This is a genomic window from Citrobacter sp. RHBSTW-00944 (genome assembly GCF_013615435.1).
GTDB lineage: Bacteria > Pseudomonadota > Gammaproteobacteria > Enterobacterales > Enterobacteriaceae > Citrobacter > Citrobacter braakii.
The window spans coordinates 518,647-749,332 of record NZ_CP055418.1; the positions used below are offsets into that span (position 1 = coordinate 518,647).

Annotated in this window: 204 protein-coding genes, 4 tRNA genes and 8 pseudogenes (2 of these 216 running past the window's edge); 119 read left to right on the plus strand and 97 right to left on the minus strand. The window is 52.8% G+C overall.

From position 1 onward, the window contains the following. Both HV334_RS02485 and HV334_RS02490 read right to left on the minus strand, forming a co-directional pair. Nucleotides 1-294, minus strand: partial view of an AraC family transcriptional regulator gene (locus tag HV334_RS02485; RefSeq protein WP_094761019.1) — the 5' portion only. 531 nt of this gene lie to the left of the window's left edge; the window shows 294 of its 825 coding nt (coding positions 1-294); its start codon is at nt 292-294; the stop codon falls past the left edge of the window. A gap of 81 nt (nt 295-375) precedes the next feature. After that, the gene (locus HV334_RS02490; protein WP_046275833.1) at nt 376-1,224 is read right to left on the minus strand and encodes an SDR family oxidoreductase; all 849 of its coding nucleotides are present in this window, start codon (nt 1,222-1,224) and stop codon (nt 376-378) included. 85 nt (nt 1,225-1,309) lie between these two features. Here HV334_RS02490 and HV334_RS02495 point away from each other — a divergent pair, with 85 nt between their 5' ends. Beyond that, nucleotides 1,310-1,714 (plus strand): helix-turn-helix domain-containing protein, encoded by a 405-nt coding sequence (locus HV334_RS02495; RefSeq protein WP_016151443.1) that lies wholly within the window; start codon nt 1,310-1,312, stop codon nt 1,712-1,714. Between the two features lie 48 nt (nt 1,715-1,762). Here HV334_RS02495 and cpdB read toward each other — a convergent pair whose 3' ends face one another. Continuing rightward, nucleotides 1,763-3,706: a 2',3'-cyclic-nucleotide 2'-phosphodiesterase gene (cpdB, locus tag HV334_RS02500; RefSeq protein WP_016155525.1), complete on the minus strand. Its 1,944-nt coding sequence runs from the start codon at nt 3,704-3,706 to the stop codon at nt 1,763-1,765. 187 nt (nt 3,707-3,893) lie between these two features. Between cpdB and cysQ the strand changes: the two genes are divergently transcribed. Then, a complete protein-coding gene (gene cysQ, locus HV334_RS02505; RefSeq protein WP_016151445.1) occupies nt 3,894-4,634 on the plus strand; it encodes a 3'(2'),5'-bisphosphate nucleotidase CysQ in 741 nt (246 codons plus the stop codon). Here the strand turns inward: cysQ and HV334_RS02510 are convergent. Beyond that, nucleotides 4,624-5,181 carry a YtfJ family protein gene (locus HV334_RS02510; RefSeq protein WP_016151446.1) on the minus strand — a complete coding sequence of 186 codons (558 nt, stop codon included), beginning with the start codon at nt 5,179-5,181 and terminating at the stop codon, nt 4,624-4,626. The two genes, cysQ and HV334_RS02510, sit on opposite strands and share 11 nt — an antisense overlap. A gap of 327 nt (nt 5,182-5,508) precedes the next feature. Here HV334_RS02510 and HV334_RS02515 point away from each other — a divergent pair, with 327 nt between their 5' ends. Next, nucleotides 5,509-5,715 carry a DUF1107 domain-containing protein gene (locus tag HV334_RS02515; protein ID WP_003025710.1) on the plus strand — a complete coding sequence of 69 codons (207 nt, stop codon included), beginning with the start codon at nt 5,509-5,511 and terminating at the stop codon, nt 5,713-5,715. Nucleotides 5,716-5,782: 67 nt separating this feature from the next. Here HV334_RS02515 and HV334_RS02520 read toward each other — a convergent pair whose 3' ends face one another. The 7 genes from HV334_RS02520 to HV334_RS02550 form a co-directional block, all read right to left on the minus strand. After that, entirely contained in the window at nt 5,783-7,123 is a 1,341-nt protein-coding gene (locus tag HV334_RS02520; protein WP_003830418.1) for a hemolysin family protein, read from the minus strand. 145 nt (nt 7,124-7,268) lie between these two features. Continuing rightward, nucleotides 7,269-8,339 (minus strand): 1,4-beta-xylanase, encoded by a 1,071-nt coding sequence (locus HV334_RS02525; protein ID WP_181221129.1) that lies wholly within the window; start codon nt 8,337-8,339, stop codon nt 7,269-7,271. A 10-nt stretch (nt 8,340-8,349) separates the two neighbouring features. Next, complete coding sequence (locus HV334_RS02530) at nt 8,350-9,894, minus strand: MFS transporter (protein WP_181221130.1); 1,545 nt, start codon at nt 9,892-9,894, stop codon at nt 8,350-8,352. Between the two features lie 80 nt (nt 9,895-9,974). Further along, nucleotides 9,975-10,997, minus strand: coding sequence for a Gfo/Idh/MocA family oxidoreductase (locus tag HV334_RS02535; protein ID WP_049283039.1), 1,023 nt, complete (start codon nt 10,995-10,997; stop codon nt 9,975-9,977). An 11-nt stretch (nt 10,998-11,008) separates the two neighbouring features. Beyond that, on the minus strand, nt 11,009-12,076 hold the full coding sequence (locus HV334_RS02540) for a Gfo/Idh/MocA family oxidoreductase (protein WP_047499967.1): 1,068 nt from the start codon (nt 12,074-12,076) through the stop codon (nt 11,009-11,011). Next, entirely contained in the window at nt 12,073-13,257 is a 1,185-nt protein-coding gene (locus tag HV334_RS02545) for a Gfo/Idh/MocA family oxidoreductase (RefSeq protein WP_181221131.1), read from the minus strand. The genes HV334_RS02540 and HV334_RS02545 overlap by 4 nt, the downstream gene beginning before the upstream one ends. Nucleotides 13,258-13,273: 16 nt before the next feature. Then, on the minus strand, nt 13,274-14,428 hold the full coding sequence (locus HV334_RS02550; RefSeq protein ID WP_141876178.1) for a Gfo/Idh/MocA family oxidoreductase: 1,155 nt from the start codon (nt 14,426-14,428) through the stop codon (nt 13,274-13,276). 190 nt (nt 14,429-14,618) lie between these two features. Here HV334_RS02550 and HV334_RS02555 point away from each other — a divergent pair, with 190 nt between their 5' ends. Then, on the plus strand, nt 14,619-15,674 hold the full coding sequence (locus HV334_RS02555) for a LacI family DNA-binding transcriptional regulator (protein WP_047499954.1): 1,056 nt from the start codon (nt 14,619-14,621) through the stop codon (nt 15,672-15,674). 7 nt (nt 15,675-15,681) lie between these two features. On the opposite strand, the gene msrA is transcribed toward HV334_RS02555, so the two are convergent. Further along, entirely contained in the window at nt 15,682-16,320 is a 639-nt protein-coding gene (gene msrA / locus HV334_RS02560; protein ID WP_049283035.1) for a peptide-methionine (S)-S-oxide reductase MsrA, read from the minus strand. A gap of 212 nt (nt 16,321-16,532) precedes the next feature. On the opposite strand from msrA, the gene tamA reads away from it, so the two are divergent. Genes tamA through HV334_RS02575 form a run of 3 tightly spaced genes read left to right on the plus strand, consistent with a single transcriptional unit; the run spans nt 16,533 to nt 22,386 of the window. After that, nucleotides 16,533-18,266: an autotransporter assembly complex protein TamA gene (gene tamA / locus HV334_RS02565; protein ID WP_181221132.1), complete on the plus strand. Its 1,734-nt coding sequence runs from the start codon at nt 16,533-16,535 to the stop codon at nt 18,264-18,266. Beyond that, nucleotides 18,263-22,039 (plus strand): autotransporter assembly complex protein TamB, encoded by a 3,777-nt coding sequence (gene tamB / locus HV334_RS02570; protein WP_181221133.1) that lies wholly within the window; start codon nt 18,263-18,265, stop codon nt 22,037-22,039. Before tamA ends, tamB begins: the two co-directional genes overlap by 4 nt. A gap of 2 nt (nt 22,040-22,041) precedes the next feature. After that, nucleotides 22,042-22,386 carry a gamma-glutamylcyclotransferase gene (locus HV334_RS02575; protein WP_016151451.1) on the plus strand — a complete coding sequence of 115 codons (345 nt, stop codon included), beginning with the start codon at nt 22,042-22,044 and terminating at the stop codon, nt 22,384-22,386. A gap of 42 nt (nt 22,387-22,428) precedes the next feature. Here HV334_RS02575 and HV334_RS02580 read toward each other — a convergent pair whose 3' ends face one another. From HV334_RS02580 to ppa, 3 genes are all read right to left on the minus strand, one after another. Then, the gene (locus HV334_RS02580; RefSeq protein WP_047499946.1) at nt 22,429-24,438 is read right to left on the minus strand and encodes a TonB-dependent receptor; all 2,010 of its coding nucleotides are present in this window, start codon (nt 24,436-24,438) and stop codon (nt 22,429-22,431) included. Between the two features lie 84 nt (nt 24,439-24,522). Further along, nucleotides 24,523-25,593 (minus strand): YncE family protein, encoded by a 1,071-nt coding sequence (locus HV334_RS02585; protein ID WP_181221134.1) that lies wholly within the window; start codon nt 25,591-25,593, stop codon nt 24,523-24,525. A 199-nt stretch (nt 25,594-25,792) separates the two neighbouring features. Beyond that, the gene (gene ppa / locus HV334_RS02590) at nt 25,793-26,320 is read right to left on the minus strand and encodes an inorganic diphosphatase (RefSeq protein ID WP_003025726.1); all 528 of its coding nucleotides are present in this window, start codon (nt 26,318-26,320) and stop codon (nt 25,793-25,795) included. A 309-nt stretch (nt 26,321-26,629) separates the two neighbouring features. Here ppa and ytfQ point away from each other — a divergent pair, with 309 nt between their 5' ends. From ytfQ to HV334_RS02615, 5 genes are all read left to right on the plus strand, one after another. Continuing rightward, on the plus strand, nt 26,630-27,586 hold the full coding sequence (gene ytfQ / locus HV334_RS02595) for a galactofuranose ABC transporter substrate-binding protein YtfQ (protein ID WP_181221135.1): 957 nt from the start codon (nt 26,630-26,632) through the stop codon (nt 27,584-27,586). An 85-nt stretch (nt 27,587-27,671) separates the two neighbouring features. Next, complete coding sequence (ytfR, locus tag HV334_RS02600; protein WP_046275826.1) at nt 27,672-29,174, plus strand: galactofuranose ABC transporter, ATP-binding protein YtfR; 1,503 nt, start codon at nt 27,672-27,674, stop codon at nt 29,172-29,174. Between the two features lie 13 nt (nt 29,175-29,187). Further along, on the plus strand, nt 29,188-30,210 hold the full coding sequence (gene ytfT / locus HV334_RS02605; RefSeq protein ID WP_016155534.1) for a galactofuranose ABC transporter, ATP-binding protein YtfT: 1,023 nt from the start codon (nt 29,188-29,190) through the stop codon (nt 30,208-30,210). Continuing rightward, complete coding sequence (gene yjfF, locus HV334_RS02610; protein WP_181221136.1) at nt 30,197-31,198, plus strand: galactofuranose ABC transporter, permease protein YjfF; 1,002 nt, start codon at nt 30,197-30,199, stop codon at nt 31,196-31,198. The genes ytfT and yjfF overlap by 14 nt, the downstream gene beginning before the upstream one ends. Before the next feature lie 103 nt (nt 31,199-31,301). Next, nucleotides 31,302-32,414, plus strand: a complete 1,113-nt coding sequence (locus HV334_RS02615) for a methyl-accepting chemotaxis protein (RefSeq protein ID WP_080762979.1) — start codon at nt 31,302-31,304, stop codon at nt 32,412-32,414. A 52-nt stretch (nt 32,415-32,466) separates the two neighbouring features. On the opposite strand, the gene fbp is transcribed toward HV334_RS02615, so the two are convergent. Continuing rightward, complete coding sequence (gene fbp / locus HV334_RS02620; protein ID WP_016151459.1) at nt 32,467-33,465, minus strand: class 1 fructose-bisphosphatase; 999 nt, start codon at nt 33,463-33,465, stop codon at nt 32,467-32,469. Nucleotides 33,466-33,640: 175 nt separating this feature from the next. On the opposite strand from fbp, the gene mpl reads away from it, so the two are divergent. The 3 genes from mpl to HV334_RS02635 all read left to right on the plus strand — a co-directional run bounded on the left by mpl (nt 33,641) and on the right by HV334_RS02635 (nt 37,379). Continuing rightward, nucleotides 33,641-35,017 carry a UDP-N-acetylmuramate:L-alanyl-gamma-D-glutamyl-meso-diaminopimelate ligase gene (gene mpl, locus HV334_RS02625; RefSeq protein WP_153689791.1) on the plus strand — a complete coding sequence of 459 codons (1,377 nt, stop codon included), beginning with the start codon at nt 33,641-33,643 and terminating at the stop codon, nt 35,015-35,017. 287 nt (nt 35,018-35,304) lie between these two features. After that, nucleotides 35,305-36,057: a MurR/RpiR family transcriptional regulator gene (locus tag HV334_RS02630; RefSeq protein ID WP_181221137.1), complete on the plus strand. Its 753-nt coding sequence runs from the start codon at nt 35,305-35,307 to the stop codon at nt 36,055-36,057. Then, nucleotides 36,057-37,379 (plus strand): 6-phospho-beta-glucosidase, encoded by a 1,323-nt coding sequence (locus HV334_RS02635; RefSeq protein WP_181221138.1) that lies wholly within the window; start codon nt 36,057-36,059, stop codon nt 37,377-37,379. The genes HV334_RS02630 and HV334_RS02635 overlap by 1 nt, the downstream gene beginning before the upstream one ends. 50 nt (nt 37,380-37,429) lie before the next feature. On the opposite strand, the gene HV334_RS02640 is transcribed toward HV334_RS02635, so the two are convergent. Continuing rightward, nucleotides 37,430-38,127, minus strand: a protein-coding gene (locus HV334_RS02640) for an IS1-like element IS1B family transposase (protein ID WP_095033700.1) whose coding sequence is annotated in 2 segments (ribosomal slippage) — nt 37,430-37,878 and nt 37,878-38,127 — 699 coding nt in all. Because the reading frame shifts where the segments join, the coding sequence is not laid out codon by codon here. Between the two features lie 78 nt (nt 38,128-38,205). Here HV334_RS02640 and HV334_RS02645 point away from each other — a divergent pair. Further along, nucleotides 38,206-38,862, plus strand: a complete 657-nt coding sequence (locus tag HV334_RS02645; RefSeq protein ID WP_181221843.1) for a 6-phosphogluconolactonase — start codon at nt 38,206-38,208, stop codon at nt 38,860-38,862. Nucleotides 38,863-38,868: 6 nt separating this feature from the next. Further along, a complete protein-coding gene (locus tag HV334_RS02650; RefSeq protein WP_080859624.1) occupies nt 38,869-40,185 on the plus strand; it encodes a PTS transporter subunit EIIC in 1,317 nt (438 codons plus the stop codon). Nucleotides 40,186-40,248: 63 nt separating this feature from the next. On the opposite strand, the gene yjgA is transcribed toward HV334_RS02650, so the two are convergent. Next, on the minus strand, nt 40,249-40,800 hold the full coding sequence (gene yjgA / locus HV334_RS02655) for a ribosome biogenesis factor YjgA (protein ID WP_016151465.1): 552 nt from the start codon (nt 40,798-40,800) through the stop codon (nt 40,249-40,251). A 95-nt stretch (nt 40,801-40,895) separates the two neighbouring features. Between yjgA and pmbA the strand changes: the two genes are divergently transcribed. The 11 genes from pmbA (at nt 40,896) to HV334_RS02710 (ending at nt 50,417) form a co-directional block, all read left to right on the plus strand. Next, nucleotides 40,896-42,248: a metalloprotease PmbA gene (pmbA, locus tag HV334_RS02660; protein WP_181221139.1), complete on the plus strand. Its 1,353-nt coding sequence runs from the start codon at nt 40,896-40,898 to the stop codon at nt 42,246-42,248. A 47-nt stretch (nt 42,249-42,295) separates the two neighbouring features. Then, nucleotides 42,296-42,682 (plus strand): cytochrome b562, encoded by a 387-nt coding sequence (cybC, locus tag HV334_RS02665; protein ID WP_016155540.1) that lies wholly within the window; start codon nt 42,296-42,298, stop codon nt 42,680-42,682. 330 nt (nt 42,683-43,012) lie between these two features. After that, on the plus strand, nt 43,013-43,321 hold the full coding sequence (locus HV334_RS02670) for a PRD domain-containing protein (protein ID WP_016151467.1): 309 nt from the start codon (nt 43,013-43,015) through the stop codon (nt 43,319-43,321). Between the two features lie 10 nt (nt 43,322-43,331). Beyond that, nucleotides 43,332-43,694 (plus strand): SFCGS family glycine-rich protein, encoded by a 363-nt coding sequence (locus HV334_RS02675; protein ID WP_003830384.1) that lies wholly within the window; start codon nt 43,332-43,334, stop codon nt 43,692-43,694. Nucleotides 43,695-43,696: 2 nt separating this feature from the next. Beyond that, nucleotides 43,697-43,996, plus strand: a complete 300-nt coding sequence (locus tag HV334_RS02680; protein ID WP_016151468.1) for a DUF4312 family protein — start codon at nt 43,697-43,699, stop codon at nt 43,994-43,996. A 22-nt stretch (nt 43,997-44,018) separates the two neighbouring features. After that, nucleotides 44,019-44,795, plus strand: a complete 777-nt coding sequence (locus HV334_RS02685) for a DUF4311 domain-containing protein (protein WP_005134210.1) — start codon at nt 44,019-44,021, stop codon at nt 44,793-44,795. An 11-nt stretch (nt 44,796-44,806) separates the two neighbouring features. Continuing rightward, a complete protein-coding gene (locus tag HV334_RS02690; protein ID WP_003830379.1) occupies nt 44,807-45,451 on the plus strand; it encodes a DUF4310 family protein in 645 nt (214 codons plus the stop codon). Nucleotides 45,452-45,509: 58 nt separating this feature from the next. Next, on the plus strand, nt 45,510-46,643 hold the full coding sequence (locus HV334_RS02695; RefSeq protein WP_047358560.1) for an amidohydrolase/deacetylase family metallohydrolase: 1,134 nt from the start codon (nt 45,510-45,512) through the stop codon (nt 46,641-46,643). Then, a complete protein-coding gene (locus tag HV334_RS02700) occupies nt 46,627-47,745 on the plus strand; it encodes a DgaE family pyridoxal phosphate-dependent ammonia lyase (protein WP_181221140.1) in 1,119 nt (372 codons plus the stop codon). The genes HV334_RS02695 and HV334_RS02700 overlap by 17 nt, the downstream gene beginning before the upstream one ends. Further along, nucleotides 47,742-48,482: a KDGP aldolase family protein gene (locus tag HV334_RS02705; protein ID WP_181221141.1), complete on the plus strand. Its 741-nt coding sequence runs from the start codon at nt 47,742-47,744 to the stop codon at nt 48,480-48,482. The genes HV334_RS02700 and HV334_RS02705 overlap by 4 nt, the downstream gene beginning before the upstream one ends. A gap of 21 nt (nt 48,483-48,503) precedes the next feature. Further along, the gene (locus tag HV334_RS02710; protein ID WP_181221142.1) at nt 48,504-50,417 is read left to right on the plus strand and encodes a PRD domain-containing protein; all 1,914 of its coding nucleotides are present in this window, start codon (nt 48,504-48,506) and stop codon (nt 50,415-50,417) included. A 66-nt stretch (nt 50,418-50,483) separates the two neighbouring features. On the opposite strand, the gene HV334_RS02715 is transcribed toward HV334_RS02710, so the two are convergent. The 6 genes from HV334_RS02715 to HV334_RS02740 are packed head-to-tail and all read right to left on the minus strand — an operon-like array spanning nt 50,484 to nt 57,563. Further along, entirely contained in the window at nt 50,484-50,876 is a 393-nt protein-coding gene (locus HV334_RS02715; RefSeq protein WP_103766898.1) for a DUF4280 domain-containing protein, read from the minus strand. Further along, nucleotides 50,873-51,796 carry a type VI secretion system ImpA family N-terminal domain-containing protein gene (locus tag HV334_RS02720; RefSeq protein ID WP_249415050.1) on the minus strand — a complete coding sequence of 308 codons (924 nt, stop codon included), beginning with the start codon at nt 51,794-51,796 and terminating at the stop codon, nt 50,873-50,875. The genes HV334_RS02715 and HV334_RS02720 overlap by 4 nt, the downstream gene beginning before the upstream one ends. Continuing rightward, nucleotides 51,793-55,332, minus strand: coding sequence for a type VI secretion protein IcmF/TssM N-terminal domain-containing protein (locus tag HV334_RS02725; RefSeq protein WP_181221143.1), 3,540 nt, complete (start codon nt 55,330-55,332; stop codon nt 51,793-51,795). Before HV334_RS02725 ends, HV334_RS02720 begins: the two co-directional genes overlap by 4 nt. After that, complete coding sequence (locus HV334_RS02730; RefSeq protein ID WP_103766895.1) at nt 55,329-56,078, minus strand: DotU family type IV/VI secretion system protein; 750 nt, start codon at nt 56,076-56,078, stop codon at nt 55,329-55,331. Before HV334_RS02730 ends, HV334_RS02725 begins: the two co-directional genes overlap by 4 nt. Continuing rightward, nucleotides 56,059-57,396: a type VI secretion system baseplate subunit TssK gene (gene tssK / locus HV334_RS02735; RefSeq protein ID WP_181221144.1), complete on the minus strand. Its 1,338-nt coding sequence runs from the start codon at nt 57,394-57,396 to the stop codon at nt 56,059-56,061. Before tssK ends, HV334_RS02730 begins: the two co-directional genes overlap by 20 nt. Nucleotides 57,397-57,410: 14 nt before the next feature. After that, nucleotides 57,411-57,563: a hypothetical protein gene (locus HV334_RS02740; protein ID WP_249415051.1), complete on the minus strand. Its 153-nt coding sequence runs from the start codon at nt 57,561-57,563 to the stop codon at nt 57,411-57,413. Between the two features lie 90 nt (nt 57,564-57,653). Here HV334_RS02740 and HV334_RS02745 point away from each other — a divergent pair. The 5 genes and pseudogenes from HV334_RS02745 to HV334_RS02765 all read left to right on the plus strand — a co-directional run. Continuing rightward, nucleotides 57,654-57,896, plus strand: a pseudogene (locus HV334_RS02745) (transposase); the annotation flags it as partial. A gap of 230 nt (nt 57,897-58,126) precedes the next feature. Next, nucleotides 58,127-59,467: an IS110 family transposase gene (locus HV334_RS02750; RefSeq protein ID WP_008786676.1), complete on the plus strand. Its 1,341-nt coding sequence runs from the start codon at nt 58,127-58,129 to the stop codon at nt 59,465-59,467. A gap of 18 nt (nt 59,468-59,485) precedes the next feature. After that, nucleotides 59,486-59,920: pseudogene (locus HV334_RS02755) on the plus strand (IS3 family transposase); the annotation flags it as partial. 672 nt (nt 59,921-60,592) lie between these two features. After that, nucleotides 60,593-62,101 carry a group II intron reverse transcriptase/maturase gene (gene ltrA / locus HV334_RS02760; protein ID WP_001189123.1) on the plus strand — a complete coding sequence of 503 codons (1,509 nt, stop codon included), beginning with the start codon at nt 60,593-60,595 and terminating at the stop codon, nt 62,099-62,101. Nucleotides 62,102-62,181: 80 nt separating this feature from the next. Next, nucleotides 62,182-62,658: pseudogene (locus HV334_RS02765) on the plus strand (IS3 family transposase); the annotation flags it as partial. Between the two features lies 1 nt (nt 62,659). Here HV334_RS02765 and HV334_RS02770 read toward each other — a convergent pair. Continuing rightward, on the minus strand, nt 62,660-62,869 hold the full coding sequence (locus tag HV334_RS02770; RefSeq protein WP_249415052.1) for a hypothetical protein: 210 nt from the start codon (nt 62,867-62,869) through the stop codon (nt 62,660-62,662). 466 nt (nt 62,870-63,335) lie between these two features. Here HV334_RS02770 and tssB point away from each other — a divergent pair, with 466 nt between their 5' ends. The 13 genes from tssB to HV334_RS02835 are packed head-to-tail and all read left to right on the plus strand — an operon-like array spanning nt 63,336 to nt 75,337. Continuing rightward, nucleotides 63,336-63,848, plus strand: coding sequence for a type VI secretion system contractile sheath small subunit (tssB, locus tag HV334_RS02775; protein WP_016155549.1), 513 nt, complete (start codon nt 63,336-63,338; stop codon nt 63,846-63,848). A 19-nt stretch (nt 63,849-63,867) separates the two neighbouring features. Continuing rightward, entirely contained in the window at nt 63,868-65,349 is a 1,482-nt protein-coding gene (gene tssC, locus HV334_RS02780) for a type VI secretion system contractile sheath large subunit (protein ID WP_016155550.1), read from the plus strand. Between the two features lie 18 nt (nt 65,350-65,367). Beyond that, nucleotides 65,368-65,853, plus strand: coding sequence for an Hcp family type VI secretion system effector (locus tag HV334_RS02785; protein WP_181221145.1), 486 nt, complete (start codon nt 65,368-65,370; stop codon nt 65,851-65,853). Next, nucleotides 65,853-66,233, plus strand: coding sequence for a GPW/gp25 family protein (locus tag HV334_RS02790; protein ID WP_016155552.1), 381 nt, complete (start codon nt 65,853-65,855; stop codon nt 66,231-66,233). The genes HV334_RS02785 and HV334_RS02790 overlap by 1 nt, the downstream gene beginning before the upstream one ends. A gap of 19 nt (nt 66,234-66,252) precedes the next feature. Continuing rightward, nucleotides 66,253-67,974, plus strand: a complete 1,722-nt coding sequence (gene tssF / locus HV334_RS02795) for a type VI secretion system baseplate subunit TssF (RefSeq protein ID WP_181221146.1) — start codon at nt 66,253-66,255, stop codon at nt 67,972-67,974. Then, entirely contained in the window at nt 67,938-68,885 is a 948-nt protein-coding gene (gene tssG / locus HV334_RS02800) for a type VI secretion system baseplate subunit TssG (protein WP_103766891.1), read from the plus strand. The genes tssF and tssG overlap by 37 nt, the downstream gene beginning before the upstream one ends. After that, on the plus strand, nt 68,876-71,386 hold the full coding sequence (gene tssH, locus HV334_RS02805; protein ID WP_181221147.1) for a type VI secretion system ATPase TssH: 2,511 nt from the start codon (nt 68,876-68,878) through the stop codon (nt 71,384-71,386). The genes tssG and tssH overlap by 10 nt, the downstream gene beginning before the upstream one ends. 9 nt (nt 71,387-71,395) lie before the next feature. After that, entirely contained in the window at nt 71,396-72,016 is a 621-nt protein-coding gene (locus tag HV334_RS02810; protein ID WP_181221148.1) for a hypothetical protein, read from the plus strand. 44 nt (nt 72,017-72,060) lie between these two features. After that, entirely contained in the window at nt 72,061-72,282 is a 222-nt protein-coding gene (locus HV334_RS02815; RefSeq protein WP_181221149.1) for a hypothetical protein, read from the plus strand. A gap of 23 nt (nt 72,283-72,305) precedes the next feature. Further along, nucleotides 72,306-72,554, plus strand: a complete 249-nt coding sequence (locus HV334_RS02820; protein ID WP_016155558.1) for a hypothetical protein — start codon at nt 72,306-72,308, stop codon at nt 72,552-72,554. Next, entirely contained in the window at nt 72,544-72,825 is a 282-nt protein-coding gene (locus HV334_RS02825) for a type II toxin-antitoxin system RelE/ParE family toxin (protein ID WP_181221150.1), read from the plus strand. The genes HV334_RS02820 and HV334_RS02825 overlap by 11 nt, the downstream gene beginning before the upstream one ends. Before the next feature lie 26 nt (nt 72,826-72,851). Beyond that, nucleotides 72,852-74,816 carry a type VI secretion system tip protein TssI/VgrG gene (tssI, locus tag HV334_RS02830; protein WP_181221151.1) on the plus strand — a complete coding sequence of 655 codons (1,965 nt, stop codon included), beginning with the start codon at nt 72,852-72,854 and terminating at the stop codon, nt 74,814-74,816. Continuing rightward, nucleotides 74,816-75,337, plus strand: a complete 522-nt coding sequence (locus HV334_RS02835; protein WP_181221152.1) for a hypothetical protein — start codon at nt 74,816-74,818, stop codon at nt 75,335-75,337. The genes tssI and HV334_RS02835 overlap by 1 nt, the downstream gene beginning before the upstream one ends. Nucleotides 75,338-75,358: 21 nt before the next feature. Here HV334_RS02835 and nrdG read toward each other — a convergent pair whose 3' ends face one another. From nrdG to treR, 5 genes are all read right to left on the minus strand, one after another. Then, complete coding sequence (gene nrdG / locus HV334_RS02840; RefSeq protein ID WP_016155562.1) at nt 75,359-75,823, minus strand: anaerobic ribonucleoside-triphosphate reductase-activating protein; 465 nt, start codon at nt 75,821-75,823, stop codon at nt 75,359-75,361. 175 nt (nt 75,824-75,998) lie between these two features. Beyond that, nucleotides 75,999-78,137, minus strand: a complete 2,139-nt coding sequence (nrdD, locus tag HV334_RS02845; protein ID WP_016151477.1) for an anaerobic ribonucleoside-triphosphate reductase — start codon at nt 78,135-78,137, stop codon at nt 75,999-76,001. A 409-nt stretch (nt 78,138-78,546) separates the two neighbouring features. Further along, the gene (treC, locus tag HV334_RS02850; RefSeq protein WP_181221153.1) at nt 78,547-80,199 is read right to left on the minus strand and encodes an alpha,alpha-phosphotrehalase; all 1,653 of its coding nucleotides are present in this window, start codon (nt 80,197-80,199) and stop codon (nt 78,547-78,549) included. A 49-nt stretch (nt 80,200-80,248) separates the two neighbouring features. Continuing rightward, nucleotides 80,249-81,667, minus strand: coding sequence for a PTS trehalose transporter subunit IIBC (gene treB, locus HV334_RS02855; protein ID WP_049283018.1), 1,419 nt, complete (start codon nt 81,665-81,667; stop codon nt 80,249-80,251). Between the two features lie 157 nt (nt 81,668-81,824). After that, nucleotides 81,825-82,772, minus strand: coding sequence for a trehalose operon repressor TreR (treR, locus tag HV334_RS02860; RefSeq protein WP_181221154.1), 948 nt, complete (start codon nt 82,770-82,772; stop codon nt 81,825-81,827). A gap of 389 nt (nt 82,773-83,161) precedes the next feature. On the opposite strand from treR, the gene mgtA reads away from it, so the two are divergent. The 4 genes from mgtA to HV334_RS02880 all read left to right on the plus strand — a co-directional run bounded on the left by mgtA (nt 83,162) and on the right by HV334_RS02880 (nt 89,112). Next, a complete protein-coding gene (mgtA, locus tag HV334_RS02865) occupies nt 83,162-85,870 on the plus strand; it encodes a magnesium-translocating P-type ATPase (protein WP_181221155.1) in 2,709 nt (902 codons plus the stop codon). A gap of 375 nt (nt 85,871-86,245) precedes the next feature. Beyond that, complete coding sequence (locus HV334_RS02870) at nt 86,246-87,223, plus strand: TRAP transporter substrate-binding protein (protein ID WP_016151488.1); 978 nt, start codon at nt 86,246-86,248, stop codon at nt 87,221-87,223. Nucleotides 87,224-87,285: 62 nt separating this feature from the next. Next, nucleotides 87,286-87,795: a TRAP transporter small permease gene (locus tag HV334_RS02875; protein ID WP_047499903.1), complete on the plus strand. Its 510-nt coding sequence runs from the start codon at nt 87,286-87,288 to the stop codon at nt 87,793-87,795. A gap of 30 nt (nt 87,796-87,825) precedes the next feature. Then, nucleotides 87,826-89,112, plus strand: a complete 1,287-nt coding sequence (locus HV334_RS02880; RefSeq protein ID WP_181221156.1) for a TRAP transporter large permease — start codon at nt 87,826-87,828, stop codon at nt 89,110-89,112. 91 nt (nt 89,113-89,203) lie between these two features. Here HV334_RS02880 and ridA read toward each other — a convergent pair whose 3' ends face one another. From ridA to HV334_RS02905, 4 genes are all read right to left on the minus strand, one after another. Continuing rightward, nucleotides 89,204-89,590: a 2-iminobutanoate/2-iminopropanoate deaminase gene (gene ridA / locus HV334_RS02885; protein WP_016151491.1), complete on the minus strand. Its 387-nt coding sequence runs from the start codon at nt 89,588-89,590 to the stop codon at nt 89,204-89,206. A 76-nt stretch (nt 89,591-89,666) separates the two neighbouring features. Next, complete coding sequence (gene pyrI, locus HV334_RS02890; RefSeq protein WP_016151492.1) at nt 89,667-90,128, minus strand: aspartate carbamoyltransferase regulatory subunit; 462 nt, start codon at nt 90,126-90,128, stop codon at nt 89,667-89,669. A gap of 13 nt (nt 90,129-90,141) precedes the next feature. Beyond that, nucleotides 90,142-91,077: an aspartate carbamoyltransferase gene (gene pyrB / locus HV334_RS02895; protein WP_016151493.1), complete on the minus strand. Its 936-nt coding sequence runs from the start codon at nt 91,075-91,077 to the stop codon at nt 90,142-90,144. Beyond that, a complete protein-coding gene (locus tag HV334_RS02905; RefSeq protein ID WP_230131637.1) occupies nt 91,070-91,219 on the minus strand; it encodes a hypothetical protein in 150 nt (49 codons plus the stop codon). The genes pyrB and HV334_RS02905 overlap by 8 nt, the downstream gene beginning before the upstream one ends. Here HV334_RS02905 and HV334_RS02910 point away from each other — a divergent pair. Further along, on the plus strand, nt 91,195-91,317 hold the full coding sequence (locus tag HV334_RS02910; protein ID WP_085951096.1) for a hypothetical protein: 123 nt from the start codon (nt 91,195-91,197) through the stop codon (nt 91,315-91,317). The two genes, HV334_RS02905 and HV334_RS02910, sit on opposite strands and share 25 nt — an antisense overlap. On the opposite strand, the gene HV334_RS02915 is transcribed toward HV334_RS02910, so the two are convergent. The 5 genes from HV334_RS02915 to arcA (HV334_RS02935) form a co-directional block, all read right to left on the minus strand. Further along, complete coding sequence (locus HV334_RS02915) at nt 91,314-91,793, minus strand: arginine repressor (RefSeq protein ID WP_047499901.1); 480 nt, start codon at nt 91,791-91,793, stop codon at nt 91,314-91,316. The two genes, HV334_RS02910 and HV334_RS02915, sit on opposite strands and share 4 nt — an antisense overlap. Nucleotides 91,794-91,937: 144 nt before the next feature. Next, nucleotides 91,938-93,341: a YfcC family protein gene (locus tag HV334_RS02920; protein ID WP_103766883.1), complete on the minus strand. Its 1,404-nt coding sequence runs from the start codon at nt 93,339-93,341 to the stop codon at nt 91,938-91,940. A gap of 55 nt (nt 93,342-93,396) precedes the next feature. Beyond that, nucleotides 93,397-94,401 carry an ornithine carbamoyltransferase gene (gene argF / locus HV334_RS02925; RefSeq protein ID WP_181221157.1) on the minus strand — a complete coding sequence of 335 codons (1,005 nt, stop codon included), beginning with the start codon at nt 94,399-94,401 and terminating at the stop codon, nt 93,397-93,399. 55 nt (nt 94,402-94,456) lie between these two features. Continuing rightward, nucleotides 94,457-95,389: a carbamate kinase gene (gene arcC, locus HV334_RS02930; protein ID WP_103766881.1), complete on the minus strand. Its 933-nt coding sequence runs from the start codon at nt 95,387-95,389 to the stop codon at nt 94,457-94,459. A 9-nt stretch (nt 95,390-95,398) separates the two neighbouring features. Continuing rightward, nucleotides 95,399-96,619: an arginine deiminase gene (arcA, locus tag HV334_RS02935; protein ID WP_181221847.1), complete on the minus strand. Its 1,221-nt coding sequence runs from the start codon at nt 96,617-96,619 to the stop codon at nt 95,399-95,401. 673 nt (nt 96,620-97,292) lie between these two features. Here arcA (HV334_RS02935) and HV334_RS02940 point away from each other — a divergent pair. Further along, nucleotides 97,293-97,745 carry a YhcH/YjgK/YiaL family protein gene (locus HV334_RS02940; protein WP_181221158.1) on the plus strand — a complete coding sequence of 151 codons (453 nt, stop codon included), beginning with the start codon at nt 97,293-97,295 and terminating at the stop codon, nt 97,743-97,745. Between the two features lie 99 nt (nt 97,746-97,844). Here HV334_RS02940 and argF (HV334_RS02945) read toward each other — a convergent pair whose 3' ends face one another. Next, a complete protein-coding gene (gene argF, locus HV334_RS02945) occupies nt 97,845-98,852 on the minus strand; it encodes an ornithine carbamoyltransferase (protein ID WP_016155574.1) in 1,008 nt (335 codons plus the stop codon). Between the two features lie 163 nt (nt 98,853-99,015). Here argF (HV334_RS02945) and rraB point away from each other — a divergent pair, with 163 nt between their 5' ends. From rraB to HV334_RS02960, 3 genes are all read left to right on the plus strand, one after another. Next, nucleotides 99,016-99,441, plus strand: a complete 426-nt coding sequence (gene rraB / locus HV334_RS02950; RefSeq protein ID WP_016151501.1) for a ribonuclease E inhibitor RraB — start codon at nt 99,016-99,018, stop codon at nt 99,439-99,441. A gap of 51 nt (nt 99,442-99,492) precedes the next feature. Continuing rightward, entirely contained in the window at nt 99,493-100,251 is a 759-nt protein-coding gene (miaE, locus tag HV334_RS02955) for a tRNA isopentenyl-2-thiomethyl-A-37 hydroxylase MiaE (RefSeq protein ID WP_181221159.1), read from the plus strand. Nucleotides 100,252-100,416: 165 nt separating this feature from the next. After that, nucleotides 100,417-101,247 (plus strand): topoisomerase II, encoded by an 831-nt coding sequence (locus tag HV334_RS02960; protein ID WP_109017739.1) that lies wholly within the window; start codon nt 100,417-100,419, stop codon nt 101,245-101,247. A 26-nt stretch (nt 101,248-101,273) separates the two neighbouring features. Here HV334_RS02960 and HV334_RS02965 read toward each other — a convergent pair whose 3' ends face one another. Next, nucleotides 101,274-101,777, minus strand: coding sequence for a GNAT family N-acetyltransferase (locus tag HV334_RS02965; protein ID WP_019078256.1), 504 nt, complete (start codon nt 101,775-101,777; stop codon nt 101,274-101,276). Nucleotides 101,778-101,970: 193 nt separating this feature from the next. Here HV334_RS02965 and HV334_RS02970 point away from each other — a divergent pair, with 193 nt between their 5' ends. After that, nucleotides 101,971-103,161: a DUF898 family protein gene (locus tag HV334_RS02970; RefSeq protein WP_181221849.1), complete on the plus strand. Its 1,191-nt coding sequence runs from the start codon at nt 101,971-101,973 to the stop codon at nt 103,159-103,161. 56 nt (nt 103,162-103,217) lie between these two features. On the opposite strand, the gene valS is transcribed toward HV334_RS02970, so the two are convergent. From valS to pepA, 3 genes are all read right to left on the minus strand, one after another. After that, entirely contained in the window at nt 103,218-106,073 is a 2,856-nt protein-coding gene (gene valS, locus HV334_RS02975) for a valine--tRNA ligase (protein ID WP_181221160.1), read from the minus strand. Next, nucleotides 106,073-106,516 (minus strand): DNA polymerase III subunit chi, encoded by a 444-nt coding sequence (gene holC, locus HV334_RS02980; RefSeq protein WP_016151505.1) that lies wholly within the window; start codon nt 106,514-106,516, stop codon nt 106,073-106,075. Before holC ends, valS begins: the two co-directional genes overlap by 1 nt. Before the next feature lie 110 nt (nt 106,517-106,626). Next, on the minus strand, nt 106,627-108,138 hold the full coding sequence (gene pepA, locus HV334_RS02985) for a leucyl aminopeptidase (RefSeq protein WP_003025870.1): 1,512 nt from the start codon (nt 108,136-108,138) through the stop codon (nt 106,627-106,629). Nucleotides 108,139-108,291: 153 nt separating this feature from the next. Here pepA and HV334_RS25135 point away from each other — a divergent pair, with 153 nt between their 5' ends. From HV334_RS25135 to lptG, 3 genes are all read left to right on the plus strand, one after another. Then, on the plus strand, nt 108,292-108,342 hold the full coding sequence (locus HV334_RS25135) for a hypothetical protein (protein WP_212723231.1): 51 nt from the start codon (nt 108,292-108,294) through the stop codon (nt 108,340-108,342). A 62-nt stretch (nt 108,343-108,404) separates the two neighbouring features. Further along, nucleotides 108,405-109,505, plus strand: a complete 1,101-nt coding sequence (gene lptF, locus HV334_RS02990) for an LPS export ABC transporter permease LptF (RefSeq protein WP_016151506.1) — start codon at nt 108,405-108,407, stop codon at nt 109,503-109,505. After that, on the plus strand, nt 109,505-110,587 hold the full coding sequence (gene lptG, locus HV334_RS02995; protein WP_008786067.1) for an LPS export ABC transporter permease LptG: 1,083 nt from the start codon (nt 109,505-109,507) through the stop codon (nt 110,585-110,587). Before lptF ends, lptG begins: the two co-directional genes overlap by 1 nt. A gap of 39 nt (nt 110,588-110,626) precedes the next feature. Here lptG and HV334_RS03000 read toward each other — a convergent pair whose 3' ends face one another. From HV334_RS03000 to idnD, 5 genes are all read right to left on the minus strand, one after another. Further along, nucleotides 110,627-112,129 (minus strand): helicase HerA-like C-terminal domain-containing protein, encoded by a 1,503-nt coding sequence (locus tag HV334_RS03000; protein WP_181221161.1) that lies wholly within the window; start codon nt 112,127-112,129, stop codon nt 110,627-110,629. Between the two features lie 79 nt (nt 112,130-112,208). Further along, a complete protein-coding gene (locus HV334_RS03005) occupies nt 112,209-113,207 on the minus strand; it encodes a LacI family DNA-binding transcriptional regulator (protein ID WP_181221162.1) in 999 nt (332 codons plus the stop codon). Nucleotides 113,208-113,259: 52 nt separating this feature from the next. Continuing rightward, entirely contained in the window at nt 113,260-114,579 is a 1,320-nt protein-coding gene (gene idnT / locus HV334_RS03010; protein WP_016155581.1) for a gnt-II system L-idonate transporter, read from the minus strand. Nucleotides 114,580-114,766: 187 nt separating this feature from the next. Then, nucleotides 114,767-115,531, minus strand: a complete 765-nt coding sequence (gene idnO / locus HV334_RS03015) for a gluconate 5-dehydrogenase (RefSeq protein ID WP_016151510.1) — start codon at nt 115,529-115,531, stop codon at nt 114,767-114,769. Nucleotides 115,532-115,542: 11 nt separating this feature from the next. Then, entirely contained in the window at nt 115,543-116,586 is a 1,044-nt protein-coding gene (gene idnD, locus HV334_RS03020) for an L-idonate 5-dehydrogenase (protein WP_181221163.1), read from the minus strand. Between the two features lie 217 nt (nt 116,587-116,803). On the opposite strand from idnD, the gene idnK reads away from it, so the two are divergent. Next, the gene (gene idnK, locus HV334_RS03025; protein ID WP_046275803.1) at nt 116,804-117,325 is read left to right on the plus strand and encodes a gluconokinase; all 522 of its coding nucleotides are present in this window, start codon (nt 116,804-116,806) and stop codon (nt 117,323-117,325) included. 30 nt (nt 117,326-117,355) lie between these two features. On the opposite strand, the gene HV334_RS03030 is transcribed toward idnK, so the two are convergent. Beyond that, complete coding sequence (locus HV334_RS03030; protein ID WP_016151513.1) at nt 117,356-118,375, minus strand: NAD(P)-dependent alcohol dehydrogenase; 1,020 nt, start codon at nt 118,373-118,375, stop codon at nt 117,356-117,358. A 220-nt stretch (nt 118,376-118,595) separates the two neighbouring features. On the opposite strand from HV334_RS03030, the gene HV334_RS03035 reads away from it, so the two are divergent. Together HV334_RS03035 and HV334_RS03040 are read left to right on the plus strand one after the other, a co-directional pair. Next, nucleotides 118,596-118,680 (plus strand) — tRNA-Leu (locus HV334_RS03035). 163 nt (nt 118,681-118,843) lie between these two features. Further along, nucleotides 118,844-120,100 carry an integrase arm-type DNA-binding domain-containing protein gene (locus HV334_RS03040; RefSeq protein WP_181221164.1) on the plus strand — a complete coding sequence of 419 codons (1,257 nt, stop codon included), beginning with the start codon at nt 118,844-118,846 and terminating at the stop codon, nt 120,098-120,100. Nucleotides 120,101-120,136: 36 nt separating this feature from the next. On the opposite strand, the gene HV334_RS03045 is transcribed toward HV334_RS03040, so the two are convergent. From HV334_RS03045 to HV334_RS03065, 5 genes are all read right to left on the minus strand, one after another. Beyond that, nucleotides 120,137-120,355, minus strand: a complete 219-nt coding sequence (locus HV334_RS03045) for a hypothetical protein (protein WP_181221165.1) — start codon at nt 120,353-120,355, stop codon at nt 120,137-120,139. Continuing rightward, the gene (locus HV334_RS03050; protein ID WP_181221166.1) at nt 120,342-122,153 is read right to left on the minus strand and encodes a DEAD/DEAH box helicase family protein; all 1,812 of its coding nucleotides are present in this window, start codon (nt 122,151-122,153) and stop codon (nt 120,342-120,344) included. Before HV334_RS03050 ends, HV334_RS03045 begins: the two co-directional genes overlap by 14 nt. A 495-nt stretch (nt 122,154-122,648) precedes the next feature. After that, the gene (locus tag HV334_RS03055) at nt 122,649-123,215 is read right to left on the minus strand and encodes a phage polarity suppression protein (RefSeq protein ID WP_087898492.1); all 567 of its coding nucleotides are present in this window, start codon (nt 123,213-123,215) and stop codon (nt 122,649-122,651) included. A 16-nt stretch (nt 123,216-123,231) separates the two neighbouring features. Beyond that, nucleotides 123,232-123,477, minus strand: coding sequence for an ogr/Delta-like zinc finger family protein (locus HV334_RS03060; protein WP_000984212.1), 246 nt, complete (start codon nt 123,475-123,477; stop codon nt 123,232-123,234). Next, nucleotides 123,474-124,211, minus strand: a complete 738-nt coding sequence (locus HV334_RS03065; protein WP_087898493.1) for a glycoprotein 3 — start codon at nt 124,209-124,211, stop codon at nt 123,474-123,476. The genes HV334_RS03060 and HV334_RS03065 overlap by 4 nt, the downstream gene beginning before the upstream one ends. Before the next feature lie 537 nt (nt 124,212-124,748). Here HV334_RS03065 and HV334_RS03070 point away from each other — a divergent pair. The 11 genes and pseudogenes from HV334_RS03070 to tssD all read left to right on the plus strand — a co-directional run bounded on the left by HV334_RS03070 (nt 124,749) and on the right by tssD (nt 133,198). Then, a complete protein-coding gene (locus HV334_RS03070; RefSeq protein WP_023304275.1) occupies nt 124,749-125,015 on the plus strand; it encodes an AlpA family transcriptional regulator in 267 nt (88 codons plus the stop codon). Next, on the plus strand, nt 125,012-125,563 hold the full coding sequence (locus tag HV334_RS03075) for a host cell division inhibitor Icd-like protein (RefSeq protein ID WP_087898494.1): 552 nt from the start codon (nt 125,012-125,014) through the stop codon (nt 125,561-125,563). The genes HV334_RS03070 and HV334_RS03075 overlap by 4 nt, the downstream gene beginning before the upstream one ends. Further along, nucleotides 125,560-125,787, plus strand: a complete 228-nt coding sequence (locus HV334_RS03080; RefSeq protein WP_087898495.1) for a hypothetical protein — start codon at nt 125,560-125,562, stop codon at nt 125,785-125,787. The genes HV334_RS03075 and HV334_RS03080 overlap by 4 nt, the downstream gene beginning before the upstream one ends. Further along, nucleotides 125,784-126,104: a DUF5375 domain-containing protein gene (locus tag HV334_RS03085; protein WP_137429959.1), complete on the plus strand. Its 321-nt coding sequence runs from the start codon at nt 125,784-125,786 to the stop codon at nt 126,102-126,104. The genes HV334_RS03080 and HV334_RS03085 overlap by 4 nt, the downstream gene beginning before the upstream one ends. A 14-nt stretch (nt 126,105-126,118) precedes the next feature. Continuing rightward, complete coding sequence (locus HV334_RS03090) at nt 126,119-128,452, plus strand: primase-helicase zinc-binding domain-containing protein (RefSeq protein ID WP_087898497.1); 2,334 nt, start codon at nt 126,119-126,121, stop codon at nt 128,450-128,452. Nucleotides 128,453-129,007: 555 nt separating this feature from the next. Next, a pseudogene (locus HV334_RS03095) lies at nt 129,008-129,988 on the plus strand (integrase arm-type DNA-binding domain-containing protein); the annotation flags it as partial. 72 nt (nt 129,989-130,060) lie between these two features. After that, nucleotides 130,061-130,920 (plus strand): annotated as a pseudogene (locus HV334_RS03100) (IS3-like element ISEc52 family transposase); the annotation flags it as partial. Between the two features lie 281 nt (nt 130,921-131,201). Next, the gene (locus tag HV334_RS03105) at nt 131,202-132,278 is read left to right on the plus strand and encodes an IS110 family transposase (protein ID WP_000227969.1); all 1,077 of its coding nucleotides are present in this window, start codon (nt 131,202-131,204) and stop codon (nt 132,276-132,278) included. Between the two features lie 16 nt (nt 132,279-132,294). After that, nucleotides 132,295-132,603, plus strand: a pseudogene (locus HV334_RS03110) (integrase core domain-containing protein); the annotation flags it as partial. Nucleotides 132,604-132,607: 4 nt separating this feature from the next. Further along, nucleotides 132,608-132,694, plus strand: a pseudogene (locus HV334_RS03115) (DUF1493 family protein); the annotation flags it as partial. An 18-nt stretch (nt 132,695-132,712) separates the two neighbouring features. After that, entirely contained in the window at nt 132,713-133,198 is a 486-nt protein-coding gene (gene tssD / locus HV334_RS03120; RefSeq protein ID WP_003830101.1) for a type VI secretion system tube protein TssD, read from the plus strand. A gap of 57 nt (nt 133,199-133,255) precedes the next feature. Here the strand turns inward: tssD and symE are convergent, their stop codons facing one another. Next, nucleotides 133,256-133,618, minus strand: a complete 363-nt coding sequence (gene symE / locus HV334_RS03125) for an endoribonuclease SymE (RefSeq protein WP_049282963.1) — start codon at nt 133,616-133,618, stop codon at nt 133,256-133,258. 777 nt (nt 133,619-134,395) lie between these two features. Between symE and HV334_RS03130 the strand changes: the two genes are divergently transcribed. The 3 genes from HV334_RS03130 to pdxY all read left to right on the plus strand — a co-directional run bounded on the left by HV334_RS03130 (nt 134,396) and on the right by pdxY (nt 138,089). After that, complete coding sequence (locus HV334_RS03130) at nt 134,396-135,766, plus strand: tyrosine phenol-lyase (RefSeq protein WP_016155590.1); 1,371 nt, start codon at nt 134,396-134,398, stop codon at nt 135,764-135,766. A gap of 188 nt (nt 135,767-135,954) precedes the next feature. After that, entirely contained in the window at nt 135,955-137,220 is a 1,266-nt protein-coding gene (locus HV334_RS03135) for an aromatic amino acid transporter (RefSeq protein WP_181221167.1), read from the plus strand. 11 nt (nt 137,221-137,231) lie between these two features. After that, nucleotides 137,232-138,089, plus strand: coding sequence for a pyridoxal kinase PdxY (gene pdxY / locus HV334_RS03140; protein ID WP_016155591.1), 858 nt, complete (start codon nt 137,232-137,234; stop codon nt 138,087-138,089). 470 nt (nt 138,090-138,559) lie between these two features. On the opposite strand, the gene HV334_RS03145 is transcribed toward pdxY, so the two are convergent. After that, nucleotides 138,560-140,113, minus strand: a complete 1,554-nt coding sequence (locus tag HV334_RS03145; RefSeq protein WP_153689761.1) for an L-lactate permease — start codon at nt 140,111-140,113, stop codon at nt 138,560-138,562. A 580-nt stretch (nt 140,114-140,693) separates the two neighbouring features. Here HV334_RS03145 and HV334_RS03150 point away from each other — a divergent pair. From HV334_RS03150 to HV334_RS03160, 3 genes are read left to right on the plus strand one after another with little or no spacing between them, the layout of a single operon-like run. Then, nucleotides 140,694-141,413, plus strand: a complete 720-nt coding sequence (locus HV334_RS03150) for a (Fe-S)-binding protein (protein ID WP_016155592.1) — start codon at nt 140,694-140,696, stop codon at nt 141,411-141,413. A gap of 10 nt (nt 141,414-141,423) precedes the next feature. After that, entirely contained in the window at nt 141,424-142,851 is a 1,428-nt protein-coding gene (locus HV334_RS03155; protein ID WP_016151552.1) for a LutB/LldF family L-lactate oxidation iron-sulfur protein, read from the plus strand. After that, nucleotides 142,844-143,536, plus strand: a complete 693-nt coding sequence (locus HV334_RS03160; protein ID WP_047500809.1) for a lactate utilization protein C — start codon at nt 142,844-142,846, stop codon at nt 143,534-143,536. Before HV334_RS03155 ends, HV334_RS03160 begins: the two co-directional genes overlap by 8 nt. Nucleotides 143,537-143,584: 48 nt before the next feature. Here the strand turns inward: HV334_RS03160 and gntP are convergent, their stop codons facing one another. After that, entirely contained in the window at nt 143,585-144,928 is a 1,344-nt protein-coding gene (gntP, locus tag HV334_RS03165) for a gluconate permease GntP (protein WP_047500807.1), read from the minus strand. 260 nt (nt 144,929-145,188) lie between these two features. Between gntP and uxuA the strand changes: the two genes are divergently transcribed. The 5 genes from uxuA to HV334_RS03190 all read left to right on the plus strand — a co-directional run bounded on the left by uxuA (nt 145,189) and on the right by HV334_RS03190 (nt 150,907). Continuing rightward, nucleotides 145,189-146,373: a mannonate dehydratase gene (uxuA, locus tag HV334_RS03170; protein ID WP_016151555.1), complete on the plus strand. Its 1,185-nt coding sequence runs from the start codon at nt 145,189-145,191 to the stop codon at nt 146,371-146,373. A gap of 78 nt (nt 146,374-146,451) precedes the next feature. Next, entirely contained in the window at nt 146,452-147,927 is a 1,476-nt protein-coding gene (locus HV334_RS03175) for a fructuronate reductase (RefSeq protein WP_181221168.1), read from the plus strand. Nucleotides 147,928-148,148: 221 nt separating this feature from the next. Further along, entirely contained in the window at nt 148,149-148,922 is a 774-nt protein-coding gene (gene uxuR / locus HV334_RS03180) for a Uxu operon transcriptional regulator (protein WP_029139754.1), read from the plus strand. Nucleotides 148,923-149,569: 647 nt separating this feature from the next. After that, on the plus strand, nt 149,570-149,779 hold the full coding sequence (locus HV334_RS03185) for a hypothetical protein (protein ID WP_016151558.1): 210 nt from the start codon (nt 149,570-149,572) through the stop codon (nt 149,777-149,779). A 147-nt stretch (nt 149,780-149,926) separates the two neighbouring features. Then, nucleotides 149,927-150,907 (plus strand): IS5-like element ISKpn26 family transposase, encoded by a 981-nt coding sequence (locus HV334_RS03190; protein WP_020899206.1) that lies wholly within the window; start codon nt 149,927-149,929, stop codon nt 150,905-150,907. A gap of 197 nt (nt 150,908-151,104) precedes the next feature. On the opposite strand, the gene HV334_RS03195 is transcribed toward HV334_RS03190, so the two are convergent. From HV334_RS03195 to HV334_RS03210, 4 genes are all read right to left on the minus strand, one after another. Continuing rightward, nucleotides 151,105-151,506 (minus strand): hypothetical protein, encoded by a 402-nt coding sequence (locus HV334_RS03195; RefSeq protein ID WP_131405567.1) that lies wholly within the window; start codon nt 151,504-151,506, stop codon nt 151,105-151,107. Between the two features lie 190 nt (nt 151,507-151,696). Then, complete coding sequence (locus HV334_RS03200; protein ID WP_181221169.1) at nt 151,697-152,884, minus strand: MFS transporter; 1,188 nt, start codon at nt 152,882-152,884, stop codon at nt 151,697-151,699. A 97-nt stretch (nt 152,885-152,981) separates the two neighbouring features. Further along, on the minus strand, nt 152,982-154,262 hold the full coding sequence (locus HV334_RS03205; protein WP_181221170.1) for a DUF445 domain-containing protein: 1,281 nt from the start codon (nt 154,260-154,262) through the stop codon (nt 152,982-152,984). Between the two features lie 75 nt (nt 154,263-154,337). Next, nucleotides 154,338-155,264: a LysR family transcriptional regulator gene (locus HV334_RS03210; RefSeq protein ID WP_016151563.1), complete on the minus strand. Its 927-nt coding sequence runs from the start codon at nt 155,262-155,264 to the stop codon at nt 154,338-154,340. A gap of 219 nt (nt 155,265-155,483) precedes the next feature. Here HV334_RS03210 and HV334_RS03215 point away from each other — a divergent pair, with 219 nt between their 5' ends. Together HV334_RS03215 and metC are read left to right on the plus strand one after the other, a co-directional pair. Continuing rightward, entirely contained in the window at nt 155,484-156,716 is a 1,233-nt protein-coding gene (locus HV334_RS03215; protein WP_003019196.1) for a dicarboxylate/amino acid:cation symporter, read from the plus strand. A 30-nt stretch (nt 156,717-156,746) separates the two neighbouring features. Then, a complete protein-coding gene (metC, locus tag HV334_RS03220; RefSeq protein WP_049282575.1) occupies nt 156,747-157,937 on the plus strand; it encodes a cystathionine beta-lyase in 1,191 nt (396 codons plus the stop codon). Nucleotides 157,938-158,029: 92 nt separating this feature from the next. Here metC and mdtM read toward each other — a convergent pair whose 3' ends face one another. The 3 genes from mdtM to HV334_RS03235 all read right to left on the minus strand — a co-directional run bounded on the left by mdtM (nt 158,030) and on the right by HV334_RS03235 (nt 161,109). Continuing rightward, nucleotides 158,030-159,271, minus strand: a complete 1,242-nt coding sequence (mdtM, locus tag HV334_RS03225; RefSeq protein ID WP_016151565.1) for a multidrug efflux MFS transporter MdtM — start codon at nt 159,269-159,271, stop codon at nt 158,030-158,032. A gap of 323 nt (nt 159,272-159,594) precedes the next feature. Continuing rightward, nucleotides 159,595-160,245, minus strand: a complete 651-nt coding sequence (locus tag HV334_RS03230) for a LysE family translocator (protein ID WP_046275092.1) — start codon at nt 160,243-160,245, stop codon at nt 159,595-159,597. Between the two features lie 48 nt (nt 160,246-160,293). Next, complete coding sequence (locus HV334_RS03235) at nt 160,294-161,109, minus strand: AraC family transcriptional regulator (protein ID WP_047500790.1); 816 nt, start codon at nt 161,107-161,109, stop codon at nt 160,294-160,296. A 230-nt stretch (nt 161,110-161,339) separates the two neighbouring features. Between HV334_RS03235 and HV334_RS03240 the strand changes: the two genes are divergently transcribed. Further along, nucleotides 161,340-162,278, plus strand: a complete 939-nt coding sequence (locus tag HV334_RS03240) for an Rpn family recombination-promoting nuclease/putative transposase (RefSeq protein ID WP_181221171.1) — start codon at nt 161,340-161,342, stop codon at nt 162,276-162,278. Between the two features lie 51 nt (nt 162,279-162,329). Here the strand turns inward: HV334_RS03240 and HV334_RS03245 are convergent, their stop codons facing one another. Beyond that, nucleotides 162,330-163,742 (minus strand): PLP-dependent aminotransferase family protein, encoded by a 1,413-nt coding sequence (locus HV334_RS03245; protein WP_172860613.1) that lies wholly within the window; start codon nt 163,740-163,742, stop codon nt 162,330-162,332. A 177-nt stretch (nt 163,743-163,919) separates the two neighbouring features. On the opposite strand from HV334_RS03245, the gene HV334_RS03250 reads away from it, so the two are divergent. Continuing rightward, nucleotides 163,920-164,084 (plus strand): DUF1127 domain-containing protein, encoded by a 165-nt coding sequence (locus HV334_RS03250; RefSeq protein WP_181221172.1) that lies wholly within the window; start codon nt 163,920-163,922, stop codon nt 164,082-164,084. A 150-nt stretch (nt 164,085-164,234) separates the two neighbouring features. Continuing rightward, entirely contained in the window at nt 164,235-166,334 is a 2,100-nt protein-coding gene (locus HV334_RS03255; protein ID WP_181221173.1) for a DUF262 domain-containing protein, read from the plus strand. Between the two features lie 113 nt (nt 166,335-166,447). On the opposite strand, the gene HV334_RS03260 is transcribed toward HV334_RS03255, so the two are convergent. The 7 genes from HV334_RS03260 to HV334_RS03290 all read right to left on the minus strand — a co-directional run bounded on the left by HV334_RS03260 (nt 166,448) and on the right by HV334_RS03290 (nt 177,845). Then, nucleotides 166,448-169,711, minus strand: coding sequence for a DEAD/DEAH box helicase family protein (locus HV334_RS03260; protein WP_181221174.1), 3,264 nt, complete (start codon nt 169,709-169,711; stop codon nt 166,448-166,450). Continuing rightward, on the minus strand, nt 169,708-171,024 hold the full coding sequence (locus HV334_RS03265; protein WP_181221175.1) for a restriction endonuclease subunit S: 1,317 nt from the start codon (nt 171,022-171,024) through the stop codon (nt 169,708-169,710). The genes HV334_RS03260 and HV334_RS03265 overlap by 4 nt, the downstream gene beginning before the upstream one ends. Beyond that, nucleotides 171,024-173,369 carry a class I SAM-dependent DNA methyltransferase gene (locus HV334_RS03270; RefSeq protein ID WP_181221176.1) on the minus strand — a complete coding sequence of 782 codons (2,346 nt, stop codon included), beginning with the start codon at nt 173,367-173,369 and terminating at the stop codon, nt 171,024-171,026. Before HV334_RS03270 ends, HV334_RS03265 begins: the two co-directional genes overlap by 1 nt. A gap of 321 nt (nt 173,370-173,690) precedes the next feature. Then, nucleotides 173,691-174,647 (minus strand): GTPase, encoded by a 957-nt coding sequence (gene yjiA / locus HV334_RS03275; protein WP_016151577.1) that lies wholly within the window; start codon nt 174,645-174,647, stop codon nt 173,691-173,693. A 12-nt stretch (nt 174,648-174,659) separates the two neighbouring features. Next, on the minus strand, nt 174,660-174,854 hold the full coding sequence (locus HV334_RS03280) for a YbdD/YjiX family protein (RefSeq protein WP_003830038.1): 195 nt from the start codon (nt 174,852-174,854) through the stop codon (nt 174,660-174,662). A gap of 49 nt (nt 174,855-174,903) precedes the next feature. Then, the gene (gene btsT / locus HV334_RS03285; protein ID WP_003830033.1) at nt 174,904-177,054 is read right to left on the minus strand and encodes a pyruvate/proton symporter BtsT; all 2,151 of its coding nucleotides are present in this window, start codon (nt 177,052-177,054) and stop codon (nt 174,904-174,906) included. A 242-nt stretch (nt 177,055-177,296) separates the two neighbouring features. Next, a complete protein-coding gene (locus tag HV334_RS03290; protein ID WP_181221177.1) occupies nt 177,297-177,845 on the minus strand; it encodes a hypothetical protein in 549 nt (182 codons plus the stop codon). Nucleotides 177,846-178,093: 248 nt separating this feature from the next. Here HV334_RS03290 and tsr point away from each other — a divergent pair, with 248 nt between their 5' ends. Further along, a complete protein-coding gene (tsr, locus tag HV334_RS03295) occupies nt 178,094-179,755 on the plus strand; it encodes a methyl-accepting chemotaxis protein (protein ID WP_101700345.1) in 1,662 nt (553 codons plus the stop codon). A 63-nt stretch (nt 179,756-179,818) separates the two neighbouring features. Here tsr and HV334_RS03300 read toward each other — a convergent pair whose 3' ends face one another. From HV334_RS03300 to HV334_RS03310, 3 genes are all read right to left on the minus strand, one after another. Further along, entirely contained in the window at nt 179,819-181,204 is a 1,386-nt protein-coding gene (locus tag HV334_RS03300) for an MFS transporter (protein ID WP_072050779.1), read from the minus strand. A gap of 128 nt (nt 181,205-181,332) precedes the next feature. Next, nucleotides 181,333-182,640, minus strand: a complete 1,308-nt coding sequence (locus tag HV334_RS03305) for an enolase C-terminal domain-like protein (protein ID WP_046275487.1) — start codon at nt 182,638-182,640, stop codon at nt 181,333-181,335. A 147-nt stretch (nt 182,641-182,787) separates the two neighbouring features. Further along, entirely contained in the window at nt 182,788-183,699 is a 912-nt protein-coding gene (locus HV334_RS03310) for a GntR family transcriptional regulator (RefSeq protein WP_046275488.1), read from the minus strand. A gap of 137 nt (nt 183,700-183,836) precedes the next feature. Between HV334_RS03310 and HV334_RS03315 the strand changes: the two genes are divergently transcribed. Together HV334_RS03315 and HV334_RS03320 are read left to right on the plus strand one after the other, a co-directional pair. After that, complete coding sequence (locus tag HV334_RS03315) at nt 183,837-184,859, plus strand: zinc-binding alcohol dehydrogenase family protein (protein ID WP_141875876.1); 1,023 nt, start codon at nt 183,837-183,839, stop codon at nt 184,857-184,859. A 13-nt stretch (nt 184,860-184,872) separates the two neighbouring features. Next, a pseudogene (locus tag HV334_RS03320) lies at nt 184,873-186,242 on the plus strand (tagaturonate reductase). Nucleotides 186,243-186,347: 105 nt separating this feature from the next. Here HV334_RS03320 and opgB read toward each other — a convergent pair. The 6 genes from opgB to HV334_RS03350 all read right to left on the minus strand — a co-directional run bounded on the left by opgB (nt 186,348) and on the right by HV334_RS03350 (nt 192,074). Next, on the minus strand, nt 186,348-188,639 hold the full coding sequence (opgB, locus tag HV334_RS03325) for a phosphatidylglycerol--membrane-oligosaccharide glycerophosphotransferase (protein ID WP_047500100.1): 2,292 nt from the start codon (nt 188,637-188,639) through the stop codon (nt 186,348-186,350). A gap of 230 nt (nt 188,640-188,869) precedes the next feature. After that, nucleotides 188,870-189,361 (minus strand): DUF2501 domain-containing protein, encoded by a 492-nt coding sequence (locus HV334_RS03330; protein WP_016151586.1) that lies wholly within the window; start codon nt 189,359-189,361, stop codon nt 188,870-188,872. A 70-nt stretch (nt 189,362-189,431) separates the two neighbouring features. Then, complete coding sequence (dnaC, locus tag HV334_RS03335; protein ID WP_016155623.1) at nt 189,432-190,169, minus strand: DNA replication protein DnaC; 738 nt, start codon at nt 190,167-190,169, stop codon at nt 189,432-189,434. A 2-nt stretch (nt 190,170-190,171) separates the two neighbouring features. Then, a complete protein-coding gene (dnaT, locus tag HV334_RS03340) occupies nt 190,172-190,711 on the minus strand; it encodes a primosomal protein DnaT (RefSeq protein WP_016151588.1) in 540 nt (179 codons plus the stop codon). 122 nt (nt 190,712-190,833) lie between these two features. Beyond that, on the minus strand, nt 190,834-191,307 hold the full coding sequence (locus tag HV334_RS03345; RefSeq protein ID WP_016151589.1) for a threonine/serine exporter: 474 nt from the start codon (nt 191,305-191,307) through the stop codon (nt 190,834-190,836). Next, complete coding sequence (locus tag HV334_RS03350; protein WP_016155624.1) at nt 191,298-192,074, minus strand: threonine/serine exporter ThrE family protein; 777 nt, start codon at nt 192,072-192,074, stop codon at nt 191,298-191,300. The genes HV334_RS03345 and HV334_RS03350 overlap by 10 nt, the downstream gene beginning before the upstream one ends. Before the next feature lie 458 nt (nt 192,075-192,532). Here HV334_RS03350 and HV334_RS03355 point away from each other — a divergent pair, with 458 nt between their 5' ends. Then, nucleotides 192,533-193,258, plus strand: coding sequence for a response regulator transcription factor (locus HV334_RS03355; protein ID WP_047358383.1), 726 nt, complete (start codon nt 192,533-192,535; stop codon nt 193,256-193,258). Next, complete coding sequence (bglJ, locus tag HV334_RS03360) at nt 193,219-193,896, plus strand: DNA-binding transcriptional activator BglJ (protein WP_029139757.1); 678 nt, start codon at nt 193,219-193,221, stop codon at nt 193,894-193,896. The genes HV334_RS03355 and bglJ overlap by 40 nt, the downstream gene beginning before the upstream one ends. Nucleotides 193,897-193,950: 54 nt before the next feature. Here the strand turns inward: bglJ and HV334_RS03365 are convergent, their stop codons facing one another. Further along, nucleotides 193,951-194,412, minus strand: a complete 462-nt coding sequence (locus HV334_RS03365; protein ID WP_016151593.1) for a YbaK/EbsC family protein — start codon at nt 194,410-194,412, stop codon at nt 193,951-193,953. A 235-nt stretch (nt 194,413-194,647) separates the two neighbouring features. On the opposite strand from HV334_RS03365, the gene HV334_RS03370 reads away from it, so the two are divergent. Both HV334_RS03370 and HV334_RS03375 read left to right on the plus strand, forming a co-directional pair. Next, nucleotides 194,648-194,788, plus strand: coding sequence for a hypothetical protein (locus HV334_RS03370; RefSeq protein WP_181221178.1), 141 nt, complete (start codon nt 194,648-194,650; stop codon nt 194,786-194,788). Beyond that, nucleotides 194,778-196,121 (plus strand): PTS sugar transporter subunit IIC, encoded by a 1,344-nt coding sequence (locus HV334_RS03375; protein ID WP_181221179.1) that lies wholly within the window; start codon nt 194,778-194,780, stop codon nt 196,119-196,121. The genes HV334_RS03370 and HV334_RS03375 overlap by 11 nt, the downstream gene beginning before the upstream one ends. Before the next feature lie 29 nt (nt 196,122-196,150). On the opposite strand, the gene fhuF is transcribed toward HV334_RS03375, so the two are convergent. Further along, on the minus strand, nt 196,151-196,939 hold the full coding sequence (fhuF, locus tag HV334_RS03380) for a siderophore-iron reductase FhuF (protein WP_047414505.1): 789 nt from the start codon (nt 196,937-196,939) through the stop codon (nt 196,151-196,153). 108 nt (nt 196,940-197,047) lie between these two features. Further along, on the minus strand, nt 197,048-198,124 hold the full coding sequence (locus tag HV334_RS03385) for a GGDEF domain-containing protein (protein ID WP_016151597.1): 1,077 nt from the start codon (nt 198,122-198,124) through the stop codon (nt 197,048-197,050). A 216-nt stretch (nt 198,125-198,340) separates the two neighbouring features. Here HV334_RS03385 and HV334_RS03390 point away from each other — a divergent pair, with 216 nt between their 5' ends. Next, the gene (locus HV334_RS03390) at nt 198,341-198,616 is read left to right on the plus strand and encodes a DUF1435 domain-containing protein (protein ID WP_019078313.1); all 276 of its coding nucleotides are present in this window, start codon (nt 198,341-198,343) and stop codon (nt 198,614-198,616) included. 39 nt (nt 198,617-198,655) lie between these two features. Here the strand turns inward: HV334_RS03390 and HV334_RS03395 are convergent. The 4 genes from HV334_RS03395 to rsmC all read right to left on the minus strand — a co-directional run bounded on the left by HV334_RS03395 (nt 198,656) and on the right by rsmC (nt 200,211). Further along, a tRNA-Leu gene (locus tag HV334_RS03395) sits at nt 198,656-198,741 on the minus strand. Nucleotides 198,742-198,772: 31 nt separating this feature from the next. Next, nucleotides 198,773-198,858 (minus strand) — tRNA-Leu (locus HV334_RS03400). A gap of 28 nt (nt 198,859-198,886) precedes the next feature. Then, nucleotides 198,887-198,973, minus strand: a tRNA-Leu gene (locus tag HV334_RS03405). Between the two features lie 209 nt (nt 198,974-199,182). Further along, entirely contained in the window at nt 199,183-200,211 is a 1,029-nt protein-coding gene (gene rsmC, locus HV334_RS03410; RefSeq protein WP_016151599.1) for a 16S rRNA (guanine(1207)-N(2))-methyltransferase RsmC, read from the minus strand. A 103-nt stretch (nt 200,212-200,314) separates the two neighbouring features. Between rsmC and holD the strand changes: the two genes are divergently transcribed. The 8 genes from holD (at nt 200,315) to HV334_RS03450 (ending at nt 206,825) form a co-directional block, all read left to right on the plus strand. Continuing rightward, nucleotides 200,315-200,728: a DNA polymerase III subunit psi gene (gene holD / locus HV334_RS03415; protein ID WP_003837254.1), complete on the plus strand. Its 414-nt coding sequence runs from the start codon at nt 200,315-200,317 to the stop codon at nt 200,726-200,728. Next, entirely contained in the window at nt 200,697-201,143 is a 447-nt protein-coding gene (rimI, locus tag HV334_RS03420) for a ribosomal protein S18-alanine N-acetyltransferase (RefSeq protein ID WP_005123887.1), read from the plus strand. The genes holD and rimI overlap by 32 nt, the downstream gene beginning before the upstream one ends. Nucleotides 201,144-201,157: 14 nt before the next feature. Then, nucleotides 201,158-201,838, plus strand: coding sequence for a pyrimidine 5'-nucleotidase (gene yjjG, locus HV334_RS03425; protein WP_016151600.1), 681 nt, complete (start codon nt 201,158-201,160; stop codon nt 201,836-201,838). Between the two features lie 92 nt (nt 201,839-201,930). Then, nucleotides 201,931-203,520, plus strand: coding sequence for a peptide chain release factor 3 (gene prfC / locus HV334_RS03430; protein ID WP_016151601.1), 1,590 nt, complete (start codon nt 201,931-201,933; stop codon nt 203,518-203,520). Nucleotides 203,521-203,826: 306 nt separating this feature from the next. Further along, complete coding sequence (osmY, locus tag HV334_RS03435) at nt 203,827-204,444, plus strand: molecular chaperone OsmY (RefSeq protein WP_016151602.1); 618 nt, start codon at nt 203,827-203,829, stop codon at nt 204,442-204,444. Nucleotides 204,445-204,571: 127 nt separating this feature from the next. Continuing rightward, the gene (locus HV334_RS03440; RefSeq protein ID WP_003019081.1) at nt 204,572-204,733 is read left to right on the plus strand and encodes a DUF1328 family protein; all 162 of its coding nucleotides are present in this window, start codon (nt 204,572-204,574) and stop codon (nt 204,731-204,733) included. A gap of 245 nt (nt 204,734-204,978) precedes the next feature. Beyond that, the gene (locus tag HV334_RS03445; protein WP_016151604.1) at nt 204,979-206,052 is read left to right on the plus strand and encodes a patatin family protein; all 1,074 of its coding nucleotides are present in this window, start codon (nt 204,979-204,981) and stop codon (nt 206,050-206,052) included. Next, nucleotides 206,049-206,825 carry a metal-dependent hydrolase gene (locus HV334_RS03450; RefSeq protein WP_016151605.1) on the plus strand — a complete coding sequence of 259 codons (777 nt, stop codon included), beginning with the start codon at nt 206,049-206,051 and terminating at the stop codon, nt 206,823-206,825. The genes HV334_RS03445 and HV334_RS03450 overlap by 4 nt, the downstream gene beginning before the upstream one ends. 32 nt (nt 206,826-206,857) lie before the next feature. Here the strand turns inward: HV334_RS03450 and HV334_RS03455 are convergent, their stop codons facing one another. Then, entirely contained in the window at nt 206,858-207,721 is an 864-nt protein-coding gene (locus HV334_RS03455; protein ID WP_103766857.1) for a YjjW family glycine radical enzyme activase, read from the minus strand. Beyond that, complete coding sequence (locus tag HV334_RS03460; protein ID WP_181221180.1) at nt 207,693-209,243, minus strand: YjjI family glycine radical enzyme; 1,551 nt, start codon at nt 209,241-209,243, stop codon at nt 207,693-207,695. The genes HV334_RS03455 and HV334_RS03460 overlap by 29 nt, the downstream gene beginning before the upstream one ends. A 261-nt stretch (nt 209,244-209,504) precedes the next feature. Here HV334_RS03460 and deoC point away from each other — a divergent pair, with 261 nt between their 5' ends. The 4 genes from deoC (at nt 209,505) to deoD (ending at nt 213,979) form a co-directional block, all read left to right on the plus strand. Beyond that, complete coding sequence (deoC, locus tag HV334_RS03465) at nt 209,505-210,284, plus strand: deoxyribose-phosphate aldolase (protein WP_016155634.1); 780 nt, start codon at nt 209,505-209,507, stop codon at nt 210,282-210,284. Between the two features lie 179 nt (nt 210,285-210,463). Continuing rightward, nucleotides 210,464-211,786, plus strand: a complete 1,323-nt coding sequence (deoA, locus tag HV334_RS03470; protein ID WP_181221181.1) for a thymidine phosphorylase — start codon at nt 210,464-210,466, stop codon at nt 211,784-211,786. Nucleotides 211,787-211,836: 50 nt separating this feature from the next. Further along, nucleotides 211,837-213,060 carry a phosphopentomutase gene (deoB, locus tag HV334_RS03475; protein WP_016151610.1) on the plus strand — a complete coding sequence of 408 codons (1,224 nt, stop codon included), beginning with the start codon at nt 211,837-211,839 and terminating at the stop codon, nt 213,058-213,060. A gap of 199 nt (nt 213,061-213,259) precedes the next feature. Then, nucleotides 213,260-213,979: a purine-nucleoside phosphorylase gene (gene deoD / locus HV334_RS03480; RefSeq protein WP_000224864.1), complete on the plus strand. Its 720-nt coding sequence runs from the start codon at nt 213,260-213,262 to the stop codon at nt 213,977-213,979. Nucleotides 213,980-214,063: 84 nt separating this feature from the next. Here deoD and lplA read toward each other — a convergent pair whose 3' ends face one another. Together lplA and HV334_RS03490 are read right to left on the minus strand one after the other, a co-directional pair. Beyond that, complete coding sequence (gene lplA / locus HV334_RS03485) at nt 214,064-215,080, minus strand: lipoate--protein ligase LplA (protein WP_016151611.1); 1,017 nt, start codon at nt 215,078-215,080, stop codon at nt 214,064-214,066. A gap of 17 nt (nt 215,081-215,097) precedes the next feature. Then, complete coding sequence (locus tag HV334_RS03490) at nt 215,098-215,742, minus strand: YtjB family periplasmic protein (protein WP_181221182.1); 645 nt, start codon at nt 215,740-215,742, stop codon at nt 215,098-215,100. 115 nt (nt 215,743-215,857) lie between these two features. Here HV334_RS03490 and serB point away from each other — a divergent pair, with 115 nt between their 5' ends. The 3 genes from serB (at nt 215,858) to nadR (ending at nt 219,587) form a co-directional block, all read left to right on the plus strand. After that, on the plus strand, nt 215,858-216,826 hold the full coding sequence (gene serB, locus HV334_RS03495; protein WP_003829946.1) for a phosphoserine phosphatase: 969 nt from the start codon (nt 215,858-215,860) through the stop codon (nt 216,824-216,826). An 83-nt stretch (nt 216,827-216,909) separates the two neighbouring features. Then, entirely contained in the window at nt 216,910-218,292 is a 1,383-nt protein-coding gene (gene radA, locus HV334_RS03500) for a DNA repair protein RadA (protein ID WP_053389006.1), read from the plus strand. Between the two features lie 65 nt (nt 218,293-218,357). Then, a complete protein-coding gene (gene nadR / locus HV334_RS03505; RefSeq protein ID WP_016151614.1) occupies nt 218,358-219,587 on the plus strand; it encodes a multifunctional transcriptional regulator/nicotinamide-nucleotide adenylyltransferase/ribosylnicotinamide kinase NadR in 1,230 nt (409 codons plus the stop codon). A gap of 99 nt (nt 219,588-219,686) precedes the next feature. Here the strand turns inward: nadR and ettA are convergent, their stop codons facing one another. Next, the gene (gene ettA / locus HV334_RS03510; RefSeq protein ID WP_003019019.1) at nt 219,687-221,354 is read right to left on the minus strand and encodes an energy-dependent translational throttle protein EttA; all 1,668 of its coding nucleotides are present in this window, start codon (nt 221,352-221,354) and stop codon (nt 219,687-219,689) included. Nucleotides 221,355-221,762: 408 nt separating this feature from the next. On the opposite strand from ettA, the gene sltY reads away from it, so the two are divergent. After that, entirely contained in the window at nt 221,763-223,700 is a 1,938-nt protein-coding gene (gene sltY, locus HV334_RS03515; RefSeq protein ID WP_181221183.1) for a murein transglycosylase, read from the plus strand. An 89-nt stretch (nt 223,701-223,789) separates the two neighbouring features. Further along, on the plus strand, nt 223,790-224,116 hold the full coding sequence (gene trpR / locus HV334_RS03520) for a trp operon repressor (protein ID WP_019078321.1): 327 nt from the start codon (nt 223,790-223,792) through the stop codon (nt 224,114-224,116). 75 nt (nt 224,117-224,191) lie between these two features. Here the strand turns inward: trpR and yjjX are convergent, their stop codons facing one another. After that, nucleotides 224,192-224,707 (minus strand): inosine/xanthosine triphosphatase, encoded by a 516-nt coding sequence (gene yjjX, locus HV334_RS03525; protein ID WP_016151618.1) that lies wholly within the window; start codon nt 224,705-224,707, stop codon nt 224,192-224,194. 52 nt (nt 224,708-224,759) lie between these two features. Here yjjX and gpmB point away from each other — a divergent pair, with 52 nt between their 5' ends. After that, nucleotides 224,760-225,407, plus strand: a complete 648-nt coding sequence (gene gpmB / locus HV334_RS03530) for a 2,3-diphosphoglycerate-dependent phosphoglycerate mutase GpmB (RefSeq protein WP_016151619.1) — start codon at nt 224,760-224,762, stop codon at nt 225,405-225,407. On the opposite strand, the gene robA is transcribed toward gpmB, so the two are convergent. Further along, nucleotides 225,404-226,273, minus strand: a complete 870-nt coding sequence (robA, locus tag HV334_RS03535; RefSeq protein ID WP_003837295.1) for an MDR efflux pump AcrAB transcriptional activator RobA — start codon at nt 226,271-226,273, stop codon at nt 225,404-225,406. The genes gpmB and robA overlap by 4 nt on opposite strands. A 211-nt stretch (nt 226,274-226,484) precedes the next feature. On the opposite strand from robA, the gene creA reads away from it, so the two are divergent. The 4 genes from creA to creD are packed head-to-tail and all read left to right on the plus strand — an operon-like array spanning nt 226,485 to nt 230,509. Continuing rightward, the gene (creA, locus tag HV334_RS03540) at nt 226,485-226,958 is read left to right on the plus strand and encodes a protein CreA (RefSeq protein WP_016151621.1); all 474 of its coding nucleotides are present in this window, start codon (nt 226,485-226,487) and stop codon (nt 226,956-226,958) included. A 12-nt stretch (nt 226,959-226,970) separates the two neighbouring features. Further along, on the plus strand, nt 226,971-227,660 hold the full coding sequence (gene creB / locus HV334_RS03545; protein WP_047500122.1) for a two-component system response regulator CreB: 690 nt from the start codon (nt 226,971-226,973) through the stop codon (nt 227,658-227,660). Further along, nucleotides 227,660-229,084 (plus strand): two-component system sensor histidine kinase CreC, encoded by a 1,425-nt coding sequence (creC, locus tag HV334_RS03550; RefSeq protein ID WP_103766853.1) that lies wholly within the window; start codon nt 227,660-227,662, stop codon nt 229,082-229,084. Before creB ends, creC begins: the two co-directional genes overlap by 1 nt. Before the next feature lie 57 nt (nt 229,085-229,141). Continuing rightward, on the plus strand, nt 229,142-230,509 hold the full coding sequence (gene creD / locus HV334_RS03555) for a cell envelope integrity protein CreD (RefSeq protein ID WP_103766852.1): 1,368 nt from the start codon (nt 229,142-229,144) through the stop codon (nt 230,507-230,509). A 61-nt stretch (nt 230,510-230,570) separates the two neighbouring features. Here the strand turns inward: creD and arcA (HV334_RS03560) are convergent, their stop codons facing one another. After that, on the minus strand, nt 230,571-230,686 hold the final stretch of the coding sequence (gene arcA / locus HV334_RS03560; protein WP_001194359.1) for a two-component system response regulator ArcA. Its footprint extends 601 nt past the window's final position; 116 of the gene's 717 nt are visible here — the last part of the coding sequence; the start codon falls outside the window, past its right edge; its stop codon occupies nt 230,571-230,573.

A 230,686-nucleotide genomic window follows, 5' to 3' on the forward strand; every position in this document is an offset into this window, starting at 1 on the left:
AAGATAGATCATCCGATAGCGCCAGCCGTCGGCGGTTTCCGCTTCGCCGGTATGTAGCTCATCGGGATTCATGGTGACGACGGAATGGGCGGGGGCCACGTACTGCGTGCCGCGATAGCGAAAACGTTCGGCTCCGGCTTCTATCGCGCCAATACCAAACGCTTCATGGGTGTGGGGTTCAAAGGCGTAACGCGAGATGTGCGCATGATACAGCTCAACGCCCGGCACCTGTGCCAGATGGCGAAAGCGGGCGCTGTCTTTCTCATCAATAAACTGCTCAGGTACACCTTGCACGTCTTCTCTCCCCACGCATCATCATGTCATTATCAGAGAGGATGCGCGGGGATGCCACCACAATTAACTAATTTTTAACACTTACACGATGCCTTTGACGCTGTCTGCCAGCGACGTGGTTGGGCGACCAATCAGTTTGCTCAGCGTATGGCTGTCGTCGAAGAGGCCACCTTTAGAGGCACCAACGTCTGAGTCAGCCAGCATGTCCGCCAGTCCGGCAGGCAGACCAACACCTTTCAGCGCGGCGGCAAAATCAGCTTCGCTCAGATTTTGATACACCACTTTTTTACCGCTCTGTTTTGCCAGTTCGGCCGCCAGCTGGCTCAGGGTCCAGCCTGCGTCGCCCGCCAGTTCATAGATTTTACCGGCATGACCGTCTTCACTGATGACGCGCGCAGCGGCAGCGGCATAGTCGGCACGGGTCGCCGAGGCGATTTTGCCTTCTCCCGCCGCCCCAATAAACACGCCGTGTTCCAGCGCGGCTGGTGCGCTGGCGAGATAGTTTTCGGTGTACCAACCGTTACGCAGCAGCGCGTACGCGATACCGGATTCAGCCAGCATCTTCTCGGTTGCGACATGCTCATCAGCCAGCCCCAGCGGGGAGCGATCGGCGTGCAGCAGGCTGGTGTAGGCGATAAATTTCACGTGGGCCGCTTTCGCCGCGTTAATCACGTTGCGATGCTGCGGGGCACGTTGTCCCACTTCGCTGGAGGAGATTAGCAGTAACTTGTCTATCCCCTGTAAGGCCGTGGTAAAGGCAGCTTCATCGCTGTAATCCGCCTGACGAACGGTAATGCCCTGCTGGCTAAGCGCCGTCGCTTTAGCAGGATTACGCACAATAGCCACAATCTGGCTGGCAGGAACGGTTTTCAGTAGCGTTTCAATAACGTGTTGGCCCAGTTGGCCAGTGGCACCAGTAATCGCGATCATAGGATAACTCCTTTGGTATTGGTCTTGTGTTTAATCACATTAACACCTAAACTTACTTTTAGTAAGTACGTACAAAAAGGTTAGTATGAAAATGACAGCTTTGACGCTCTCCCAGCAATTACGTGATGGCAATTTGTTTGCCGAGCAGTGTCCCTCCCGCGAGGTGTTAAAACACGTCACCAGCCGCTGGGGTGTATTGATTCTGGTGGCGCTGCGCGACGGTACGCACCGCTTCAGCGATTTGCGCCGTAAGATGGGCGGCGTCAGTGAAAAAATGCTGGCGCAATCCCTGCAGGCGTTAGAACAGGACGGGTTTATCAATCGGGTGTCATATCCGGTGGTACCGCCGCATGTGGAGTATAGCCTGACACCGTTGGGTGAGCAGGTGAGCGAAAAAGTCGCAGCGCTGGCGGACTGGATAGAGGTGAATTTGCCGCAGGTTTTGGCAAATCATACCGTTAAGAACGAAGACGTCCCGGCATCAGCGTAAACGACCCGGTCGGGCTTGCCGGATGGCGCAGCGCCATCCGGCGTGGTCTTACTTACTCAAATCCAACTGATAAATGGCGAAGCCGATGTCATCGGTAGCGACTTTCTTCAGTGGATACTGGCCTTTCTCTTTGATAAACGCAGCGGCTTTATCAGACGGTGATGTTTCAAAGCGAATATCCAGTTGTGTCTCGCTGTGAATCGGCGCCAGACGCCAGTTGTTATCTGCCGCTGGATGAATTTCGCCTGCGCTCTTTGTCTGGGAACCTATCCATGCTGCCAGCACCGAGCGGTTTTCATCTGGTGATGCAAACGCGATGTGGCTGTCGCCGGTCCCGGCAAACTTACCGCCGTAGGCGCGGTAGTTGTTGGTCGCGACGAGGAAGGTTGCGTTCGGATCGATCGGTTTACCGTTAAAGGTCAGATTTTTAATACGCTCCGCTTGCGGGTTAATCGTCTGGCATTCACCGTCATAGCGAGCGGGTTGTGAAACATCAATCTGATAATTCACGCCGTCAATCACGTCGAAGTTATAGGTACGGAAGCCATCCCAGTTAATTAACGACTGTGGTTTGCTGCTGTGGATATCAATCTGATTAAACTGCCCGGCAGAACATTCCAGCCACTCTTTCACCTCTTTACCGCTGGCTTTCACCACGACCAAGGTATTGGGATAGAGATACAAATCAGCGGCGTTACGGAAGGTAAGCTGACCTTTTTCGACTTCGACAAAGCTGGCCGGATCGTTCTTGCGTCCACCGACTTTAAACGGTGCAGCGGCGGAAAGTACCGGTAGTTTTGCCAGGTCCGGATCGCCCTGGATAAAATGTTCCACATAGGCTTTCTGCGCATTATTCACCACCTGCACGGTCGGGTCGTCCTGAACCAGCGCCAGATAGCTGTACATGTTGTCGGCAGATTTACCGATTGGCTTGCTGACAAACTCACGCGTGGCATCGTGATCGGCTTTTAGGATCTCAACAATTTTTTGGTCTTCGCCAGCCAGTGATTTTTTGGCCGCGGCGTCATAAATCGGGCGCGCCTGCGCTTTCCCCTGCGTAACCTGCCATTTACCGCTGTCGTTATTCAGTACTAAATCCACCACGCCCAGGTGATCGCCCCACATGCCCGGCATCACCGCAGGAACGCCATTGAGCGTACCTGTTGTGATATCTGCGCCTTTGATGTTGGCAAAGTCTTTCCCCGGGAAAACGGCGTGAGCGTGACCAAACATAATGGCATCCACGCCCGGAACTTCACTGAGGTAGTAAACGGAGTTTTCCGCCATCGCCTGGTATGGGTCGGCAGAAAGCCCGGAGTGAGCAACCACCACCACGACATCGGCACCTTTGGCTCGCATTTCCGGCACGTATTTACGTGCGGTTTCCGTAATGTCATTCACGGTCACTTTGCCGCTGAGGTTGGCTTTATCCCAGGTCATGATCTGCGGCGGCACAAAACCGATATAGCCAATTTTCAGCGTCTGCTTGTTTCCTTCCTGATCGACAACCTCAGTCTCTTTGATCAGATAAGGAGTAAACAGCGGCTTTTTGGTCTTAACGTCGATGATATTGGCGTTAACGTAAGGGAACTTCGCCCCGGCTAGCGCGTTGTGCAGATACTCAAGACCGTAGTTAAATTCATGGTTGCCAAGGTTACCCACTGCGTAATCCAGCGTATTCAGTGCCTTATATACCGGATGCGTTTCGCCCGCTTTCAGCCCCTTGGCCGCCATATAATCCCCGAGCGGGCTGCCCTGAATCAGATCACCGTTATCAACCAGCACGCTGTTTTTGACTTCACCACGTGCTGCGTTGATCAGGCTTGCCGTACGAACCAGGCCAAATTTTTCAGTCGGCGTATCTTTGTAATAATCGAAATCCATCATATTGCTATGCAAATCAGTGGTTTCCATTATACGCAGATCGACGGTCGCGGCATTGACGCTGGCTGCAATCAGCGTGGCCAGAAACGTTGCACTAAACTTAATCATCAGGGGCATCCTTTTAAGATCTAAGCCACAAAAGAAAATGTATATAAATCTTCTTGCTTACAGAACTGTGAATCATGACATGAATATAGCGTTTAAAACCGCAGACGCTATCACAGTTGGCGGATCCTTTGGCGATCGGGTATAAGTAAAACAACGAGTTAACACCACGAAAGAAACGAGGTGGAGAATGTTAGAACATGTATGCCAGCTTGCACGGAATGCGGGCGATGCCATTATGCAGGTCTACGATGGAATCAAACCGATGGAGATTACCAGCAAGCAGGACGATTCTCCGGTCACGGCGGCGGATATCGCCGCGCATACGGTGATCCTCGAAGGATTACTGGCGCTGACGCCGGATATTCCGGTCCTGTCTGAAGAAGCGCCTCCTGGCTGGGATGTTCGCCAGCACTGGCAGCGCTACTGGCTGGTAGACCCGCTGGACGGTACCAAAGAGTTCATTAAGCGTAACGGTGAATTCACCGTCAATATTGCGCTTATCGAGCAAGGAAAGCCGGTACTGGGCGTGGTTTACGCGCCGGTGATGAAAGTGATGTACAGCGCGGCAGAAGGTAAAGCGTGGAAAGAAGAGTGCGGCGTGCGCAAACAAATCCATGTTCGTGACGCGCGTCCGCCGTTGGTGGTGATTAGCCGCTCGCATGCTGACAATGAGTTAAAAGAGTATCTGCAACAGTTGGGTGAGCACCAGACCACGTCGATTGGCTCATCGCTGAAGTTCTGCCTGGTGGCGGAAGGGCAGGCACAGCTGTACCCACGTTTTGGGCCAACTAACGTATGGGACACTGCTGCTGGCCACGCCGTTGCCGCCGCAGCCGGGGCGCACGTTCACGACTGGCAGGGGAAATCTCTGGATTACACCCCACGTGAATCATTCCTCAACCCCGGCTTCCGCGTCGCTATTTACTGAGTAATTTGTGCAGCAGGGCAATAACCTGCTGCACCTCTTCCTGCGTCAACGCACCATCTTTTGCCCACTGAACGCGTCCGTCCTTATCAAGTACGGCGATAGCGGAGCTCTCTTCATCCAGTTGCCAGGCTTTACGCGCAATGCCATTGCTGTCGACAATAAATTGTGACCACGGGTAGAGCTTCTTATTGCTCTCCAGACTGCTGCGCACAAACATACCGGAGCCAGGAATAGCGTCATCGGTGTTGACGATCGTGGTGGTCTGGTATTTGTCGTGCGGCAGGTTGGCCGCCTTGATTGCCTCGATCAGCGTAGCATTTTTCTCTTTGGCGGAGGTGCGTCCGGCAATGTGTTGCACAATTCGCACTTTCCCTGGCAGCTGCGCGCTATTCCAGCTTTTGTAGCTAAACTTATCGTTATCGAGAATCAGTTCGCCGCGATCGGCGATCCCCACCGGCGGTACGCGCTGGTTGGTCTCAAACGAATGCGCACAGGCAATCATCGGCAGCAGCAGGCACGACAGCGCCAGCAGTTTTTGTAAGGTCATAGGTTTTCCTTCTTTCTTTATTTTGCAGGTGATCCGACCACTTGGGTCTGGAATTTAATCATATGTGCGATTGATGCTTTTTCCCGCAAGCGCGATGCCAGTTTGCGGACGGGCGCACAAATCCTGCGAAAAATGAAGGCTTATACTGAAGACAGCGAAGCGTTGAAAAGATAATTCTGAATATTTGTAACCTGAAGGTAAATAAACTTATACACGCTGGAAACATGAGCGAGATAGTCTATAGTCATAGGGCATTAAAATTTGCGCCTGAGGATTGTCGGACCGATTGTGGTACCGCAAAGGCGTAATGCTCAGCAGGAGACAACAATGAAAATTTTCCAACGATACAACCCGCTGCAGGTGGCGAAGTACGTGAAGATCCTGTTTCGTGGACGGTTATATATCAAGGATGTAGGCGCTTTTGAATTTGATAAGGGTAAGATTCTTATCCCAAAAGTGAAGGACAAACTGCATTTTTCCGTGATGTCCGAAGTTAACCGTCAGGTCTTGCGTCTGCAAACTGAGATGGCTTGATCAAAGTGCTATGCGGTAGTTAAAAAAACGGCTCCTGAATGGGAGCCGTTGATGTTTCTGCAGGACGTTAAGACGCCTTTGCCTCTTCTTTTGCATCCGGCAGTTTCGGTACCAGTACGGTAGGTTTACTGTCCAGACGCGTCACCAGCAGCTGATCAATCTTGTAGTTATCGATATCCACCACTTCAAATTTGTAGCCTGAATACTTCACCGAGTCGGTGCGTTTCGGGATTTTACGCAGCATGAACATCATAAAGCCGCCGATGGTTTCATAGTTGCCGGACTGCGGGAACTCATCGATATCCAGGACGCGCATAACGTCATCAATCGGCGTACCGCCATCGACTAACCATGAGTTTTCATCGCGCGCCACGATCTGCTCTTCCAGACCCTGACCGACTAAATCGCCCATCAGCGTAGTCATAACGTCGTTGAGCGTGATAATCCCCACCACCAGCGCGTACTCGTTCATGATGACGGCAAAGTCTTCGCCTGCGGTTTTGAAGCTTTCCAGCGCTTCAGAGAGCGTCAGCGTATCCGGCACAATCAGCGTATTGCGGATCTGTACGCCACTGTTCAGCGCCATGCTTTGGTTCGCCAGTACGCGGTTGAGGAGATCCTTTGAATCGACATAGCCAATGATGTGGTCGATATCTTCGTTACACACCAGGAATTTGGAGTGTGGATGTTCCGCCACCTTGTTCTTCAGGCTTTGCTCATCTTCGTGGAGATCGAACCAGATAATATTCTCGCGCGAGGTCATGGAAGACGGTACGGTACGGGATTCCAGTTCGAACACATTTTCAATCAGCTCATGTTCCTGCTTACGCAGAACCCCTGCCAACGCACCCGCTTCGACCACGGCGTAAATATCGTCCGAGGTGATGTCGTCTTTACGCACCATCGGGATCTTAAACAGACGGAAGATGTTATTTGCCAGACCGTTAAAGAACCACACCAGCGGGCGGAAGACGAGCAGGCAGAAGCGCATCGGGTTGATGATACGCAAAGCCACAGCTTCTGGCGCAATCATACCGATGCGTTTCGGAGTTAAATCCGCGAACAGGATGAACAGGCCAGTAACCAGCGAGAACGACAGAATAAAGCTTAACTGTTCGGACAGCTCTGGAGTGAAGTACTTCGAGAAAAGGCTGTAAAACGCCGGGGAGAATGCCGCATCACCGACAATACCACCGAGAATAGCGACCGCGTTAAGGCCAATTTGCACGACGGTAAAAAACATGCCGGGGTTTTCCTGCATCTTCAAAACACGTTGTGCGTTTACGTTGCCTTCATCGGCAAGCAGTTTAAGTTTTATTTTGCGTGATGCAGCAAGCGAGATCTCGGATATCGAGAAAAACGCACTCACGGCGATCAGGCAGAGAATGACTAAAATACTGTTTAACATATCTTATCCGACCGTTAAGGCCAGATCCTCGGAAGGGAGAAGTTGATAAATCCATGTGAAAACCGGCTCGTGGCGTTGAGCCGGTAAATTCAGAAGCTAGTATAGCGTAAGGTACTGTAAAGTCGCCAGAGGAGCTTTTTTGGCCTTATTCTGCGGGGTTAAGCCTACGTACCATCTGCATCTCACTTTCGCTACAAGGCGAACCATCCGGCTTCAGCACATCATGAAACCATAGCGATGCCGTCGCTTCGTCAAGCGGGATATCCGGCCACGGCAACCAGGTTTGCGTTTTCCCTTGTACCAACCCCCAGTGAAAGCTGGAAACACGCTGGGCGCTAAACAGCGGTAGCTGCTCTTCTATTCGGCTATCAACATGGCGTGCCAGCCACTCGGTACAAAAGAGCGGCCTGCCAAATTCGGCCAACTGCGACAGAAGAGTCAACTGGCCTGGGGTATCGACGTAGGCATGGTAGCTAATCACATCGGAAAGCCGCAGCGCGGCGATATCAACAGGATGCGTAAACGCATTCCCGCACGCAGTGCGATCGTCAATATGCCAGGCCGCTACGGTCAACGGTTGAGACGGTGACTCCTGCCGTGCCCAGCCAAACAGATGGGTCATCAAGGTTAAGGCGTAAATTTCCAGCCTATCGTCATAGTGGGTAAATTCGCCAGTATGACAAAAAATCCCGCCGTTGCCTGGCTCATTATATAAATCCCAGACGCTGATACGTGAGTCATGGCGAAAGTAACGGATGATATCTCTGACGTAGGCTTCAATTTGCGGCCAACAGCGTCGGTCCAGCACGCAGGCGCGGCCTGGGCTACCCGCTGCCTGGCTATTGTGAACGCCGGGAACTGGGGCCTTTTGCTGGCCGATAACGGGCTCATCACCGGAAAAAGCGCAGTCGTCGAGCAGCGTCAGCATCACTTTTATGCCGTGGCTACGGGCAATGTTCAGGAAGAGATCAATGCGCTCGAGCAGCCCATCGCGGTCATGCTGCCAGACGGTAAACGGTAAATTTGTTCGTAGCTGGTTATAGCCATACTGGCTGGCCCAGCCGAGTTCCTGATCGATAGTGCTGCTATCGAAACTCTCTACCTGCCACATTTCGAGCCAGTTAACCGCGGTGCGCGGCAAGTAGTTAAAACCGCAGCCCCAGGGTTGATCTTGATACCAGCTTTGCGCTCGTGTTTTGCTCCATGGGTTATACATGATGCGCTCCTTATTCGGCATCTGAGAGACTGACGCGTCCTGACGTACGCTGCGTGGCGCTGCCACCCCAAACTTCATCGTATTCGTAGCCGGTAAGCTGTTTTATCACCACCCGGGTTTCTTCATCGCAGTCGCGATAGTTGCCACCCAGCTTGCGGCGGGCGATCTCTTTGAGCAGAACTTTGTGGGTTTCGCGGGTAAGTTTAAATTTGTAGGTGGCGTAGAAACTCACCGCCAGCAGCGCCGCAGTAGCAAAGATCATCAATCCGATAATGGCGTGTAATGCGCTTTCCGGCTGCGCGCCGCTGCCTTTTACAAAGCCTGCCTCTTCCAGCACCATGCCGATAAGCAAAATAGCGATTGCCACCGTACTTTTACGGGTGAGTACCATAACACCCGCAAAAATCCCTTCGCGGCGCTGTTGGGTCACCATCTCATCGATATCAGGAATAAAGCTGTAGATATTCCACGGGATATAGTAAAGACCGGAACGTGCCATACCAAGCAGAATAAATATCGCAGAGAACAGAATATTGGACACCTGGGTTTCGGTGTAATAAATAACAAATAAAAATATCAATACGCTAAATATACAGGTGTAAGCGAGGCGTAGTGCTGCTGATGGGGTTATATTGAGTTTGTTCAGTAATAGCATAAACCCATAGGTGCCAAAAACTGAAGCGAAGGCGGCAATACTTAACCAGCCAGAAACGGAGGCTACATCCTGACTCAAGCAATAAACTACGTAATAGGTAAATACTGACCCGAATACATCCATAGCGGTAAATGAGAAAATATAAATAATAATATGCAGGCGAAATGCCCGGATCCTGAAAGAAGAAAACAGATCGAGTATCAAATATTTAAGGTGATTCAGTATCCCGCTATTGCGCTGCAGGTTAGTTTGAAATGTCTCTTCCTGAACGTCTTTGGCCTCCCACGTGCAGCGCCAGGTTATGAACACGGCGAGGCAGAACACGACGGAAAATATCAGCCCGGTTAGTGTATAGGTAAATGGGTTATCTTTGCCCGTAAACTGCATCAGGATACCGGGTACCGATACGGCAAGGAATCCGCCCAGCTGCGAGCAGATCATGCGCATACCGGAGAGGCGGCTGCGTTCTTCGTAGCGGTTAGTCATTTCTGCGGCCAGGGTTTCCCACGGCACCAGGACCATCGCTGACAGCAGCTCAATCGACAGATAGGTTCCCAGGTAGTACCAGTAACCCATGTCGGTCAGCCATAGCAGGGCATAGAGAAACATTAAAGGACAACTGAGTAATAAAAAGAAGCGGCGACGGCCAAATCTTCGACCTAGCCAGGTGTTGCCAAAGTTATCGGTGATATAACCCATAATTGGGCTAAGTACAGCATCAATCACGCGGGCAATGGCAAATATTGATCCTGCTTCCAGCACGCTTAAACCGCAGTAGGTTGTGTAAAAAAATAAAAGCCATGTTCCGATAATGGCGAAAGCACCGCCGCCAAATAAATCAGTAATGCCATAGCCGATCGCTACACCATAACTGACTCTGCGTTCAGTTGGTTTGACCATAATATTTTCCAGTATGTAGGGTATGCGTAATCCGGTATTATCCGGCTGTTGTTATTTAATTCTTCAGCGCTGAGTTAATTTTAATTATTAATGGTTATCCATTGTCGTGTTTTAGATGAATGATAAATAGCATCGACTATCGCCAGTGATTTTCGGGCTTCATTAATATTGATATATTCTGTCTGACCTCCATGAGTAATAGCATGATAAAACTGACGAATAGCCTGTTGGTGGCCCAGGCCCCAGTAACTTTTGACGTGGCCGTCCGGCGAACCATCGCAATCCAGCTTCAGGCGTCGGTCCGCTGTAACGCGCCACAGGGTGTTATCGGTGAGCTGGAGCATGCCTTGCTCGCAATGGATCTCCAGCAGCAGCGGTGAATCGAGGGTGTTACAGTTGCTGGCGTAAAACAGACCGCGGGCGCCGTTGGCAAAGTGCAGGGTCGCCATCGCGCTGTCTTCGGCTTCAGTGACGTCCGCCAGTTCACTGCTATCCACTACGCCTTTCAAACGCGTCACGCCGCCTGCGAACCACTGCATCAGATCGAGGGTATGAATAGCCTGGTTGATTAGTAAACTGCCGCCTTCGCTGGCAAAACGCCCACGCCACGGACTTTCGCTGTAATAAGCCCGGGAGCGCGACCAGGTCAAAACCGCTTTAATGCTTAGCATTCTGCCGAGCGTATTTTTCGCCAGTTCGTCGCGGATACGTAAACTGGTTGGATTAAGGCGGTTTTGATAGCACACGCCCAGTAAGCCTTGGGCAGACGCCGCCGCGTAAGCTATGTCTGCTACCTCTGTGCAATTCAACCCTACCGGTTTTTCGCAAAACACATGTTTCCCGGCGGCAAGCGCGGCCGTAATCATGTTTTTGTGCTCGAAGTGAGGCGTACAGATATGGACGACGTCAATGTCATTATCCAGCAGCATTTCCCGGTAATTCTGGTAATAGCGGCAGTTATACGCGATGGCCTGTTGCAAACCGTTGGCGCTATCAATATCGACCAGCGCGCGCAGCGTGACCCCCGGCAAAAGCCGTAGGGCGTTTACGTGGCTGCTGTGGATAGCCCCCGCGCCGATGATGGCGGCATTTAGCGTTGTCATGTCACCTCCGGTTATGTGCGGGCATTCGCCAGCATTTGTGCCTTCACGCACAGTTCTGCGGCTTTAAAGGCGTGGGCCTGAGTCATGGCGTTTTCCGTGCGATTCAGACAATCGAGAATGAATTCGCCGAAGAAAGGAAAACCAACTTTGCCCGCGACTGGGTAGCGGAATTCCCCTTCTTTATTCACCAGATACACCACATCCTGTTCACCTCGGGTGATATCCACATACTTGCGGATCTCAATGTAGCCTTCGGTACCCAGCAAGGTCAGGCGTCCATCCCCCCAGCTACTGAGCCCCTGCGGCGTGAACCAGTCGCAGCGGAAGTAGCCGGTCGCCCCGTTGTCGCCCGCCAGCATGGCATCGCCAAAGTCTTCGAACTGCGGATACTGCGGATGATTGACGTTACGCACATGGCTGGCGACGATATGCGCCTCGCTATTGCCGGTATAAAAGAGAAATTGTTCGATTTGATGGCTGCCGATGTCGCACAGAATGCCGCCAAAATAGCGTTTGTCGTAAAACCAGCTCGGGCGACCGTTGCCTTCGCGGTGCGGACCGGTGCCCAGAGTTTGCATCACGCGCCCAATAGCCCCTTGATGGATTAGCTGGCCGGCAAACACGGCGCTTTCAACGTGCAGACGCTCGCTGTAATAGACCGCGTATTTACGTCCGGTCTTCGTCACCATTGCTTTGGCGTCTTCCAGCTGTGCGAGGGTGGTTAACGGAGCCTTGTCGGTGAAGTAGTCTTTACCAGCCGCCATTACCTTCAGCCCCAGCGGGCAGCGTTCAGAGGGAATTGCCGCCCCGGCAACCAGCCGGACCTCGCGATCGTTCAGGATAGTCTCGAGCGAATCGGCAACCTGCGCTTGCGGATAATGCTGCAGAAATTGATCTATTTTGAGCGGGTCGGGATCGTAAACCCATTTCAGCGTGGCACCTGCTTCAATCAACCCGTTGCACATGCCGTAGATATGACCGTGATCGAGTGAGGACGCGGCAATGACAAACTCGCCAGGCTCCACGACCGGCTGAGGCTTCCCGGTAGGGGCGTAGTGCATTCCATCTTGCTTGTTCATTTTTTAACTCCTGAATCTAAGTCTTTACCCAGGGGGATAGCGACCACCTCCGTGAAATTGCTCACGGAGGCGGATTTCTCATAAAAATGTGGGGCGATTTCAATCAGCCCGCTGGTGCGATAAAACGCATCGGTGTGGTGGATGGGCAGTGTTACCACCGTGCGGGTGATGGCGGATTTATAGATAGCGGTAATCAGCTCCAGCGAGCGCTTGCCTTGTTCGCCATCGACCAGGGGACATGTCCGTTTGTCGATGGCGTTAAGCAGGTTATCGATTTGTCCGGTATGTAGCGTCCATTGCAGTGCTGGCGTAGCGCGAAAAAGTGTCTCCAGATGCTGTTCCAGTTCGCCGTTATTGTTTGGTTGCGGGAAGCCGTTATCCGCCGACTGGCTGGCATGAACCTGCCACGGCGCAGAAATACGCGCCTTTTCGCCTTGAATGACAATCTTTTGGTCTTCGCCGTGATGCACCACGGAGGCGGTCACCTGTGTCAGTGCCCCGTTGGGGTATTTGAAGATAGCCGCGCTAAGGTCTTCGACTTCCGCATTGTCATGAGCAACGTTGGTCATCATCGCCACCACTTCGGCCGGGAAACCCAGCATCCATTGAATGGCGTCAATGTGGTGCACTGCGTGATTCAGCGTGCAGCCGCCGCCTTCTTTCTGCCACGTGCCGCGCCACCATAAGTCGTAATAGCAGTGTCCGCGCCACCAGAATGAATCCACCTGCGCATGGCAAATCTTGCCCGCCAGCCCGGAATCAACAACGGTTTTCAGACGCCAGAAGGCATCGGTAAAGCGGTTTTGCGCGATGACCGATAAGGTTTTCCCGCTGGCCTTTTGCGCGGCGATCATCGCATCGCACTCTTCGAGTGAGGCGGCCATCGGTTTTTCGCACAGCACATGTTTTCCGGCCTGCAGCGCATCAATGCTGATAGCTGCGTGCACGTACGGCGGAGTGCAGACATCGACCACATCTACTTCGATGCCCGCGTCCAGCATCGCCTGATGACTGTGGTAGACCCGCGTTTCGCCCAGGCCATAGCGTGATTTCTTCTCTTCGGCTTTCTCCGGGTAGATATCAACCAGGGCGACAATCCGGCAACGATCGGTGAACTGTAAATACCCCTGAATGTGGTTGTGGGAGATATTCCCGGTTCCAACAATGGCAATATTCAGCATGATTTTCTCCTGCGCGTTACCAGCTACCGGAAGCGTCCAGCGTGCGGCTGGCCGTGGTTTTTTCCACTGAAGAGGCGATACGTTGTTGGAGCAACTGGAAGTAACGCTGTTCATCGATCGGTAGCTCGACCCAGTCATCGGTCCAGGTAGAGAGGTGCATCGCATTGGAAAGCGTCAGGCCGCGAATGCCTTCCAGACCGGGGGCAATCAGCGGCTCGCCGTGCAGAATCGCGGCGGTGAAATTGCGGGTAATGACATAGTGCTCGCTGCATTCTGGTTCGGTAGGGATAGTCACCTCCCAGCATTCCGGCTCACCAAAACCGTTTTGCCAGCGGGCGTTAAAGTCGGTTTCGGATTCCCGTAGTTTCCAGAAGCGCAGGCGGCCTTCTTCCACTACCACTTTTCCCCGGCTGCCGACAATTTCCAGGCGATTTGTGCCGGGTGTTTCGGCGACGGTGGTGATGAACACGCCGGTCGCGCCGTTGGCGTATTCCGCGTAGGCCGTGACGTCATCTTCAACTTCAATCTGGCGGTGTTTGCCAAACTGGCAAAAGGCACGCAAGCGTACCGGCATGCCGACCAGCCATTGCCATAAATCGAGTTGGTGCGGATCCTGATTAAGCAGCACGCCGCCGCCTTCACCTTTCCAGGTCGCGCGCCAGCCGCCGGAGTTGTAATAGCTCTGCGAACGATACCAGTTGGTAATGATCCAGTTAGAGCGACGCAGCTCGCCGAGTTCGCCACTGTCGATCAGATCCTTAACTTTCTGATACAGCGGATTGGGGCGCTGGTTGTACATCAAGCCGAACACCACATCGCATTCGCGCGCACAGGCGTTCATCTCTTGTACCTGCGCGGTGTAGACCCCAGCAGGCTTCTCGCACAACGTATGGATGCCAAGACGCATGGCCATCATCGATAAACCTGGATGGTCATAGTGCGGTGTGGCGACGATAACGGCGTCGATCAGCCCACTTTCCAGCATCTCACGCGCATCGCTGAACAGTGTCACCTCTTCACCGACCAGCCGTTGGATCGCCGCATGCTGATCAGGATTGTTATCGCATACTGCGGCGAGCGCTGCTTCTTGTACCGTTCCGGCCAGCAGGTAGCGCGCGTGGACGGTACCAATGTTGCCAACCCCAATAATGCCAAAGCGTATTTTTTTCATGTCGTGCCTTTTTCATGAGAAAGAAGGGATATGCGGAACATATGAAACGCCTGGAATATCGACAATGTGATTTTGTGAGAACGGTTGCAGGATGAAAAAGAAGTTCATCCAGTCATTGAAAAAGTGTTTTAGAGTCAATGAACTACGTTTGCAAAAAATTGCAAAGATTGATTGCGAGTGAGGTCACAGAATGTCTGGCAAGCTAAAAATGGACGAAATTGCTGCCCTGACAGGGTACTCGGTGAGTACGGTGTCGAGAGTACTTAGCGGAAAGTCATATACCAGCGACAACGCGCGCGATGCGATTGTCAGCTGCGCGCGCAGGCTGGGCGTTCTGGACTCGCTGTCCAGTGGACGGCTATTGATCAACGGCATCGCCATTTTCGCCCCGTTGCGTACCTTTACCGCCCGTGGCGATGCATTTTACCTCGAAGTGACGCGCGGAATTGCTGAGGCGATAGCGCCGCATGATGTCTATCTGAGTTACTGCGGGCTGGATGAGCAACGCGCGGACATAAAGGTCTTTCAGGAAAAGGCCAACAGTAAAAATATCAATGCCATTATTCTCATCGGCATTGATGACCCGACGGTGCATAAACTGGCGCTACTGCTGGATAAACCCTGCGTGTTGATTAACTCGCAGGACAAAGAAGGGTTACTGGATGCGGTATCCCCCGATCACCGGGCAATTGGCAACCGTGCTGTGCAATATCTTTTTGATCAGGGGCATCGGCGTATTCTCCATGTCACCAGCCTGCGCCGGGAAACCTTGTACTGGCGTCTGGAGGGCATTAAGGAGGTCTACCGACAATATCAGATACCGTTTGATACCGGGCGTGATCTGCTGGTGACGGAAGGGTTTTCTGAGGATGAATCAGAACGTGCGATGGACCACTGGCTACGTGAGACGCCGCGTGAAGCGTGGCCAGAGGTCATTTTCTGCGCTGGGGCATCAATGTCGACGGGCATCCAGCGGGTGCTGGAAAACGGTGGCGTGGAGATACCCGGTGAGATGTCGCTGATGACGACGGATGTTCAGGAGCTGGATGCGCATATCGTCGCCGCGGTAACCAGTATCACTATCCCCTGTCGGGCACTGGGCGTGGAGGCGGTGCATTTGCTGCAGAACCGTCTTAATCGCCCCTCTGCGCCCGTGTTTAACCTGTTGTTGAAGGGAAAGGTGACGGATCGGGGAACCGTTACCCACGCAACGCGCCATGCCGCGCGGGTGACGGTAGCGCGTTAATCGCGGATCAACGTTCTGGCGGCAGGCAAACGCCAATCCCGCCAATGCCACAGTACCCATAAGGATTTTTATGCAGATACTGCTGGTGGTCGTCCTCGGCATAGTAGAACGGGGTTGCGGTAGTGATTTCCGTTGTAATGGTGCGCTCGTCGCCAGCGGCGGTCATTGCTGCCTGAAAACGCTCAAGGCTTGCCCGTGCCGCGACGGTTTGCTCCGGCGTTAACGGGTAAATGGCGGAGCGATACTGCGTCCCCTGGTCGTTCCCCTGACGCATGCCCTGCGCCGGGTCGTGATTTTCCCAGAACACCTGCAGCAGTTGCTCGTAGCTGATAACATGCGGATCATAGACGACGCGTACCGCTTCGGCGTGTCCGGTATCGCCGGAACACACTTCCCGATAGGTTGGGTTAGGGGTGTAGCCGCCGGTATATCCAGCCGCCGTGCTGTATACCCCGGGTAATGACCAGAATAAACGTTCAACGCCCCAGAAACATCCCATGGCGAAAAAGGCTATCTCCATACCGTCGGGCACGTTGGTCATCGAATGTTGGTTAACCGCATGCAGCGTTGCCACTGGCATCGGGGTGTTGCGTCCAGGTAGGGCATCTGCTTGAGTAACAAGATGCTTTCTATCAAATAAACTCATGGCCGTTCTCCCGAAATCAGTCATTTGGGTTGAGGTTGTAACGAGACGCGTCTTTGCCCACAATAAACGGCGTGAATACGTCTAGAGTTAAACATAAGAAATATTTGGGTTGTCGTCTGTTTTTCAACTCTTATTGTTGATTTTTTGTTAAGCCGAGGAACGGCATAGTATTTTTTTCCAGGGGTGGGAAAAAAGGATATTCAGGAGAAAATGTGCCACATATCCGTCAGTTATGTTGGGTGGGATTACTGTGCTTAAGTGGCTCCGCCGCCGCAGCGAATGTTCGCTTACAGGTCGAGGGATTATCAGGACCGCTGGAGAAAAACGTCCGTGCGCAGCTATCCACGATTCAAAGTGATGAAGTCACTCCAGACCGACGCTTTCGTGCGCGCGTTGATGATGCCATCCGCGAAGGGCTAAAAGCGCTGGGCTACTTTGAGCCCACCATTGATTTTGAGCTGCGTCCGCCGCCGGCGAAAGGACGCCAGGTGTTGATTGCCAAAGTGACCCCTGGTGAGCCGGTGCTGATTGGCGGCACCGAAGTGATTCTGCGCGGTGGCGCACGTACGGATAAAGATTACCTGGATCTGCTGAAAACGCGACCGGCAATCGGCACCGTGCTGAATCAGGGGGACTATGATAACTTCAAAAAATCACTCACCAGCGTGGCGCTGCGCAAAGGCTATTTCGACAGTGAATTTAATAAAAGCCAGCTTGGAATAGCGCTCGAACGCCGCCAGGCATTCTGGGATATCGATTACAACAGCGGTGAACGCTATCGCTTTGGGCATGTCACTTTTGAAGGCTCGCAAATTCGCGATGAGTACCTGCAAAATCTGGTGCCCTTTAAAGAGGGTGAAGAGTACGAGTCGAAAGATCTGGGCGAACTGAACCGTCGTCTGTCGGCGACCGGATGGTTTAATTCCGTTGTCGTCGCACCGGAATTTGATAAAGCCCGTGAAACCAAAGTGCTGCCGCTGAAAGGCGTGGTGTCGCCGCGAACTGAAAATACCATCGAAACCGGGGTCGGTTACTCAACTGACGTCGGTCCACGGGTGAAGACCTCGTGGAAAAAGCCGTGGATGAACTCCTATGGCCACAGCCTGACCACCAGCGCCAGCATCTCTGCGCCAGAGCAGGTTCTTGATTTCAGTTATAAAATGCCGCTATTAAAGAACCCGCTGGAGCAGTATTACCTGGTGCAGGGGGGCTTTAAGCGTACCGATTTAAACGATACCGAGCAGGACTCCACTACGCTTGCGGTTTCCCGCTACTGGGATCTTTCCAGCGGCTGGCAGCGCGCGATTAACCTGCGCTGGAGGCTCGATCACTTTACCCAGGGTAACGTCACTAACACCACCATGCTGCTCTATCCGGGCGTGATGATCAGTCGGACGCGCTCGCGCGGCGGTCTGATGCCAGTCTGGGGCGACTCCCAACGTTATTCCATCGATTACTCCAACACGGCCTGGGGTTCAGACGTTGATTTCTCCGTCTTCCAGGCGCAAAACGTCTGGATCCGCACGCTGTACGATCGTCATCGCTTTGTAATGCGCGGCAACCTCGGCTGGATCGAAACCGGGGATTTCGACAAAGTACCGCCGGATCTGCGTTTCTTCGCCGGGGGCGATCGCAGCATTCGCGGCTACAAATACAAATCTATTTCGCCTGAAGGCAGCGACGGCAAGCTGAAAGGGGCCTCGAAGCTGGCGACCGGCTCGCTGGAATATCAGTACAACGTGACCGGAAAATGGTGGGGCGCGATGTTTGTCGATAGCGGCGAAGCGGTCAGCGATATCCGCAGAAGCGATTTCAAAACCGGTGCCGGGGTCGGCGTACGCTGGCAATCGCCAGTGGGACCCATCAAGCTCGACTTTGCTGTCCCTGTGGGCGACAAAGATGAACATGGTTTACAGTTTTACATCGGTCTGGGGCCTGAATTATGAGTTTATGGAAGAACATAAGCCTCGGCGTGCTGATTTTTATCCTGCTGTTGTTAGGCACGGTGGCGTTCCTCGTCGGAACCACTTCGGGCCTGCATCTGATCTTCAAAGCGGCGAATCGTTGGGTTCCGGGGCTGGAGATTGGTCAGGTCACCGGCGGCTGGCGGGATTTATCGCTCAAAAATATTCGTTATGACCAACCTGGCGTGGCGGTGAATGCTGGCGAAGTGCATCTGGCCGTGGGGCTTAACTGCCTGTGGGACAGCAGCCTGTGCGTCAACGATCTGTCGCTGAAAAATATCAACGTGGCGATCGACAGCAAAAAGATGCCGCCATCAGCGCCGGTTGAAGAGGAAGAGAGCGGTCCGCTTAACCTTTCCACACCTTACCCAATCACGCTTTCACGCGTGGCGCTGAACAACATCAATATCAAAATCGATGACACCACGGTTTCGGTGCTGGAATTTACCTCCGGCCTGAACTGGCAAGAAAAAACGCTAACCCTGAAGCCAACGTCATTACAGGGGCTGCTGATTGCCCTGCCTAAAGTGGCGGAAGTGGCGCAGGAAGAGGTTGTCGAACCAAAGATTCAAAATCCGCAACCGGATGAAAAACCGCTCGGCGAAACGCTAAAAGATCTGTTCTCAAAGCCGGTGCTGCCGGAAATGACCGATGTCCATCTGCCGCTCAATCTCAACATTGAAGCGTTTCGCGGCGAGCAGCTGCGCGTGACCGGGGATACGGATTTAACGGTACATAACATGCTGCTGAAAGTGAGCAGCATTGACGGTAACATGAAACTCGATGCACTGGATATCGACTCGAATCAGGGGACGGTAAAAGCCAGCGGCACGGCGCAACTGACCGACACCTGGCCGGTCGATATTACGTTAAACAGCACGCTCAACGTCGATCCGTTAAAAGGCGAAAAGGTGAAGCTGAAGGTCGGCGGCGCGCTGCGTGAACAGCTGGAAGTCGGCGTAAATCTGTCTGGTCCGGTGGATATGGACCTGCGGGCGCAGGCGCGTCTGGCGGAAGCCGGATTGCCGCTCAACCTTGAGGTGGTGAGTAAGCAGGTTTACTGGCCGTTTACCGGCGACAAGCAGTTCCAGGCTGATGACATCAAGCTCAAACTGACCGGTAAGATGACCGACTATACGCTGTCGATGCGTACCGCTGTGAAAGGTCAGGATATTCCTCCGGCTACCATCACGCTGGATGCCAAAGGCAACGAACAGCAGATCAATCTCGACAAACTCAGCGTTGCGGCGCTGGAAGGGAAAACTGAGCTGAAAGCGCTGGTGGACTGGCAGCAGGCGATCAGCTGGCGCGGGGAGCTAACGCTGGATGGCATCAACACGGCGAAAGCGATCCCGGAGTGGCCATCAAAACTGAATGGCCTGGTGAAAACTCGCGGCAGTCTGTACGGCGGAAGCTGGCAGATGGAGGTGCCCGAGCTGAAGCTGACCGGCAACGTGAAGCAGAACAAGGTTAATGTGCACGGTTCGCTGAAGGGTAACAGCTACCTGCAGTGGACGATCCCGGGCCTGCATCTGGAACTGGGACGCAACAGCGCGGATGTGAAAGGGGAACTGGGGGTCAAAGACCTCAATCTCGACGCGACGATTGATGCCCCGAGCCTGGATAACGCGCTGCCGGGACTGGGCGGTACGGCGAAAGGGCTGGTAAAAGTTCGCGGCACGGTTGAAGCGCCACAACTGCTGGCGGATATCACCGCCCGGGGGCTGCGCTGGCAGGAGCTGTCCGTCGCTCAGGTGCGCGTCGAAGGCGACGTGAAATCGGCAGAGCAAATCGCAGGTAATCTCAACGTTCGCGTAGAGCGGATTGTACAGCCTGACGTGAATATTGGCCTGGTGACGCTCAATGCCAAAGGTAGCGAAAAGCAGCATGAGCTGCAGCTGCGCATTCAGGGGGAACCGGTCTCCGGGCAGCTCTCCCTGGCAGGTAGCTTTGATCGCAAAGAGCAGCGCTGGAAAGGTGCGTTAAGCGATACCCGCTTCCAGACGCCGGTCGGTCCGTGGTCCCTTAACCGCCCTGTCGCGCTGGATTATCGCAATCAGGAACAGAAAATCAGCATTGGGCCACACTGCTGGAACAACCCGAATGCGGAACTGTGCGTACCGCAAACTATTGATGCCGGTGCACAAGGACGCGCGGTGGTGAACCTTAACCGCTTTGACCTGGCGATGCTAAAACCGTTTATGCCGGATACAACCCAGGCCAGCGGCGTTTTCACTGGCAAAGCAGATGTGAGCTGGGACACCACCAAAGAGGGGCTGCCGCAGGGGCAGGTTACGCTGAGCGGACGTAACGTGAAGGTCACGCAAAGCGTGAACGATGCGCCGCTCCCTGTAGCGTTTGAAACGCTGAATCTGACCGCCGACCTGCACAATAACCGTGCCGAGCTGGGCTGGCTGATTCGCCTGACCAACAACGGGCAGTTTGACGGCCAGGTGCAGGTGACGGATCCGCAAGGACGCCGCAGTCTCGGCGGCAACGTCAACATCCGCAACTTCAATCTGGCGATGGTGAACCCCATTTTCTCGCGCGGTGAAAAAGCGGCAGGGGTGATCAACGCCAACCTACGTCTGGGCGGTGATGTGCAAAGCCCGCAGCTGCTCGGACAGCTGCAGCTGAGCGGTCTGGATGTCGACGGCAACTTTATGCCGTTTGACATGCAGCCAAGCCAGTTAGCCGTTAACTTCACCGGAACACGCTCAACGCTGGCGGGCGTGGTGCGTACGCAGCAGGGCGAAATTAACCTGAGCGGCGATGCCGACTGGAGTCAGATAGACAACTGGCGGGCGCGCGTTGCGGCTAAAGGCAGCAGGGTTCGTATTACCGTGCCGCCGATGGTCCGCCTGGACGTATCGCCGGACGTGGTCTTTGAAGCCACGCCGAGCCTGTTTACCCTTGATGGCAACGTGGATGTGCCGTGGGCGCGTATCGTGGTACACGATCTGCCGGAGAGCGCGGTAGGGGTTTCCAGCGATATGGTCATGCTTAACAACAATCTGCAACCGGAGAAACCGCAGACAGCAGGTATTCCGATCAACAGCAACCTGAACATCCATGTCGGTAACAACGTGCGTATTGACGCCTTTGGTCTGAAAGCGCGTCTGACGGGCGATCTGAAAGTGGTGCAGGATAAGCAGGGGCTGGGGCTGAACGGACAAATTAATATTCCGAGTGGGCGTTTCCATGCCTATGGTCAGGATCTGATTGTGCGTAAGGGCGAGCTGTTGTTCTCCGGTCCGCCGGATCAGCCGTTACTCAACATCGAAGCAATTCGTAACCCGGAAGCCACCGAAGACGACGTGATCGCCGGGGTTCGCGTCACGGGCTCCGCCGATGAGCCGAAGGCGGAAATCTTCTCCGACCCGGCGATGTCGCAGCAAATGGCGCTTTCCTACCTGCTACGCGGACAAGGACTGGATAGCGAACAGAGCGACAGCGCGGCAATGACTTCAATGCTTATTGGTCTGGGGGTTGCACAAAGTGGTCAGGTTGTGGGTAAAATCGGGGAGACATTTGGCGTAAGCAATCTGGCACTGGACACACAAGGGGTGGGTGATTCATCTCAGGTGGTTGTCAGCGGATACGTACTGCCAGGTCTGCAGGTGAAATATGGTGTGGGTATATTTGACTCCTTAGCGACACTCACGCTACGTTATCGTCTGATGCCTAAGCTATATCTGGAAGCAGTGTCTGGCGTAGATCAGGCACTTGATTTGCTCTATCAGTTCGAGTTTTAGCAATGCGAATATTTGTCTACGGCAGTTTACGAACCAAACAAGGCAACAGCCACTGGATGACCAATGCCCTGTTGCTGGGAAATTTCAGTATCGACAACTACCAGTTGTATAGCCTGGGCCACTATCCAGGCGCCGTTCCAGGAGAGGGAACAGTACACGGGGAAGTTTATCGTATTGATAACGCCACGCTGGCAGAGCTTGACGCTCTGCGTACCCGTGGCGGTGAATACGCACGCCAGTTAATTCAAACGCCGTACGGAAGTGCATGGATGTACGTGTACCAACGTCCGGTTGATGGCTTAACGCTGATTGAAAGCGGTAACTGGTTAGACCGAGACCAGTACTGATATGAACACGCCACCCTCGGGTGGCGTTGTTTTATTCTGGATTTAAAACTCCACGCGCGCGCCGAGGTTATAGCGGCGTCCTTCCACCTGTGCGGATTCGTTCCACGCGGTTGTCAGTTTCGGATCCTCATCCAGCACGTTGTAGACCCCAGCCATCAATTGCGTGTGCTTATTGAGCTGATAACGTAGGCCTACGTCCACCATCGTGTAGTCATCGTATTTATAGTTATTGCCGCTGTTGCGGTTACTGCTGCGATAATTCACCGTACTCCATACGTCCAGGCTTTGCGTTGCTGCCCAGTTCAGCGACAGATTCGCCATATGGCGCGGATAATCGTTTAGCGCGTAGCCTTTGTTAACGCCGCTTTTTTGTTCGCTGTGGTTCCAGGTGTAGTTAGCGTTGGCTTTTACATCGGCGGTAATCTGCCAGTCGGCATTCAGTTCTATACCGTATACATCCGCCTCGCTGACGTTGAAGTATTTACTGACGGAATCCGCGTTGTAGCCGTTGACGGAGCACTGGTTCGTCGACGTGGTTTCACAAATAGTTTGTTCAGCAATTTTGTCTTTGAACTGCGTATAGAAGACGGTGCTGTCGAGCGATAGCGCATCTCCCGTCCAGTAGAGGCCCAGTTCAGAGTTAACGCTTTGTTCAGGTTTCAGGTCGTCGTTACCAACGGTGAGGAAGGGGTAAGGTACGGTTGAGCCGTAAGGGGTTACGAAGTTGCTGGACGTCGCGCGCAGCTCCGGTTTTTTATAGCCTGCGGAAACGCCGCCTTTCAGCGCCCAGTCATTGCTAAAGGCCCAGTTACCGTACATTTTCGGCGTAATATGTGTGCCAAAATTGTCATCCTGGTCCATCCTCGCTGACGTGGTTAGGATGAAATCGCCAATGCTCCAGCCGTCTTCAGCAAACAATGCCCAACCGTTACGGCTGATTTTGGTCACCGGGTCAGATCCGGGCAGCGTTTTGTTGGCCACATCAAAGCGGTCATTCAGCTCTTCGCGCGTGAAATTCGCCCCAACGGTCAGTTTATGGGTGTCGAGCGTGAAAGTGGTTTGCGAATTGGCGACGTAGTTCTCCATCTGCACATACTGCGGGGACTGTCCGTCATAAACGTACTTCGAACGGCCTTTTTCATAGTTTATGTAGTTGGTCGTCGCGATGGTGTCGTCTGCATACCAGCCGGTATGCGTCAGGGTGGCGGCGTTACGATCGAACAGCCATGACCACGGCGCACCGCGTTTCTGGGTACGGTTTTTTTCCTGCTCACCGGTGACCACGTTGAGATCGAACAGGTTATTCTCGCTGGCGGCCAGGCCCAATGTCATATCAACGGATTTACGATTGTGTTTGCCAAAATAGTTATTGCGATCGTCATCGCGACGGTCAAGCCAGTCGGCCGCCACGCTAAGGCCGAGAACATCGGGCACAATCGGCCCCATGGTAAACAAATTCATCTGGCTGGTATTACCTAAATACTGGTGCTCTTGCAGCCAGGTATTGGCAGCAATTGCCGTGGTCCACTCTTTTGCGCCGTACGGTTTTTTGGTAATGACGTTAACCACACCGCCGATGGCGTCTGAGCCGTACAGCGAGGACATCGGCCCACGGATAACTTCGATACGCTCAATGGCCTCCATTGGCGGTAAGAAGTTGGCTTCAGTACCAATATCATGTCCGTAAGGACGAGATTCACCGGTATTTTGTTTGACGCTGTTGACCATAAAAGCGGTATAGGACGGGTCCATGCCGCGGATCATAATGCTACCGGCGTTCATGCCACTGCTGTTGGTGACCGAGACGCCGGGCAGGTTTTTAATGGCTTCACCGATGCTACGGTCCGGCTGAATATCCAGCGTGTTACGATCGATAACTGAAATAGTGGCCGGCGCTTCGCGTTTTTGCTGCGAGAATCCGGATGCGGTGATCACCATTTCATCTTCGCTAGTGCGTGAGGTCTCGGTGAGTTCTTCTGCCTGGGTGGGGAAAATAACACCGCCTGAGAATGCAACGATCCCTGTCAGCGTAATAAGTTGACGCGTTTTCATAATATAGACACCTGAAAAGTAAAAAAATAAAAACATCACCTTGCAGCCCAAAAAAGCTGCAAGGTGCAGATAATTTTTTAATTATTAATATTTAGAGAGATCGATTTTCAGCACGTAGTCGGGCTTCACACCTGTCATTTTTTCCGACTGTTTGACGCTGACGTACAGGGTGTTAGCATCAGCCGAGAGCGCCAGACTGTTAGGTAATGCATTGGTTTCAATGCTTTGTTTTACCTGATAGGTCTTGCTGTTCACAATGCTGATGCGTTTAGCATTACGGTGGGTGATATAAACTTCCTGGCGTTTTTCGTTATATATCACTGCCAGCGAGTTAATAACCTTAATTGGTGCAATAACCTTACCGGTATTAAGATCAACAACCAGTACGTCCGCTAAATCCGGATCGGTCAGGAATGCGCGGTTATTTTTTGCATCCAGGGCAATATTCAGGAAAAAATGTTTTTTATCTGGCTCAATGGTAAAGCGATTAATAATTTGATGGTTGGTGGTATCCAGCGTAATAAGCTCGTTTCGGCCATTCACAACATACAGGCGGTTCTTATTTGCATCCACGGCCATGCCGGTCGGGTACTGGCCCATGTTCTCGAGGGTGGCGATTTTCTCGCGCTTTTGTGTGTCCACCACCCAGACTATGCCCTTTTCAGCCACGCCGGAAACGTACAGACGGTGGTGCTGTTTATCGAGCACCATTTCACGCGTATGAACAATATCTTTCGGGTTTTTGGCTTCACTCAGTTGCAGTATCGCCAGCTCTTTACCGCTGCGGGTATCGACTAGCGTTACTGAACCTTCCAGCGTGTTGCCGACATACAGCACCTGGTTTTCTTCATCCAGCGCGGTGGCAAAGGCACGACGACTGGTGTCGATGACTTCAGTCGTCGTGAGTTTCTCCAGATCGAGTTTATAGATAAGCCCGCTGGTTTTATCTTTATCAAACGACGGCAACGAGGCGACAAAAAGCGCATTCTGCTGGCTATCAACCGCCAGCTCATACACGCCGTTACCGACATCGCGGGTCAGAAAATCTTTCTCAGGTAGCGTCCGCGCCACGCTGGACAGGTTGGTAAATAACAGCGCTGTGGCGAGTGCCACGCAGGAATAGCGTTTCAGGGACTTCACATTGTGGAGGTTCATTGACTTTTATTCACATTTATTTACATGCTGAGAATGATAATGAGATCTAATATCATTCGCAATTAAGATAAATGAAATGTGACTACCCATTCTGGTAGGTCAAAAAGAAAACAGCGAAGGGGAGAGGTGGTAGAACGTAGAAATTTAAAAACCCTTACTAACCAGAGACTGGCGTTCAGGGTTTTAAGCTAACGCGAACTTACTTCTTCGCGCGCTCGAAAGAAGCAACGATTTCAGCTTTAGCGGCTTCAGCGTTGTCCCAACCGTCAACTTTTACCCATTTGCCCGCTTCGAGATCTTTGTAGTGTTCGAAGAAGTGGGTGATCTGCGCTTTCAGCAGTTCCGGCAGGTCGGTCACATCTTTGATGTGATCGTATTCTTTGCTCAGCTTAGTGTGCGGAACCGCAACCAGTTTCGCATCTTCACCGGATTCGTCAGTCATTTTCAGCACGCCAACCGGACGGCAGCGGATCACTGAACCTGGCTCCAGCGGGTACGGAGTCGGGACAAGAACGTCTACCGGGTCACCGTCCAGAGACAGGGTGTGGTTGATGTAACCGTAGTTGCACGGATAGAACATCGCGGTGGACATGAAGCGGTCAACGAACAGGGCGCCGCTCTCTTTGTCAACTTCGTATTTGATCGGATCTGCGTTGGCAGGGATCTCGATAACAACGTAGATATCTTCCGGCAAGTCTTTACCGGCAGGGACGTTGAGTAAGCTCATGTCTGTTTCCTTTAAATAAGCTATGGCAAACAAGTGGCGGGTATTATAGCCAACTCGCGCTGAATGTCTCCGCTTGTTTTCGCTTTCTCTGCGCTCATTTTCTTCTTTTTACCCCTCTCTCGTGACAGAAAAATCCATATCTTCAACCGCATTTTTCATAGCGGGATGAAAGCGATTACAAAGTTGTGATTAACGTTTTATTTACTTTTTTGAAGTGTGATGTAACGCAATTCGTTACATGCTCAATTGTCTATAGTTTTTTCGCGACGGTTTATTAACCAACAATAATCACCCTACGAGGACGCACTTATGTGGAAGCGCTTACTTTTAGTCACAGCAGTTTCGGCAGCCATGTCGTCTATGGCAATGGCAGCCCCTTTAACCGTAGGATTTTCGCAAGTTGGCTCTGAATCCGGCTGGCGCGCCGCAGAAACCAACGTTGCGAAAAGCGAGGCTGAAAAGCGTGGTATTACGCTGAAAATCGCTGACGGCCAGCAAAAGCAGGAAAACCAGATTAAAGCTGTTCGCTCATTTGTTGCGCAGGGCGTTGACGCCATCTTTATTGCGCCGGTCGTGGCAACGGGTTGGGAACCGGTTTTAAAAGAGGCTAAAGATGCCGACATTCCGGTCTTTTTGCTCGATCGTTCCATCGATGTAAAAGACAAATCTCTCTATATGACCACAGTCACCGCCGACAACGTGCTGGAAGGTAAATTGATCGGCGACTGGTTGATTAAACAAGTGAACGGCAAGCCGTGTAACGTCGTTGAGCTGCAAGGGACCGTCGGGGCCAGCGTGGCCATCGATCGTAAAAAAGGGTTTGCTGAAGCCATCGCCAACGCGCCAAACATTAAGATTATCCGCTCACAGTCCGGCGACTTCACCCGCAGTAAAGGGAAAGAAGTGATGGAGAGCTTTATCAAAGCGGAAAACAATGGCAAGAACATCTGCATGGTTTACGCCCACAACGATGACATGGTGATCGGGGCAATCCAGGCGATTAAAGAAGCGGGCCTGAAACCCGGCACAGATATTCTGACCGGTTCCATCGACGGCGTTCCGGATATCTACAAAGCAATGATTGACGGTGAAGCCAACGCCAGCGTCGAGCTGACGCCGAATATGGCAGGCCCGGCATTCGACGCGCTGGAGAAATTCAAAAAAGACGGCACGATGCCTGAGAAGCTGACCATTACCAAGTCGATCCTCTATCTGCCGGATACGGCGAAAGAAGAGTTAGAGAAGAAGAAAAACATGGGCTACTAGTTTTGCTGCCGGTCTTCCGTAGGCCTGATGGCGTTGCGCTTATCAGGCCTACGAAAAGGCCGTGATTTCGTACCGGAGGAATGCCATGACCACCGACCCCCATCAGGAAATCCTCCGCACCGAAGGATTAAGCAAATTCTTTCCCGGCGTCAAAGCGCTGGATAACGTGGATTTCAGCTTGCGTCGCGGTGAGATTATGGCGCTGCTGGGAGAAAACGGAGCCGGTAAATCGACGCTAATCAAAGCGCTGACCGGCGTTTACCATGCCGATCGCGGCACGATCTGGCTCGAAGGCCAGCCTATCTCCCCCAAAAATACCGCCCATGCCCAGCAGTTGGGGATCGGTACCGTGTATCAGGAAGTGAACCTGCTGCCCAATATGTCGGTAGCGGATAACTTGTTTATTGGCCGTGAACCTCGGCGTTTTGGCCTGCTGCTGCGCAAGCAGATGGAAAAACGCGCGACGGAGTTGATGGCGTCATACGGTTTTTCCCTTGACGTGCGCGAGCCGCTGAACCGCTTTTCCGTGGCGATGCAGCAGATCGTCGCCATCTGTCGGGCGATCGATCTCTCCGCGAAAGTGCTGATCCTCGATGAGCCCACCGCCAGTCTTGATACCCAGGAAGTAGAAATGCTGTTCGGCCTGATGCGGCATCTGCGCGATCGGGGCGTCAGTCTGATCTTCGTTACCCACTTCCTCGATCAGGTCTATCAGGTCAGCGATCGCATAACCGTCCTGCGTAACGGCGGCTTCGTTGGCTGCCGTGAAACCCGCGAGCTGCCACAGATCGAACTGGTCAAAATGATGCTGGGTCGCGAACTGGATACCCATGCACTACAGCGTGCGGGCCGTACGTTGCTGAGTGATAAACCAGTGGCGGCCTTTAGCGACTTTGGCAAGAAAGGCACCATCGCGCCGTTTGATCTTCAGGTGCGTCCTGGTGAGATCGTCGGTCTCGCTGGACTGCTGGGATCCGGGCGAACGGAAACGGCGGAGGTGATCTTCGGTATTAAACCCGCCGACAGCGGCAGTGCGCTGATCAAAGGCAAAGCGCAGACCTTGCGATCGCCGCATCAGGCTTCGTGTCTGGGGATCGGCTTCTGTCCAGAGGATCGCAAAACGGATGGTATTATCGCCGCCGCCTCGGTGCGGGAAAACATCATTCTGGCATTACAGGCGCAGCGTGGCTGGCTGCGGCCTATTCCGCGGAAAGAACAAAATGAGATTGCCGAGCGTTTTATCCGCCAGCTCGGAATTCGCACCCCCAACGCTGAACAGCCGATCGAGTTTCTCTCCGGCGGCAATCAGCAAAAAGTATTGCTCTCGCGCTGGTTACTGACCAAACCGCAGTTCCTGATCCTCGATGAACCCACGCGTGGGATCGACGTCGGCGCGCATGCCGAGATCATCCGCCTGATCGAAACGCTGTGCGCGGATGGTCTGGCGCTGCTGGTGATTTCATCCGAACTGGAAGAGTTAGTGGGCTATGCCGATCGGGTCATTATTATGCGCGATCGCAAACAGGTGGCCGAGATCCCGCTGGCTGAACTGTCCGTGCCGGCGATCATGAACGCCATTGCGGCCTAAGGAGACTATGGTGATGCCTCAATCTCTCCCTCAATCCACTCCGCCGCAACGGCGATTCCGCTGGCCAAAGGGCATGCCACAACTGGTGGCGCTACTGCTGGTGCTGCTGGTGGATAGCCTGGTCGCGCCGCACTTTTATCAGGTGATTTTGCAAGATGGTCGGCTGTTCGGTAGCCCGATTGATATTCTCAACCGTGCCGCCCCCGTGGCGCTGTTAGCGATTGGCATGACGCTGGTGATTGCCACCGGCGGCATCGACCTTTCCGTGGGCGCTGTCATGGCCATTGCCGGTGCCACCACCGCGGCGATGACGGTGGCCGGGCACAGTTTGCCGGTGGTGCTGCTTGCCGCCTTAGGCTCCGGCATTCTGGCAGGGTTATGGAACGGGATTCTGGTGGCAATCCTCAAGATCCAACCGTTCGTTGCCACGCTAATCCTGATGGTGGCCGGACGCGGAGTGGCGCAACTTATCACCTCCGGGCAGATCGTCACCTTCAATTCGCCCGAACTGTCGTGGTTTGGCAGCGGCTCGCTCTTACTGTTCCCCACGCCAGTGATCATTGCCCTGCTAACGCTGGTGGTGTTCTGGCTACTGACGCGTAAAACGGCGCTGGGGATGTTTATTGAAGCGGTAGGCATCAACATTCGTGCGGCAAAAAACGCCGGGGTGAACACGCGCATTATCGTGATGCTCACCTATGTGCTGAGCGGTCTGTGTGCGGCTATCGCCGGCATTATCGTCACGGCGGATATCCGCGGGGCAGATGCCAATAACGCCGGATTGTGGCTGGAACTGGATGCCATCCTGGCGGTAGTCATCGGCGGCGGCTCGCTGATGGGCGGGCGCTTTAATCTGCTGCTGTCGGTGGTCGGGGCATTGATTATTCAGGGCATGAACACCGGGATTTTACTGTCGGGCTTCCCGCCAGAACTAAATCAAGTGGTCAAAGCCGTGGTGGTGTTGTGTGTGCTGGTCGTGCAATCACAACGCTTTATCAGCCTGATAAAAGGAGTGCGTGGTCATGATAAAACGTAATTTACCGCTGATGATCACCCTCGGCGTATTTGTACTGGGTTACCTCTACTGCCTGACACAGTTTCCGGCCTTTGCTTCAACCAGAGTTATCTGCAATATCCTGACCGATAACGCTTTTCTGGGCATCATCGCCGTGGGCATGACTTTCGTGATTCTCTCTGGCGGGATCGACCTGTCCGTTGGCTCGGTGATCGCGTTTACCGGCGTATTTCTGGCGAAGGCCATTGGCTACTGGGGTATATCTCCGCTGTTGGCGTTTCCCCTGACTCTGCTGATGGGCTGCGCGTTTGGCGCGTTTATGGGGTTACTGATTGATGCACTGAAGATCCCGGCATTCATTATTACCCTGGCGGGAATGTTCTTCCTGCGCGGCGTCAGCTATCTGGTGTCTGAAGAGTCGATCCCAATTAACCATCCGGTTTATGACATGCTCTCAAGCCTGGCATGGAAAATTCCCGGCGGCGGTCGCCTGAGTGCAATGGGATTGCTGATGCTGGCGGTAGTCGTCATTGGCATATTCCTGGCGCACCGTACGCGCTTTGGTAATCAGGTTTACGCGATTGGCGGCAACGCCACCTCTGCCAACCTGATGGGGATCTCAACCCGCAGCACGACCATCCGTATCTATATGCTGTCGACCGGGCTTGCGACGCTTGCTGGCATTGTCTTTTCAATTTACACCCAGGCGGGTTATGCGCTGGCGGGCGTCGGCGTTGAGCTGGATGCGATTGCCTCAGTCGTGATTGGCGGAACCCTGTTGAGCGGCGGGGTCGGTACGGTGTTAGGAACGTTGTTTGGTGTCGCCATTCAGGGGTTGATCCAGACCTACATTAATTTTGACGGCACATTAAGTTCCTGGTGGACGAAGATCGCGATTGGCATTTTATTGTTTATTTTTATTGCCTTACAGCGCGGTCTGACGCTACTTTGGGAAAATCGTCAAAGCTCGCCAGTAACCAGAGTGGGGACGGCTGCAACACCAAAGTAACATCCTGATTTTTCACTAAACATTTAAATACCTAAACTTTTTCCGGTTGTAGTCGATAGGTTCTGTACAGGTCTGTTTTAACCCTACAACCGGAAATATAACGATGCCAAAATCCCTTTCAATTCGATCAAGTTTGTTGGTGTTATTGTCTCTGCTGACGTTCCTTCTGTTGCTGACCGGCGGTATGGGGCTGTATGCCTCTACCCGTATCATTACTTCGTTGATTTACCACGGTATTATGAGCGCCTCGATGTTGGCTGCCCTCGCATTGCTGGCGGTGATTTGGTTCATGCTGCGAAATAAGTTTCTCAAGCCGCTGGATAATATGGTTGAGCAACTGGAACGCCTGGCGACGGGGGATTTGTCGCCGGTTACCTCGCTGTCGGCCAGCGCCGAATTCAACCGTCTGAACGCGGCAATGGATGAAATGCGCCATGCGCTGGGCGACTCGGTACAGCGTGTCCGTGATGCCAGTTTACAAATTGATATTGGTAGCCGTGAGCTGACGGCCGGGAACCAGCATCTGGCGCAACGTACTGAATCGACAGCCACTTCGCTGGAGCAGACCGCCGCCAGTATGGAAGAACTCACGGCGACCGTGAAACAGAATGCGCAGAACGCGGAACAGGCACACCAGTTGGCAAAATCGGTGTCGGATACCGCCGATCGCGGCAGTGAGATGGTGTGCTATGTGATTGAGAAAATGCGCGATATTTCCGGCAGTTCCAGCCGAATCGCCGACATCCTCAGCGTAATCGACGGTATTGCTTTCCAGACTAATATCCTTGCGCTCAATGCTTCTGTTGAAGCGGCACGTGCCGGTGAGCAAGGGCGGGGCTTTGCGGTCGTTGCGGGTGAAGTGCGTAATCTGGCCAGCCGCAGCGCCGAGGCGGCAAAAGAGATCCGCACGTTAATCAGCGATTCACACACCCATGTGGGAGAAGGCAGCGAGCTGGCGCAGCAGGCGGGCGAAACCATGGATGAGATTGCCAATGAAGTGATGCGCATGACCAAACTGATGCGTGAAATTGCCAGCGCGTCGCAGGAACAGAGTCGCGGCATTGAGCAGGTGAATATCGCGGTGATTCAGATGGATGAAACGGCGCAGCAAAATGCGGCGCTGGTACAGCAGTCTTCAGCGGCTACCCGCTCGCTGGAAGAGCAGTCACATGCGCTGCTCGAAGCAATGGCGGCGTTTAAAGTACAAACGGCGTAGGGGATAAATTTGCCGGATGATGGCGTTAACACGTCTCATCCGGCAAAGCGTATTACGCGTCCGGGAATTCGCGGATAAAGCGTTCTACATCTTCAACCATATGGTCGTTACCTACGAAGAAGGAGCGACGCTGGTGCAGGCTTTCCGGGGTGATATCCAGAATGCGATCTTTACCATCGCTCGCTTTGCCGCCCGCCTGCTCGGCCAGGAAGGCCATCGGATTGCATTCGTACAGCAGACGCAGCTTCCCTTGCGGGTGGCTGGCGGTGCTTGGGTACAGGTAGATCCCGCCTTTGAGCAGATTACGATGGAAATCCGCAACCAGAGAGCCAATGTAGCGCGAGGTGTACGGGCGCTGAGTTGACTTATCTTCTTCCTGGCAGAATTTAATGTACTTCTTCACGCCGTTCGGGAATTTAATGTAGTTGCCTTCGTTAATGGAGTACGTGCTGCCTTTCGCCGGGAAGCGCATACGTTCCTGGCTGAGGCAGAATACGCCCAGAGAAGGATCGTAGGTGAAGGCGTGTACGCCACAGCCGGTGGTATACACCAGCATGGTGGAAGAACCATAAACAACGTAGCCCGCAGCAACCTGCTTGTTGCCTGGTTGCAGGAAATCCTCTTCCGTGACCGGCGTGCCGACTGGGGTTACGCGGCGATAAATAGAGAAAATCGTACCGACAGAGACGTTAACATCGATGTTGGATGAGCCATCCAGAGGATCCATCAGCACAACATATTTTGCGTGTTCACAGCCTTCAAAGACGACGATTTCATCTTCTTCTTCCGAGGCAATGCCCGCCACAATGTCGCGCGCCTTCAGTGCAGCTTTCAGTTTTTCGTTCGCGAACAGATCGAGTTTTTGCTGAACCTCTCCCTGCACGTTCTCAGCACCGCTGGCACCCAGGATATCGACCAGACCGGCCTTGTTGATATCGCGGTGGATGATCTTGGCGCCCAGCTTTATTGCCGACAACAAAGCAGTGAGTTCACCGGTAGCATGAGAAAACTCGTGCTGCTTTTCGACAATAAATTCACCTAACGTTTTCATAACACTTTCCCTGCAATTTATGTGGAGTAAAGCGACCGCAACAATATTAACAAATATTTCCATTGCCGCGCTTAGGTGAATCGCGCCAGCAAACTACGGAATATCCTGAAATGCGTTTCTCACTTGCCGGACATGTGCGTAAAATGGCCCCCAGATTAAAAAAGGATAGTGACGTATGCGCATTCATATTTTGGGAATTTGTGGCACTTTCATGGGCGGTCTGGCGATGCTGGCGCGCTCACTCGGTCATGAAGTAACCGGTTCGGACGCCAATGTGTATCCGCCGATGAGTACCTTACTTGAGAAGCAAGGCATTGATCTGATTCAGGGTTACGATGCCAGCCAGCTCGATCCGCAGCCGGACCTGGTGATCATTGGCAATGCCATGACCAGGGGTAATCCGTGTGTGGAAGCGGTGCTGGAAAAGAACATTCCGTACATGTCCGGCCCGCAGTGGCTGCATGACTTTGTGCTGCGCGATCGTTGGGTACTGGCGGTTGCGGGGACGCACGGCAAAACCACCACCGCCGGAATGGCGACCTGGATCCTTGAAGCCTGCGGCTATAAGCCTGGCTTTGTGATCGGCGGCGTACCGGGTAACTTTGAGGTTTCCGCGCGTCTGGGTGAGAGCGACTTCTTCGTGATTGAAGCGGATGAGTACGATTGCGCCTTCTTCGATAAGCGTTCTAAATTCGTACATTACTGCCCGCGTACGCTGATCCTCAACAACCTTGAGTTCGATCACGCGGATATCTTTGACGATCTGAAAGCGATCCAGAAACAGTTCCACCACCTGGTGCGTATCGTGCCGGGCCAGGGACGCATTATCTACCCGGAAAACGACATCAATCTGAAACAGACGATGGCGATGGGCTGCTGGAGCGAACAAGAGCTGGTTGGTGAACAAGGTCACTGGCAGGCGAAAAAGCTGACCACTGATGCATCCGAATGGGAAGTGTGGCTGGACGGTGAAAATGTTGGCGTGGTGAAGTGGGGCCTGGTAGGCGAGCACAACATGCACAACGGTCTGATGGCGATTGCTGCCGCGCGCCATGTTGGCGTCGTGCCTGCGGATGCAGCCAATGCGCTGGGCTCGTTCATCAACGCCCGTCGTCGCCTTGAGCTGCGCGGCGAAGCCAATGGCGTGACGGTGTATGACGATTTCGCCCATCACCCAACGGCCATTCTGGCAACGCTTGCGGCGCTGCGCGGTAAAGTGGGGGGCACGGCGCGCATCATCGCGGTGCTGGAACCACGCTCGAACACCATGAAAATGGGCCTGTGCAAAGATGACCTGGCGCCGTCGTTAGGGCGTGCGGACGAAGTGTTCCTGCTGCAACCCCCGCATATTCCGTGGCAGGTAGCAGAAGTCGCTGAAGCCTGCGTTCAGCCTGCGCACTGGAGCGGCGATGTGGATGCACTGGCAGATATGGTGGTGAAAACTGCACAGCCTGGCGATCACATCCTGGTGATGAGTAACGGCGGGTTTGGTGGCATCCATCAAAAACTGCTGGATGGCCTGGCGAAGAAAGCCCTGGCAGAAGAAGAGTAAAAAAATGCCCGGTGGCGCTACGCTTACCGGGCCTACGAACCGTTGTGGGCCGGATAAGGTGTTTACACCGTTATCCGGCACTTTCTCAGGAGCACGATCTCCGTTGCCATCCGGCCTTCTGGTTACGCCATACTTCTCAACGGAATGGGAAGCCTCCATATGGAAATTTATAACTCAGATCGCAGAAATTAATTTCTAAATCATAAAATCTATTTCCGCTTTTCCCTTGCTAATATCCCCTCGAGAGCCAATGTGGCGTAAGTGCCACATAATAAAAGGTGCGCTCCATGCGAAAAAATTTAACCAATAACGAACTGCGAGTTTATAAATTCTGTCAGGAGAACCCTGCTGATGTTTATAAAATGAAAATTCATGAACTGGCAGATCGCGTTTATACTACCGCGCCATCTATTTCTAAGTTGGTAAAGAAATTAGGCTTTAATAATTTCCAGGAGTTTAAGGTCAACATTCGGGACGTATTCTCCAGATCGCAAAACTCGCAGCACCATAACGCGTTTGTTAGCGAATATATAAAAGAAATGCAGGATGCTTTAGCCAGAGTGTCTGAGAATAAAGTCAAAGTCTTTTGTGATTTTTTGTCCGACTGCAATACGATTATCACCTGGGGATACGGTACATCAGATAGCGTGGCGAACTATGTTAGCTATAATCTGATGGTGCTGGGCTTTAATATCCTCAATGAAACAGACTACACCAACTGTAATGTCCGCAGCCGCTTTCTGACCGCTAACGATTGTATGCTGATTGTTTCCAACAGCGGTGAGTCAGAAATGCTGGAAGAGATAATTTTTAATGCCAGAAAAAACGGCATCAAGGTGGCCGCGATTACCAGCCGGGAAAACTCTACGCTGGCGCTTAAGGCCGATGCAGTCTTGATCTACAAAAACGCCATTATTAAAGATACTGCTTTCGAAAATATAAGCTATCCGATCCAGATAGCCATCGTAGATATTATGCTTTTCCATTTATCCAATGTCAGAAAAGTGTCGTTGAAATTTAATTCAAAAGTAGAAGACTAATGAAAAAACTAAAACTCGTGGTGATTGGCGCGGGTAGCAGCTATACGCCAGAACTGATTGAAGGGGTAATTAAAAACTACCACCAGCTTCCCATCTCTCACATCGCTTTTGTCGACGTTGAAATGGGTAAAGAGAAAATGAACATCATTTTCGATCTCACCAAAAGAATGCTTGCCAAAGCAAATTTACCAATTGATGTCATCCAAACTTTTGACCGCAAAACAGCGCTGCTGGGTGCCGACTTCGTGGTGACTCAACTGCGCGTCGGTGGTATCGATGCCCGAATCGTTGATGAAAAACTGCCGAAGTCATACGGTTTTATTGGCCAGGAAACCAATGGCGCGGGCGGGATGTTCAAAGCTCTGCGCACCATTCCGGTCATCATTGAAATAGCGAATGAAATGAAGGCGATTTGTCCAAACGCCTGGCTGATTAACTTCACCAATCCAGCTTCCATGGTGACAGAAGCGGTACTCAAATACAGCCACAACAATCGGGTCATCGGCCTGTGCAATGGTCCTGTCAATATGACCCATCAGGTGGCCGGGCTGCTGAATGCCAACGTAGAGGATTTATACGTCGAGTTCAAAGGCTCCAACCATATGAACTTTATTACCAAAATTTTGCATAACGGCGTCGACCGTACCCGCGAAACCATCGAGATAATCAACGCCGCCGACGTTGATGCACTGAGCTTTAAAAACATCAGCAATGAGCAGTTTAATAAAGAGCTGCTGGCCGCCACCAATCTGATCCCCTCTTCCTATTTAAAATACTACCTCAAGACGACTGAAATGCTTGCCGAGCAGGAAGCAGCCGAGCAATCACGGGGTGAGATCGTCAAAAATATCGAAGCCGAACTGTTTAAAAATTACAGCGACGTTACGCTTCAGGATAAGCCTAAAGAGCTGGAAGCCCGCGGCGGTGCGCTTTATTCCACCGCCGCGCTGAACGTTATTCGCGCTATTTACCTCGACGATAAGAGCATTCAAACCGTCAACGTTCGTAACGGCGGTGCTATCACTAATTTACCGGAAGAGGCGGTAGTTGAAGTGAACTGTGTGCTTACCCGTAATGGTCCGATTCCAATTTGTACTGGCGAGATCCCATCTCCTGCGAAAGGGATTGTTTCCATGATGAAAGACTATGAAGCGCAGATCGTCAAAGCCGCCGCCACCGGCGATTATCAAGCGCTTATTTCAGGCTTTATTTTCAACCCATTATGCTCAAGCGATACTTCGGGTGTGGCGTTAGTCAAAGAGATGCTGCTGGCCAATAAAAAGTATCTTCCTTTATTCGCCAAAAAGATTGAATCACTTTAATAGCGAGAAGAAACGGATGAAATGTACAACGTTTGGGTAATGACTCCAACTTATTGATAGTGTTTTATGTTCAGATAATGCCCGATGACTTTGTCATGCAGCTCCACCGATTTTGAGAACGACAGCGACTTCCGTCCCAGCCGTGCCAGGTGCTGCCTCAGATTCAGGTTATGCCGCTCAATTCGCTGCGTATATCGCTTGCTGATTACGTGCAGCTTTCCCTTCAGGCGGGATTCATACAGCGGCCAGCCATCCGTCATCCATATCACCACGTCAAAGGGTGACAGCAGGCTCATAAGACGCCCCAGCGTCGCCATAGTGCGTTCACCGAATACGTGCGCAACAACCGTCTTCCGGAGCCTGTCATACGCGTAAAACAGCCAGCGCTGGCGCGATTTAGCCCCGACGTATCCCCACTGTTCGTCCATTTCCGCGCAGACGATGACGTCACTGCCCGGCTGTATGCGCGAGGTTACCGACTGCGGCCTGAGTTTTTTAAATGGCGGAAAATCGTGTTGAGGCCAACGCCCATAATGCGGGCGGTTGCCCGGCATCCAACGCCATTCATGGCCATATCAATGATTTTCTGGTGCGTACCGGGTTGAGAAGCGGTGTAAGTGAACTGCAGTTGCCATGTTTTACGGCAGTGAGAGCAGAGATAGCGCTGATGTCCGGCAGTGCTTTTGCCGTTACGCACCACCCCGTCAGTAGCTGAACAGGAGGGACAGCTGATAGAAACAGAAGCCACTGGAGCACCTCAAAAACACCATCATACACTAAATCAGTAAGTTGGCAGCATCACCCAACGTTTGATACCAATGCCGCGCTGGCTGAACAGGTCGTTAGTGAGCTATCCGCGCTCAAACCACATTCTCGCGTGCTGATCCCCTCCGGTAGCACGCCTCACTGGATTTACGAAGCACTGGCAGCGACACCGTTTGCCGAACGCCTTACCTTCTTTGCGCTGGATGAGTGGGTCAACGTGCCCAGCGAATCAGATGGCAGCTGCCTGAACATGATTAATCAGGACTTTGTGCACAAATGTGCCTATCCGGTGCGGTTAGTCCATTTCAATCCGTTTGCCTCTACGGCACAAAATATTGCCCATTACCAAACCGCGCTCAACGGTGAAGAGTTTGACTATGTAATTCTGGGCGTGGGAATGAACGGGCATATCGGCTTAAACGAGCCGGGCGTGCCGTTTGATGAGGATTATCTACAAACTGAACTAGATGACGTAACAATTAACGTCGCCAGCCATAAATACTTCTCCGGAGATGTCACCCTCACCGAGGGTATTACCGTTGGGCTGAATAAAATCATCAAGGCTGGAAAGGTGATTGTTATCATCAACCACGATGCGAAAAAAGATATTTATCAGGAGATTGTTAACGGCGATGCGCACCACACTCAGGTTCCTGCCATCTATATCAAGCAGTTCCCGCAGGTTAATTATTACGTGACAAAAAACCTTATAGGGTAAGCGGGCATGAGCATAACCTCTCTACTCGAACAAAAGATGTTGCCACTGGCCGAGAAAATCTCGTCAAACATCTACCTGACCGCACTAAAAAATGCGTTTATTGCCCTGATTCCCTTTTTGATTGTCGGTTCATTTTTCGTATTGTTAACCAACTTTCCTGTTAACGGCTATCACGAGTTTATGAGTTCGCTGTTAGGGGAAGGCGTGCTGGATAAGCTCAATTACGGGATTAACGCCAGCTACGGATTAATGACGCTGCTGGTGATTATCACCTTCTCAAAGGAGTTAGTTGAAAAGCTTAATCTCAGCCAAAGTTCCGCTATTTTACCGGTGGCGATCTTCTTCTTAATGTCGCCTGGTCATATTACGACAGGATCGGGAGAAATCGTCGCCGATGCTTACGCGCTGCTCGACTTTAGCTCTGAATCGATGTTCTTAGGGATTATCGTTACTGTGGTCACCATCAAGGTGGTTCAGTTTCTGGAAAACAGGGCTTTTACCATCAAGATGCCTGCGAGTGTCCCGCCAGAGATTGCCAGGTCGTTTAAATCGCTGGTACCTATCTTCTTAGTGCTACTGTTCTGGATTATCGTCAAGGTGCTGTTTGAGAACACGCCTTTTGGTACGCCGGGGAAATTTATCAGCGTCATGCTGCAACAGCCGTTGCTGTATCTGGGGAATTCCCTCTTATCGCAACTGATTGCTGAGATGATGATCAGTTTCTTCTGGTTCTTTGGGATCCATGGCGACTCTATCATGACATCCGTAATGGGGCCTATCTGGCAAACGCTCAGTGCGCAGAACCTGGCGCAAACTCAGGCCGGGCTGGTAGCGACCAACATCATTACTCAGCAGTTCAGGGATGTCTATTTGATTGCCGGCGGTACGGGCTTTACCGGGGCGCTGTTGATTAGCATCTTTATGGTTGCCAAAAGTACGCGATTAAAGCAGCTCTCACGGCTGGCGGCACCGGCGGCAATTTTTAACATTAATGAGCCGGTGATTTTTGGTTTGCCAATCGTGCTTAATCCGCTGATGCTTATCCCGTTTATCATTACCCCAATGGTGCTGTGTACGGTTACTTATGTGGTTATCGCACTCGGCTGGGTTCCCCCCACCTCTGGTATCTCCATTCCCTGGACAACGCCGATCTTTATTTCTGGTTTCCTCACCACCGGGATTTCAGGCATTGTGTTACAGGCCGTGAATCTGGTTATCGCCACCGCGATTTATACACCGTTCGTGAAGATTTTAGATAAGCAGTATCTGCATGAAGAGAGTCAGTCAGAGAACGCTATGGGCGAAATGCAGCCCCAGCAGTAAGGGCACAGAATCCAGGCCGGATGAAGTATTTACATCATCCGGCACTTTCTGCAGACGAAGAGATTAGATTTCGTTTTCCGCCAGTTCACGCAGATACTGGAAAATCTGACGTGCTGATTTCGGCGGCTTGTTGCCTTCTTGCTCTTTCTTCGCATTGCGAACCAGAGAACGAAGCTGCTGGCGATCGGCGTTTGGCCACAGGTTCAGCACTTCCGCTACCGCATCATCACCTTCGGCGATCAGGCGATCGCGCAGTTGCTCAAGCTTGTGAAACAGTACAACCTGTTGGTTGTGACGGTTTTTCAGCTTGTCCAGCGCCTGACGGATAGGATCAACATCGCGCTGGCGCAACATTTTGCCAATCAGCTGCAGCTGGCGGCGGCGACCTTCCATCTTAATACGCTGGGCCAACTCAATCGCGGCACGTAAATCCGCGTCGAGCGGGATTTTATCCAGCGCGTTTTTCCCCAGTTTTACCAGTTCCACACCCAGGTGTTTTAACTCCTCGGCGTCACGTTTTATTTCACTTTTACTGACCCAGATAATTTCATCGTCTTCGTCTTCGATGTCATCACCGGGAACGTCGTCGAGCCAGTCTTCGGGCTGCTTAGTCATGTCAGGCTCCTTAAAAAAAGAGGCTAATGTTACCAGTTAAGATGCGCACTGAAAAACGGTTCTCTGTTAGACTTCAGAGAAACTCTCTCTACATTATGGCATTTGCGATGAAAGTAATCTCACAAGTTGAAGCGCAGCGTAAGATTCTGGAAGAAGCGGTCTCGACGGCACTGGAATTAGCGTCAGGTAAGTCGGATGGCGCGGAAGTCGCTGTGAGCAAGACCACGGGTATTAGCGTCAGCACCCGTTATGGTGAAGTGGAGAACGTAGAATTCAATAGCGATGGCGCGCTGGGGATTACGGTTTATCACCAAAACCGTAAGGGCAGCGCATCGTCCACTGATTTAAGCCCGCAGGCGATTGCACGTACCGTGCAGGCCGCGCTGGATATTGCACGTTATACCTCACCGGACCCGTGCGCCGGCGTGGCAGATAAAGAACTGCTGGCCTTTGATGCGCCCGATTTGGATCTGTTCCACCCGGCGGAAGTGTCCACTGACGAAGCTATCGAACTGGCAGCCCGCGCGGAACAGTCGGCGCTACAGGCCGATAAGCGTATCACCAATACCGAAGGCGGCAGTTTTAACAGCCACTATGGCATCAAAGTGTTTGGTAACAGCCACGGTATGCTGCAGGGCTACTGCTCTACGCGTCACTCTCTTTCCAGCTGCGTCATCGCGGAAGAAAATGGCGATATGGAGCGTGATTACGCCTACACCATTGGCCGGGCGATGGGCGATCTGCAAACGCCGGAATGGGTGGGGGCAGACTGTGCTCGCCGCACCTTATCTCGCCTCTCTCCGCGTAAACTTTCCACCATGAAAGCGCCGGTGATTTTTGCCAACGAAGTGGCGACTGGGCTGTTCGGACATCTGGTCGGCGCGATTGCCGGTGGTTCGGTATACCGTAAATCCACCTTCCTGCTCGACTCGCTGGGCAAACAAATTCTGCCGGAATGGCTGACTATTGAAGAACATCCGCACCTGCTGAAAGGGCTGGCGTCGTCGCCGTTCGACAGCGAAGGCGTACGGACCGAACGCCGTGACATTATTAAAGACGGCGTGCTGACCCAATGGCTGCTGACCAACTATTCCGCACGTAAGCTGGGACTGAAGAGCACCGGTCATGCGGGCGGGATCCACAACTGGCGAATTCCGGGACAGGGTCTAAGCTTCGAGCAGTTGCTCAAAGAGATGGGCACAGGCCTTGTGGTTACCGAGCTGATGGGGCAGGGCGTAAGCGGCATTACCGGCGATTACTCGCGCGGCGCAGCGGGTTTTTGGGTCGAAAACGGCGAAATTCAGTATCCGGTGAGTGAAATTACCATCGCCGGGAACTTAAAAGAGATGTGGCGCAATATTGTGACCGTAGGCAACGATATTGAAACGCGCAGTAATATTCAGTGTGGTTCGGTATTGTTACCGGAGATGAAAATCGCCGGGCAATGATACTCGTTAAGGCGTTAATTTTTTAATAATAAAAAAGGAAGTGAGCAATGCGTAAACACCTGTTAGCGATCGTCGCGGCTTCAACGCTGGTTCTTGGTTCTTCTGCGTTTGCAGCCGATCTCGAAGATGACATGGGGATCCTCAACGACAACCTGAAGATCGTCGAAAAAACGGACAATGCGACTGAACTGAAAGACGCGTTGACCAAAATGCGTGCAGCCGCGCTGGATGCTCAAAAGGGAACGCCGCCGAAGCTGGAGAGCAAATCCCCGGACAGTGCGGAGATGAAAGATTTCCGCCACGGCTTTGACACGCTGATCGGTCAGATTGACGGCGCGCTTAAACTGGCGAACGAAGGTAAAGTCAAAGAGGCGAAAGCCGTTGCGGAAGACCTGAAAAAAACGCGCAACGAAAACCACAAGAAGTTCCGCTAATCTACTCTATCCGGCCTGCATAACCGTAGGCCGGATAAGACGCTGCGCCCCTGCATCCCATAAGTAAACGCTATCCCCATCACATTTTTTCATTTTTATCGTCCATTCATTGTTCGCATTTCCTTCCATTTTGCTGCTCACTCTTGCGATCTCAATCACATTCTTCCAGTGATTAATCGTGGTCCCGGCCCTTTTTGCGGCACAGATCACTATCGCTGCGCCCCTTTCCACTTCGAAGTGGAAAACAACTCGCTACAAACTTTTAACCCCCACCGCTAAGTTAACCTCAGAGCCACTAGTGGGGTAAGACGAGTGAATAACGGAGCTGTAATGAATGACATGGGGGAATCGGTGGAACTGGCCGACCGCATGCTGGCGCAGGTGTATGCCTTGCTGCGTGAACGCCACATTATTCCCAACGCTGTACAGGAACAGATGCTGACGTCGCATGTTCGCGCCATGGCGCACCGCTCGGTAACGGGTGAACCCTTACCAGAAGTCGATGCCAGCTTGTTTGATGAAATTTCTGCCGAATCAATGGCGCTTGCCCGTGACGTGGTCGCTGAGTTTGGCAATCTTCCTGAGGAAGAGGCCTGGCTGCTGTCGGTGCACTTCGAAGTCGCGAAAGACAACCTTTAAGGAGCAAAAGATGGAACAGATTACCGTAGTGATTGGCGATCGTCTGGGTAAAGGCCAGAAAGTGGCGGCAGGCGTTGAGAAAGCGGGCGGCCGTGCGGTTGTGGTGCCGGGCGTTGCGGCAGATATGAAGCTGGGTGACGTGATGAAAGCGGAAAACGCCACCTTTGGTATCTCGTTTTGCGGCAGTGGCGGCGCGGGTGCGATTACCGCGCAGACCAAATACGGCTACAAGGCGAAATACGGCATGCGCTCGGTTGATGAAGGGGTCACTGCCATCAACGAAGGTTGCAACGTGCTGGGGTTCGGTTTTATGGACAAAGAAGAACTCGGTGAGCGCCTGGTACAGGCGTGGCAAAAGAAACACGGCGCTTAAGCATGAAAGAACAATTCACCACCACGGTGAGAGTCACTGGCAAGGGCGAGGCCAAAGCGCGCGCCTTTGCCGATGCCCTGAACCACGTTCAGGCAGCGGTGATGAAAGCGTCGCCGCATATCTTACTGCGTATTGAGCCACAGGATGTGCAGGTTGTTCAAGCGCGTGAATCGGTGCGCAAAGAGGCATTTTTATTCCTCTTTTTGCGCCGGGAAAGACGCACCTTCAGCGTGGAGCTGGACGTGACCGTCAACGTGACTGCCATCAATCTCGACAAGGTGGATTTCGTTACGCAACGCTGATTCTTTATTAAAAGGCATAATTATGTTCCTGATAATATTAATAAAATCGCTCATCATCGGCGGCCTGGTTGGCGTCGGTGTCGGCGCTGGGGCTGCACGCATGTTTCATGCGCCTACCACTCAAGGGATGGGCGCGTTTCGTACTCTGGGAGAACTGAATTCCTGCGAAGGGGATCCGGCTTCTCACTTCTCGTTCGGCCTGGGTTTCTTCTTTAACGCCTGGGCTTCCTCCGTTGCGGCGGGGGCGTTCACTCAGGACGTCGACCATCGCATCATCCCCAACTGGGGCGCTGCTGCGCTGATGGTTAAAAACCGCAACGTCGGTGAAACGCTGCACGATCCCAAGCGCATGGCGATTGCCTGCGGCGTTATCGGGATGATCGTTGTGACCTTCCTGAATCTTACGGCGTCATCCGTACCGGAAGCGTTGCAGGTGACTGCCGTCAAGGTGCTGGTGCCTGCGGCTAACCTGCTGGTTAACACCGTGATGCCAGTAATCTTCTGGCTGGCGGCGATCGATGCCGGTAAAAAATCAGGCTTCTGGGCCACCGTCTTTGGCGGTGCGGCGCAGCTGATTATGGGCAACGCCGTCCCGGGTCTGGTCCTTGGCATTCTGATCGGTAAAGGCGTGGAAGAGAGTGGCTGGAACCACGTCACTAAAGTGATGATGGTGGCTATCGTCGCGCTGTTTGTCCTGAGCGGCTTCTTCCGCGGCTTCGACATGAAGATGATCGAATCCTTCCATCTGACCGTGCCTAACTGGCTCGAACTGATCCACAACTCGCTCAGCGGCAAATAACGGAGGCCATCATGGAACAGAATAAAGGTTTTTGGTTCGCTGACTGGTCGTTCCCGATCTTCGTTGGCCTGCTCTCCTCTGGCGTATTTGCCGGAACGCACATGTACTACCTGTACGGGATTGGCGCATTTAACGAAGTCGCTTTTGTGGCGATGCTGAAGGCGGGAATGGACACCGGCTCCTACGGGGCGGTGGCGGCATTTGGTGCAAGCTTCCTGTTTGCCCGCATCATTGAAGGTTCGCTGGTGGGGATTCTGGATATTGGCGGGGCGATTCAGACCGGGGTCGGGTTAGGTGTTCCGGCGCTGCTGTTGGGCGCAGGTATTATCTTCCCGGTTGCCAACTTCGCAGCGTCGCTGGTCACCGGTCTGGTGATTGGTCTGGCGATTGGCTACATCATTATTCTGGCGCGTAAGTTCACCATCAATCAGAGCGACTCGACCTACGGTGCGGATGTCATGATGGGGGCCGGTAACGCCTCCGGCCGCTTCCTCGGACCATTGATTATCCTCAGCGCGATGACAGCGTCTATCCCTATCGGCATCGGTTCACTGGCGGGTGCGCTGCTGTTTTACCTGTGGCAGAAACCGATCACCGGCGGGGCGATCCTTGGGGCGATGATCCTCGGGTCCATCTTCCCGATTGCCATTAGCTAACTGTTGATTTGTAGGCCGGATGAGGCGGTTGCGCCGCCATCCGGCAAAGGAGAGAGCGATGTTTGATTTACTCCTGCGCCGTGCGCGCCTCGTTGACGATACGGTGAGCGATATTGCGCTCAAAGACGGCAAAATTGCGGCGTTGGGCGACGTTGATGGCCCGGCGCTGAAAACCATCGAACTGGGCGGCGAGTACTACGTGAGCGCAGGTTGGATTGATTCCCACGTTCACTGCTATCCGAAATCCCCGATTTATCACGACCAGCCGGACAGCGTCGGTATAGCTACCGGCGTTACCACGGTGGTGGATGCGGGTAGTACCGGGGCGGATGATATCGATGATTTTTATACCCTGACCCGGGAAGCGACCACCGAAGTGTATGCGCTGCTGAATATCTCCCGCGTTGGGCTTATCGCCCAGAACGAGCTGGCTAATATGGCCAACATTGATGCCGATGCGGTGCGACAGGCGGTGAAGCGCCATCCTGATTTTATCGTCGGCCTGAAGGCGCGCATGAGCAGCAGCGTGGTCGGTGAAAACGGCATTACGCCGCTGGAGCGCGCCAAAGCGATGCAAGCGCAGAACGGTGACCTGCCGCTGATGGTGCACATCGGCAACAATCCGCCGGATCTGGATGAGATCGCCGAACGCCTGACCGCGGGCGACATCATTACCCACTGCTACAACGGTAAGCCGAATCGCATTCTGACGCCGCAAGGCGAGCTGCGGGCGTCAGTGACGCGGGCGATTTCACGCGGTGTGCGTCTGGACGTTGGGCATGGCACCGCCAGCCTGAGCTTTGCGGTGGCAAAACGCGCTATCGGTCTGGGCATTTTGCCGCACACCATCAGCTCCGATATTTATTGTCGCAACCGTATCAGCGGCCCGGTGTATTCCCTGGCGAATGTGATGTCGAAATTTCTCGCCATTGGGATGTCGCTACCGCAGGTCATTGAGTGCGTTACTGCCAATGCCGCCGATGGTCTGCGCCTGAAACAGAAAGGGCGGCTGCAGGTTGGTCTGGATGCCGATTTAACCCTCTTTACGCTTAAGCGCCAGCCAACCGTGCTGGTAGATGCAGAAAACGACAGCCTGCAGGCTGAACAACTGCTGGTGCCGCTTGCCGCAATACGCGCGGGCAAGGGCTATATGACCGAACAAGGGAGCGCGGAACATGCCTTCGATTTTTGAGAAATACAATTTAAAACAGGTTATTAACACCTCAGGCCGCATGACGGCGCTCGGCGTTTCTACGCCACGACCAGAAGTGGTTCAGGCCGCAATGGCGGGGATGAATCAATATTTTGAGATGAAAGACCTGGTCAATAAAACCGGTGACTACATTGCGAAATTGCTGGAGGTGGAAGGGGCAACCGTCGTCTCCTGCGCTTCGGCCGGAATCGCCCTGTCAGTGGCTGGAGTGCTGGTTAAGGACAGCGACTGGCTGCTGGAGAACCTGCACGTCGCGCCGATCGAGAACAACGAAATCGTGCTGCCCAGAGGCCACAACGTCAACTTTGGCGCTCCGGTTGGCACCATGGTGGCGCTCGGCGGCGGCAAGCTCGTGGAAGCGGGTTATGCCAACGAATGTTCCGCCGCTCAGCTGGCGGCGGCCATTACGCCACGCACGGCGGCCATTCTGTATATCAAATCTCACCACTGCGTCCAGAAAAGTATGCTCAGCGTGGAACAGGCTGCGGTGGTGGCGCGTACGCATAATCTGCCGCTAATCGTGGATGCGGCGGCGGAAGAGGATTTGCAGTGCTACTACCGGGTTGGTGCGGATCTGGTGATTTATAGCGGTGCGAAAGCGATTGAAGGGCCAACTAGCGGCCTGGTGATTGGCAAAACCCAATACGTTGAGTGGGTGAAGCGCCAGACCGCGGGGATTGGCCGGGCGATGAAGGTGGGTAAAGAGGGGATTCTTGGCCTGACCTGCGCCATCGAACTATATCTGAACGCGCACAAAGAGAGCGGCGCGGAGATGGTCGAGAAAATGACGCCGTTCATTAATGCGTTAAACCAGCTTCACGGCGTAAGTGCCCGCGTGGTGTGGGACAGCGCAGGGCGCGACATCGCGCGCACGGAAATTAAGTTTGACGAAGCGGTAACCGGGATCGCCACAGGTGAACTGGTCGACGCGCTCAAGCAGGGAGAGTACGCGATTTACTTCCGTGGTTACAAAGCTAACGAAGGCATTATCGAAGCCGATGTGCGCAGCGTGGATCGCGCGCAACTGGAGATTGTGGCCCGTCGAATTGGTGAAGTGATTTCGCAGGAGAAAAAAGCATGAAACTGACCCCTAACTTTTATCGCGAACGCGTCTGCCTGAACGTGCTGGCGGGCTCCAAAGAAAATGCCCGGGATATTTACGCGGCGGCGGAAGGACACGTGCTGGTCGGTGTGTTGTCAAAAAATTACCCGGATGTCGCAAGCGCGGTCGCGGATATGCGTGAATACGCAGCGCTTATCGACAATGCCCTCTCCGTGGGGCTGGGGGCGGGCGATCCAAACCAGTCGGCGATGGTCAGTGAAATCTCCCGTCAGGTGCAGCCACAGCATGTTAATCAGGTCTTTACCGGCGTGGCGACCAGCCGCGCGCTGCTGGGTCAGCAGGAGACGGTGGTCAACGGTCTGGTCTCGCCAACTGGCACACCGGGCAGGGTGAAAATCTCCACCGGTCCGCTGAGCAGCCAGACGCCAGACGGCATTGTGCCGGTAGAAACCGCGATTGCGTTGCTCAAAGACATGGGGGGGAGCTCGATTAAATACTTCCCAATGGGTGGCCTGAAGTGCCGTGAGGAATACATTGCAGTCGCCCAGGCTTGCGCCCATCATGACTTCTGGCTGGAGCCAACTGGCGGTATCGATCTGGATAATTTCACTGAAATTTTGCAGATCGCCCTGGATGCCGGAGTGAGCAAAATCATTCCTCACATCTATAGTTCGATTATTGATAAGGTGAGTGGTAACACCCGACCGGACGACGTGCGCCAGCTGATGGCGATGACCCGGGCCTGCGTAGGCTAACTGACTGATGAGGAAACTGACGTGCGATTCCCCAACCAACGTTTAGCGCAGCTGTTTGGCATGCTGCAAAACGAAGCGCTTCCACAGGACGAGCTGGCGCAGCGGTTGTCGGTTTCCACACGCACCGTACGGGCGGATATCACTGCGCTAAACGCGCTGCTCACCCAGTACGGCGCGCAGTTTGTCCTCAGCCGGGGTAACGGTTATCAACTCAAAATTGACGACCCGGCACGTTATCATGCCCTGCAAACGCAGCGACCAGACGCGTTGCTGCGCATCCCTCGCACCAGCCAGGAGCGGGTGCACTGGCTGGTGGTTCGTTTTCTGACGTCGGCCTTTTCGCTGAAGCTGGAGAATTTGGCTGATGAATGGTTTATCAGCCGCGCGACGCTGCAAAACGATATGGCTGAGGTGCGCGAGCATCTGCAACGTTATCATCTGACGTTGGAAACGCGCCCCCGTCACGGTATGAAACTGTTTGGCAGCGAGATGGCGATCCGCGCCTGTTTGACCGATCTGCTATGGACGCTGGCACAGCAGGATCCACAGCACCCGCTAGTGACGCAAGAGGCACTAAATGCCGGGATCCCTGAACAGCTACAACCTGTTTTGCAGGATATTTTTGCCCGTTTTCACATTCGCCTGACCGATGAGGGTGAGCTGTTTTTGCGGTTGTACTGCGCGGTGGCGGTACGGCGGATTAGCGAAGGGTATCCCCTCCCGGAGTTTGCCGCAGAAGAAGCCGAGCAATCGGTGTGCCTGGCCACGCGGGAAATCGCAGCGGTATTGCACCGACTGGCGGATAAACCGCTTACCGTTTCCGAAGAGAACTGGTTGCAGGTGCATATCGCCGCCCGCCAGGTACAAGAGATCGCCCCCAGCGCCATCAATGCGGATGATGACGAAGCGCTGGTCAATTACATCCTGCGGTTTATCAACAGCCAGTACAACTACAACCTGTTGAATGACAAACAGTTACATGCTGATCTGCTGACGCATATTAAGACGATGATCACCCGGGTGCGTTACCAGATAATGATCCCCAATCCGCTACTGGAAAATATTAAACAGCACTACCCGATGGCGTGGGACATGACGCTGGCCGCCGTCTCGGGATGGGGAAAATATACGCCGTACACCATCAGTGAAAATGAGATTGGCTTCCTTGTGCTGCATATTGGCGTCGGGCTGGAGCGTAGTTACAACATCGGTTACCAGAGGCAGCCGAAAGTTCTGCTGGTATGCGATGCTGGAAATGCGATGGCGCGGATGATTGAAGCGGTGCTGGCGCGTAAGTATCCGCAGATAGAAATCGTCGATACTGTGACGCTACGCGACTACGAACAGCGGGAAAGTATCAGCGAAGATTTCGTCATCTCTACCGCGTGGGTTGGTGAAAAAGATAAGCCTGTGGTGATGATTGCACCGTTCCCTACCGATTATCAACTGGAGCAAATTGGCAAACTGGTGCTGGTCGACAGAACCCGTCCGTGGATGTTGAACAAATTCTTCGATGCCGCCCATTTTCGTGTGATCGACGAGCCAATGGATCAACAAACGTTGTTCAACGTTTTATGTCGCCAGTTGCAGGATGAAGGCTTTGTCGATGCGGAGTTTCTTGATTCGGTGGTTGAACGTGAGGCCATCGTCAGCACCATGCTGGGTGACAGCATTGCCCTGCCGCACGCCCTCGGTCTGCTGGCAAAGAAAACGGTGGTCTACACCATCCTTGCCCCGCGGGGTATCGCCTGGGGGGATGAAACGGCGCATGTGATCTTCCTGCTCGCCATCAGCAAAAGCGAATACGAAGAAGCGATGGCGATCTACGATATTTTCGTCACCTTCCTGCGCGAGCGGGCGATGACGCGACTCTGCGCATGCCGCAATTTCAGCGAGTTCAAAACGGTTGCAATGGAGTGTGTGAGCCGTTTTTAACGACGCTGCAACTATCTTGCTGCGTCGTCTCCTGCAACTGTTACCCTTATTTTCAAGGGCATAACATCACGTGACGACGGTCGTTACCTGCCCGGGGAAGCTAATCTGGATAACGCCGCCCCACATGCAGAGCAACTGTGACTGGGCGGTGAGAGCGGGAATATTGCCCACTAATACCGTGGGTGAGCCTGGTGCCCAAGGGGCCGGTGTGGTGGGGATGCACGGCATTGGTGTTAGCACGCCGAGCGCCGCGGCGGTTGCAGCAGCAACGATCGGGTTGGCGATGCTGTTGCACATGCCGAACGGCAGAATGTTTACAAAAGGTTTGTTATCCATAATATTCGCCATTGGCAGGCTGTTGACGATAGTTCGGCTGGTGGGCAACACGTTCAGTGTGCCAGGTGCTATGCCAAACGAGCATTGCAGCATCGCACCTGTACATACGGCAGGACAACTCATGGCAGTACCCCCAATTGTCTCCACAGTCGGCGAGCGGACTCATCACCAGTAATCAGTTCATTGAGCAGTTCCGGCAGTGGTGTATGTCCCCAGGTATAGGCCCGGTACAGTAGATACGGTACCGGACTGTGGGGCTCGGTACGCGCCAGATAGTCTGCCACCTGTTTAATCATCTGATACGCCTCTTCGCGGTGAAGAAACGTGGCGCCGTTGCTGACCGTTGATGCGGCTTCTTGCCCGACAGGTTGCGACTGTTCCGGCAAGGTGTTGCCCAACGCCTGCAGGCAGGTTTTGATTTTTTGCTCCAGTACATTAAATGAAGGTGCCGATTCGGTAGGCCAACTCTGACAGACGTTGTTGAGCCGTTGGAGCCACTCCATGCTGGATGTCAGGGATAATATGGTGGCCTCGTCCGCGCCAGGCAGCGGAACGTCAGCTAATTTTCCCTGCTGCCACTGGATCAGGGAGATGTTTTCCCCATGAGCTATAAACAGCGGGGATTCAGCGACCAGCGTGGCGTAATGTTGCGCTATCCAGCACAGTGGCGCGGCGCGATAGTCATAGTCACCTTCTTTAATTTTAGGATGTAATTGTTCCGGGTATTGCTCCAGCGCCAGGGTCACTAATTCCAGTGCATTGGGCAGGGCTGCTAAGCCGTGAACTCTAATCCATGCCTCACCCAACCAGCTCATAATGACCAGATCCTTACTGAGCGTTTTCGTCAGCACAGTAGCGATTTTGGCGACTTCATCCCAGTCGGCGCGGCGCGGCGTACTTTGCCAGACGCCGGTGGGCAGCGTTTCGTCATCCTGCTGGCGGGCGGTGACCAACTGGTCGAACTCTGGTGAATAACGGATAGAGTCTCCGCACGGATTATCCGCCTGAATGGGGGCCAGTAATGCCTCAATATGTTCCATCATTTTCCTCCTGATAATCCCTGCTCGGTAAGCGGTATCCATGGTAGCGGCGCTTTGCTTTGGGCATCTAACAACGTGACCTGCCAAAATACGGTTGACTGCAATTGCTTCTGACCATCGCCCACGGGGAGCGAAAAACGCAGCGGCAGCGGTTGCGTCAGTGCGCCACCGACGCGCTGTTGTTCAATCATCCTGAGCAGTGCCCACGCTCCCTGCCAGCGCCAACGACCAGTATCACCGCTTACCGTTACGCCTGTCTGTGACAGACCTGGCATTGGACGCCATGCGGAATTGGCTGCCCAGCGCAGACTAAAGTTCAGGCTATCACCGCTGCGCCAGTGCAGGTCAGTCGTCCCGCCGGGGTAGCTAATCGATTGTTGATTGCCAACAAGCCGCCAGTCGGCAATCTGATCCGCGCCAGCCTCATGGTTGCGTGAGGTCCGCCAGATAACCCGTAACGTCACGCCTTCAGGGCTGACCAACGCCGACAGTAACGGCTGTGCCGCTGCCAGTTGTTGAATGAGTGGCGGCTGTTCGGATAGCGTTTCGGCGGGGAGTTGCGCCAGCAAAAGAGTCAGTTCACGTACCCGATCGACATCAGCATCCGGTGCGTGTGCCGCGGCGGTAAACGGGAAGCGCCCTGCAAGCCAGGTGTTGTACAGATTGAAGATCTTCTGTACCGCGCCAATGCTGGCTTGTTGGCGTAACTGCTGACATTTTTGCCATGATGCGTTTACCAGCGCGTTCAGCGATTGGCTGTAAAAATCGTTACCGCCAGCGCTGCGAAACTGCGCCAGTTCACTCTGGCAATTCTGGGCGGATAGTATGGGTAACGCGGCGGCAAGAGTGGTCATTTGCATCGGTGGACTGCCAGGATCCTGCTGCTGCAACCGTTGCATTGTTGCCAGTGAACTGCTCCAGCGAACGATAAGCTGGTTATCCGTCGCGCTTAGCCATGGGCGCTGTTTATCGAGCCAGTCAATATCCTGCTGATAGCGGGTTAATGCGCCAGAGATTTGTTCTGCCTGGGCGCTAGCCCATCCGATAATTTTCTGTCCGCTGGCCTGCGCCTGTTCTGTCGTCGCGAAATTGACCGCCGGAGGGGTAATCGGCGGAAGTAACGCGCCGCCGTCCTGACGCACCCGTGCAATCACCTGGGCCGCCGTTTGTTGGCGCAATGCGATGGCAAGCTGAGGACGATTAAGCTGGTTGAAGGCTTCAATGATGTAATCCGCGCTGGCGGTGCTGACATTGCTGTTATCCGGGGTTCCGGTGGCCCCTGTGTATAGCGCCTGACGTATGGCGTTTTCCACCGCCTGTCGCGCCAGCATGGTGATTTTAGATCGCCAGATGCTGTCTGGAAGCTGCTGCATAAATCGTTCAAATCCGCCATACAGCGCCAGCGCCTGCTGAAGTTGCAGGTTGCCAGGATAACCGACGGAGAGCTCGGTAGGCTGGCTTGCCCCCTGCTGCCAGAAGGGTTGGTTAAGTAAATCACGCAAGCTTTTTTGTAATGCCAGAAGATCCGGCGATACGCTGAATTGTCCTTCCGGGGATTGCTCGGTTAATGAGGAGAAGTGCAGCCTGGAGCCATCAACCTGCGCCAGAAAGCGTTGGCGCAGTAGGGTTTCGTGGCGGAGCAGTTCCTGAACCACGCTGTTGTCGATAAGCTTAAGGGTTCGTGCCTGCGTGAGCAGCTCATCCAGTGGCAGTCTGATTGGCGAATTTGTTGCGTCACGACTCAGGTTATTAATGGTCGTCAGTGTTGCTTGTAAGCGGCTGACCTGGCGGACCAGCGAGCGGACGAACAAGGGGGTAACCCCGGTGCCATTGCCAAACAGCGCCAACAGTTGTTCGAGCTGCTCTTCGTTGTTATCCAGGCTGGTATTGCCATAGTTTTGCTCCAGCCAGCGCATGGTTTCGTGAGAAAAAAGTACGCTGTTGCGCTGAGTCAGCTCGCTAGCGTCGGGTAATTTCAGACGCGAGAGATTGAGAGTGGCAAACATCTCGTTGAGCTTTTCCTGGGAGGGTAAAGAGTCGGTGTCAACGGTCACGCCCCAAACGCTGGCGCTGACGTTTGCCAACGTCTGCACAGTCGGTTGCTTCATCTGCATTAATTGTAGCAACGGCAAATAGCGCGACTCCATTTGTTTTGCCTGAGTGAGCAAGTTCTGAATTTGCCGGTAACGCTCTTCGGGTAGCAAATCGTCCTGCTCAAAGCCCCTTTCATTGTGATTTTGCAGGCAGATACTGTTGGTGGCTGGTACCAGCAGGCTAGCCAGGGTGACGTTGTTAAACGTCTCGCGCAATTTTGTATCGGTGCGGCTGAACAGCGAGCCGGGCCAGACGATGGAACGAAACTGCCACTGTGGAATGCCATTGAGAACGCGCCAGTACAGCGCGGTGGAACGCTCACCAGTGATATCGGCCCGGACGGCTGTGGCGAGGACCTGCAGACGATCATGCAATAGTACGGCATGGGTGTGCTGGTATTGCCAACTCCAGGTCATCGCGACAAGCCAAAGAACGCAAAGGCAGCTATAGCACGCGAGAGTGATGAAATGGCGGCGTAAATTCACGCGCAGCAAACGGCGCACCGGAAGCGCGAGACCGCGCTCAGCGGTAATTTTGCTGCTCAGTAGCGACTGACAAAACTGCATCTGTGGTTTGTCATGGTCCAGCGTACGGGCAACAAACCAGATCCCGCGCAGCTGCGGTGGCTCATCGCGGGCATGACTGTTAAACAGGGCGTCAAAAGCGTCATGCAACGGTGCGGCAAGCGGCGGGAAGCTTTCTGGCAAGCGGAATAATTCCTCCGGCGTGTTGCCTCGCAGCGCGCCAAGCTCGGTGATGAACAGCCGCAGCGAAGTCCGGGTATTGTCCAGCGCATTGTCGATCCACTGCGGTTTCCAAATGGCTTCTCTGGCGACCGGAATTGTGCTGCCAATCGGACTGCGGCGAGCATCTTCCGGCAATAGCTCCAGCAGATCGGCTGTACCTTCCAGTGATTCCATGCCGCTGATGATCAGGTAAATTGGCAGACTCAGTCCGCACACCTGCTGCAACTGCTGACAGTTATGCAATAAGCTGGCGCGGACGGTATCATCGTCATGCAGCGTCTCTAATGAAAGGGTGATAATCAGTGCATCCAGTGGTCGCTGGGGGCGGCTTTTCACCAACGCAGACAGCGTCTTCTGCCAGTCATTCTGACGGATTAGCCGCTTCTTCCCAACGGTTTGTAGCGTTTGCGGCAGGCACAGAAGGCTGCACTGAGGATTAAACCACCATTGCCCGAACCAGTATTCCTGGCCGTCGGTAAGTGACCAACTGCGGCACAGCAGACGGTTATCCTCTTCGTCGCCAAGCATCAGGATTCGCATACTGTCGTAAGGATCCTGACTGGTACAGGCTCGCTGGATCTCCTTTTGCGCACGGTTGAACGTATCGTTTCGGTATTCCCATTGCCACCAGACGCACCAGAGAGTCATCGCCAACAGCACCAGGAGAATAATCAGTAGCGTAAGCCAGGGTTGCGTCACTTATCATCTCCCTGGCAGGACTGGGTTACCGGGAAATCTGGCAGCGAATTTACGCCGATGGCATCTTCAATACTTAGCCACAGTCGCTGACTCAACAGCAATAACGCCAAAAGTATAACGAGGGCGATGAGATGCAGGCGCGAATTGTCTGGCAGGCGGCGATGCGCCGGAAGGTGTAAAGGCGTCCCCAGCGCGGCCGATTCCATGCGTTCGGCAATATCACTGAGCTGAGCGTCATGCTGAAAGGCAAAATGCCACAGCAGGCGGCAGGTTTCCTGATGATTCTGCAGGTTAAAATCGCCACGTCGGGAACCAAACCCCAGCGTCAGGCAGCGCAAATACAGCGCGGCTAAATCCCGCTTTCCTGGGTTACGTTCATTGAGCAGAGCGGTGATCAGGCGGGGGATCTGGTCCCCAGCGCTATGGGTTTGCCACAAATGATACTCCAGCGGGCAGGACTGCCACAGGGAGAGCGCGGGCCAGTCACCATAGAGTACGGACTCATCAATCAGCGCGACCAGGGCATAAACGGACGCGTCAATCTGCTGCTGAAACGGCGAACCCAGTTCGCGGGTCAGGCGTCGGTTATACTCTTCTACCACCTGACTGGCGTATACAAGGGCCTGATTATGCAACTCATCTGGCGGTAGCGGAGTGCGTTTCCAGCGTTCGAACTGCGCCAGCCAGCGGGTGTAAATCTCATCAAACAGACGGCTGGCAGGCATATCAGGATTGGCGATTGTCATGGCGATCCTCCTGACGGTAGAGCATGATCTGCTGCGGCATATCCTCTGTTTCATGCAATGGGGCAATAACCAACGGCGTCCCTTTTTCAAACCACTGGATGGTAAGGATCAGGGTAAACAGGGCCACCTTGCCGTCGATTTCCCAGTCACTGCGCTGCTCTGCAGCCAGCGGCGTGAAAGTCATCCCGTGCATCCGCTGACGACGCAGAACAGGTACAAAGGGTTGGCTGGTGATAAGACTCATTTGTAACCACTTTTCAGCTTTGGAGGCGTTGTCTCCGGGCATCAGCAGGCCTATCACCACCTGCTCTCCCGCGTGGATATCTGTAGGGAGTTGCAGTGAAAAAGAGTTATCCAGCTTGCTGAAATTCAGCCGCTGATAGCGGCGATGAATATGTGCCAACTGGTTTTTCAGTACGGTGAAAAGAGAGGCAAATGCGGGCAGCATGTTCTGATAATCAAAGGTTGGCAGCAGGGGCAGCGTTTTATGCTGAGTCAGTATTGCCGTTTGTCCGATAAAGAGACACAGCGCGCGGTAAAGATCCTGTGGATGTGGCCGCCCGCTGCTGAGCAAGCTTTCCACCAGCGGCAACGCTCCCTGGATACTATGCAGTGACAGCGTAAGCCATAGCCAGTCGTTGGTGCGTTGTCCGTGTTGCGCCAACTGCATTTCACGGCTCAGAAACAGAATTTTTTCTCTTGCCTGCAGGCAGAGTTGTCGGGTTTGGCGTGCCAGATAACTCTCTTCGTTGAAGGCGGGAGAGGGGGGGAACCACTCGCTCTGACGAAATCCACCTTCGCTATACACAACCTGCAGCAGCGGCAGACAGACGAAATCAGCGCGATCGTGCTGGCAAACCAGACGCGGTACGGGCTGCCATTGCGAAATGCTCTCGGGGAATTCACCGCTACTCAGGTCAGGTAGCGGGGCGCTGTTGACTGAGCGATAGCGGCTATTCATCAACTGCCACTGTCCGGCACGGTTTAGCGGCGGCAGCGCCAGCCAAAGGATATGTTCACTGTCTGGCGCGGCAGGCAGCAAGCGGGCGCAGTCAAACTCCAGCGATAAATCGTCGCTAATGTCATAATTGACCGGCGTGCCATCGGGCATCATCGCCTCCAGGCGCAAAATACGCAGCGTTCCTGCACACAGCGCAGCCTCGTCAATCTGGAGCCGGTTGACGCCCCAGAACCACGGATTAGCGCACCCGGTGAGCGCGGCACAAAGTGTTTCATTACGCAATGCCTGCAACTGGAAATGTTGAGGTAGCATTGCCATCCCTTCATACCAGCAAACCATTGCCGGAATTGTGCTCATAGTCCCTTCCTTGTTCATGGTGCCAGGACGGCTTCATCCGTCATTAGTAACAGATGCAGTGAATCTGCTTTTTCCAGTGTTAATCGGTGTTCTCCTGCGCTGCTGTAGCGGGCAAACAGCAGAATTGCCTCTGCCTTAACGCCGTGCAGAGGGGAGCTTTTGGTCACAAAACGCGAATCCGGCACCAGCTCCAGTGAATCGCCACGGGTTTAACAGACACCTCAGAGTCATTTAAGATGGCTTAAAGAGAGGTGCCCATGAGCGGTAAGCGTTATCCCGAAGAGTTTAAAACTGAAGCAGTCAAACAGGTTGTTGATCGCGGTTATTCTGTTGCCAGCGTTGCAACACGTCTCGATATCACCACCCACAGCCTTTATGCCTGGATAAAGAAGTACGGTCCGGATTCTTCCACTAATAAAGAACAGTCAGATGCTCAGGCCGAGATCCGCCGTCTCCAGAAAGAGCTGAAACGGGTTACCGACGAACGGGACATATTAAAAAACTGTCCATGGGTGAAACCCCGTCCTGAGTCTCAGAAACTCCCCGGAAAAGTTGGCAGGCTAATTTAGCGAAGGAAGCAGCCGTCGGCCTTTTGGTGGTATGACCCCGTAAAAAAACATGGTTCAGGGACTGTGGCGGATCCGGCAGTGGTGACTTTGATCCCGTTCAGGAAGGTGATTTCTCCGTCGTCCCCTCCTTCGTTCATCGAAAAATGAGCAAGGAGATTTCCATGAAAAAATCCTCCCGAATGTCTGTTATCCATCCTCATGCTGCGGGCGTTGATATTGGCGCTGAATTCCACGTAGTCGCCGTTCCACCGGATGCTGACGCCGAGCCGGTCAGAACTTTTCAAAGTTTCACTGGCGACCTTCATCGGATGTCCGACTGGCTCAAAACCTGTCACATTACGACCATTGCCATGGAGTCCACTGGCGTTTACTGGTTGCCTGCTTTTGAGATCCTTGAGGCTGCGGGTTTCAATGTGATCCTTGTTAATGCCAGAGACGCAAAAAATGTTCCCGGTCGCAAGACTGATGTCAATGACGCACAGTGGCTGCAGAAGCTGCATTCATTTGGCCTTCTTCGGGCCAGTTTCAGACCTGAACACGACATTTCCGTACTCAGGTCTTATTTGAGACAACGGGAACGCCTGACTGAATACCGGGCTGCTCATATCCAACATATGCAGAAGGCGTTGATGCAGATGAATGTTCAATTGCATCATGCCGTATCGGATATTACTGGCGTTACCGGTCTTTCAATCGTCAGAGCTATTGTCAGTGGTGAGCGCGATCCTTCAGTATTGATCCAGTATCGTGATGTCAGATGTAAAAAGACGCCAGAGGTTCTTCAACAGGCACTGACAGGGAACTGGCAGCCTGAACATCTTTTTGCACTTGAACAGTCGGTGGCATTTTTCGATTTTTACCAGGAAAAAATCCGTGAGTGTGATGATCAAATCGAAACTTCATTATTGCAGCTCAGCACCGGAACTGAAGAGCCTGAAGGAGTATTGCCCTCCGCCAGACATCGTACAAAACAGCCCAATCAGCTTTCCTTTGATGTCAGGCCATTACTCTGGAAAATTACCGGAGCAGACCTGACACAGATACATGGGTTCGGACCTTATCTGGCACTAAAATTCGTTGCCGAATGCGGTACTGACATGAATCGCTGGCCGGATGCGAGCCATTTTACCTCGTGGCTGTGTTTGTCCCCGGGGAATAAGATCTCCGGTGGAAAAGTACTGTCCTCGAAAACACGGCGTTCATCCAGTCGAATTGCTGCTGCACTAAGACTGGCAGCCACAACAATTGGCCGGAGCGATACAGCGCTGGGTGCTTTTTATCGTCGATTATCATCCCGTATCGGGAAAGCAAAAGCAGTCACTGCAACGGCAAGAAAACTGGCAATACTGTTCTACAATGCCCTTAAATACGGTCAGAAATATGTCGATCCTGGCGCGGATTATTATGAAGAGCGCTACCGTAATCGCGTACTCGACGGGCTTAAACGAAGGGCAAAATCACTGGGTTACTCTCTCCAGCAAGATCCCGAGTTATGCGTGTGAACCGGGAGTTTCTCAGGAAGCTGCGGCGTACTTCGCAAAGCTGTCCGACTGAGGTACGCCTTTATCCGTGACAACTCCTGTTGCTGGCCTGTTCGCCTGCTCTGTCGGGTGCTGGATGTTCATCCCAGTGGTTTTTACGCCTGGCTTCAGCAGCCGCATTCACAACGCCATCAGGCAGACCTGAGACTGACAGGACAGATTAAACAGTTCTGGCTGGAATCGGGATGCGTCTATGGTTATCGCAAAATCCATCTGGATCTGCGTGACAGCGGGCAACAGTGCGGAGTAAACAGAGTCTGGAGACTGATGAAACGTGTCGGAATAAAGGCTCAGGTCGGATACCGAAGCCCGCGGGCACGTAAAGGCGAGGCCAGTATCGTGTCACCCAACAGGCTCCAGCGACAGTTCAATCCGGATGCTCCTGATGAGCGTTGGGTAACGGACATAACCTACAGTGTGCCCGGAGTTCAGGGCGGGCATGGATGCTTAAATGAACCGCGAGTCTGTCTGGAATATTGAACCGGTAACTCACGATGAGAAACCCAACAATCCCACCGGGTGTGACGGTGGAGAACCTGAGCGGCAGTGACCTGCGGCATGCCCGCAGGGTGATGTAACCCGCTGACAACGGGGATTGAGGCGAGATCACTAAGCCGAGATGATCCTCAAGGTTAAGTACTGAAAGGCTGAAGAACATGAACCCGTTAATCCGCCTCTGTGGGTTGAAAACGTCACCACGGCCTACGTGATCTGACAGGCCGTGCAGGAGGAACTGGCAGTGATACGTAAGCACTGCCGGTCGAAGGTGTTTTGACATGTATGCGAAACACCGGGGCAGCAGCGTCTATCACGCTTGCGTTGCTGACCTCTGCCAACTTGCGGCAAGCAAGGATAAAGAGTGCGACGGGCAGCCTCCTCAGTATGCCTGAGTCCAGGCAGGTAAACCGGGGAAGGTCAGCGACGGATGTTAAGGGGGCATGGCTCCGATGACGCGCTGGCTGGCGGAGCTTCCGTAGTAGTCCGCGATGGGGAAAGCCCATTACATGGCGAAGGGAAGCAGTTTGAATGTGTTTGCGACGTGAATTAACTGACCTAACGAGGTGAAGACCTTTGATAATCAGCGAAATGCAACGCAAGCTTGCCACATGGGCAGTCACCGATCCGTCCCTACGGATTCAACGGCTGCTGCGTCTGATAACACAACCAGAATGGCTGGCTGAAGCGGCGCGGATCACGCTTTCATCAAAGGGGGCCCATACCCCCGGCGTTGATGGCGTGAACAAAACAATGCTACAGGCCAGACTGGCTGTTGAGCTGCAAATCCTCAGGGATGAATTACTCTCAGGCCACTACCAGCCCTTGCCCGCCAGACGGGTTTACATCCCTAAAAGCAACGGCAAACTGCGACCACTGGGTATCCCCGCGTTGCGGGATCGTATTGTTCAGCGGGCCATGCTGATGGCGATGGAGCCGATATGGGAGAGTGATTTTCATACGCTCTCATATGGCTTCCGGCCTGAGCGCAGTGTCCACCACGCGATCCGCACGGTGAAATTACAGCTCACAGACTGTGGTGAAACCCGGGGACGCTGGGTGATTGAAGGCGACCTGTCCAGTTACTTCGACACCGTACATCATCGACTGCTGATGAAGGCTGTACGCCGCAGGATCAGTGACGCACGTTTCATGACTCTGCTGTGGAAAACCATCAAGGCGGGACATATCGATGTCGGTCTCTTTCGGGCGGCCAGTGAAGGTGTGCCACAGGGCGGTGTTATATCGCCGCTATTATCGAACATCATGCTGAATGAGTTCGATCAATACCTGCATGAGCGCTACCTGAGCGGGAAAGCCAGAAAAGATCGGTGGTACTGGAATAACAGTATCCAACGGGGCCGAAGTACGGCGGTCAGAGAAAACTGGCAGTGGAAACCCGCGGTGGCGTACTGCCGCTATGCCGATGATTTTGTCCTCATCGTCAAAGGCACCAAAGCACAGGCGGAAGCCATCAGGGAGGAGTGTCGGGGTGTGCTCGAAGGCAGTCTGAAACTCAGGCTGAACATGGATAAGACTAAAATCACCCATGTTAATGACGGCTTTATCTTTCTGGGGCACAGGATCATTCGCAAACGCAGTCGTTATGGCGAGATGCGAGTGGTCTCAACGATCCCGCAGGAGAAAGCCAGAAACTTCGCCGCATCGCTGACAGCACTGTTATCAGGCAACTACAGTGAAAGCAAAGTCGATATGGCTGAACAACTCAACCGAAAACTGAAAGGCTGGGCCATGTTCTATCAGTTCGTTGATTTTAAGGCCAAAGTCTTCAGTTATATCGACCGTGTCGTGTTCTGGAAGCTGGCTCACTGGCTGGCCCGCAAATACCGTACAGGTATCGCTTCCCTGATGAGGTGGTGGTGTAAATCACCGAAACCGGGTCAGAGCAAAACGTGGGTTTTATTTGGTAAAACCAATCACGGCAAGCTCAGCGGCGAAATACTGTACCGGTTGGTGGGGCAAGGCAAGAAGCTGTTCCGCTGGCGGCTACCCGAAGGTAATCCCTATCTGAGGACGGAGACCAGAAACACGTATACATCGCGCTTTACAGAAGTGGCAATGGCGTTCGCCAGCATTTAAATGGAGAGCCGGATGCGCTGAAAGGTGCACGTCCGGTTCGGGGAGGAGAGGCAGGGAAATAGTCCGACTACGCCCTGCCTCTTACTCTACTCAGGACCCACGAAGGCTGGCTGTATCTTGCCGTTGTTGTTGATCTGTTCTCACGCAAAATTATCGGCTGGTCCATGCAATCCCGGATGACAAAGGACATTGTCCTGAACGCACTGCTGATGGCTGTATGGCGGCGTAATCCCGAAAAACAGGTGCTGGTTCATTCGGATCAGGGCAGTCAGTACACAAGCCATGAGTGGCAGTCGTTCCTGAAATCACACGGCCTGGAGGGTAGCATGAGCCGTCGCGGTAACTGCCATGATAATGCGGTTGCAGAAAGTTTTTTCCAGTTGTTGAAACGTGAACGGATAAAGAAAAAGATCTACGGAACGCGAGAAGAAGCCCGCAGTGATATTTTTGATTACATCGAAATGTTTTATAACAGTAAGCGTCGGCATGGTTCTAGCGAACAGATGTCACCGACAGAATATGAAAAACAGTATTATCAACGGCTCGGAAGTGTCTAGATTATCCGTGGCGATTCACCAGCGACCAGACATGCAACCCGTCAGGGCTATCGCGCAGGAGTTGTGATTTGGCGTTAAACCACTGTGTCGCACTCAGCGATTGTACGGTTGGCAGCAACGCATTATCGGCAATCGCGACAATATCCACGGCGACTGGCGTGTTATCGTTTGCATCTGCTGCGGTTTCAATGACCACATCATTAAATGCCACACGGTTTTGCCATAATGAACAACCGCTACTCAGTAAAATTAAAATACTGAATAGTATTATATTGGCTGAATGGAATAGGCCGTTTGTCATATAAAATCCTTTTATATTGTCATTAATAAGGTAATTAATGGCGGGGGTTGTTTTTTTGACTTAAATCATCATTGGATGAATCTTAAGTAATAAAATTTGTTAACATTTAAATATTCATTAAATTTATATTTTCAGTGCAAAGCATTATTTTATAATCAATTTTAATTGTAACATGTTGATTTTTATTGGTTAATTTTTTGTTAATTGATTTTTATCAAACAATTTATTTTTTTGTGTGAAAAGTAAAAAATTAAGTTGATATTTATTGGGTGTTGTGTTTTTTATATTGCGGGTAGTTATTCATGAATATGACTTTTCGAATAATGGTGCGGTAAATGTCGTGCCAGGGATACTATTGCAATAAAAAGGATTAAATATGGCCGAGAGCATTCAGCATAAACTCAACCGTATTAGGCCGCCGCGCGTGCAAATAACGTATGATGTGGAAACAGGTGGCGCGATTGAGAAGAAAGAGCTTCCCTTAGTTGTTGGTATTTTAGCTGATTTATCCGGACATCCCGCATGCCCACCCGCTAAATTACGTGAGCGGCGATTTGTCGAAATTGACCGTGATAATTTTGACGATGTGCTTTCCTCCCTCTCACCTCGTCTGGCGATACAGGTTGAAAATCGTCTGGCTAATGATGGCAGCAAATTGAACGTTGAGCTGTGCTTTAACGAGTTCGATGATTTTTCTCCACTCAATATTATCAATCAGGTTAAACCCCTTCAGCGACTGTTTCTTGCCCGGCAGCGTCTGCGTGATCTGCTCACCAAACTGGATGGTAACGACGATTTGGATGCGCTGCTACAGCAGGTGGTAAACGATAACGCCGAGCTTCAGGCTTTGAGACCCATCGTTGAAGAAAAACCGGCTGAAAACGCGTAACTGAATCAGGAGAAGAACAATGGAAAATGTTCAGGAACAAGCTGAAAACGGCGGACAGACGGTCACGCTGAGCGTGCTGGATCGCATTATCCAGGAAGGGCGGATGGCGCGCGATGAGCTACAACAGACCTACGCGCGTGACATGCTGGAAGAACTGGCGACGCAAATTCTTGATGAAGGGATGGCGATAGGAAGCGATACGGTGGCGATGATCAACCATCGCATCGCGCAGATCGACGAGCTTATCAGCGGCCAGTTGAATGAGGTATTGCATCACCCGGATATGCAGAAACTGGAAGCCTCCTGGCGCGGTCTGCATCAGTTTGTGATGAATACGGAGACCAGCACCCGACTGAAATTACGTCTGCTAAACGTTTCGCGCAAAGAACTGCAGGACGATCTGGAAAAAGCGGTTGAGTTCGATCAGAGCACGTTGTTTAAGAAATTGTATGAGGATGAATACGGTACTTTTGGGGGGAATCCCTATAGCGTGCTGGTCGGTGATTTCGAGTTTGGCCGTCATCCGCAGGATGTGGCGCTACTGGAAAAACTTTCCCAGGTCGCGGCGGCCGCGCATGCGCCGTTTATCGCCGCTGCCAGTCCTCGTTTGTTTGATATGGGATCGTTTCTCGAGTTAGGTGTCCCGCGCGATCTGGCGAAGATCTTCGAAAGCACCGAGCTGATTAAATGGCGGGCATTCCGCGAAAGCGACGACTCCCGCTATGTCTCATTAGTGCTGCCGCACGTGTTGCAGCGCCTGCCTTACGGCCCGGATACGGTGCCGGTGGAAGGCGTGAACTTTATCGAGGACGTCGACGGCCTTGATGCCAGCAAATATCTGTGGGGCAATGCCGCCTGGATGCTGGCCAGTCGTATTACCGAAGCTTTTGCCTTATACGGCTGGTGTGCGGCGATCCGCGGTGCGGAAGGCGGCGGCCTGGTATCCGATCTCCCGGCGCATACGTTCTCCACGCCATCCGGCGATATCAGCCTGCGCTGCCCGACGGAAATAGCCATTACCGACAGGCGTGAGAAGGAGCTTAACGATCTGGGATTCATCGTGCTGTGTCATAAGAAGAATACCAACACCGCCGCGTTCTTTGGCGGACAGACCACCAATCAGGCAAGGATCTACAACACCCCGGAGGCCAATGCCAACGCGCGGATCTCCGCAATGCTGCCTTACATCCTCGCCGCTTCCCGTTTTGCGCATTACCTGAAGGTGATTATGCGCGACAAGGTCGGCAGCTTTATGAGCCGCGATGATGTTGAGAGCTACCTCAATAACTGGATTGCTGACTATGTGTTGCTGCGCGACAGCGCGCCACAGGAGATTAAAGCGCGTTATCCGCTGCGTGAAGCACGGGTGGACGTGAGTGATGTTCCCGGCAAACCGGGCGTTTATCGCGCCGTTGTATTCCTGCGTCCGCACTTCCAGTTAGAAGAGTTGACCACCTCAATTCGTCTGGTGGCTGAACTGCCGCCGCCAGCTGCCGCTTGATTACTAAGGAGATAGACCATGGATGCGATTTTTTTAAAGCTTGACGATATCAAAGGCGAAAGCCAGGCCTATGGCTTCAAAGATCAGATAGAGATCATGTCCTACAGCCATAACGTGGCGATGCAGGTCACTAACGACGTCAGTAATACCGAACGTACTTCCGGGCGGGCGCACGTGGGTGAAATGTCGCTGACCAAGTTTGTCGATCTCGCCACGCCGGTGCTCAATGAGTATTGCTGTAGCGGGAAGGTGATCAAAGAAGCGAAGTTGACGCTCTGTCGTAACGACAATAGCGCGATGCTGCCGTTTATTGTCTATACCCTGAGTAACGTGGTGATCTCGCACCTGAGCGTCAGCGGCGGGTCCGGCGGTAAGCCGGTAGAGACGATGTCGCTGAACTTCACCAAAATCAAATGGGAAATCACCGCCCAGAAATCGGAAGGCACCCAGCAGGGCACCAGTTCATCCGTCTGGGATATGGCGCTGAATAAGAAAGGCAGCTAATGGTGGAGCCTTTCATCCCGGTTGCGCTATTCGACAGGCTGCTGGATGAGGAGATAAGCCCACGAGAGTCGGTGTGCCGGGAGTTGAATCGATTATTCAACTCCCGAGCCCCTGCGGATGATGACGCACTACCGCTGTTGCTTAGCTGGGGCGTCCCGGAATGGCACGGATGTAACGCGGGCGATGAGCGGGTGCTTAACTGGTATTGTCGCCAGCTACGCGCAGCCATTTTACGCAACGAGCCGCGGATTCAGGCGCTAACTGTCAGCGTGAAAGATGCGCATCATCAGACGCTGGCGCTGCATCTCGAGGTGATGTTGTGGCACGACGACGATCCGCTGACGCTGGATCTAACGTATCTGCACGGCAGCTGGCGATGACTATCGCAGGAGAAGATCAATGGACGATCGATTGCTGGAAGACTATTTGCAGGAGTTGAGATGGTTGCGTACCGCCAGCGGCGAGTTCGCCCGGCGGCACCCGCACGTTGCCTCTCGTCTGCGGCTGAGCGAATTTGATTGCCCGGATCCCCACGTTGAAAGGCTTTTAGAAGGTTTCGCCCTGCAAAGCGCCAAATTGCATCAGCGCCTTGATGATGGTTTTGGTGAACTGTGTGAATCGCTACTGGAGCAGCTCTCACCTCATTCGATACGCCCTTTCCCTTCCACTGCCACCGCCAGTTTTACTGCGGATCCGCTGGCAGGTGATTTGAGTCAGGGTTACGCCCTTCCTGCCGGAACGCCGCTTTACGCGTTAACGCAAAGCGGTAAAACGATCTGGTGGCGTACCGCGCTGGCGCAAACGCTGTGGCCTATTGAGATTGACGATGTTACCTGGTGCGATGCGGCGCAGGCCCGGCAATTAACCGGGCTGACGAGGGCGCGCGGCGCATTGCGTATTCAGCTACGTTGTCTGCCGCCACATCAGTTTTCGACGTTGGCGGTTACACAGTTACGCATTCATCTCAGCGGTTCGCCGCAAATCAACGCCACGCTGTTTGATTTGTTGTACGCCCATGTCATTGGGCCGCTGCGCCCACATCCCATTGGCCTGCTGAATGCCGAAAAGATTTTGCCCTGCGAACCGGGCGTAGAGTCCAGCGTGCTGGCGCTCAGTGCCTGGATGAACAGCCCGCAGGCGCTGATGTATTTCGATTTGCCGCTGCCGCCTACGGGGGAGGGCGACGGCATGATCTTGTGCATTCCTTTCGATCGCGCTCCGCCGGGGGCGCAGCATATTCACTCGGGTGATATTCGTTTGGGGTGTGTGCCAATCGTTAACCTGTTCACCCGGACCTCTGAGCCGCTGATCGCCGGGCATATTCGCAGCGAGCATCGGCTGGTGGCCGATCATCATGATCAACATGTACAGATCTACCGTGTACAGACGCTGTGGATGAGCCGCCGTGAAGAAGCCTGGCGCGTGCCTGCATATTATTCCGCTCACGGGCATAGCGAGTCCCGCTGGTTCTGGCATGCACGACGCAACCGCCAGCAGGGCAATGCGTTGTGGTTAACGCTGGTGGACAGCCGTTTCGACCCGTTTGCGCCGGATGAAGAAGCGAGCCTGACGGCGACGCTCTGGTGCAGCAACGGTGAGCAGGCTGCACTGCTTTGTGCGGGAACGCCACTAACCTTTGAAGTACCTGGTCCGGTTGCGCAGGTGCATTTACTGGGAACGTCGACCATGCCTTCAGCGCCTGCGTTGCAGCGAGATGCACGTTGGAAACTGCTCTCAACGCTTGCGCTCAACCATCTCTTATTGAACGAAGGTCAGAGCGCGCTGGACTCGCTGAAAGAACTGCTGGCCCTGTATGCCCCTTCCTCTGCGTCACCCGCTGTCTGGCAGCAGATCAATGGCATCCGCGAGATGTGTTGCCAACGGGTGAGTGAGCATCGGGGGCGGGATGCCTGGCGCGGCTGGCATAACGGTATCAAGGTGACGCTGGAACTCGATCCACAAGCCTTTACTGGAAGCAGCCGACTGTTGTTTGCGGGCGTTATTGCCCGTTTTCTGGCGCGTAATGCCACCGCAAACTGCTTTATCCACACGATATTGCAAGACGAAGGAGAGGAGCTGTCGCTATGGACAGACGTCGAACAGACCACGCTGATAGCGTAATCGCCCAGCTTAAGGCCGAGCCGTGGCGCTTCTCGCTGGAGCAGTGTGTCCGCATCCTGGAAGCGGCGGGTGAGACGCCCGAACTGCGGGGCGATCTGGGGCTGGCATTTAGCCCAGCGGAAGTCAGTTCGCTGAACGAAGACGTTGTGCAGGTGCGTAGCCTCGGGCCAGGGGGGGCGGATGGCGTATTGCCCTACGGCTGGCTGGAATGGCTACAGCAGGCGACGCAGGATAAAAACAGCGCACTGCAGGATTTTATCTTTATGTTTCAACAGCGCTTTCTTCAACATCACTACCGTAGCCTGAGCCTGCATCGGCTGGCCAGGCCTTACGCCAGGCGAGAAGATGCGCCAGGGCTTTCGGTAATACGGGCGCTGTGTGGTTTCAGGCTCGACGCCATGGAAAAGTATGAATCTGCGCAGGTACAGAGTCTGCTGATGCAATGCGGCAACCTGCCTAATCGCAGGCGTTCTACGGCTGGATTTGTGGCGCTGGTTGAGGCCGTACTGAACGTCACCGTGCATGTCGAAGAGTTTGTCGGCCGCTGGCAGCCTTTGCCACAGGCATCAATAAGCCGGACGCGATGTCGGCTGGGGCGCAATAGCGTCGCCGGTCGGCGAATATGGAATCAGCATGCGGCGCTACGGGTGCATCTGCGTGCTAAAAACGCTACGCAGTGGCGCGAATTTTTACCCGGCAGTCAGGGTTTTCTCCAGCTCAGTAAGTTAGCGGCAATCTGGTTTGGCGCGGGAATAACGCTGGAATTGATGATGCGCGCAACCCTGACGCTGGATCATCGCTTAACCCGCGCTGCGCCGCCGCGTCTGGGGTATACCGCGCAACTGGCAGGGCGCAAGCCCGCCATGTTCCATTGCCAACAGCATCTTGAGGAGAACAGTAAATGGATTTGAAAGCGCTGGTAAAACGACTGAACCCCATTTGTTTTCGTGCGCTGGAACAGGCCGCCGAACGCAGCCGGGCGCAGGGACACTGGTTCGTTGAGCCGGAGCATATGCTGCTGGCTTTACTGGATGATGAACACTGTGATTTAGCGTATTGCCTGAGCAACGCGGCTATCTCCACCGATACGTTACGTGAAGAGATCCAGCGTGCTCAGGCGCAGTTCAAAGCGGGCTGTACGCGGATGCCGGTGTTTTCCGTACAACTGATAGAGCTACTGGAAGGGGCGATTTTGCAGGCGACATTCCAGCGTATTCCTCTGGTTCGTTCGGCCTTATTGCTCCTGACCTTACTCACCCGAGAACGGCTGCGTACCCAGTTGGCGCAGGGAATGCCACTGTTGTTACAGCTTCCGGCTGCGGAGCTGGAAAGCCAGTGGCAGACCTGGTGTCGCAACTCCGTTGAGGAGGCTGCAGACCCTGACAAGGGAGAATCCCCGAAGCGTGAAGGCGGGGTACTGGATCAATACACGCACGATCTGACTCGTGACGCGCGGGAAGGGCGGATCGATCCGATCATCGGGCGCGACGCGGAGATCCGCCAGTGTATCGACATCCTGCTGCGTCGCAGGCAAAACAACCCGATTCTGGTGGGTGCGCCAGGTGTGGGCAAAACCGCCGTTGCCGAAGGGCTGGCGCGACGCATTGCCGAAGCCAGCGTGCCGCCGCCGTTGCGTGATGTCGCTCTGCTGGCTCTCGATCTTGGCTTGTTGCAGGCGGGAGCGGGCGTGAAAGGCGAGTTTGAACAGCGTTTGCGCGGCGTAATCGACGCGGTAAAAAAATCCCCGCAGCCGATCGTTTTATTTATCGACGAAGCCCACACGCTGATAGGCGCGGGCGGCGCCGAGGGCGGCAGCGACGCCGCCAACCTGCTGAAACCGGCGCTGGCACGTGGGGAACTGCGCACCATCGCCGCCACCACCTGGCAGGAGTACAAAAAATATTTCGAGAAAGATCCGGCGCTGGACCGACGTTTTCAGCGTATCCAGATTGAAGAGCCGGACGAGAACAGCGCGGTGGTGATGCTGCGGGCGGTGGCCGACAAGCTCGAGGCACACCACGGCGTGCAGATCCTCGATACCGCGATTCGCGAGGCTGTGCGCCTGTCCCAGCGTTACATTTCCGGGCGTCAATTGCCGGACAAAGCCATCAGCGTGCTTGATACTGCCTGTGCAAGAGTGGCGCTGGCGCAGCATGATGTGCCGCCCGCGCTGGAAGAAATTCGTCAGCAGCAGGCGGCGATCGAAGAAGAGAGTGAACGTCTGAATCGCGAGCTGCTGGTGGGCGTCGATCATCACGACCGACTGTGTGAACTGGAGGTGCAGGCGGAAAAACTCCAGCTTCAGGCGCGGGAAGTGGAAGGACGCTGGCAGGACGAGCGCCAGCGGGTCGGTGAGCTGCTGGCCACCCGTCAACGGATGCTGGATCTCAGCGAACGGCTGGACGATGACGAGGAACTGGAGCAAGAGCTGGTGGAGTGCGCGGCGCTGATTGGCAAACTGGAAACCGCCGCCGCCCAACTGCGCGATGAAGTGCCGCTGGTGCCGGACTGCGTCGATCCCGCCACCGTCGCGGCGGTGATAAGCAACTGGACCGGGATCCCGATAGGCCATATGCAGACCGATGAAGCCCATGCCCTGCGCACGCTGGTTGCACGCATGAGCGAGCGAGTGATGGGGCAGCAGGCAGCGCTGGAGACCATCGCCCAACGGCTGCGTGCCTATCGCAGCGGCCTGACCGATCCGCAAAAGCCGGTCGGCGTGTTCCTGCTGGTGGGGCCAACCGGTGTGGGCAAAACCGAAACCGCCTATGCGCTGGCGGATGCCCTGTACGGCGGCGAACGTAATCTGATCACCATTAATCTGTCTGAATATCAGGAGGCGCACACCGTCAGCCAGCTGAAAGGCGCGCCGCCGGGCTACGTCGGTTATGGCAGCGGCGGGGCGTTAACCGAAGCCGTGCGCCGTCGCCCCTATTCGGTGGTGCTGCTCGACGAAATCGAAAAAGCACATCCGGACGTGCTGGAGGCGTTTTATAACGTCTTCGACAAAGGGGTGATGGAGGACGGCACCGGATTAATTGTCGATTTCAAAAATACGGTGATGCTGGCGACCAGCAACGTCGGTGCGGAATTAATTCTGGAAACGCCTGCGTGTGAATTAAACGGAGAGCGGTTTAACGAGGCGCTACGCGAGGAATTATTAACCCATTTTCGTCCGGCGTTTTTAGCGCGGATGACCACGGTGGCCTATCGGGCACTGGATGAAGAAATATTGAAGGGAATTGTGCTGGCGAAACTGGATAAGTTATCGCAGAGATATTTTGTGGCGACGGGAGAGAAATTAAATATGGAAGATGGGTTGGTAGAAAGGGTAATGGAGAAATGTAAGGGAGTCGGGGCCAGGGATGTTGAGAATCTGGTGGTTGGGGAAGTGATGGTGAATGAGTTTTAAGGAGGATATATGGCAGTTATACTGAATTCAAATAGACAATCTGATAATTCAATTGGATTAATTGCTATCTCTAAACATCAGGGATGGTTTAGACATAATCCCGCAATAAATTTTGAACCTGGTGCTGGAGGCGCAGCGGTTTTGCCGCTGCTGGGTTTGGGGGCGACTAGATTGCAAAGAACTCCATTAATTGAACAATTTACAGGGCATACGGCCATCATATCGAGAGTTAATGGGCAAATCGATTTTGCCAGAGGATTTGTACCGAATGGTATTATTGGAAGTCTCCGTGCAGTTATTTTTGGTAGCAATGTCAATGGCCAGTGGCAAAATGATATTGAAATGATAAATGATCCAACTTGTATAAGTTATGAAATACCTGTGACTTGGGCACAGGCTGTTGGATTTGAACAATGGTTTACAATTAATCGTATCAGATTGGATCGATACCAGTTAAGACGTAGTGATGGGTTTGATTCTTTTAATTGTGTTATTGCTGCAGTAACGTTTTTAATCGATTATCTGTTGAGATTAGATGAAGGTGATTATCACGGTTATGTTGAACAATTAGCCTGTATTGCTGGCCCAGGACAGGGGCCATTGATCAGAAGCATAATGGGTGGATTTTAATATAAGCAGGTAATCAACCGACCAAAAAATAAAAGGAATTTCCCGTGCCCGACACCACCATCCTCAAATTCACCGCTCCAACCCTAACCTGCCTTACCGCCGCGACTGCGCAAACCGAATCCCGGCTGCCTGACCACCGCAGCTGTCGCGGCGACCACCTTAGCGCCGTTAACCAGACAACAGGCCATCCATACATTATGGTTTTTGAGAATGATAAAGGCACTTTTAAAGACGCTTCTAAAGGTATTTTTAATGGCCTATACTAAAACCTCATCAACGAGGAAAAATTATGCCATTTCATATCCTGACCAAAACCGCTGCCAGCATCACCGACCTTAAACGTAACCCGATGGGGACGGTTAACGCCGGGGAAGGTGAAGCGGTGGCGATTCTGAACCGCAACGAGCCTGCGTTTTACTGCGTGCCGCCTGCGGTTTATGCGTATCTGCTGGAGCTGGCAGAAGACGCCGAGCTGAACCGCATCGCCGACGAGCGCGAAGGCGGCAAGCGAATAAAGGTGTCTTTAAATGACCTATAACCTGGAGTTTTTAGATGTTGCGCTCAAGGAGTGGCACAAGCTTTCCCCAACATTACGCGAGCAGTTCAAAAAGAAACTGGCGGAGCGGCTGGAAAATCCTCATGTTCCTGCCGCCCGCCTTTCCGGCAAATTACACCGTTACAAAATCAAGCTTCGCAGTGCCGGGTATCGTCTGATCTATCAGGTTGAGGACGAGCAGGTTGTCGTTCTTGTGATCGCTGTAGGCAGACGTGATGGCGATGAGGTTTATCATCAGGCTAACCGGCGTTAGCGCTATCGTTGAAAAAGGAATTTCCCATGCCCGATACCACCATCATCAAACTCACCGCCCCGGCGTTAAACGGCCTTACCGCCGCCACCGCGCAAACCGAATCGGCGCTTAACGGTCTGACCACCGCTACTGTCGCCGCAACCACCTCTGCGCCGTTAACCCTCGATGCCGCGCTGGCAACGCATCTGACCGCCACCATCAACAGCGCTGATTACGACGGGCTGATTGCCGAGGCGCACCAGCTTCCGGCGACCAGCAACGCCGATCGCTATCAGTTTGTGCTTCGTCCGTGGCTGTGGTGGCTGACGCTTGCCAGCAACAACCGCGTTTTTCAGAACCTCAGCGCGCAGGAGATCGTCGAGAAGGTGTTTAAGGACGCCGGGTTTAGCGACTACAAATTTCAACTGAAAACCAAACCAATAAAACGGGAATACTGCCTGCAATATAACGAAAGCGATTTTAATTTTGTCTCGCGGCTGCTGGAGCAGGAGGGGATCTTCTGGTTCTTTATCCACGCGGCAGGCAAGCACACGCTGGTGCTGGCGGATGATAACAGCGCTTTCCCGCCGATAACGGGTGAGAAAAAGGTCAAGTATCAGGCCGCAGCAAGCGGCGCACGGGAAACCGGAATGATTCGTTCGGCAGAGCTGCGTTTGCAGGCCACCGCACAGGGCTTCCAGAGCAGCGACTATAACTACGAGCAGCCGAAAGCGGCGCTGTTTGCCCAGACCGGTGAGAAGAAGGGTGGTATGCAGTATCAGCATCCGGGGCGTTTTAGCGTTAAAGCCGAAGGCGACGCGCTGGCGGCGTGGAAGGTTAACGCCCTGAAGGCGCAGGCGAAACAGCTGGTGGGCGAAAGCGACTGTGCGGCGCTGATGGCCGGGCACTGGTTCACCTTAACCGATCACGACGACAAGGCGCTTAACATCGACTGGCTGGTCATCGCTGTCAGTCACGAGTACGACGGCGAGCGCTATCGCAACCGTTTTACCGCCATCCCGAAGGCCACGCCGTATCGCCCGCTCGCCGTGACGCCGCAGCCTTTTATGCATACGCAAACAGCGGTGGTGGTGGGTAAAAGCGGAGAAGAAATCTGGACTGATAAGCTTGGTCGGGTGAAGGTGCAGTTCCCGTGGGACAGAGAGGGCAAAAACGACGAAACCAGCTCCTGCTGGCTGCGGGTCGCCACCGCCTGGAGCGGCAACGGCTTCGGCGCGCAGTTTATCCCGCGCATCGGCCAGGAAGTGGTGGTGAGCTTTATCGATGGCGACCCGGATAAGCCGCTCATTACCGGCTGTGTGTACAACGGCGCGAATGCCCTGCCGTATGCGCTGCCGACGAATCAGACCCAGTCGGGCATTAAAACCAAAAGTGAAAAAGGCTTCAACGAACTGCGCTTTGACGACAAAAAAGATGCCGAACTGCTGGCGATGCAGGCGCAGAAAGACTTCCAGCTTACGGTGCTCAACGACAGCAAAACTACCGTTAGCCACGATGAGATCCACAGCGTTAAAAACGATCGCACCCGCACCGTTGAAGAGGGCAATGAAACCGTCACTCTGAAAAAGGGCAATCGCACGGTGAAAATTGAAAAAGGCAGCGACACGCTGGAAGTAAAAGATAAACGCAGCGTGACGGTGAAAGGCGATCAGGAACACGCCATCGATGGCAATGAGACACATAAGGTAAAAGGTAACTACACGCTGAACGTCGACGGCAATCTGACGATTAAGGTCAGCGGTTCGCTTACCCTGGAGAGCGGCAAAACCCTGAAAGTGAAAAGCGGAGCGGATCTCAGCGCCAGCGCCGCATCGGGTCTGAAACTGGACGCCACCAACATCGCCAGCGAAGCCAAAGCCTCGCTGACGCAAAAAGCCGCGACGATAACCCACGAAGCAAAAGCCACGCTCACCAGCAAGGCCAGCGCCACCCAGACAGTGGACGGCGGTGGCATGTTGACCATCAAAGGCGGGATGGTGAAAATTAACTAATGCGTGAAGTGTTGGAAAATCAGCAGGAGAGTACCTGCTTTCAGGCCGAGCTGACCGACGGTCTGCTGAACGGCGAAATGCGGATCGAAGAGCATGGTCGGCTGCTGTCGGTGCTGCGCTATCGGCAGGGCGCGTTGCATGGCGAGATTGAAAGCTGGCATGCCAACGGCCAGCTTGCCATGCAGCAGAGCTATCGCGATGGTCTGGCACAGGGCGTGGCGCGTTATTTTTCAGAAGAGGGGGCGCTGATACGTGAAGAGCAGTGGCTTGATGGTCAACTGCACGGTGAATGCTGCAGCTTTTATCCTTCCGGCCAGTTGCAGATACGCGAACAGTGGCGGCACGGGTTGCGTCACTCGCTCAGCGAGCAGTTTTACCCGGACGGCGCGCCAGCCCAGCGGCAATCTTATGAACAGGGAAAACAGAAGGGAGAAGTGGAGCGCTGGCTACCGGATGGGCGTGCCATTGATGCCCGTGGTAAAGCGCAATCGCGAATGAGTAAATGGACGGAGAGGCTGTGAAAAGCCTCTCCAGAGCGCGTGTTAACGCAAATGATGTACAACCTGGTTGCTGCTTCCGCGCCAGATTAGCGCCGGGTCTTTGAGATCCTGCACGTATTTGCCATCGACCAACACGTTGATGAGATCCACCACCTGCATTTGCGCGGCGTTGAGTTCATCGAGCTTGTAGCCGGTCCACACCCAGATGTCTTTTCCCGGACACTCAGCGCGAATGCGCTGCACCAGTTGCAGAATATCCGGCACGTTTTGTGGATGCAGCGGATCGCCGCCGGAGAGCGAGATCCCCTGACGGTGAATACGCGTGTCGTTCAGATCGGCAATGATCTTGTCTTCCATCTCTTTGCTAAACGGCTGGCCGGAGTTCAGCCGCCAGGTGCTTTTGTTATAGCAACCGGGGCATTCATGCACGCATCCTGAAACAAACAGGGTACAGCGAGTGCCGGGACCATTAACGATGTCGACAGGGTAATACTGATGGTAATTCATTTTCGCTTCTCATCCGTTTATCAATTCGCGCCATAGCTGCGTTCGTGCGCCCGAGTCACTTACTTATGTAAGCTCCCCGGGACTTACTCATTTGCTGCCTTGCTATGACGTGAATTGCGTTGCGGAAATAATGGCCCGAAAAGCGTCGCATCGCCGGGCAATAAAATCGTCTAAATTAACCGATCTGCCCGTTCCCTAAATGCTTAACGCGGCGCTTCACTTCTTCCTGCTTACCGGCGTTAAACGGACGTGCGTCCGGGCTGCCTAAATAACCGCAGACGCGGCGGGTGACCGATACGCGCGCGGCGTCGTGGTTACCACATTTCGGGCAGGTAAAGCCTTTGCTGGTGCACTCAAATTCACCGGTAAAGCCGCACTCGTAGCATTCATCGATTGGCGTGTTGGTCCCGTAATACGGCACGTGCTGATAGCTGTAATCCCAGACGTCTTCCAGCGCTTTCAGGTTGTGCTGAATATTCGGGTATTCGCCGTAGCAAATGAAGCCCCCGCTTGCCAGCGGCGGGTACGGCGCTTCGAAATCGATCTTGTCGTACGGGTTAACCTTCTTCTCCACGTCGAGGTGGAAGCTGTTGGTGTAGTAGCCTTTGTCGGTCACGCCCGGGACCACGCCAAATTCGGCGGTATCCAGACGGCAGAAACGGTCGCACAGGTTTTCACTTGGCGTGCTGTACAGGCTAAAGCCGTAGCCAGTTTCGTCTTTCCACTGATCGACCGCTTGGCGCAGGCGTTCCACAATGGCGATACCTTTGGCGCGCAGCTGCTCGCTGTCATACACATGCTTGTCGCCAAACAGCGCATTGATGGTTTCGTGAATACCGATGTAGCCCAGAGAGATGGATGCACGACCATTTTTAAAGATTTCTGACACGTCATCGTCCGCTTTCAGACGCACGCCGCAGGCCCCTTCCATATACAGAATTGGCGCCACGCGGGCCTTCACGCCTTCCAGGCGCGCAATGCGGGTCATCAGCGCTTTACGCGCCAGTACCAGACGATCGTCGAGCAGTTTCCAGAAGGTGGCTTCATCGCCATGCGCTTCCAGCGCGATACGTGGCAGGTTGAGGCTGATAACGCCGAGGTTGTTACGTCCGTCGTGAATCTGTTCGCCGTTCTCGTTTTCCCACACGCCGAGGAAGCTGCGACAGCCCATTGGCGTTTTGAACGAGCCGGTCACTTTGACCACCTGATCGTAGTTCAGGATGTCCGGATACATACGCTTGCTCGCGCACTCCAGTGCCAGCTGTTTGATGTCGTAGTTCGGATCGCCAAACTTGTGGTTCAGACCGTCACGAATCGCGAACACCAGTTTCGGGAACACTGCGGTTTTACGATTTTTACCCAGGCCGGCAATACGGTTACGCAGAATGGACTGCTGGATCAAACGCGATTCCCAGCTGGTTCCCAGACCAAAACCAAAGGTCACGAACGGCGTCTGACCGTTGGCGGTATGCAGGGTATTCACTTCATACTCGAGAGACTGGAATGCGTCGTAGCACTCTTTCTCGGTACGGGAATGGGCATAACCGTCGGCGTCCGGGATCTGCCACTCTTCAGCGGTTTTACGATGTTTATTAAAGCTCTCGGTAACGAACGGCGCGAGAACTTCATCAATACGGTTAATGGTGGTGCCGCCATAAATATGGCTGGCGACCTGCGCGATAATTTGCGCGGTGACGGCGGTCGCGGTAGAGATGGATTTTGGCGGTTCAATCTCCGCGTTACCCATCTTAAAGCCCTGCGTCAGCATGCCTTTCAGGTCGATCAGCATGCAGTTAAACATTGGGAAGAACGGAGAGTAGTCGAGATCGTGATAGTGAATATCACCACGCTCGTGCGCCTGGACGACATCACGCGGCAGCAGGTGCTGACGCGCATAGTGTTTGGCAACGATACCGGCCAGCAGGTCGCGCTGGGTCGGGATCACTTTGCTGTCTTTGTTGGCATTTTCATTCAGCAGAGCAGAGTTGGTTTGCTCAACCAGACCACGAATTTCCTGGTTCAGACGGCCACGTTTTTCACGCTGGATATCACGGTCGTGGCGATATTCGATGTACGCACGGGCGAGTTGTTTGTACGGGCCAGACATTAGCTGGTTTTCTACCGCTGTCTGGATCTCGTTGATATCGACCTTGCTGCGCTCATTCATCTGGCTACTAACGACTTCTGCGACGGTGGCACAGTAATCTGCGTCATCGACTCCCGCTGCTTTAGCTGCACGCAGAATGGCTTCTTTGATGCGCTCTGATTTAAACGGCACTTTACAGCCATCTCGTTTCATCACATGCGGTGTCATGATCACTCCATATTTATAAGAACAGGTTATCCACAGAGGTTGGGGAGGCCATCAGGGCTTTATTCATCTCTATTGCCAATGACTTCCCGCAATCCTGACCCACTTTATCCACAATTCTACCGTGAGGCGGTGCACTGTAGTTGTAGCAATTGTAGTCGATTAATACAACATATTGGGTCGGCGTGCATTTTAAGTTCTATATGTAGTGATTTGCATCAAGGATGTTTACGATTTATTTGATGTAGCGCAAAGTAAAAATCGGAGCGTACAGATGACGGGCACTACAGCCGATTGTAAATTGTGGGCAGAAAATTCTGATTAATTATTCAACAAAAACAGAAAGGTAAGCTGAGCGTAGGCATCAAAGCCCGGCAGCGTTATGCGTACCGGGCCTGAACATAATTGCAAGCTATTTTTGCAACCACCAGACAGCTTCAAAAGGACGCAGCGTCATGTCTGCGGGTTGGCTGGCGACCTCGGCATAGTTGTGCATCAGCACCTGCCAGTTGCCGTCGGTCTGGGTCGGCTGCCAGCTCTGAAAGGTATCGCTCAGATTAGCAATGACCAGCAACCGCTGTCCTTGCCATTTACGTTGATAGCACCACAGATGCGGGCTGTCCGGTAGCAGATCCTGATAGTCGCCCCAGGTGATAACCGGCTCTGCTTTACGCAATGCGATCAGCTTCTGATAGGTATAGAACACCGAGTCGGTATCGCGCAGCGCTGCCGCCACGTTGATATCCGCTGCGTTGTCGCACAGATTGATCCACGGCTCACCCTGGGTAAAGCCCGCGTGTTTGCTGGCATCCCACTGCATCGGCGTGCGGCTGTTATCGCGCGATTTACTGGCGAGAATCGCCAGCAGTTCTTGCGCATCGCGCCCCTGGCCGTTCAGGGCGGCAAACATGTTATGGCTTTCCACATCGCGGTAATCGGTAATCTGGCGGAAGTGCGGATTGGTCATGCCGATCTCTTCACCCTGGTAGATGTAGGGCGTGCCCTGCATACCGTGCAGCACCATCGCCAGCATTTTTGCGGCCGGAACGCGGTATTTACCTTCATCGCCAAAACGCGACACGATGCGTGGCTGGTCGTGGTTACACCAGAACAGCGCGTTCCAGGCCTGATTGTGCATGCCTTGCTGCCAGTGGCGGAACAGGGTTTTGAGCGCCACATAGTCGGGTTTGGCTAACGTCCACTTCTCACCGTTGGGGTAATCCACTTTCAGGTGGTGGAAGTTGAAGGTCATCGACAGTTCGCTGCCATCGAGTGCGGCGTACTGCTGGCAGTTTTCCAGCGTGGTGGAGGACATTTCGCCGACCGTCATCAGGCCGCAGGGCGTGAAGACGTCGCGGTTCATTTCACGTAAAAACGCATGCGCGCGCGGGCCGTCGGTATAAAAACGCCGCCCATCGCCGTCGGGATCGCTCGGGAAGTCCTGATCTTTAGAGATAAGATTCACCACGTCGAGACGCAGCCCGTCCACGCCGCGATCGGCCCAGAACTCGCACACTTTTTTTAGCTCGGCGCGGACCGCCGGATTCTCCCAGTTCAGGTCTGCCTGCTCCGGAGCAAAGAGGTGCAGATAGTACTGCTCGCTTTCGGCGTGCCAGCCCCAGGCGCTGCCGCCAAATTTGGAGCGCCAGTTATTCGGGAGACTGTCTGGCGTGCCGTCGCGCCAGAGGTAAAACTGACGATACGGGCTGTCTTTATCCAGCGCCTCGCGAAACCAGGGGTGCTGGGTTGAAGTGTGGTTAAACACCATATCGAGAATAATACGGATACCGCGCGCTTTCGCCTGCGCCACCAGTTCGTCAAAGTCTGCAAGCGTTCCGTAGGCCGGATCGACAGACATGTAATCCGCGACGTCGTAGCCGTTATCAACCTGCGGCGAAATATAGAACGGCGTCAGCCAGATGGCATCAACCCCCAGCGTTTGCAGATAGCCGAGGCGCTGCGTCACGCCGCGTAAATCGCCGGTGCCGCTGCCGGTGGTGTCCTGAAAACTCTTGGGGTAAACCTGATAGATGACGCCGTTTTGCCACCAGTGGGGAATATTCATGGTTGTTTCCTGGAAATACGATGGGGCGCAACTGCGCCCCGAAGAAAAGTTAGACAATTTGTAGTGTGCCCATACGGTGTTTACGCTGATAAACGAATGAGGTCAGTACCATGGGGATAACAATCGCAATGACCATTGCCATGCCAAATACCTGCCAGTAAGTCGGCTGGATGGAGAGGATGCCCGGCAAACCGCCGACGCCAATTCCGTTCGCCAACACACCGTTCAGGCCGCACAGCAGTCCGGCGAGACCGGAACCGATCATCGCGCACAGCATCGGGAAGCGGTATTTCAGGTTGATCCCGTACATGGCCGGTTCAGTGACCCCGAGATAGGCGGAAATCGCGGCAGGAACGGAGATTTCACGTTCATTGTGTTTGCGACTGGAGATGATGATCCCGACTACCGCAGAGGCCTGAGCGATATTCGACAGTGCGATCAGCGGCCATACCGGCGTACCGCCCATGCTCTGAATCATCTGCATGTCGATAGCCAGCGTGGTCTGATGCACGCCGGTTATCACCAGCGGGGCATACAGGAAGCCGAACAGCGCCGCGCCAATCGGGGCAAAGCTGCCGGTCAGCAGGTGACGGACCGCAAACGCGACACCGTCGCCGATCATGCGGCCAAACGGACCGATAAAGGCGTGCGCGAGGAACACCGCGAGGATCAACGAGCACACTGGGACGATCACCAGATACAGATAATCCGGGACGATGCGTTTCATGCGTGTTTCAATAAACCCGAGCGCCAGACCGGCCAGCAGTGCCGGAATAACCTGCGCCTGATAGCCCACTTTCTCAATGCTGAACAGGCCGAAGTTCCACACTTCCGGTACCTGTTGACCGAGTAGATAGGCGTTCATTAGCTGCGGTGAAACCAGGGTCACGCCCAGCACAATACCGAGGATCGGCGTACCGCCCATTTTCTTCACTGCTGACCAGCAGATCCCGACCGGCAGATAGAAGAAGATCGCTTCGCCAATTAGCCACAGGAAGTCGTAAAGGGTTTTCAGCGAAGGGTACATCTGCGCCAGCGTCTGCCCGTTGCTCATGGGCAGATCGCCAATCACATTACGGAACCCCAAGATCAAGCCGCCGCTAATCAGCGCTGGCAGCAGCGGGAAGAAGATCTCCGCAAAATGAGAAATCAGCTGTTCGTGCCATTTCATATTCTGCCGCGCGGCTTTTTTCGCCTGCTCTTTGTCGGCGCTGGCCTGACCGGTTGTCGCCAGCAGCGCTTTGTAGTAATCGCCCACTTCGGTGCCAATCACTACCTGAAACTGCCCGGCGTTGGTGAAGCAGCCTTTGACCATCGGCAACTGTTCGATCTCTTTTGGCCTGGCATTCGCAGGCTGATTCAGCACAAAACGCAGGCGAGTAATGCAGTGACTTACCGTGGCGATATTGTCGCGCCCGCCTACCAGCTCAATCAGCCGGTCGATGTCTGCTTGTTTTATTTTGCTCATGATGATGTGTGTTCCCCGTAGGCCGGATAAGACGTTTTAGCATCGCCATCTGGCAACTCTCTCGTTGCTGTGGCCAGAGTATATCGTCGATGATTTTTTAAAAATGGGAACGTTCCCGAAACGCAGCGAAGATCACAAATTAACGCTCAGAAAGCGATCAGGAGAGGGTGGAAGGAATAACGATTTGTCGTAGTTCGCTACGGCCATTGATCTGCTCGATCAGCTGCGAGGCCGCTTGTCGTCCGGCTTCGGCATATCCTGGATCGACGGTGATAATTTCCGGATGGAGGAATTTCATCAGCGGCGTACTGCCCACGCTCGCCAGCTGTAAATTCTCAATTCGCTGCTCTTGCAGATATTTGCTGACACCAAGGGCGAGGGTATCCGTCGCGCAGACTAAGGCAGTGGTTTCCGGGGTGATGACGTTGGCGGCCTGCTCATAACCCTGCTTCATGGCAAGACCCGGTAGCGCGGCTTCAGGATGCAGTTTGTGTTTCTTACAGAACGCCAGGTAGGCTTCATGGCGGCGCTTACCGGTGGTCACGTCGCTATGGGGAACGCCAAGAAAGCTGATATGGCGATGCTCGCGATCGTATAAACGCTGCATTAGGGTGCGAATGGCGCCTTCATCGTCATAGCAGACGGAGGCAAAGCCTTTGGCATCTCTTGCCAGCAGCACCAGCGAATCCTGCCAGGAGGCGAGCATGGATTCACTTATGCCGGTAAAACCAAACAGCACCACGCCGTCAATATTGCGGCGTCTGAGCATGCCGAGATGCTCTTCAACCAGCTCGGGCGAGAACTGGCTTTCCATCATGATCGGGTCGTAACCCTGCTCATAAAAGGCGGGCAGCATGGTTTGTACGGCGAGATTTTCCGAAAGCGAGTCCAGACGCGTGACGATGATCGCCACCACCTTGTCACTTTGTCCGCGCATGGCGCGTGCGGAGCGGGAAGGGGAAAAACCGTGCTGATTCATCACCGCTTCAACGCGTTCGCGGGTGCGTTCGCTCACGCCGCTTTCATTGTTAAGCACACGGGAAACGGTTGATTTTCCCACACCGCTTAAGCGGGCGATGTCTTTAATTGTCAGCCGGTTTTGCATCCTGTTTTCCCGTGTTGCGTGTGAAGTTATGCCAAATAGAGAATAACTTTACTCAAGCGCAGCGCAATGGGCAAAGTCTGGTATACGTTTGGTTTAGTTTCCATGGTTTATCATACTGCCATAATTGCCACAAACCTTATGGTTTTCTGCGTATAATCCGCAGCGCAAATCATTCACTTACCGGAGGCTATATGGATCCCGATCCCACCCCTCTCCCGAGATGGAGAAACTCCCCTTTCCGGTAAGCCTGTCTTTCACTGTCTTACCGGAGCAGTAAGACAGTGACGTTCTGACGTCCCTGTTGTGAATTTAATATTGCCATCAGGTAAGGCTTTGCCACGCCTGAAGGATTTACTGCGCCTGTTGAGACTGGCGCAGAGGGACTGCCTATGTTCAAAAATATTACTCGCCAGCTATTTGCCCGGCTAAACCGTCATTTACCACACCGTCTGGTGCATCGCGATCCGTTGCCTAATGCCCAGACCGTTGCCAGCACGCCGATCCCGCCATCGCTGAGCGAACATTGTCTGAAAATGGCGCTGATGGACGAAGCCGCGCTGTGGAAAACGTTTGGCGCGCACCCGGAAGGATTAAATGCCGCAGAAGTGGAAAACGCTCGCGAATTACATGGTGAGAACCAACTGCCGGCGCAGAAGCCGTCGCCGTGGTGCGTGCATCTGTGGGTCTGCTACCGTAACCCGTTTAATATTTTGTTGACCATCCTCGGTGCGATTTCCTATGCCACCGAAGATCTGTTTGCCGCTGGCGTCATTGCTCTGATGGTCGTCATCTCTACGTTACTGAATTTTGTGCAGGAGGCGCGTTCCACCAAAGCGGCAGATGCGCTGAAAGCGATGGTCAGTAACACCGCTACGGTGCTGCGCGTTATCAACGAGAAAGGAGAGAACGGCTGGGTTGAACTGCCGATCGACCAGTTAGTTCCCGGCGATATCATTAAGCTGGCGGCAGGGGATATGATCCCGGCCGATCTGCGTGTGGTGCAGGCTCGTGACCTGTTCGTGGCCCAGGCTTCGCTGACCGGTGAATCGCTGCCGGTGGAGAAAGTCGCAACCAGCCGCGACCCGCAGCAAAGCAACCCGCTCGAATGCGATACCCTGTGCTTTATGGGCACCAACGTGGTGAGCGGCACGGCGCAGGCCATCGTGATTGCGACCGGAGCCAATACCTGGTTCGGGCAACTGGCGGGCCGCGTCAGCGAGCAGGAAAGCGAGCAGAATGCTTTCCAGAAAGGGATCAGCCGCGTCAGCATGCTGCTGATCCGTTTTATGCTGGTGATGGCGCCGATTGTGCTCATCATCAACGGCTATACCAAAGGCGACTGGTGGGAAGCGGCGCTGTTTGCCCTGTCTGTCGCGGTGGGGCTGACCCCGGAAATGTTGCCGATGATCGTCACCTCGACGCTGGCGCGTGGGGCGGTGAAGCTGTCAAAACAAAAGGTCATCGTCAAACACCTCGACGCTATTCAGAACTTTGGCGCGATGGATATCCTGTGTACTGATAAAACGGGTACCCTGACACAAGACAAAATTGTACTTGAGAATCATACAGATATATCTGGTAAGCCCAGCGAGCACGTCCTGCATTCTGCGTGGTTGAACAGTCATTACCAGACCGGGTTAAAGAATCTGCTGGATACGGCAGTGCTGGAAGGCGTGGGCGAAGAATCAGCCCGCCAGCTCTCTACCCGCTGGCAGAAAATTGATGAGATCCCGTTTGACTTCGAACGCCGCCGCATGTCGGTGGTGGTCGCTGAAGAAGCCGATGTGCATCAGCTGGTGTGCAAAGGCGCGCTGCAGGAGATCCTCAGTGTCTGCACCCAGGTGCGCTATAGCGGTGAGGTTGTCCCGTTAGATGACAACATGCTGCGTCGGGTGAAGCGCGTCACGGATACGCTGAATCGCCAGGGGCTGCGCGTGGTGGCGGTGGCGACGAAATACCTGCCAGCGCGTGAGGGCGATTACCAGCGTATTGATGAATCAGATCTGATCCTCGAAGGCTATATCGCGTTCCTCGATCCGCCGAAAGAGACCACCGCGCCAGCGCTCAAAGCGCTGAAAGCCAGCGGTATTACGGTGAAAATCCTGACTGGCGATAGCGAGCTGGTGGCGGCGAAAGTGTGTCATGAAGTGGGGCTGGATGCGGGTGATGTGGTTATCGGTAGCAACATTGAAGGGTTAAGCGACGATGAGCTGGCAACGCTGGCCCAGCGCACCACGCTGTTTGCTCGTCTGACGCCGATGCACAAAGAGCGCATTGTCACGCTGCTCAAGCGCGAAGGTCATGTGGTTGGCTTTATGGGGGATGGCATTAACGATGCCCCGGCGCTGCGCGCGGCGGACATTGGTATCTCCGTTGACGGCGCGGTTGATATTGCGCGTGAAGCCGCTGATATCATCCTGCTGGAAAAGAGTCTGATGGTGCTGGAAGAAGGGGTGATCGAAGGACGCCGTACTTTTTCTAACATGCTGAAGTATATCAAAATGACGGCCAGTTCTAACTTCGGTAACGTGTTTAGCGTGCTGGTGGCGAGCGCCTTCTTACCGTTCCTGCCGATGTTGCCGCTGCACTTACTGATTCAGAACCTGCTGTACGATGTATCCCAGGTGGCGATTCCGTTTGATAACGTCGACGAAGAGCAGATCAAAAAGCCGCAGCGCTGGAATCCCAGCGAGTTGGGGCGCTTTATGATCTTCTTTGGACCAATCAGCTCGATCTTCGACATTCTGACATTTTGCCTGATGTGGTTCGTCTTCCATGCGAATACGCCAGAACATCAGACGTTGTTCCAGTCTGGCTGGTTCGTGGTAGGCCTGTTGTCGCAAACGCTGATTGTGCATATGATCCGTACCCGCCGCGTGCCGTTCATCCAAAGCCGCGCCGCATGGCCGCTGATGCTGATGACGCTGGTGGTCATGGTGGTAGGCATTGCATTACCGTTCTCGCCGCTGGCCAACTATCTGCAATTGCAGGCGCTGCCGCTGAGCTACTTCCCGTGGCTGATTGCGATTCTGGCGGGCTACATGACGTTAACCCAGCTCGTGAAAGGTTTTTATAGCCGCCGCTACGGCTGGCAGTAATCCTCAACTTCTTTGCAGGAGGGTGTTAATACTCTCCTGCATTTCTCTTTTTCATTCGAAAGATATTCTCCCGAAATATTGGTGTTTTATTTTTATTGAAATGCTAACGCGGGTAATTAGTATCAAATTGCCTTCTTTGCGTTGTTTTTTTATCAATAAAACGATCTGCGTTGCAAAAATGAAACAGCGTGCTAAAAATTATAAGCATCTGCGATTTTTTGTGAACGCAGTCATCGAAATAAATTGTTACACCAGTTAGTCTGCGCAGGTAACGTCGTTAAGAAAGTTTCTCGCTGCCCGTTTTTAATTCCGGCAGTCATTTGCTCTGCAAGCTATTCCTGTTAATGGATATTATGAACTTCTGGAGAAGGACAAATGAAACTGACAAAAAACCTGTTAAGTCTGTGTATTGGCGCGTCTGTATTACTGGCGAGTCATGCAACGCTGGCACAAACCTTTCGCGCCGCAGATGTGCATCCGGCTGATTACCCGAACGTTGTTGCAGTGAAACATATGGGGGAGAAACTTAGCGCCGCGACCGAAGGTCGTCTGGAGATCAAAACATTTCCAGGTGGTGTGTTAGGCGATGAAAAACAGATGATTGAACAGGCGCAATTAGGCGCCATTGATATTATTCGCGTCTCAATGACGCCAGTTGCCGCAATTCTCCCTGAAATAAACGTGTTTACCCTGCCATATATTTTCCGCGATGAGGACCATATGCATAAGGTTCTCGACGGCATGATTGGTCAGGAGATTGGCGACCGTCTGACAGCCAATACCAAATCACGACTGGTGTTCCTTGGCTGGATGGATGCGGGAACGCGCAACCTGATCACCAAGAATCCGGTAGTGAAACCGGAAGATTTGCACGGCATGAAAATCCGCGTTCAGGCCAGTCCGATAGCGCTGGATACCCTAAAAGCGATGGGCGCTAACTCCATTGTGATGGGCGTCAGTGAAGTATTTAGCGGCATGCAGACCGGCGTTATTGATGGTACGGAAAATAACCCGCCAACGTTTGTTGCGCATAACTATTTGCCGGTCGTGAAAAACTATACCTGGAGTAAACACTTTATTATTCCTGAGCTTTTTCTGTTCTCGAAAGCCAAATGGGATAAGTTAAAAAAAGAAGACCAGGAACTCATTATTAAACTCGCTAAAGAAGCCCAGGTAGAGCAACGTAAACTTTGGCAGGATTATAATGCGAAATCGCTGGAGACCATGAAAGCCAACGGTGTTCAGTTCCACGATATTGATACGGACTATTTCTATAAAGCCACGCAGTCAGTACGGGATAATTACGGTAAAGACCACCAGGATTTGATCAAACGTATTCAGGATGTGAAGTAATTCATCGGGTGGAGGATATCAATCCTCCGCCTGAGTCTTTTGATTAATTCGAGGTGATGATTATGGGTGAATGCTATTCATCGGTAATGGATTTTCTTTATCGAGTGTCAATGTGGATTGCCGGTATCGCATTATTGGTTATGGTCGCCATTATCCCTATTGGCATATTCGCGCGTTATGTCCTGAATAACGCGCTGTCATGGCCTGAGCCAGTCGCCATTCTTTGTATGGTGACATTCACCTTTATTGGCGCGGCGGTGAGCTATCGCGCAGGTTCGCATATCGCGGTAAGCATGGTGACTGACCGTCTGGGGGAATCTTCCCGCCGTTACTGCTCGGTAGTCGCAGACGTTATGTTAATGGCGATAAGCCTGTTCATTCTGTGGTACGGCTCCATGCTATGCCTCGAACTGTGGGAACAGCCCGTGGCGGAATTCCCAATTTTAAGCGCCGGGCAAAACTATCTCCCGTTGCCGATTGGCTCTGCTATTACGCTGCTGTTTATCGTTGAGAAGATCTGCCGTGGCTCGCAGTACCAACGTCCTGTTGTCATGCTGGGATCGACCAGCTAGTTACCGCCCCCATTTCAGAAAGGAAAGCAGATGGATGCATTTATTCTCGTCTTTACGCTCGGCATTATGCTGGCGATTGGGGTACCGGTAGCGTACGCGGTTGGCATTAGCGCCATCATTGGGGCCTGGTACATTGATATTCCGCTGGAAGCGGTGATGATCCAACTGACCAGTGGGGTGAACAAGTTTTCGCTACTGGCGATCCCGTTCTTTATTTTGGCCGGGGCTATTATGGCCGAAGGGGGCATTGCGCGGCGGCTGGTAAACTTTGCCTATATTTTCGTTGGCTTTATTCGCGGCGGGCTGTCGCTGGTCAACATTGTGGCCTCGACCTTTTTTGGCGCAATTTCTGGATCGTCGGTGGCCGATACCGCGTCTATCGGTTCGGTAATGATCCCGGAGATGGATAAAAAAGGTTATCCGCGCGACTTTGCTGCAGCGGTCACTGCCAGCGGCTCGGTGCAGGCGATCCTCACGCCGCCGAGCCATAACTCGGTTATCTACTCGCTGGCAACGGGCGGGACGGTGTCGATTGCCGCGCTGTTCATCGCCGGGATCCTACCGGGCCTGCTGTTAAGCTTCAGTCTGATGGTGATGTGCGTCGCTTTTGCGCACAAACGCGGTTATCCAAAAGGGGAGCGCGTACCGTTTCGCCAGGCGCTGAAGATATTCGTCGATACGCTGTGGGGCTTAATGACCGTTGTGATCATCATGGGCGGTATCTTGTCAGGTATCTTTACCGCGACGGAATCTGCGGCGATTGCCTGTCTGTGGGCCTTCTTTGTCACCATGTTTATCTATCGTGACTATAAATGGACTGAACTGCCGAAGCTGATGTTCCGTACGGTGAAAACGGTCACTATCGTCATGATCCTGATAGGTTTTGCCGCCGCGTTCGGTGCCGTCATGACCTATATGCAGTTGCCGATGCGTATCACCGAAGCTTTCACCAGCATCTCGGACAACAAATACGTCATCCTGATGTGCATTAACATCATGCTGTTGCTGATCGGTACGCTGATGGATATGGCGCCGCTGATCCTGATTTTGACGCCGGTTTTGCTACCGGTGACCAACGCGCTCGGCATTGATCCGGTCCATTTTGGGATGATCATGCTGGTGAATTTAGGGATCGGCCTGATAACGCCGCCGGTAGGGTCGGTGCTGTTTGTGGCCAGTGCGGTGAGTAAGCAGAAAATTGAGCAGGTGGTGAAGGCGATGCTGCCGTTCTACTTCGTGCTGTTCCTGGTGCTGATGATCGTCACGTACATTCCGGCGATTTCGCTGTTCCTGCCGAGACTGTTTGGTGTGATGTGATAAATGCCCGGTGGCGCTCGCGCTTACCGGGCCTGCAAACTATGCTTGCGTAGGCCGGATAAGGCGAAGCCGCCATCCGGCACAAAAAGACTTAGCGACGAACGGCGATCGCTTCAATCTCGATTTTCACGTCTTTCGGCAGACGGGCAACTTCCACGCAAGAACGCGCCGGGAAAGTGGCGTTGTGCTCGGTGAAGAACGCTTCGTAGGTCGCGTTTACGGTTGCGAAATCGTTCAGGTCTTTAACGAAGACGGTAGTTTTTACGATGTCGCCCACTTTCAGGCCTGCTGCTTCAACGATAGCTTGTACGTTTTCCAGCGACTGACGCGCCTGAGCGGACACGTCTTCCGATACGGCACCGGTTTTCGGATCGACCGGGATCTGACCGGAAGTGATTACCATGCTACCCAGGTCAACGCCCTGAACGTATGGGCCGATTGCTGCTGGTGCATTTTCCGTCGCGATAGTCTTGCTCATGATTTCTCCTGAATTACAGCGGTAATAGAATGTTCCCGGCCATTATAGGGAGCCGGGAAATCATTACCAACACCAATTAGTTGGCCAGCACCACATAATGCGAAAACTCTTTTTCACAGTATTTGCATTTGAGTGCGATGTCATCAGCGCGCTTTTTCACTGAAAAACTGGACGAGACTGGTTCAGCATGGCTGATGCAGTTGCTGTTCGGGCAAACCAGCACGTTATCGATACGTTCAGGCAGGCTCGGACGTGATTTACCCACCACGTCATAATCGTCAATGCGGTTTACCGTTGCCTGCGGAGCGTACAGGGAGAGCTGGTTTACCTGCTCGTCGGTCAGGAACGTATTTTCGATTTTAATCAGGTCTTTACGGCCCATTTCGCCAGATGGCAGGTTCAGGCCGATGGTGATACGCTGGTCGGTTTCAGTCAGTTTGAACAACGTCAGCAGCTTAAAACCAACCTGTGCGGGAATATGGTCAATTACGGTGCCACGTTTGATGGCTTCAACCTGCAGTTTGTTATCGTGTGTCATCTCTTTTTCTCCCTTACAGTGCCAGTTCGCTATTCAGTACCAGTGCCAGTAACGCCTGGCGGGCGAAGATGCCGTTGCCAGCCTGCTGGAAATACCAGGCGTGCGGCGTCTTGTCGACGTCGGTGGTGATTTCATCGATGCGCGGCAGCGGATGCAGCACCTTCATGTTCGCTCTGGCACCGTTCAGATCGCTGGCACGCAGAACAAACTGTGCTTTCACGTTGGCGTATTCGGACGGGTCCAGACGCTCTTTTTGTACGCGGGTCATGTAGAGGATATCGACCTCCGCCATTACCTCTTCGATAGTGCCATGCAGGCTCCAGGCGATACCTTTTTCATTCAGCATGTCCAGAATGTATTGCGGCATGGCCAGCGCGTCCGGGGCGATGAAGTAGAAGCGGTTACCTTCGAACTTTGCCAGCGCCTGGGTCAGGGAGTGGACGGTGCGGCCATATTTCAGGTCACCCACCATGGCGATTTGCAGATTGTCCAGGCGGCCCTGCGTTTCCTGAATGGTAAACAAATCCAGCAGCGTTTGGGTGGGATGCTGGTTGGAACCGTCGCCGGCGTTCAGTACCGGCACGTTACCGGAGAACTCTGTTGCCAGACGCGCGGCGCCTTCCTGCGGATGACGCATCACGATGGCGTCGACATAGGTGCTGATGACGGAAATGGTGTCGGCCAGAGTTTCGCCTTTTTTGCCAAGCGACGTGTTGCTGCTGTCAGAGAAACCCACCACGCTGGCGCCCAGACGGTGCATGGAGGTTTCAAAAGATAAACGGGTGCGGGTTGACGCTTCAAAGAAGCAACTGGCGATGACCTTATGTTTTAACAGCTCGGGCTGCGGGTTAGCTTTTAATTTCGCCGCCGTCGCGAGGACCAGATTAAGGTCATCGCGGCTGAGGTCGTTTATGGAAATGATGTGTTTTTGATAGAGCGGGTTAGCCATGTTTATCTCCTGACGCCTGGGCAAAAAAAAAGCCCCTCAATTGAGGGGCTCGGAATGGGTGATCAACGGAAAGAAAAACGGCAGGCCAGCGTCCTTTTTCAGACGCGGTAAGACAAAATGTCGTACACACTGAACCATACATCCTCCCGGCAAATTGTCCGCGATTATACTCAGCTCCGTTATGGGATCAAGCGAAAAATGCACTATTTATTCATCGCAAACGGTTCTTATGAATTTTAATTCATTTTGAATAGATAATTAATCTGCTTATGGATCAGGCCCGTTCGCTGTACCACCCGCGGCGCGACCCAGACAATACTGCTACCGGCAATGACGCCGAGAATTTCTGGCAACGCGTGATAATCGAGGATTCTGGCTACGGCGCGACCATAGCCTGCCGCCGTGTGGATGAGGATAAACTCGCTATTGTGTTCCACGCTGACCACCATTTCAGCAATCGATCGGGCAGCATCAGGCGCGGGTCGTGATTGCGGATTTACAGAATAAATTTTTTGCCCTTTTGTATTTCTTATTTTTATAGCACCGAGCAGTTTCAGCAGACGAGATACCGTTGACTGGCTAATCCCGGTGAAACCATGGTGTTGTAGATCGCGGCGAAGCGCTTCCTGAGACAGGTAGCTTTTTTCGCTAATCAGGCGCTGACAAATCGCCAACTGTTTCTGCTCTTTGGTCGAGTAATCATCGAATTCCTTCATAAAAACACCCTAAATTTATCATTTGTATCAATGCGATGGCGAAATTCACCACATTTGCAGTATCAATAACGGCTCAAACGGGCGGTTGTGCAGAAAAACGAGAGCGCGCTCAAAAAAGCCGTCGTGATCCGACGGCCAGCAGGACTACAGCATCGCGCCGATACTCAGAACAACCATGTTCAGCACCGTCAGAATTAGCAGCAGTGGTGCGACCCATTTCAGGTAGCGCACATAAGGAACACGAGCGATGGCCAACCCACCCATCACAACCGCTGAGGTGGGGGTAATCAGATTCACAATGCCGGAAGCGGATTGATACGCGGTGACGACCAGATCCCTTTGCACATGGGCGAAGTCAGCCAGCGGGGCCATAATGGGCATCGTGAGCACCGCCAGGCCAGACGAGGAAGGGACCAGGAAGGAGAGCAAGACTTCCAGCCAGTAAGTCACATTGATGAAAATGGTGGTGGACAGACCGGAGACTAAATTTTCGGCGCTGTGCAAAATGGTGTGGGTGATCATACCGTTGTCCATCACCACGACGATACCGCGCGCAATGCCGATAATCAGCGCCACGCCGAGCAGATCCCGTGCCCCGTCAATGAAGGTACTGGTGAATGCTTCTTCACTCATGCGGGCAATCACGCCGACGATAATCGCAGATGCCAGAAAAACCCCAGATATTTCAGCCATCCACCAGCCGAGCACCGCGACGCCATAAATCATCACTGCAAAGGCGGTGGCGAATATCAGCAGGATCCACTTACGCGTAGCCGTGAATTCAAGATTGGTATTGGCGCGACTACCGAGAAAATGGGCACGGTTTTCCTCCATTTTATCGGCCACGATGGAAAGCTCAGGATGGCTGCGAACTTTCCGTGCATAGCGCATGACCCATACCACACAGATAACATAGCCGACGACCAGCAGCAGAATGCGCATCAGCATTCCCTGGGTGAAGGGGATCCCGGCGGCGTTAGCGGCGATAACCGTTGCGAAAGGGTTGATTGTTGAACCGAGGGTGCCGATGCCTGCGCCAAGCAAAACGGTTGCAGCAGCAACCAGTGGATCAAAGCGCGCAGCCATCATGACCGGAACCAATAAGGTGTAGAAAGGGAGTGATTCTTCCGCCATGCCGTAAATCGTGCCTCCGGCGGCGAAAAGTCCCATCAGGATGGGGATCATCCACTCTTCTTTGCCGTTCAGCCTGACCGTCACGCGTTCGATGCCTGCGTCGATGGCGCCCGTTTTGTTTACCACGCCGAGAAACCCGCCAATAATCAGGACAAACAACGCCACATCAATCGCGCCTGCGGTGTAGGTTTCGTGGTTATAAAGCCCGTCAATCGGAGCCAGCAGTACAGCCGTTAAACCTTGTGGATGCGCCTCTGTTGGGGCATAGGTACCGGCAACCGGCACTTCTTTGCCCAGGGTGGCATTCATCGCCATCTGGTATTTCCCGGCAGGGACAATCCAGGTCATAACGGCGACGAGCGCAATGAGAATAAACAGGATGGTATACGCGCTGGGAAATTTGAATTTGCCCATGATGTTCTCCGGATAGCTTGGGCATATGCCGCCAGGCGACACATGCCCGCTGGGGTTAGTCGCCGAGTGTCGCTACCATGACCGCTTTAATGGTATGCATCCGGTTTTCTGCTTCGTCGAAGACGATGGAATGCGCTGACTCAAATACCTCATCCGTGACTTCAAGCCCTTTCAGGCCGTAAGCCGCTTCGATTTCACGGCCCACTTTGGTGTGCTCGTTATGGAAGGCGGGCAGGCAGTGCATGAATTTCACATTGGGATTGCCGGTCGCATCGATGACCTGCTGGTTAATTTGATAAGGCGTCATCAGGCTGACGCGTTCTGCCCACGCCTCTTTGGGTTCTCCCATCGAAACCCAGACATCGGTGTAGAGAAAGTCCACGTCGTAAACGCCTTCCTCAACATCCTCTGTGAGCGTAATGCGCGCGCCCGTCACGCTGGCGATTTCACGGCATTCGGCAACCAGCGCCTCGTCCGGCCAGAAGGATTTCGGTGCGACCAGACGAATATCCATCCCCATTTTCGCCGCGCCGACCATCAGCGAATTGCCCATGTTATTGCGGGCGTCACCAAGGTAAGCGAAGCTCAGTTCGGGTAAGGTTTTACCCGGGGCGTGTTCCAGCATGGTCATCAGATCCGCGAGGATCTGCGTAGGGTGGAATTCATTCGTCAGCCCGTTCCAGACCGGCACACCAGCGAACTGCCCCAGTTCTTCCACGATCTCCTGGCCGTAGCCGCGGTATTCAATACCGTCATACATGCGACCTAACACGCGGGCGGTATCTTTCATCGACTCTTTATGACCAATCTGCGAGCCGCTTGGGCCAAGGTAGGTCACCTGTGCGCCCTGATCGAAAGCGCCGACTTCAAAGGCGCAGCGGGTGCGAGTTGACGTTTTTTCGAAGATTAGCGCGATATTTTTACCGACCAGCGTTTGCCTTTCGCGTCCGGCTTTTTTTGCCGTTTTTAACCCGATAGCCAGATCGATCAGGTACTGGATTTCCGTTGGGGTGTAGTCCAGCAATTTGAGAAAATTGCGATTTTTCAGGTTAACAGTCATGAAAATATCCTTATGTAGGCTGGATAAGGCTTCGCTTTACCCAGCAAAAAAAGCCTTAAGCGTTAACATCATTGGCTTCGCGCCGAATTAGCGTGCCTTTGTCACCGGCGAGAATGGCCGAACCGTCAGCCAACGAGCCGATGCCAGCAATCCCGTGACAGTGAGAGACAAATTCCGCGCAGGCGGTGACTTTGGGGCCCATTGAACCGGCGTCGAATTGCATTTCGCCGAGCCGTTCCGGCGTAACCTGGGCCAGCGGGCGCTGGGTAGGTTTGCCCCAGTCGAGATACACCGCATCGGCATCGGTCAGGATCAGCAGCGCATCGGCGTGGATTTGTTTGGCGAGCAGGGCGGCGGAGAGATCTTTGTCGATCACCGCTTCAATACCGTGGTAGCCATCGGCTTTTTCCACTACCGGTACGCCGCCACCGCCGTTGCAGATAACCAGATGATCGCGGGCGATCAGTGTGCGAATGGCGTCACTTTCCACGATTCGTTTGGGTTGTGGAGAGGGCACAACACGGCGGAACGCTTTACCATCGGCTTTGAAAACCCAGCCTTTTTCCGCCTGTAACGCGTTGGCCTGGGGTTCGTCATAAATCGGCCCGATATATTTGGTGGGATTGCTGAAGGCCGGATCGTGGGCATCGACTTCAACCTGAGTCAGCAGGACACTAATTTCACGCTGTGGGAGCTGGTTTTTCAGGGCCTGTTGCAGCATATAGCCAATCATTCCCTGACTTTCTGCGCCGAGAATATCGAGCGGATAGGGGGTGACGTTGGCATAAGCACTGTTTTGTAACGCCAAAAGTCCAACCTGCGGGCCATTGCCGTGTACCAGAATTACGCGCCACTGCTGCGTGAGTTGAGCGAGAGTTCTTGCCGCCAGCTCAATATTCTTGCGTTGGATGTCGGCTTCCAGCGGTTCGCCGCGTTTGAGTAGCGCATTGCCGCCCAGCGCCACAACCAGGGTAGGTTTGTTTTCCATAACGTCTCCTTAAATACCGTCGCGTTCCAGCGGGCAACTCATGCAGCGCGCACCGCCGCGCCCACGTCCCAGTTCGTCGGCAGGAATGGGTAAAACAGTGATGCCAGCTTTGTCGTATTTCTCGTTGGTCCAGATGTTGCGTTCGTAGCCCACCACAACCCCAGGGCGCAGCGTCAGAACATTGTTCGCGTCATTCCACTGTTCGCGTTCAGCTTCGAAGGCGTCGCCACCGGTGGTGATCAGATTGATCTGGTCGAGGCCAAGTGCTTTTTCGAGGGCATGTACCAGCGTACTTTCCTGAGTGCGTTTCAGGCCGCCACGCCCGTCTGGTGTCAGGGTCCAGCACTGGACATCCGGGCGCACCACTTCCGGGTAGACGGAGAAGGTATCGATATCGATGTGGGTCATGACGGTATCGAGGTGCATACAGGAGCGATGTTTCGGCAGTTCGACTGCGATGACGCGTTCTGCCTGGCGATGCTTAAATAGCGACTGGGCAAGGAATTCAATGCCCTGCGGCGTGGTACGTTCCGACATACCGATGAGAACTGCGCCGCGACCAATGACCAGCACATCCCCACCTTCTAATGTGGCGTGGTCGTAATTAATATTTTCATCGCCGAAATATTTAATAAAATCACCATCGGCAAATTGTGGATGCCAACGGTAAATCGCCCGCAAGTTATTAGTTTCTCGTTGACGTGCAGTTTTTGCCATCGGATTAATGGATACGCCGTTATATATCCAGCATGAGGTGTCGCGGGTAAATAAGTGGTTTGGTAATGGCTTCATAATAAAGTCATTAATATCGTGAGTATCGACCACCATATTTTTGATTGAGGCAGGAATTTCTCCGTATGTCAGCCCACCGCTTAAATGTCGGGCGAGCTCCCGGTGCTGCATATCTGCAAGCCAGGCGCGAATATCCGTGGCGAAAGCGGGGCCAAGGCGATAATCAGAAATTTGTGTATCCAGTAGCCAGCTTTTGGCATCGGGGATATCCAGGGTTTGTGTCAATAAATCAGTGAGTAACAGAACCTCAATTCCCTGTTGACGTAACGTGTTGGCGAAAATGTCATGCTCTTCTCCTGCACGTTCTACCGAAAGAACATCATCAAAAAGCAGTTCCTGGCAATTTGACGGCGTCAGCCTTTTTAGGCTGAGGTTAGGGCGATGTAGCATTACGCTACGTAATTGACCGATTTCAGACCCGACATAATGCTTTTCCATCATTATTCCTTTAATACAATTTTAAAAAATAAAGAGGAGGTGCCTGCAAATAATGTTTATTGCAGTCATGGTTTTTCAGCTGATTTCAGAATCTATATTTAGATCTTATCTGATATAGAAACGTGATTCATTTCACAGTCAGGTCGATGTTTGGCATTTGTTGTTTAATTTATGAGATGGCTCTGAGAATTTAAAAAATAAAAACATGAATAATTGAATTACTACGCAGGAATATGTCTTGTTATTTAACTGTGTTAATTTTATGTACATATCTAAATATTTAATAAATTAAATAGTGCGTTGATTTTTATATGTTTTTCTATATTTAATGAATTTTTATGCGAATCTATTATTTTATTATTTGTGCTGTAAGGTTTATTTCAAAATAAATATGACGATGAAGAAAGATAACGAAGGAGACGTAAACTGTGATCGATTGCTGGTTTTTCTAACAAAGCTTTCTATAACAGTGAGTTAGTGACTGAGTTGAAAAGTATGAGACGAAAGTTATGCAGAGTTTATGCATAACCTGTTGCTGGCTATTAGCAATTATTTAACATCATCAGCGATAAACATGCGTTGACGCAAAATATCGGCAAATAGCAGTGGTATGGCAGACCGTTTTTTCGTATAACAACCAAAATGAAACGATGTTTTAATTAAGGGGTTTGAAATGATTGTCGGCAATATTCACAACCTGGATGCCTGGCTGCCGGAAGAGCTGCGTCAGGCGATTGAGCACATTAAAGCGCACGTGACGGATGCGACGGAAAAGGGTAAGCACGACATCGACGGCGAACGTCTGTTCTATCTGATTGCTGAAGATATGACGGAGCCGTTTGCGCAGCGCCGCGCCGAATATCACGCTCGTTATCTGGATATTCAGATTCTGCTCAAAGGTCAGGAAGGCATGACTTTCAGCACGCAGCCTGCGGGCGCACCGGAAACTGACTGGCTGGCGGATAAAGATATCGCCTTCCTGTCGGAAGGCGAACAGGAGAAAACGGTGGTGCTGAATGAAGGTGACTTCGTCGTCTTTTATCCGGGCGAAGTGCATAAACCGCTGTGCGCGGTCGGCGCTCCGGCGCTGGTACGCAAAGCCGTGGTGAAAATGCGGGTAGCATAAACCAGTTTGCCGGGTGCGACTTACCCGGCCTACGGAAGTACGATGGTAGGCCGGATAGGGTGCGTCAGCATCGCCATCCGGCAATTCAATCGCGCAACGCTATGATTTGGAAAGCGTCGCGACCATCACCGCTTTGATGGTGTGCATTCGGTTTTCCGCCTGATCAAATACGATACTGGCGGGTGACTCAAACACCTCGTCGGTCACTTCCATGCCGCCGTGCAGACCATATTCCTGCGCCATTTGTTTGCCAAGCGTGGTTTGATCGTCATGGAACGCGGGCAGGCAGTGCAGGAATTTCACCTGCGGATTGCCGGTCAACGCCATCATCGCGCTATTAACCTGGTACTTACGCAACTGCGCAATACGTTCGGCCCATTTCTCTTTCGCTTCGCCCATCGATACCCAGACGTCGGTATAGATGAAGTCCGCGCCTTTCACGCCCGTGGCGACATCTTCGGTTAGCGTTATATTGCCGCCGTTTTTCTGTGCCAGCGCTTTACACTCCGCAACGAGGCTTTCCTCCGGCCAGCAGGCCTGGGGCGCGACCAGGCGCAGATCCAATCCGGTTAACGCAGCGGCTTCCAGCATGGAATTGCCCATATTGTTGCGGGCATCGCCGGTGTAGACCAGCACCATCTCATTAAACGCTTTACCCGGCAGGTGTTCCTGCATCGTGAGTAAATCCGCCAGCAGTTGGGTAGGGTGAAATTCGTTGGTTAATCCGTTCCAAACCGGAACTCCGGCATATTCCGCCAGCGTCTCGACAATTTCCTGACCGTGGCCCCGATACTGAATACCGTCGTACATACGACCGAGTACGCGGGCGGTGTCTTTGATCGACTCTTTATGACCAATCTGGCTGCCGCTCGGCCCGAGATACGTCACGCGCGCGCCCTGATCGTATGCGGCAACTTCGAAAGAGCAACGGGTGCGGGTTGAGTCTTTTTCGAAGATGAGCGCGATGTTTTTACCGGTGAGTTTAGCGACCTCGGTACCGTTTTTCTTATCCGTCTTGAGCTGCGCGGCGAGCTGGAGCAGTGACGTGAGTTCAGCAGAGGTGAAATCAAGCAGTTTCAAAAAATGTTTCTGATAAAACGCAGACATAGTTCCCTCACATGGCTTAGGCCATTTATTGAATTAAAATTCAATTTATATGGATGTTTATTCATTTGCAACCTTGTTTAACAAATCTTTCCTGGAAAGGTGGAGGCAATGACAGCGGTATGTGACAATAAGAGTATCGGCAGGATATTATGAGGAATGAGCCATGGCAAACCCGGAACTACTGGAAGAACAGCGTGAAGAAACGCGCTTGATTATTGAAGAGTTACTCGAAGATGGCAGCGATCCAGACGCGCTGTACACCATCGAGCATCACCTTTCCGCGGACGACTTTGAAACCCTGGAAAAAGCGGCAGTAGAAGCCTTCAAGCTGGGTTATGAAGTGACCGAGCCGGAAGAGCTGGAAGTGGAAGAGGGCGACACGGTTATTTGCTGTGACATCCTGAGCGAATGTGCTCTGAATGCCGAGTTGATCGACGCTCAGGTTGAGCAACTGATGAACCTGGCTGAAAAATTTGATGTGGAATACGACGGTTGGGGCACCTATTTTGAAGACCCGAACGGCGAAGAAGGTGAAGACGGCGACGATGAAGACCTCGTCGACGAAGATGATGACGGCGTGCGTCACTAAGTCATCTGCTGACCTACGGTAGCGTCTGCTGCCGTAGGCCAAGGATAACGTATGGATTACCTGCAAATACTTTCCCCGATCCACAACTTCCTGCACTGTAAAACGCCCCAGGCCTGGCTTGATAAAGCGCGAGCCCCGGCGAATCTCCCTCTGTTACTGACGGATCATCTCGTCTGCGAGCTGAAAGCGGCGCAAACGGCCATGCTGCTGGTGCGTAAGTATGTTGCAGATAAACAGGGATCGCAGGCGCTACTGGACTGGCTGAAACCCTATGAAGCGTATGCTTTCAGAGAAGGGGATGAACCGGATTTTATCGCGCTGAATAAACAGATAAACAAAAGCGTAATGCCGCAAACTGACGACCCGTGGGGGCGCAAGCTGATCGACAGCATGGTTTTGCTGATCAAAGAAGAGCTGCACCACTTCTGGCAGGTGCGTGAGGCGATGATGAGCCGCAACATTCCCTATGTCAAAATTACCGCCAGCCGTTATGCCAAAGGCATGCTCAAAGAGGTGCGAACCCACGAGCCATTAACGCTAATCGACAAACTGATTTGCGGGGCTTACATTGAGGCGCGTTCTTGTGAACGGTTCGCCGCGCTGGCGCCGTATTTGGATGACGATTTACAGGCATTTTATCTTTCGCTGCTGCGATCCGAGGCGCGGCACTATCAGGACTATCTGGCGCTGGCACAGCAGGTTTCTGCCGACGATATCAGTAGTCGGGTGCGGTTCTTTGGCGAAGTAGAAGCCGCATTGATTACTTCTCCCGACGATGAATTCCGCTTCCACAGCGGCGTGCCAGCCTGACTCTCTTCTCTGACGCGCGGCGCTAATCGTCGCGCGGTTTTACCTTTCCTGTTTCCATTAGCAAAATCTGGTGGCTGGAAATCGCTCGCTGCTGCCGTAATAATCAAAACACACGAAGGGGAAATATATCCCCGCAACAGAGACTGTTTTGCATAAGGATGGTTAATGAACTGGGCACACGTATTGTTGGCGGGTTATATCGGGGCGGTGATTGCTATCGTCGTTGGCATGTTTCGCAAAAAAGGCTGGCTGGGAAAGATCTCCGGCGCGGTGGTTTTTGTGGTAGCGATTGTCGCGTGGAATCTGTTTGATGTGCACTACCTGATCCCGCGCGAAAGCCCTGATTATGGGCTGACGGACGCGCAGAAATTTGAAAATGCGATGCTGGCAATGCCTGTTTATCAGGTACTTAAAGAGCAAGAACCCGCGTTATGGCAGAATATCCTCAACCAGGCAACGCAACTGAAAGAAGCTGGGAAAAGCGAACAACAGATTATCGACGCTATTCAGCCGCAAATCCTGCAGGTACAGATGGCGCGTTTGCAGCAGGCACCCGATGCCAATGTGATTGAGTATATGAAAATTAACCTCGAGCAGATTGCTGCGGTGGCAAAAGTGGGCGATGACGAGTGTTTTCGCTTTCTGTTCCCGGCGGTGAAAGGCGGGATTAACCCGGTGCGTATTATTCCGCGGGAGCTGATGAATCGTCGTATGGCCAGCGACATGAGTATGATGCACGCGGCTTATGGCCCGAACAAACATACGGTTACGGCGCAAGAGAAACAGCTGGCGCTTCAGGATCTGCAATCCATCAGCCCGGGATTGGTACAGCGCTTTGGACCGGATATCCAGATTATGGCTGATCCGAGTAAAGGTGTGGGCAAAGAGAAAGTCGCTTGTGAAATGGTGCAGGATTTATGGTCACAGGTGCTGACGCTGCCAACCGCTCGCGCGGCTGGCGTCATTCGGCTGATGCTCTCCGCCGAAATGCAGTAACACAACCATTGCCCCTCCGGCTGAAGTCAGAGGGGTTTTAACATCCGCACTTCGCAATCCACGTGCCCGGTACAGCCCAGCGCTTCGCTGATATGCTCAAACCCTAAATGTTCATACAGGCGGATTGCCTCGGTCAGAAACGCCGTGGTCTCCAGATAGCACTGTTTGAAACCCTGCTCACGGGCATGTTCGAGGGCCATCAGCGCCAGCTTTTTCGCCAGCCCCTGACCGCGTGCGCTCGACAGGAAGTACATCTTTTGCAGTTCGCAAATGTCCGGTTCGCTACATCCTAACGGCGCAACGCCGCCGCCGCCCACGACTTCACCGTTTTGCTCAACCACCCAGTAGGCCGCGCCCGGCTGGCTGTAAACCTGGAATAGTTCATCCAGATTAGGGTCGGCAACGGTATAGCCCTTATCGGCAGTAAGCCCGTATTCAGCGGAAACTTTGCGGATCACCGCAGCGATAGCGGCATTATCTGCTGCGGTGATTCGGCGCAGCGTAAGCGTGGTGGGTAGCACAACATTCATAATATGGCTCAATTCTAAAAATACACTTATATATTTATTTAATACCACTCTCTTCTGTCGGGTGCAAGACGTTCCTGAATCAGAAAAAATTAAAATACATTGGCTAATTAAAAATAGTATTGTAAACGAACCAGTAAATAAACACTGGTTTTTATTTTTTATCTTAATGGAATTTATATTAGGGATATTGTTCATGAATGATTTTGTTGGTGGCCGGGAAAATCAACGGCACACATTTATTTTTATCGGTAAAGGATGGCGGTACTTTATTATTTGCATTGTCAATTTTTTGCTGTGTTGTATTACTCTGGGTATTTATACGCCGTGGGCGATAGTGAAATGTCGGCGTTATATTTACGAGAATATGACTCTCAATGGCCAACCCTTTACCTATAAGGCGACTGGTGGCGCGATATTCGTAAGCTTCTTGTCGATTATGGTGGTTTATGGTGCCAGCATGAGTTCTATTGCTAACGGCAGTCCTCTCGTTGGTTTTACTTTGATTGGTTTACTGGTAGCTGTCCTTCCATTAATGACCATAAAAAGCCTGCAGTATCAGGCGATGATGACGTCGCTTAACGGTGTGCGTTTTGGTTTTGACTGCTCACAATTACATGCATGGCTTTTTTTACTGGTTGTGCCAGTGGTGCTTGCTGCGGTGAACTGGGGAGTGATTTATCTTCTGATACTTGCCACCGACTGGATTGAGGGCAGTACTGGAATGCTTATCAGAATAGCATTTATCGCGTTGGTGGGAATTGTGGGCATGGGTATCACCTACGGTATTACCTATGCAAAATGGATGCAGTTAGTGGGTAATGGCGGTAATTTTGGTATTCACCGCTTTACTATTAACGTCAATATGAAAGCAAGCATAGTGGGGTGTATTAAAGCCGTGCTGGTACTGCTGCCATTTGTTGTTGTGATTGTCTGGCTAATTGCCCCTATTTTTCTGCAAATGGTGATGTTGGCTGTGTTAGGCGTGGCCGACGACGAATTTATCCTGGAGAATCAGAGCAGAATAATGGCGAGTTATTTTCTCTATTTCGCCGGAATTATTGTGGTTGGAAGCTATTTATACACCACGCTACGTAATCTGTTCATGAATAACCTGGCGCTGGCCGAGGGTAAAATCCGCTTTCATTCTTCCGTCACTGCACATGGCCTGATCTGGCGTTTTGTTCTGGTGTTGTTTATTTCAGGCATCACGTTTGGGCTAGCTTATCCGTGGATGAAAATGTGGCTGGTCAGTTGGCTGGCCAGTAACTCCCATGTACAAGGGGATTTGGATGCGCTGGAACTGACTGACCATACAGAGGCGTTGGAAACAGGTCCGGCGATGTGGGTATCACGTGGTGTGATGACCTACTTCCCGTTCATCTGATACAACAAGGCCGGAGCATGCTCCGGCCTTTAATACGTGTATAACGTCAACGGCTATTACAGCGCGGCGATGACCGCCTGCTGTTCTATCAGCTTCGCTTTCGCTTCCGCATAACCGTCCAGTTTCTCACGCTCTTTGGCGATAACTGCTTCCGGTGCGCGAGCAACGAAACCTTCGTTGGAAAGTTTGCCTTCGATACGGGCAATCTCACCTTCGATTTTCGCCACTTCTTTCGCCAGACGCGCCAGCTCATCTTCTTTATTGATGAGGCCAGCCATCGGGATCAGCAGCTCGGCGCCGTCGATGATTTTGGTCACGGAGACCGGACCTTTGTCATCGGCTGGCAGTACGGTGATGTTTTCCAGACGCGCCAGGTTCAGCAGGAAGCTACGGTTATCGTTCACACGGCGCATCGCATCAGCGCTGCAACCGCGCAGCAACAGTTCGAGCGGTTTACCTGGGGCGATGTTCATTTCCGCACGGATGTTACGTACGGCAACGATCGCCTGCTTCAGCCATTCGGTATCAGCCAGTGCGGCTTCATCAACCTGTGCGGCGTTATATTCCGGGAACGGCTGCAGCATGATGGTGTCGGCGGTAATACCGGAAATCACCTTCACGCGCTGCCAGATGGTCTCGGTGATGAACGGGATGATCGGATGCGCCAGGCGCAGCAGACCTTCCAGAACGGTGACCAGCGTATTGCGGGTGCCGCGCAGTTCAGACTCGGAACCGCCGTTCATTACCGGCTTGGTCAGCTCCAGATACCAGTCGCAGAACTGGTTCCAGGTGAATTCGTACAGAATGCCCGCGGCGATGTCGAAGCGGAAGTTGTCCAGCGCTTCGCGGTACGCTTTGATGGTCTGGTTGAATTCAGCAAGGATCCAGCGATCCGCCAGCGACAGGGTCATTTCGCCGCCGTTGAAGCCGCAATCCTGGTCTTCGGTGTTCATCAGCACAAAGCGGCTGGCATTCCACAACTTGTTACAGAAGTTACGGTAACCTTCCAGACGTTTCATATCCCAGTTGATGTCGCGACCGGTAGAGGCCAGCGCCGCCAGGGTGAAGCGCAGTGCGTCGGTGCCGTGCGGCTCGATGCCGTCCGGGAACTGCTTCTCGGTACGCTTGGCAATCTTCTCGGCCAGCTGCGGCTGCATCATGTTGCCGGTACGTTTCTCCAGCAGTTCTGCCAGGGAGATACCGTCGACCATATCCAGCGGGTCAATGACGTTGCCCTTGGATTTGGACATCTTCTGGCCTTCGTCGTCGCGGATCAGACCGGTCATGTAGACGGTCTTAAACGGCACTTGCGGCTTGCCGTTTTCATCTTTGATGAAGTGCATGGTCATCATGATCATGCGGGCAATCCAGAAGAAGATGATGTCGAAACCGGAAACCATCACGCTGGTTGGGTGGAACTGACGCAGCGCGTCGGTGTTTTCCGGCCAGCCCAGGGTAGAGAAGGTCCACAGTGCGGAGGAGAACCAGGTATCGAGTACGTCTTCGTCCTGGCGAAGCTGAATGTCGGCACCGAGGTTGTTTTCCTGACGCACTTCGTCTTCAGTACGGCCGACGTAGACGTTGCCGTCGTTGTCATACCATGCCGGGATACGGTGACCCCACCACAGCTGACGGGAAATACACCAGTCCTGAATATCGCGCATCCAGGAGAAGTACATGTTTTCGTACTGCTTCGGTACGAACTGAATGTCGCCGTTTTCAACCGCTTCAACCGCCGGTTTCGCCAGCACGTCGGCACGGACGTACCACTGGTCGGTCAGCATCGGTTCAATAACCACGCCGCCACGGTCGCCGTAAGGTACGGTCAGGTCGTGCGGTTTAATTTCTTCCAGCAGGCCCAGCGCATCAACGGCGGCAACCACCGCTTTACGCGCGGCAAAGCGCTCCAGCTTCTGGAACTCAGCCGGGATTTCATTGGAATAAACGTCGGACTCTTCGCCTTTGGTGTCGTACACTTCCGCGGTTTCACGGATGTCGCCGTCAAAGGTCAGAATATTGATCATCGGCAGGCCGTGACGTTTTCCGACTTCGTAGTCGTTAAAGTCGTGCGCCGGGGTGATCTTCACGCAGCCGGTGCCTTTTTCCATATCAGCGTGTTCATCGCCGACGATGGGAATGCGGCGGTTAACCAGCGGCAGAACAACAAATTTGCCAATCAGATCTTTATAACGCGGATCTTCCGGGTTGACGGCCACGCCGGTATCGCCCAGTACGGTTTCCGGACGGGTGGTGGCGACGACCAGGTAATCTTTACCATCAGCGGTTTTCGCGCCGTCAGCCAGCGGATAGCGGATGTGCCACATTGAGCCTTTCGACTCGCGGTTTTCCACTTCCAGGTCGGAAATCGCGGTGCGCAGTTTCGGGTCCCAGTTCACCAGGCGCTTGCCACGGTAAATCAGGTCTTCTTTGTACAGGCGAACGAAGACTTCTTTCACGGCATTGGAAAGACCTTCGTCCATAGTGAAGCGCTCGCGCTCCCAGTCAACGGAGTTGCCGAGACGGCGCATCTGGCGGGTGATGGTGCCGCCGGATTCCGCTTTCCACTGCCAGATTTTGTCGATAAACGCTTCGCGACCGTAGTCGTGGCGGGTTTTACCTTCTTCAGCGGCAATCTTACGCTCAACCACCATCTGGGTTGCGATACCCGCGTGATCGGTACCGGCCTGCCACAGGGTGTTTTTACCCTGCATGCGCTGGTAGCGGATCATGGTATCCATGATGGTTTGCTGGAAAGCATGACCCATATGCAAACTGCCGGTGACGTTCGGCGGCGGGATCATGATGCAGAAGGACTCTTTGCTTTCATCGCCGTTAGGTTTGAAATAGCCCTGCTTTTCCCAGTGCTCGTAAAGCGGCTGTTCGATATCTTGTGGGTTGTATGTCTTTTCCATTATTTCCAGGTTGCCGTATTCAGGTTAAAACCAGCCACGCGGTAAGCTTTGTAGCGATCGCGTGCCGATTGTTTCAAAGAATCTTCGTAAGGGACGAAGTCTATCACTTCTGTGAAAGCGGTGGCAAAATCTGCAAAGCCAACGCGCAAACTGATAAGCAGGTCGCGCGGGCTGCTGTTGCGTTTCTCCGGCCAGGCAATTTCTACCGGTGCGCCGCCTCTGGGGCCTTCACCTGCCAGATTATGCGGAACAAAGCTTTCTGCCGGTCTTGCCCACAGGGCTTCATCCAGTCGAAGAGCCTGCTTTTCGTTTTCGCAGGCGATCAGCACGCGCTTGCCAGCACGCCAACGTTCTGCGGCAATTTCACACACCAACTGCTCGACGGCGCTTAAGCCATCGTGTTGCGTGTCATTGTCCAGAAGATAGAAAGTTGCGTTTCTCATATATGGGGCTTCTTCTGGTGAATTTAAATGCGTTGCCATGATGCACAACCTTAGGCCGGATGGCGTTGCGCTTATCCGGCCTACGGGTCTTATTGCTTGTGCTTACCGCCTTACTCTTCGCCGTTAAAACCGGCACGATTGAGCAGGAACTGCGACAGCAGCGCCACCGGACGACCGGTTGCGCCTTTGGCTTTCCCTGAACGCCATGCGGTACCGGCGATATCGAGGTGCGCCCAGTTGTACTTACGGGTAAAGCGTGACAGGAAGCAGCCCGCGGTAATGGCGCCGCCAGGACGTCCGCCGATGTTCGCCATATCCGCAAAGTTGGACTCTAGCTGCTCCTGGTATTCATCACCCAGCGGCAAACGCCACGCGCGGTCGCCAGCCTGTTCGGACGCACCGATCAGCTCATGCGCCAGCGGGTTGTGGTTCGACATCAGTCCGGTGATGTGATGGCCCAGCGCAATCACGCACGCGCCGGTCAGGGTTGCGACGTCAATCACCGCTTCTGGCTCAAAGCGCTCGACGTAGGTTAATACGTCGCACAGGACCAGACGGCCTTCGGCATCGGTATTGAGAACTTCAACGGTCTGACCAGACATGGTGGTCAGCACGTCGCCTGGACGATACGCACGGCCACCCGGCATGTTTTCGCAGCCTGCCAGCACGCCGACGACATTGATTGGCAGCTGAAGCTCGGCCACCATGCGCATCACGCCATATACCGCTGCCGCGCCGCACATGTCGTATTTCATCTCATCCATGCCTTCGGCAGGTTTGATGGAGATACCGCCGGAGTCAAAGGTTAACCCTTTACCGACCAGCACGATCGGACGCGCGTCTTCGGATGGATTGCCTTTGTACTCGATGACCGACATCAGCGACTCATTCTGCGAGCCGTGACCGACGGCCAGATAAGAGTGCATGCCCAGCTCTTTCATCTGCTGCTCACCGATCACGCGGGTTACAACATTTTTGCTGTAGCTGTCTGCCAGTTGGCGCGCCTGAGAGGCAAGGTAGGCGGCGTTACAGATGTTCGGCGGCATGTTGCCGAGATCTTTTGCCGCTTTAATGCCGGCGGCGATCGCCAGACCGTGCTGGATCGCACGCTCACCGCTGGTCAGTTCCCGGCGGGTCGGTACGTTGAAGACCATTTTACGCAGCGGACGACGCGGCTCGCTTTTGTTGGTCTTCAGTTGATCAAAGCTGTACAGCGTTTCCTGTGCTGTCTCAACGGCCTGACGCACTTTCCAGTAGTTATTGCGCCCTTTGACATGCAGCTCAGTCAGGAAGCAGACGGCTTCCATTGAGCCAGTATCATTCAGCGTATTGATGGTTTTCTGAATGACCTGCTTGTACTGGCGCTCATCAAGCTCGCGCTCTTTGCCACAACCAATGAGGAGAATTCGCTCAGACAGAACGTTAGGAACATGGTGCAGCAACAGGGTTTGACCTGGTTTGCCTTCCAGTTCGCCACGACGCAGCAGTGCGCTGATGTACCCGTCGCTGATCTTGTCGAGCTGCTCTGCAATCGGAGAGAGACGGCGTGGTTCAAAGACACCCACGACGATGCACGCACTCCGTTGTTTCTCCGGGCTACCGCTTTTTACACTGAACTCCATGCACTACGCTCCTGAATCTTAAAGACAACGGCGGTGGCTACGGATAGAATTGCAAGCTTTCGTAACTCATACCCGCTGTTGCGGTGACTTCGTGTTAATCTTAACGTTATTACGGCATTGGCACGTCAGAACAATTTCTGAGAGGTGGATCCGTTGAGTATAATGATCTTAGCGACGATTTCGACGACTCAAGAGAATAAATGACGTTTAAGCCATGAAACAAGCTAAATTCCGGCAAAAGACGGGTTTTTACGGGCGTATTTAAAGTGATAATCATAAGATATCTGGTTCGGGAAACGCTCAAAAGCCAACTTGCGATCCTATTCATCCTGCTTTTGATCTTCTTTTGTCAAAAGTTAGTCAGGATCCTTGGTGCGGCGGTTGACGGTGATATCCCGGCGAATCTGGTGCTCTCGCTGCTGGGGCTGGGCGTGCCAGAAATGGCGCAACTTATCTTGCCATTAAGCCTGTTCCTCGGGCTGCTGATGACGCTGGGCAAACTGTATACCGAAAGTGAAATTACGGTCATGCACGCCTGCGGGCTGAGCAAGGCTGTCTTAGTGAAAGCGGCGATGGTGCTGGCGCTGTTTACCAGTATTATTGCGGCGGTCAACGTGATGTGGGCCGGACCGTGGTCCTCCAGACATCAGGACGAAGTCCTGGCGGAGGCGAAAGCGAACCCCGGTATGGCGGCGCTTGCTCAGGGGCAATTCCAGCAGGCGACTAACGGCGGCTCGGTGCTGTTTATCGAAAGCGTTGACGGCAGTAACTTCAACGATGTGTTCCTCGCGCAAATCCGCCCGAAAGGTAACGCCCGTCCTTCGGTGGTGGTAGCGGACTCCGGTCATCTTACTCAATTGCGCGATGGCTCTCAGGTCGTGACGCTGAACCAGGGGACGCGTTTTGAAGGGACCGCGCTGCTGCGCGATTTCCGCATTACCGACTTCCAGAATTATCAGGCGATTATCGGTCATCAGGCCGTGGCGCTGGATCCAAACGATACCGACCAGATGACCATGCGTACGCTATGGACGACCGACACCGATCGCGCCCGTGCGGAGCTGACCTGGCGTATCACGTTAGTATTCACCGTATTTATGATGGCGCTGATGGTTGTACCGCTGAGCGTGGTTAACCCGCGTCAGGGTCGCGTACTGTCCATGCTGCCAGCAATGCTGCTTTATTTGCTGTTCTTCCTGGTTCAGACATCGCTGAAGTCGAATGGCGGCAAAGGCAAGCTGGATCCGGTGTTCTGGATGTGGACGGTTAACCTGGCGTATCTGGCGCTGGCGATTGTGCTTAACCTCTGGGATACGGTGCCGATGCGCCGCTTACGTGCCCGTTTTATGCGTAAAGGAGCGGTATAATGCAGCCTTTTGGTGTACTTGACCGCTATATCGGTAAAACCATTTTCACCACCATCATGATGACGTTGTTCATGCTGGTGTCGCTCTCCGGGATCATCAAGTTTGTCGACCAGCTGAAAAAAGCCGGGCAGGGGAGCTACGATGCGATGGGCGCCGGGCTGTATACCCTGCTCAGCGCGCCGAAAGATATCCAGATCTTCTTCCCGATGGCGGCGCTGCTGGGTGCTTTGCTCGGGCTGGGCATGCTGGCGCAGCGCAGTGAACTGGTGGTCATGCAGGCTTCTGGCTTTACCCGTATGCAGGTGGCGTTGTCGGTGATGAAAACCGCGATTCCGCTGGTGTTGCTGACGATGGCCATCGGCGAATGGGTGGCGCCGCAGGGCGAACAAATGGCGCGTAACTATCGTGCGCAGCAGATGTACGGCGGTTCGCTGCTCTCGACCCAGCAAGGTTTGTGGGCGAAAGATGGCGACAGCTTTGTCTACATCGAGCGGGTGAAAGGTGACGCCGAGTTAGGCGGAATTAGCATCTACTCCTTTAACGACAAGCGCCGTCTGCAGTCCGTCCGCTATGCCGCAAGCGCGACGTTTGACCCGGAGCAGAAGGTCTGGCGTTTGTCGCAGGTGGATGAATCCAACCTGACCGATCCGAAGCAAATCACCGGCTCGCAGACGGTGAGCGGTACCTGGAAAACCAACCTTACACCCGACAAGCTCGGCGTCGTGGCGTTGGATCCTGATGCGCTCTCGATTAGTGGTCTGCATAACTACGTGAAGTACCTGAAGTCGAGCGGCCAGGACGCCGGACGCTACCAGCTCAATATGTGGAGCAAAGTCTTCCAGCCGCTGTCTGTGGCGGTAATGATGCTGATGGCGCTGTCGTTTATCTTTGGTCCGCTGCGTAGCGTCCCGATGGGCGTGCGCGTGGTGACAGGGATTAGCTTCGGCTTTGTGTTCTATGTGCTGGACCAAATCTTTGGCCCGCTGACGCTGGTGTACGGCATTCCGCCGATTATCGGCGCGTTGCTGCCAAGCGCCAGCTTCTTCCTGATAAGCCTGTGGCTGATGCTGCGTAAGTCCTGATATGCGTCCCTCCCGCTGTGCGGGAGGGACGCCTTCCTGCTAGCGTTTTCTCCCGCCCATCAAACTTCCCAACATGCCGCGGATTATCTGATTGGTGACCTGTCGCGCCGCGCTTTTCGCCACGCTTTGTACCACGCCATCGCGTTTGCCGCCGCGTGGTCCGGTGCTGCCAAACAGAATATCCTTCAATCCACCGAGAATACCACCGTCCACATCGATCGCTTTACCGTTGGCGGGAGGTGTATTTTGCTGCTCGGTACTGGCCTGCACGCCTTGCTGTAAACGCTCATAGGCAGACTCACGGTCGACCTGTTCTTCATATTTACCGTACAGCGAGGAGTGATTAATCAGCCCGTTACGCTCGTCATCCGTCACCGGTCCCATCCGCGAGCACGGCGCAATCACCATTGCTCGTTCAACCACAGACGGGCTGCCTTTAGCGTCCAGAAACGACACCAGCGCCTCGCCGGTTCCCAGTTCCTGAATGGCTTTTTCGGTATCAAATGCCGGGTTGGCGCGCATGGTTTGCGCGGCGGTTTTCACCGCTTTCTGATCCTTCGGTGTAAACGCGCGCAGGGCGTGCTGCACGCGGTTCCCCAACTGACCGAGCACGTTGTCTGGAATATCTGACGGGTTTTGCGAGACGAACCACACGCCGACCCCTTTCGAGCGGATCAGGCGGATCACCTGTTCGATTTTATCCAGCAGTACCTGCGGGGCGTCGTTGAACAGCAGGTGAGCTTCATCGAAGAAGAACACCAGTTTTGGCTTCTCCAGATCGCCTGCTTCCGGCAGCTGTTCGTACAGTTCGGAGAGCATCCACAGCAGGCTGGCGGCGTACAGTTTGGGCATCTGGTAGAGCTTCTCTGCGCTGAGGATGTTGATCATCCCTTTGCCGCTGGCGTCAGTTCGCATCCAGTCTTTGATGTCCAGCATCGGTTCGCCAAAGAAGTGCGCCGCACCCTGTTGCTCCAGCGACAGCAGTCCACGCTGGATTGCCCCGACCGAGGCGCTGCTGATATTGCCATACTGATTCTGGAAGGATTTGGCGTTATCGCCGATGTACTGGGTAATGGCTCGCAGGTCTTTGAAATCGAGCAGTAGCAGGCCCTGGTCATCGGCAATGCGGAAGATAATATCCAGCACGCCGGACTGTATGTCGTTGAGGTTCAGCAAACGGGCCAGCAGCAGCGGGCCGAGGTCAGATACTGTGGCCCGCACGGGGTGACCTTTTTCGCCGAAGATATCCCACACCGTGACCGGATTAGCATGCGGTTGCCAGTCGGTAATGCCGATATTTTTCAGGCGGGCGAGCAGCTTTTCAGAGGCCTGCCCTTCCTCGGCCACGCCGGTTAAGTCGCCTTTCACATCGGCCATAAATACCGGTACGCCAATTTCAGACAGCGATTCGGCCAGCTTCTGTAGCGTGACGGTTTTACCGGTCCCGGTCGCGCCGGTAATCAGTCCGTGACGGTTGGCCATGCCTGGCAGTAAAAACAGTTCGGTGTCCGGCGTGCGGGCAATTAGCAGGGGTGTGCTCATTGAGATTTCCTCCATTTATCTTGCCTGGAGTATAGGCAATGTCCATCAAAGAGAGTATGCGATGGCCGGAGAAAATGACTTAAAGCGTATTGCCGTGATAAATCTGGTACCCCAAATCCACGGTGTTGTGGTTATGGTCGTTGTTCTTGATTTTGCTCAGCAACATCTGCGCTGCCATGCGGCCAATGTCAAAACGCGGGGTGATCACGCTGGCGAGGCTTGGGATCATCTGCCTGCCCATTTCCAGCCCGTGAAAACCGGCAATTGAGATCTGTTCCGGAACGGCCAGATCGCGCTCGCGGCACAGTAGCAGCGCGCCCATTGCAATATCGTCGTTGGTGCAAAAAACGCCGTCTAAATCCGGATGCGCGGCGAGCGCGTCCCGCATCATCTGGGTGCCGAGATGGATGGATGAAATAGAACGCGGATTGACGCGCAGCGGCGCCAGACCCCGGCGCGTCATGGCATCGCAATAGCCGCGATAGCGCTGTTCATCGCGGACGTCGTCTTTCGAACCGAGATAGAGGATTTTGCGCCGCTGGCGTTTATCCAGCATGGTGCTGACCATATCAAATGCCGCCTGACGGTTATCGAAGCCTACTTCCATGTCCAGACGATCGCCCTGAATATCCATCAGCTCCACCACCGGAATGTTGGCTGAACGCAAAAACTTCACCGTGCGCAGGGTGTGATATTTCTCGGACAGGATAATGCCGTCGATATTGTATGACAGCAGATTGATTACCGACTCTTCCTCGGATTCCCGGTCGTAATTGTAGTTGGCGATCAGTGTCTGATAGTTATGATCCGAGGTGACCGACTTAATGCCGGCCAGAATGTCTGCGAACAGCTGGTTTTGAAACGAGGGGATCAGCACGCCAAGCGTATAGCTTTGCGCATTCAACAGCATCGCGGGCGCGCGGTTGGGGATGTAATTAATCTCCTCCATAATCTGCGCGATGCGTTCACCGGTTTCCTTTGCGACCTTTTTTGGCGAGCGAATGTAGCGGCTCACCGTCATTTTGGTCACGCCCGCCAGCGTGGCGATGTCTTGCAAAGAAATTCTGTGGTTCCTCATTTTCTCTCCAGTGCCGGGGAGCGCGGATCTGTGCTCCCCGGTGATGACCGTCTTAATGCAGAATGGCGTTCAGCGCCAGAACCCCCAGCAGCCCCATAATGGAAATCAGCGTCTCCATTACCGTCCAGGTACGCAACGTTTCCCCGACGCTGAGATTAAAATAGCCTTTAAACAGCCAGAATCCCGGATCGTTAACGTGGGAGGCAATCACGCTGCCCGCGCCGGTAGCCAGCACCATCAGCGCCGGGTCGGCATGAGTGACGTTGATAATCGGCAGCACCACGCCTGCGGTGGTGATCGCCGCCACGGTGGCTGAACCGAGAGCGATACGCAGCAAGGCGGCGACCGTCCAGCACATCAGCAGCGGAGAAAGCGACGTGCCGGTCATCAGGTGCGAGATATATTGCCCCACGCCGCTGTCGACCAGAACCTGCTTAAACGCACCGCCCCCGGCGATGATAAACACAATCATCGCAATCGCACCGATAGAGTCGCCAATGATATCCATAATTTGCTCGATCGTACGTCCGTTACGTCGACCAAGGGTAAAAATGGCGAGCACGATAGCGATAAATAACGCGACGGCAGGGTTACCGATAAACTCAAAGAACACCCGTACGCTGTTGGTTTTCGGCAGCGTGATTTCGCACACTGCGGCGACCGCCATCAGTATGACCGGGATTACCGCGGCAAAGATACTGTTCCAGAATGACGGCATCTCTTCTTCGGTGAACAGATGCGGGTTGAATAACCCTTCCGGCGGCGCTTTCTCAAAGCGGGTCAGCAGCTTAGAAAACAGCGGCCCGGCAACAATCACCGTCGGGATAGTAATAATAAAGCCGTACAGCAGGGTGGTGCCGAGATTAGCCTCGAAAATGGTGGCAATCGCGGTCGGCCCCGGATGCGGCGGCAGAAAACAGTGGGTCACGGACAGCGCAGCTACCATCGGGACGCCAACATACAGCAGCGGCAGGCCGGAAGAGGCCACCACCGTAAACACCAGCGGCAGCAGCAGAACAAAGCCGACTTCGAAAAACATCGCCAGACCTACCACCAGTCCGGTGATCACCAGCGCCCACTGCACGCGTTTCTTACCAAACGTGCCAATCAGCGTGGTGGCGATGCGCTGAGCCGCGCCGGTATCGGAAATCAGCTTACCGAGCATTGCACCGAAGCCAAGGATCATCGCCAGACCGCCGAGCGTCCCGCCGATCCCATTTTGTATTGAATGCAAAACGGCCTGGGCATCCATCCCTTCGGCAAAACCGACGACCGCCGCCACCAGGACCAGAGCAATAAAGCCGTTAACTTTAAAACCAATCATCAGGACCAGGAGCAGCGCGACGCCTGCCGCAATTATTATTAATGGCATAATCGTTTCTCTTATATCCCCGTCATACTGCAAGTTGCAGGTGTGTTGGCTACGCTCACTCACCCGAATCACTTACTCAAGTAAGCTCATCGGGTTCATTCACTTGCCGCCGTCCTGCAACTCGAATTATTTAGGGGTGGCCAAAAATGCAGCGCCTGGGCGCTGCGTGATGTTGCGTTGTGTTGTATCAGACGGCGACCAGCATGCCGCCATCGACAAACAACAGGTGCCCGTTAACAAAATCGGATGCTTTGGAAGAGAGAAAGACCGCTGCGCCAATCAGCTCCTGCGGATCGCCCCAGCGCGCGGCTGGCGTACGTTTGCACAGCCAGGCGGTGAAGGCTTCATCCTCGACCAGCGCTTTGGTCATCTCGGTTTTGAAGTAGCCCGGTGCGATACCGTTGACCTGGATATTGTGGCGCGCCAGCTCAACGCACATACCGCGGGTGAGCATTTTCACCGCGCCTTTTGAGGCGGCATACGGCGTAATGGTGTCGCGGCCCAGTTCGCTTTGCATGGAGCAGATGTTGATGACCTTCCCGGCCTGACGTTCCACCATGCGACGCGTTACTGCCTGCGAGACCAGGAACACCGCCGTCTGGTTAACGGCAATCACATCGTTCCAGTCCTGCTCCGGGAACTCGGTAAACGGATGTCGGCGCTGAATACCGGCGTTATTCACCAGCACATCGATTGGGCCAATGTCTTTTTCGATATGGTCGATGGCGGCATCAATGTCCTGTTTCTGCGTAACATTAAACGGCGCAGCAACGGCGCGGATCCCTTCCTGTTGCAGTTTGGCGACGGCAGCCTCCGCGCGCTCCGGCGTAATATCATTGACGATAATCTGCGCGCCATATTTACCCAGCCCGGTCGCCAGTAAATAACCAATACCCTGGGCCGAACCGGTGATCAGAATATTTTTGCCATCCAGTGAAAAAAGATCGTTCATTATGTTCTTCCTTATTTTTTTTCAGCAAAAACGAGCTGGACTTTCGCTGCCTGGGTTTTATCCCCGGCAAAGATCAGCGCCTGTTCAAGCTCGGTAAACGGATATTCGGCGCTGAGTAATGGCAGCGGATCGATAACGTTATTCGCCAGCCACGACACCGCGGTGTTGAACTCGGTGGTAAAGCGGAACGAGCCTTTGAGCGCGATCTCTTTGCCGATCAGCATCATCATCGGGAAGTCCGGTACCGCACCGCCCATACCGACCTGCATCATCACGCCTTTCGCGCGGGTGACCTCCAGGCAGGTGGTGATTGAGGACGGATGGCCAGAGACTTCGAAGCTGACGTCGAAGTAGCCTTTTTCTTTTTTCCACTCATCGAGCGAGTCCTGCTGTGGGTTAATCAGCGTGTCAGCACCCATCTGCTGGGCCAGCGACAGCGAGCGCGGGCTGATATCAGCACAGACAATTTCTGCTGCGCCGAGCGTTTTCACCGCGCTGACGATCAGGCAGCCGATAGGCCCCACGCCGGAGATAAACACGCGTTTGCCCTGCAGGTCTCCTGCTTCATGCGAGGCGTGGATCGCGACTGCCAGCGGTTCGGCAAAGGCCATGACTTTTTCATCGGCGTGCTGGGGGTAGGGGATGCACTGCGCGGTATCGACTGTTTTAAATCGGCTAAAGCCGCCGTCAACGTGGGGAAAATACATGGCGCTGCCAAAAAAGCGCATTTCCGTGCACTGGTTTTCTTCGTGCTGCAGACAGTATTTACAGTGGCCACAGGGCTTCGACGGATTAATAGCCACCGACTGACCTTCATGTAATTCTTTTGAGTCGCTGTGCACCACTTTACCAATAACTTCATGGCCTAAAATCATCGGTGCTTTAACGGTAAAATTACCGACTTTTCCTTCCTGATAATAATGTAAGTCGGAACCACAAATTCCGCCGCGGGTAATTTGTACCAGCGTTCCTTTATTATTCCATTCAATATTTTGGTCGGTAATGGCAACAGTTTTCTTACCCGCGACAACGCAGGATTGGGTTTTGACTTGCATAAATGCCTCACTGGTCAGGTAGTAACCTCGGCAGCATTTAAACGGTTTTGATTGTTATTATTTGTGATAAAGATCACGCTGGAAAATTGTTACACTACAATGTTACGCATAACGTGATGCGCCTTGTAAATCTGCTCAGCCACGCCGAAAAAAGGTGAATTCTGCAATGTGGAAGGCGTAGTATCGCGCCATGGAATATGAATCTGGAGTTTTTTCAATGGCCGGGGAAAGTTATATTTTAATGGGCGTTTCGGGTAGCGGTAAATCTTTAATTGGCAGCAAAATTGCTGCGGTATTATCGGCTAAATTCATTGATGGTGACGATCTCCATCCGGCCAAAAATATTGATAAAATGTCTGAAGGTATTCCATTAACCGATGAAGACCGACTACCGTGGTTAGCGCGATTAAATGACGCTTCATACAGTTTATATAAAAAGAATGAGACCGGGTTTATTGTCTGCTCGTCATTAAAAAAACAGTATCGCGATATATTGCGGCAGGGCAGTCCGAATGTGCATTTTTTGTGGCTGGACGGCGATTACGAGACCATTCTGGCGCGCATGCAGCGCCGGGCAGGGCATTTTATGCCGGTGGGATTACTCAAAAGCCAGTTCGATGCGCTGGAGTGCCCGCAGGAGGACGAACGTGATATTGCCCGCATCGACGTGAACCATGACATCGAGCATGTGACGGAACAGTGCCGCCAGGCGGTGCTCGCGTTTCGTAACAGGCAATAAGCTCAGCCCCTTGCGGGACTGAGCCTTGCATCAGAAGTCGGCTTTCAGCACCACGCGGTAGCGGGCTTTGCCGTCACGCACGTGCTGGATAGCTTCGTTAATTCGCGACATCGGGTACAGTTCGGTGGTGGGCGACACCTTGCTGCGCCCGGCAAACTTCATCAGCTTGCGCAGTTCGAACGGCGTACCGGTTGCCGAACCGGAGATGCTGCGATCGCCGGCAATTAAGGTGAACGCTGGCACCGGCAGCGGCTTCAGCACCGCGCCGACGGTATGGAAGTTACCACCGTAGGCCAGCGCTTCAAAATACGGCTGCCAGTCGAGATCGACGTTAACCGTGTTAATAATGAGATCGAACTGGCCCGCCAGCGCTTTTAGCGCATCCGGATCGCGGCTGTTAACCACCTTATCCGCCCCCATCGCCAGCACTTCCTGCTCTTTCGCCGGATTGGAGCTGAACGCGGTCACTTCGCACCCCATCGCGTGTAACAGCTTAATGGCGATATGCCCCAGGCCGCCGATGCCGATCACCCCAACGCGGCTGGTGGCGGTGATATGGTGCATCAGTAGCGGTTTGAACACCGTGATACCGCCGCACAGCAAGGGACCCGCCGCCGCCAGATCGATGCTTTCCGGCAGCGGGATCACCCACTGCCAGTCGGCCCGCAGCTTCTCGGCAAAGCCACCGCGATTGAGAATAGTGGGAACGGAACCTTCGAGACAGTTAATCTGATTGCCGCTGATACAGGCGTCGCAGTGCCCGCAGCTGCGCGCCGTCCAGCCAATGCCGACACGCTGACCAACCTTCAGACCTTTATCTTGCGCCGCGCTGCCGAGCGCCGCCACGCGACCAATCACCTCATGCCCGGCAACCAGCGGATACTGAGAGAACCCCCATTCGTTGTCGATCATCGACAAATCGGAATGGCAGATACCGCAGTAATCGACCTGGACTTCGACATCTTCCGGCTTAAGCTCGCCCGCATCATATTCATAGAGTTCGAGTTCGCTGCCCGCCGCTTTTGCGGCGTAGCTTTTTATCATCGACATCGTGTTTCCCTCAGTGTGGTGTTGAACTGGAAGTGTAGAGCATGGGGAAACGGGACGCTTCGCAGAAGGGGGGATTAATAAGGGGACAAACTGTGACGATGGTTGCAGGTGAGAAAGGGAATGCTGAAATTTTCAACACTTAGCGAGTCAGGCACACGCTGGTGCTTGCATGGTGGCGCATGACAGGTATAATCCACAACGTTTTCCGCATCCCTTCCGTGCCGGAGTGGCGAAATCGGTAGACGCAGTTGATTCAAAATCAACCGTAGAAATACGTGCCGGTTCGAGTCCGGCCTTCGGCACCATTAGTACTTCCAAGACCATCCGAGAAAGTCCAATTATCCCTTAAAAATCAATGCTTGCAGCGATTTTTACGTCCTGAGTCGTCCGAGGTTGTCCGTTGAAATCCGGATGTCATTGGGGGCATAATTGGGGGCATCTTAACTTCGATTAGAAATGTGCCCCCAAATGAAGCTCAACGCCAGACAGGTCGAGACCGCAAAACCAAAAGACAAAACCTATAAAATGGCCGATGGCGGCGGTTTGTATCTCGAGGTTTCGGCCAAGGGTTCTAAATACTGGCGCATGAAATACAGACGCCCCTCAGACAAAAAAGAGGATCGCCTTGCTTTTGGTGTTTGGCCTACTGTGACTCTTGCTCAGGCAAGAGCAAAGCGCGATGAAGCTAAAAAGCTGTTAGTGCAGGGCATTGATCCAAAAGCCGAACAGAAAGAAGCTCTGGCCGAGAATTCGGGGGCTTATACTTTCGAAACCATTGCCCGTGAATGGCATGAAAGTAACAAGCGCTGGAGTGAAGACCATCGATCGCGTGTTCTTCGCTACCTTGAGCTTTATATCTTTCCTCATATCGGTTCGTCCGACATTCGCCAGCTCAAAACCAGCCACCTGTTAGCCCCGATTAAAAAAGTTGATGCCAGTGGTAAGCATGATGTTGCTCAACGCCTGCAACAGCGCGTTACGGCCATTATGCGTTATGCCGTACAGAACGATTACATCGACTCAAATCCAGCCAGTGATATGGCCGGTGCGCTATCGACAACCAAAGCGCGACATTACCCCGCTTTACCCTTCAGCCGGTTCCCAGAGTTTCTTGCTCGTCTTGCTGCATATCGTGGCCGCGTAATGACACGGATCGCGGTCGAGCTTTCCTTACTAACTTTTGTGCGTTCCAGTGAATTACGTTTCGCGCGTTGGGATGAGTTCGACTTCGATAAATCTCTCTGGCGAGTACCTGCAAAACGAGAAGAGATTAAAGGCGTGCGTTACTCGTACCGTGGCATGAAGATGAAAGAGGAACATATCGTTCCGCTTAGTCGGCAGGCGATGATTTTGTTAGAGCAGCTTAAGCAGATTAGTGGTGATAAGGAGCTGCTGTTCCCGGGGGATCATGATGCAACCAAGGTCATGAGTGAAAACACGGTAAATAGCGCATTGCGTGCGATGGGCTATGACACGAAAACCGAGGTCTGCGGGCATGGGTTTCGGACGATGGCGCGTGGTGCTTTGGGTGAGTCAGGTTTATGGAGTGATGATGCTATTGAACGGCAGTTGAGCCACTCAGAGCGTAATAATGTACGTGCTGCTTATATTCATACTTCGGAGCATCTGGACGAGCGACGGTTAATGGTGCAGTGGTGGGCAGATTATCTTGACGCTAATCATAAATGTTTAATAACACCTTATGATTTTGCAAAAAAAAACTAAGAAGGGCAAAGAATATAACCCTTTGCCCTAATATGATTATGGGAATTTTTTCCTTAGCTCATTCAGTTTGTTAATATCACTATCTAATATTTTTTTTGCACACTCATTGCAGTAATAATCAGAACCCAGCCCATTTTTAACTTTTAAACGTGGGCTGCCTTGTATCAGGGTATGACTTGCGTTGCCCTGACACTTGTGGCTTCTTTTTGCTGTGTCAAAAGAAGAAGCTGTAATAAGAGATTTAATTCTTCCCATTTTTAATAACCTCGCTAACTTCCCCAATGATTTTATCAATGTTGGATTCAATCATGTCCAATTGTGAGCGACTGAAATCGGAACGACTGCCACTGGGCATATTTACAAGTGTATTTATTTTTTTATCAATTAGGCTTTTTACGTAAATCAAATTTGTCTTCTGAAAAGTACGATCGAGTCCCTTAGCGTTAGGGTTTATATTTTTTTCGCCTAGTAGTTTTCTGGCTTCATTCATTGCAAGAGAGTCTAAGCTGCTGCGCTTAGCCTGTCTCTCTCTTTGCTTTGTAACGTAAATTGGTTCTAAAGACTTAAACGCTAGGCTTACTTCCTCTTCAGAATAACCTTTTCTTTGCAGCGTTTTTAATGCCTCAAGCGCTTCGGTATCTTCATAAAGACTAATTTCTTCGAGTGTTACATCCGTTTGCGATTTCACTTCTATCTTATCAGTATCATCACCAGAAGTTGGTTCGATTGTCCTGGTGTCTCCGCCTTTATCAGGGGTGAAATCTTCAAGAGGTAATAATTGATCAAAAAACTCCTTGTCTGCTTCACTAAATTGCTGAAAATCGCCCCATTGTTTTGCAATGTTTGCTCCAGCATGAAAAACTACTACTCCTTGATTTAATATGCTTTGGGCATTATTTTGTTCAATCACCCGCATTATACGCCCTACGAACTGAACGAAAGGTGATAAGTTATTAAATATACTGAATATTGCTGCAACAGAAAGATATGGGTGATCAAATCCTTCTCCAAGTTTCCTGACTTGAACAATCACATCTAATTCATGTTGGTTTAGCTTATTCATTACTCTCTGGTTAAATGCGCTATCCTCGCGAGAATGAACATAATCAGCTCTCAATCCTCTTGCTCTGTATGCCTCAACAATTTGTCGGCAATGGTCATAATTTAACGCTGAAGCTATAATTTTTAATTTATTTTCGCTCGTTTCTTCTCTTAGTCTATTTAATTCGTGAATAGAAGCATCGATAATGGTTGTTAATGTTTCTTTCGATGTGACTATACCTCTTCTGAATTTCGCATCTTCCTCTCCGAGTCTTTTTACTTCATCCAATGTTATCTCTACTTCCACACCACTTTCGTCCCTCACAAACTTTAATGTCTTAGGGTTTAATTGTACTGCCTTCAATCTTTTTACATATCCATTTTTGATCGCTTTGAATATTGGATAAGTATAGATTATTTCCCCTGCCATTAATTGACCGTCAGCACGTAATGGTGTGGCGCTATAATTAACGATAAAAGCTTTAGGGAAATGTTTTTTTAATGACATAAAGCTACTTGCGACACTGTGATGGCCTTCATCGAACAAAATCAAATCAAAGAAATCATTTGGCAAGTCCTTCAACCATCTATTTTCATGACCTCCTTGAAGCTGTTGTATATTTGTAATTACAACTTCCGCTTCTTCTAAATCAGATAAGTTGGCATCGTCACCTCTAATCTCCACTGGTTCAGGATAATTGTTGTCAGATATTATTTTACACTTACGATAAAACATTGTCTGATTACTTGGATCGAAATCTTTAAGTAGCTGTGATGAAATATGCAAGCCAGGTGAAATAACCAATGTACGTTTAGATTTAAAAGCAAATGGTGTTATTGTTATACATCCTGACTTACCACATCCTACTGGAAGAATTATCCCCACCTCCTTTTGAGTTTTATCCTGATCTTCATAATGAGATTCAAGCGCTCTAAATGCCTCAATTTGAGGGGTTCTAATTTTATCGTTACCATGAATGTTTACATTTTTTGAAGCAAAAGCATTAGTCATTGCAACTCCTTTTACTAATTTATTTTTACTGTGTGAATAGATATTCATAAACTTATTTACCTAATAAATCCACTTATTTTATTTCATTTAAAATCATGCGGTTAGGTGTCTTTTGTGATTGTGATCAAAAAAAAGCAGTAAGGACTTAAAAGTTCCAGGACGAATGCACTTCAAGTTTAAAAACACTTGTGACTCGCGTGATGATAGATGTCAGACATTCAGCTTAAATTTGTGTGCAGCATTGAAAGTATGGGGGCATTTAAGGAATGAGAGGAAATAAAGAGCGTACTAATGTGGCGCGCAATGCTCTCCCCGCCACGCCTGCCCGCTTAAGGGGCCGCTTTTAATGCAGGTGCAAAGGCGGCCTCAGGCCGCGCCGGGACTGGCGCAGTCAGGGAGTACAGGAACGGGAAAGCGCATGCAAAACCATGCACCCTTTGGATGCATGGCTTAATTCGGGAAAAATTGCGGGAATTACGGGGATTTTTTGACAGGCTACTGCGCCGCCAGTTCGGCGCGTCGACGGGTGTAAATCATGCTCTGGGCAGGGGTGAATTTTTCACGATTATCATCCCGCGAAGGCGCGTCAGGCCTGTATCCGATGGCCGTTAAAATATCGCTATCCTGTGCAGAATAATTAATTTCATTTCCAGCGGTCAGCCAGACGGAAAGAGCTTCTCGCAGGTATGCTACTGAACGGTCAAGCGCACGGTTTTTTATCATCGTGGGCTGGTTTTTAATCCCCATTAGCTCCGGTGCCAGTGCGGCGGTCAGCTCTGCGCCGTTCTGCTGCATAAAATCATGCAGCCGGTTACGGATGCTGATGCGCTGCACCTCCTCATGCGAGAAGATGTAGCGACCGGCGGCCTGATTAACTTCCCATTTTTTTACGTCAATCAGGTCACGCAGCGTCTGTAATCTGCGGCAGCCTGATGCATTGTCATCCAGCAATAATGTCTGATATTCCTGCTCTGCGGCGGCCAGTTCGGTTTTACGGTTCAGCCACGCGGTTTTGTTCGTCTGGCAGGCTTCAAACGCCTGCTGTAATGTCAGGGTGGTCACGGGTTGTCTCTCCTGATTAATGGCGGAACGGCGAGCTGTAGCAGCCTTTTACCCGACGGGGTGCCACAGGGGCTGTCGGCACCGGCGCGGTTTTCTCATCGACGACCGGCGAGCGTATCACTTCAAAAATCGACTCATGCGTTTTAAATGTCGCCGAGCAGTGTACGTTCTGGCACTGCAGGTAACTCTCTTTGACGCTCTCCGACATATAGCGGCTGGTGCGAACATGGGCCGCCGTGCGGCAGAAAGGGCAGCGCATCATGACAGTAACCCTCGTGCTTTCAGGTCAGCTTCACGTTCCCGCATTTTTTCCTGCCAGACTTTACGCTGGCCGGGCGTGGTCGCAACGTCATGCTCCATATGCGGCAGCGAAGAGGCTGACAGACCTGTTTTAAACAGCACAGGTTCATCAATCAGACGGATATTGCAGCCCTTCACGGCCTGTTCAAGCCACGCTTTCACCTGCTGCATTACAACTTTTTCCGGTTCGGTATATCCCTGATGCCCGGTGGTATTAGCAAGCGGGTTATTCAGAACCAGTATGTTGAGCTTCATTGCCCTGACCAGCGCGTTACAGGTATCACGCAGGGCAACATTGAGCTCATGCTCTGCGTACTGGCTGAGAACACCGTGATGTTCCTGACGATACGCTCTGGCCGTCCGGTCACACGCTCCTTTAAGGCTGTCCAGCTCAAAAGACAGAACCTCAGCCATATTGTCACATTCCTGCGCAAGTTCCCGCCGTGCCACGCGCGCCAGATGGTGTTGTTTAAGTTCGTCGGTAATGACAGCACCACCGGCACGAAAGGCGGTGCGCCAGGCTCCGGAATCATTGCCGTTTTCCTGCTCCAGTTCATTTTTTTGCGTTTGCACCTGACTGATGGCCGTCGCGGTTTCGTCCATACGTCGGGCATTGGAGAGATGCGCCGAGCGGGCAGTCTCAAGGCGTTCCATTGCAGGTTTAAGGTAGTCGGGAATAACAGCGGTCTGAGTCATGTCGGGTCTCCTCTTCGTTTCAATCTGAGGAGATTCTGCCGCGCCAGACACAACAACACGATTCATTGCCGTTGTGGCAAAAATGGCACAAACAGACCTTAAAACCCGGCTGGCCAGAGAAAGGTCTCAGGAAAACCTTACTCACTGTTTGTTTTTTTACTTATAACTATTCACTACTGTTCACTGAAAAGAAAAAGACAAGTAATACAGTAAGATAAAGGGTGAACAGTTGAGGGTGTAACTGTTCACCGGCTGTTCACTACTGTTCACCTTTCTGTTTTTCTCTGCCGATACCTTTTAGACTTTATTTAGATTAAAAATCAAAAATATATAACTAAAGGAAATATAAATTGCTGCATTGTAATGCAGTGATTTGCATCTGTTTGCCAGCGTTTGCCTTTGTTTGCCATAGCGAAAAGTCAATGTTTGTTTCCACGAAAATCTCACATGACCTGAGGAAAAATATAGACATAATAAGGAGCTACCCGAAGCCGGACGGACACGACCGGCACTGTATGGACTTTATGAGGTAGCCCGATGCACACCGCTTTTTCTTCCCCGTCTTCTGCCCCTGCCGCCCCGCTGATGCCGGTCTCTGATGTCGTTCAGGAGCGTTTTATCCGTCTGCCCGAAGTGATGCATTTATGCGGCCTGTCCCGGTCGACCATTTACGACCTCATCAGCCGCGAGGCATTCCCGAAACAAATATCCCTCGGCGGAAAAAACGTGGCGTGGGCGCAGTCTGAAATTACTGCATGGATGGCTGACCGCATTGCCGAACGCAACCGGGGTTATGACGCATGATGATTCCCGTTCTGCAAAAAGCCCCTTTTTCTGGCTTGCTTCTTTTCGCCGTTTCCAGGTATAGTTTTCCCGCTGTCGCAAAATCGACAGCCGGGCGTAGGAACCCGTGTTACTTATTGGCGACACCAGACGCGCCAAGCGTCTTTTTTTATGTCGTTGCTCAGGCACACCCATTTTTCGGGCTGTGGTGCTTATACCTTAGCCCCTGTCAGATAATGGTGATCCGGGCGGGGCAGCCTTCGGGCTGGCCGGTTTCCAATAAGGCCGGTATTCCTACCCCCGTCCGGGTCACCACCCATGAGCGTAGGAACTCCGGTGGTGGCAATAACCGCTACTTATTGGAGGTTGCCCTTATGGCTACGACCCTCACCCCGTCACACCCGCAGTTTGTCTTTGTGTTTGCCGCCGTTCGTCGCGCAGACCGTAAACCCCGTATTTATATGCTCCGCACCGTTGCCGGTGATGAACACGCTGCACGCCTTTCCCTCGTTCGTGATTACGTCCTCTCGTTCGCTGGCCGTCTGCCGGTTGCGGAGGTGCGCGCATGAGACACACCACCATTACCGCCCGTGACCTCGAATGCCTGGAGCATATGCGCAATGTCGGCCAGCTCGTCGGCGAACTAATGCAGGTACAGGACTGCGCCACTATTCGTCGTGACCCGGCGCAGCAGTTACAGCTTACCTCCGTGATTTACCTCATGACCGCCCAGCTCGACGGCGTGGTTGAGCGCTGCAATCAGCGCTGGCTGACCGGGGAGGGCAATGTATGAAAAATTCATTATCCCCCGTTCTGCGTGCTGCGCTTTACCGCCGCGCAGTCGCCTGTGCCTGGCTGACCCTGTGCGAACGTCAGCACCGCTATCAACATCTCACCCTCGATGCACTGGAAAGCGCCATTGCTGTCGGGCTGGAAGGCTTCTATCTGCGCCAGTACGGCGAGGAAAAAGGCCGCCTGATTGCCTGTGCCCTGTTGGAAGATTTAATGGAAGCCGGGCCACTGAAAGCCGTACCGTCGCTGTCCTTTCTCGGGCTGGCCGTGATGGATGAACTCTGCGCCCGTCACATTAAATCGCCGGTACTGCACTGAGGGAGAAAATAACGATGAAAATGAACGTAACGGAAACCGTAAAACAGGCATGCGGCCACTGGCCACGCATTCTCCCGGCGCTGGGTGTGAAGGTCATTAAAAACCGGCATCAGGCCTGCCCGGTATGCGGCGGCTCCGACCGCTTTCGCTTTGACGATAAAGAGGGGCGCGGCACGTGGTTCTGTAACCAGTGCGGCGCGGGTGATGGCCTTAAACTGGTTGAGAGGGTATTCGATGTATCTGCCTCAGAGGCCGCCCAAAAGGTGAATGCTGTCACCGGCAACCTGCCGCTGGTTGCCCCGGAGGTGATTGCGGCCGCAGAGGCTGAAACCGATGCCGACCGCAAAGCGGCGGCCGAGCTGGCCGAGAAACTGATGGAGAAAACCCGACCGGCCACCGGCAACGCCTACCTTACCCGAAAGGGCTTCCCCACTCTGGAATGTCTGACGCTCACCGTCATGCATAAAACCGGCGGCGTGACATTCCGCGCCGGTGATGTGGTTGTCCCGCTGTATGACAATACCGGGGCGCTGGTTAACCTTCAGCTTATTAATTCTGACGCTCTCAAACGCACCCTGAAAGGCGGTCAGGTCAAAGGGGCGTGTCATATCATCGAAGGGAAAAAACAGGCAGGAAAACGCCTGTGGATTGCGGAGGGCTACGCGACCGCGCTCACCGTGCATCACCTGACCGGGGAAACCGTCATGGTGGCGCTGTCCTCCGTGAACCTCCTTTCTCTGGCGAGCCTTGCCCGTCAGAAACACCCGGCGTGTCAGATTGTCCTCGCCGCCGACCGTGACCTTAACGGCAACGGCCAGAGTAAAGCCGTTGCGGCCGCAGGAGCCTGCGAGGGCATTGTCGCCCTGCCACCGGTGTTCGGTGACTGGAATGATGCGTTTATTCAGAAAGGCGAGGAGGCCACGCGGAAAGCGATTTATGAGGCCATCCGGCCACCGGCTGACAGTCCTTTCACTACCATGAGCGAGGCAGAATTTACCGCCATGAGCACCAGTGAAAAAGCGATGCGGGTGCATGAGCATTACGGCGAAGCGCTGGCCGTGGATGCAAACGGTCAGCTCCTGTCCCGCTATGAGGCCGGGATATGGAAAATCATTCCGCCGTCGGACTTTGCCCGCGATGTGGCCGGTTTGTTCCAGCGTCTGCGCGCGCCGTTCTCGTCAGGGAAAATTGCCTCGGTGGTGGAGACCCTGAAACTGATTATTCCGCAGCAGGACGCCCCGGCACGGCGTCTGATTGGCTTTCGCAACGGCGTACTCGATACCGCCACCGGCACATTCAGCCCGCACCATAAATCGCACTGGCTGCGCACACTCTGTGATGTCGATTTTACCCCGCCGGTGGAGGGCGAAACGCTGGAAACCCATGCACCGGATTTCTGGCGCTGGCTCGACCGTGCCGCCGGTGGCAGACCGGAAAAACGAGACGTGATACTTGCCGCCCTGTTTATGGTGCTGGCGAACCGTTACGACTGGCAGCTCTTTCTCGAAGTGACCGGGCCGGGCGGCAGCGGGAAAAGTATTCTGGCCGAAATTGCGACCATGCTCGCGGGGGAAGATAACGCCACGTCGGCCACCATCGAAACGCTGGAATCACCGCGTGAACGTGCTGCGCTGATTGGCTTCTCGCTAATTCGTCTGCCTGACCAGGAAAAGTGGAGTGGTGACGGGGCAGGACTCAAGGCAATCACCGGCGGCGACGCGGTATCGGTCGACCCGAAATACAAGGATGCGTACTCCACCCATATTCCGGCGGTGATTCTGGCCGTGAACAATAACCCGATGCGCTTTACCGACCGCAGCGGCGGTGTTTCCCGTCGCCGGGTGATACTGCATTTCCCGGAACAGATTGCCCCGGAAGAACGCGACCCGCAGCTTAAGAATAAAATCGCCCGCGAGCTGGCCGTCATTGTGCGCCAGCTAATGCAGAAGTTCAGCGACCCGATGACCGCGCGCACACTGCTCCAGTCACAGCAGAATTCCGACGAGGCGCTCAGCATCAAGCGCGACGCCGACCCGACATTTGATTTTTGTGGATATCTGGAGGCGCTGCCGGAACCTGAGGGGATGTATATTGGCAATGCCAACATTATTCCGCGTCAGCCGCGCCTGTATCTGTATCATGCCTATCTGGCGTATATGGAGGCCCACGGCTACAAGAATACGCTCAGCCTCACCATGTTCGGCAAGGGGCTGCCAGCGATGCTGAAAGAGTATGGGCTAGGTTATGAGAAGCGCCGAAAAAATCAGGGCATACAAACTAATCTCGCACTAAGAGAGGAAAGCAACGCCGACTGGCTGCCGAAATGTGATGACCCTGTAGCAAAATAACCTACCCTGACCGGCAATCGCCGGTCTTTTTTTACCTGCAAAACGGCAAAAGTGAACAGTAAAGTGTTCACTGTTCACCAACCGTTCACCGCGTAACATAATGAATTTTATAAATAAAAAAACACAGTGAACAGTGTGAACAGTTTTTCTGAAAAAAAAGTTTTTTCTGTTCTGGTTTGGATCCGTGCAACGGATCCAAACCGAATAGAGGATTTGTTATCTTTTCCCAGATAAACCAATTAGTTGAGCTTAAAAACATCAAAATAAATGGTGGGGGCACAAAAGGGGGCACTTCGAAGTGTTGTTTATATTTTTTTGTTGTTTTTCATTGTGTTACATGGTGATTTGAGTCCGGCCTTCGCACCATACAAAGCTTTTTTCAAGTCTATTAACGTCTACTTTAGTCCATAAAAACAGCAAGTTAAGCAGGTTTCTGGCTTTTCTTAGTCTGTCTACGTCTACTCAATTCCTTGAACATATACCAACTGATGATGGTATAACTGATGGTATTCCCGGTTCGATTGATTTTGGTACCAACACTGGAGGTATCAACTGATGGCTCTCACGGATATCAAAGTTAGGACTACCAAGCCCTCTGACAAACCCTTAAAACTTACTGATGGGCAGGGTATGCACCTGCTGGTCAACCCCAATGATTCAAAATACTGGCGTTTACAGTATCGCTTTAATGGAAAGCAAAAGATTCTGGCATTAGGTGTCTACCCTACGGTGTCACTTAGCGAAGCTCGCAGAAAAAGAGATGTAGCCAAAAAGTTGGTATCTGATGGTATCGACCCTTCTGAGAAGAAAAAAGCAGACAAGATCGAGCAAAGCGAAGCCCTGACATTCGAAGCTGTTGCAAGGGACTGGCATACTGCCTGTAAAAGGAAATGGTCAGATTCCCATAGTGAGAGGGTTTTAAAGAGCCTTGAAGATAACCTTTTCTCTTCCATAGGAAAGAGAAAAATAGCCGAGCTTAAAACCAAGGATCTCCTCGTTCCGATCAAGGTTGTTGAAGCTTCTGGACGGTTAGAAGTAGCAGCCCGTCTACAACAACGAACCACAGCAATTTTGCGATATGCCGTCCAGAATGGCTTAATTGACTATAATCCGGCCCAAGAAATGTCTGGGGCTATTGCTGTAGCAAAAAGAACCCACAGGCCAGCTTTGCCATTCGAACGATTCTCAGAACTCTTAGAACGAATTGATAACTTCAAAGGTAGGAAACTCACGAAGTTAGCCGTAAAGCTGACATTGCTCATTTTCATTCGTTCCAGTGAACTCAGATTCGCAAGATGGTCGGAAATCGATTTCGAGAATGCAATGTGGACTATTCCCGCTGAACGAGAACCATTACCCGGAGTGAAACATTCGCACCGTGGTTCGAAAATGCGAACTCCACACCTTGTTCCTTTGAGTTGTCAGGCATTGATTGTGTTGACGGAAATTCAAGAGATCAGCGGTGATCATAAACTCGTGTTCATTGGCGACCATGATTTCAGAAAGCCTATGAGTGAAAATACGGTAAACAAGGCTTGAAGTGGAATACTAAATCTGGCCACCTGAATAGAGGTGATATGCTCACCTCAGAACAACACAGGTGCCATAATGAAAAAAAGAAATTTCAGCGCAGAGTTTAAACGCGAATCCGCTCAACTGGTCGTTGACCAGAATTACACCGTGGCAGATGCAGCCAGCGCTATGGATGTCGGCCTTTCCACAATGACGCGATGGGTGAAACAATTACGTGATGAGCGGCAGGGAAAAACACCAAAAGCCTCTCCCATTACCCCGGAACAAATTGAAATCCGTGAGCTCAGGAAAAAGCTACAACGTATTGAAATGGAAAATGAAATATTAAAAAAGGCTACCGCGCTCTTGATGTCAGACTCCCTGAACAGTTCTCGATAATCGGGAAACTCAGGGCGCGTTATCCTGTGGCCACTCTCTGCCATGTGTTCGGGGTCCATCGCAGCAGCTACAAATACTGGAAAAACCGTCCTGAAAAGCCAGACGGCAGACGGGCTGTATTACGCAGCCAGGTACTTGAACTGCATGGCATCAGCCACGGCTCTGCCGGAGCAAGAAGCATCGCCACAATGGCAACCCAGAGAGGCTACCAGATGGGGCGCTGGCTTGCTGGCAGACTCATGAAAGAGCTGGGGCTGGTCAGTTGCCAGCAGCCGACTCACCGGTATAAGCGTGGCGGCCATGAGCACGTTGCTATCCCGAATCATCTTGAGCGACAGTTCGCCGTAACGGAACCAAATCAGGTGTGGTGCGGTGATGTGACCTATATCTGGACGGGTAAGCGCTGGGCGTACCTCGCCGTTGTTCTCGACCTGTTCGCAAGAAAACCAGTGGGCTGGGCCATGTCGTTCTCGCCGGACAGCAGGCTTACCATGAAAGCACTGGAAATGGCATGGGAAACCCGTGGTAAGCCCGTCGGGGTGATGTTCCACAGCGATAGTAATAATGCCGATGTCAGTCTTTACCACCACTTAGTTTGCCGTTTAACCAGATTGGTGTGATTACTGATGCAGTGAAGACCTTCCCGCATCCTGACTCACACAGCGATCGACCTTTTGTGTCCTGCCCTGGACCCGTCGGTTGCCGGAAGCGCCTTCATGCGAGGCATCTCCTCACCGATGCGCGTGACTCAAGAAGGGCCTGACGGCTTGTCTCGTTACTGTCCTGTCCGGGTTATCTGTCTGGAGATTCAACTCTGTTTCCTCACAGGAGCTCTGTCATGGTTGATAAAGTTACCGAAGCTGCCGTTGTGGGTGGCGTGGATACACATAAAGATTTGCACGTTGCCGCTGTCGTAGATCAGAACAATAAAGTCCTTGGGACTCAGTATTTCTCCACAACACGACAAGGTTACCGGCAGATGCTGGCATGGATGACCTCGTTTGGGACATTAAAGCGAATTGGTGTTGAGTGCACAGGTACCTATGGTTCCGGTTTGCTTCGTTATTTTCAGAACGCCGGGTTAGAAGTTCTTGAGGTGACTGCTCCAGACCGGATGGAGCGACGCAAACGGGGTAAAAGTGACACAATTGATGCTGAATGTGCCGCTCATGCAGCATTCTCAGGCATCAGGACAGTTACTCCCAAAACGCGTGATGGCATGATTGAGTCCCTGCGGGTATTAAAAACTTGCCGAAAAACAGCAATATCAGCCCGCAGAGTCGCTCTCCAGATTATCCATTCAAATATTATCTCTGCCCCGGATGAATTACGTGAACAGCTCAGAAATATGACGCGCATGCAGCTCATCAGGACCCTGGGTTCCTGGAGACCTGATGCCAGTGAATACCGCAATGTAACCAACGTTTATCGCATTTCATTAAAGTCCCTTGCCCGACGCTATCTCGAGTTACATGACGAAATCGCTGATCTGGATGTCATGATTGCGGCAATTGTCGACGAGTTGGCACCTGAGCTGATTAAACGTAATGCTATCGGATACGAAAGCGCTTCACAGTTGCTGATCACTGCCGGAGACAATCCTCAACGGTTAAGATCAGAATCAGGATTTGCGGCACTGTGTGGTGTCAGCCCGGTCCCCGTTTCTTCTGGAAAAACGAACCGTTACCGACTTAATCGTGGTGGAGATCGTGCTGCAAATAGTGCACTTCACATCATCGCCATCGGACGCTTACGAACTGACGCAAAAACAAAGGAATATGTCGCCAGGCGTGTAGCCGAAGGACATACAAAAATGGAAGCGATACGCTGTCTAAAGCGATATATCTCCCGCGAAGTTTACACGTTACTGCGCAATCAAAACAGGCGGATCAACAGTATCCCGATAACAGCTTGACTCTTAGAAGGGCGTCCAAGGCAGTCATTATACGAGCAGGCAGTTCCGGCAGTTACTGTGGCGATACCGGATCAGGCAGAGTATGAGTCGGCGTGGAAACTGCTGGGATAACAGCCCAATGGAGCGCTTCTTCAGGAGTCTGAAGAACGAATGGGTGCCAGCGACGGGCTATGTAAGCTTCAGCGATGCAGCTCACGCAATAACGGACTATATCGTTGGATATTACAGCGCACTAAGACCGCACGAATATAATGGTGGGTTACCACCAAACGAATCAGAAAACCGATACTGGAAAAACTCTAACGCGGTGGCCAGTTTTAGTTGACCACAACAAACCCATCAAACAAGTGTCAAAACCGCTTACTGTGCGTATGTTCGCAGAATCAGCCAGAGCAGGCCACTGGTTATATGATTGATTACAAGGAGTGTTGAAAATGGCTGTACCCGTTCATTTATTTTTAAAAGACGATGGTGGCGCGATGATTCGTGGAGGCTCGGATGTCCGGGGACGTGAAGGCAGTATTGAGTTACGTGGTTTAACACATAACCTTAGCATTCCAACCGATGGTGCCACTGGAAAGCTAACCGGTACACGCCAACATGGCCCATTTCTCTTTGACAAAGAGATCGATTCCTCCAGCCCATACCTCTACAAAGCGGTTGCGACAGGTCAGACACTTCAAAGTGCGGAACTAAAGTTCTATCACATAAACGACGCAGGCCAGGAAGTGGAATACTTTAATACCCTGCTTGAAGGTGTAAAAGTTGTATCAGTGACACCAATCGTGCATGACACACGTACGGTAACGGGAACCGGGCATTTGGAAAGCGTACAACTGCGCTATGAAAAAATCACCTGGTGTATTGTAGATGGCAATATTCAATATACCGACGCCTGGAACGAACGTACTACGGCATAACAAAGATGACGCAATACATCCTAATAAAGGCGCCCACAGGCGCCTTTAGCAAGACCGTTACCCCTTCGCAGTTTTCCCCGCAATCACCCCGATAAACTCCAGCACCTGCTTTTGCTTACGCGCGGAGAACTTTTCCACGGCGCGCAGGGATTTCATCAGTTCTGACTCTTCGGGTTCGGGCGTGCGGGCGGTTAACACAATGCAGCCTTGCATGACGCGCACATCGACGCGGGTGCCGGTGTCGAATCCGGCGGCTTTAAGCCACTGGCCCTTCATCACGATGGACGGAAACTGGACATACTTCACCGGCAAACGGCTGTAATCAGGATAACCGCTCGCATAACCCACCTTCAGGCAACGGTTATCTGCGACGTACACTTCTGGATCAAATGAAACTGCAATACAATGCGTATCAGTCATGGTCGCTATTCCTCGATAATAGTTACTGCGATTAGCGATGCGGAGGTGTTGGCGCACCTTCGCATCGCGCTAATAAAACCCCTGTAAATTACCCCAGTAATTGGCGGGAAGTCCAGATGTAAATAAGATGAAATAAGCGCGATTAGCACGCTTTCGGAATAAATAGAAATCCTCTCTATCCCAATAAACATAGTATTATTCACCGTATAAATTCATTCATATCCCATCCTCCTGATACCTGCCATTTCCAGAAAATAACGCCCATCTGTATCAGACAAAAATGTGATCTAATTCACTGAATCAAATAGCAAACTCTGAAGCAACACCGTTTTGTACACTTTGCTTTACACTTTTAGTGATGTGAATCACAAATATAAACCCGTGAAGTGATCCGACTCTCACAAAATGGGGTGTACTCATTCAGCAATACAGAATGAGCACAGCCTGGAAAGTTAAGTTTTCAGTATTTCCCCTCTCCACGGGGGCACCATCGCAAATGGCAAATCAACACGCAAAAAAAAACTTGTTGAATATGAACGGGTAAAAAAATGACGTGTGATTTGCATCACCTACATTTACAGCTTTTTAAATTATTGCCAGTGATTAATGTTGACCAGGCTATTTCCATAATCAATTAAATCTTGCATAGTGCCTCCACATTATTTCTCCCCCTGACTCAGGAGGCGAATAGTTATATTTCATCAGACTTTATTGATGAACCAGGTATGCTTTACTTCACATTAATACGTACATGACCACTGTTACTGGAGAAACAAAATGAATTATCCGGCAGAACCCTTCCGTATTAAAAGCGTTGAAACTGTATCTATGATCCCGCGTGATGAACGCCTTAAGAAAATGCAGGAAGCGGGATACAATACTTTCCTGTTAAATTCGAAAGATATTTATATTGACCTGCTGACAGACAGTGGCACCAACGCAATGAGTGACAAGCAGTGGGCCGGCATGATGATGGGTGATGAAGCCTACGCGGGCAGCGAAAACTTCTATCATCTGGAAAGAACCGTGCAGGAACTGTTTGGCTTTAAACATATTGTTCCTACTCACCAGGGGCGCGGCGCAGAAAACCTGTTATCGCAGCTGGCAATTAAACCGGGGCAATATGTTGCCGGGAATATGTATTTCACTACTACCCGTTATCACCAGGAAAAAAATGGTGCGGTGTTTGTCGATATCGTTCGTGACGAAGCGCACGATGCCGGTCTGAATATTGCTTTTAAAGGTGATATCGATCTTAAAAAATTACAAAAACTGATTGATGAAAAAGGCGCCGAGAATATTGCCTATATTTGCCTGGCAGTCACGGTTAACCTCGCAGGCGGGCAGCCGGTCTCCATGGCTAACATGCGCGCGGTGCGTGAACTGACTGCAGCACATGGCATTAAAGTGTTCTACGACGCTACCCGCTGCGTAGAAAACGCCTACTTTATCAAAGAGCAAGAGCAGGGCTTTGAGAACAAGAGCATCGCCGAGATCGTGCATGAGATGTTCAGCTACGCCGACGGTTGCACCATGAGTGGTAAAAAAGACTGTCTGGTGAATATCGGCGGCTTCCTGTGCATGAACGATGACGAAATGTTCTCTTCTGCCAAAGAGTTAGTCGTTGTCTACGAAGGCATGCCATCTTACGGCGGCCTGGCCGGACGCGACATGGAAGCTATGGCGATTGGTCTGCGCGAAGCCATGCAGTATGAGTACATCGAGCACCGCGTGAAGCAGGTTCGCTATCTGGGCGACAAGCTGAAAGCCGCGGGTGTACCGATTGTTGAACCGGTGGGCGGTCACGCGGTATTCCTCGATGCGCGTCGCTTCTGCGAGCATCTGACGCAGGACGAGTTCCCGGCGCAAAGCCTGGCTGCCAGTATCTATGTGGAAACCGGCGTACGTAGTATGGAGCGCGGAATTATCTCTGCGGGCCGTAATAACGTGACCGGTGAACACCACAGGCCGAAACTGGAAACCGTGCGTCTGACTATTCCACGCCGCGTTTATACTTACGCGCATATGGATGTAGTGGCTGACGGTATTATTAAACTTTACCAGCACAAAGAAGATATTCGCGGGCTGAAGTTTATTTACGAGCCGAAGCAGCTCCGTTTCTTTACTGCACGCTTTGACTATATCTAAATAATAATTATGGCCCCATCTCAGGATGGGGCTTTTTTGTATTTCTTTTCCATGAACAGGAAGCCTTTGCGGTGCCCGTTACCGTGACATAACTACAAAAGTAAACCCTGACTCCGACATTTTTATTATCCGCATGATGTACAAATGACAGCTGTAATTATAACGAATAGTCTACAGGAACATTTATCATGGATATTAATGCCATTGAGCGACAGAGTAGTACCCCCGGACTGATTAGCGGAACCATGTTGGTTATCGCGACCGTAGTGGGTGGAGGGATGTTTTCCCTGCCGATTGCGATGGCTGGCGTATGGTTCCCCGGTGCGTCAGTTATTCTTCTGTTTATCGCCATCATGATGTTATTAACCGGTATGATGCTGGTCGAAGTTAACCTGCATTATGGCGCCGGTGCCAGTTTTAATACTTTTACTCAGGATTTATTAGGCCGAAAGTGGAATATTGTGGTCGGTATCGCTTTCGGCTTTGTGCTGTATATTCTGACCTATGCCTATATCTCTGGTTCGTCGGCGGTGATGGCGCAAACCGTGTTCAAATACAGCGGCGTGCGCTTTCCGGCGAATATCTCGGTGGTGATCGTCAGTATGCTGGTCGGGGCGATTGCCTGGTACAGCTCCTTGTTGGTTGGACGTATTACTACCGTGTTGATCATCGGTAAGTTTATCGCGTTCTTTGCCACCTTCTCTGGCCTGGTGGGTCATATCGAAGTGGCGAAACTCGTCGACAGCGTGGCGGTGGCGCTGCCCAATTCGCAGTACCTGCCGTATATCCTGATGACGCTGCCGTTCTGCATTATCTCGTTTGGTTTTCACGGTAACGTGCCGAGCCTGGTGAAGCTGTATGGCACGAGCGGGATCTCGAATATTACGCGTTCGATTATCATCGGCACGCTGTTTGCCCTGCTGCTGTATATCTTCTGGCTGGGTGTCACGATGGGCAACATCAGTCGTTCCTCATTCCCGCCAATTATCGCCAAAGGCGGCAATATCGACGTGTTTGTCGAGGCCATCAGCGGGCTGTTCACCAGCCGTTATATGGATCTGATCCTGACCTTCTTCGGCAACTTTGCGGTAGCCAGTTCCCTGCTGGCGGCGACGCTTGGCCTGTTCGATTACATCGCCGACCTGTTTCACTTCCCGGATGACGGCATGGGTCGCCTGAAAACCGCGCTGGTGACCTACTTCCCGCCAGCCGCCGTGTGCTTCTTTTTCCCGAACGGGTTTGTCCACGCCATTGGTTACGCCGGTCTGGCCTTTACCATCTGGAGCGTGATCCTGCCGCCGTTCCTGGTGAAAGCGGCGCGGAAACGTTTTCCGACCGCCAGCTATACCGCGCCGTGTAATAACACCGTGCTCAATCTGGTCATTGTCTGTGGGGCGGTTGTCTATCTGACGGTTGTTCTGGACGTATTTGGTCTGCTGCCAACGTTTCGCTAGACGGAGTCAAAATGAAAAACGTGTTGTCTGTTCAGTCGTCAGTCGTTTATGGCTATGCCGGAAATAAAGCCGCCGTGTTGCCGATGCAGCTCTCGGGGATCGATGTCTGGCCGTTTTACACCGTACAGTTTTCCAACCACACCCAGTACGGGATGTGGCAGGGCATGGCGATGCCGCACGGCGAGCTGAGCGCCATTATCAGCGGGCTGGATGACCTGCAAAAACTGGCGCAATGCGATGCCGTGCTGTCCGGGTATCTCGGGGACAAACGCCATTGCGAAGAGGTGAAGCTCGCGGTCACCACCATTCGCCAGCGTAATCCCCAGGCGCTCTATTTTTGCGATCCGGTGATGGGCGACCCGCAAAAAGGCTGCATCGTCGCGCAGGGCGTGGAGTCCTTTTTTGTCGATGACGCCATTCAACTGGCTGATGTGATGGGGCCGAATCTCTATGAGCTGGGCGTGCTGACGGGCAGACAACTACGTAGTTTTGATGAGGTGGTGGAAGCGGCGCAGCAGCTGGTGGCGTGGGGTGTGAAGAAGGTGCTGGTGAAACATCTCGGCGACTGCTCGCGCGACAAACAGGCGTTTGAAATGCTGCTGGTGACGGCGGAACAGACGTTACACATCGCCCGGCCGCTGTATACCTTTGCCAAAATGCCGGTGGGCGTTGGGGATCTGATTTGCAGCGTGATGCTGGCTTCACTGCTCAACGGTTATGAGGACAAGCAGGCGCTGGAGCGGACCACCAGTGTCGTCGACGCGGTGATGCGGCTGACGAAAGAGCACGACTCGTATGAACTGCGGCTGATAGACGCGCGTCACCAGATAATGGAGCCGCAAATTCGCTATCTGGCAACGGTGCTGTAGCGCCGCAAGGAGGCTCTATGTTTCTGACACTGCTACGATTTCAGCATCCGCTGATCTACCGTTTTGCATGGCTTCGTCTGTGGGTCAGGGTGTTAAGAGCGTGCGGGCTGCGTAAGTGAAAGGGGAGAACATTTTCTCTGCTGCCGGATGCGGCGCTTGCGCCTTATCCGGCCTACAAATGAGCGTGAAACGTAGACCCGATAAGCGAAGCGCCATCAGGCATTAGCGCCAGGCATTACACGCGGAAGTAGCGTGGTGGGATCAACGCGGAAAAGGCGTCGAACTTCTTCACCATCTTTTTCCAGAACAACATAACAACTATCCTCGATTTGAAACATCGGCGCTATTTTAGTCAGCGCCGACAAATCGTAAAGCCAGTCGCTTCGTTTCGATCCTGAAGCGGTGTAAACCTTTTTGGTCACCGCGTCGTCAAATACGGTTGCCGTGAATTTGACGGGGTTGACAATGGATTACGCCATAAACCAGTAATAAAAGAGACCAACTTTCAGGCCGAGGATCACAATATAGGCGCAGCAGTATTTCATGGTGCCAGACATTATCTGGTTGGCCTGTCCGTCCATTTTGGTGGCTGAAACCGCAATGGCGATACTCTGCGGCGAAATCATTTTCCCCCCCGTTGCGCCAGAAGTATTCGCCGCCGCGAGCCAGTTGGGATCGATATGCAGTTTACTGGCGGCAATGGTTTGCAGTTTGCCGAACAAAATATTCGAGTTGGTATCGCTGCCGGTAACAAACGTGCCCAGCGCGCCAATCACTGGGGCGAGGAAGACGTAGGAACTGCCGGTCAGATCGACAATCGACTGGGCCAGCGTGGAGATAATCCCGCTGAGATCCATCACCGTGGCCAGCGCGACAATCGCCATAATCGCCACAATGGAATTTTTAAGCTGGAAAATGGTTTTGATAAACACTTCCAGCATCCCGCGTGCGGACGCTCCCTGAATAAAACCGCCGATAAGGGTCGCAAAGATGATCAGCATCCCCGGCGTGGTCACCCATTCAACTTTCAGCGCCAGCGTGTTGCCGTCGGCGAGCGTGAAATGCAGCACCGAGGCCAGTTGGGACGCCGCGCCTTTGATCGTCGGGAACAGCGGTGAGCACAGCAGGATAAAAACAAAAATAAACAGATAGATAGAGCCTACGCGGAACAACACTTTTGCCGAGCGCGGCGTGGTTTCGCGGGTATGGCTGACCTCAATGCGCCACTCGGGATCGGTTTTCCCTTTGCGCAGGCGGCTGACCATCGCCACGGCAAACAGGCTGACCAGGCTACCGGCAAAGGCGGGCAATTCCGCGCCAAGATGAATGGCGACAAAATATTGCGGAACCAGCGTGGTGATGCCGCAAATCAGCGTGATCAGAAATACGCCACGAATGGCTTTCAGGCCGCCGCCAATAATGCAGACAATGACAAACGGCAGCAGGATATTAAACAGCGCGAGCTGCAGAATAATGGTTCCGCCTAAGGTATACACCGACAGATTAACCTGTTCCGCCAGAATAGAAACCGGGATCCCGACCGCGCCGAACGCGGTGGGAACGGTATTCGCCACGAGAGAAGCGATCGCCGCCTTCAGCGGGTTGAATCCCAGCGCAATAAGAATGCCGATCGGAATAGCGACCGCCGTGCCATAACCTGCCGCGGCTTCAAGGAATCCGCCGAAGCACCATGAAATCAGTAGCACCTGAATACGCTTATCTTCGCTAATGCTGGCGAGAATATCGCGCAGAATATCCAGCGCCTTGGTCGCCTGCATGACGTTATAACTGAAGATGGCGCCGAGGATCACAATCACAATCGGCCATAACCCCTTCAGGGCGCCATAGCCTATCGCGGCTTTCAGATTCTGTACGGGCATTTCCCAGAATATGGCCGACAGCGCGGCAGTGAATACCAAAGAGATCAACACGGAATAATGGATGGGCATTTTCAATTTCAATATTAAAAATACCATCAGTAGTAAAGGAGAGAGTGCCAGGGCAAACATAAAATATTCGTTCATTGCTATTCCTGATTGGTTCATTAAACCTGATTTATATTTATGGTGGGGAGGCTACATTGCTGGGTTAATAAAGTATGTAAACTGAATCGCTTCAGTGAATAAAGTAATTATGATTTGTAGTTTTGTAACTATTGTAATCTTTTAATTAAAATATAATGCCAGGTAAATATACTTAAGAGTAAGCTGAATACCTATAAATAGTTATATGATAACCTTTTTAATAATGCTGGTGATGAGAATAGTAAGCACCTGAAACTGTTTTTAAGGTGTTCATAACACTGTGGTTTTAAATATAAAAATGTGAGCGAGACCGAAAGAAATAAACCTGGTTGTTGCATATGGGGGTTGATTAGGGGATTATTTGGTTTTGTCATACAAATGAAAATACAGACATATGCGACTGTCCTGACTTAAGAAGCGGAGAGTCGGTATCAAAGGAAAACGACCCGAGCATCATCATGAACCCAGGCATTAGTAAAAACAGCAAACAGAAAAACTGGGCGTGAAATACGGCTGAACCTTTGCTTGATATCGCGATATCAAGCGCAATAAACAGAAATGAAGCAATGGAGTAGTTATTGTGAATGTAAATTTCTTTGTTACCTGCATTGGTGACGCACTGAAATCACGGATGGCACGAGACTCCGTATTGCTGCTGGAAAAACTGGGTTGTCGCGTTAATTTCCCCGAGAAGCAAGGGTGTTGCGGTCAGCCAGCCATCAACAGCGGTTACATCAAAGAGGCGATCCCTGGGATGAAAAACCTGATCGCCGCCCTGGAAGACAACGACGATCCGATTATCTCGCCAGCAGGCTCCTGTACCTACGCGGTAAAAAGTTATCCGACGTATCTGGCCGATGAGCCGGAATGGGCGCTGCGTGCCGAAAAGGTTGCCGCGCGTATGCAGGATCTCACCTCCTTTATCGTCAACAAGCTGGGCGTGGTGGACGTCGGCGCCAGCCTGCAGGGCCGCGCTGTCTATCATCCCTCTTGTAGCCTGACTCGGAAGCTGGGGGTGAAGGAAGAGCCGCTCACGCTGCTGAAAAACGTGCGCGGGTTGGAGCTGCTGACGTTTGCCGATCAGGATACTTGCTGCGGCTTTGGCGGGACGTTCTCTGTCAAAATGGCCGAGATATCCGGCGAGATGGTGAAAGAGAAAGTCTTACATTTGATGGATGCGCAGCCGGAATATTTGATTGGCGCAGACGTCAGTTGCCTGCTGAACATTGGCGGTCGACTGCAACGGGAAGGCCAGCCGGTCAAAGTGATGCATATTGCTGAAGTGCTGATGAGCCGCTGAGGGGAAAGAGATGTCGATAAAAACCAGCGATGTAGAATTTAAACTGCGCATTCGTCAGCAGATAGAAGATCCGATCATGCGCAAAGCCGTGGCCAATGCGCAGGAGCGTATTGGCGCAAATCGACAAAAAATGGTCGATGAGTTAGGCCACTGGGAAGACTGGCGCGATCGTGCCAGCCAGATCCGCGATCACGTGCTGAGCAACCTCGACGCTTACCTGTATCAACTCTCCGAGAAAGTGACGCAAAACGGCGGTCACGTCTATTTCGCCAAAACCAAAGAAGAGGCCACCGCCTACATTCTGCAGGTCGCGCGCAGCAAAAACGCGAAGAAGGTGGTGAAGTCCAAGTCGATGGTGACCGAGGAGATCGGCGTCAACCATGTCCTGCAGGATGCGGGAATTCAGGTGATCGAAACAGATCTCGGGGAATACATCCTGCAATTGGATCAGGATCCACCTTCGCACGTCGTGGTCCCGGCTATTCATAAAGATCGCTATCAGATCCGCCGCGTGCTGAACGAGCGTCTGGGGTATGACGGCCCGGAAACCCCGGAAGCTATGACCTTGTTCATTCGCCAGAAGATCCGCGAGGATTTCCTGAGTGCCGAAATCGGTATTACCGGCTGTAACTTTGCCGTGGCGGAAACCGGTTCAGTATGCCTGGTGACCAACGAAGGCAACGCGCGCATGTGCACCACGCTGCCGAAAACACACATTGCGGTGATGGGCATGGAGCGTATCGCGCCAACCTTTGCTGATGTGGATGTGCTGATCACCATGCTGGCGCGCAGCGCCGTGGGCGCTCGTCTGACGGGCTATAACACCTGGCTGACCGGCCCGCGTGAGGCGGATAACGTGGACGGACCGGAAGAGTTCCATCTGGTGATTGTCGATAACGGTCGCTCGCAGGTGCTGGGCTCTGAGTTTCGCGATGTGCTGCGCTGCATCCGCTGCGGGGCCTGTATGAACACCTGCCCGGCGTATCGCCACATTGGCGGACACGGCTATGGCTCTATCTATCCCGGCCCTATTGGCGCGGTGATTTCTCCGCTGCTCGGCGGCTATAAAGATTTTAAAGACCTGCCGTACGCCTGTTCCTTATGCACGGCCTGCGACAGCGTCTGCCCGGTGCGTATTCCGCTGTCAAAACTGATCCTGCGTCATCGTCGGGTGATGGCCGAGGAGGGCATTACCCCGAAAGCCGAGCGACGGGCGATCAAAATGTTCGCTTATGCCAATAGCCATCCGGGGCTGTGGAAAGTCGGAATGATGGCGGGCGCGCATGCGGCAAGCTGGTTTATCAATGGCGGGAAAACCCCGCTCAAGGTTGGCGCGATTGGTGACTGGATGGAGGCGCGCGATCTGCCTGATGCTGACGGCGAGAGCTTCCGCAGCTGGTTTAAGAAACATCAGGCGCAGGAGAAAAAGAATGGATAACCGTACCGCGTTTTTAAACACCATCGCCCAGGCGCTGGGTCGCCCGCCGCGTTTCGAACCGCAAGCGGATGCCGCGCCGGTTAACAATTATGCCAACGAGCGCCTGACTGAACTTAGCCCGCAGCAGCGCTGCGATGCGTTTATCCAGTTCGCCAGCGAAGTGATGCTGGCCCGCTGTGAACTGATTCGCGAGGACCAGGCCGCAGAAGCAGCGCTACGCCTGTGTGAAGAATTGGGTCAGCCGGTAGTGCTGAGCGGCGACAGCCGACTGGTAGCGCTGGGCATCACCGAACGTTTGCAGCAGGAATGCAACGCCGTGGTCTGGGATCCGGCGCGAGGCAGCGAAAATATTACCGAGGCCGAGCAGGCGAAAGTCGGCGTGGTGTATGCCGAGTATGGCCTGACCGAGTCCGGCGGCGTGGTGCTGTTTTCCGCGCCGGAGCGCGGGCGTTCTTTGAGCCTGTTGCCGGAGTCCTCGATTTTCGTGCTGCGTAAAAGCACCATCCTGCCGCGCGTGGCGCAACTGGCAGAAAAACTGCATCAGAAAGCGCAGGCCGGTGAGCGTATGCCATCGTGCATTAACATTATCAGTGGACCCAGCTCGACGGCGGATATTGAGCTTATCAAGGTGGTTGGGGTGCATGGCCCGGTGAAGGCGGTGTATCTGATTATTGAGGATTGTTAAGGCAGGAGAAGAACCGCTCTGGCGCTGCGGGCCAGAGCGGTATCGACGTTATGCAATCAGGCTGATGATCAACACGATAATCAGACCAACCACGGAGTTCACCAGCTCCAGCAGACCCCAGGTTTTCAGCGTATCCTTCACCGACAGGTCAAAGTAGCCTTTGAACAGCCAGAACGAGGCATCGTTGATATGGGTCAGGGTGTTGGAGCCTGCCGCCGTCGCCAGTACCAGCAACGCCGGATCGACGCCCACCAGTTGACCGGTTGCCGGGTCGAGAATGGCTGCGCTGATAATCCCCGCCGCCGTCATGGCTGAGACCACGCCCTGACCGGTTGCCAGACGAATAAGCACGGTTATCAACCACGCCATGATGTATGGAGAAATATTGCCGTGCGACATCAGCATGCCGATGGTATCGCCGATGCCGGTATCGATAATGGTCTGCTTCAGTACGCCGCCCGCGCCGATGATCAGGATCACCATGGCGATGCTTTTCACCGCGTTTTCAAAGGCGTTCATCACCCACTGCATGTCGTGACCACGCGCGGTACCAAACAGCACGAAGGCGACAATCATGGCGATAAACATCGCAATTGGCGAGGAGCCTAAGAAGTTGACCACTTCCCACGCCTGCGTTCCTTTCACCAGCCAGATGTTGGCGATGGTGGTGGAGATCATGATGATCGCCGGGATCAGCGGAACCAGAATAGAGATGCCGAAAGACGGTAGATTGTTCTGGTCAACCGGTACGTCGGCCTTCATGAATGACGGCGTCGGGCGATCGAGGTTGCCGAGGAACTTCGGCAGGATAATCCCGGCGCAGATCACGCTCGGAATAGTCACCAGAATACCGTAGATGTAGACCATACCCATGTCAGCGCCGTAGGCGTTAACCAGCGCGACCGGACCTGGCTGCGGCGGGAACAGAGAGTGGGCGGTGGTGGCTGCGGCAACGGCAGGAATCGCCAGCTTGAGGAACGGGATCTTCGCTTCTGCGGCAATGACGATCACCAGCGGCGCCAGCATAATAAACGCCACTTCATAGAACATCGCCAGGCCAAAAATCAGACCAATAATGATCACCGACAGCTGTACATAGCGCAGACCGAGTCGCGCCAGCAGCGTATGAGCAATCTGATGCGCCGCGCCGGAATCGACCATCAGCTTACCGATGACTGCCCCGAATACCACGATAATCGCCAACTCACCCAGCGTGCTGCCAAAGCCGGATTTCATGGTGTGCAGCAGCGCCATTAAGTCCATACCCGCCAGCATGCCGACCGAGAGCGCCGCCAGCAGCAGGGCGACCATCGAGTTTATTTTGAATCTTAGATTGAGCACCAGCATCAGACCGATGCCGAATACGACCCACAGAATATTGAGAACATGCATATAACGTCTACCTTTATTGGTTGAACTATTATGACTTTGGTTGAGATGTTATCCGTATTGGTTAACCATTGATGCGATGAATGTCACATTGCGTTACATGTTTACATCTTTACTGCGCTTCCTGGCCGCAAAATGGCGATCTAATCAGCAAAAATCGTGATTTGGTTAACCAATTAATTCCTTCAGGTTGACATGTCATACCAAAAGGAGGAATTTATGTGCCATATCGTCGAGTCCATAACGTAAATGAGGAATAAAAGATGGAACAGACATGGCGCTGGTATGGTCCTAACGATCCGGTCACCTTAGCGGATGTACGTCAGGCGGGTGCCACGGGCGTGGTCACCGCCTTGCACCATATCCCGAACGGGGAAGTGTGGACGGTTGATGAGATCCTAAAACGCAAAGCCATTATTGAGCAGGCGGGCCTGGTCTGGTCGGTCGTCGAAAGCGTACCGATCCACGAAGACATTAAAACCCGTTCTGGTAACTATCAGCAGTGGATCGCCAACTACCAGCAAAGCCTGCGTAACCTGGCCCAGTGCGGCATTCGTACCGTGTGCTACAACTTCATGCCGGTTCTCGACTGGACCCGTACCGACCTGGAATACGTCCTGCCGGACGGCTCCAAAGCGCTGCGTTTTGACCAGATTGAATTCGCCGCCTTTGAGCTGCACATCCTCAAACGTTCGGGCGCGGAAGCGGATTACACCGCCGAAGAGATTGCTCAGGCGAATGAACGCTTCGCCACCATGAGCGATGAAGACAAAGCGCGTCTGACCCGCAATATCATCGCCGGTCTGCCGGGCGCGGAAGAGGGCTATACGCTTGACCAGTTCCGCCAGCATCTTGCGCGTTATAAAGATATCGATAAAGCCGCACTGCGCGAGAACTTTGCCGTCTTCCTGAAAGCAATTATTCCTGTGGCGGAAGAAGCGGGCGTGCGGATGGCGGTACACCCGGACGATCCGCCGCGCCCAATCCTCGGCCTGCCGCGCATTGTTTCCACCGTGGAAGATATGCAATGGATGGTCGATACGGTCAACAGCATGGCGAACGGTTTTACCATGTGCACCGGCTCCTACGGCGTCCGGGCGGACAACGATCTGGTCGACATGATCAAACAGTTTGGCCCACGCATTTACTTCACCCATCTGCGCTCCACGCTGCGTGAAGATAACCCGAAAACCTTCCATGAAGCGGCGCATCTTAACGGCGACGTCGATATGTACGAAGTCGTGAAAGCGATCGTTGAGGAAGAGCAGCGCCGTAAAGCCGAGGGTAAAGAGGACCTGATCCCAATGCGTCCGGACCACGGCCATCAGATGCTTGACGATCTGAAAAAGAAAACCAACCCAGGCTACTCCGCGATTGGTCGCCTGAAAGGGCTGGCGGAAGTGCGTGGCGTTGAGATGGCTATCCAGCGCGCTTTCTTTAGCCGCTAAAGCGAGTTGCCGGTCACCTGTCTGGCCGGCTTTTTCTTTTCTCTTCCGTTGGTCATTCAACGGGTTCTGGAGTTCACGATGACAACGACAATTGCCAATAGCAACCTGCCGGTTGCTCGCCCTGCATGGGACAGCTCGCGCCTGCAATCCCGTATTGTTCACCTGGGATGCGGCGCATTTCACCGCGCGCACCAGGCGCTGTACACCCATCATCTGTTGGAAACCACCGACAGTGACTGGGGGATCTGTGAAGTTAACCTGATGCCGGGTAACGACCGCGTGCTGATTGAAAACCTGCGCAAACAGCAACTGCTGTATACCGTGGCGGAAAAAGGCGCGGACAACACCGTGCTGAAAGTGATTGGCTCGATGAAAGAAGCGTTGCACCCGGAGCTTGACGGCTGTGATGGTATTTTACAGGCTATGGCGCGCCCGCAGACGGCAATTGTCTCGCTGACGGTCACGGAAAAAGGCTACTGCACCGATGCTGCCAGCGGACAGTTAGATCTCAATAACCCGCTGATTAAACACGATCTGGCGAATCCAGGCACGCCGAAATCGGCGATTGGTTACATCGTACAGGCGCTGCATCTGCGTCGTGAGCAAGGGCTTGCGGCCTTTACCGTGATGTCTTGCGATAACGTGCGTGAAAATGGTCATGTGGCGAAAGTCGCGGTGCTGGGTCTGGCGCAGGCGCGCGACCCGCAGCTGGCGCAGTGGATTGAGGCTAACGCCACTTTCCCGTGCACCATGGTCGACCGCATTGTTCCGGCGGCGACGCCAGAAACGTTGCAAGAGATTGCCGACCAGTTGGGCGTGTACGATCCGTGTGCTATCGCCTGTGAGCCATTCCGTCAGTGGGTTATCGAAGATAACTTTGTCAACGGTCGCCCTGACTGGGACAACGTTGGTGCACAGTTCGTTGCCGATGTGGTGCCGTTTGAAATGATGAAACTGCGTATGCTCAACGGCAGCCACTCTTTCCTCGCGTATTTGGGCTATCTCGGCGGTTATGAAACTATCGCTGATACCATGACAAATCCGGCGTACCGCAAAGCGGCGTTCGCGCTGATGATGCAGGAGCAAGCGCCGACGCTGTCGATGCCGGAAGGCACCGATCTTAACGCCTATGCGACGCTGCTCATCGAGCGTTTCAGCAACCCATCACTGCGTCACCGCACCTGGCAGATTGCGATGGACGGCAGCCAGAAATTGCCGCAGCGCCTGCTGGATCCGGTGCGTCTGCATCTGCAAAACGCCAGCGACTGGCGTCACCTGGCGCTGGGCGTGGCGGGCTGGATGCGCTACACCCGTGGCGTGGATGAACAGGGGCAGGCCATTGATGTTGTCGACCCCTTGCTGGCTGAGTTCCAGCGCATTAACCAACAGTTCCAGGGGGCCGAACGCGTGACGGCGCTGCTGGGGCTGAGCGGCATTTTTGGCCATGATCTGGCGGAAAACGCTGATTTTGTGGAGACAATTATCGCGACGTATCAACAGCTGTGTGAACACGGTGCACGCGAGTGCGTTGCGGCGTTAGGCGCTGACGCATAATCCCCGAAGTATGACGGGTCAATCAAAATGCTGATTTGGTTGACCCGTTTTCTGTTTTTGGCTTCCCGCAAATGCTATAGTTCAGGCGAAAAAACGTTTTTTGTAGGCTTGATAAGATGCGTCAGCGTCGCCATCAGCCAACGGCACAGGTGCCGGATGGCAGCGCATGTGCCTTATCCGGCCTACGGATCTGAATTGACGCATCTGACGGACATAACACGATGAAATCGAACACTTCTCAACAAAGACCCTACCAGGAAGTGGGTGCAATGATCCGCGATCTGATTGTCCAGACGCCGTACCAGCCCGGGGAGCGTTTGCCGCCGGAACGTGAAATTGCTGAGATGCTCAACGTCACTCGCACGGTGGTTCGCGAAGCGTTAATTATGCTGGAAATTAAAGGTCTGGTGGACGTGCGTCGCGGCGCCGGGATCTACGTACTCGACAATGCAGATGCGCAGACCATCGACAGTACGGATGTCAATCATTGCAATGACGCGGGCCCGTTTGAGCTGCTGCAGGCGCGACAGCTGCTGGAAAGCAATATCGCCGAATTCGCCGCGCTGCAGGCTACGCGTGAAGATATCGTTAAAATGCGCCAGGCGTTACAGCTGGAAGAGCGGGAGCTGGCCTCCAGCGAAGCGAACGGTTCTGAAAGCGGCGACATGCAGTTCCATCTCGCCATAGCCGAAGCCACGCATAACAGCATGCTGGTGGAGCTGTTTCGCCAGTCATGGCAGTGGCGTGAAAACAACCCGATGTGGATCCAGCTCCATAGCCACCTTGACGATACCCATTACCGTAAAGAGTGGATGGGGGACCACAAACAGATCCTGGCGGCATTAATCAAAAAGGATGCCCGCGCAGCCAAGCTGGCAATGTGGCAGCATCTGGAAAACGTCAAACAGCGCCTGCTGGAGTTTTCAAATGTTGATGACATCGACTTTGATGGTTATCTGTTTGATTCCTGGCCGCTGGATAAAGTTAACGCCTGATTTTCCTTCCTCTCCCATGCGGGCTGTTGCAGCCCGCGCGACACTTTTCAGCACAAAAGTTTATTGCATAACAACGCTTTTTCTCGTCATGAACGTCACGTAAAAAAAAGGTTTCCATCACCTCAGATGATGATTTTTCCTCCGTCGTTACGCGGTGAAAATTGATTTATATCAATTAAAAACAACTTATTTTTGCATGCGAAAAAATGCATTCTTTACCTTATTTTTACCTTTCCGTGCTTATTTTTAGACAAAATGGGCCTGTGTTAAGTGAGAATCAAACTGATTTACGCGGTGGTCAGAGCGAAGCAGCCCGGAATAACAGTGCATAAAAACAGGCGCTTCACGGAAATGTAGACATTAATAACGGCACGTAACTTATTGGCTGTAATAATGTTTTGATTTGAGGTCATGTTTATTGTCAATAGTTCTGGCTTTTTTAATCAAATGAATAAAAGTGAATATATGTAAAGTTAAAATTACACATTATTCTATAATCAAGTTATCTTTCATTTGAAATGCTGTTCCAGTTTTTTGTCCGTTATTAACAGTTTCATTACTATTGTCACTGTATTTTGCCGTTGACATGTTTTTACACTGACTGCATATTTCATCGCCATAAGCGTGTTTGCGTTCAGGAGATGATAATGCCCTCTCGAGATTACCCCGATATTAGAAAGGCCAGGGGTACCCGTTCAAAAGATATGGTTCTTTTAAGTGCCCGTGTCGATACCTCTCTGTGGGAATATGTTCGTACGCTGGCATTTGAAACCCGTAAAAGTAAACAAGATATTATTGCCGAAGCAATAATGTTATATCGCTCTGTTAATGAGAGCGTAAACGAAGAATCCAAGTAATTACTCTCTGTTCGGGTTTTATTTAACCCAAAATGATATGTGTCTTGCCACTTTATTATTACCTTCATTGGTGTGTTAGGGAAGGTGCGAACAAGTTCCTGATATGAGATCATCATATTCATCCGGAGCGCATCCCAGAGGGACATCATGAGCCATCAACTCACCTTCGCCGATAGTGAATTCAGCACTAAGCGCCGTCAGACCCGAAAAGAGATTTTCCTCTCCCGCATGGAGCAGATTCTGCCATGGCAGAATATGACCGCTGTCATCGAGCCGTTTTATCCCAAGGCGGGCAATGGCCGACGGCCCTATCCGCTGGAGACCATGCTGCGTATTCACTGCATGCAGCATTGGTACAACCTGAGCGACGGTGCCATGGAAGATGCCCTGTACGAAATCGCCTCCATGCGCCTGTTTGCCCGATTATCCCTGGATAGCGCCCTGCCGGATCGCACCACCATCATGAATTTCCGCCACCTGCTCGAGCAGCATCAACTGGCCCGTCAATTGTTCAAGACCATCAATCGCTGGCTGGCCGAAGCAGGCGTCATGATGACCCAAGGCACTTTGGTGGATGCCACCATCATTGAGGCACCCAGCTCTACCAAGAACAAAGAGCAGCAACGCGATCCGGAGATGCATCAGACCAAGAAAGGCAATCAGTGGCACTTTGGCATGAAGGCCCACATTGGTGTCGATGCCAAGAGTGGCCTGACCCACAGCCTAGTCACCACCGCGGCCAACGAGCATGACCTCAATCAGCTGGGTAATCTGCTTCATGGAGAGGAGCAATTTGTCTCAGCCGATGCCGGCTACCAAGGAGCGCCACAGCGCGAGGAGCTGGCCGAGGTGGATGTGGACTGGCTGATCGCCGAGCGTCCCGGCAGGGTAAAAACCTTGAAGCAGCATCCGCGCAAGAACAAAACGGCCATCAACATCGAATACATGAAAGCCAGCATCCGTGCCAGGGGGGAGCACCCGTTTCGCATCATCAAGCGGCAGTTCGGCTTCGTGAAAGCCAGATACAAGGGGCTGCTGAAAAACGATAACCAACTGGCGATGTTATTCACCCTGGCCAACCTGTTTCGGGTGGACCAAATGATACGTCAGTGGGAGAGATCTCAGTAAAAACCGGAAATAACGCCAGAAATGGTGGAAAAAATAGCCTAAATAGGCTGATTCGATGTGTTTGCGGGAAAAAAATCGGCCCAGATCCGCGAAATTTTAATCAGCGAGTCAGCTTGGGAAGAAATGACCTACTTATTCGCACCTTCCCTAGCATAAAAGGCGTCTTAGTTAAGACGCCTTTTTTAGCTCTGCCGTGTTTAAACTGGCTGACTCTCTTTGACCTGTCCACCGCTAAACAGCCATTGCCAGATGCCCACTTTTACCCATGCGACCACGCAGAGAATCAGGTAAAAAAGTGGATTATGCGTAATGGTAACGTACATGATCTCCATTAAATCCACATGCAAATTACCGGCAATTGCCATATTGATAACAAAAATTGAGGCTACCGCGCTGGCCAGTAAAATAAATACGGCCTGAAGCTGGGTTATCTCTGGTAACCTGCCAGAGGCCCATTGCCATAAAAATGTTGTTGTTAACAGGAATATAAGAAACAATCCTAACGCGCCAAACAGGCCAAAGTCTTTATAATCCTTTAGCGTGCCAATTAAACCCACCAAAATAATTAACCCCAGTAGTATTTTTTTAAACCATGACATGTACTTTTCCCGAAGATAGTGTTGATGCTGAGTTAATATGTCCATTTTTACGCATTTTAAATTGAGTTTATAAATGAACAGCCGGGGATTATAAATTGTCTGGCGGGTAATTGCCGATTATTTGTGGTTTATTAAATGTTGACATTTGATTGCGGACTAATCCTAAGATACCTGTTTATAAGGTTGTCGATTATACCCTTTTGGGGGAGGCGAAACGCTGTTTGTATAATTGTGCGAGGCTGATGAGTGCCGCAATAAACAAGGCGACGGCACCGCATAGCGTGGCGTTAACGATCGCTTGAGCGCCGCTTCCCAGCAGGCTGGTTAAGAGCGGCCCGAGTATTTGCCCAATGCCGTAAGTCAGGGTGACCAGGCCCAGCAGATTAATATTGCGCGGTACGCTAAGTTGACGGGCGAGCGGCATGACCAGCGAAGTGGTCCCCATAAACGTTGCGCCAAAACCCACGCTGCTTATCACCAGCAGCGGCAAGGAGTCGCTGGCGAGCGTCATGACCACGCAGCCGCTTTGGATCAGTAAATTCGCCGTCAGGCATTGCAACACCCCCCAGCGTCGGGCAGCCCACAGCCAGGCGAAACAACCCGGAATAATCGATATGCCGACCAACGACCAGAGATGGGCCGTCAGCAGCGGCGACCCGGCACTTTTCGCCATCAGTGGCAGGTATGTAGCGACAATGATGTAGCCAAATCCGGCCAACCCATACAGTAGCGCCAGCAGCCACCAGGACATAGGCTGATGCTCTGTTTTTACCGGTGTGGCGGCGGGGAGCGCATGGTCGCGAGATGGCAGGAGCATAACGAGTAGCACAAAGAACAGCGCGGAGGCTGCCGCTGCCCCCAGCCAGAGCGTGTGCGATGACAGCGCAAAATGCAGACCGCTGATGACATATTCATTGCCCAGCAAAATGCCTGCGCCAACGCCGGAGAACAATGCGGCGATCACGAAGGGATGCCGGGTATGATGCAGGACGATCATCGAACCAAAGATCATCATACCGGCACTGGCGACGCCTGCCAGAAAACGGATCAGCATCACCAGCGTGGGCTGCTTAACGCTTGCCATTGCCAGAATCAATCCTGCGGTAGCGAGCGCAGAAGTTAACAACATCGGGCGTAAACGTGAGGGAAGATGGAAGAGCCCGAAGGAGAAGAGCAGGCTTCCCGCCAGATATCCGGCGTAGTTGGCGCTGGCAATCCAGGAGAGCTGGTCAAACGTAAACTGACCTTCCGACAGCAGTACCGGGAGCATCGGCGTATACAGAAAGCGCCCAATTCCCATGCCCAGCGTTAAGACCAGCATGCCAAAGAGCGCGACGCTGATGGCATGACGATTTGAATCGGGGCTTCCCTCGGACATACGGACTCTCATTTCACGCTGTTAGGTTGATAATTGTTATATTACATGTGCAAATGATAATGAAAAGTAAAATAAAAATAGGCGTTTTACTTTCTCCTTAAAAATTCGCCAGCGTCAGCAGGGAAGGAATTTGCGACAACAGATATAACACCAGCCCAATAGAACCGCCGACCAGCGTGCCGTTGATGCGGATAAACTGTAAATCTTTGCCGATGTTTAGCTCAATTTGCTGCGACATATCGCGCGCATCCCAGCTTTTCACCGTGTCGCTGATGTGGCGCGTCAGGAAGGTGGCGAACTCCGGCGCAACTTTATACGCGGCCTGCTCCAGATGCCCATTCAGTGAGGCGCGCAGGGCGCTGTCGGCAACCAGTGTTTCGCCGAACCACTGTCCGGCGCTGGCGATGCGCTGCTTCACGCGCGAATCGTCAGCGTTAATGTCGGTTTTCACCCACTGGCGCAGGTCTGCCCACAGTTCGCCAAGATAACGGTTGAAGGCTTCGTCTTCCTTCAGATAGTTTTTCATGCTTTCGGCCCGCGCGGCCATCTCCGGATCGTGTTTGAGCTTATCGATTAGCTTAAACGTGGCGCGATCGAAGGCGTGGCGGATCTGATGCGCCCGATCGTGGCTGATGTCATCCAGTAAGGAATTAACGGCATCAGACACCAGTTCGGCGCTGTGCTCGCCCAGCCATTCAGTCGGCAGGATCTTCGCTTTCAGCGGATGCTCGGTCTCCAGCCAGTGCACGATCTGTCGGGCGATAAACGCCCGCGAGCTGTCGCGCTGGAGCAGGGCGATAAGTTGGGCGATCAATGTGTCGAGCAACACCTGATGGCGATTGTTTTTGGTCATGCTTTCCAGCATCAGCGCGCTGGTACCGGAGAGATCGACCTTGTCGATGGCTTTGTGCACCGCCCGCTTGATCAGCCGCTGAATGCGGGCGTCGTCGGTGAGTTCGAGAAAACCGCTCATTATTTGCAGCAGATGCTGGCCAATTCGCTGGGCGTTTTCCGGCTGGCTGAACCAGTTACCGATCAACAACGCCGGTTCATGGCGGCGGATCAGGGCGATCAGGGACTGGGTGTCGAGAAATTTTTCCTGCACAAACTGACCGAGATTCTCCCCGATCCGATCCTTATTGCGCGGGATAATCGCCGTATGTTGCGAGATGAACGGGATTGGTACCCGACGAAAAAGCGCCACCACGGCGAACCAGTCCGCCAGCGCGCCGACCATCGCCGCTTCGGCGATCGCTTTGATCCCGAGCACCCAGAAGTTAGGCGGCAGAAACAGCGTGATGACGAAGGTAGCGGCGGCAATCAGCAGCAATGAGAGCGCCAGTCGCTTGGCGCGTTTGAGTTCAGCAATTTTATTCATAGGCTTAAGGATAGAGCCAGACGGGGGGATCGCGCAAAAAATGTGGAGCGCCTCCCATTTTCAGACGAGCAAAGCTTACTCCGGGATCCAGTTGTCCCAGGCGGGTAAGGGGCCGAGTTCCGCCACCAGAAAATCGATAAACGATCGCACCTTCGGATTGCTGTACTTACTGGGAAAATAGAGCGCATACAGAGCGTGGGTTTCGCAGGTGATGGTGCCGTCGAGCATCAGCGGCGTTATCTCTTCTTTTTGAATATGATCGCCAATCAGATAGGTGGGCAAATACGCCACTCCCTGATCTTCTAACACCGATTTCAGCAATACCAGACTGCTGTTGGCCTGGATAGGCATATGCAGTTTTAACTGATGCAGACGATCCTGTTCATCCGCCACCTTCAGCACTGGCGTGAGACCTGGGTAAACCAGGCAATCATGATTGACCAGATCGCTACGACGCTGGGGCATGCCTTTTTTGGCAAGGTAGCCGGGTGAGGCGCAGTACGCCCAGCGGACAGGCACCAGCTTGCGCATTGCGTAGTTCTGCGGTGGTGCGGTGGAGATTCGCAGGGCGATGTCGAAATCTGTTTCGTTCAGATTCACGAAGTTATCGTTGAGATCGATATACAGATTCACATCTGGGAACTGGGAACGATATTTATCCACCAGGTTCACCAGCCGGGAATAACCAAACGCAATTGAGCAGGTTATGCGTAATTCACCCTGCGGGCTGTGGTAATAACCGGAGGTGGTATTCAGCGTTTCATCGAATTCTTTCAAAAGCTTATTGGCGCGGTTAAAGAGATATTGCCCGGCATCGGTCAGGGTAATACTGCGGGTGGTACGTTTAATTAATGTCGTGCCTAACGTATCTTCCATTGCCGCCAGGCTTTTGCTGACCGCAGATGGCGAGACGTTGAGCTGCGCCGCGGCTTCTGACAATCCTCCGCAGTCGACGATTTTAATGAAAAACTCCAGATGCTTGAGTGAAATCGGCGTACTCATAGTTTCCTTTTATTCACAAGTGATTTGCAAAAACGGTACGAATAGGCCGTTACATTCGCGTTTTAAACATGCAACTATTGAATCACAGGAAACAACTTGCTGGCAAAATGAAAAAATAACAACTTAGGTGAGTTACGTCACAAAATAAAAGGAGGCGAAACGGAAACTCATCACATTGTGAATTTAATCTCATTAAATATTATTCTAAAGGTACCGATTATGTGGTCACGACTCGAACCCTACAGATCGTCGATTATTTTATTAGTTGCTCTGGTGATTGGCGGCTTATTAGGTATTTATGCCCCCTCGTTTGCAAGTAAACTCCAGCCAATCGGCCAGATATTCTTAAATCTGCTATTTATGATTATTGTGCCGCTGGTGGGGATCAGCGTCATGTCTTCGATCGCCAGTATGACCGACCTGAAAAGGCTGGGGCGCATTATGGCGATTATCTTTATTGTTTCGATCGCGATGGCCTTTATTCCGGCCGCCGGGATCGTTGCGCTGGCGCTATGGTATAACCCGGCGCAGGGCGTCACTATCGATCTTTCGCAGTCGGTGCAGGCGGGCAGCGGTAAGATGGATTTTGTCAGCATGATCACGACCAGCGACTTTATCGGACTGTTTTCTAAGTCCAATATTCTGGCGCTGATTGTGATGGCGATTATTGCTGGTGTGGCGATTGGTCAATCGGATCAGGCCGGTAAGCGTATTGCGTCGTTGCTGGAAGATGCCAATACCGTGATCATGAAGATCGTTTCGATCATTATGAAGGTCGCACCGATTGGCCTGGGCTGCTATTTCGCTGCCACTATGGCCAGTCAGGACTCTGCACTGCTGCTGACCTTTGCTCGCGCCATCGGCCTGTTCATGGTGGCCACGCTGGTCTACTTTGTTTTTGGCTCGATTCTCTATTCGTATATTGGCGGCGGGATTCCGGCGGTCAAAGCTTTCTGGCGTAATGCGATTGAACCGTCTGCGACTGCGCTGGGAACCTGCTCTTCGCTGGGGACTCTCCCGGTAACGCTGCGTGCCGGTAAGGCGATGGGGATTAACCCGGAAATCGTTGATGTCTCCATTCCGCTACTGGTTAACCTGAACAAAGGTGGCGTGGCGATGATTGCCGCGCTGAAAATTGTCTTTATCTATTCCGTGCTGGGCATGGAGTTCACCACCGAGACCTTCTTCCTGACCATGCTGATTGCGGTGCTCTCCGCCATTATCGTCGGCGGCGTACCGGGCGGGGCATTCCTCGGTGAAATCTTTATCGTCACTACGCTGGGCCTGCCAATGGAAGCGATCCCGATGTTGGTAGTGCTGGGCACGATTACCGATGCGCCTGCCACACTGATTAACGTTATCCATGATTTGAATGCGGCGCAGATTGTTGAACGGTTCGCTGGAAAAAAGCAGACCAACACTGAAATAAACTCTACTGCTGCGGTGGTATAGGTTTCACACGGATTAAGAACAGGAGATGTTATGAAAGACGTAATGAAGCTTGAGACGCAATTGGTTGTTGCGGGTCGCGACAAACGCTACACCCAGGGAGCGGTGAATCCGGTTATCCAGCGCGCCTCTTCGCTGGTGTTTGATACCGTGAAAGACAAAAAATTTGCCACCGCCAATCGCGCAAATGGCGAGCTGTTTTACGGTCGTCGCGGAACCTACACCCACTTTGCCTTCCAGAAGGCAATGAGCGAACTGGAAGGCGGCGTTGGCTGCGCGCTTTACCCGTGCGGCGCTGCGGCGGTGACCAATGCGATTCTGGCGTTTGTTCAGGGTGGCGATCATATTTTGATGACGGGCGCGGCCTACGAGCCAACCCAGGATTTTTGCAATAAGATCCTGAGTAAATTCAATGTGGAAACAACGTATTACGATCCGTTGATTGGTGCTGGTATCGTTGATCTTCTGCGTCCGGAAACGAAAGTTGTATTCCTCGAATCGCCAAGTTCGATCACCATGGAAGTCCAGGATGTACCGGGGATGGTGAAAGCTATCCGCGCGGTTAATCCGGAGATTGTCATTATGATCGACAACACCTGGGCGGCGGGTGTGCTGTTCAAAGCGCTGGAATATGGCGTGGATATTTCCATTCAGGCGGGAACGAAGTACACCATCGGTCATTCGGACGGCATGCTGGGCACGGCGGTGTCCAACGCGCGTTGTTGGGATCGTCTACGCGAGAACTCCTATTTGATGGGACAAACGCTGGATGCCGATACGGCCTACAACGGCAGCCGTGGATTGCGCACCCTGGCGGTACGTCTTAAGCAGCATCAGGAGAGCAGCATCCATATTGCCCGCTGGCTGTCGGCAAGGCCGGAAGTGGCGCGGGTGAATCATCCGGCATTACCGGAATGCCCGGGGCACGAGTATTTTCAGCGTGACTTTGCCGGAAGCTCAGGCCTGTTCTCGTTTGTGCTGAAAAAGAGACTGACCGACGAGCAGATGGCGAATTTCCTCGATAACTTCTCGCTGTTCCATATGGCCTATTCGTGGGGCGGATTTGAGTCGCTTATTCTGGCGAATCAGCCAGAAGAGCTGAACAGCATTCGCCCAGCCGGAGAGGTGGATTTCAGCGGCACCCTGGTCAGGGTGCATATTGGCCTTGAGGATATTGGCGACCTGATTGCCGATCTGGAAGCAGGGTTTGCGCGCATTGCTTAAGATAATGTGATGGTTGCCGGATGCGGCGCAGGCGCCTTATCCGGCCTATCACTACGACATAGGCCGGATAAGCGTCAGTGCCATCCGGCAGGTTAGTTTTCAGTGGCTAACGTTGTTGTTTCATGCTGGCGAACCCGTTTCAGTAAGCCTGCCAGGGTAAAGACGACAGCAATACCCGCCGCAACCGCCAACAGATGAAACGAAATCCTGCCGCCGTTAAACCACAGCCAACGTCCGATTTCGACAGAAACCGCCATCACCGTCAGGATGACCATATTCAGCGACGCCGAGACCGTACCCTTCGGTAAGTTGTTGGAAAACAGCGTAAAGCGGAACAGCGTCGGAAAGATCATACCAATGCCAAACGCATACAGGCTGGTTCCCAGCACCGACCACAACCAGACGTGCGGCCACAGCAAATTGCCGGCAATCAGCACCGCCAGTCCGCTCAGTTGAATGGGTGCCGCCCGCCAGATAAAACGTGGCTGGGTTGGATCCTTCACAAAACGAACAACCACCATATTGGCGACGATCACCGCGCCAAACACCGGTGCCTGCGCCCAGGCGAACTCTGATGTGCTCATACCGCCAGCGTCGATCAGGATCACCGGCGAGACCGCCACCCAGCTCATCATCGGGATATAGCTTAGCGACAGCGTGGCTGCGCCAAACAAGAACACCCGGTTGCGGAAAACGTCGCGGAAATCACGCAGTACGCCGCGTGCACTGAACGGCACCGCGCCGCGCTTAACGGTTTCCGGCATTGCTAACGCTAGCCCTATCAGGGCGATAAGCCCCATGGCGGCGATAATGGCAAACAGGACTTTCCAGTGTACAAAGTGCATCAGCGCTGCGCCGGAGAGCGGGCCGATAACTGGCGCAACCAGCACAATGGAGGTGATTATCGCCATTAACTTAATGGCCTTCGTTTGCCCAAACGCCTCCTGAACCGTGACATAGCCAACGGTAGCGATAAAGCAGATGCTGGTGCCCTGTACAAATCGGGCGACCAGAAATTGCGTCATTGAGGTGGTCAATAGCGTGGCAGCGCAGGCGAGCGTAAAAATTAACGCCCCCGCAATCAGCACCGGTCGACGGCCAATCCGGTCGGAGAGCGGTCCCAGCAGCCATTGCAGCGCCATGCCGCCAGCCAGATAGAGGCTCACCGCAGCGGGGGCCAGGCTGACGTCGGCGTTGAAATCACGCACCACATTGATGATGCCTGGCTGGATCAGGTCCGTCGACAGATAAGCGGCGAAGTCATATAAAATCAACGCGACAGGAAAAAATAGCGTCGTGGTGCGTTGGGAGAAAAACGCGAGAATCCGTTGCATAAAACAGCTCCTTTTCGGGAGAAAACCCTCAACGGGAATAGCGAAATTCAATACCGTCTTTGAGACGTCAGACCGATGACAGAAAAAAGCAGACTGCAAATGTACTGAATTTCATGTAATCAAAAACGCTGCCTGCGCGAGGCGCAAACAGGAGAAACGTTTTCAGACTCGGGTCAGAAAACGTAACGATTACAGGTAACAATCAGCACATCGCACCTCGGGAAGAATTGGTTGAATGGATAATAGCCACCCAAAGTGTAATGCGGATTGGATATTAATTAAACGAGTTTATCCGCTTTATTTGCAGAAAATCGTCACGCTTATCAGAAAGTGACGCTCTGCAGAAAACGCAGCGCGATCGCACTGCCGAAGACGATCAGCACGCCGCCGGCGATACGCTCAATCCACACGATCCCTCGGGTTAACCGTCGCTGGATCTGCGGTAAGCCGATGAACATCACGATCAGCAGATCCCAGAACAACACCACGCTGGTCATCCAGATCCCGCTCATGGTTTGTTGCAGCAGCGTCACCGACGGGCCGAGCAGGGCGGTCATCAGCGCCAGATAGAACAGCGCATTTTTTGGGTTGAGCAACGACGAACCTAATCCCAGCAGCAGCTGTTTGCCAAATCCTGGACAGGTAGACTGGGCGTCTGCTCCGGTCAGGGTTTGCGGGCGGCTGCGTATCAGTAGGCTGCCAATCCATAATAAATAGAGCGCGCCCAGCAGCTCAATAACCGTAAACAGCAGGGGAAGCTGGCGCAGGATCCCCCAACCAATAATCGCCAGCAGGATATACAGCCCGTTGCCGATGGCGATCCCCACGCACAGCCCGGCGCTGCCGCGCATCCGGTAACGTACGGCGTAACCGACCAGTAAAAAGAAGTCCGGCCCTGGGCTGAGTAGTGCAACAAAATGCGCCAGCGCCAGCGCGGGAAAAGCAGACGGAAAAAGTTCAGCAAGCAGCGACATAGCGACCTCAGAAAATGAAACAGAGATCAGCGTACGCCTGACGCAACGCTAATTATTGTCTGATATTGATCGTCCCAGTGCGTACTGGCGCGGTGTGGCTGCTGTGTAGCGAACAAAGGTGCGATGGAAATGGCTCTGGTCGGCAAACCCGCTCTGGTAGCCGACATCGACAATCTCGTCCCCGGCCCGTAGCCGCTGACGGGCATAGTCAATCCTCACGATGTTCAGATAATTTCCCGGCGTCAGCCCGGTGTCCTGCTTAAAGGTCCGAATCAGCGTCTCTTTACGCATGTGACACTCATCTGCCAGCTCATCCAGCGAGGGTGGGGAGAGCAGACTGGACTGCAACCGCTCGCGCAGATACTGGCTGGTGACGCTTAGGTTTTCCGGTGTTACCGACTGCAATGGCAGCGAGCGCAGCAATGCTTGTGCGGCATCAGTTATCTGCGTCGTTTGCCGTTGCGGCATGAGCGCCACAAGGTGCATGTAGCACTGGAATAATTGCGGATCGCGGATAACAGGAGTGCGCGTGCAAAGCCGTTGATTGCTGTTCAGCGCTGGCAGATGGGCAAGGCACCACCGGGCATCAAGATAAAGCATGTGATAGCTGCGAAATTGCCCGTTGACGGGATTACAGCTGTGAGGTGCCAGTGGTGGGATCACAATGAGATCGCCCACCTTCAGATGGTATTCCTTGTCATCGCACAGGCAGCAGGTTCCTCCCTCGAGAATTGCCCCAATCGAGAGCTGAGAGTGGTGATGGCGCTTATAGGCCTGCTGACTTTGCCAGGTGCTGCGAAGCTCCAGCCACGGCAGTTGCTCATCACGCCAGAACGATTGTGGAATATCTCGGGTATGCGTCACATCGTGTCCTCCATGAAAGTGATGATTTGTTATAGCACAGGCCCTGCGGTGAAAAAGCGGGAATGTGCATTGAGGTCGTGATTCTGCGTGATACGTTCCAGACAAATGCAGACGTTACAAAGGGGCGTTTTTATCCCGGAAATCGCCTCGCAAAGAGAGAAAGTTACAGGTGAGAGTGTGGTTTACCAGCGCTACAGTCACGGCATCTTATTTCCAGGTGATGGATCGCCATGAAGAAAGTACCGACTTCCACCCCGCATGATGCAGTCTTTAAAACATTTTTGCGCCACCCTGAGACAGCTCGGGATTTTCTACAAATACATCTTCCCGCTTCGCTGCGCGAACTTTGCGATTTTCAGACGCTGAAACTCAAGCCGGATAGTTTCATTGAAGAGGATTTACGTGCGCACTATTCCGATGTGCTGTGGTCCGTGAAAACGACGGAAGGTGATGGCTATGTCTATGTGGTGATTGAACACCAAAGCACACCGGATGCGCATATGGCATTCAGGTTGATGCGTTACGCGGTAGCGGCCATGCAGAAGCATTTAGATGCCGGGCATCAGCAATTACCGCTGGTGGTGCCGATGTTGTTCTATCACGGTGCGAAAAGCCCGTATCCTTATTCCCTATGTTGGCTGGACGAGTTTGCTAACCCGAAGCTGGCTCGTCAGCTGTATGCTGTGGCGTTTCCGCTGGTGGATATTACGGTTATCCCGGATGACGAAATTGTGCAGCATCGACGTATGGCGCTGCTGGAGTTAATCCAAAAACATATTCGTCAGCGCGACCTTATGGGGCTGGTCGAGCAAATTGTTTCCCTGCTACTTACCGGACTGACTAATGACAGCCAGATAAAGACGCTGTTTAATTATATTTTACGAACTGGCGATGCGCCTCGATTCAGTGAGTTTATTCGTGAGGTTGCCGAACGTTCACCGCAGTATAAGGAGCATTTGATGACGATCGCCGACAGATTGCATGAGGCAGGGCTACAAAAAGGCAGGCTGGAAGGGTTACAGGAAGGACGACAAGAAGGGCTTATAGAAGGGCGACGTGATGAGGCGCTCCGTATTGCCCACACTATGCTGACAGACGGTATTGATATCTGCACGGTACAAAAAATTACCCGGCTTTCCGCAGAAGATATTCAGGGTTTAAGTCATTAGATATGACTTAACTCGCATAATCGTCTGGCCGAAATCACCGGGCGGTCCGGTTTACTCTATCGCCATCTTTACCGCCTCGCCGAGCTTTTGCATCACTTCCTGATGCTTCTCGTTTGGCGGCAACGCGCAGTTGATGCGTACGCAGTTGCGATACTTTCCGGATGCGGAGAACAGCGATCCCGGTGCGACCTGGATTTTCAGGCGACAGAGCTGCTTAGCGACGCAGACCATATCGACCTGGAGCGGCAGCTCGACCCACAGCATAAAGCCGCCTTTCGGTCGGGTGACGCAGATCCCGCAGGGAAAATATTCCCGTACCCAGCAGGTGTAGATCTCCATATTACGCTGATAAATCTGGCGCATACGCCGGATATGCCGATGGTAATGACCTTCGCGCACAAAGGAGGCTGCTGCCAGCTGCGTAGCGGGAACGTTAGTACCAATGACGGCGTACTTCATGTGTAGCAGTTTGTTGTAATAGCGACCGGGAACCACCCAACCCACGCGCAGTCCTGGGGCTACGGATTTGGTAAACGAACTGCAGAGTATTACCCGGCCGTCACTGTCCCAGGAGTGGATCGTACGCGGGCGCGGATACTCTGTGGCCAGTTCGCCATACACATCATCTTCAAAAATGACGATGTCGTGACGCTGGGCGAGGGCGAGCACCGCCCGCTTACGCGCATCCGGCATAATGAACCCGAGAGGGTTGTTGCAGTTGGGAACCAGCAGCACGCCTTTGATCGGCCACTGATCCAGCGCCAGCTCCAGCGCTTCAATGCTGATCCCGGTATCCGGATCGGTTGGGATCTCAATCACCTTGATCCCCAGGCCGCGCAGTAGCTGCATTGTGCCGTAGTAGGTGGGGGATTCAACGGCGACAATGTCTCCTGGCTGACAAACCGCCAGCAGCGCCAGCGACATTCCGCTCTGGCTCCCGTTGGTTATCACAATATCATCGGCGTTGAGGACTGAACCGCTATCCAGCATCAGACGGGCGATCTGCTGGCGTAGATCCTGGCTGCCGGGAAGCTTGTCGTACCCCAGCACTGCCTTCAGGTTATGCTGCACTACGCGGCTGAGTTCGCGCCAGAGCGGTTTCAGGCTCGGTTGACTGACATCTGGCGCGCCGCTGCTGAAGGGGATCACAGATTTATCGCTATGCCCTTTTAGCATATCCAGCACCAGATCCCACTGCGTTATCTCGACCGGACGCTGCACCGGGCGCGACATCGGCGGCACGGGCGGCTGTGCCTTTTGTGGTGCGACAAAATAACCGGAACGCGGCTGCGGGGTGATCAGCTGTCGCTGTTCCAGCATCTGATACGCCTGCTGGACGGTGCTGATACTGACCCCGTGCTCCTGACTCAGGTTACGTACCGAAGGCAGTTTTTCGCCATGGCGATACAACCCCTGCTCAATGCGTTCGGCCAGCAGATTGGCCAGATGTTGATAACGCGTCATGCTGTATCCCTCATGGGTACCATACAGATTAAAAAACCAGTACAGATTGGCGTGAAAAAAGCGATGCAGAACTCTTTTTAACCAATCTGTATGTTAAATAAAAGTACTTTGTGAGTCTGTATTGCTTAGGGCCAAATCCGTGAAGATAAAGCCTCAGACAAGGCGGGGAGGCAAGGTATGGAATTTCATGAGAATAAAGCAAAGCAGCCATTTATTGGGTTTGTTCTGATCTGGCGGGCATATAAGGCGTGGAGGTTACGGGCGCAAACGCGGCGCGTATTGCAACAGATGAGTCATGAGCGGCTGCGGGACGTCGGGCTGCGACGCGATCAGATCGAATAGCCGCGGATGGTGTTTCCTGAACGGTTTTGTGGCGACCTCGTTTGTGGTGGGGCGATGGAAGAGGAAGGACTGGGAGAAATTGCTCCTGGTTCTGCCAACGAAGGGAGTATTATTGAAGCTCTTTTGCTTCATGGAAGGATTATTATCAGGATGAAAGCTACAGAAGCCCGATTACTCGATTTTCTCAAACGCTCACAGCAATTTGTTATTCCCATCTATCAACGAACCTATTCATGGTCTGAGCAACAATGTCGTCAGCTTTGGGACGATATTATTCGAGCCGGGCAACGTGACGATATTTCGGCCCACTTTATTGGCTCCGTTGTTTATATAGAGCAGGGACTGTATCAGGTTTCGGGGATTTCTCCGTTACTGGTTATTGATGGTCAACAGCGCCTGACGACGGCGATGTTACTCCTTGAGGCGTTATCCCGTCATCTTGGCGATGAAGAGTTGATTGATGGCTTCTCCGCCATGAAGTTACGCAATTACTATTTGCTCAACCCCTACGAGTCCGGAGAGCGGGGATACAAGCTGTTGCTGACGGAGACGGATAAAGACAGCCTGCTGGCGCTGATTAAACAAAAACCGCTGCCTGAAAACGGTTCGCAGCGGATTGAGGCCAATTTTAACTTCTTCGATGAACAAATCAGCAAATTAGGCGATGACTTGATTTCGCTGTGTCGTGGGCTATCAAAGCTATTGATTGTCGATGTCGCACTGAATCGCGGGCAGGATAACCCGCAGCTAATTTTTGAAAGCATGAACTCTACGGGCAAGGCGCTCAGCCAGGCTGATTTAGTGCGTAATTATATCCTGATGGGGCTGGAGCCGGAACATCAGACGCGGCTGTATGACGACCACTGGCGACCGATGGAAATTGCTTTTGGTCAGAAAGGCTATAGCGAATATTTTGACAGCTTTATGCGTCATTATCTGACGGTCAAAACGGGGGATATTCCTAGGACCGATGAAGTTTATGAAGCATTTAAGTTACATGCGCGTAGCCAGGCTATCGCCGAAGAGGGTGTGGATGCGCTGGTAGCGGATATTCAGCGCTATGCGGAATATTTCTGTGCGATGGCGCTGGGGAAAGAGAGCGATAAGCAACTTGCTATAGCGTTTCAGGATTTACGGGAGTTAAAGGTTGATGTTGCTTATCCGTTCCTGCTGGTGCTGTACCACGATTACCGGGAGGGCAATTTATCACACGATGATTTTCTGAGTGCGATACGCCTGGTTGAGTCGTATGTTTTCCGCCGCGCGGTGTGCGCTATTCCAACCAACTCGCTGAACAAAACATTCGCCACGTTTTATAGAGTACTGGATAAAGAAAACTATCTGGAAAGTATTCAGGCGCATTTACTGGAACTGCCGAGCTATCGACGTTTCCCGGACAACGATGAATTTAGCCACAAGTTAAAAGAGCGCGATCTGTATAACTTCCGTAGCCGTAGTTACTGGCTACGCCGCCTGGAAAATTACGGGCGCAAAGAGCGCGTGGCGGTGGATGAATATACGATTGAACATATTATGCCGCAGAATGAAAATCTGTCGGCAAAATGGCGTGAAGAGCTGGGTAGCGACTGGCAGCGGGTACATAAAGAGCGACTGCATACGCTGGGGAACCTGACGTTAACCGGCTATAACTCCCGTTACAGCGATAAAGCCTTTGTGGAAAAACGCGATATTGATGGCGGCTTTAAAGAAAGCCCTTTGCATTTAAACGCCGGATTAGGGCAGTGCGAGAAGTGGGATGAAGCGGCGATGGATGCTCGGGCTGAGCGGCTGGCGAAGCGTGCCGTTCAGGTCTGGAGTGCTCCTGAGTTGGATGAAGATGTTCTTGATGGCTATCGTCAGCAGCCTGAAAAAGCGATGAACTACAGTCTGACGGATTTCCATCAACTGGAGGTCGGCTCACATAGCCGGATGCTATTTGACCAACTGGCACCAGAGATTTTAAAGCTGGATGCGAGTATCACACAGGAAGTGCTGAAGCTGTATGTCGCCTTCAAGGCGGAGACCAATTTTGTGGATGTCGTACCGCAGAAAAGCCGGTTGCGCCTGTCGCTGAATATGCCGTTCCATGAACTGGTCGATCCGAAAGGGATGGCGAAAGACGTAACGGATCTTGGTCGTTGGGGCAATGGTGATGCAGAGGTCGGTTTCAGCGATATTGCCCAGCTACCGTATGTGATGGGGCTGATTCGCCAGGCATTTGAAAAACAGATGGATAGCGCGGTGGTATAGCCTCGTCGTAACCCCGGCAGCATGGAGGCTGCCGGGGATAACGACTCGCATAAGTCACTATTGATAAGAAATATAAATCAGGCCGGATAAGCCATCCGGCAATAATCAAAACCTTAAGCAGGCAACGCGAAATGCCCCGTCGCCATATCAAACATCAGGCGGGCAAAGCCCTTAGCGCACTGCGGGTTCGATAAATACTGCAGCATAAATTCTTGTCGCGCTTCGTCACTGTCCATCACCGCGTCGTCTACCGCCTTGAAAAAACCGCCTAATATTGCCTGCTCGGGACTGTTATTCCTGATTTGTTTCATCACCGTTTCATTCTCAGTGATTTTATTAAACACGGTCATTGCGCTGCTGAGCATATCTTTATCCGTCAGATGGTCGGTGATAAACAGTTCATTCATTCGCGATAAAATATGCGACAGAAATTCCTCTTTCTTGTCTTTTGGTTTTGCCGTACCCACGTCGTTACTGGGATCAAGTGTATATTTCGCATCATCTTCTTGTAGTTTCAGATGTTGTTCGTGGATCTTTGATAAGCGATAGTGGCTCATCTCCACGTTACTGAGATCAATCTCGTCCTCTTCCAGATGTTGCTCATGCAACAGCGGGCGCAGATGGCGGGCAAACAGGCTTAGTTTCTCCAGATCTTTGTCATCGTACTCGACGATCTGCGACATAAACTCGTAGAAGCGAACAAAACTGCCAAGATCTTTCTTGAAAATCTCCAGACGATCTTTTTCCTGCTTGCAGGCCTTAAAGCTATTTTCCGCATTGGTAATTAATACCGTATCGCTTGTTTTTTTGGTGCGTTCAAACATCTCTTTTGCCATCAGGTAAGCATCGATTGCCAGGGCGTAGCGCTTTTTCCAGCGTTCGACCGCCGGTTTGCAAATATTGCTGATTGCCGCGTTGGATTTATTTTTGCTGAAGAATGCCATGCAGAATTGTTCTACTTCATTCCACTGGAAAATCTGCGTGGCACGCAGTTTTTCAAACAAATCGAACACCTGCTGCGGATTGCTGACGTCGGTCAGTTCCGCCGTCTGGTAATAGGGCTGGAACGCGCTGAGGATCTCGTCCGGATCGTTATAAAAATCAAGCACGAAGGTGCCCGATTCCGCTTTCCCTGGATAGGTGCGGTTCAGGCGTGACAGCGTCTGTACACACTCGACGCCGCCAAGGGCTTTATCCACGTACATGGCGCACAGCTTGGGCTGGTCAAAACCGGTCTGGAATTTATTGGCAACCAGCATGACCTGATAATCGTCGCTGTCGAAGGCTTTGCGCATGTCCCGGCCTTTCAGACCAGGGTTCATATTCATCTCGGTAAATTTCTGATTTAACAGCGCGAGGCTATTCTGGTCGCCTTCCTGGAATTCCACCTCCCCGGAAAATGCCACCATCGCGCTGATTTTCGGGTAATTGTTCTCGCTAATGTATTTATCAAAGGCCAGCTTGTAGCGAACGGCGGCTTTACGCGAGCTGGTGACCACCATCGCTTTCGCCTGACCGCCAAGCAGGTGCATAACGTGTTTGCGAAAGTGCTCGACGATCACCTTCACCTTCTGCGAGACATTGTGGTCGTGCAGCGTTACCCACTGATTGAGCTTCACCTTTGCTTTCTTGCTGTCGACTTCGCGGTCTTTATCTTCCAGCTTTTGCAGCAGCTGATACGCCACTTTGTAGTTGGTATAGTTTTTCAGCACATCCAGGATAAAGCCTTCTTCGATCGCCTGGCGCATGGAGTAGACGTGGAAGGCGGCCGGTTTATTGGTTTTTGACGTAGGTTGTTCCGGGTGCGGGCGGCGGCCAAACAGTTCGAGGGTTTTGGCCTTCGGCGTGGCGGTAAAGGCGTAGTAGTTCAGATTATTGCTGCCCTGACGCGCGGCGATGGTGGCATCCAGAATATCTTCTGACGACAGCACCACGTCGTCATCCATCTCTTCGGTCATCAGCACTTCTTTTAGCTGACGGGCGGTGGTACCGCTCTGTGAGGAGTGCGCTTCATCGGCGATCACCGCGTATTTACGCTGTTTCAGGCTGACGCTGTTTTCGATGGCTTTCAGGACGAACGGGAAGGTCTGGATGGTGACGATAATAATCGGCTGCGAGTTTTCCAGCGCGCTGGCCAGCTTTTCCGATTTAGAACCATCGCCTTCTTTATTATTGATGCGCCCGACCACGCCGTCAGCGTGTTCGAACTGCCAGATGGTGTCCTGAAGCTGGTCGTCCAGTACCGTGCGGTCCGTCACGACGATCACGGAGTGGAACTGTTTTTCTCCGTTCACGTCGTACAGGCGGGAAAGCTGATGGGCGGTCCAGGCAATGGAATTCGATTTACCGGAACCGGCGCTGTGCTGGATCAGGTATTTGTAGCCGGTTCCTTCCAGCGTTGCGGCTTTCAGCAGCTTGTTGACCACGTCCCACTGGTGATAGCGCGGGAAAATCAGGCTCTCTTTCTTCGATTTCAGCCCGTTCCAGTCCTCTTTTTCTTCAATCTGCAAATGCACGAAGCTGGCGAGGATTTTTAATAAGTTATCCGGCAGCAGGACTTCATTCCACAGGTAGTCCGTGGCATAGCGGGTGGTATCTTCGGGAATATTGTTGCCCGCACCGCCCTCATTGGTGCCTTTGTTAAAGGGCAGGAAGAAGGTGCTGTCCCCCGCGAGCCGGGTGGTCATAAAGACGTCGTACTGGCTGACCGCGAAATGGACCAGCGCCCCGCGCTTAAAGGTCAGCAGCGGTTCGGGTTGGTTGGTGGCCGGATCTTTCGCCAGACGGGTCTTTTTGTACTGCACAATCGCGCTTTGCACCGTCTGTTTAAATTCGGATTTCAGCTCCAGCGTGGCGACCGGCAGGCCGTTGATAAACAGCACCAGATCGATGCGCCACTTTTTGGCTTTCAGGCCGGTTTCCGCAAAGGCACAGTTGGAGGCATACGGGCTGTACACCAACTCCGGTACGATGCGGCAGAGATTCTGCCGATAGCGCGCCAGGGTTTCCGGGTTCAGATTGTGCTCGGGTTTAAACTGGCACAGGGAAAAGCGGGCGTTGCGGATTTTCAGGCCGTGGCGCAATACGCCCAGCGTGCCCCAGCTGCGCGACTGGATATCCGTAGCGTTACTGTCGGCTTTTTTAAGCTGCGTAACCAGTGCGTCGAGGAAATGGCGCCCGGTATCGTTGGGGTAGACGCGGGCGAATTTCTCCCACTCCTGCGGTTGGGTGGATTGCACAAATTGCAATGTGTCCTGCACGTAGAGCGCCCGTTCGCGATCGTAGCCGTCGCTTTTGCCGATAATCCAGCCTTTTGCCACCATCTGCGCGATGATATCGTTTTGCAGATTGACCTCTTTGGCGATGTCGTTGCTCATGCAAATGCCTCCGCGGGTGATTCTGCTTTGGTTTGTTCGCCTGGCGCAACCCAGTTGCGCACGTCGATTTTTCCGGTGACGGCGGCGGAGATTAGAGCGGTACGGCGTTCCTGGAGGAGTTGAATAATTTGTTGCTGTTTCTCCAGAAGATTATCAATTTTTGTGGTTTCTTGATCGAGAAAAACCGCTATTTTTTTCTGTTCGTTTGTCGGTGGCAGTAGCAGTGGCAATCTCCTGAAATCCTCAAATTTCATGGACTGTCTCAGACCCCCGCCCATACCATAAAAAACCTTAGTTGTATCGTATGAATGAAGTAACTGATATAAAAAATCGGGGGATATTATACTCTTTGATTTCAGTTTTAAATATGCTGATGTAATAATCCCTTTTTGTTTAACTAAACCTACGCGTAAACTATTTTTATCGTTTTGTAGATCAGTTAATCTTAAAATAATATCTCTGCATTCAACAATTTGATAAGTATTGAAGGATTCTGGAAGTAGCCCATAGTTTGTATCCACATTTCTGGGAATAATTTTCCCATAACTTAATGAAAGTACGTTACTCTCTATACCATCGTAATTTTTTTTCATCGATGCTTCGCATAAAGAAAATGTAGGCATTACTTCCCAGTGGGAGGGGATAGAGTCGACCCACTCAACACCAGAATCTTTCATCGGTACATCTGGATTTAGCCCTTTGGTCACCACATGGCTAATCACTGCGTGACGTTTTTCTTTCAGTAGCTCAATAAGTTGATGTTGTTTCTCGATAAGGTTATCGATTTTAGCGGTTTCGTGATCGAGAAAAATCGTAATTTTTTCGCTTTCAGAAAATTGAATTTCTGGGAGATGTATGTTTTTCAACTCTGAAGAGTTGGTGCTCCATAAATCTGCAACGATCCCTTTTCCGTAACGGTAAAACTCTTCTTGAAATGGACGACACCTGAGTAAGTAATGTGCGAATCTTGGATTAATACCCATAGGGCGCATGACTATGCTAATTAATGAAACTGAGCCATTGAATCGAGATACCCCTGCTGACCCTTTTCTGTCAGAACGACTATTTATCACAAAATCATCTTTTAAAACTAACTTACGGTTATCCCCAGCTTCTGTCTTCGCAGCTGTATCAAGTTGAGGAATTATACCTTGCATAGTAACCGATAAAGCAGGATAGTCTTTATCACTAACTTTTTCTCTTCTTTCTTCAAAAAACTGACCTAACCGTTTGATATTCCAGTGAGCTGGTATTTCCCCCAACCACTCCACCCCAGAATCCTTATATTCTGAATACGCCTTATATTTAGCCATCAGGAATGTACCTCCCGCAGCAGTTGCATAATCTCGATGCTGACCGCATCTAAATCCGCATCAATCTCCTCCAGTGGGCGCGGCGGCTGATAAATATAAAAATGACGGTTAAATGGAATTTCATAACCGATAATCCCGATATCGCCGTCTTTCGCATCACGCTTATCGGCGTTGATCCACGCATCCGCCACGTGCGGCAGGACTTCCGCTTTGAAGTAGCTCTCGATTAGCTCGCTGGTGGAAATAGCCGGATTCAGCGGCACATTCTCGTTATCGCGCAGGTCGCCATCCTGCTCAAACTCAACAACTTTTCCTTGGTAATCAAACGCGCCGTACAGCGGCTGAGCGGCCTCTTTCAGCACCTTTTTCACCACCGGTTCGGCATTCGGATTTTTGCGGGTGATGGCGTCGATAAGCTGCTTGTTCTCTTTGGCATCCAGCTTCACGCCTGCGGTGTTGAGCGCGCCCTTCAGCGTCAGCTGGAACTGGTTAAAGTCGTTGCTGATGACCTCTTTTCCCCCCGCCTGAGCGCCTACCGCTGCCTGAATACGCCGCGCTTTTTCCATTAACTCTCGCTGGAATTGCCACAGTTTGCTGTCGAACAGGTCTTTGATTTGCTTCTCTTTCAGCTCGGCAAACTCGGCTTTGATAATGGCGCGGGCTTCGGTTGCCAGTGTGGTGAAATCACCATAATTCTCATCCCGCCACTGCGAGGCAAATACTTCGTACAGGCGTTCCATCGGCGCGTTAAACGGCTTCGGCGCGAAGCGCAAAGTGGCAATGGCCTCATCGGAAATCTGTGCCGACAGGCGTAGCGGACGCTCAATGGTTAACCGGCGGTAACCAAAATCGGTGTTGTTGAAGATTTTGCTGGCGAAAGTTTTTGGCGCTTCGCTTTTCGCGGTAGCAGACTGGCGACCGCGGCTGGATTTTTGCTCTGGTGCTTTTTCCAGACCCAATACGTCCAGCGTGGTCGCACTAACTGACTCAATATCCCCGAAGGTTCGGGTAATCAGCCGGATATCCTCATCGCCCATTTGATGACGTTTCGACCCCAGCGATTTGCGCATCTTGTCGCACAGGTTGCTGCCGTCAATCAATTGAACCTTGCCCTTACGTTCTGCGATCTTTTTGTTGGATAAAATCCATATATAGGTGGCGATGCCGGTGTTGTAGAACATGTCCGTTGGCAGGGCGATAATCCCTTCCAGCAGGTCGGCTTCAAGGATGTAGCGTCGGATCTCGCTCTCACCGCTGCCTGCGCCGCCGGTAAACAGCGGCGAGCCGTTGAGGATAATGCCGATGCGTCCACCGCCGTTTTGCGCATCGCGCATTTTGCCGATCAGGTGCAGAAGGAACAGCAGTGAACCGTCGGAAACGCGCGGCAGGCCGGGGCCGAAACGACCGCTAAAGCCTTTCTGTAGATGCTCGTCGTTGATCTCCCCTTCAATCTTTTTCCAGTCCACGCCGAACGGCGGATTAGAAAGCATGTAATCAAACCGATCGGCCGGAAGCTGATCGTTAGAGAGGGTGTTGCCGAGCTTAATGCGGCTGACATCCTGACCTTTTATCAGCATATCGGCTTTACAGATGGCGTAAGACTCCGGGTTTAACTCCTGTCCGAAAGCACGCATGACCGCATTCGGGTTTAGTTCGTGCAAGTATTCCATACCCGATGAGAGAAACCCGCCAGTACCGGCGGTAGGGTCGTAAATCGTGCGGATAATACCGTCTTTGGTTAACGCATCATCGTCTTCCATAAACACCAGTGAGGTGGTCAGGCGCACGATATCGCGGGGGGTAAAGTGTTCTCCCGCTGTCTCATTTGAGCTTTCAGCAAAGCGACGGATCAACTCTTCAAACACAAAGCCCATTTCATGGTTGGAAATCGCTTCAGGGCTCAGATCGGTGGCCGCGAATTTTTGTACCACTTTATACAGTAGATTCGCGTCTTCCAGTTGCCCGACAAACTCGCTGAACTTGAAGTGATCGAAGATCTCGCGGGCATCCGTGGAGAACGATTGAACATATTTCTCCAGGTTGGCCTTGATACCGTTTTGCCCCATTTTGCTGAGGTCCATCGGTGAGGTGTTGAAGAATGTCAGATTGTCCGCCGCTCGCAGGATCATTTTCTCTTGTGCTTCTTCCGGCAGGTTCATTGACTGGATTTTTTCGACCTGAGCAAGCACGGATGGTTTGCTGCTTTCGAGTACGCACTCCAGGCGGCGCAGAAGAGTGAAAGGGAGAATGATGCGGCCATATTGTGACTGTTTGAAATCGCCGCGCAGCAGGTCTGCTACCGACCAGAGAAAGGCGGCCGTCTGGGAAAAACTTCCTGATGTCATAAATACAATCCTGGCCTCTGCTGTGAGGCTTTTTTTTCAATGGTTAGATAGTCTCCTTTTTACCAGAAATTCGTAAGTTGATCATTTATAAAGGTTTTTTATAATTTTCGGTGATTTTTGGGCATTAATGATCATCCTAATGAATGTTTTATGAGGGGGGAGAAAAAATAGCGTTCTCCGTCGGTAAGAGTGCGACAAACGGTTGGGAATATATGCCGGATGGCGGCTGCACCTTGTTCGGCCTGTGGGCGTAGGTTTTGAGACATGGTGGGGAATTGTAGGCCCGAAAGCTGCGCGCCATCGGGCAATCCAGAATGAGGGTTACTTCTTCAACCCCGCAAACGCGGCTCGAATCTCGTCTTCCGGCAGGTTAATGCCGATAAACACCAGCAGGCTGTGCGGTTGTTCGTCGTCCCACGGGCGATCCCAGTCGGCACTGTACAGACGCTGAACGCCCTGGAACAGCAGGCGGTTTGGCTCGCCGTCAATCCACAGCATGCCTTTGTAGCGCAGCAGCTTCTCGGCAGATTCCAGCAGCAGATTTTCCATTACCCGCGACACGTCACTGATGTTTACCGGGTAATCCAGCTCGACGACGATCGAGGAGATATCGTTTTGCTTGTCGGCGATAAAGTGGAAGCGTGGTTTGGCGCTGACCACGTTCTCCTCGAGCATGAAACCGTTGGTATCGAACAGCAGGGAGAGGTCGATATCACCATGCGTGACGGTATACACCGGGGCGCGGGCGTTGATGCGCGCCAGGCGCTCGCGCAGTTTCTCGCTTTCACCCGCCACGTCGGTTTTGGTCAGCAGGATGCGGTCAGCGTAGCCCACCTGCGACTGGGCGATAGTGAACTGGTTCATCTGCTCGTCGGCATGTACCGCGTCAACCAGCGCAATCACACCGTCCAACAGGTAGCGTTCGCAAATCACTTCATGGGAGAAAAAGGTCTGGATAATCGGGCCGGGGTCGGCCATGCCGGTGCATTCGATCACCAGACGGTCGAAATGGATGGCGCCTTTGTCGAGGTTGTCGAGCAGATCTAACAGTGCGTCTTCCAGCTCACTGGAGCGTGTACAGCAAATGCAGCCGTTGGTCAGGGTTTTGATCTGCGTGGCGCGGTCGCCAATCAGCTGATCGTCCACCGAGACTTCGCCGAATTCGTTTTCGATAACGGCAATCTTATAGCCGTGCTGCTCGTTGAGAATATGGCGCAGCAGGGTGGTTTTACCCGCGCCAAGAAAACCGGTGAGTAGGGTAACTGCAATCGGGGTCATTCATTTCTCCTTCTAACAGCAACTGCTTCCGCCGCTACCGTAGCGGGCTTCCTGGCGCTCGCGGAAGAATTCTTCGTAGGTCATGTACGGCTTATCGGGATGGTTGGTCTTCATGTGCTCGACGTAGTTGTCGTAGTCCGGAATGCCAATCAGCATCTTTGCCGCCTGACCGAGGTATTTTTTTGCCTGACCTAAAGTACCAAACATAAACAATCCTGATAAGCGAAAAGCCCCGCCGAAGCGGGGCTGAATACGGTTAGTGATGTGAAGAGGTCTTCACGCCGCCTTCCGGCACCGGTACATACGGCGTCTCTTTATCAGAGCGACCGTTGATGGCGCGGGCTTTCTGCCAGGTACGGAACCCGTAGAAAATGATGCTGTACACCACCACCAGGAACAGAATACTCAGGCCTGCGTTGGTGTAGTTGTTGACGACGATGTGGTTCATGTTGGCAATCTGCTGAGCGGTCAGTTCGCCGCCGTTAGCAATCTTCTCTTTGTACTGATTCGCCATGAAGAAGAAGCCTTCCATCTGCGGGTTGGTGCTGAACAGTTTCAGACCCAGCGCCCAGGTGGTGCAGATAAGCAGCCATACTGCTGGAACAACGGTAACCCAGATGTATTTGGTGCGCTGCATTTTAACCAGTACCACGGTGCCGAGAACCAGCGCCACGGCAGCCAGCATCTGGTTAGAGATACCGAACAGCGGCCACAGGCTCTTAACGCCGCCCAGCGGGTCAACAACGCCTTGATACAGCAGGTAACCCCACAGGCCTACGCAGCCCGCAGTACCGATGATACCCGCAACCAGAGAGTCGGTTTTCTTCAGGAACGGAACGAAGTTCCCCAGTAAATCCTGCAGCATAAAGCGGCCAGAACGGGTACCGGCATCCAGTGCGGTCAGGATGAACAGTGCTTCAAACAGAATACCGAAGTGGTACCAGAAGCCCATATCAGCCATTGGCAGCACTTTGTGGAACACGTGAGCGATACCAACGGCCAGCGTCGGTGCGCCACCTGCGCGGTTCAGAACGGACGGTTCACCGATGTCTTTCGCGGTCTGCAGGATCTGCTCAGGCGAAATGACGAAGCCCCAGGAACTGACGGTCGCCGCCGCATGTGCGGTTACGTCTTTCAGCTGCGCCATAATCAGCGGGGCGTTCTCGCCGCTCATTTCATGCAGGTTCGGCATGGTGATGCCAAGGCCCGCAGGCGGGGTGTTCATTGCGAAGTACAGACCCGGTTCGATGATAGATGCAGCAACCAGCGCCATAATCGCCACGAAGGATTCCATCAGCATGGCGCCGTAACCGATAAAGCGCGCGTCGGTTTCACAGGCCAGCAGCTTCGGTGTGGTACCAGAAGCGATCAGCGCGTGGAAGCCAGAGACCGCACCACACGCGATGGTGATGAACAGGAACGGGAACAGAGCGCCTTTCCACAGCGGACCAGTACCATCAACGTACTGAGTCATCGCCGGCATTTTCAGTTCCGGGTTGAGGATAACAATCCCCACCGCCAGACCGACGATAACGCCGATTTTCAGGAAGGTAGCCAGATAGTCGCGCGGCGCGAGGATCAGCCATACCGGCAGCAGCGCAGAGATAAACGCGTAGCCGATCAGGGTAAAGGTAATGGTGGTGTCTTTAAAGGTCAGCGCCGGGCCCCAGTACGGGTCGTGAGCAATCACGCCGCCGAAGTAGATAGACGCAACCAGCAGCACAATACCAATCACCGACACTTCGCCCACACGACCCGGTCGCAGGAATCGCATGTAGATCCCCATGAATAGCGCGATAGGTACGGTTGAGCAGACGGTGAACACACCCCACGGGCTTTCAGCCAGCGCTTTCACCACGATCAGCGCCAGTACCGCGAGGATGATGATCATGATTAAGAAGCAGCCAAACAGCGCAATGGTTCCCGGGATCGGGCCCATCTCTTCTTTGATCATCTCACCCAGAGATGCGCCGTTACGGCGTGAAGAGATAAACAGCACCATGAAGTCCTGCACCGCACCGGCCAGCACGACACCCGCCAGCAGCCACAGCGTACCGGGCAGATAGCCCATCTGCGCGGCCAGTACCGGCCCAACCAGCGGACCCGCACCTGCGATAGCGGCAAAGTGGTGGCCAAACAAGACGTTACGGTTGGTTGGAACGTAGTTCAGACCGTCATTGTTGATGACCGCCGGCGTGGCACGCGTCGGATCAAGTTTCATCACCTTTTGGGCGATGTACAGACTGTAGTAACGATAGGCCACCAGATAAACAGAAACTGAGGCGACCACGATCCACAGGGCACTGATGTGCTCACCCCGACGTAATGCCACTACCGAGAGGCAGAATGCACCGATGATTCCGAGAATCACCCAGGGTATGTGCTTGAATATCTTTTTCGTATCCATAGTAAAACCTGGTATCTAATTAATAATTGGCCGAAGCCGCGTGGGTTTGATCTTGTGTTTGAGGAGGTAAATTGACTGCTATGTTGGGGGGATCTTGCCAGAGAAATACGCGCGTAAAGTAAGGTAAATAAGTGAGCGGTTATATGTCAGCTTAAGCGGTCCCAAGTGTCAGTGAGCGGTTTTAATATGGGGTGTAGACCGGTAATTATGTGATTAAAATCACATAATTACCGGTATGAGGTTCACGCGACGGGAGTGGACGCCTGTATTTGAGTGGCTATAAGGTAGAGGTAGTAGGCGAAAATGGCGATAACCACGGCATAAAAGGTACATCGTTCAGTTTTGCCAACCGCGTTTTTACTCATGTGGCTCAGGAAGTCAAATAGGGCCCATATCACGATCAACATCGCAGAAAAATATAGGCCGACTCCCGCCATGCGAAATTCGCTATAGGGAAGCATTGCCAGCGTAAGCCCGAAAAGTGTACCAAACGTGGCTGCGGTAATGGATTTGCCCAATTCATTGAATTTAAATAAAAATCTTTCATAGATAAAAGCAGATTTTTCTTTTTTTGAATCGAATACACCACATAGCCTGAGTAAAATTACAGTAAATAACGCATCTATAATGAGCAGAAACATGATGCTTTTAGGTGCGATACTCTCCATTAAGATGCCTGAAATCTCCGGGATAAGGAGCTTTGGCACTATGGGGGTCATTAATCCTAAAATGCCTCCCAGCAGTAAGAAGGGAGCAGCATTAGATAATAAATCGAAAAATTTCTTTTTCACAGAGGGACTTCCTTGTTTTAGAGGCGGGTGACAGGACTTCCATTGGTAATCGAAGTGCGTATAAATGAAAAGCCCTCTGAAAAGGTGGGGAAGCCGCTACGGCACCTTTTGCGTGGTATGTGCCGAGTGTGTTTGCTGCTTTTTTCAGCGAGAGATATTGCCAGAATACCGGCTTTTCGAACGATATCCATAAAGTTTTCCCTTTCCAGGCCGAAAATTCTGACATCTGTCTAGCGGAAAGAGAAAACATGTTAAAACGAATGAAGATTGTTACCAGCTTACTGCTGGTATTGGCGCTATTTGGCCTTTTACAGCTCGCCTCCGGCGGCTTGTTTTTTAACTCACTTAAGAATGACAAAGAGAACTTTACCGTTCTGCAAACCATTCGCCAGCAGCAGTCTGCGCTGAATGCCACCTGGGTTGAGCTGCTGCAAACGCGTAATACCCTGAACCGGGCGGGTATTCGCTACATGATGGATCAGAGCAATATCGGCAGCGGTGCGACCGTTGCTGAGCTGATGCAGGTAGCCAGCACGGCGCTGAAACTGACGGAAAAAAACTGGGCGATTTACGAGTCGCTCCCGCGCGATCCGCGTCAAAGCGAAGCCGCGTTCCAGGAGATCAACCGCACCTATGACATCTATCACGGCGCGCTGGCGGAGCTGATCCAGTTACTGGGTGACGGGAAGATCAACGCGTTCTTTGATCAACCCACGCAGAGCTATCAGGATGGTTTTGAGAAGACATACATCAACTACATGCAGCAGAACGATCACCTGTATGACATTGCGGTAGCAGATAACAACAGCTCTTACAGTCAGGCGATGTGGGTACTGGTCTGTGTGCTGATTACCGTACTGGCGGCAATTATTGCGGTCTGGTTCGGCATCAAACTGACTCTTATCTCCCCAATGAACCGTCTGATCGACAGCATTCGTCATATCGCCAGCGGCGACCTGGTGAAGCGTATTGAGGTGGAAGGTTCCAACGAGATTGGCCAACTGGCGGAAAGCCTGCGTCATATGCAGGGTGAGCTGATGAACACCGTGGGTGATGTGCGTAACGGTGCCAACGCGATTTACAGCGGGGCCAGCGAGATTGCGATGGGCAACAACGATCTCTCCTCGCGTACCGAGCAGCAGGCTGCATCTCTGGAAGAAACCGCAGCCAGCATGGAACAACTGACGGCGACCGTGAAGCAGAACGCCGAAAACGCGCGTCAGGCTAGCCATCTGGCCCTGAGCGCTTCTGAAACCGCGCAGAAAGGCGGCAAAGTGGTGGATAACGTGGTGCAAACCATGCGCGACATCGCTTCCAGTTCGCAGAAAATCGCCGACATTATCAGCGTCATCGACGGCATTGCCTTCCAGACCAACATTCTGGCGCTCAACGCCGCGGTAGAAGCTGCGCGTGCGGGCGAGCAGGGCCGTGGTTTTGCGGTGGTTGCGGGTGAAGTTCGTAACCTGGCCCAGCGTAGTGCGCAGGCCGCGCGCGAGATCAAGAGCCTGATTGAAGACTCGGTCAGCCGTGTGGATGTGGGTTCAACGCTGGTAGAAAGCGCTGGTGAAACCATGGATGAGATCGTCAATGCGGTAACCCGCGTGACCGATATCATGGGTGAAATCGCCTCTGCTTCTGATGAACAGAGCCGCGGTATCGACCAGGTCGGTCTGGCCGTTGCTGAGATGGATCGTGTGACGCAGCAGAACGCCTCGCTGGTGGAAGAATCCGCTGCCGCCGCTGCGGCGCTGGAAGAGCAGGCCAGCCGTCTGACCCAGGCCGTTGCCGTGTTCCGTATTCAGCATGACCAACAGCGCGTGCGTGACGTTGCTGCCGCTAAACCGGTTTCAACGGTCCAGCCGCGAAAAGCTGCGGTAACGGATGCCGGGGATAACTGGGAAACGTTCTAAACTATTGCGCCCTCAATTGAGGGCGCTTTTATGAGATGAACAACAGTATGCACCGCTCGGGCATCATTCTACGGAAGCGGATGTTGCCGTCGTTGTAGAGTCCGGGGTGTCCGTAGCGTGTCTCTTTTCTGGCGCAGGGCCATCCAAATCACGCCGAATACCAATTCGGAATATCCCGGCAAGCATAATGGCGCCGATAATCGCAATTCCACCTAGCAGGTAAAGCCCGGCAATATTCGAATCAAACGCATTCTCAGCCCACACGCGAATGTTGGGGGCCACGAATCCGCCAAGATTACCTAGCGAGTTAATAAGTGCAATACCCGATGCTGCCGCGGCACCTCCGAGATAGCTGGTTGGGAACGTCCAGTAAATAGGTTGGACTGCCAGCAAGCCTGCGCAACCAATGCAAAGGGCGATGAAAGCCCAGATCGGCGAACCGGCAAGCATCCCAGATAATGCAACACCAAGTCCACCAAAGAGCAGTGTAATCGTACTTATCCAGCGACGTTCTTTCAGTTTTGTGGAAAGATGCGGGATATACCACGCAGCGAAAAGTGCGCATAACCACGGAATACCGGATAAAACCCCAACGATGAAGCCAACGCCTTGGCCTGATAATGCCGCAACCTGAGAAGGCAGGAAGAATGCAATACCGTAAGAACCAACCTGAATGGTGAAGCAGATCAGACACAGATACAGCACTCTGGGGTCGCACAGTGCTTTCAGGATCCCTTGCGGGCCATGGCTTTTTTTTGTGTGCTCTTCCTTTTCCATAATGGTGCTAAGCGCGCTTTTTTCTTCCGCGGTCAGGAATGTGCAACGTTTATCTGATGGCTTATCATCAAGATAGAAAAATGCTACAACCCCAACAAGTGCAGCGAGTAATCCTTCAACCAAAAACATTAATTGCCAGTTATGTAATCCCCATAAATCATGGATAGTTAATAACCCACCGGATACAGGCCCTCCGAGAATAAACGCGATCGGTGGCCCAAACCAGAAATAACCAGCCACTTTTGCCCTGATATTAAGCGGAAACCAGAACGTCAGATATAACATTACGCCGGGCATAAATCCTGCTTCAGATGCACCGAGAAGAAAACGCAAAATAATAAATGTTTTCTCATCATGGGCAAACATCATCGCAGCAGAAATAAGTCCCCATGTTACCATGATGCGGGAAAGCCATAAGCGCGCACCCACTTTATATAAAAATATATTGCTGGGAACTTCAAATAGCGCATAACCAATAAAAAAGACCCCTGCGCCAAAAGCATATGCTGCATTACTCAATCCCGTATCAACCTGGAATGCCTCTTTTGCAAAACCAATGTTGGCGCGATCCAGATAAGCCATGACATACATGAGTGCCAAAAAGGGCAAAAGCCGTATAATTGACTTTTTAACCGCCGAATTGACAATCTTTTCGTTATCACTTTTACTCATAAATATGCTTCCAATCAAATGGTAGAGAGCTACTTTTATTTCTCATCAGGATAATGGGAAAGTGAGTAGGCAATATTATGGAAGAACTTTTAAACAGGTATTTGATGAAATACCTGTTTGTTTTTATATTAACTTAACCATTCTTGGCCATCGGGCCATGAATAACGTGTTAGCGTATCTGGTTTCATTTTCACACCATAACCTGGTTGCTGCAATGGGTAATATCGTCCACGTTTTATGACCAGCGGCTCTTCGAAATTCTCGTGTAAGTGATCAACATATTCTAAAACTCTATTTTCCAGTGATGCTGATACGGCGATATAGTCAAATAAAACAATATTCAATGAATACTGACACAGACCGACGCCACCACCATGTGGGCATACAGGGACACCAAATTTCGCCGCCATTAGTACGACAGCGAGAACTTCGTTTAAACCACCCAAACGGGCAGGGTCTAACTGGCAAAAATCCATTGCGCCTGACTGGAAGAATTGTTTAAACATTACCCGGTTATGAGCATGTTCACCGGTAGCAATGCCAATATCACCAATTCGCGCTTTTATTGCTGCGTGACCGAGTATATCGTCAGGGCTGGTGGGCTCTTCGATCCAGAGTGGATCAAACTTAGCTAGTTTGCGCATCGCCGTAATGGCTTCATCAACGCCCCATATTTGGTTTGCATCCATCATCAGTTTGCGTTCCCAACCCAGCTCTTCGCGCAGGATCGTCGCCCGGCGAATATCTTGCTCGATATCGGCACCGACTTTTTGCTTCAGATGCGTCCAGCCATCAGCCACGGCCTGACGGGCAAGCTGACGCATTTTTTCTTCTGAATACCCAAGCCAACCTGCGGCCGTTGTGTAACCAGGAAAGCCCGTTTCCAGCATTTCTCGTTCACGCTGCGCTTTACCAGTTTCAACTCTACGTAATAATGTTATGGCTTCTTCAGGCGTCAGAACATCCTTGATGTAGGTGAAATCAATGCAGCGAACAAGCTCTTCCGGCGACATGTCGACCAGCATTTTCCATACGGTTTTATTCTGCGAACGCGCCCAGAGATCCCACAATGCGTTAATAATTGCCGCGGTGGCTAAATGAATAACACCTTTTTCCGGGCCAACCCAGCGTAACTGACAATCACCAGAAACAAGTTCATGCCAGAATTGGCCAAAGTTAGCCGTAATGTCTTCCAGCGTACGGCCAATAACAAATAGTTCGGCTAAAGATTTTACTGCGCTTACACATAAATCGTTGCCGCGACCAATAGTAAAAGTCAAACCATACCCTTTTAAATTTTCTGCGTGGTCGGTAATTAATGTGACATACGTCGCTGAGTAGTCGGATATTGCATTCATTGCATCAGAACCATCCAAGTTCCTGGATGTAGGGAAACGGATATCTTTAACACTTATATCCTTGATTGTAATCGCCATGTTGACTCCTGTTGTGATGTTCTTTTGCTAATAAAATAGATAAATTCGTTTAGCAGACACCATGAGTGTAAGAGGGAGTAAATTACTCAATGTGAGTTGATAATAAGATTGTGGGGTATTTTGCAATTTTGTGTTTTTAATCTGCTTTTAATTATATCGGTTGTTTTGCTGGATAGAGCGCAGCATTGATTGTTTTGCCGTTTCAAGGTGGTTGCGAAGAGCAAGGATAGCATCCAGGTCGCTGCGGCAAATCAGTGCGCTGAGGATGGTCATATGCTCATCAATGGCAATGATATTGCGCTGCTTGAGGTCGCTTTCATCCCACTGATAATGAAAGTGGAAAATCACGGAGATGATTTCAAGTGATTGATTAAAAAATATATTATCTGCTGCGGAGAGCAGTAAAGCATGAAACTCACGGTCTAACTGCGAGAACATACGAAAGCTGCTGCCGATGCTGTCGCGCAGGACCCGGTGACGCTCCAGCAGTGTTTTAGCCTGCAGCCAGCGCGGGTCATCGTCGGGCAGATTGAGAAAATGCTGCAGGGAATGGGTTTCCAGCATCTCTCTGAGTTCAAACAGCTGTTCCGCATAGGCCTGATCGAACTGCTTCATGCTCCAATGGCCGCGTTTTTCGTTTTTGATCAGATTGTAACGTTCGAATTTTAAAAGATATTCTCTCACCACCACCGGGCTGACCCCTGCAGCTCTGGCAAGCTGAAGTTCGGAGAAACTCTCCCCTGCGCGTAGCTGACGCTGGTTGATCATGGTGAAAAAAGCCTGCTCAAAAATCCGGTTTTGCTCAGTCATGGAGGCGGTGGTACAGGCAAAACCGTCGTCATGGTCGGGTTTACGTACGATGACATAGTGGCTGCCGACCTGGGTCAGCACGCCGCACTCGCCTAAGTGGCTCAGCATATGGCGCACGGTGGTGCGGCTGATGTTGTACATCTCCGCCAGCGCGCTTTGCGACGGGAGGGGGGAAGGGATATGACCACGCGCCATATCATCGATTATCTGGTTAATCACATTGTGGCGTAAGTTCTGTGAACGGCTCATGGCTTCTCCTTTTTGCGTATTAAAACCCGATTTAAAACATTTTTATGCGCTGGGATTCACAGATTGTGTTTCTGCTTTCTCCGGCTTTTTTATTTTCGTTGATATCTGAGGCAACAAAAAAACAGGAGAGCAGAATCATGTCTACGATGAATACGTTGATTTGCCAGGAACCTAAAAAATTAGTCTGGAAAGAGCGTGAAATACCTATTCCGGGTGAGGGTGAAGCATTAATAAAAATTAAATCAGTCGGGATTTGCGGTACCGATATTCATGCCTGGGGTGGCAATCAGCCATTTTTCAGCTATCCACGTGTGCTGGGTCATGAAATATGTGGGGAAATTGTTGGGCTGGGCAAAAATATACAGAATTTGAAAAATGGTCAGCAGGTGGCGGTTATTCCTTACGTGGCCTGCCAGCAGTGTCCGGCCTGTCTGAGCGGGCGCACTAACTGCTGCGAGAAGATTTCGGTGATTGGCGTGCATCAGGATGGCGGCTTCAGCGAATACCTGTCCGTACCGGTCACCAACCTGTTGGATGCGCAGGGAATTGATCCGCAGGCGGCGGCGCTGATTGAGCCTTATGCCATTAGTGCGCATGCGGTACGCCGGGCGGTGGTGGCTCCGGGTGAGCAGGTGCTGGTGGTCGGTGCTGGTCCGATTGGTCTGGGCGCGGCGGCGATTGCCAAAGCCGATGGCGCACAGGTGGTGGTCGCCGATACCAGTCCGGCTCGCCGGGAGCATGTGGTTTCCCGGTTGGGGCTCCCGGTTATCGATCCGTCTGCAGAAGATTTTGATGCGCAGTTGCGTGACCAGTTTGGCGGTTCGCTGGCGCAAAAGGTCATTGATGCCACGGGCAATCAGCATGCGATGAACAACACGGTGAATTTGATTCGCCATGGCGGCAGCATTGTTTTCGTTGGGCTATTCAAAGGCGATTTGCAGTTCTCCGATCCTGAGTTCCACAAGAAAGAGACCACCATGATGGGCAGTCGCAACGCCACACCGGAAGATTTCGCCAAAGTGGGCCGCCTGATGTCGGAAGGCAAACTGACCGCCGACATGATGCTCACGCACCGTTACGCGTTTGCCACACTGGCAGAAATCTACGAACGGGATGTGATTAACAACCGTGAGCTGATTAAAGGCGTGATCACGTTCTGAGAGGGTAAATGCGATGAAGACATTGAATCGACGTGATTTTCCGGGGGCAAGCTACCCAACGCGCGTGATCCAGTTTGGTGAAGGGAATTTCCTGCGAGCGTTTGTCGACTGGCAACTGGATATCCTCAACGAGCAAACCTTTCTGAACGCTGGCGTGACCATCGTTCGCCCGATCAATAGCGATTTTCCACCGTCGCTGAATACCCAGGATGGGTTGTACACCACGCTTATTCGCGGGCTAAACGCGCAGGGCGAAGCGGTGAGCGAGGCGCGGCTGATCCGTTCGGTGAATAACGAAATCAATCCGTATCAGGACTTCGCGGCGTATCTGGCGCTGGCCCACAATGCGGATATTCGCTTTGTGTTTTCAAATACCACCGAAGCCGGAATTAGCTATCACGCGGCAGACCGGGTCGATGATGCGCCGCCGGTAAGCTTTCCGGCTAAACTGACGCGTCTGCTGCTGGAGCGTTTTAATCATTTTGAGGGCGCGGTGGATAAGGGGTGGGTCATTATCCCGTGCGAGCTTATCGACTATAACGGTGAGGCGCTCAAAACGCTGGTACTGCAGTATGCGCAGGACTGGCAGCTTCCCCCGGCGTTTGCCGACTGGGTGGCGACGGCAAACACCTTCTGTTCCACGCTGGTCGACCGCATTGTCACCGGCTACCCGCGAGAAGAAGCCGCCGCGCTGGAAGCTACGCTTGGCTATCACGATGCGTTTCTCGATACCGCGGAGCATTTTTACCTGTTTGTGATTCAGGGGCCGCAGTGGCTGGCGGAGGAGCTGAAGCTGGCGCAGTGCCCGCTGAACATTCGGATAGTGAGCGATATCAAACCGTACAAAGAGCGTAAGGTCGCCATTCTCAATGGCGCGCATACGGCGTTGGTGCCGGTGGCCTGGCTGTGTGGCCTGGAGACCGTCGGCTCCCGGCGGCTGAACTGCGTGAATTTGCCCACGCGGTGAGCGGGCGTTTTCAAAACCCCTACATTCGTCACCAGTTGCTTTCCATTGCGCTTAACGGGATGACCAAATTCCGTACCCGAATTTTGCCGCAACTGCTGGCGGGCCAGCAAAATGGGCGCTGGCCCGTGCGGTTAACGTTCGCCCTCGCGGCGCTGCTGGCGTTTTATCGCGCAGAGCGGGAGGGAGAACGCTATCCGATACAGGATGATGAGCAGTGGGTTAGCCTGTATGCCAGTCTGTGGCCGCGAGTTGGCAAAGATTTAACGCTGCGTGAACTGGTGGATACTGTGCTCGGCGATGCGGCGCACTGGGGTGAAGATTTGACGTTGCTGCCGGGGCTTGCCGGGCAGGTGACGGCAAACCTGGAAATGATTCTGGTGCAGGGTATGCGCCAGACAGTGAAAAGTCTGGAATAAGGTTGCCATGCAGCGCCCGGTGTGGTGTTGGGCGCTGTTTTTTTTCAGACAATAAATGCGGCTGGCTGTAAGGCTGATAAGCGAAGCGCCATCAGCCATTTCATGTTACGAGCCCTGAGCGACCACTTTGATTTCAACCATCCCGATCCCCAGCTTACGCGGCGAGTGGCCGAGAATATTGCCCTCGTTGGTGGCGACCGGATCGGGCGGGACAATCACCAGCGTATCGGCATCTGCCGGGTTATCAAAATGCAAGGTTGTGGTAGTGACATCATGGCCTAACACCAGCGTCTGTTCCTCGCGGCCAACGCGCACGGGAATAGGACGATTGGCATTGTCGCCGAAGGCTTTCGCGGTGATGACCAGATCGAATTTCTTCGGCAGCGGGGCCTTGTACTCGATGGTCACCTCTTTGCTGAGCTGCGCATTGGACCAGCGCCCCCAGGATTCGGGGCGTGATATGCCGCTAAACTGTTTAACCTCTTCCGGCGCGCCCGCCACGTTGAAGACGAAGCTGTCGGCTTTGTAGCGAATGTCGTTATCGACAATTTTCAGCGTATCAACGTTACCTTTGTAGCGCTCCATGTCGATCACCGTGTCTTTAAACACGGTTTTACTTTTCCATTTGGCTTTGTCGACGTGCTGCACGATTTGCTGTCCGCCTAACTGGCCTTGCGATACGCACCAGTCGGTGGAGAGCGCCAGCTCCGGGGCCCATAGCTGCGCCATTTTGTAGCAGCGATCAACCCAGACAAAGTTATCTCGCGGCGCGAAATCTGCCAGTTGGAAGCGCAGCGGGGCCGAGTATTCGCTTTCCGGCAGCGGCTCGACGCGTTTGTCCGATACGCGCAGCAACAACGGCAGGCGGAAATGGCTGCCGGAGAAAGAGATCATGTTTTTGTCCTGGTCGACGGTGAACTCTTTCATCTCTTTCGGGAAATTCCACAGGCGGATGATATCGGGCTTCCACGCCAGCATTTTTTCTTTGATGTTCAGGAACACTTCAGACACGGATTCGCTCGACAAACTGCTGCGGCCAAGACCGATAAAGTTATCGCCACCGAGAATATCCAGTACCGTTGCCCCGTTATCCATCGTGTTACGCTTCACCGCCAGCGTCTCCTGCTGTGGCTGGTCGCCGCGCAGCACGAAGAACAGGTTGTTGCGATCCTGCTTGTTCAGATACTTCCATGCGGTGTTGTTCATCGCCAGATGATCGGAAGAAACCACGATAACGGTATCTTTGAACCACGGTGAGGCTTTGATCTTATTGATAAATTCGGCAATGTTTTCCTGGCTGCAGCTGACCGCGCTGAAGGACTGGTTGGCCTTCCCGTCGATGTCATAACGTTTACGGTTGCAGCTACGTGAGATAAATCCGTCTGGATGATGGGTATCCACGGTCAGCGTAAACAGTGAAAAGCGCTGGCCCGAACGTGAAAGCTCTTCGAATTTTTTCCATGCTTCATCCAGCACGGTATCGTCGTAGAAGCCCCAGTCGTTGCGATAGGCTGGGTCCGCAACCACGCTTTTTAACTCTTCCGCACCGTAGAGATGATCAAAACCGTGAGATTTCAGGAACACGTCTTTGCCGGCAAAGCGCAGGTTGGCTCCCTGCACAAAGTAGTTTTGATAGCCGGAGTTTTTCAGGATATCGCCCAGACAGATATTGTTGGGGAAGAAGCTGGAGACCGACGCCGAGGCGTTGCCTTCAAACGGCGCAAACAGCGGAATACCGCACTGGGAGGCGACCATGCCAGCGATGGTGTAATCGGTACCCGGCAGTTGCATGGTATTGCTGAAATCCAGACCTTCGTTTTTCAACGCACCGAGTTCCGGGGTCAGATCCGGGAACGCGTCGTTGTTAAAATAGGTGCGCTCGAGGCTTTCGCCATAGATATAAACCAGGTTCAGCTTCGGGTTGGGAATCGTTTTTGACGGCTCTTTATAATAGGTTGGGAAATCCGGATCGCCATCGCGCGACTGCGACTTTACCAGTTCGGTTATCTGGTGAAACGCCGGGCTGGCATCTACGGAGGCCAGCGCCAGCAGCAGGGCCAGCAGACTGTAACCCACATGATGCGGATGATGGCGACGGCGGCGCAGAATCCAGCCGAGAGCGACAAAAACGGTCGTCAGGACCAGCGCAATCCCGACGCCAGGTAAGATATATTTTCCAATTCCCGCGCCGGTCAGGCTGTTGGTCAGCGTGTACAGAACCGCGTCATTGATACCGTCGCCGGTGAAATAGTCACTGGCATACAGCGTGATATTCAAGACAATAAAAATCCCCAGCACCGTTAACGTGGCAGCAAACCACCAGGTATTGCGACCCGCTTTCCAGGCGTAAATCAGCACTGAAGCGAGAAACAGAGTAATGGAGATGAGTTCTGACAACGATCGATCCTCAGTTAACCGGGCAAACGCCAGGCAGGCTAATGATTTTGGGAAAGCACAATGTAATAGCGATGTTGCATTGCTGCAATTGTAGTGACATTAAATTACGTTGTTATTCAGAATTGGTTTAGATATGCGTGTTTTTTGCGGGGGATTTACTGATTATTTGACGTGTGAATTTTATGGGGAACAGGTTGATGCCGCGCAGGGTATACGCGGCATATCGTGCGTCAGGAAATGAAGTTCATACCCTGTTTTAACACCAGATCGCAGGCCTTGGTTTTTACCTGCTTCGCCAGCGAGCTGTTGCCAATTGTGTTCAGGTCCAGTTGTTGACCATCTTTGGCGTTGAGCAGCCCCTGAATGCCGTCCATATAGTTGGTGTCTTGTTTCTGCTCCGGAGCACTGAGGCCCAGTTTATCCAGCACCTGGTTTTTGACGTTCTGCGTGTCGGTGACCGAGGCCAGTTTCTGTTTCGCGCAATATTCCAGGATTCCGGCGGCGTTATTCATGCTGCTGGAGGTCAGCGACTGATTGCTGCCATTCAGTAGACTGGTCAGGGAAGAGAGCGACGAGCCGCCCTGCGAGCCGGAGCTTTGTTTGCTCAGTTCGCTGGCCGCGCTGGAGAGCGAATCCTGCCAGGAGGCGGCGAAAACGCTGGTCGAGATGAGCGTGCTGGCGGCAAGCGCACAGCACAGCAGACGTTTGGTTGTTTTCATCATTATATGCAACTCGTGTTATGCCTTTTCAGCGCAGTATAGCGCCGGCAGTCTTAGGAGTGGTCCTAATACGTTAATACTCTTTACCGGTTACCCGACTACGGTAGCTTTCCCAGTTAAAAATCACCCACAGGCTGTTGCCAAGGCGCATACGGTCCATTACCCGCTCGCCCAGCAGTTTGTTCATTTCGTCCATATTGCTGTTGGTCAACATACCGGTCGGGCGTTTTGAAGACGAGCGGCGATCGACGATCTGGTTGATGATCACCTTTTCATAGCGGGATTCGGTCTGCACGCCGATTTCGTCGATCACCAGCAAATCGACATTGCTGAGATCGTTGAGTAGCTGTTCTTCGCTGGTTTCACGGTTGCTGAAGGTATCTTTCATGGCTGACATAATGTCCGCAACGGTGATAATCAGCACCGACTTGCCGCGCAGCAGCAGTTCGTTGCAGATAGCGGCGGCCAGATGGTTTTTGCCGGTGCCGGGCTTGCCAGAGAAAATAAAGCTGGCGATGTTGCCGTCAAACTCTTCAACGTACTGGCGAGCTTTGCTCAGGGCGTTCATCTGACCTTCGCATTCCACCCGATAGTTATCGAACGAACAGTTCTGATGCAGTGGACGAATACCGGAACGGTTGAATGTGCGCTGCATTTTCATAGCCCGGTTTTCACGGGCCAGCGCTGCGGCGCGAATTTCACCTTGCTCTTTTTGCCATGCCAGCAGCTCCTCGCCCGTTTTAAAGGCTGGCTCGACATTAGCCGGCATCATTTTTTGCAGACGTTTCATCAGGTCGCCAACGTTTTTCATCGTTATCCTCTAAAACCCGGTGGAATATGGTTGTCAGGCTCGCTGACACTGTTCACATCGCGCTTCGGCATTCCGCCATTGCTGGCCCGGCCAATCTGGATGCTGCGTGCCAGTTTTTGCTGCCACTGAATATGGTGAAAGACTTTGCCTTCGGCCTGCCAGTAGGCGACAAATGAGGCCAGTTCCTCGGCGGTGACCGGTTCTCTTAACGCCACGCCCCACAGGGCGGCCTGGCGCTGAAAGTCGGCATCGGGCTGCCAGTCAGCGTACATCGCAAATTTCCCCATTGGCACGACAACGGGAGCGGTTTGCGGCTCTTCATAAAATTGTGCATCCAGCGTCACATCGCTTCCCGGGCGTGACAGCTTCTCTTCAAGCGCCAACAACTCGGCCAGTCGTGCAGGCGTCACCGCGTAAAATGCTGGCGCGTTATTGGCGAATACGGCTACGGCGCCGCCCGCAGACCTGGCCAGCACCGTATGGTGATCGTGTAGTAAGGCGTCAATGCTAGTGACGTCCGGCGTCAAAATTTTGCTGGGCATAATGTTTCTCAATACTGAACAACAACCGAGAAGGGGACTGCTTTTATAGTAACACAGAGAAGAAGGAGAGCAGCAGATGAGGGGGAGATTCCCCTCTCTGCGAGGGCTAACAAAGCGTGCCGCTAAACGCGCGGGCGTTTGCGATACAGCCATAATCCCGGTACGGATAGCCCGATGGAGAGCGCTCCGACAATCGATGAGGCTTTCAGGAAATTGGTCAACAGCGTGATCATCAGCGCTTCGCTGTAACCAAAATGGCCGATTTTTACCGCCGAGATCATGGCGGTATAGGCAGAGATCCCAGGGAACATGGGGATTACTGCCGCAACGGTGAAGACTTTCGGATGCGCCAGATACCAGCGTGACCACTGGATCCCAATGCAGCCCACCAGTAGCGACGCCATAAAGGTTGACCATTCGATATTAAATCCTGCGCTCATCATCACCATTCGTGAACCGTGGCCGAGTGCGCCGAGTAACGCGCACCAGGGGAGCGCCCGATGTGGTACGTTAAATACCATGGCAAAACCAAGCGCAGGTATTGCCGACAGGATCATGTCCTGCATTAGCGCCAAAATGAAATCAATCACGCCCATCCGCGCAGCCCCCATAAGGTCATCGACATGACTACGCCAATGCAGGTCGCCAGCGTCAGCAGACTGGCAATAGCCCAGCGAGCGAGCCCTGTATTAATGTGTCCCTTAAACATATCCGCGACGGAGTTGATCAACGGAAAACCCGGAACCAGCAGCAGCACGCTGGCGGCCATGGCGATGGTTGGAGTGTGGTTAAACGTCGGCAACGTTAGCAGCAGACCAGAAATCGAGGTTGCCACAAACGCAGTAATGCAGAAGTTGATTTGCGGGTGCAAATGCCGGGACGCCAGAATCTGGCGAATATACATTGCCACCATACTGGCGAAAAAGGTGATCACCGCGCCATCCCATCCGCCATTATTGAGTTTACAAAAGCAGGCACAGGACAAGCCGACCATAAAGGCGACCAACCATCTTGGATAGCGCAGCGGTTTAATCTGGCTAAAGCGTTTCTCAACGCCTTTAACATCCAGCAGTTTGTGTTCCGCCAGAATAACGATGTGCTGCACCTCCGTCACGACGTGCATGTTAATTCCGCGATCCTGATTTTTTCGCGTTGAAGTCAGGCACTGCCCGTCTTTAATGGTGGTCAGGACGATGGCGTTAGAGGAGATAGCGCTTTCTACGCTATCCATGCCAAGCGCCAGCCCGAGGCGGGTGGATAGCTCGTCAACCAGCGCACTTTCTGCCCCATGCTGCAGTAAAAAAAGACCGCATTGAATACATAACCGTGTAACCGTTCGCTGTGACGACTGCTCTGTTTGCATGACTCGCTCTGACTGAAAAGGATCTCTTTGCATGGCGGATGTCTTCTTTTTATCATGAAGCATGATCCTGTTGGCTCTGGCTAAGATCAATCTTTGCGTCGAAAAAAGATGCAGATTGTACGTCTGATGCGTTTGCATACCTCACTTGCTTATCAATAAAGACAGCGCTTATGAAAATGTAGTGCTATTTATCAGGATGGAAAATACGTAAGCAACGCTAACGATCTATTGTAGTTCTTTTAATTGTACAAAGAGTGTATTTATGAGTAATTATTGGCATGATGGTTCAATAGTTTGATGCTACTGGGATTGTAGCGGTGTAACTTTATTTATAAATAAAAGCCAAGGATAAACAATTCACCTCGTCTATTGTTTAGGGTTTCCTGTTAATTAATGTTTTTAATTTATCAGGGGATTTTTAATACGTGCGAATACGGACTGGTGAATGTGGAGGAGATATGTTGCCAGGACGCTGCAAAAACGCAATTATTATTAGTAAATTACCGATCGTACAAACCGGACTTAAAGGTGTAATGCAGGGGCAGTTCGCTGATTATGAACTTACCTACTGCCGCTCCGTCGAAGAATTGACGTTGCTGCAGCTGCGTTGTGCCGATTTGGTGATTGCTGACTTATCCGGAGACTGTAATCATCCACGTTCAGTCTGCGAACAATATTATTCTTTATTATCTCAATACCGCGATATTCACTGGGTATTTCTCGTTTCTCGTGTTTTTTATCCGCTGGCCATTGAATTGCTGATGTGCCCTGTCAGTTCGCTGTTATCTGATGCCGAGACGATTGAAAGTTTGGTGAATGTTATTCACGCAGGAAATAGCCGTGCCGAGAGAATTAGCAAGTCTCTGCTCTCTCCGCCCCTGATGCCAGAATTAGCAGACCATAGCGCCCGCTCAATTGTACTTACCCTCTCGGAGAGGAAAGTGCTGAGACTCCTGGGAAAAGGTTGGGGAATTAATCAGATTGCGACATTGCTGAAGAAAAGCAATAAAACGATCAGCGCCCAAAAGAACAGCGCTATGCGTCGCTTGTCGATACATAGCAATGCAGAAATGTACGCCTGGATAAACAGTTCTCAAGGATCGCGAGAATTGAATTTACCTTCAGTTTATGGAGAAACCACGGAATGGAAAGCCGAAGCATCAAAAGAAACGTTGCGCTGGTAGAGAAGTGCGCGATGAGTAGCGTCGGTATTAAGAGCCTGTTTAATACCATGCCGGATAACCAATACGAACTTCATATCTTTTCGAGCCAGCCTGCATTTAGTCAGGTGATGTTAAAAACGTCGTTTTCGGCGGTTATTTTCTCCCTCTCTGCAATCAGAACCGATCGCAGGGCCGGGTTAGCTTATCTGACGGAATTAGCGGTAAATTTTCCGCGTATTCGCCGGGTGGTTATTGCTGATGATGACGCTGAAGCGCGATTAATCGGCTCTTTGTCGCCGTTGCCGTTAGATGGCGTTGTGAGCAAATCTTCTTCATTAACGGTACTGCAGGACGCGTTATTTACGGTATTGAACGGTCCCAACCGGGGAACCGAAGGTTCTAAAAACCATTGGTATATCAATCAAAGCCGTATGCTCAGTCCAACAGAACGAGAAATACTGCGCTTTATGTCGAATGGCTATTCAATGCCGCAGATCGCTGCTCAGTTAGAGCGGAATATTAAAACCATTCGGGCACATAAATTTAATGTGATGTCCAAGCTGGGCGTGAGCTCAGATGCCGGACTGCTGGATGCTGCAGATATCCTGCTGTACCTGCGTGCAGGTGAACCTGCACCTTTTCTACAGGCGGCTTCTTAACGGGTAATGTTAGATCGTTTCGTGCCGGGTTTCGTTATCGGCACGGAACGTGAATCATCCCTGACACACATCCACCCAGGTGGCGGAAGTCAGCTCAGCCATCCTTTCTGGCGTGATACGAACGGCGCTGTGGATGGCGCCTGCGGCGGGAAGCACTTCAGCGTAATGCTTCAACGAAACGTCGCAGTACACTGAAATCGGCGTTTCCAGTCCGAAAGGGCAAACGCCGCCAACAGGATGGCCCGTCGCGTTCACCACTTCATCGCTACTCAACATCCGGGCTTTGGCACCGAAAGTGCTCTTTAGCTTTTTGTTATCCAGTCGGGCATCACCTTTGGCGACGACCAGAATAATGTCGTTCTTGACCTTCAGAGAAAGCGTTTTCGCGATCTGGCCAGGTTCGACGTTATGGGCTTTCGCTGCCAGATCGACGGTAGCTGTGCTCTGATCTAATTCGATAATCTCAATATCTGGTGCATATTGCGCTAAAAATTGGCGTACTGATTGCAAACTCATTCTTCTCTCCAAATCGCCTACAGGCAGCTCCATCCAGCAGAAAACCGCATGGCGTAATTTGTCATAGGGGCAAGCTCGCTGTAAATATTTTAATATAACAACATGGCAACATTGGCAGTTTTTCGATCATCTTCACAATCAAAGAAACCGGTTACAGTAACCGGTTGCAGAATGCTCAAATGGCGATTAATACTGAAGTTGTCACTTCCTCTGTATTACATAATAAGAGCCATCTATGAAACTGAACTCAAAATACAGTAGCGCTGGCGTTCCTCCCGGCACGGTTGCGAAAAGCAGTAATGGGCTTTACGTGGTGGTGTTGATACCAGCACGGTTGCAGGGTTTTGCACAACGGGAGAACGGCTATGTCTACTAATCATGCTGTGTTTAATGCGATTTTCCGCTTCGTTGAAAATTACGTCAGCCCTGTTGCCGGGCGCATCTCTTCACAACGTCATGTGATGGCTATCCGTGATGGGTTTATTTCGGCGATGCCCTTCATGATCGTAGGCTCGTTTCTGCTGGTTTTCGCCTATCCGCCTTTTTCTCCGGATACCACCTGGGGGTTTGCACGTGCGTGGCTGGATATGGCGAAACAGTTTGAAGGCCAAATCCTCACACCGTTTGATATGACGATGGGGATCATGTCAGTCTACATATGTGCGGCTATCGCTTATAACCTGGGCAAGCACTATGTGAAGTCACATCAGCTAGATCCCTTCATGTGCGCGATGCTATCGATCATGGCTTTTTTGCTGATTGCTGCACCGAAAACCAAAGGCACTATGCCGGTTGATAGCCTGGGCGGTACGGGGATTTTCACTGCGATCCTGGTGGCTATTTACTGCGTTGAAATGATGCGCTTCCTGAAGGCGCACAACATCGGCATTCGTTTACCCGATCAGGTGCCGCCGATGATCAAAAACTCCTTCGATCTGCTGATCCCTGTGCTGGTGGTGGTGCTTACGCTGTACCCGCTGAGTCTGGTGATTCAGTCGCAGTTTGACATGCTGATCCCGCAGGCCATCATGGCCATCTTTAAACCACTGGTGTCTGCAGCGGATTCTCTGCCAGCGATACTGCTGGCGGTGCTGATCGGCCATCTGCTGTGGTTTGCCGGTATTCATGGCGCGGCAATTGTGTCGGGAATGCTGCAAATGTTCTGGCTCACCAATCTCGGGATGAACCAGTCGGCGCTGGCGCAGGGCGCGCCTTTACCGCATATCTTTATGGAAGCGTTCTGGACGTTCTTTATTGTGGTTGGAGGTTCCGGCGCGACGATGGGGCTGGTGATTTGCTATCTGCGTAGCCGTTCGGCCCATCTACGATCGATCGGGCGTTTGAGCGTTGTCCCGAGCATTTTTAATATTAACGAACCGGTGATTTTTGGTACGCCGATTGTCATGAACCCGGTGTTCTTCATTCCCTTCCTGCTGGCCCCGATGGTGAACGCGGTGCTGGCCTGGGCGGCGATGAAGCTAGATTTGATTGGGCGGGTGATTTCAGTGGTTCCCTGGACGGCCCCGGCACCGGTTGGCGCGGCGTGGGCGTTAGGCTGGGACTATCGTGCGGCCATTCTGGTTGTCCTGCTGGCACTGGTGTCTGCCGTCATCTACTTCCCATTCTTTAAGGTTTACGAAAAGCAGCTATTAGCGCAGGAAAAAGAAGAAGCACAGCGTATAGAAGAGGAAAATCAGCAGGTTGCATAACTGACGGGCGAGGGGCTACGGCTCCTCGCTTACTTCAGCGTGCAGTCACCGCATTGCTGGACATCGGGCAGGCGATAGCGCTGGCAGCAGGTTCTGCGCACTAACAGTCCCTCGCGCGGAACAACGGTACGCCACAGGGGATTATCCTGACCGCAGGAGAGCTGCTTCTCAAAAAAACAGGTCTGGCGCAGTGTGGTCAGCAGTTCTTCACCTAATAACGGCTTCATTTCCGTTAAATACCAGTGAATTAAATATCCGGTGTTGCTCCAGATAAGCTTCGCATTGATCTCGCCTGTCGCTTCCAGCGCCTGCACAACCGGCGTCAGCGCCGAGAGAATCAGTGTTTCCATGCGTTGCTGAGGAGACTGGGCCGTGACCTGGTGATCCTGATGCACGTCGATCCAGAAGCAGGCAGCACGGCCTGTTTCGTGGAATTCTACGTGCATGTGTTCAGGAGAGACATCGATGGCCTCTTTTTGCGTCAGCAGGGCCACCATGAGCGGAGGCATCATCAGGCCGATATACCACTGCGCCCAGAGAGAAATCAACGGCTTATTTTCGCGTGGCAGCGTGGGCTGATTGCGATAAATATGGTCTGAATAGACAGCCAGCAATGAACTTAGCGTCGTTGATTGCGTCCATTCATGTAGCGTCATCGCTCCTGGCACGGGCGTTTCGTCAAGACGAATGAAGTCCAGCAGGTGCTCACGGGTGTTGGCTATCGTTGCGCGTACGGCAGCAGCCAGCGAGGGCATCTTTGCAGGCAGAGGGCTACGCCAGATGACATCTTCAACGATCGGTGCGGAACGATAAGCCATGTCGATATAAGGATGTTAATCTTAATGATAATGATTGCTAATCCTATAATTGACATTGAGCGATGGCAAGATCTTTGTCGCCATCCCGGGCGCCACCGCACAGATAGCTCAGGCAGAAGGGCAGTTTACCCGCAGGTCATCGCTGACCAGCGTACTGTTGCGCCCAAGGCTCTTGGCCTCATAAAGGGCTTTATCCGCTCGGGCAACAGCGGCATCAATATCCTGCTCGACCAGAGGCGCAATACCAATACTCACGGTTACGTTGGTTGCCACGCTCTCGTTAAACATGTGAGGAATTTTAAGGTCGTACACCTTCTGGCGAATACGTTCGGCGGCAGCCTGGGCCTGCTGGGGATCGACCGCGGTCAGCAAAACCATAAACTCTTCCCCACCAAAGCGCGCCACCACGTCCCGGGAGCGCACGGAGTCACGAATCGCGGCAGAGACGCGGATCAGCGCCTGATCTCCCATCATATGACCGTAGTGATCGTTATAGGCTTTGAAATGGTCGATATCCAGCAGCAAGACGTAGTGCTTCGCGTTGCTCAAGGCCAACAGTGTATCGAGTCGGTGTTGCAGCCCCCGACGATTGTACAAACCGGTTAGCGGGTCGAGCATGCTGAGCCCGTTCAGGGTTTCCCGTTCTTCCAGCAGTTTATACATCAGCTGCTGGGCGAAGCCATCGTAGCGCTTTTGTATCACATGCTGGATGGCGATCCCGGCCATGGGCAGCGCCATAAAATAGATAATTCGCAAACCATGCTCGCTGCCATTCAGCCATAAACAGACGGCGACGGAAGGCAATGAGTGAAGCGTAAACGCGATGATATTATTGGCAAAAGCGATAGATCCAATAAACAGCACGCTGAGAAGCGCGATTAATAGAAAATAATAATCATTATGACCCAGTGCGTTATATTTCAGGAAAATATGTAATGCCCATAGCAAACCAAAAACGATTGAAATAAAAGGAAGATTAATTCTTTTATCCACATATTTCCTATGCCATGCCAGCAACAATGTACTCATCACGAGAATCAGCAACGCCGGTACTGACAACGCTTTGACGGCAAACAGGGGAAAAAAAAGCGTAAACAACGCGGAGACTGCGTTGAGTAGCAGAAACAATCGTAAAGAGAGTTGGTATTTTTTGGTGCGCAGAGCTCGCCAGGATTGTACTGTCATAGGTAAATATTGTTAGTTATCTGCAATGTACGAAGGTGTGTTGGTAAATAAAACAAATAACGAACGGGGTATCATTCGCAGAGGTTTTTATTGTTTTTAGTTGAAAAGCTAACCGGCGAGCAATTTATCACCTTAAATTATTCATGTCATCAATCGTTAAGTAAAACTCATATAATTGATAGTGCCTCTCAGCTGACAAATGAGAAAATTTATCATATGATATTAGTTATCATTATCAATGTCATAGGTGGTACCATGTTGCAACGTACGCTGGGCAGTGGATGGGGTGTTCTGCTGCCGGGAATACTGATTGCCGGGATGGCATTTAGCGACCTGTCGGTCTACGTATGGAAGGCGATGATTGTATTAGGATTACTGTTGACTTCACTCATGCTGTACCACAAGCGTTTGCGGCATTTTGTCCTGTTGCCTTCATGTGCGGCGCTGATCGGCGGCATTGTTCTGGTGATGATGAACGGGAATCAGGGATGAACAAAACAGGGAAGAAAATCGAGAGGGAAATAAGATAATTGGTGCGAGGGGGGGGACTCGAACCCCCACATCCTAAGGACACTAACACCTGAAGCTAGCGCGTCTACCAATTCCGCCACCTTCGCACAGTCATCTTATTTTTTGATATCGCCTCGTTGGTGCGAGGGGGGGGACTCGAACCCCCACATCCTAAGGACACTAACACCTGAAGCTAGCGCGTCTACCAATTCCGCCACCTTCGCCCAGTGCGAGCAATATCAACGTGGATTATGGTGCGAGGGGGGGGACTTGAACCCCCACGTCCGAAAGGACACTAACACCTGAAGCTAGCGCGTCTACCAATTCCGCCACCTTCGCATACCATCGACACTTAAAAAAGTATCGTTACCACGGAGGCGCATTCTAGTGGTTTTCAACTTTTCGTCAATAGTTAATTGCCCAGGACGCGCTTAATTGATGTAAAAATGGGCGCTAAACGCAGGCCGTGTAAACGAAGTGCCACCCCGCATTTAGCAAACCCTGCCGGATGGCGGTGCAGGCACCTTATCCGGCATGGGATGGCCGTTCTACTTCTTCGCCTGACGCGTCATGATGGTGCGATAGACCTTGAAGCGACCGGTCTGCGCGATAACTTCGTGGAAGCCAAACACTTCATCCAGTACCTTCGGATAAGGCAGGAAGGCGTTCGCCACGATACGCAGTTCACCGCCGCTGTTGAGGTGGCGCACTGCACCGCGAATCAGCGTTTGCGCGGCATCGAGGCTGGTCTGCATCCCATCGTGGAACGGTGGGTTGGAGATGATCATATCAAAGCGACCCGTCACGTCAGAAAAGACGTTACTGGCGATTACGTCTCCTTCAATACCGTTGGCAGCAAGCGTTGCGCGGCTGGCTTCAACGGCGGCGGCACTAACATCGCACAGGGTCAAGCGCACTTTTGGCGAGTGGCTGGCTAAGGCGACGGAGAGTACGCCTGCACCACAGCCGACATCCAGAACTTTGCCTTTGGTGTGCGGCGTCAGCGTGGAGAGCAGCAGTTGGCTGCCAACATCCAGGCCGTCACGGCTGAATACGCCCGGCAGCGTTTTGATGGTCAGATTTTCGGTCTGGTATTCATCCCAGTATTTTTCTGCATCAAAGACCGGCTGTTTTTCCAGACGACCATGGTACAGGCCACAGCGACGCGCGCTGTCGACTTTGTTCAGCGGCGCGTATTCGGCCAGCATCTGCTCTGCGCTACGAACGCCGCTGCGGTTCTCACCAACAACAAAAATATCGGTGCCCACCGGTAACAGCGACAGAATGTTCATCAACTGGAACTGGGCTTCCGGCTTATTCTTCGGCCAGTAGTAGATCAGCGTATCGCTATCGGCAACGTCATCGGCCTGGGCGACGAGGCTAAAGCGAACGTTGTCGCCCATCTGGCGGTTAAGCACCTGCCAGTGGTGAAGCTGCTGAGTGTGCGCACGGCTGGCGGCGCATTCAAAATGGGCAGGCAGGTCATCCTGCAAATCACCGGCAAACAGAATACGGCTTTGTTCGAAATCATCACTGTGGCGCAGCAAGACTTCACTTGCCGGGGTAAAAGCAGACATGGAGTGCTCCTTAAATTGTACAGCGGGGGATTATAGTTGTTTGATGGCACGGATTCGACAAATTTGCTATATTTGCGCCCCTGATAGACAGGAGTGTTTCGCTATGACATCCCGACGAGACTGGCAGTTACAGCAACTGGGCATTACGCAGTGGTCATTGCGTCGTCCCGGCGCACTGCAGGGCGAGATCGCGATTTCAATTCCTGCGCACGTCCGTTTGGTGATGGTTGCTGCACAATTACCCGCACTAACCGAACCGTTGATGAGCGATATTTTACGCGCATTAACCGTCAGCCCGGATCAGGTTTTACAACTGACGCCTGACCGTGTCGCCATGCTGCCGCAGGGCAGTCGCTGTAATAGCTGGCGGCTGGGAACCGAAGAGCCGCTGCTGCTGGAGGGCGCTCAGGTCGAGAGTCCTGCCTTTAATGAATTACGGGAAAACCCCGCGGCCCGCGCCGCGTTATGGCAACAAATCTGCGCATATGAACACGATTTCTTCCCTCGAACCGACTGATTTACCTGCAGCATTTCAGATTGAAAAACGCGCCCACGCTTTTCCGTGGAGTGAAAAAACATTTGCCAGCAACCAGGGCGATCGCTACCTCAATTTTCAGTTGAGGGTTGACGACGTAATGGCCGCCTTTGCGATTACACAGGTCGTGCTGGATGAAGCTACGCTGTTCAATATTGCCGTCGATCCTGACTTTCAGCGCCGGGGCCTGGGGCGTGAGCTACTGGAATACCTGATCGATGAGCTGGAAAAGCGTGGCATTTTGACACTGTGGCTTGAAGTACGCGCCTCAAATGCTGCCGCTATCGCGCTGTACGAAAGCCTGGGCTTTAACGAGGCGACGATCCGGCGCAATTACTATCCGACGGCCGATGGTCATGAAGACGCCATTATAATGGCATTGCCAATCAGCATGTAAGACAAGGTGTAATGATGAAGAAGTGGGACTGGATTTTCTTTGATGCCGACGAAACGCTGTTTACGTTTGACTCGTTTACCGGCTTACAGCGGATGTTTCTCGACTATAGCATTACCTTTACCGCTGAAGATTTTCAGGACTACCAGGCCGTAAATAAACCGCTGTGGGTGGATTATCAAAACGGTGCGATAACCTCATTACAACTCCAGCACGCTCGTTTTCAGAGCTGGGCTGAACGCCTGAAGGTTGAGCCAGGCCAGCTTAATGACGCCTTTATCAATGCGATGGCGGAGATTTGCTCGCCGTTGCCAGGGGCGGTTTCTCTGCTCAATGCGATTCGTGATAAAACAAAAATCGGTATTATTACTAACGGCTTTACGGCGTTGCAGCAAATCCGCCTTGAGCGGACGGGGCTGCGCGACTATTTTGACCTGCTGGTGATTTCTGAGCAGGTTGGCGTGGCAAAACCCGATCCCCGTATTTTTGACCATGCGCTGGAGCAGGCGGGCAATCCTGAGCGTTCCCGCGTACTGATGGTGGGCGACACCGCAGAGTCCGATATTCTTGGCGGCATTAACGCCGGGCTATCCACCTGCTGGCTAAATACGCACCACCGCGAGCAGCCAGCGGGCATTCAGCCGACCTGGACTGTAGCGTCATTAAGCGAACTGGAGCGGCTCCTGTGTAAACACTGATTGCCTCCCCCCCGTTGATGGGTAAAATAGCCGCAATTTTTCGTATTCAACTTGCACGGCCTGTTGCCGTGCTTACCTAAGAAGATTTGACTATGACGTTGTCTCCTTATTTGCAAGAGGTGGCCAAACGCCGCACTTTTGCCATTATTTCTCACCCGGATGCCGGTAAAACGACAATTACTGAAAAGGTACTGTTATTCGGACAGGCGATCCAGACCGCCGGTACGGTAAAAGGCCGTGGCTCCAGCCAGCATGCGAAATCTGACTGGATGGAAATGGAAAAGCAGCGTGGTATCTCCATTACCACTTCTGTGATGCAGTTTCCATATCATGACTGCCTGGTAAACCTGCTGGACACCCCAGGGCACGAAGACTTCTCTGAAGATACATACCGTACTCTGACGGCGGTGGACTGCTGCCTGATGGTCATCGACGCCGCAAAAGGTGTTGAAGACCGGACCCGTAAGCTGATGGAAGTTACCCGTCTGCGTGATACCCCGATCCTGACCTTTATGAACAAACTCGACCGTGACATCCGCGATCCGATGGAGCTGCTGGATGAAGTCGAGAATGAACTGAAAATCGGCTGTGCGCCGATCACCTGGCCGATTGGCTGCGGTAAGTTGTTCAAAGGCGTCTATCACCTATATAAAGACGAAACTTACCTGTACCAGACGGGTAAAGGCCACACCATTCAGGAAGTGCGCATTGTTAAAGGTCTGAACAACCCGGAACTCGATGCCGCCGTGGGGGAAGACCTGGCGCAGCAGCTGCGCGACGAGCTGGAGCTGGTGCAGGGCGCGTCTAACGAGTTCGACCATGAGCTGTTCCTCGCGGGCGAAATCACCCCGGTATTCTTCGGTACCGCGCTCGGTAACTTCGGCGTTGATCATATGCTGGATGGCTTAGTGGAGTGGGCGCCTGCGCCGATGCCGCGTAAAACCGACACCCGTGTCGTTGAAGCCTCAGAAGAGAAGTTCACCGGCTTCGTGTTTAAAATTCAGGCCAACATGGACCCGAAACACCGTGACCGCGTGGCGTTTATGCGCGTGGTGTCCGGCAAGTACGAGAAAGGCATGAAAATGCGCCAGGTGCGCATTGGTAAAGACGTGGTTATCTCCGATGCGCTGACCTTTATGGCTGGTGACCGTTCTCACGTGGAAGAAGCGTATCCGGGCGATATTCTGGGTCTGCACAACCACGGCACTATCCAGATTGGCGATACCTTTACCCAAGGCGAAATGATGAAGTTCACTGGTATTCCGAACTTCGCGCCGGAGCTGTTCCGTCGTATTCGTCTGAAGGATCCGTTGAAGCAGAAACAGCTGCTGAAAGGGCTGGTTCAGCTGTCCGAAGAGGGCGCAGTGCAGGTTTTCCGTCCGATCGCTAATAACGATCTGATCGTGGGCGCTGTTGGTGTGCTGCAGTTCGACGTGGTGGTTTCACGCCTGAAGAGCGAATACAACGTTGAAGCGATTTATGAGTCGGTCAACGTAGCGACAGCACGCTGGGTAGAGTGTTCTGACGTGAAGAAATTCGAAGAATTCAAGCGTAAAAACGAAATTCAGCTGGCGCTGGATGGCGGCGATAACCTCACTTATATCGCGCCGACCATGGTTAACCTGAATCTCACCCAGGAACGTTACCCTGACGTTCAGTTCCGCAAAACGCGCGAACACTAATCGACCTTCAGGGCACGGTATCCGCCGTGCCCTACAACTTTTCCTGTCTTTTAAATCCCTTGCGGAATGTTCTTAAAACCTCTCGTTTTTCTTTTGTTTGCACGTTTTTTAGTCAATCTGGACTGCGATCACGAAATCCTGAACTATATTTAACAATGTGATGACATAAATGTCGGCGTTAAATGCTTTTTAGGCTGCCTGTTGCAGCTTCTATTGCTGATATTTATTCCACTTACAAGATTAGTTGCTGGCTCAAGCCGTTTTACGACAGAGCGCAGCTTTTAGCAAACATACAGGAATACATCTATGACAATGACAGGACTTAAGATTTCTAAAACGCTGCTGGCCGTGATGCTGACCTCCGCTGTTGCAACGGGTTCTGCTTATGCAGAAAACTCCACGACGGATAAAACGCAATCCGGCGTCGAAAGTGCGGGGCAGAAAGTCGATAGCTCCATGAACAAAGTCGGTAATTTCATGGATGACAGCACCATCACTGCGAAAGTAAAAGCCGCGCTGGTGGATCACGATAGCATTAAGAGCACCGACATTTCCGTTAAAACCGACCAGAAGGTGGTGACGCTAAGCGGGTTTGTTGAAAGCCAGGCACAGGCCGAAGAGGCAGTTAAAGTCGCCAAAGGCGTTGAGGGTGTGACCTCCGTTAGCGACAAATTGCACGTACGTGATAGCAAAGACACTTCTGTAAAAGGCTATGCGGGCGATACGGCAATCACCAGTGAGGTAAAAGCCAAGCTGCTGGCCGATGATATTGTCCCTTCCCGCAAAGTGAAAGTTGAAACCACCGATGGCGTGGTACAGCTTTCAGGAACCGTTGAATCACAGGCTCAAAGCGATCGCGCTGAGAGCATCGCCAAAGCGATTGATGGCGTGAAAAGCGTCAAAAACGATCTTAAAACTCACTAATTAGACTTAATTCGTCCTCCCGACGTTTGTCGGGAGGCGTGTTGTGCACCACACTGAAAATATCGCCGATGGGCAGCCTGAGTGCTCATATCAAGCGGTGACATTAACTATGGTAAAGGAGAAGCGCATGTTTCGATGGGGCATCATATTTCTGGTTATCGCGTTAATTGCCGCTGCACTGGGTTTTGGTGGACTGGCGGGTACCGCTGCTGGCGCAGCGAAAATTGTTTTTGTGGTGGGGATCATTCTGTTTCTGGTCAGCCTGTTTACAGGTCGTAAACGGCCCTAGCGACATCCCCTTTATTCTTCAAGTTAAAGGTGCGTTGGCTACGCGTGCTCGCCCGTATCACTTACCAGAGTAAGCAGATCGGGATTCACGCCCTTGCCGCCTTCTTGTGACTCGAATTATTTTGGGGATTAACCGTAAAGATAACTTGCTACTAAGCCAGTCCACCGGACTGGCTTTTACGGTTTTAGCATCAGGCAATTTGCGTTACTTTGTTGTTCTATTACAAAAACAACAGGAAGGCAGAGGTGGGGCAGAGAATACCCGTCACGCTCGGCAATATTGCGCCGTTATCGTTACGTCCGTTTCAACCAGGCAGTATGGCGCTGGTGTGTGAGGGCGGCGGACAAAGAGGCATCTTCACCGCTGGCGTACTGGATGAATTCATGCGCGCGCAGTTCAATCCTTTTGATCTCTTCTACGGGACCTCCGCTGGTGCGCAAAACCTTTCAGCCTATCTTTGTAACCAGCCGGGTTACGGCCGTAAAGTCATCATGCGTTACACTACCCGACGTGAATTTTTTGACCCGGTGCGCTTTGTGCGCGGGGGAAATTTAATCGATCTCGATTGGCTGGTGGATTCGACTGCGTCTCAGATGCCGCTGGCGATGGATAACGCCGAGCGCCTGTTTGCCGCAGGGAAATCGTTTTATATGTGCGCCTGTCGGGGCGATGACTACACGCCTGGCTATTTTTCGCCGAACCGGCAAAACTGGCTCGATCTTATTCGTGCCTCCAGCGCTATTCCCGGGTTCTACCGCGCCGGGGTTGCGCTGGATGGTGTGAATTATCTCGATGGGGGAGTCAGCGACGCCATTCCCGTGCAGGAAGCGGCGAAGCAGGGGGCAAAAACGCTGGTGGTTATCCGCACCGTGCCTTCGCAAATGTATTACACCCCGCAGTGGTTCAAGCGTATGGAACGCTGGCTGGGCGAAAGCAGCCTGCAACCGCTGCTGAATCTGGTCCAGCACCATGAAGCCAGCTATCGCGCGATTCAGAGTTTTATTGAGAAACCGCCGGGCAAGTTGCGTATCTTTGAGATCTACCCGCCCAAACCGCTCCATAGCATGGCATTAGGAAGCCGTATTCCGGCGCTGCGGGAAGATTACAAGACCGGACGCCTGTGTGGTCGTTACTTCCTGGCAACCGTCGGCAAGCTGCTGGCGAAAAATGCGCCGCTGCCTCGTCAGACGCCGAAGATTGTGGTGCCGGGACCGGTCGTGGTTCCACCTGCGCCGGTGGCTAACGACGCTCACGCGCCGGTGGTGACCAATGCGCCTCAGGCTAACGACACGACGTTTAATAATGAGGATTTGGCGTGAGTTATCGTTTTATTGATACGCATTGTCACTTTGATTTTCCGCCGTTTACGGGCGATGAATCTGCCAGTATTCAGGGCGCGGCTGACGTCGGCGTGCAAAGCATTATCGTTCCGGCCACCCAGGCGGCAAATTTTTCCCGTGTACTGGCGTTAGCGGAAAATTACCCTCCATTGTTTGCCGCCCTGGGGCTGCACCCCATTGTTATTGAACAACATAGCGATGACTGTCTGGAGCAGTTGCAGCAGGCGCTGGATAAGCGCCCGCAAAAGCTGGTGGCGGTAGGCGAGATTGGGCTGGATCTTTATCGGGACGATCCGCAATTCGATAAGCAAGAGCGGTTGCTGGAAGCGCAGCTTAAGCTGGCGAAGCGTTACGAACTGCCGGTGATCCTGCATTCGCGGCGCACTCATGACAAGCTGGCGATGCACCTGAAACGCCATGCTTTGCCGCGAACCGGCGTGGTGCATGGATTTTCCGGGAGCGTGCAGCAGGCCGAACGTTTTGTGCAACTGGGCTACAAAATTGGCGTGGGCGGCACCATTACCTGGCCGCGCGCCAGTAAAACCCGCGAGGTAATGGCGCAACTGCCGCTGGACTCACTGCTGCTGGAAACTGACGCGCCGGATATGCCGCTCAACGGCTTTCAGGGACAGCCGAATCGCCCGGAGCAGGTGGTCAGAGTCTTTGATGTCCTCTGCGAGCTGCGCCCGGAACCTGCGGATGTTATCGCTGATGCGCTGTATCGCAATACGACGGCGTTATTTGATTTTTAATTGCCGGACGACGGATACGTCGCATCCGGCAATTACAGGTACAGCGCCGGGAAGATCAAATTATCCACTCCGCGCTCGCGCAATCCTTGCGCCAGTTGCTCCACATCCTCAGGCGTGGCGCTCGGCCAGTCCTTCGCTTCGCCGTACACCCCGTGCGCATGAAAGGCATTTAGCCGCACCGGAACATCACCTGAACGTTTGATAAACGCCGCCAGCGCATCGATATGCTGTAGATAATCCACGTGGTCAGGAATAACCAGCAGGCGCAGTTCCGCAAGTTTTCCCTGCCCAGACAAAAAGGTAATGCTTTGTTTAATCAGCGTGTTATCGCGGCCAGTCAACTGTCGATGACACGCGCTATCCCAGGCTTTTAAATCGAGCATTACGCCGTCGCATACCGGCAGTAGTTTTTGCCAGCCGGTTTCGCTCAGCATGCCGTTGCTGTCTACCATGCAGGTCAGGTGTTGCAACTGCGGATCGGTTTTGATCGCGTTAAACAGCGCCACGATAAACGGCAACTGGGTGGTCGCTTCGCCGCCGCTGACCGTAATTCCTTCAATAAACAGCACCGCCTTGCGAATATGCTGCAGCACTTCATCAACGCTCAGGGTCTGCGCCATCGGCGTGGCCTGCTGTGGGCACATGTGCAGGCAGGTATCGCACTGCTGACATACGTCGGATTGCCATCTCACTTTCCCCGCACTCAGGCTCAGCGCTTCATGCGGGCAATGCAGGACACATTCCCCGCAGTCGTTGCAGCGTCCCATCGTCCACGGATTGTGGCAATTTTTACAGCGCAGGTTACATCCTTGCAGAAACAGAGCCAGGCGACTGCCCGGCCCGTCGACGCAGGAGAAAGGAATGATCTTACTTACTGAAGCGCATCTGCTGTTCATGGCTAATCACGCGAGGTTGTCGTTCCAGAATGCGCGTATTGCGCGCGGCTTCTTCGCCCAGCCAGGTGGTGTTGGTGCGTGAACCTTCGGCGCGATATTTTTCCAGATCCGACAGGCGTACCATATAGCCGGTGACGCGGACCAGATCGTTACCACTCACGTTGGCAGTAAACTCACGCATCCCAGCTTTAAACGCCCCGAGGCACAATTGCACCAGCGCCTGAGGATTGCGCTTGATGGTTTCATCCAGCGTGAGAATGTCGCTGATCCCAGCGTGATAATACGCATGATGCGGTGCGACGGTTTGCAGGTGAGTGATCGGATCCGGCTCATCGCCGTAGGGCAGACGCGCGCCCGGCGTGGTGCCGATGTCAGAACTGATCCCTGACTGTGCGTGCAGCATTGCGCGCTGCTTCCAGCCAAATTTCACCGGGGTACTTTCTACAAACTCCGCCAGTTGGGCGCTGATACGATACCCGAGCTGATTGGCGACCTCGTCTTTTCCGTAGCGAGCATTCTGCCCCGCCTTATCGCACAGCAGGTTCACCGCCTCCGCCAGGCCATACATGCCGAACATAGGGACAAAACGTTCGGGATCAATCAACCCTTCCTGCACCAGGAAGCTATTCTCAAAGAAATGTGATTTTTCATAGAGGAATTCACATCGTGAATCAATGATGGTGATTTGCTGCTGGCAATAGTGCGGTAGGGTGCGCGTAAAGAAGTCATCGACAGAGGTGCTGCGCTCTGCGATGGCTTTCAGATTGAGCCTGACCAGCGTGCTTCCACCCCCGGCGAGCGGCAACGAGTTGTAACAGCTGACGACGCCATACTGACCTTTTGTGAAAATTTTATCATTTTCGGGGCCGTTGGAAATGTGCGGCTTACTGCACTCGCAGATATTTTGCGCCACGTTGAGCAGCAGGTCGTCAGGTGTAATTTGCGGATCATAAATGAACGTCAAATTAGGCGAAACCTGCTTTAACTCTGCGTCTGCGCGTAAAATTGCACGGGTGACAGGCGTATCAGCGGGGCCGATATTGGCATGCATAAATGCGTCTGGCAGGGTTCTGTCGAGATAACGCCAGAAACGTTTTATTCGAATATCGATCTCATCTTGTGTTAGAATTCTAACATACGGTTGCAACAGAACGTCGAGCTGGCCGAGATAGACCGGCATCGAGGTGACTGACGGAACGTGGTGATACAGGATGGTGAGTAAGGATAACGCGTCATCAAGATCCCTGGCTCCTTCCAGTTCCAGCCATGAGGAACCGTTAGCCAGAAAACGCGCGTAGTCGGGTAAAACATAGCGCGGTTTGAACGGGGCATGACCTTCATACATATCGCAGATCACCCCGTCATCCAGCGCCTGGCGAGCCTCAGCAGGTAGTTGCGGGTAAGGCAGCGCGTTTTCAGCCTCCAGTGCCAGGAAGTGGCGTTTCTGCTCAGGGCTGAGCACCGGACTGGTCACGATTTGTTGGCAACGCTGTTGCAGCGCGAGTTCGCTTGAAGTGGGCATCGTTGATTCCTTTTTATCCCGAAGGTGTAACGCCATTGTAGAAAGCAACGCCGCCACAACCTTTGATCCGGATGCGCCTGATGCCACCGCATCCCTTCTTGAAAGGTGATTTATTTGAAGTAGATCTCATTAGAGTAATGCAAATCTGTATGTGGTTTTCATTAACTGTGATGTATATCGAAGTGTAATAGCGAGCGGATGTTAGAATACTAACAAACTCGCAAGGTGAAATTTTATACGGCGATGCCGTTGGAGAATGTTATGACCGATTTAACAGCAAGCAGCCTGCGTGCACTGAAACTGATGGACCTGACCACCCTGAATGACGACGACACCAATGAAAAAGTGATCGCGCTGTGTCATCAGGCGAAGACTCCGGTAGGCAACACTGCCGCTATTTGCATCTATCCGCGTTTTATCCCTATCGCGCGTAAGACGCTGAAAGAGCAAGGCACTCCGGACATCCGTATTGCAACCGTGACCAACTTCCCGCACGGCAACGACGACATCGAGATTGCGCTGGCTGAAACCCGCGCGGCGATTGCCTACGGCGCGGATGAAGTTGACGTGGTGTTCCCTTACCGTGCCCTGATCGCCGGTAACGAGCAGGTTGGTTTTGATCTGGTTAAAGCATGTAAAGATGCGTGTGCGGCGGCAAACGTGCTGCTGAAAGTGATCATCGAAACCGGTGAGCTGAAAGAAGAGAGTCTTATCCGTAAAGCGTCTGAAATCTCCATCAAAGCGGGTGCTGATTTCATCAAAACCTCTACCGGTAAAGTGCCGGTAAATGCGACGCCGGAAAGCGCACGCATCATGATGGAAGTGATCCGCGACATGGGCGTTTCTAAAACTGTAGGTTTCAAACCGGCAGGCGGCGTGCGTACCGCAGAAGATGCACAGCAGTTCCTGGCGATTGCTGACGAACTGTTTGGCGCTGACTGGGCCGATTCCCGTCACTATCGTTTTGGCGCATCCAGCCTGCTGGCGAGCCTGCTGAAAGCGCTGGGTCATGGCGACGGTAAGAGCGCAAGCAGCTACTAATTACTCGTCATACTGCAAGCCGCAGGTGCGTTAGCTGCACTCCCTCACCCCAGTCACTTACTGTAGTAAGCGCCTGGGGATGAGCTTCCTTGCCGCTTCCTGCGACTCGAATTGTTTAGAGTAATCATTCATTGCAGTGGGTTTTCCGCTGCATTTAACCTGATTTATCGGGGGTTACCATGTTTCTCGCACAAGAAATTATTCGTAAAAAACGTGATGGTCATGCGCTGAGCGATGAAGAGATTCGCTTCTTTATCAATGGGATTCGCGACAACACCATCTCTGAAGGGCAAATCGCCGCCCTGGCGATGACCATTTTCTTCCACGATATGACAATGCCTGAGCGTGTTTCGCTGACCATGGCAATGCGTGATTCAGGAACCGTGCTGGACTGGAAAAGCCTGCAGCTGAACGGCCCGATTGTGGATAAACACTCTACCGGCGGCGTGGGTGACGTAACGTCACTGATGTTAGGCCCGATGGTCGCTGCATGTGGCGGCTATATTCCGATGATCTCCGGACGTGGTCTGGGTCATACCGGCGGTACGCTCGATAAACTGGAAGCCATCCCAGGGTTTGACATCTTCCCGGACGATGCGCGTTTCCGTGAAATTATTAAAGACGTGGGTGTGGCGATTATTGGGCAAACCAGCTCGCTCGCACCGGCGGATAAACGTTTTTATGCCACCCGCGATATTACCGCGACGGTGGATTCCATCCCGCTGATTACCGGCTCTATCCTGGCGAAAAAGCTGGCGGAAGGGCTGGATGCGCTGGTGATGGATGTGAAAGTAGGCAGCGGCGCCTTTATGCCGACCTATGAGCTTTCTGAAGCGCTTGCCGAAGCGATTGTCGGCGTGGCGAACGGAGCGGGTGTACGTACCACCGCGCTGTTAACCGATATGAACCAGGTACTGGCATCCAGCGCAGGTAACGCGGTAGAAGTCCGCGAAGCGGTGCAGTTCCTGACAGGTGAATACCGCAATCCACGTCTGTTAGACGTCACGATGGCGCTGTGCGTGGAAATGCTGATCTCCGGCAATCTGGCGAAAGACGATGTCGAAGCCCGTACGAAATTGCAGGCGGTGCTGGATAACGGCAAAGCGGCAGAGATTTTTGGTCGCATGGTTGCGGCGCAGAAAGGCCCGACCGATTTCGTCGAAAATTATGCGAAGTACCTGCCGACGGCAATGCTCAGCAAAGCGGTATATGCTGATACCGAAGGTTTTGTCAGCGCTATGGATACCCGTGCGCTGGGAATGGCGGTTGTTTCCATGGGCGGCGGTCGTCGTCAGGCTTCGGACACCATTGATTACAGCGTTGGCTTTAGCGACATGGCGCGTCTGGGCGACAGCGTAGACGGACAGCGTCCGCTGGCGGTGATCCACGCCAAAGACGAAGCCAGCTGGCAGGAAGCGGCGAAAGCGGTCAAAGCGGCAATTAGCCTTGACGATAAAGCGCCAGAAATTACACCGACAGTCTATCGTCGTATTACCGAATAACTGTATACTGATCTGATCGCTTTTTTGCGGCGCAGATGTTGGAGAACAAGATGAAACGTGCATTTATTATGGTGCTGGACTCCTTTGGTATTGGTGCGACTGAAGATGCGGATCGCTTTGGCGACGTAGGCTCAGACACTATGGGACACATTGCAGAAGCCTGTGCGAAAGGCGAAGCTGACAAGGGTCGCAAAGGTCCACTGAATCTGCCTAACCTGACCCGTCTGGGCCTGGTGAAAGCTCACGAAGGTTCTACCGGTAAAATTGCTGCTGGTATGGACGGTAACGCGGAAGTGATTGGTGCCTACGCCTGGGCGCATGAACTCTCTTCCGGGAAAGACACGCCGTCTGGCCACTGGGAAATCGCGGGTGTTCCGGTTCTGTTTGACTGGGGTTATTTCTCCGATCATGACAACAGCTTCCCGCAGGAACTGCTGGATAAACTGGTCAAACGTGCCAACCTGCCGGGCTACCTCGGCAACTGCCACTCTTCCGGTACCGTGATCCTGGATCAACTGGGTGAAGAGCATATGAAAACCGGCAAGCCGATTTTCTATACTTCCGCAGACTCCGTGTTCCAGATTGCCTGTCACGAAGAGACTTTTGGCCTGGATAAACTCTACGAACTGTGTGAAATCGCTCGTGAAGAACTGACCGAAGGTGGTTACAACATCGGTCGTGTTATCGCGCGTCCGTTTATCGGTGATAAAGCGGGTAATTTCCAGCGTACCGGTAACCGTCACGATCTGGCCGTTGAGCCGCCAGCACCGACCGTGCTGCAGAAACTGGTCGACGAGAAAGACGGTCACGTGGTTTCCGTCGGTAAAATCGCGGATATCTACGCTAACTGCGGCATCACCAAAAAAGTGAAAGCTACCGGCCTGGACGCGCTGTTCGACGCCACCATCAAAGAGATGAAAGAAGCGGGTGATAAGACCATTGTCTTCACTAACTTCGTTGATTTCGACTCTTCCTGGGGACATCGTCGCGATATCGCTGGTTACGCTGCAGGTCTGGAACTGTTCGACCGCCGTTTGCCTGAACTGATGGAACTGGTGGGTGAAGATGACATTCTGATCCTGACTGCTGACCACGGCTGTGACCCGAGCTGGACCGGCACTGACCACACTCGTGAGCACATTCCGGTGCTGGTTTACGGCCCGAAAGTGAAACCAGGTTCTTTAGGTCACCGTGAAACTTTCGCGGATATTGGCCAGACGCTGGCGAGCTACTTTGGTACATCGCCGATGGACTACGGTAAAAACATGCTGTGATACCCGTTGTCTTTCGCGCTGTAGATGCGTTGACTTCATTCGCTCACCCCGGTCACATAGGTAATCTATGCTTCCCGGGGTTCCGAATTCGTCGCCTTCCTACAACGCGAAATCCTTAGGGTATTTGAATTCGTTTTGTCGGTTGGGTAAGGCATTGCTACCCCCCCGACAAAAACAATAAATCAAAAGGGAACTGAAGATGGCAACTCCACATATTAATGCAGAAATGGGTGATTTCGCTGACGTCGTATTGATGCCGGGCGACCCGCTGCGCGCAAAGCATATTGCTGAAACTTTCCTCGAAGATGTTCGTGAAGTGAACAACGTTCGCGGCATGTTAGGTTTCACCGGTACTTACAAAGGCCGTAAGATCTCCGTTATGGGTCACGGGATGGGTATCCCGTCCTGCTCTATCTACACCAAAGAGCTGATCACCGATTTTGGCGTGAAGAAAATCATTCGCGTAGGCTCCTGCGGCGCTGTGCGTATGGACGTTAAACTGCGTGACGTGGTTATCGGTATGGGCGCCTGCACCGACTCCAAAGTAAACCGTATCCGTTTTAAAGATCATGACTTCGCAGCTATCGCTGACTTCGACATGGTGCGTAATGCAGTTGATGCGGCAAAAGCGCTGGGCGTAGACGCGCGCGTGGGCAACCTGTTCTCCGCTGACCTGTTCTACTCTCCGGACGGCGAAATGTTCGACGTAATGGAAAAATACGGCGTGCTGGGCGTGGAAATGGAAGCGGCGGGTATCTACGGCGTTGCGGCTGAGTTTGGTGCGAAAGCGCTGACCATCTGCACCGTGTCCGACCATATCCGTACTCACGAGCAGACCACTGCCGCTGAACGTCAGACGACCTTCAACGACATGATCAAAATCGCACTGGAATCCGTTCTGCTGGGCGATAAAGAGTAAGTGTTGTGATGCCCGGTAGCGCTGCGCTTACCGGGCTACAATCGATGTATGCCGGACCGCCATCCGGCATTTTCAGGCCAGCGTTTAGCTCACTGCACTGGCAATCCACGCTGACAGCTCGCGTAACTCTTTCTCCTGCTGTGGGAAATCAACCAGCAGCGCTTCGCACTCCTGTTGCAGCATATCCGCACGGTACAAACACCCCTGCAGACGACCCGCCAGCGCTTCTAACGGCGCGGGATTGAGGCTGTCGGTAAAGACCTGCGTACGGGTGATATGACCTTTTTCCACGTCGAAATGCAGCTCAACGCCGCCCCAGGTGAAACGCTCGTCCAGAAGATGCGAGAACGCGGGCGCCTGACCAAAATTCCACTCCCAACTGCTCTGACGGGCAAAGGTTTCGGCAAAGTTCGGCAGATCCGGGGTTTTGTCCGGCGAGATAATTTCCGCTTCGACACGTTCGCCGTAGTGGGCAAAAAAGGCTTCCGTGATGGCCTGACAGACCTGTTGATGGGTGATGCCCGGCAACAGCTCCGTTAGATTCGCTACGCGTGAGCGAACCGAGGTGATGCCTTTGGCGGCGAGTTTCTTTTTATCCGGATTGAGATAGTTTGCCAGGCGGCTGAGATCGGCGTTCAACAACAGCGTGCCGTGGTGGAATCCGCGGTCTTTCGTTTCCCGATAAGCAGAGCCGGAAACTTTGCGATCGCCGTCTGGCGTTTTCACGACCAGATCGTTACGCCCGGAGGCGTCGGCGTCTACGCCCAGCGCGTTCAGGGCATGGAGGACAATAGCGGTAGAGATGGTTTTGTCGTACTCCGGTTTACCGGCCATAAAGGTAAAGCAGGTATTGCCTAAGTCATGGAACACCGCGCCGCCGCCGCTGCTGCGACGGGCGAGCCGCACGTTGTCTTCTTCCATACGGCGGGTATTACACTCTTTCCACGGGTTTTGCGCCCGGCCAATCACCACCGTATCGGCGTTACGCCACAAGAACAGGACGCGCTGCGTGGCGGGCATCTGGCGAAAAATGCACTCTTCGACCGCGAGGTTAAACCACGGATCGTAAGAGTCTGAGATAAGCAGGCGTAGTGTCGTCATGGTCGATTTCCTTTCTGTTAATACTCTTTCTTCTCGTTGTCTTCTTCCTGTACCGGTTTATTGGCGGTCAGCAGGAAAGGGGATTGCTGCCAGCGGGTGCGCTTGCCTTGCAATAAGGTACGGGTGAGCACCACGCCAATTGCCAGTGACAGAAGCAGCATTAGGCGTAAGATGTTGGTGGTGTTATCCACCTGCTTGGCTTCGGTGGCGAGCGTGTGGGTATCCAGCGTCAGGCGTAGATAGCCCAGCGGACCATTTCTTCCCTGAATGGGCTCGACAATCTGCTGGTTAAAATAGCCCCCGGCTTTTTTGCCGTCCAACGCCAGTCGGTCTCGAACGTTGACGCTCTCACCGGTGCGTGTAATCAGGTCTCCCTTTTCATCGTAGACGCCCGCATCCAGAATACGGCTACTTTCCGTGAGCTGCGAGAGTACCGCTTTAATGCGCTTTTCATCCGGCGTTTCGGTACGCATCAGCGGGGCGACGTTCAAGGAGACCTGGCGAGCCAGCGTGCGCGCCAGCTCTTCGAGCTGCGGATTACGCTGCTGTTGGTGGCTTTGACTAAACCAGGACGCGCCCTGCATCAGAGCAACGAGCAGCGCAAGGCAGGACAATACAATCACTGCACGATGAAGTCGGAATTTCAGTTTTGTGCGAGCCATATTCCACCTGCTGAAAATTTGAGACTTAATGTTGCCAGAAGCGCTGGTTACAGGGTAGCCTCATGCGTTATTTTCCCCTGATGATTCCGACCCGAACGATTTTACAGGAGCTTTAATGCCTAACATTACCTGGTGCGATCTACCTGAAGATGTTTCTCTGTGGCCAGGTCTGCCTCTCTCTTTAAGCGGTGATGAAGTCATGCCGCTGGATTACCACGCGGGCCGCAGTGGCTGGCTGCTGTACGGTCGTGGGCTGGATAAACAACGGTTAACGCAATACCAGAGCAAACTGGGTGCGGCGATGGTGATCGTGGCGGCGTGGTGCGTTGAGGATTATCAGGTGATTCGTCTGGCGGGCTCGTTAACGCCGCGTGCGGCAAAACTGGCGCATGATGCCAAACTGGATGTTGCGCCACTGGGTAAAATTCCGCATTTGCGCACGCCGGGTTTGCTGGTGATGGACATGGATTCAACGGCTATCCAGATCGAGTGTATTGATGAAATTGCCAAACTGGCGGGAACCGGCGAAATGGTAGCCGAAGTTACCGAACGCGCGATGCGCGGCGAGCTGGACTTTACCGCCAGCTTGCGCAGCCGCGTGGCGACGTTGAAGGGCGCTGATGCCAATATTTTGCACCAGGTGCGCGAAACGCTACCACTGATGCCAGGCCTGACTCAGCTGGTGTTAAAACTGGAAACGCTCGGCTGGAAAGTGGCAATTGCCTCCGGCGGTTTTACCTTCTTTGCCGATTATCTGCGTAACAAACTACGTCTGACGGCGGCTGTGGCAAACGAGCTGGAGATCATGGACGGTAAATTCACCGGCAACGTGATCGGCGATATCGTCGATGCGCAGTACAAAGCCAACACCCTGACCCGCCTGGCGCAGGAGTATGAGATCCCGATGGCGCAGACGGTGGCGATCGGCGATGGCGCCAACGATCTGCCGATGATCAAAACGGCTGGACTGGGTATAGCGTATCATGCCAAACCCAAAGTGAATGAAAAGACGGAGATTACGATCCGTCACGCTGACCTGATGGGCGTGTTCTGCATTCTCTCTGGCAGCATGAACCAGAAATGATTTAATTGCCTGATGGCAAAGTGACCGTAGGCCGGATAAGCGCCCACGCTGTCCGGTAAACGCGCTAACGAAAGAGGTAAAACGTGGCCAAAGCTCCAAAACGCGCCTTTGTTTGTAACGAATGCGGGGCCGATTACCCGCGCTGGCAAGGGCAATGCAGCGCCTGTCAGGCCTGGAACACCATTACCGAGGTACGCCTTGCCGCGTCACCAACGGTGGCGCGTAACGAGCGGCTCAGCGGCTATGCCGGGAATGCGGGCGTCGCAAAAGTGCAGAAGCTGTCTGATATCAGCCTTGAAGAGTTGCCGCGTTTTTCCACCGGATTTAAAGAGTTTGACCGCGTGCTGGGCGGCGGTGTGGTGCCCGGCAGCGCCATCCTGATTGGCGGTAACCCCGGCGCAGGGAAATCAACGTTGCTGCTGCAAACGCTGTGCAAGCTCGCTGAGCAGATGAAAACCCTGTACGTCACCGGCGAAGAGTCTTTGCAACAGGTGGCGATGCGCGCGCATCGACTCGGTCTGCCGACGGCGAATCTGAACATGCTGTCGGAAACCAGTATCGAACAAATTTGCCTGATTGCCGAAGAAGAACAGCCGAGGTTGATGGTTATCGACTCCATTCAGGTGATGCACATGGCGGACATTCAGTCTTCGCCGGGCAGCGTGGCACAGGTGCGCGAAACCGCGGCTTACCTGACCCGCTTTGCCAAAACGCGCGGCGTGGCGATTGTCATGGTCGGCCACGTCACCAAAGACGGCTCGCTGGCCGGTCCAAAGGTGCTGGAGCACTGTATTGACTGCTCGGTTCTGCTCGACGGCGACGCCGATTCTCGTTTTCGTACTCTGCGTAGCCATAAAAACCGCTTTGGCGCGGTGAATGAACTGGGCGTCTTTGCCATGACCGAACAGGGGTTGCGTGAAGTTAGCAACCCTTCCGCTATCTTCTTAAGCCGTGGCGATGAAGTCACCTCCGGCAGTTCGGTGATGGTGGTCTGGGAAGGCACGCGCCCGTTGCTGGTGGAGATTCAGGCGCTGGTCGACCATTCGATGATGGCGAATCCGCGTCGTGTGGCGGTCGGCCTGGAGCAGAACCGTCTGGCGATTCTGCTGGCTGTGCTGCATCGTCACGGCGGCTTGCAGATGGCGGATCAGGACGTGTTCGTCAACGTGGTCGGTGGCGTGAAGGTTACCGAAACCAGCGCCGATCTGGCACTGCTACTGGCAATGGTTTCCAGCCTGCGCGACCGACCGCTGCCGCAGGACTTAGTGGTCTTTGGCGAAGTGGGACTGGCGGGCGAAATCCGTCCGGTACCCAGCGGCCAGGAGCGTATTTCGGAAGCGGCGAAGCACGGCTTTCGTCGGGCGATTGTTCCTGCCGCCAACGTGCCGAAAAAAGTGCCGGAAGGGATGCAGGTCTTTGGCGTTAAGAAGCTTACGGATGCTTTAAGCGTGTTTGACGACCTATAATAAAATACCCGTCGTCTTTCCGGCGGTATTGGGTATTACGTTTATTTTTACAGCAGGAGGCTCTTGTGTCATTTGATTATCTGAAAACTGCCATTAAGCAAAAGGGCTGTACCCTGCAACAGGTGGCAGATGCCAGTGGCATGACCAAGGGATATTTAAGCCAACTGCTGAATGCCAAAATTAAAAGCCCCAGCGCGCAAAAGCTGGAGGCGTTGCACCGGTTTCTCGGGCTGGAGTTTCCGCGCCAGCAGAAGAATATCGGTGTGGTATTCGGTAAGTTTTATCCGCTGCATACCGGCCATATCTATCTTATCCAGCGCGCGTGTAGTCAGGTCGATGAACTGCATATCATCATGGGGTATGACGACACGCGCGATCGCAGTCTGTTTGAAGACAGCGCTATGTCGCAACAGCCCACGGTGCCCGATCGTCTACGCTGGCTGCTGCAAACCTTTAAGTATCAGAAAAATATCCGTATTCATGCCTTCAACGAAGAGGGTATGGAGCCGTACCCACACGGTTGGGATGTGTGGAGCAACGGGATCAAAACGTTTATGCAGGAGAAAGGGATCCAGCCTAACTGGATTTACACCTCTGAAGAGTCAGATGCCCCGCAGTATCTGGAACATCTGGGGATCGAAACCGTGCTGGTGGATCCCAAACGAACGTTTATGAACATCAGCGGCGGGCAAATCCGTGAGAACCCGTTTCGCTACTGGGAGTATATTCCTACAGAAGTGAAGCCGTTTTTCGTGCGCACTGTGGCGATCCTCGGCGGAGAGTCGAGCGGAAAATCGACGCTGGTGAACAAGCTCGCCAATATCTTTAACACTACCAGTGCGTGGGAATATGGGCGTGATTACGTCTTCTCCCATTTGGGCGGTGATGAGATGGCGTTGCAGTATTCCGACTACGATAAAATCGCCCTGGGACAAGCCCAATACATTGATTTTGCTGTCAAGTATGCCAATAAAGTGGCGTTTATCGACACCGATTTCGTTACCACTCAGGCCTTCTGCAAAAAGTATGAAGGGCGTGAACACCCGTTTGTGCAGGCCCTGATTGACGAGTATCGCTTTGACCTGGTGATCCTGCTGGAGAACAATACTCCATGGGTGGCGGATGGCTTACGCAGTCTCGGCAGTTCGGTTGACAGAAAAGCGTTTCAGTCGCTGCTGGTCGAGATGCTGCAGGAAAACAATATCAATTTTGTGCACGTTCAGGAGCCCGACTATGACGGTCGATTTCTGCGCTGCGTGGAGTTGGTGAAAGAGTTGATGGGCGAGCAGAGATAGCGTAAATGCCGGATGGCGTTGCGCTTATCCGGCCTACAAGTCGCACTAACCTCGTAGGCCGGATGAGGCGTAACGCCGCCATCCGGCGCTTAACGGTAATTACTTCGAAATACGCTTGTACTTAATACGCTTCGGCTCCAGCGCATCTGCGCCCAGCGTGCGTTTCTTGTACTCTTCGTATTCGGTAAAGTTACCTTCGAAGAACTCAACCTTACCTTCATCCTGGTAATCCAGGATGTGGGTTGCGATACGGTCGAGGAACCAACGGTCGTGCGAGATAACCATCGCGCAGCCCGGGAACTCCAGCAGGGCGTTTTCCAGCGCGCGCAGGGTTTCGATATCCAGGTCGTTGGTTGGTTCATCAAGCAGCAGCATGTTGCCGCCAACCTGCAGCAGCTTCGCCAGGTGCAGACGACCGCGCTCACCGCCGGAGAGTTCGCCTACGCGTTTACCCTGATCAACACCTTTAAAGTTGAAGCGGCCTACGTAGGCGCGGCTTGGCATCTCGGTGTTGCCGATCTTCATGATATCCAGCCCGCCGGAAACTTCTTCCCACACGGTTTTGCTGTTGTCCATGGCGTCACGGAACTGGTCAACGGAAGCCAGCTTGACGGTTTCACCCAGCGTGATGGTGCCGCTGTCTGGCTGTTCCTGACCGGACATCATACGGAACAGGGTAGATTTACCCGCGCCGTTCGGACCGATGATGCCGACGATGGCGCCTTTCGGTACGGAGAAGCTCAGGTCGTCAATCAGAACGCGATCGCCGTAGGATTTACGCAGATTGGTGACTTCAACGACTTTATCGCCCAGACGTGCTCCAGGTGGGATAAACAGTTCGTTGGTTTCGTTACGCTTCTGGTATTCGGTGTTGTTCAGCTCTTCAAAGCGTGCCAGACGGGCTTTACCCTTAGACTGACGGCCTTTAGCGCCCTGACGCACCCACTCCAGCTCTTTCTCAATGGATTTACGGCGAGCCGCTTCCTGAGACGCTTCCTGCGCCAGACGCTGATCTTTCTGCTCCAGCCAGGAGGAGTAGTTGCCTTCCCATGGAATACCTTCGCCGCGGTCAAGCTCCAGAATCCAGCCCGCAACGTTGTCGAGGAAGTAACGGTCGTGGGTAATCGCCACCACGGTGCCTTCGAAGTCGTGCAGGAAGCGTTCCAGCCACGCAACGGATTCGGCGTCCAGGTGGTTAGTCGGTTCGTCGAGCAGCAGCATGTCTGGTTTTTCCAGCAGCAGGCGGCACAGCGCGACGCGGCGGCGTTCACCACCGGAGAGGTTCTCAATTTTAGCGTCCCAGTCCGGCAGACGCAGGGCGTCAGCGGCACGCTCAAGCTGCACGTTCAGGTTATGACCGTCGTGCGCCTGAATGATCTCTTCAAACTTGCCCTGTTGCGCAGCGAGTTTATCGAAGTCGGCGTCCGGCTCGGCGTACTTTGCGTACACTTCATCCAGACCTTTCAGCGCGTTAACCACTTCGGCAACCGCTTCTTCCACGGATTCACGAACGGTATGTTCCGGGTTTAGTTTCGGTTCCTGCGGCAGGTAACCGATTTTAATGCCAGGCTGTGGGCGAGCTTCACCTTCGATATCGGTATCAATGCCGGCCATGATGCGCAGCAGGGTTGATTTACCCGCGCCGTTCAGACCAAGTACACCGATTTTGGCGCCAGGGAAGAAGCTCAGTGAGATGTTTTTAAGAATATGACGTTTCGGCGGAACGACTTTGCCGACACGATGCATGGTATAAACAAATTGGGCCACGTTGGACTCGCCTCTTTATTTATCCCGTCATACTTCAAGCTGCAGATGCGTTGGCTGTGAGTTACTCGGCTCATCCATGAGCCTCGCCCTTGCGGGCCGCTGCTCCGCAGCGTTCAAATCTGTTCCTGACAGATTTGTTGTTCCCCCCAGTCACGCACTTTGTACGCTCAGGGGATTTACTCCCTCGCCGCCTTGCTGCAACTTGAATTATTTAGGGCTAATTATTGGTAAATAGTTATCAAAGGCGAAGTGTAGCCTTTTTCATTGCCCAATCCCAGCCAGCAGATCTCACTCGCAACAAAAGTAAAAAAGTGTCCGTGACGTGGCGCATTCTGCAATGTCTGGTTAGCATGAACTAATTAAGCGGCATGATGCTGCACAGACGTAACATGAGAAGAGGAAGAGCTTGTGGACAAAGCCAATCAATTTACCTGGCGCCTGCTGGCGGCCAGCGTATGTCTGCTGACGGTCAGTCAAGTGGCGCGAGCCGATTCCCTGGATGAGCAGCGCAGTCGCTATGCGCAAATTAAACAGGCCTGGGATAACCGACAGATGGATGTCGTAGAGCAGATGATGCCCGGCCTGAAGAATTATCCTCTGTATCCTTATCTGGAATATCGTCAGATTACTGACGATCTGATGAATCAGCCCACCATTACCGTTACCAATTTTGTGCGCGCCAACCCGACGCTGCCCCCCGCGCGTACTCTGCAATCACGTTTCGTGAATGAACTGGCGCGACGGGAGGACTGGCGTGGACTACTGGCGTTCAGCCCAGAAAAACCGGGTACCACGGAAGCGCAATGCAACTATTACTTTGCGAAATGGAGCACCGGGCAAACCGAAGAGGCCTGGCAGGGCGCGAAAGAACTGTGGTTGAGCGGGAAAAGCCAGCCGAACGCCTGTGACAAATTATTCGGCGTATGGCGCGCCTCAGGAACTCAGGATCCGCTGGCGTATCTGGAGCGTATTCGTCTGGCGATGAAAGCCGGGAATACCGGTCTGGTCACGGCGTTAGCTGGACAGATGCCCGCGCAATACCAAACTATCGCTTCGGCGATCATCGCGCTGGCCAACGATCCGAATTCGGTGATGACCTTTGCACGCACCACTGGCGCGACGGATTTCACCCGACAGATGGCGGCGGTGGCTTTTTCCAGCGTGGCGCGTCAGGACGCGGAAAATGCCCGCCTGATGATCCCGTCTCTGGCGCAGGCGCAACAGCTGAATGACGAGCAAACCCAGGAGCTGCGCGACATCGTCGCCTGGCGTCTGATGGGCAATGACGTTACCGATGAGCAGGCCAAATGGCGCGATGACGCCATTATGCGCTCGAATTCCACCTCGCTTGTGGAGCGCCGTGTGCGCATGGCGCTGGGAACCGGCGATCGTCGTGGTCTGAATACCTGGCTGGCGCGTCTGCCAATGGAAGCAAAAGATAAAGATGAGTGGCGTTACTGGCAGGCGGATCTGCTGCTTGAGCGCGGGCGTGAGGCGGAAGCCAAAGAGATCCTGCACCAGCTCATGCAGCAGCGCGGTTTCTATCCGATGGTGGCGGCACAGCGTCTGGGTGAAGAGTACGAGCTGAAAGTGGATAAAGCCCCGGCAAACGTTGACTCTGCGCTGACTCAGGGACCGGAAATGGCACGTGTGCGCGAGCTAATGTACTGGAATCTGGACAATACCGCGCGCAGTGAATGGGCGAATCTGGTCACCAGTCGCACGAAGTCTGAGCAGGCTCAGCTGGCGCGTTACGCGTTCAACAATCACTGGTGGGATCTGAGCGTACAAGCGACGATCGCCGGTAAGCTGTGGGATCATCTGGAAGAGCGTTTCCCACTGGCCTACAAGGATCTGTTTACACGCTACACCAGCGGCAAGGATATTCCGCCAAGCTATGCGATGGCGATAGCGCGTCAGGAAAGCGCCTGGAACCCGAAAGTGAAATCGCCGGTTGGCGCCAGCGGGCTGATGCAGATTATGCCGGGCACGGCGACGCATACGGTGAAAATGTTCTCGATTCCAGGTTACAGCAGCCCGAGCCAACTATTGGATCCTGATACCAACATCAACATTGGTACCAGCTATTTACAGTATGTCTATCAGCAATTCGGCAATAACCGCATTTTTGCGTCGGCGGCCTATAACGCTGGACCGGGGCGCGTTCGCACCTGGCTTGGCAATAGCGCGGGTCGTATCGATGCTGTCGCGTTTGTCGAAAGCATTCCATTCTCTGAGACGCGTGGCTACGTGAAGAACGTGCTGGCTTACGATGCGTACTATCGCTATTTCCTTGGTGATAAGCCGGAGTTGATGAGCGACTCAGAATGGCAACGTCGTTACTGATCGTGTCGGTTGTGTTATGCTATCGTACTCGTTAAAGAGTACAAAAGGGGGAGGCAAGCACGCTTCCCCCGCAACGATGGCGATAACTTATGACTCAGCAATCACCCTATTCGGCAGAGATGGCAGAACAGCGTCACCAGGAGTGGTTACGTTTTGTCGATCTGCTTAAACACGCCTATGAACAAGACTTACACCTGCCCCTGCTCAATTTGATGTTAACGCCGGATGAGCGCGAAGCGCTGGGCACGCGCGTGCGTATCATTGAAGAGCTGCTGCGCGGCGAGATGAGTCAGCGCGAGCTTAAAAACGAGCTCGGGGCGGGGATCGCCACCATTACACGGGGGTCGAACAGCCTCAAATCTGCACCGGTGGATCTGCGTCATTGGCTGGAGCAGGTGCTGCTAAAAAATGCCTGATGGCACTTCGCTTTCAGGCCTAATTATGTGGCGCGGTTGTGGCCGGATAAGGCGAAGCCGCCATCCGGCACAACGCTATAAATACACTGCGTTATGAAACGGGCTGAGCGCCAGAATCACCGCCTGGTGGTAGACGCTTGAGCGCGTCAGCTTGCCCGCGGTAAAGACGCCGATAGCGCCCTCTTTACGGCCAATCTCATCAATACCCGTGTAGTCCGACATCACCGGACCGAGCGCTTCGCCCTGACGGACTCTGTCGAGAATGACAGCAGGCAATGGCAGCGTGGCTGAACGGGCTTCGCCGCGCTGGACGCCATTATCAATCACCACCCAACTGAAGGTCGCATCGTCGTCAATTCCCGCTTCAATAGCGACCCAAAAATCAGCCTGCGGGTGCAGACGGCGCGCATTATCAACGCGATTTCGTGCGCCAGTGCGCGTTTCCTGGTTTCCGAAAGGTTGTTCCGGCACGCCACTCTCGACGGCGACGGGTTCAATATGGCAGGATCCTTCCCCGAAAATCTCTTCAAATGCCCGCAGAATTGCCTGAATTTTGGCAGGATTGGTGGTCGCAGAGATAACCTTGTGCATAATTAAGCTCAGTTTGAAAATTCATCGCATCGCAGTATAACGGAAAAAAAGCATGTTACAGGTATACCTTGTTCGCCATGGCGAAACGCAGTGGAACGCCGAGCGACGTATTCAAGGCCAGTCAGACAGCCCACTGACCGCTAAAGGTGAACAGCAAGCCATGCAGGTGGGCGAACGCGCCCGCACTTTTGGTATTACGCATGTCATCAGCAGCGATTTAGGTCGTACACGACGCACCGCAGAAATCATCGCCCAGGCCTGTGGCTGTGATATCACCTATGACTCACGTTTGCGCGAGCTGAATATGGGCGTGCTGGAGCAACGCCATATCGATACGCTGACGTCGGAAGAAGAGGGCTGGCGTCGCCAGTTGGTGAACGGTACGGTGGAGGGGCGTATTCCGGAAGGGGAATCGATGCAGGAACTGAGCGATCGCGTCCACGCGGCGCTGGCATCCTGTCTGGAGTTGCCGCCGGGGAGTCGTCCGCTGCTGGTCAGTCACGGTATTGCACTGGGTTGCCTGGTGAGTACGATTCTGGGATTACCGGCATGGGCTGAACGTCGCCTGCGTCTGCGCAACTGTTCTATTTCTCGCGTCGATTACCAGGAAAGTTTGTGGCTGGCGCCGGGATGGGTAGTTGAAACGGCAGGGGACATCTCACATCTGGACGCCCCTGCGTTAGACGAACTGCAACGCTAGCGGCGAATCGGAATCAGGAATTCGCAGCGCAGGTTGATCGGGCGATCTCCCGCTTTGGCATCTTCTGCCGGGTAGTATCGCTCGATATCCTGCCCTTTACGGCGCGTCAGGTTCAGCATTGGCATGCATGTGCCGTAAACCGTCAGGATAAACTCCTGTACGCCGGTCCCCAGCCCTTCATAGGTAAACATGACATACTCGCCGCCCTGTAGCAGGATAGGCTGTGCCGACGGCACATAACCATTGGCCTGTTCCGGCGTCAGTGCTGTGGTGTAAAACACTTCCTGCTCGTCATCTTTTTCAATGCTCGGACGCGTTTCGTTCAGCCCGTACAGCACCGGTGGGATCGCAGGAGCCTGGCTAAGGAAGTCGCGCCAGAACTGAATTCGCATTTCATGACGGAAATCTGAAATCTGCTCCAGCGAGCAGGAATAGCTTTGTGTGGTGCCAAGCAGTTGCGTATCTTCCAGCGTGACAAACTCGTGCGCAGGCATGGCAAATTCACCCAGTCGCATAGGCGGGCGAATACCAAACGCGCTCCATTCCGGCGAACGGCGATACAGCGCAGGCGTCTGGGAAAACTGTTTCTTGAACGCGCGGGTAAAGGTTTGTTGAGAGTCAAAGCGATATTGCAGCGCAATATCCAGAATTGGGCGTGCAGTCAGGCGCAGCGCCACTGCGGATTTCGATAAACGACGGGCGCGGATATAGGCGCCAATAGCATGGCCCGTCACGTCCTTAAACATTCTCTGCAGGTGCCACTTGGAATAGCCTGCTTTTGCCGCCACATTGTCAAGCGACAAAGGCTGATCCAGATGACCTTCCAGCCAGATTAATAGGTCGCGAATAATGCCAGCCTGATCCATAAAATATCCTCATCCTTTCAACAACGAGTACCTGACGTCAGGTATGAGGATAATAGCATTTTTTGCTGTTTTAGCATTCAGTGTTTTTTTTGCTCATAAATGCTTTTTTCGATCATTCGAAAGCGTGATTATTGTAATCCTGTGATCTGTATACGTTTTATCTTAGAATGTCGAATAATTACACAGAGTAACTTTTAAAAATGGTAACAATATGAAATATAAGAGCTTAATCATTTCCTCAATTCTGCTGATGTTGGCGCAGGTCGCCCATGCGGAGCAGATTGGATCTGTCGATACGGTGTTCAAAATGTTTGGGCCGGATCATAAAATTGTGGTCGAAGCGTTTGACGATCCAGATGTTACCAACGTGACCTGCTACGTGAGCCGGGCGAAGACCGGCGGCATCAAAGGTGGGCTGGGGCTGGCGGAAGATACCTCCGATGCCGCCATTTCCTGTCAGCAGGTGGGGCCGGTAGAACTGAGCGACAGAATCAAGAACGGCAAAGCGCAGGGCGAAGTGGTATTTAAAAAACGTACCTCGCTGGTGTTTAAATCCTTACAGGTCGTGCGTTTTTACGACGCGAAACGTAATGCCCTGGCCTATCTGGCCTATTCAGATAAAGTGGTCGATGGATCGCCCAAAAATGCCATCAGCGCGGTGCCCATCATGCCGTGGCGGGAATAACAAGGAAGCAAAATGCAACAACCGTTGATCTGGTTGGTTGAGGATGAGCAGGGCATTGCCGATACGCTCATCTACATGCTGCAGCAGGAAGGTTTTAGCGTGGAAGCGTTTGAGCGCGGGTTACCTGCGCTGGAGAAATCTCGCCAGCGTTGTCCTGATGCAATCGTTCTGGATGTCGGACTACCGGATATCAGCGGTTTTGAACTGTGTCGACGCCTGCTGGAGCGGCATCCGGCGTTGCCGATCCTGTTTCTGACCGCGCGTAGCGATGAGGTGGATCGCCTGCTTGGGCTGGAAATTGGTGCGGATGACTATGTTGCCAAGCCTTTCTCACCGCGCGAGGTGTGCGCCCGCGTGCGTACGCTGCTGCGGCGGGTGCAGAAATTCTCTGCTCCTTCATCGACGACGCGTTGCGGCGATTTTGAGCTTAATGAGCTGGCCGCGCAGATTACCTGGTTCGGCAAGCCGTTAAACCTGACGCGCTATGAATTTCTGTTGCTGAAAACGTTGCTGTTGTCGCCGGGGCGCATTTACTCACGCCAGCAGTTGATGGATTTAGTCTGGGCCGATGCACAGGACACCTTTGACAGAACGGTCGATACTCACATCAAAACGCTGCGCGCCAAGCTGCGGGCTATCAACCCTGAGCTTTCCCCCATCAATACGCATCGCGGTATGGGATATAGCCTGAGGAGCGTCTGATGCGCATTGGCATGCGTTTGTTGCTCGGCTATTTTCTGATTGTTGCCGTCGCCGCCTGGTTCGTTTTGTCGATCTTTGTGCAGGAAATTAAACCAGGCGTCCGCCGGGCGACCGAAGGCACTTTGATTGATACCGCCACGCTGCTGGCTGCGCTGGCGCGCGATGACTTGCTCTCTGACTCTCCCGCCAACGGCAAGCTGGCGCAGGCATTTTCGCAACTGCATAACCGCCCATTCAGCGCCAATATCAGCGGCATTAACAAAGTCCGTAATGAATACCATGTCTACATGACGGACGCGCAGGGTAAAGTGTTGTTTGATTCCGCAAACCAGGTTGTCGGTCAGGACTATTCTCGCTGGAACGACGTGTGGTTAACCTTGCGTGGGCAATATGGCGCCCGCAGTACGCCGCAAAACCCGAACGATCCGGAAAGTTCAGTGATGTACGTGGCCGCGCCGATCGTAGACGGCGGACGTATTATCGGAGTGCTTAGTGTCGGTAAACCGAACGCGGCGATGGCGCCGGTGATTAAACGCAGTGAACGGCGGATGCTGTGGGCCAGCGCCGTATTGCTGGGCATTGCCTTAGTGATTGGCATCGGGATGGTATGGTGGATAAACCGCTCCATCGCCCGGCTGGCGCGCTATGCCGACTCCGTTACCGAGAATCGCCCCGTCCCACTGCCTGATTTAGGCAGCAGCGAGCTACGTAAACTGGCGCAGGCGCTGGAAAGTATGCGACTGAAGCTGGAGGGCAAAAACTACATTGAGCAGTATGTTTATGCATTAACGCATGAACTGAAAAGTCCGCTGGCGGCCATTCGCGGCGCGGCTGAGATTTTGCGCGAAGGTCCGCCGCCGAACGTGGTTGCGCGCTTTACTGATAATATTCTGACGCAAAATACGCGTATGCAGGCGCTGGTCGAAACCCTGTTACGCCAGGCGCGACTGGAGAATCGACAGGACATTACGTTGACGGCAGTGGCGGTAGATGCGCTGTTTGCTCAGCTCAAAGAGGCGCGTAGCGTGCAACTGGCGGCAAAAAACATCACGCTTACCATTATGCCTTCATCGCTTAGCGTCGCCGCCGATCCTGCGTTACTGGAGCAGGCAGTGGGGAATTTGCTCGACAACGCTATCGACTTCACGCCACAGGACGGGACGATTACGCTGAGCGCGCATCAGCAGGATGAACTGGTCACGTTGCAGATAATCGACAGCGGCAGCGGGATCCCCGACTTCGCGTTGCCGCGTATTTTTGAGCGTTTCTATTCGCTGCCCCGTGAAAATGGGCATAAGAGCAGCGGTTTAGGGCTGGCGTTTGTCAGTGAGGTTGCGCGACTGCACGAGGGGACGGTGACATTGTGCAACCGACCACAAGGCGGCGCACAGGCCTCGTTTACGCTTCACGCTCACTTCACATAACTTCAAATTCTCCGCACATAGCTGTTCTACCTTGCTGATATTGCAAAGGAGAACGCTATGTTTAAATCACCCCTGTTTTGGAAAATAGTCACCTTAGGTGGCGCAATACTGCTGCTGTTAATTCCGCTGACTATGGTCAGGCAGATCATCGTGGAGCGATCGGATTACCGCGATGAAGTCGAAGATGCTATCCGACAGAGCACCAGCGGGCCGCAAAAGATGGTAGGACCGTTGATAGCCATTCCGGTAACGGAACTTTACACCTCACTGGAGGATGGCAAAGAAATCCAGCGTAAGCGTAGCTATATCCATTTCTGGCTGCCGGAGTCGTTGGTAGTTGAGGGGAATCAGAACGTTGAAGCGCGTAAAATCGGTATTTATGAGGGCCAGGTCTGGCACAATGATGTTTCGGTGAAGGCTGAGTTTAACGCCGAACGCTTGAGTGATTTAAATCATCCAAATATCAGCATCGGCAAACCGTTTATTGTGGTTGGCGTGGGGGACGCGCGTGGGATTGGCGTGGTAAAAGCGCCGCAGGTCAATGGAACGTCGCTGGCCGTTGAGCCTGGGACGGGGCTGGATGGACGTGCGCAGGGGATCCACATTCCGCTACCCGATGCGAGCTGGGCTGAGCAAAATCTGAGCATGGCGTTGTCGCTTAATTTGAGCGGAACCGGCGATTTCTCCGTCGTTCCGGTTGGACGTAACAGTGAAATGACCTTAACCAGCAACTGGCCGCATCCCAACTTTCTTGGGGACTTCCTCCCGGCTAAGCGCGAAATTAGCGAATCAGGATTCAAGGCTCAGTGGCAAAGCAGCTGGTTTGCGAACAACCTCGGCGAGCGCTTTAACGACGAAAAGATTGGTTGGCTGGGCATGCCAGCGTTTAGCGTCGCCGTCGCCACGCCAGCAGATCAGTATCAGTTAACGGACAGGGCGACAAAGTATGCCATCCTGCTGATTGTGCTGACCTTTATGTCTTTCTTCGTCCTTGAAAGTATGACCAATCTGCGCCTGCACCCGATGCAGTATCTGCTGGTGGGGCTATCGCTGGTAATGTTTTATCTGCTGTTGCTGGCACTGTCGGAACACATTGGTTTTACGGCGGCGTGGATTACGGCAAGTCTGGTGGGGGCGTTGATGAACGGTGTGTATCTGCAGGCGATATTGCAGGGCTGGCGGAACAGTATTTTGTTCACCGTGGCGCTGCTGGGGTTGGATGGTGTGATGTGGGTGCTGCTACGTTCACAGGATAGCTCTTTACTGCTGGGAACCGGCGTGCTGTTGTTCGCGCTGTGTGGGGTCATGTTCCTGACGCGTCATCTTGACTGGCACTCGCTGGCACAGCCAAAAACAAAGCCAAAATCTACAGAACTTCCAGAGCTTCAGCCTGCGCAGAGCGAGGAATTTCGCTTGTGGAAATAGGGCAGTAGGGGAAATGAAAAACGGCGCATAAAGCGCCGTTTTTATACCAGTGAGGATTGAATTAATCCTGCAGGTCGCCGCAGAAACGGTAGCCTTCACCGTGAATGGTGGCGATGATTTCTGGCGTATCCGGCGTTGATTCGAAATGCTTACGAATGCGGCGGATCGTCACGTCAA

What these genes read in the sequence shown, in the direction of transcription:
- HV334_RS02490 (WP_046275833.1), bottom strand. Translation starts at nt 1,224, where the DNA reads ATGATCGCGATTACTGGTGCCACTGGCCAACTGGGCCAACACGTTATT.
- HV334_RS02495 (WP_016151443.1), top strand. Translation starts at nt 1,310, where the DNA reads ATGAAAATGACAGCTTTGACGCTCTCCCAGCAATTACGTGATGGCAAT.
- cpdB (WP_016155525.1), bottom strand. Translation starts at nt 3,706, where the DNA reads ATGATTAAGTTTAGTGCAACGTTTCTGGCCACGCTGATTGCAGCCAGC.
- cysQ (WP_016151445.1), top strand. Translation starts at nt 3,894, where the DNA reads ATGTTAGAACATGTATGCCAGCTTGCACGGAATGCGGGCGATGCCATT.
- HV334_RS02510 (WP_016151446.1), bottom strand. Translation starts at nt 5,181, where the DNA reads ATGACCTTACAAAAACTGCTGGCGCTGTCGTGCCTGCTGCTGCCGATG.
- HV334_RS02515 (WP_003025710.1), top strand. Translation starts at nt 5,509, where the DNA reads ATGAAAATTTTCCAACGATACAACCCGCTGCAGGTGGCGAAGTACGTG.
- HV334_RS02520 (WP_003830418.1), bottom strand. Translation starts at nt 7,123, where the DNA reads ATGTTAAACAGTATTTTAGTCATTCTCTGCCTGATCGCCGTGAGTGCG.
- HV334_RS02525 (WP_181221129.1), bottom strand. Translation starts at nt 8,339, where the DNA reads ATGTATAACCCATGGAGCAAAACACGAGCGCAAAGCTGGTATCAAGAT.
- HV334_RS02530 (WP_181221130.1), bottom strand. Translation starts at nt 9,894, where the DNA reads ATGGTCAAACCAACTGAACGCAGAGTCAGTTATGGTGTAGCGATCGGC.
- HV334_RS02535 (WP_049283039.1), bottom strand. Translation starts at nt 10,997, where the DNA reads ATGACAACGCTAAATGCCGCCATCATCGGCGCGGGGGCTATCCACAGC.
- HV334_RS02540 (WP_047499967.1), bottom strand. Translation starts at nt 12,076, where the DNA reads ATGAACAAGCAAGATGGAATGCACTACGCCCCTACCGGGAAGCCTCAG.
- HV334_RS02545 (WP_181221131.1), bottom strand. Translation starts at nt 13,257, where the DNA reads ATGCTGAATATTGCCATTGTTGGAACCGGGAATATCTCCCACAACCAC.
- HV334_RS02550 (WP_141876178.1), bottom strand. Translation starts at nt 14,428, where the DNA reads ATGAAAAAAATACGCTTTGGCATTATTGGGGTTGGCAACATTGGTACC.
- HV334_RS02555 (WP_047499954.1), top strand. Translation starts at nt 14,619, where the DNA reads ATGTCTGGCAAGCTAAAAATGGACGAAATTGCTGCCCTGACAGGGTAC.
- msrA (WP_049283035.1), bottom strand. Translation starts at nt 16,320, where the DNA reads ATGAGTTTATTTGATAGAAAGCATCTTGTTACTCAAGCAGATGCCCTA.
- tamB (WP_181221133.1), top strand. Translation starts at nt 18,263, where the DNA reads ATGAGTTTATGGAAGAACATAAGCCTCGGCGTGCTGATTTTTATCCTG.
- HV334_RS02575 (WP_016151451.1), top strand. Translation starts at nt 22,042, where the DNA reads ATGCGAATATTTGTCTACGGCAGTTTACGAACCAAACAAGGCAACAGC.
- HV334_RS02580 (WP_047499946.1), bottom strand. Translation starts at nt 24,438, where the DNA reads ATGAAAACGCGTCAACTTATTACGCTGACAGGGATCGTTGCATTCTCA.
- HV334_RS02585 (WP_181221134.1), bottom strand. Translation starts at nt 25,593, where the DNA reads ATGAACCTCCACAATGTGAAGTCCCTGAAACGCTATTCCTGCGTGGCA.
- ppa (WP_003025726.1), bottom strand. Translation starts at nt 26,320, where the DNA reads ATGAGCTTACTCAACGTCCCTGCCGGTAAAGACTTGCCGGAAGATATC.
- ytfQ (WP_181221135.1), top strand. Translation starts at nt 26,630, where the DNA reads ATGTGGAAGCGCTTACTTTTAGTCACAGCAGTTTCGGCAGCCATGTCG.
- ytfR (WP_046275826.1), top strand. Translation starts at nt 27,672, where the DNA reads ATGACCACCGACCCCCATCAGGAAATCCTCCGCACCGAAGGATTAAGC.
- ytfT (WP_016155534.1), top strand. Translation starts at nt 29,188, where the DNA reads ATGCCTCAATCTCTCCCTCAATCCACTCCGCCGCAACGGCGATTCCGC.
- yjfF (WP_181221136.1), top strand. Translation starts at nt 30,197, where the DNA reads ATGATAAAACGTAATTTACCGCTGATGATCACCCTCGGCGTATTTGTA.
- HV334_RS02615 (WP_080762979.1), top strand. Translation starts at nt 31,302, where the DNA reads ATGCCAAAATCCCTTTCAATTCGATCAAGTTTGTTGGTGTTATTGTCT.
- fbp (WP_016151459.1), bottom strand. Translation starts at nt 33,465, where the DNA reads ATGAAAACGTTAGGTGAATTTATTGTCGAAAAGCAGCACGAGTTTTCT.
- mpl (WP_153689791.1), top strand. Translation starts at nt 33,641, where the DNA reads ATGCGCATTCATATTTTGGGAATTTGTGGCACTTTCATGGGCGGTCTG.
- HV334_RS02630 (WP_181221137.1), top strand. Translation starts at nt 35,305, where the DNA reads ATGCGAAAAAATTTAACCAATAACGAACTGCGAGTTTATAAATTCTGT.
- HV334_RS02635 (WP_181221138.1), top strand. Translation starts at nt 36,057, where the DNA reads ATGAAAAAACTAAAACTCGTGGTGATTGGCGCGGGTAGCAGCTATACG.
- HV334_RS02650 (WP_080859624.1), top strand. Translation starts at nt 38,869, where the DNA reads ATGAGCATAACCTCTCTACTCGAACAAAAGATGTTGCCACTGGCCGAG.
- yjgA (WP_016151465.1), bottom strand. Translation starts at nt 40,800, where the DNA reads ATGACTAAGCAGCCCGAAGACTGGCTCGACGACGTTCCCGGTGATGAC.
- pmbA (WP_181221139.1), top strand. Translation starts at nt 40,896, where the DNA reads ATGGCATTTGCGATGAAAGTAATCTCACAAGTTGAAGCGCAGCGTAAG.
- cybC (WP_016155540.1), top strand. Translation starts at nt 42,296, where the DNA reads ATGCGTAAACACCTGTTAGCGATCGTCGCGGCTTCAACGCTGGTTCTT.
- HV334_RS02670 (WP_016151467.1), top strand. Translation starts at nt 43,013, where the DNA reads ATGAATGACATGGGGGAATCGGTGGAACTGGCCGACCGCATGCTGGCG.
- HV334_RS02675 (WP_003830384.1), top strand. Translation starts at nt 43,332, where the DNA reads ATGGAACAGATTACCGTAGTGATTGGCGATCGTCTGGGTAAAGGCCAG.
- HV334_RS02680 (WP_016151468.1), top strand. Translation starts at nt 43,697, where the DNA reads ATGAAAGAACAATTCACCACCACGGTGAGAGTCACTGGCAAGGGCGAG.
- HV334_RS02685 (WP_005134210.1), top strand. Translation starts at nt 44,019, where the DNA reads ATGTTCCTGATAATATTAATAAAATCGCTCATCATCGGCGGCCTGGTT.
- HV334_RS02690 (WP_003830379.1), top strand. Translation starts at nt 44,807, where the DNA reads ATGGAACAGAATAAAGGTTTTTGGTTCGCTGACTGGTCGTTCCCGATC.
- HV334_RS02695 (WP_047358560.1), top strand. Translation starts at nt 45,510, where the DNA reads ATGTTTGATTTACTCCTGCGCCGTGCGCGCCTCGTTGACGATACGGTG.
- HV334_RS02700 (WP_181221140.1), top strand. Translation starts at nt 46,627, where the DNA reads ATGCCTTCGATTTTTGAGAAATACAATTTAAAACAGGTTATTAACACC.
- HV334_RS02705 (WP_181221141.1), top strand. Translation starts at nt 47,742, where the DNA reads ATGAAACTGACCCCTAACTTTTATCGCGAACGCGTCTGCCTGAACGTG.
- HV334_RS02715 (WP_103766898.1), bottom strand. Translation starts at nt 50,876, where the DNA reads ATGAGTTGTCCTGCCGTATGTACAGGTGCGATGCTGCAATGCTCGTTT.
- HV334_RS02720 (WP_249415050.1), bottom strand. Translation starts at nt 51,796, where the DNA reads ATGATGGAACATATTGAGGCATTACTGGCCCCCATTCAGGCGGATAAT.
- HV334_RS02730 (WP_103766895.1), bottom strand. Translation starts at nt 56,078, where the DNA reads ATGACAATCGCCAATCCTGATATGCCTGCCAGCCGTCTGTTTGATGAG.
- tssK (WP_181221144.1), bottom strand. Translation starts at nt 57,396, where the DNA reads ATGAGCACAATTCCGGCAATGGTTTGCTGGTATGAAGGGATGGCAATG.
- HV334_RS02750 (WP_008786676.1), top strand. Translation starts at nt 58,127, where the DNA reads ATGAAAAAATCCTCCCGAATGTCTGTTATCCATCCTCATGCTGCGGGC.
- ltrA (WP_001189123.1), top strand. Translation starts at nt 60,593, where the DNA reads ATGCAACGCAAGCTTGCCACATGGGCAGTCACCGATCCGTCCCTACGG.
- tssB (WP_016155549.1), top strand. Translation starts at nt 63,336, where the DNA reads ATGGCCGAGAGCATTCAGCATAAACTCAACCGTATTAGGCCGCCGCGC.
- tssC (WP_016155550.1), top strand. Translation starts at nt 63,868, where the DNA reads ATGGAAAATGTTCAGGAACAAGCTGAAAACGGCGGACAGACGGTCACG.
- HV334_RS02785 (WP_181221145.1), top strand. Translation starts at nt 65,368, where the DNA reads ATGGATGCGATTTTTTTAAAGCTTGACGATATCAAAGGCGAAAGCCAG.
- HV334_RS02790 (WP_016155552.1), top strand. Translation starts at nt 65,853, where the DNA reads ATGGTGGAGCCTTTCATCCCGGTTGCGCTATTCGACAGGCTGCTGGAT.
- tssF (WP_181221146.1), top strand. Translation starts at nt 66,253, where the DNA reads ATGGACGATCGATTGCTGGAAGACTATTTGCAGGAGTTGAGATGGTTG.
- tssG (WP_103766891.1), top strand. Translation starts at nt 67,938, where the DNA reads ATGGACAGACGTCGAACAGACCACGCTGATAGCGTAATCGCCCAGCTT.
- tssH (WP_181221147.1), top strand. Translation starts at nt 68,876, where the DNA reads ATGGATTTGAAAGCGCTGGTAAAACGACTGAACCCCATTTGTTTTCGT.
- HV334_RS02810 (WP_181221148.1), top strand. Translation starts at nt 71,396, where the DNA reads ATGGCAGTTATACTGAATTCAAATAGACAATCTGATAATTCAATTGGA.
- HV334_RS02820 (WP_016155558.1), top strand. Translation starts at nt 72,306, where the DNA reads ATGCCATTTCATATCCTGACCAAAACCGCTGCCAGCATCACCGACCTT.
- HV334_RS02825 (WP_181221150.1), top strand. Translation starts at nt 72,544, where the DNA reads ATGACCTATAACCTGGAGTTTTTAGATGTTGCGCTCAAGGAGTGGCAC.
- tssI (WP_181221151.1), top strand. Translation starts at nt 72,852, where the DNA reads ATGCCCGATACCACCATCATCAAACTCACCGCCCCGGCGTTAAACGGC.
- HV334_RS02835 (WP_181221152.1), top strand. Translation starts at nt 74,816, where the DNA reads ATGCGTGAAGTGTTGGAAAATCAGCAGGAGAGTACCTGCTTTCAGGCC.
- nrdG (WP_016155562.1), bottom strand. Translation starts at nt 75,823, where the DNA reads ATGAATTACCATCAGTATTACCCTGTCGACATCGTTAATGGTCCCGGC.
- nrdD (WP_016151477.1), bottom strand. Translation starts at nt 78,137, where the DNA reads ATGACACCGCATGTGATGAAACGAGATGGCTGTAAAGTGCCGTTTAAA.
- treC (WP_181221153.1), bottom strand. Translation starts at nt 80,199, where the DNA reads ATGAATATTCCCCACTGGTGGCAAAACGGCGTCATCTATCAGGTTTAC.
- treB (WP_049283018.1), bottom strand. Translation starts at nt 81,667, where the DNA reads ATGAGCAAAATAAAACAAGCAGACATCGACCGGCTGATTGAGCTGGTA.
- treR (WP_181221154.1), bottom strand. Translation starts at nt 82,772, where the DNA reads ATGCAAAACCGGCTGACAATTAAAGACATCGCCCGCTTAAGCGGTGTG.
- mgtA (WP_181221155.1), top strand. Translation starts at nt 83,162, where the DNA reads ATGTTCAAAAATATTACTCGCCAGCTATTTGCCCGGCTAAACCGTCAT.
- HV334_RS02870 (WP_016151488.1), top strand. Translation starts at nt 86,246, where the DNA reads ATGAAACTGACAAAAAACCTGTTAAGTCTGTGTATTGGCGCGTCTGTA.
- HV334_RS02875 (WP_047499903.1), top strand. Translation starts at nt 87,286, where the DNA reads ATGGGTGAATGCTATTCATCGGTAATGGATTTTCTTTATCGAGTGTCA.
- HV334_RS02880 (WP_181221156.1), top strand. Translation starts at nt 87,826, where the DNA reads ATGGATGCATTTATTCTCGTCTTTACGCTCGGCATTATGCTGGCGATT.
- ridA (WP_016151491.1), bottom strand. Translation starts at nt 89,590, where the DNA reads ATGAGCAAGACTATCGCGACGGAAAATGCACCAGCAGCAATCGGCCCA.
- pyrI (WP_016151492.1), bottom strand. Translation starts at nt 90,128, where the DNA reads ATGACACACGATAACAAACTGCAGGTTGAAGCCATCAAACGTGGCACC.
- pyrB (WP_016151493.1), bottom strand. Translation starts at nt 91,077, where the DNA reads ATGGCTAACCCGCTCTATCAAAAACACATCATTTCCATAAACGACCTC.
- HV334_RS02910 (WP_085951096.1), top strand. Translation starts at nt 91,195, where the DNA reads ATGTCGTACACACTGAACCATACATCCTCCCGGCAAATTGTCCGCGAT.
- HV334_RS02905 (WP_230131637.1), bottom strand. Translation starts at nt 91,219, where the DNA reads ATGTATGGTTCAGTGTGTACGACATTTTGTCTTACCGCGTCTGAAAAA.
- HV334_RS02915 (WP_047499901.1), bottom strand. Translation starts at nt 91,793, where the DNA reads ATGAAGGAATTCGATGATTACTCGACCAAAGAGCAGAAACAGTTGGCG.
- HV334_RS02920 (WP_103766883.1), bottom strand. Translation starts at nt 93,341, where the DNA reads ATGGGCAAATTCAAATTTCCCAGCGCGTATACCATCCTGTTTATTCTC.
- argF (WP_181221157.1), bottom strand. Translation starts at nt 94,401, where the DNA reads ATGACTGTTAACCTGAAAAATCGCAATTTTCTCAAATTGCTGGACTAC.
- arcC (WP_103766881.1), bottom strand. Translation starts at nt 95,389, where the DNA reads ATGGAAAACAAACCTACCCTGGTTGTGGCGCTGGGCGGCAATGCGCTA.
- arcA (WP_181221847.1), bottom strand. Translation starts at nt 96,619, where the DNA reads ATGGAAAAGCATTATGTCGGGTCTGAAATCGGTCAATTACGTAGCGTA.
- HV334_RS02940 (WP_181221158.1), top strand. Translation starts at nt 97,293, where the DNA reads ATGATTGTCGGCAATATTCACAACCTGGATGCCTGGCTGCCGGAAGAG.
- argF (WP_016155574.1), bottom strand. Translation starts at nt 98,852, where the DNA reads ATGTCTGCGTTTTATCAGAAACATTTTTTGAAACTGCTTGATTTCACC.
- rraB (WP_016151501.1), top strand. Translation starts at nt 99,016, where the DNA reads ATGGCAAACCCGGAACTACTGGAAGAACAGCGTGAAGAAACGCGCTTG.
- miaE (WP_181221159.1), top strand. Translation starts at nt 99,493, where the DNA reads ATGGATTACCTGCAAATACTTTCCCCGATCCACAACTTCCTGCACTGT.
- HV334_RS02960 (WP_109017739.1), top strand. Translation starts at nt 100,417, where the DNA reads ATGAACTGGGCACACGTATTGTTGGCGGGTTATATCGGGGCGGTGATT.
- HV334_RS02965 (WP_019078256.1), bottom strand. Translation starts at nt 101,777, where the DNA reads ATGAATGTTGTGCTACCCACCACGCTTACGCTGCGCCGAATCACCGCA.
- HV334_RS02970 (WP_181221849.1), top strand. Translation starts at nt 101,971, where the DNA reads ATGAATGATTTTGTTGGTGGCCGGGAAAATCAACGGCACACATTTATT.
- valS (WP_181221160.1), bottom strand. Translation starts at nt 106,073, where the DNA reads ATGGAAAAGACATACAACCCACAAGATATCGAACAGCCGCTTTACGAG.
- holC (WP_016151505.1), bottom strand. Translation starts at nt 106,516, where the DNA reads ATGAGAAACGCAACTTTCTATCTTCTGGACAATGACACGCAACACGAT.
- pepA (WP_003025870.1), bottom strand. Translation starts at nt 108,138, where the DNA reads ATGGAGTTCAGTGTAAAAAGCGGTAGCCCGGAGAAACAACGGAGTGCG.
- lptG (WP_008786067.1), top strand. Translation starts at nt 109,505, where the DNA reads ATGCAGCCTTTTGGTGTACTTGACCGCTATATCGGTAAAACCATTTTC.
- HV334_RS03000 (WP_181221161.1), bottom strand. Translation starts at nt 112,129, where the DNA reads ATGAGCACACCCCTGCTAATTGCCCGCACGCCGGACACCGAACTGTTT.
- HV334_RS03005 (WP_181221162.1), bottom strand. Translation starts at nt 113,207, where the DNA reads ATGAGGAACCACAGAATTTCTTTGCAAGACATCGCCACGCTGGCGGGC.
- idnT (WP_016155581.1), bottom strand. Translation starts at nt 114,579, where the DNA reads ATGCCATTAATAATAATTGCGGCAGGCGTCGCGCTGCTCCTGGTCCTG.
- idnO (WP_016151510.1), bottom strand. Translation starts at nt 115,531, where the DNA reads ATGAACGATCTTTTTTCACTGGATGGCAAAAATATTCTGATCACCGGT.
- idnD (WP_181221163.1), bottom strand. Translation starts at nt 116,586, where the DNA reads ATGCAAGTCAAAACCCAATCCTGCGTTGTCGCGGGTAAGAAAACTGTT.
- idnK (WP_046275803.1), top strand. Translation starts at nt 116,804, where the DNA reads ATGGCCGGGGAAAGTTATATTTTAATGGGCGTTTCGGGTAGCGGTAAA.
- HV334_RS03030 (WP_016151513.1), bottom strand. Translation starts at nt 118,375, where the DNA reads ATGTCGATGATAAAAAGCTACGCCGCAAAAGCGGCGGGCAGCGAACTC.
- HV334_RS03040 (WP_181221164.1), top strand. Translation starts at nt 118,844, where the DNA reads ATGAAGCTCAACGCCAGACAGGTCGAGACCGCAAAACCAAAAGACAAA.
- HV334_RS03045 (WP_181221165.1), bottom strand. Translation starts at nt 120,355, where the DNA reads ATGGGAAGAATTAAATCTCTTATTACAGCTTCTTCTTTTGACACAGCA.
- HV334_RS03050 (WP_181221166.1), bottom strand. Translation starts at nt 122,153, where the DNA reads ATGACTAATGCTTTTGCTTCAAAAAATGTAAACATTCATGGTAACGAT.
- HV334_RS03060 (WP_000984212.1), bottom strand. Translation starts at nt 123,477, where the DNA reads ATGATGCGCTGCCCTTTCTGCCGCACGGCGGCCCATGTTCGCACCAGC.
- HV334_RS03065 (WP_087898493.1), bottom strand. Translation starts at nt 124,211, where the DNA reads ATGACTCAGACCGCTGTTATTCCCGACTACCTTAAACCTGCAATGGAA.
- HV334_RS03070 (WP_023304275.1), top strand. Translation starts at nt 124,749, where the DNA reads ATGCACACCGCTTTTTCTTCCCCGTCTTCTGCCCCTGCCGCCCCGCTG.
- HV334_RS03075 (WP_087898494.1), top strand. Translation starts at nt 125,012, where the DNA reads ATGATGATTCCCGTTCTGCAAAAAGCCCCTTTTTCTGGCTTGCTTCTT.
- HV334_RS03080 (WP_087898495.1), top strand. Translation starts at nt 125,560, where the DNA reads ATGAGACACACCACCATTACCGCCCGTGACCTCGAATGCCTGGAGCAT.
- HV334_RS03085 (WP_137429959.1), top strand. Translation starts at nt 125,784, where the DNA reads ATGAAAAATTCATTATCCCCCGTTCTGCGTGCTGCGCTTTACCGCCGC.
- HV334_RS03090 (WP_087898497.1), top strand. Translation starts at nt 126,119, where the DNA reads ATGAAAATGAACGTAACGGAAACCGTAAAACAGGCATGCGGCCACTGG.
- HV334_RS03105 (WP_000227969.1), top strand. Translation starts at nt 131,202, where the DNA reads ATGGTTGATAAAGTTACCGAAGCTGCCGTTGTGGGTGGCGTGGATACA.
- tssD (WP_003830101.1), top strand. Translation starts at nt 132,713, where the DNA reads ATGGCTGTACCCGTTCATTTATTTTTAAAAGACGATGGTGGCGCGATG.
- symE (WP_049282963.1), bottom strand. Translation starts at nt 133,618, where the DNA reads ATGACTGATACGCATTGTATTGCAGTTTCATTTGATCCAGAAGTGTAC.
- HV334_RS03130 (WP_016155590.1), top strand. Translation starts at nt 134,396, where the DNA reads ATGAATTATCCGGCAGAACCCTTCCGTATTAAAAGCGTTGAAACTGTA.
- HV334_RS03135 (WP_181221167.1), top strand. Translation starts at nt 135,955, where the DNA reads ATGGATATTAATGCCATTGAGCGACAGAGTAGTACCCCCGGACTGATT.
- pdxY (WP_016155591.1), top strand. Translation starts at nt 137,232, where the DNA reads ATGAAAAACGTGTTGTCTGTTCAGTCGTCAGTCGTTTATGGCTATGCC.
- HV334_RS03145 (WP_153689761.1), bottom strand. Translation starts at nt 140,113, where the DNA reads ATGAACGAATATTTTATGTTTGCCCTGGCACTCTCTCCTTTACTACTG.
- HV334_RS03155 (WP_016151552.1), top strand. Translation starts at nt 141,424, where the DNA reads ATGTCGATAAAAACCAGCGATGTAGAATTTAAACTGCGCATTCGTCAG.
- HV334_RS03160 (WP_047500809.1), top strand. Translation starts at nt 142,844, where the DNA reads ATGGATAACCGTACCGCGTTTTTAAACACCATCGCCCAGGCGCTGGGT.
- gntP (WP_047500807.1), bottom strand. Translation starts at nt 144,928, where the DNA reads ATGCATGTTCTCAATATTCTGTGGGTCGTATTCGGCATCGGTCTGATG.
- uxuA (WP_016151555.1), top strand. Translation starts at nt 145,189, where the DNA reads ATGGAACAGACATGGCGCTGGTATGGTCCTAACGATCCGGTCACCTTA.
- HV334_RS03175 (WP_181221168.1), top strand. Translation starts at nt 146,452, where the DNA reads ATGACAACGACAATTGCCAATAGCAACCTGCCGGTTGCTCGCCCTGCA.
- uxuR (WP_029139754.1), top strand. Translation starts at nt 148,149, where the DNA reads ATGAAATCGAACACTTCTCAACAAAGACCCTACCAGGAAGTGGGTGCA.
- HV334_RS03185 (WP_016151558.1), top strand. Translation starts at nt 149,570, where the DNA reads ATGCCCTCTCGAGATTACCCCGATATTAGAAAGGCCAGGGGTACCCGT.
- HV334_RS03190 (WP_020899206.1), top strand. Translation starts at nt 149,927, where the DNA reads ATGAGCCATCAACTCACCTTCGCCGATAGTGAATTCAGCACTAAGCGC.
- HV334_RS03195 (WP_131405567.1), bottom strand. Translation starts at nt 151,506, where the DNA reads ATGTCATGGTTTAAAAAAATACTACTGGGGTTAATTATTTTGGTGGGT.
- HV334_RS03200 (WP_181221169.1), bottom strand. Translation starts at nt 152,884, where the DNA reads ATGTCCGAGGGAAGCCCCGATTCAAATCGTCATGCCATCAGCGTCGCG.
- HV334_RS03205 (WP_181221170.1), bottom strand. Translation starts at nt 154,262, where the DNA reads ATGAATAAAATTGCTGAACTCAAACGCGCCAAGCGACTGGCGCTCTCA.
- HV334_RS03210 (WP_016151563.1), bottom strand. Translation starts at nt 155,264, where the DNA reads ATGAGTACGCCGATTTCACTCAAGCATCTGGAGTTTTTCATTAAAATC.
- HV334_RS03215 (WP_003019196.1), top strand. Translation starts at nt 155,484, where the DNA reads ATGTGGTCACGACTCGAACCCTACAGATCGTCGATTATTTTATTAGTT.
- metC (WP_049282575.1), top strand. Translation starts at nt 156,747, where the DNA reads ATGAAAGACGTAATGAAGCTTGAGACGCAATTGGTTGTTGCGGGTCGC.
- mdtM (WP_016151565.1), bottom strand. Translation starts at nt 159,271, where the DNA reads ATGCAACGGATTCTCGCGTTTTTCTCCCAACGCACCACGACGCTATTT.
- HV334_RS03230 (WP_046275092.1), bottom strand. Translation starts at nt 160,245, where the DNA reads ATGTCGCTGCTTGCTGAACTTTTTCCGTCTGCTTTTCCCGCGCTGGCG.
- HV334_RS03240 (WP_181221171.1), top strand. Translation starts at nt 161,340, where the DNA reads ATGAAGAAAGTACCGACTTCCACCCCGCATGATGCAGTCTTTAAAACA.
- HV334_RS03245 (WP_172860613.1), bottom strand. Translation starts at nt 163,742, where the DNA reads ATGACGCGTTATCAACATCTGGCCAATCTGCTGGCCGAACGCATTGAG.
- HV334_RS03250 (WP_181221172.1), top strand. Translation starts at nt 163,920, where the DNA reads ATGGAATTTCATGAGAATAAAGCAAAGCAGCCATTTATTGGGTTTGTT.
- HV334_RS03255 (WP_181221173.1), top strand. Translation starts at nt 164,235, where the DNA reads ATGAAAGCTACAGAAGCCCGATTACTCGATTTTCTCAAACGCTCACAG.
- HV334_RS03260 (WP_181221174.1), bottom strand. Translation starts at nt 169,711, where the DNA reads ATGAGCAACGACATCGCCAAAGAGGTCAATCTGCAAAACGATATCATC.
- HV334_RS03265 (WP_181221175.1), bottom strand. Translation starts at nt 171,024, where the DNA reads ATGGCTAAATATAAGGCGTATTCAGAATATAAGGATTCTGGGGTGGAG.
- HV334_RS03270 (WP_181221176.1), bottom strand. Translation starts at nt 173,369, where the DNA reads ATGACATCAGGAAGTTTTTCCCAGACGGCCGCCTTTCTCTGGTCGGTA.
- yjiA (WP_016151577.1), bottom strand. Translation starts at nt 174,647, where the DNA reads ATGACCCCGATTGCAGTTACCCTACTCACCGGTTTTCTTGGCGCGGGT.
- HV334_RS03280 (WP_003830038.1), bottom strand. Translation starts at nt 174,854, where the DNA reads ATGTTTGGTACTTTAGGTCAGGCAAAAAAATACCTCGGTCAGGCGGCA.
- btsT (WP_003830033.1), bottom strand. Translation starts at nt 177,054, where the DNA reads ATGGATACGAAAAAGATATTCAAGCACATACCCTGGGTGATTCTCGGA.
- tsr (WP_101700345.1), top strand. Translation starts at nt 178,094, where the DNA reads ATGTTAAAACGAATGAAGATTGTTACCAGCTTACTGCTGGTATTGGCG.
- HV334_RS03300 (WP_072050779.1), bottom strand. Translation starts at nt 181,204, where the DNA reads ATGAGTAAAAGTGATAACGAAAAGATTGTCAATTCGGCGGTTAAAAAG.
- HV334_RS03305 (WP_046275487.1), bottom strand. Translation starts at nt 182,640, where the DNA reads ATGGCGATTACAATCAAGGATATAAGTGTTAAAGATATCCGTTTCCCT.
- HV334_RS03310 (WP_046275488.1), bottom strand. Translation starts at nt 183,699, where the DNA reads ATGAGCCGTTCACAGAACTTACGCCACAATGTGATTAACCAGATAATC.
- HV334_RS03315 (WP_141875876.1), top strand. Translation starts at nt 183,837, where the DNA reads ATGTCTACGATGAATACGTTGATTTGCCAGGAACCTAAAAAATTAGTC.
- HV334_RS03330 (WP_016151586.1), bottom strand. Translation starts at nt 189,361, where the DNA reads ATGATGAAAACAACCAAACGTCTGCTGTGCTGTGCGCTTGCCGCCAGC.
- dnaC (WP_016155623.1), bottom strand. Translation starts at nt 190,169, where the DNA reads ATGAAAAACGTTGGCGACCTGATGAAACGTCTGCAAAAAATGATGCCG.
- dnaT (WP_016151588.1), bottom strand. Translation starts at nt 190,711, where the DNA reads ATGCCCAGCAAAATTTTGACGCCGGACGTCACTAGCATTGACGCCTTA.
- HV334_RS03345 (WP_016151589.1), bottom strand. Translation starts at nt 191,307, where the DNA reads ATGGGCGTGATTGATTTCATTTTGGCGCTAATGCAGGACATGATCCTG.
- HV334_RS03350 (WP_016155624.1), bottom strand. Translation starts at nt 192,074, where the DNA reads ATGCAAACAGAGCAGTCGTCACAGCGAACGGTTACACGGTTATGTATT.
- HV334_RS03355 (WP_047358383.1), top strand. Translation starts at nt 192,533, where the DNA reads ATGTTGCCAGGACGCTGCAAAAACGCAATTATTATTAGTAAATTACCG.
- bglJ (WP_029139757.1), top strand. Translation starts at nt 193,219, where the DNA reads ATGGAAAGCCGAAGCATCAAAAGAAACGTTGCGCTGGTAGAGAAGTGC.
- HV334_RS03365 (WP_016151593.1), bottom strand. Translation starts at nt 194,412, where the DNA reads ATGAGTTTGCAATCAGTACGCCAATTTTTAGCGCAATATGCACCAGAT.
- HV334_RS03370 (WP_181221178.1), top strand. Translation starts at nt 194,648, where the DNA reads ATGAAACTGAACTCAAAATACAGTAGCGCTGGCGTTCCTCCCGGCACG.
- HV334_RS03375 (WP_181221179.1), top strand. Translation starts at nt 194,778, where the DNA reads ATGTCTACTAATCATGCTGTGTTTAATGCGATTTTCCGCTTCGTTGAA.
- fhuF (WP_047414505.1), bottom strand. Translation starts at nt 196,939, where the DNA reads ATGGCTTATCGTTCCGCACCGATCGTTGAAGATGTCATCTGGCGTAGC.
- HV334_RS03385 (WP_016151597.1), bottom strand. Translation starts at nt 198,124, where the DNA reads ATGACAGTACAATCCTGGCGAGCTCTGCGCACCAAAAAATACCAACTC.
- HV334_RS03390 (WP_019078313.1), top strand. Translation starts at nt 198,341, where the DNA reads ATGATATTAGTTATCATTATCAATGTCATAGGTGGTACCATGTTGCAA.
- rsmC (WP_016151599.1), bottom strand. Translation starts at nt 200,211, where the DNA reads ATGTCTGCTTTTACCCCGGCAAGTGAAGTCTTGCTGCGCCACAGTGAT.
- holD (WP_003837254.1), top strand. Translation starts at nt 200,315, where the DNA reads ATGACATCCCGACGAGACTGGCAGTTACAGCAACTGGGCATTACGCAG.
- rimI (WP_005123887.1), top strand. Translation starts at nt 200,697, where the DNA reads ATGAACACGATTTCTTCCCTCGAACCGACTGATTTACCTGCAGCATTT.
- yjjG (WP_016151600.1), top strand. Translation starts at nt 201,158, where the DNA reads ATGAAGAAGTGGGACTGGATTTTCTTTGATGCCGACGAAACGCTGTTT.
- prfC (WP_016151601.1), top strand. Translation starts at nt 201,931, where the DNA reads ATGACGTTGTCTCCTTATTTGCAAGAGGTGGCCAAACGCCGCACTTTT.
- osmY (WP_016151602.1), top strand. Translation starts at nt 203,827, where the DNA reads ATGACAATGACAGGACTTAAGATTTCTAAAACGCTGCTGGCCGTGATG.
- HV334_RS03440 (WP_003019081.1), top strand. Translation starts at nt 204,572, where the DNA reads ATGTTTCGATGGGGCATCATATTTCTGGTTATCGCGTTAATTGCCGCT.
- HV334_RS03455 (WP_103766857.1), bottom strand. Translation starts at nt 207,721, where the DNA reads ATGAACAGCAGATGCGCTTCAGTAAGTAAGATCATTCCTTTCTCCTGC.
- HV334_RS03460 (WP_181221180.1), bottom strand. Translation starts at nt 209,243, where the DNA reads ATGCCCACTTCAAGCGAACTCGCGCTGCAACAGCGTTGCCAACAAATC.
- deoC (WP_016155634.1), top strand. Translation starts at nt 209,505, where the DNA reads ATGACCGATTTAACAGCAAGCAGCCTGCGTGCACTGAAACTGATGGAC.
- deoA (WP_181221181.1), top strand. Translation starts at nt 210,464, where the DNA reads ATGTTTCTCGCACAAGAAATTATTCGTAAAAAACGTGATGGTCATGCG.
- deoB (WP_016151610.1), top strand. Translation starts at nt 211,837, where the DNA reads ATGAAACGTGCATTTATTATGGTGCTGGACTCCTTTGGTATTGGTGCG.
- deoD (WP_000224864.1), top strand. Translation starts at nt 213,260, where the DNA reads ATGGCAACTCCACATATTAATGCAGAAATGGGTGATTTCGCTGACGTC.
- lplA (WP_016151611.1), bottom strand. Translation starts at nt 215,080, where the DNA reads ATGACGACACTACGCCTGCTTATCTCAGACTCTTACGATCCGTGGTTT.
- HV334_RS03490 (WP_181221182.1), bottom strand. Translation starts at nt 215,742, where the DNA reads ATGGCTCGCACAAAACTGAAATTCCGACTTCATCGTGCAGTGATTGTA.
- serB (WP_003829946.1), top strand. Translation starts at nt 215,858, where the DNA reads ATGCCTAACATTACCTGGTGCGATCTACCTGAAGATGTTTCTCTGTGG.
- trpR (WP_019078321.1), top strand. Translation starts at nt 223,790, where the DNA reads ATGACTCAGCAATCACCCTATTCGGCAGAGATGGCAGAACAGCGTCAC.
- yjjX (WP_016151618.1), bottom strand. Translation starts at nt 224,707, where the DNA reads ATGCACAAGGTTATCTCTGCGACCACCAATCCTGCCAAAATTCAGGCA.
- gpmB (WP_016151619.1), top strand. Translation starts at nt 224,760, where the DNA reads ATGTTACAGGTATACCTTGTTCGCCATGGCGAAACGCAGTGGAACGCC.
- robA (WP_003837295.1), bottom strand. Translation starts at nt 226,273, where the DNA reads ATGGATCAGGCTGGCATTATTCGCGACCTATTAATCTGGCTGGAAGGT.
- creA (WP_016151621.1), top strand. Translation starts at nt 226,485, where the DNA reads ATGAAATATAAGAGCTTAATCATTTCCTCAATTCTGCTGATGTTGGCG.
- creB (WP_047500122.1), top strand. Translation starts at nt 226,971, where the DNA reads ATGCAACAACCGTTGATCTGGTTGGTTGAGGATGAGCAGGGCATTGCC.
- creC (WP_103766853.1), top strand. Translation starts at nt 227,660, where the DNA reads ATGCGCATTGGCATGCGTTTGTTGCTCGGCTATTTTCTGATTGTTGCC.
- creD (WP_103766852.1), top strand. Translation starts at nt 229,142, where the DNA reads ATGTTTAAATCACCCCTGTTTTGGAAAATAGTCACCTTAGGTGGCGCA.